Origin of the sequence: Ruegeria meonggei (genome assembly GCF_042768335.1) — a bacterium.
In the GTDB taxonomy this organism is placed as follows: Bacteria; Pseudomonadota; Alphaproteobacteria; order Rhodobacterales; family Rhodobacteraceae; genus Ruegeria; species Ruegeria meonggei.
The window spans coordinates 394,722-620,064 of sequence record NZ_JAXHBT010000001.1; the positions used below are offsets into that span (position 1 = coordinate 394,722).

At 58.4% G+C, this 225,343-nt stretch carries 222 protein-coding genes and 4 tRNA genes (2 of these 226 only partly in view); 113 read left to right on the top strand and 113 right to left on the bottom strand.

Annotated features, from left to right (window positions below; all coding sequences use genetic code 11):
- Positions 1-391, top strand: partial view of a dihydrolipoyl dehydrogenase gene (gene lpdA, locus SJY13_RS01975; RefSeq protein ID WP_085820855.1) — the end only. The gene continues 1,004 nt to the left of window position 1, outside the view; 391 of the gene's 1,395 nt are visible here — the last part of the coding sequence; the start codon falls outside the window, past its left edge; the stop codon is at positions 389-391.
- Between the two features lie 141 nt (positions 392-532).
- Here lpdA and SJY13_RS01980 read toward each other — a convergent pair whose 3' ends face one another.
- The gene (locus SJY13_RS01980) at positions 533-1,918 is read right to left on the bottom strand and encodes a M20/M25/M40 family metallo-hydrolase (protein WP_377187035.1); all 1,386 of its coding nucleotides are present in this window, start codon (positions 1,916-1,918) and stop codon (positions 533-535) included.
- A gap of 322 nt (positions 1,919-2,240) precedes the next feature.
- Here SJY13_RS01980 and hemA point away from each other — a divergent pair, with 322 nt between their 5' ends.
- The 4 genes from hemA (at position 2,241) to SJY13_RS02000 (ending at position 6,669) form a co-directional block, all read left to right on the top strand.
- Entirely contained in the window at positions 2,241-3,464 is a 1,224-nt protein-coding gene (hemA, locus tag SJY13_RS01985; protein WP_377187038.1) for a 5-aminolevulinate synthase, read from the top strand.
- Positions 3,465-3,592: 128 nt separating this feature from the next.
- Positions 3,593-4,804, top strand: coding sequence for a helix-turn-helix domain-containing protein (locus SJY13_RS01990; protein WP_377187041.1), 1,212 nt, complete (start codon positions 3,593-3,595; stop codon positions 4,802-4,804).
- A 71-nt stretch (positions 4,805-4,875) separates the two neighbouring features.
- Positions 4,876-5,997 carry a flavodoxin-dependent (E)-4-hydroxy-3-methylbut-2-enyl-diphosphate synthase gene (gene ispG / locus SJY13_RS01995; RefSeq protein ID WP_377187044.1) on the top strand — a complete coding sequence of 374 codons (1,122 nt, stop codon included), beginning with the start codon at positions 4,876-4,878 and terminating at the stop codon, positions 5,995-5,997.
- A gap of 102 nt (positions 5,998-6,099) precedes the next feature.
- Positions 6,100-6,669, top strand: a complete 570-nt coding sequence (locus SJY13_RS02000) for a hypothetical protein (protein WP_377187047.1) — start codon at positions 6,100-6,102, stop codon at positions 6,667-6,669.
- A 37-nt stretch (positions 6,670-6,706) separates the two neighbouring features.
- On the opposite strand, the gene SJY13_RS02005 is transcribed toward SJY13_RS02000, so the two are convergent.
- Together SJY13_RS02005 and SJY13_RS02010 are read right to left on the bottom strand one after the other, a co-directional pair.
- Positions 6,707-7,465 (bottom strand): DsbA family protein, encoded by a 759-nt coding sequence (locus tag SJY13_RS02005; protein ID WP_377187050.1) that lies wholly within the window; start codon positions 7,463-7,465, stop codon positions 6,707-6,709.
- Entirely contained in the window at positions 7,462-8,844 is a 1,383-nt protein-coding gene (locus SJY13_RS02010) for a M48 family metalloprotease (RefSeq protein ID WP_377187053.1), read from the bottom strand. Before SJY13_RS02010 ends, SJY13_RS02005 begins: the two co-directional genes overlap by 4 nt.
- On the opposite strand from SJY13_RS02010, the gene SJY13_RS02015 reads away from it, so the two are divergent.
- The 7 genes from SJY13_RS02015 to SJY13_RS02045 all read left to right on the top strand — a co-directional run bounded on the left by SJY13_RS02015 (position 8,843) and on the right by SJY13_RS02045 (position 18,122).
- Complete coding sequence (locus SJY13_RS02015; protein WP_377187056.1) at positions 8,843-10,006, top strand: pyridoxal phosphate-dependent aminotransferase; 1,164 nt, start codon at positions 8,843-8,845, stop codon at positions 10,004-10,006. The two genes, SJY13_RS02010 and SJY13_RS02015, sit on opposite strands and share 2 nt — an antisense overlap.
- Before the next feature lie 66 nt (positions 10,007-10,072).
- The gene (locus SJY13_RS02020; RefSeq protein ID WP_377187059.1) at positions 10,073-11,293 is read left to right on the top strand and encodes an N-acetylmuramoyl-L-alanine amidase; all 1,221 of its coding nucleotides are present in this window, start codon (positions 10,073-10,075) and stop codon (positions 11,291-11,293) included.
- Between the two features lie 95 nt (positions 11,294-11,388).
- Positions 11,389-13,878, top strand: a complete 2,490-nt coding sequence (locus tag SJY13_RS02025) for a penicillin-binding protein 1A (RefSeq protein WP_377187062.1) — start codon at positions 11,389-11,391, stop codon at positions 13,876-13,878.
- Positions 13,879-13,970: 92 nt separating this feature from the next.
- Entirely contained in the window at positions 13,971-15,098 is a 1,128-nt protein-coding gene (gene prfB, locus SJY13_RS02030; RefSeq protein ID WP_085820844.1) for a peptide chain release factor 2, read from the top strand.
- A gap of 20 nt (positions 15,099-15,118) precedes the next feature.
- Positions 15,119-15,805 carry a M50 family metallopeptidase gene (locus SJY13_RS02035; RefSeq protein WP_377187066.1) on the top strand — a complete coding sequence of 229 codons (687 nt, stop codon included), beginning with the start codon at positions 15,119-15,121 and terminating at the stop codon, positions 15,803-15,805.
- Positions 15,806-15,913: 108 nt separating this feature from the next.
- Positions 15,914-17,308 carry an amidase gene (locus SJY13_RS02040; protein WP_377187069.1) on the top strand — a complete coding sequence of 465 codons (1,395 nt, stop codon included), beginning with the start codon at positions 15,914-15,916 and terminating at the stop codon, positions 17,306-17,308.
- 31 nt (positions 17,309-17,339) lie between these two features.
- A complete protein-coding gene (locus SJY13_RS02045; RefSeq protein WP_377187072.1) occupies positions 17,340-18,122 on the top strand; it encodes a DUF2189 domain-containing protein in 783 nt (260 codons plus the stop codon).
- 2 nt (positions 18,123-18,124) lie between these two features.
- Here the strand turns inward: SJY13_RS02045 and SJY13_RS02050 are convergent, their stop codons facing one another.
- From SJY13_RS02050 to SJY13_RS02060, 3 genes are all read right to left on the bottom strand, one after another.
- Positions 18,125-18,877, bottom strand: a complete 753-nt coding sequence (locus tag SJY13_RS02050) for a helix-turn-helix domain-containing protein (protein ID WP_377187075.1) — start codon at positions 18,875-18,877, stop codon at positions 18,125-18,127.
- 289 nt (positions 18,878-19,166) lie between these two features.
- Positions 19,167-19,727, bottom strand: a complete 561-nt coding sequence (gene ilvN, locus SJY13_RS02055; RefSeq protein ID WP_377187078.1) for an acetolactate synthase small subunit — start codon at positions 19,725-19,727, stop codon at positions 19,167-19,169.
- A gap of 66 nt (positions 19,728-19,793) precedes the next feature.
- Complete coding sequence (locus tag SJY13_RS02060; protein ID WP_377187081.1) at positions 19,794-21,545, bottom strand: acetolactate synthase 3 large subunit; 1,752 nt, start codon at positions 21,543-21,545, stop codon at positions 19,794-19,796.
- 425 nt (positions 21,546-21,970) lie between these two features.
- Between SJY13_RS02060 and SJY13_RS02065 the strand changes: the two genes are divergently transcribed.
- Both SJY13_RS02065 and SJY13_RS02070 read left to right on the top strand, forming a co-directional pair.
- Positions 21,971-22,816, top strand: a complete 846-nt coding sequence (locus tag SJY13_RS02065) for a HalD/BesD family halogenase (protein ID WP_085820838.1) — start codon at positions 21,971-21,973, stop codon at positions 22,814-22,816.
- 49 nt (positions 22,817-22,865) lie between these two features.
- Positions 22,866-23,249 (top strand): bleomycin resistance protein, encoded by a 384-nt coding sequence (locus SJY13_RS02070; protein WP_377187085.1) that lies wholly within the window; start codon positions 22,866-22,868, stop codon positions 23,247-23,249.
- 80 nt (positions 23,250-23,329) lie between these two features.
- Here SJY13_RS02070 and SJY13_RS02075 read toward each other — a convergent pair whose 3' ends face one another.
- Positions 23,330-23,977, bottom strand: a complete 648-nt coding sequence (locus tag SJY13_RS02075) for a response regulator transcription factor (RefSeq protein WP_085820836.1) — start codon at positions 23,975-23,977, stop codon at positions 23,330-23,332.
- Positions 23,974-25,407, bottom strand: a complete 1,434-nt coding sequence (locus SJY13_RS02080; RefSeq protein ID WP_377187088.1) for a cache domain-containing protein — start codon at positions 25,405-25,407, stop codon at positions 23,974-23,976. The genes SJY13_RS02075 and SJY13_RS02080 overlap by 4 nt, the downstream gene beginning before the upstream one ends.
- A gap of 249 nt (positions 25,408-25,656) precedes the next feature.
- On the opposite strand from SJY13_RS02080, the gene SJY13_RS02085 reads away from it, so the two are divergent.
- The 3 genes from SJY13_RS02085 to SJY13_RS02095 all read left to right on the top strand — a co-directional run bounded on the left by SJY13_RS02085 (position 25,657) and on the right by SJY13_RS02095 (position 30,160).
- A complete protein-coding gene (locus SJY13_RS02085; protein WP_085820835.1) occupies positions 25,657-26,739 on the top strand; it encodes a TRAP transporter substrate-binding protein in 1,083 nt (360 codons plus the stop codon).
- A 122-nt stretch (positions 26,740-26,861) separates the two neighbouring features.
- On the top strand, positions 26,862-27,788 hold the full coding sequence (locus SJY13_RS02090; protein WP_085820834.1) for a TRAP transporter small permease subunit: 927 nt from the start codon (positions 26,862-26,864) through the stop codon (positions 27,786-27,788).
- A gap of 17 nt (positions 27,789-27,805) precedes the next feature.
- Positions 27,806-30,160 (top strand): TRAP transporter large permease, encoded by a 2,355-nt coding sequence (locus SJY13_RS02095; protein ID WP_377187091.1) that lies wholly within the window; start codon positions 27,806-27,808, stop codon positions 30,158-30,160.
- 136 nt (positions 30,161-30,296) lie between these two features.
- On the opposite strand, the gene SJY13_RS02100 is transcribed toward SJY13_RS02095, so the two are convergent.
- The 4 genes from SJY13_RS02100 to SJY13_RS02115 all read right to left on the bottom strand — a co-directional run bounded on the left by SJY13_RS02100 (position 30,297) and on the right by SJY13_RS02115 (position 32,516).
- Entirely contained in the window at positions 30,297-30,686 is a 390-nt protein-coding gene (locus SJY13_RS02100; RefSeq protein ID WP_377187093.1) for a VOC family protein, read from the bottom strand.
- Between the two features lie 6 nt (positions 30,687-30,692).
- Complete coding sequence (locus SJY13_RS02105) at positions 30,693-31,520, bottom strand: arginyltransferase (protein WP_085820831.1); 828 nt, start codon at positions 31,518-31,520, stop codon at positions 30,693-30,695.
- A gap of 76 nt (positions 31,521-31,596) precedes the next feature.
- A complete protein-coding gene (locus SJY13_RS02110; protein ID WP_085820830.1) occupies positions 31,597-32,028 on the bottom strand; it encodes an RDD family protein in 432 nt (143 codons plus the stop codon).
- A 65-nt stretch (positions 32,029-32,093) separates the two neighbouring features.
- Positions 32,094-32,516: a DUF2852 domain-containing protein gene (locus SJY13_RS02115; protein ID WP_085820829.1), complete on the bottom strand. Its 423-nt coding sequence runs from the start codon at positions 32,514-32,516 to the stop codon at positions 32,094-32,096.
- 222 nt (positions 32,517-32,738) lie between these two features.
- Between SJY13_RS02115 and SJY13_RS02120 the strand changes: the two genes are divergently transcribed.
- From SJY13_RS02120 to SJY13_RS02135, 4 genes are read left to right on the top strand one after another with little or no spacing between them, the layout of a single operon-like run.
- Positions 32,739-35,528 carry a [protein-PII] uridylyltransferase family protein gene (locus SJY13_RS02120; RefSeq protein WP_377187098.1) on the top strand — a complete coding sequence of 930 codons (2,790 nt, stop codon included), beginning with the start codon at positions 32,739-32,741 and terminating at the stop codon, positions 35,526-35,528.
- Complete coding sequence (locus SJY13_RS02125; protein WP_085820827.1) at positions 35,515-35,787, top strand: hypothetical protein; 273 nt, start codon at positions 35,515-35,517, stop codon at positions 35,785-35,787. The genes SJY13_RS02120 and SJY13_RS02125 overlap by 14 nt, the downstream gene beginning before the upstream one ends.
- Before the next feature lie 38 nt (positions 35,788-35,825).
- A complete protein-coding gene (locus SJY13_RS02130; RefSeq protein ID WP_377187102.1) occupies positions 35,826-37,028 on the top strand; it encodes an RSP_2647 family RNA methyltransferase in 1,203 nt (400 codons plus the stop codon).
- Entirely contained in the window at positions 37,025-37,567 is a 543-nt protein-coding gene (locus SJY13_RS02135; protein ID WP_377187105.1) for an RSP_2648 family PIN domain-containing protein, read from the top strand. Before SJY13_RS02130 ends, SJY13_RS02135 begins: the two co-directional genes overlap by 4 nt.
- 71 nt (positions 37,568-37,638) lie before the next feature.
- On the opposite strand, the gene SJY13_RS02140 is transcribed toward SJY13_RS02135, so the two are convergent.
- Positions 37,639-38,328: a M48 family metallopeptidase gene (locus SJY13_RS02140; RefSeq protein ID WP_377187108.1), complete on the bottom strand. Its 690-nt coding sequence runs from the start codon at positions 38,326-38,328 to the stop codon at positions 37,639-37,641.
- Positions 38,329-38,451: 123 nt separating this feature from the next.
- Here SJY13_RS02140 and SJY13_RS02145 point away from each other — a divergent pair, with 123 nt between their 5' ends.
- On the top strand, positions 38,452-39,060 hold the full coding sequence (locus SJY13_RS02145) for a LysE family translocator (protein WP_377187111.1): 609 nt from the start codon (positions 38,452-38,454) through the stop codon (positions 39,058-39,060).
- Positions 39,061-39,091: 31 nt separating this feature from the next.
- Here SJY13_RS02145 and SJY13_RS02150 read toward each other — a convergent pair whose 3' ends face one another.
- The 5 genes from SJY13_RS02150 to SJY13_RS02170 all read right to left on the bottom strand — a co-directional run bounded on the left by SJY13_RS02150 (position 39,092) and on the right by SJY13_RS02170 (position 43,231).
- Positions 39,092-40,276: a vWA domain-containing protein gene (locus SJY13_RS02150; protein ID WP_377187114.1), complete on the bottom strand. Its 1,185-nt coding sequence runs from the start codon at positions 40,274-40,276 to the stop codon at positions 39,092-39,094.
- 4 nt (positions 40,277-40,280) lie between these two features.
- Complete coding sequence (locus SJY13_RS02155) at positions 40,281-40,451, bottom strand: hypothetical protein (protein WP_377187117.1); 171 nt, start codon at positions 40,449-40,451, stop codon at positions 40,281-40,283.
- Between the two features lie 3 nt (positions 40,452-40,454).
- Positions 40,455-41,822: a DUF2927 domain-containing protein gene (locus tag SJY13_RS02160; protein WP_377187120.1), complete on the bottom strand. Its 1,368-nt coding sequence runs from the start codon at positions 41,820-41,822 to the stop codon at positions 40,455-40,457.
- Complete coding sequence (locus SJY13_RS02165; RefSeq protein ID WP_377193535.1) at positions 41,819-42,208, bottom strand: GNAT family N-acetyltransferase; 390 nt, start codon at positions 42,206-42,208, stop codon at positions 41,819-41,821. The genes SJY13_RS02160 and SJY13_RS02165 overlap by 4 nt, the downstream gene beginning before the upstream one ends.
- 177 nt (positions 42,209-42,385) lie before the next feature.
- A complete protein-coding gene (locus SJY13_RS02170) occupies positions 42,386-43,231 on the bottom strand; it encodes an AAA family ATPase (RefSeq protein WP_377187123.1) in 846 nt (281 codons plus the stop codon).
- A gap of 374 nt (positions 43,232-43,605) precedes the next feature.
- Between SJY13_RS02170 and dksA the strand changes: the two genes are divergently transcribed.
- Complete coding sequence (gene dksA / locus SJY13_RS02175; protein ID WP_085820819.1) at positions 43,606-44,028, top strand: RNA polymerase-binding protein DksA; 423 nt, start codon at positions 43,606-43,608, stop codon at positions 44,026-44,028.
- A gap of 71 nt (positions 44,029-44,099) precedes the next feature.
- Positions 44,100-45,251 carry an FAD-dependent monooxygenase gene (locus SJY13_RS02180; RefSeq protein WP_377187126.1) on the top strand — a complete coding sequence of 384 codons (1,152 nt, stop codon included), beginning with the start codon at positions 44,100-44,102 and terminating at the stop codon, positions 45,249-45,251.
- A gap of 4 nt (positions 45,252-45,255) precedes the next feature.
- Here the strand turns inward: SJY13_RS02180 and xth are convergent, their stop codons facing one another.
- Positions 45,256-46,035 carry an exodeoxyribonuclease III gene (gene xth, locus SJY13_RS02185; protein WP_377187129.1) on the bottom strand — a complete coding sequence of 260 codons (780 nt, stop codon included), beginning with the start codon at positions 46,033-46,035 and terminating at the stop codon, positions 45,256-45,258.
- Here xth and SJY13_RS02190 point away from each other — a divergent pair.
- The gene (locus tag SJY13_RS02190; protein ID WP_377187132.1) at positions 46,034-46,225 is read left to right on the top strand and encodes a hypothetical protein; all 192 of its coding nucleotides are present in this window, start codon (positions 46,034-46,036) and stop codon (positions 46,223-46,225) included. The two genes, xth and SJY13_RS02190, sit on opposite strands and share 2 nt — an antisense overlap.
- Positions 46,226-46,316: 91 nt before the next feature.
- Here the strand turns inward: SJY13_RS02190 and SJY13_RS02195 are convergent, their stop codons facing one another.
- Positions 46,317-46,640, bottom strand: coding sequence for a HesB/IscA family protein (locus SJY13_RS02195; protein WP_085820816.1), 324 nt, complete (start codon positions 46,638-46,640; stop codon positions 46,317-46,319).
- A gap of 76 nt (positions 46,641-46,716) precedes the next feature.
- On the opposite strand from SJY13_RS02195, the gene SJY13_RS02200 reads away from it, so the two are divergent.
- Positions 46,717-47,859, top strand: coding sequence for a deoxyguanosinetriphosphate triphosphohydrolase (locus SJY13_RS02200; protein WP_377187135.1), 1,143 nt, complete (start codon positions 46,717-46,719; stop codon positions 47,857-47,859).
- On the opposite strand, the gene SJY13_RS02205 is transcribed toward SJY13_RS02200, so the two are convergent.
- Positions 47,860-48,411, bottom strand: coding sequence for a hypothetical protein (locus tag SJY13_RS02205; protein WP_377187138.1), 552 nt, complete (start codon positions 48,409-48,411; stop codon positions 47,860-47,862).
- Between the two features lie 132 nt (positions 48,412-48,543).
- Between SJY13_RS02205 and argS the strand changes: the two genes are divergently transcribed.
- The 6 genes from argS to SJY13_RS02235 all read left to right on the top strand — a co-directional run bounded on the left by argS (position 48,544) and on the right by SJY13_RS02235 (position 54,174).
- Positions 48,544-50,289 carry an arginine--tRNA ligase gene (gene argS / locus SJY13_RS02210; protein WP_377187141.1) on the top strand — a complete coding sequence of 582 codons (1,746 nt, stop codon included), beginning with the start codon at positions 48,544-48,546 and terminating at the stop codon, positions 50,287-50,289.
- Positions 50,290-50,377: 88 nt separating this feature from the next.
- Positions 50,378-51,442: an SPOR domain-containing protein gene (locus SJY13_RS02215; RefSeq protein ID WP_377187144.1), complete on the top strand. Its 1,065-nt coding sequence runs from the start codon at positions 50,378-50,380 to the stop codon at positions 51,440-51,442.
- A complete protein-coding gene (gene nagZ / locus SJY13_RS02220) occupies positions 51,439-52,446 on the top strand; it encodes a beta-N-acetylhexosaminidase (RefSeq protein ID WP_377187147.1) in 1,008 nt (335 codons plus the stop codon). The genes SJY13_RS02215 and nagZ overlap by 4 nt, the downstream gene beginning before the upstream one ends.
- Positions 52,436-53,230, top strand: coding sequence for a segregation and condensation protein A (locus tag SJY13_RS02225; RefSeq protein WP_377187150.1), 795 nt, complete (start codon positions 52,436-52,438; stop codon positions 53,228-53,230). The genes nagZ and SJY13_RS02225 overlap by 11 nt, the downstream gene beginning before the upstream one ends.
- The gene (gene scpB / locus SJY13_RS02230) at positions 53,223-53,879 is read left to right on the top strand and encodes an SMC-Scp complex subunit ScpB (protein WP_377187153.1); all 657 of its coding nucleotides are present in this window, start codon (positions 53,223-53,225) and stop codon (positions 53,877-53,879) included. The genes SJY13_RS02225 and scpB overlap by 8 nt, the downstream gene beginning before the upstream one ends.
- Positions 53,880-53,943: 64 nt before the next feature.
- The gene (locus SJY13_RS02235; RefSeq protein ID WP_377187156.1) at positions 53,944-54,174 is read left to right on the top strand and encodes a hypothetical protein; all 231 of its coding nucleotides are present in this window, start codon (positions 53,944-53,946) and stop codon (positions 54,172-54,174) included.
- On the opposite strand, the gene SJY13_RS02240 is transcribed toward SJY13_RS02235, so the two are convergent.
- The 8 genes from SJY13_RS02240 to SJY13_RS02275 all read right to left on the bottom strand — a co-directional run bounded on the left by SJY13_RS02240 (position 54,175) and on the right by SJY13_RS02275 (position 59,490).
- The gene (locus SJY13_RS02240) at positions 54,175-55,254 is read right to left on the bottom strand and encodes a 2'-deoxycytidine 5'-triphosphate deaminase (protein ID WP_377187159.1); all 1,080 of its coding nucleotides are present in this window, start codon (positions 55,252-55,254) and stop codon (positions 54,175-54,177) included.
- A 61-nt stretch (positions 55,255-55,315) separates the two neighbouring features.
- Positions 55,316-55,392, bottom strand: a tRNA-Pro gene (locus SJY13_RS02245).
- A gap of 61 nt (positions 55,393-55,453) precedes the next feature.
- Entirely contained in the window at positions 55,454-56,020 is a 567-nt protein-coding gene (locus SJY13_RS02250; protein WP_085820806.1) for a MerR family transcriptional regulator, read from the bottom strand.
- Positions 56,021-56,038: 18 nt separating this feature from the next.
- Positions 56,039-56,341 carry an integration host factor subunit alpha gene (gene ihfA / locus SJY13_RS02255; RefSeq protein WP_037316145.1) on the bottom strand — a complete coding sequence of 101 codons (303 nt, stop codon included), beginning with the start codon at positions 56,339-56,341 and terminating at the stop codon, positions 56,039-56,041.
- 96 nt (positions 56,342-56,437) lie between these two features.
- The gene (locus SJY13_RS02260; RefSeq protein ID WP_377187163.1) at positions 56,438-57,409 is read right to left on the bottom strand and encodes a beta-ketoacyl-ACP synthase III; all 972 of its coding nucleotides are present in this window, start codon (positions 57,407-57,409) and stop codon (positions 56,438-56,440) included.
- Positions 57,410-57,429: 20 nt separating this feature from the next.
- Entirely contained in the window at positions 57,430-58,518 is a 1,089-nt protein-coding gene (plsX, locus tag SJY13_RS02265) for a phosphate acyltransferase PlsX (RefSeq protein WP_085820804.1), read from the bottom strand.
- Positions 58,519-58,540: 22 nt separating this feature from the next.
- On the bottom strand, positions 58,541-58,747 hold the full coding sequence (gene rpmF / locus SJY13_RS02270) for a 50S ribosomal protein L32 (RefSeq protein WP_037316137.1): 207 nt from the start codon (positions 58,745-58,747) through the stop codon (positions 58,541-58,543).
- Positions 58,748-58,953: 206 nt separating this feature from the next.
- Positions 58,954-59,490, bottom strand: a complete 537-nt coding sequence (locus tag SJY13_RS02275) for a YceD family protein (protein WP_085820803.1) — start codon at positions 59,488-59,490, stop codon at positions 58,954-58,956.
- A gap of 83 nt (positions 59,491-59,573) precedes the next feature.
- Here SJY13_RS02275 and SJY13_RS02280 point away from each other — a divergent pair, with 83 nt between their 5' ends.
- The 3 genes from SJY13_RS02280 to SJY13_RS02290 all read left to right on the top strand — a co-directional run bounded on the left by SJY13_RS02280 (position 59,574) and on the right by SJY13_RS02290 (position 62,733).
- Entirely contained in the window at positions 59,574-60,050 is a 477-nt protein-coding gene (locus SJY13_RS02280; protein WP_085820802.1) for an outer membrane protein assembly factor BamE, read from the top strand.
- A gap of 98 nt (positions 60,051-60,148) precedes the next feature.
- Entirely contained in the window at positions 60,149-60,883 is a 735-nt protein-coding gene (locus tag SJY13_RS02285) for a GNAT family N-acetyltransferase (RefSeq protein WP_377187169.1), read from the top strand.
- 41 nt (positions 60,884-60,924) lie between these two features.
- A complete protein-coding gene (locus SJY13_RS02290) occupies positions 60,925-62,733 on the top strand; it encodes an ABC-F family ATP-binding cassette domain-containing protein (protein ID WP_377187172.1) in 1,809 nt (602 codons plus the stop codon).
- A 7-nt stretch (positions 62,734-62,740) separates the two neighbouring features.
- On the opposite strand, the gene SJY13_RS02295 is transcribed toward SJY13_RS02290, so the two are convergent.
- Both SJY13_RS02295 and SJY13_RS02300 read right to left on the bottom strand, forming a co-directional pair.
- Positions 62,741-63,292 (bottom strand): sugar O-acetyltransferase, encoded by a 552-nt coding sequence (locus SJY13_RS02295; RefSeq protein ID WP_377187175.1) that lies wholly within the window; start codon positions 63,290-63,292, stop codon positions 62,741-62,743.
- 9 nt (positions 63,293-63,301) lie between these two features.
- Complete coding sequence (locus SJY13_RS02300; RefSeq protein ID WP_377187178.1) at positions 63,302-64,057, bottom strand: 3-hydroxyacyl-CoA dehydrogenase; 756 nt, start codon at positions 64,055-64,057, stop codon at positions 63,302-63,304.
- A 208-nt stretch (positions 64,058-64,265) separates the two neighbouring features.
- Here SJY13_RS02300 and SJY13_RS02305 point away from each other — a divergent pair, with 208 nt between their 5' ends.
- A complete protein-coding gene (locus tag SJY13_RS02305; protein WP_377187181.1) occupies positions 64,266-65,162 on the top strand; it encodes a hypothetical protein in 897 nt (298 codons plus the stop codon).
- A gap of 87 nt (positions 65,163-65,249) precedes the next feature.
- Here SJY13_RS02305 and tyrS read toward each other — a convergent pair whose 3' ends face one another.
- Positions 65,250-66,542 carry a tyrosine--tRNA ligase gene (gene tyrS, locus SJY13_RS02310; protein WP_377187184.1) on the bottom strand — a complete coding sequence of 431 codons (1,293 nt, stop codon included), beginning with the start codon at positions 66,540-66,542 and terminating at the stop codon, positions 65,250-65,252.
- A gap of 90 nt (positions 66,543-66,632) precedes the next feature.
- Positions 66,633-67,898, bottom strand: coding sequence for an MFS transporter (locus tag SJY13_RS02315; RefSeq protein ID WP_377187187.1), 1,266 nt, complete (start codon positions 67,896-67,898; stop codon positions 66,633-66,635).
- Positions 67,899-68,162: 264 nt separating this feature from the next.
- Between SJY13_RS02315 and SJY13_RS02320 the strand changes: the two genes are divergently transcribed.
- The 3 genes from SJY13_RS02320 (at position 68,163) to SJY13_RS02330 (ending at position 70,693) form a co-directional block, all read left to right on the top strand.
- Positions 68,163-69,224, top strand: coding sequence for an anhydro-N-acetylmuramic acid kinase (locus SJY13_RS02320; RefSeq protein WP_377193537.1), 1,062 nt, complete (start codon positions 68,163-68,165; stop codon positions 69,222-69,224).
- A gap of 33 nt (positions 69,225-69,257) precedes the next feature.
- Complete coding sequence (locus SJY13_RS02325) at positions 69,258-70,019, top strand: hypothetical protein (protein ID WP_377187190.1); 762 nt, start codon at positions 69,258-69,260, stop codon at positions 70,017-70,019.
- A 104-nt stretch (positions 70,020-70,123) separates the two neighbouring features.
- A complete protein-coding gene (locus SJY13_RS02330) occupies positions 70,124-70,693 on the top strand; it encodes a hypothetical protein (protein WP_377187193.1) in 570 nt (189 codons plus the stop codon).
- 8 nt (positions 70,694-70,701) lie between these two features.
- Here the strand turns inward: SJY13_RS02330 and SJY13_RS02335 are convergent, their stop codons facing one another.
- On the bottom strand, positions 70,702-71,613 hold the full coding sequence (locus SJY13_RS02335; RefSeq protein ID WP_377187196.1) for a fatty acid desaturase: 912 nt from the start codon (positions 71,611-71,613) through the stop codon (positions 70,702-70,704).
- Between the two features lie 85 nt (positions 71,614-71,698).
- Between SJY13_RS02335 and SJY13_RS02340 the strand changes: the two genes are divergently transcribed.
- The gene (locus SJY13_RS02340; protein WP_377187199.1) at positions 71,699-72,595 is read left to right on the top strand and encodes a hypothetical protein; all 897 of its coding nucleotides are present in this window, start codon (positions 71,699-71,701) and stop codon (positions 72,593-72,595) included.
- A gap of 2 nt (positions 72,596-72,597) precedes the next feature.
- Here SJY13_RS02340 and SJY13_RS02345 read toward each other — a convergent pair whose 3' ends face one another.
- On the bottom strand, positions 72,598-73,017 hold the full coding sequence (locus tag SJY13_RS02345; protein ID WP_377187202.1) for a cupin domain-containing protein: 420 nt from the start codon (positions 73,015-73,017) through the stop codon (positions 72,598-72,600).
- 86 nt (positions 73,018-73,103) lie between these two features.
- Between SJY13_RS02345 and SJY13_RS02350 the strand changes: the two genes are divergently transcribed.
- From SJY13_RS02350 to SJY13_RS02380, 7 genes are all read left to right on the top strand, one after another.
- Entirely contained in the window at positions 73,104-74,522 is a 1,419-nt protein-coding gene (locus SJY13_RS02350; protein ID WP_377193539.1) for a protein adenylyltransferase SelO, read from the top strand.
- A 509-nt stretch (positions 74,523-75,031) separates the two neighbouring features.
- The gene (locus tag SJY13_RS02355; protein ID WP_377187205.1) at positions 75,032-75,397 is read left to right on the top strand and encodes a hypothetical protein; all 366 of its coding nucleotides are present in this window, start codon (positions 75,032-75,034) and stop codon (positions 75,395-75,397) included.
- Between the two features lie 45 nt (positions 75,398-75,442).
- A complete protein-coding gene (locus SJY13_RS02360) occupies positions 75,443-76,147 on the top strand; it encodes an endonuclease/exonuclease/phosphatase family protein (protein ID WP_085820790.1) in 705 nt (234 codons plus the stop codon).
- 72 nt (positions 76,148-76,219) lie between these two features.
- On the top strand, positions 76,220-76,633 hold the full coding sequence (locus SJY13_RS02365) for a Fur family transcriptional regulator (protein ID WP_085820789.1): 414 nt from the start codon (positions 76,220-76,222) through the stop codon (positions 76,631-76,633).
- 138 nt (positions 76,634-76,771) lie between these two features.
- Positions 76,772-77,656 carry a DMT family transporter gene (locus SJY13_RS02370; RefSeq protein WP_377187209.1) on the top strand — a complete coding sequence of 295 codons (885 nt, stop codon included), beginning with the start codon at positions 76,772-76,774 and terminating at the stop codon, positions 77,654-77,656.
- Between the two features lie 124 nt (positions 77,657-77,780).
- Positions 77,781-79,058: a phosphopyruvate hydratase gene (gene eno, locus SJY13_RS02375; RefSeq protein ID WP_377187212.1), complete on the top strand. Its 1,278-nt coding sequence runs from the start codon at positions 77,781-77,783 to the stop codon at positions 79,056-79,058.
- A 376-nt stretch (positions 79,059-79,434) separates the two neighbouring features.
- Positions 79,435-79,602 carry a hypothetical protein gene (locus SJY13_RS02380; RefSeq protein ID WP_200818519.1) on the top strand — a complete coding sequence of 56 codons (168 nt, stop codon included), beginning with the start codon at positions 79,435-79,437 and terminating at the stop codon, positions 79,600-79,602.
- Between the two features lie 48 nt (positions 79,603-79,650).
- On the opposite strand, the gene SJY13_RS02385 is transcribed toward SJY13_RS02380, so the two are convergent.
- The 3 genes from SJY13_RS02385 to mazG form a co-directional block, all read right to left on the bottom strand.
- Positions 79,651-80,100, bottom strand: coding sequence for a GNAT family N-acetyltransferase (locus SJY13_RS02385; RefSeq protein WP_377187215.1), 450 nt, complete (start codon positions 80,098-80,100; stop codon positions 79,651-79,653).
- Positions 80,097-81,038 (bottom strand): nucleoside hydrolase, encoded by a 942-nt coding sequence (locus SJY13_RS02390; protein ID WP_377187218.1) that lies wholly within the window; start codon positions 81,036-81,038, stop codon positions 80,097-80,099. The genes SJY13_RS02385 and SJY13_RS02390 overlap by 4 nt, the downstream gene beginning before the upstream one ends.
- A gap of 63 nt (positions 81,039-81,101) precedes the next feature.
- Positions 81,102-81,959 carry a nucleoside triphosphate pyrophosphohydrolase gene (mazG, locus tag SJY13_RS02395; protein ID WP_377187221.1) on the bottom strand — a complete coding sequence of 286 codons (858 nt, stop codon included), beginning with the start codon at positions 81,957-81,959 and terminating at the stop codon, positions 81,102-81,104.
- Positions 81,960-82,025: 66 nt separating this feature from the next.
- On the opposite strand from mazG, the gene SJY13_RS02400 reads away from it, so the two are divergent.
- From SJY13_RS02400 to SJY13_RS02415, 4 genes are all read left to right on the top strand, one after another.
- The gene (locus SJY13_RS02400; RefSeq protein ID WP_377187224.1) at positions 82,026-83,189 is read left to right on the top strand and encodes a M20 aminoacylase family protein; all 1,164 of its coding nucleotides are present in this window, start codon (positions 82,026-82,028) and stop codon (positions 83,187-83,189) included.
- 12 nt (positions 83,190-83,201) lie between these two features.
- On the top strand, positions 83,202-84,170 hold the full coding sequence (gene speB / locus SJY13_RS02405; RefSeq protein WP_377187227.1) for an agmatinase: 969 nt from the start codon (positions 83,202-83,204) through the stop codon (positions 84,168-84,170).
- 63 nt (positions 84,171-84,233) lie between these two features.
- Positions 84,234-85,181, top strand: a complete 948-nt coding sequence (gene speB / locus SJY13_RS02410; protein WP_377187230.1) for an agmatinase — start codon at positions 84,234-84,236, stop codon at positions 85,179-85,181.
- A 69-nt stretch (positions 85,182-85,250) separates the two neighbouring features.
- Positions 85,251-85,649, top strand: coding sequence for a DUF1499 domain-containing protein (locus SJY13_RS02415; RefSeq protein ID WP_377187233.1), 399 nt, complete (start codon positions 85,251-85,253; stop codon positions 85,647-85,649).
- A 400-nt stretch (positions 85,650-86,049) separates the two neighbouring features.
- On the opposite strand, the gene SJY13_RS02420 is transcribed toward SJY13_RS02415, so the two are convergent.
- Positions 86,050-86,340, bottom strand: coding sequence for a hypothetical protein (locus tag SJY13_RS02420; RefSeq protein WP_085821068.1), 291 nt, complete (start codon positions 86,338-86,340; stop codon positions 86,050-86,052).
- Between the two features lie 63 nt (positions 86,341-86,403).
- On the opposite strand from SJY13_RS02420, the gene prfA reads away from it, so the two are divergent.
- From prfA to SJY13_RS02435, 3 genes are all read left to right on the top strand, one after another.
- Positions 86,404-87,459, top strand: coding sequence for a peptide chain release factor 1 (prfA, locus tag SJY13_RS02425; RefSeq protein ID WP_377193541.1), 1,056 nt, complete (start codon positions 86,404-86,406; stop codon positions 87,457-87,459).
- The gene (gene prmC / locus SJY13_RS02430) at positions 87,456-88,301 is read left to right on the top strand and encodes a peptide chain release factor N(5)-glutamine methyltransferase (protein WP_377187237.1); all 846 of its coding nucleotides are present in this window, start codon (positions 87,456-87,458) and stop codon (positions 88,299-88,301) included. The genes prfA and prmC overlap by 4 nt, the downstream gene beginning before the upstream one ends.
- A gap of 238 nt (positions 88,302-88,539) precedes the next feature.
- Entirely contained in the window at positions 88,540-89,121 is a 582-nt protein-coding gene (locus tag SJY13_RS02435) for a DUF4167 domain-containing protein (protein ID WP_377187240.1), read from the top strand.
- Between the two features lie 68 nt (positions 89,122-89,189).
- On the opposite strand, the gene rsmA is transcribed toward SJY13_RS02435, so the two are convergent.
- The 5 genes from rsmA to lptG all read right to left on the bottom strand — a co-directional run bounded on the left by rsmA (position 89,190) and on the right by lptG (position 95,585).
- Entirely contained in the window at positions 89,190-90,032 is an 843-nt protein-coding gene (rsmA, locus tag SJY13_RS02440; RefSeq protein ID WP_377187243.1) for a 16S rRNA (adenine(1518)-N(6)/adenine(1519)-N(6))-dimethyltransferase RsmA, read from the bottom strand.
- A gap of 84 nt (positions 90,033-90,116) precedes the next feature.
- On the bottom strand, positions 90,117-91,082 hold the full coding sequence (gene pdxA / locus SJY13_RS02445) for a 4-hydroxythreonine-4-phosphate dehydrogenase PdxA (protein ID WP_377187246.1): 966 nt from the start codon (positions 91,080-91,082) through the stop codon (positions 90,117-90,119).
- Positions 91,079-92,332: a peptidylprolyl isomerase gene (locus SJY13_RS02450; RefSeq protein ID WP_085820776.1), complete on the bottom strand. Its 1,254-nt coding sequence runs from the start codon at positions 92,330-92,332 to the stop codon at positions 91,079-91,081. Before SJY13_RS02450 ends, pdxA begins: the two co-directional genes overlap by 4 nt.
- Positions 92,323-94,485, bottom strand: coding sequence for an LPS-assembly protein LptD (locus tag SJY13_RS02455; RefSeq protein ID WP_085820775.1), 2,163 nt, complete (start codon positions 94,483-94,485; stop codon positions 92,323-92,325). The genes SJY13_RS02450 and SJY13_RS02455 overlap by 10 nt, the downstream gene beginning before the upstream one ends.
- Complete coding sequence (gene lptG / locus SJY13_RS02460; RefSeq protein ID WP_085821067.1) at positions 94,485-95,585, bottom strand: LPS export ABC transporter permease LptG; 1,101 nt, start codon at positions 95,583-95,585, stop codon at positions 94,485-94,487. The genes SJY13_RS02455 and lptG overlap by 1 nt, the downstream gene beginning before the upstream one ends.
- A gap of 237 nt (positions 95,586-95,822) precedes the next feature.
- Between lptG and SJY13_RS02465 the strand changes: the two genes are divergently transcribed.
- The 3 genes from SJY13_RS02465 to SJY13_RS02475 are packed head-to-tail and all read left to right on the top strand — an operon-like array spanning position 95,823 to position 98,837.
- Positions 95,823-97,289, top strand: coding sequence for a leucyl aminopeptidase (locus SJY13_RS02465; protein WP_377187251.1), 1,467 nt, complete (start codon positions 95,823-95,825; stop codon positions 97,287-97,289).
- Positions 97,290-97,293: 4 nt separating this feature from the next.
- Complete coding sequence (locus SJY13_RS02470; RefSeq protein WP_377187254.1) at positions 97,294-97,752, top strand: DNA polymerase III subunit chi; 459 nt, start codon at positions 97,294-97,296, stop codon at positions 97,750-97,752.
- Positions 97,753-97,790: 38 nt separating this feature from the next.
- Complete coding sequence (locus SJY13_RS02475) at positions 97,791-98,837, top strand: aldo/keto reductase (RefSeq protein ID WP_377187257.1); 1,047 nt, start codon at positions 97,791-97,793, stop codon at positions 98,835-98,837.
- A 70-nt stretch (positions 98,838-98,907) separates the two neighbouring features.
- Here SJY13_RS02475 and SJY13_RS02480 read toward each other — a convergent pair whose 3' ends face one another.
- Positions 98,908-99,894 carry a GlxA family transcriptional regulator gene (locus SJY13_RS02480; protein ID WP_085820771.1) on the bottom strand — a complete coding sequence of 329 codons (987 nt, stop codon included), beginning with the start codon at positions 99,892-99,894 and terminating at the stop codon, positions 98,908-98,910.
- A 131-nt stretch (positions 99,895-100,025) separates the two neighbouring features.
- On the opposite strand from SJY13_RS02480, the gene SJY13_RS02485 reads away from it, so the two are divergent.
- The 4 genes from SJY13_RS02485 to SJY13_RS02500 are packed head-to-tail and all read left to right on the top strand — an operon-like array spanning position 100,026 to position 103,583.
- A complete protein-coding gene (locus tag SJY13_RS02485) occupies positions 100,026-100,943 on the top strand; it encodes a BKACE family enzyme (RefSeq protein ID WP_377187260.1) in 918 nt (305 codons plus the stop codon).
- An 18-nt stretch (positions 100,944-100,961) separates the two neighbouring features.
- Positions 100,962-101,333 carry a hypothetical protein gene (locus tag SJY13_RS02490; RefSeq protein ID WP_377187263.1) on the top strand — a complete coding sequence of 124 codons (372 nt, stop codon included), beginning with the start codon at positions 100,962-100,964 and terminating at the stop codon, positions 101,331-101,333.
- 25 nt (positions 101,334-101,358) lie between these two features.
- Positions 101,359-102,825, top strand: coding sequence for a carnitine 3-dehydrogenase (locus tag SJY13_RS02495; RefSeq protein WP_377187266.1), 1,467 nt, complete (start codon positions 101,359-101,361; stop codon positions 102,823-102,825).
- Complete coding sequence (locus SJY13_RS02500) at positions 102,822-103,583, top strand: SDR family oxidoreductase (RefSeq protein WP_377187269.1); 762 nt, start codon at positions 102,822-102,824, stop codon at positions 103,581-103,583. Before SJY13_RS02495 ends, SJY13_RS02500 begins: the two co-directional genes overlap by 4 nt.
- Before the next feature lie 6 nt (positions 103,584-103,589).
- On the opposite strand, the gene SJY13_RS02505 is transcribed toward SJY13_RS02500, so the two are convergent.
- A complete protein-coding gene (locus SJY13_RS02505) occupies positions 103,590-103,772 on the bottom strand; it encodes a hypothetical protein (protein ID WP_085820766.1) in 183 nt (60 codons plus the stop codon).
- Between the two features lie 79 nt (positions 103,773-103,851).
- On the bottom strand, positions 103,852-104,721 hold the full coding sequence (locus tag SJY13_RS02510; protein WP_377187272.1) for a helix-turn-helix domain-containing protein: 870 nt from the start codon (positions 104,719-104,721) through the stop codon (positions 103,852-103,854).
- Between the two features lie 107 nt (positions 104,722-104,828).
- Here SJY13_RS02510 and SJY13_RS02515 point away from each other — a divergent pair, with 107 nt between their 5' ends.
- From SJY13_RS02515 to SJY13_RS02525, 3 genes are read left to right on the top strand one after another with little or no spacing between them, the layout of a single operon-like run.
- Positions 104,829-105,032 (top strand): DUF2061 domain-containing protein, encoded by a 204-nt coding sequence (locus SJY13_RS02515; RefSeq protein WP_377193543.1) that lies wholly within the window; start codon positions 104,829-104,831, stop codon positions 105,030-105,032.
- Positions 105,025-105,909, top strand: a complete 885-nt coding sequence (locus SJY13_RS02520; RefSeq protein WP_377187275.1) for a fatty acid desaturase — start codon at positions 105,025-105,027, stop codon at positions 105,907-105,909. Before SJY13_RS02515 ends, SJY13_RS02520 begins: the two co-directional genes overlap by 8 nt.
- A gap of 21 nt (positions 105,910-105,930) precedes the next feature.
- A complete protein-coding gene (locus tag SJY13_RS02525; protein ID WP_085820763.1) occupies positions 105,931-106,833 on the top strand; it encodes a DMT family transporter in 903 nt (300 codons plus the stop codon).
- Here the strand turns inward: SJY13_RS02525 and SJY13_RS02530 are convergent.
- The 4 genes from SJY13_RS02530 to SJY13_RS02545 form a co-directional block, all read right to left on the bottom strand.
- Complete coding sequence (locus SJY13_RS02530) at positions 106,830-108,203, bottom strand: DEAD/DEAH box helicase (RefSeq protein ID WP_377187278.1); 1,374 nt, start codon at positions 108,201-108,203, stop codon at positions 106,830-106,832. The two genes, SJY13_RS02525 and SJY13_RS02530, sit on opposite strands and share 4 nt — an antisense overlap.
- A gap of 186 nt (positions 108,204-108,389) precedes the next feature.
- Positions 108,390-109,319, bottom strand: coding sequence for a glycosyltransferase family 2 protein (locus SJY13_RS02535; protein ID WP_377187281.1), 930 nt, complete (start codon positions 109,317-109,319; stop codon positions 108,390-108,392).
- On the bottom strand, positions 109,316-109,618 hold the full coding sequence (locus SJY13_RS02540; protein WP_377187284.1) for a hypothetical protein: 303 nt from the start codon (positions 109,616-109,618) through the stop codon (positions 109,316-109,318). The genes SJY13_RS02535 and SJY13_RS02540 overlap by 4 nt, the downstream gene beginning before the upstream one ends.
- Before the next feature lie 21 nt (positions 109,619-109,639).
- Positions 109,640-111,247, bottom strand: coding sequence for a peptide chain release factor 3 (locus SJY13_RS02545; RefSeq protein WP_377187287.1), 1,608 nt, complete (start codon positions 111,245-111,247; stop codon positions 109,640-109,642).
- A 108-nt stretch (positions 111,248-111,355) separates the two neighbouring features.
- Between SJY13_RS02545 and SJY13_RS02550 the strand changes: the two genes are divergently transcribed.
- The 9 genes from SJY13_RS02550 to SJY13_RS02590 all read left to right on the top strand — a co-directional run bounded on the left by SJY13_RS02550 (position 111,356) and on the right by SJY13_RS02590 (position 119,646).
- Positions 111,356-111,718 (top strand): SnoaL-like domain-containing protein, encoded by a 363-nt coding sequence (locus tag SJY13_RS02550; protein WP_377187290.1) that lies wholly within the window; start codon positions 111,356-111,358, stop codon positions 111,716-111,718.
- A gap of 77 nt (positions 111,719-111,795) precedes the next feature.
- Positions 111,796-112,632, top strand: coding sequence for a hypothetical protein (locus SJY13_RS02555; RefSeq protein ID WP_377187293.1), 837 nt, complete (start codon positions 111,796-111,798; stop codon positions 112,630-112,632).
- Between the two features lie 44 nt (positions 112,633-112,676).
- Positions 112,677-113,456, top strand: a complete 780-nt coding sequence (locus tag SJY13_RS02560) for an SDR family oxidoreductase (protein ID WP_377187296.1) — start codon at positions 112,677-112,679, stop codon at positions 113,454-113,456.
- 2 nt (positions 113,457-113,458) lie between these two features.
- Entirely contained in the window at positions 113,459-114,571 is a 1,113-nt protein-coding gene (locus SJY13_RS02565; RefSeq protein ID WP_377187299.1) for a hypothetical protein, read from the top strand.
- Positions 114,572-114,670: 99 nt separating this feature from the next.
- Positions 114,671-115,717, top strand: a complete 1,047-nt coding sequence (locus tag SJY13_RS02570; protein ID WP_377187302.1) for a methyltransferase domain-containing protein — start codon at positions 114,671-114,673, stop codon at positions 115,715-115,717.
- An 80-nt stretch (positions 115,718-115,797) separates the two neighbouring features.
- Positions 115,798-116,883, top strand: a complete 1,086-nt coding sequence (locus tag SJY13_RS02575) for an ABC transporter ATP-binding protein (RefSeq protein ID WP_377187305.1) — start codon at positions 115,798-115,800, stop codon at positions 116,881-116,883.
- A 120-nt stretch (positions 116,884-117,003) separates the two neighbouring features.
- Positions 117,004-117,786 carry a 5'/3'-nucleotidase SurE gene (gene surE, locus SJY13_RS02580; RefSeq protein ID WP_377187308.1) on the top strand — a complete coding sequence of 261 codons (783 nt, stop codon included), beginning with the start codon at positions 117,004-117,006 and terminating at the stop codon, positions 117,784-117,786.
- Entirely contained in the window at positions 117,783-118,433 is a 651-nt protein-coding gene (locus tag SJY13_RS02585; RefSeq protein ID WP_085820753.1) for a protein-L-isoaspartate(D-aspartate) O-methyltransferase, read from the top strand. Before surE ends, SJY13_RS02585 begins: the two co-directional genes overlap by 4 nt.
- 64 nt (positions 118,434-118,497) lie before the next feature.
- The gene (locus tag SJY13_RS02590; RefSeq protein WP_377187312.1) at positions 118,498-119,646 is read left to right on the top strand and encodes a peptidoglycan DD-metalloendopeptidase family protein; all 1,149 of its coding nucleotides are present in this window, start codon (positions 118,498-118,500) and stop codon (positions 119,644-119,646) included.
- Between the two features lie 65 nt (positions 119,647-119,711).
- Here SJY13_RS02590 and SJY13_RS02595 read toward each other — a convergent pair whose 3' ends face one another.
- On the bottom strand, positions 119,712-120,383 hold the full coding sequence (locus SJY13_RS02595; protein WP_085820751.1) for a helix-turn-helix transcriptional regulator: 672 nt from the start codon (positions 120,381-120,383) through the stop codon (positions 119,712-119,714).
- A 21-nt stretch (positions 120,384-120,404) separates the two neighbouring features.
- On the bottom strand, positions 120,405-120,710 hold the full coding sequence (locus tag SJY13_RS02600; protein ID WP_377187315.1) for a hypothetical protein: 306 nt from the start codon (positions 120,708-120,710) through the stop codon (positions 120,405-120,407).
- A gap of 219 nt (positions 120,711-120,929) precedes the next feature.
- On the opposite strand from SJY13_RS02600, the gene SJY13_RS02605 reads away from it, so the two are divergent.
- The 4 genes from SJY13_RS02605 (at position 120,930) to SJY13_RS02620 (ending at position 123,486) form a co-directional block, all read left to right on the top strand.
- Positions 120,930-121,145, top strand: coding sequence for a twin-arginine translocase TatA/TatE family subunit (locus tag SJY13_RS02605; RefSeq protein ID WP_085820749.1), 216 nt, complete (start codon positions 120,930-120,932; stop codon positions 121,143-121,145).
- A 6-nt stretch (positions 121,146-121,151) separates the two neighbouring features.
- Positions 121,152-121,610, top strand: a complete 459-nt coding sequence (gene tatB / locus SJY13_RS02610) for a Sec-independent protein translocase protein TatB (protein ID WP_085820748.1) — start codon at positions 121,152-121,154, stop codon at positions 121,608-121,610.
- On the top strand, positions 121,607-122,527 hold the full coding sequence (gene tatC / locus SJY13_RS02615; protein WP_085820747.1) for a twin-arginine translocase subunit TatC: 921 nt from the start codon (positions 121,607-121,609) through the stop codon (positions 122,525-122,527). The genes tatB and tatC overlap by 4 nt, the downstream gene beginning before the upstream one ends.
- A 116-nt stretch (positions 122,528-122,643) precedes the next feature.
- Positions 122,644-123,486 carry an ATP-binding protein gene (locus tag SJY13_RS02620; protein WP_377187320.1) on the top strand — a complete coding sequence of 281 codons (843 nt, stop codon included), beginning with the start codon at positions 122,644-122,646 and terminating at the stop codon, positions 123,484-123,486.
- 61 nt (positions 123,487-123,547) lie between these two features.
- On the opposite strand, the gene SJY13_RS02625 is transcribed toward SJY13_RS02620, so the two are convergent.
- The 13 genes from SJY13_RS02625 to alr form a co-directional block, all read right to left on the bottom strand.
- On the bottom strand, positions 123,548-124,192 hold the full coding sequence (locus SJY13_RS02625; RefSeq protein ID WP_377187323.1) for an SDR family NAD(P)-dependent oxidoreductase: 645 nt from the start codon (positions 124,190-124,192) through the stop codon (positions 123,548-123,550).
- 42 nt (positions 124,193-124,234) lie between these two features.
- The gene (locus SJY13_RS02630; protein WP_085820744.1) at positions 124,235-124,483 is read right to left on the bottom strand and encodes a hypothetical protein; all 249 of its coding nucleotides are present in this window, start codon (positions 124,481-124,483) and stop codon (positions 124,235-124,237) included.
- Between the two features lie 268 nt (positions 124,484-124,751).
- Positions 124,752-126,275: an amidophosphoribosyltransferase gene (gene purF, locus SJY13_RS02635; RefSeq protein WP_377187326.1), complete on the bottom strand. Its 1,524-nt coding sequence runs from the start codon at positions 126,273-126,275 to the stop codon at positions 124,752-124,754.
- Positions 126,276-126,301: 26 nt separating this feature from the next.
- The gene (locus tag SJY13_RS02640) at positions 126,302-126,451 is read right to left on the bottom strand and encodes a hypothetical protein (protein ID WP_377187329.1); all 150 of its coding nucleotides are present in this window, start codon (positions 126,449-126,451) and stop codon (positions 126,302-126,304) included.
- Between the two features lie 162 nt (positions 126,452-126,613).
- Positions 126,614-126,892 carry a hypothetical protein gene (locus SJY13_RS02645; RefSeq protein WP_377187332.1) on the bottom strand — a complete coding sequence of 93 codons (279 nt, stop codon included), beginning with the start codon at positions 126,890-126,892 and terminating at the stop codon, positions 126,614-126,616.
- Between the two features lie 5 nt (positions 126,893-126,897).
- The gene (locus tag SJY13_RS02650; RefSeq protein WP_085820741.1) at positions 126,898-127,497 is read right to left on the bottom strand and encodes a CvpA family protein; all 600 of its coding nucleotides are present in this window, start codon (positions 127,495-127,497) and stop codon (positions 126,898-126,900) included.
- A 42-nt stretch (positions 127,498-127,539) separates the two neighbouring features.
- The gene (radA, locus tag SJY13_RS02655) at positions 127,540-128,901 is read right to left on the bottom strand and encodes a DNA repair protein RadA (RefSeq protein ID WP_377187336.1); all 1,362 of its coding nucleotides are present in this window, start codon (positions 128,899-128,901) and stop codon (positions 127,540-127,542) included.
- 121 nt (positions 128,902-129,022) lie between these two features.
- Entirely contained in the window at positions 129,023-129,805 is a 783-nt protein-coding gene (locus tag SJY13_RS02660; protein WP_377187339.1) for a DNA repair protein, read from the bottom strand.
- A gap of 147 nt (positions 129,806-129,952) precedes the next feature.
- Positions 129,953-130,405: a paraquat-inducible protein A gene (locus SJY13_RS02665; RefSeq protein WP_377187342.1), complete on the bottom strand. Its 453-nt coding sequence runs from the start codon at positions 130,403-130,405 to the stop codon at positions 129,953-129,955.
- Between the two features lie 9 nt (positions 130,406-130,414).
- Positions 130,415-130,807 carry a hypothetical protein gene (locus SJY13_RS02670; protein WP_377187345.1) on the bottom strand — a complete coding sequence of 131 codons (393 nt, stop codon included), beginning with the start codon at positions 130,805-130,807 and terminating at the stop codon, positions 130,415-130,417.
- Complete coding sequence (locus SJY13_RS02675; protein WP_377187348.1) at positions 130,807-131,553, bottom strand: ABC transporter ATP-binding protein; 747 nt, start codon at positions 131,551-131,553, stop codon at positions 130,807-130,809. The genes SJY13_RS02670 and SJY13_RS02675 overlap by 1 nt, the downstream gene beginning before the upstream one ends.
- Entirely contained in the window at positions 131,550-132,332 is a 783-nt protein-coding gene (locus SJY13_RS02680) for an MlaE family ABC transporter permease (protein WP_085820735.1), read from the bottom strand. The genes SJY13_RS02675 and SJY13_RS02680 overlap by 4 nt, the downstream gene beginning before the upstream one ends.
- A complete protein-coding gene (gene alr / locus SJY13_RS02685; protein ID WP_377187351.1) occupies positions 132,329-133,363 on the bottom strand; it encodes an alanine racemase in 1,035 nt (344 codons plus the stop codon). Before alr ends, SJY13_RS02680 begins: the two co-directional genes overlap by 4 nt.
- Before the next feature lie 230 nt (positions 133,364-133,593).
- Here alr and SJY13_RS02690 point away from each other — a divergent pair, with 230 nt between their 5' ends.
- A complete protein-coding gene (locus SJY13_RS02690; RefSeq protein WP_377187354.1) occupies positions 133,594-134,136 on the top strand; it encodes a GNAT family N-acetyltransferase in 543 nt (180 codons plus the stop codon).
- Positions 134,137-134,139: 3 nt separating this feature from the next.
- Here SJY13_RS02690 and SJY13_RS02695 read toward each other — a convergent pair whose 3' ends face one another.
- The 6 genes from SJY13_RS02695 to SJY13_RS02720 all read right to left on the bottom strand — a co-directional run bounded on the left by SJY13_RS02695 (position 134,140) and on the right by SJY13_RS02720 (position 140,116).
- Positions 134,140-135,630, bottom strand: a complete 1,491-nt coding sequence (locus SJY13_RS02695; protein ID WP_085820732.1) for a replicative DNA helicase — start codon at positions 135,628-135,630, stop codon at positions 134,140-134,142.
- A gap of 223 nt (positions 135,631-135,853) precedes the next feature.
- Positions 135,854-136,534, bottom strand: a complete 681-nt coding sequence (locus SJY13_RS02700) for an orotate phosphoribosyltransferase (RefSeq protein ID WP_377187358.1) — start codon at positions 136,532-136,534, stop codon at positions 135,854-135,856.
- A gap of 143 nt (positions 136,535-136,677) precedes the next feature.
- Positions 136,678-137,859 (bottom strand): ammonium transporter, encoded by a 1,182-nt coding sequence (locus SJY13_RS02705; protein ID WP_377187361.1) that lies wholly within the window; start codon positions 137,857-137,859, stop codon positions 136,678-136,680.
- 159 nt (positions 137,860-138,018) lie between these two features.
- Positions 138,019-138,495, bottom strand: coding sequence for a CinA family protein (locus SJY13_RS02710; protein ID WP_377187364.1), 477 nt, complete (start codon positions 138,493-138,495; stop codon positions 138,019-138,021).
- Positions 138,492-138,989, bottom strand: coding sequence for a phosphatidylglycerophosphatase A family protein (locus SJY13_RS02715; RefSeq protein ID WP_377187367.1), 498 nt, complete (start codon positions 138,987-138,989; stop codon positions 138,492-138,494). The genes SJY13_RS02710 and SJY13_RS02715 overlap by 4 nt, the downstream gene beginning before the upstream one ends.
- Complete coding sequence (locus SJY13_RS02720; protein ID WP_377187370.1) at positions 138,986-140,116, bottom strand: bifunctional 2-C-methyl-D-erythritol 4-phosphate cytidylyltransferase/2-C-methyl-D-erythritol 2,4-cyclodiphosphate synthase; 1,131 nt, start codon at positions 140,114-140,116, stop codon at positions 138,986-138,988. The genes SJY13_RS02715 and SJY13_RS02720 overlap by 4 nt, the downstream gene beginning before the upstream one ends.
- A gap of 184 nt (positions 140,117-140,300) precedes the next feature.
- Between SJY13_RS02720 and dusB the strand changes: the two genes are divergently transcribed.
- The 5 genes from dusB to ntrX all read left to right on the top strand — a co-directional run bounded on the left by dusB (position 140,301) and on the right by ntrX (position 147,552).
- On the top strand, positions 140,301-141,284 hold the full coding sequence (gene dusB, locus SJY13_RS02725; RefSeq protein ID WP_377187373.1) for a tRNA dihydrouridine synthase DusB: 984 nt from the start codon (positions 140,301-140,303) through the stop codon (positions 141,282-141,284).
- Positions 141,281-142,348, top strand: coding sequence for a two-component system sensor histidine kinase NtrB (locus SJY13_RS02730; RefSeq protein WP_377187376.1), 1,068 nt, complete (start codon positions 141,281-141,283; stop codon positions 142,346-142,348). The genes dusB and SJY13_RS02730 overlap by 4 nt, the downstream gene beginning before the upstream one ends.
- Positions 142,349-142,390: 42 nt before the next feature.
- Complete coding sequence (locus SJY13_RS02735; protein ID WP_377187379.1) at positions 142,391-143,758, top strand: response regulator; 1,368 nt, start codon at positions 142,391-142,393, stop codon at positions 143,756-143,758.
- A 99-nt stretch (positions 143,759-143,857) separates the two neighbouring features.
- Positions 143,858-146,140 (top strand): sensor histidine kinase NtrY-like, encoded by a 2,283-nt coding sequence (locus SJY13_RS02740; RefSeq protein ID WP_377187382.1) that lies wholly within the window; start codon positions 143,858-143,860, stop codon positions 146,138-146,140.
- Between the two features lie 2 nt (positions 146,141-146,142).
- On the top strand, positions 146,143-147,552 hold the full coding sequence (gene ntrX / locus SJY13_RS02745) for a nitrogen assimilation response regulator NtrX (RefSeq protein WP_377187385.1): 1,410 nt from the start codon (positions 146,143-146,145) through the stop codon (positions 147,550-147,552).
- 11 nt (positions 147,553-147,563) lie between these two features.
- On the opposite strand, the gene SJY13_RS02750 is transcribed toward ntrX, so the two are convergent.
- Complete coding sequence (locus SJY13_RS02750) at positions 147,564-148,043, bottom strand: hypothetical protein (RefSeq protein WP_377187388.1); 480 nt, start codon at positions 148,041-148,043, stop codon at positions 147,564-147,566.
- Between the two features lie 96 nt (positions 148,044-148,139).
- Here SJY13_RS02750 and trkA point away from each other — a divergent pair, with 96 nt between their 5' ends.
- The 4 genes from trkA (at position 148,140) to hflX (ending at position 152,690) form a co-directional block, all read left to right on the top strand.
- Positions 148,140-149,516, top strand: a complete 1,377-nt coding sequence (trkA, locus tag SJY13_RS02755) for a Trk system potassium transporter TrkA (protein ID WP_377187391.1) — start codon at positions 148,140-148,142, stop codon at positions 149,514-149,516.
- Positions 149,516-151,054, top strand: a complete 1,539-nt coding sequence (locus tag SJY13_RS02760) for a TrkH family potassium uptake protein (RefSeq protein ID WP_377187394.1) — start codon at positions 149,516-149,518, stop codon at positions 151,052-151,054. The genes trkA and SJY13_RS02760 overlap by 1 nt, the downstream gene beginning before the upstream one ends.
- A gap of 125 nt (positions 151,055-151,179) precedes the next feature.
- Complete coding sequence (hfq, locus tag SJY13_RS02765; RefSeq protein WP_010440340.1) at positions 151,180-151,419, top strand: RNA chaperone Hfq; 240 nt, start codon at positions 151,180-151,182, stop codon at positions 151,417-151,419.
- Entirely contained in the window at positions 151,419-152,690 is a 1,272-nt protein-coding gene (hflX, locus tag SJY13_RS02770; RefSeq protein ID WP_377187398.1) for a GTPase HflX, read from the top strand. The genes hfq and hflX overlap by 1 nt, the downstream gene beginning before the upstream one ends.
- A 3-nt stretch (positions 152,691-152,693) precedes the next feature.
- On the opposite strand, the gene SJY13_RS02775 is transcribed toward hflX, so the two are convergent.
- From SJY13_RS02775 to hemB, 4 genes are all read right to left on the bottom strand, one after another.
- On the bottom strand, positions 152,694-153,089 hold the full coding sequence (locus SJY13_RS02775; RefSeq protein ID WP_377187401.1) for an SgcJ/EcaC family oxidoreductase: 396 nt from the start codon (positions 153,087-153,089) through the stop codon (positions 152,694-152,696).
- Positions 153,090-153,197: 108 nt separating this feature from the next.
- Positions 153,198-155,660, bottom strand: a complete 2,463-nt coding sequence (locus SJY13_RS02780; RefSeq protein ID WP_377187404.1) for a penicillin acylase family protein — start codon at positions 155,658-155,660, stop codon at positions 153,198-153,200.
- A gap of 168 nt (positions 155,661-155,828) precedes the next feature.
- Positions 155,829-156,401: a lipid-binding SYLF domain-containing protein gene (locus tag SJY13_RS02785; RefSeq protein ID WP_085820716.1), complete on the bottom strand. Its 573-nt coding sequence runs from the start codon at positions 156,399-156,401 to the stop codon at positions 155,829-155,831.
- Between the two features lie 142 nt (positions 156,402-156,543).
- Positions 156,544-157,542 carry a porphobilinogen synthase gene (hemB, locus tag SJY13_RS02790; protein ID WP_377187408.1) on the bottom strand — a complete coding sequence of 333 codons (999 nt, stop codon included), beginning with the start codon at positions 157,540-157,542 and terminating at the stop codon, positions 156,544-156,546.
- 120 nt (positions 157,543-157,662) lie between these two features.
- On the opposite strand from hemB, the gene SJY13_RS02795 reads away from it, so the two are divergent.
- Positions 157,663-158,187 (top strand): component of SufBCD complex, encoded by a 525-nt coding sequence (locus SJY13_RS02795; RefSeq protein ID WP_085820714.1) that lies wholly within the window; start codon positions 157,663-157,665, stop codon positions 158,185-158,187.
- Positions 158,188-158,208: 21 nt separating this feature from the next.
- Entirely contained in the window at positions 158,209-161,664 is a 3,456-nt protein-coding gene (gene mfd / locus SJY13_RS02800; RefSeq protein ID WP_377187411.1) for a transcription-repair coupling factor, read from the top strand.
- Here the strand turns inward: mfd and SJY13_RS02805 are convergent.
- The 5 genes from SJY13_RS02805 to SJY13_RS02825 all read right to left on the bottom strand — a co-directional run bounded on the left by SJY13_RS02805 (position 161,661) and on the right by SJY13_RS02825 (position 167,505).
- Positions 161,661-162,329: an SH3 domain-containing protein gene (locus tag SJY13_RS02805; RefSeq protein ID WP_377187414.1), complete on the bottom strand. Its 669-nt coding sequence runs from the start codon at positions 162,327-162,329 to the stop codon at positions 161,661-161,663. The two genes, mfd and SJY13_RS02805, sit on opposite strands and share 4 nt — an antisense overlap.
- On the bottom strand, positions 162,326-163,990 hold the full coding sequence (locus tag SJY13_RS02810) for a hypothetical protein (protein ID WP_377187417.1): 1,665 nt from the start codon (positions 163,988-163,990) through the stop codon (positions 162,326-162,328). The genes SJY13_RS02805 and SJY13_RS02810 overlap by 4 nt, the downstream gene beginning before the upstream one ends.
- Positions 163,991-164,047: 57 nt before the next feature.
- A complete protein-coding gene (locus SJY13_RS02815; RefSeq protein WP_377187420.1) occupies positions 164,048-165,256 on the bottom strand; it encodes an MFS transporter in 1,209 nt (402 codons plus the stop codon).
- A 75-nt stretch (positions 165,257-165,331) separates the two neighbouring features.
- Entirely contained in the window at positions 165,332-165,991 is a 660-nt protein-coding gene (locus SJY13_RS02820) for a DsbA family oxidoreductase (protein ID WP_377187423.1), read from the bottom strand.
- Entirely contained in the window at positions 165,988-167,505 is a 1,518-nt protein-coding gene (locus SJY13_RS02825) for a class I adenylate-forming enzyme family protein (protein WP_377187426.1), read from the bottom strand. Before SJY13_RS02825 ends, SJY13_RS02820 begins: the two co-directional genes overlap by 4 nt.
- A gap of 65 nt (positions 167,506-167,570) precedes the next feature.
- Between SJY13_RS02825 and SJY13_RS02830 the strand changes: the two genes are divergently transcribed.
- Positions 167,571-168,194: a helix-turn-helix domain-containing protein gene (locus SJY13_RS02830; RefSeq protein ID WP_085820707.1), complete on the top strand. Its 624-nt coding sequence runs from the start codon at positions 167,571-167,573 to the stop codon at positions 168,192-168,194.
- Here the strand turns inward: SJY13_RS02830 and SJY13_RS02835 are convergent.
- On the bottom strand, positions 168,183-168,419 hold the full coding sequence (locus SJY13_RS02835; RefSeq protein WP_085821062.1) for a hypothetical protein: 237 nt from the start codon (positions 168,417-168,419) through the stop codon (positions 168,183-168,185). The genes SJY13_RS02830 and SJY13_RS02835 overlap by 12 nt on opposite strands.
- Positions 168,420-168,958: 539 nt before the next feature.
- A complete protein-coding gene (locus SJY13_RS02840) occupies positions 168,959-170,773 on the bottom strand; it encodes an extracellular solute-binding protein (RefSeq protein ID WP_377187431.1) in 1,815 nt (604 codons plus the stop codon).
- A 292-nt stretch (positions 170,774-171,065) separates the two neighbouring features.
- On the opposite strand from SJY13_RS02840, the gene SJY13_RS02845 reads away from it, so the two are divergent.
- Positions 171,066-171,839, top strand: a complete 774-nt coding sequence (locus SJY13_RS02845; RefSeq protein WP_377187434.1) for a 3-hydroxybutyrate dehydrogenase — start codon at positions 171,066-171,068, stop codon at positions 171,837-171,839.
- Between the two features lie 15 nt (positions 171,840-171,854).
- On the top strand, positions 171,855-172,880 hold the full coding sequence (locus SJY13_RS02850) for a patatin-like phospholipase family protein (RefSeq protein WP_377187437.1): 1,026 nt from the start codon (positions 171,855-171,857) through the stop codon (positions 172,878-172,880).
- Here the strand turns inward: SJY13_RS02850 and SJY13_RS02855 are convergent, their stop codons facing one another.
- The 4 genes from SJY13_RS02855 to SJY13_RS02870 form a co-directional block, all read right to left on the bottom strand.
- Complete coding sequence (locus SJY13_RS02855; RefSeq protein WP_377187440.1) at positions 172,881-173,558, bottom strand: DUF502 domain-containing protein; 678 nt, start codon at positions 173,556-173,558, stop codon at positions 172,881-172,883. It lies immediately after the preceding gene.
- 64 nt (positions 173,559-173,622) lie between these two features.
- Positions 173,623-174,537, bottom strand: coding sequence for a pseudouridine-5'-phosphate glycosidase (locus tag SJY13_RS02860; protein WP_377187443.1), 915 nt, complete (start codon positions 174,535-174,537; stop codon positions 173,623-173,625).
- Entirely contained in the window at positions 174,534-175,427 is an 894-nt protein-coding gene (locus SJY13_RS02865; RefSeq protein ID WP_377187446.1) for a PfkB family carbohydrate kinase, read from the bottom strand. Before SJY13_RS02865 ends, SJY13_RS02860 begins: the two co-directional genes overlap by 4 nt.
- Positions 175,428-175,480: 53 nt before the next feature.
- Positions 175,481-176,101 carry a thiamine phosphate synthase gene (locus tag SJY13_RS02870; protein ID WP_377187449.1) on the bottom strand — a complete coding sequence of 207 codons (621 nt, stop codon included), beginning with the start codon at positions 176,099-176,101 and terminating at the stop codon, positions 175,481-175,483.
- A 152-nt stretch (positions 176,102-176,253) separates the two neighbouring features.
- On the opposite strand from SJY13_RS02870, the gene SJY13_RS02875 reads away from it, so the two are divergent.
- From SJY13_RS02875 to SJY13_RS02890, 4 genes are all read left to right on the top strand, one after another.
- Positions 176,254-176,997 (top strand): RNA methyltransferase, encoded by a 744-nt coding sequence (locus tag SJY13_RS02875; RefSeq protein ID WP_377187452.1) that lies wholly within the window; start codon positions 176,254-176,256, stop codon positions 176,995-176,997.
- A 70-nt stretch (positions 176,998-177,067) separates the two neighbouring features.
- Positions 177,068-178,213 (top strand): heme A synthase, encoded by a 1,146-nt coding sequence (gene ctaA, locus SJY13_RS02880; protein WP_377187455.1) that lies wholly within the window; start codon positions 177,068-177,070, stop codon positions 178,211-178,213.
- 5 nt (positions 178,214-178,218) lie between these two features.
- The gene (locus tag SJY13_RS02885; RefSeq protein WP_377187458.1) at positions 178,219-179,688 is read left to right on the top strand and encodes a carboxypeptidase M32; all 1,470 of its coding nucleotides are present in this window, start codon (positions 178,219-178,221) and stop codon (positions 179,686-179,688) included.
- Positions 179,689-179,690: 2 nt separating this feature from the next.
- The gene (locus tag SJY13_RS02890; protein ID WP_377187461.1) at positions 179,691-180,581 is read left to right on the top strand and encodes an alpha/beta hydrolase family esterase; all 891 of its coding nucleotides are present in this window, start codon (positions 179,691-179,693) and stop codon (positions 180,579-180,581) included.
- Positions 180,582-180,642: 61 nt separating this feature from the next.
- On the opposite strand, the gene gyrA is transcribed toward SJY13_RS02890, so the two are convergent.
- Positions 180,643-183,342 (bottom strand): DNA gyrase subunit A, encoded by a 2,700-nt coding sequence (gene gyrA, locus SJY13_RS02895; protein ID WP_377193545.1) that lies wholly within the window; start codon positions 183,340-183,342, stop codon positions 180,643-180,645.
- A 223-nt stretch (positions 183,343-183,565) separates the two neighbouring features.
- Between gyrA and SJY13_RS02900 the strand changes: the two genes are divergently transcribed.
- Both SJY13_RS02900 and SJY13_RS02905 read left to right on the top strand, forming a co-directional pair.
- The gene (locus tag SJY13_RS02900; protein ID WP_377187464.1) at positions 183,566-183,835 is read left to right on the top strand and encodes an usg protein; all 270 of its coding nucleotides are present in this window, start codon (positions 183,566-183,568) and stop codon (positions 183,833-183,835) included.
- 104 nt (positions 183,836-183,939) lie between these two features.
- Positions 183,940-184,635, top strand: coding sequence for a hypothetical protein (locus tag SJY13_RS02905; RefSeq protein ID WP_377187467.1), 696 nt, complete (start codon positions 183,940-183,942; stop codon positions 184,633-184,635).
- Here the strand turns inward: SJY13_RS02905 and SJY13_RS02910 are convergent, their stop codons facing one another.
- Complete coding sequence (locus tag SJY13_RS02910; RefSeq protein WP_377187470.1) at positions 184,636-185,589, bottom strand: radical SAM protein; 954 nt, start codon at positions 185,587-185,589, stop codon at positions 184,636-184,638.
- A gap of 162 nt (positions 185,590-185,751) precedes the next feature.
- Here SJY13_RS02910 and zwf point away from each other — a divergent pair, with 162 nt between their 5' ends.
- The 5 genes from zwf to SJY13_RS02935 all read left to right on the top strand — a co-directional run bounded on the left by zwf (position 185,752) and on the right by SJY13_RS02935 (position 193,546).
- Positions 185,752-187,206, top strand: coding sequence for a glucose-6-phosphate dehydrogenase (gene zwf, locus SJY13_RS02915; RefSeq protein WP_377187473.1), 1,455 nt, complete (start codon positions 185,752-185,754; stop codon positions 187,204-187,206).
- Complete coding sequence (gene pgl, locus SJY13_RS02920) at positions 187,203-187,874, top strand: 6-phosphogluconolactonase (RefSeq protein ID WP_377187476.1); 672 nt, start codon at positions 187,203-187,205, stop codon at positions 187,872-187,874. Before zwf ends, pgl begins: the two co-directional genes overlap by 4 nt.
- Before the next feature lie 5 nt (positions 187,875-187,879).
- Positions 187,880-189,490: a glucose-6-phosphate isomerase gene (pgi, locus tag SJY13_RS02925; protein ID WP_377187479.1), complete on the top strand. Its 1,611-nt coding sequence runs from the start codon at positions 187,880-187,882 to the stop codon at positions 189,488-189,490.
- Between the two features lie 182 nt (positions 189,491-189,672).
- Entirely contained in the window at positions 189,673-191,292 is a 1,620-nt protein-coding gene (locus SJY13_RS02930; RefSeq protein WP_377187482.1) for a long-chain-fatty-acid--CoA ligase, read from the top strand.
- A gap of 187 nt (positions 191,293-191,479) precedes the next feature.
- Positions 191,480-193,546 (top strand): acyltransferase family protein, encoded by a 2,067-nt coding sequence (locus SJY13_RS02935; protein WP_377187485.1) that lies wholly within the window; start codon positions 191,480-191,482, stop codon positions 193,544-193,546.
- A 72-nt stretch (positions 193,547-193,618) separates the two neighbouring features.
- On the opposite strand, the gene SJY13_RS02940 is transcribed toward SJY13_RS02935, so the two are convergent.
- From SJY13_RS02940 to SJY13_RS02950, 3 genes are all read right to left on the bottom strand, one after another.
- Positions 193,619-193,693: transfer RNA gene (locus SJY13_RS02940), tRNA-Asn, on the bottom strand.
- A 129-nt stretch (positions 193,694-193,822) separates the two neighbouring features.
- Positions 193,823-193,897 (bottom strand) — tRNA-Asn (locus SJY13_RS02945).
- 77 nt (positions 193,898-193,974) lie between these two features.
- Positions 193,975-194,889, bottom strand: a complete 915-nt coding sequence (locus SJY13_RS02950; RefSeq protein WP_377187488.1) for an MBL fold metallo-hydrolase — start codon at positions 194,887-194,889, stop codon at positions 193,975-193,977.
- 44 nt (positions 194,890-194,933) lie between these two features.
- On the opposite strand from SJY13_RS02950, the gene SJY13_RS02955 reads away from it, so the two are divergent.
- Positions 194,934-196,253: an ATP-binding protein gene (locus SJY13_RS02955; protein ID WP_085820685.1), complete on the top strand. Its 1,320-nt coding sequence runs from the start codon at positions 194,934-194,936 to the stop codon at positions 196,251-196,253.
- On the opposite strand, the gene SJY13_RS02960 is transcribed toward SJY13_RS02955, so the two are convergent.
- From SJY13_RS02960 to SJY13_RS02985, 6 genes are all read right to left on the bottom strand, one after another.
- Positions 196,240-197,178, bottom strand: a complete 939-nt coding sequence (locus SJY13_RS02960) for a hypothetical protein (RefSeq protein ID WP_377187491.1) — start codon at positions 197,176-197,178, stop codon at positions 196,240-196,242. The two genes, SJY13_RS02955 and SJY13_RS02960, sit on opposite strands and share 14 nt — an antisense overlap.
- A gap of 7 nt (positions 197,179-197,185) precedes the next feature.
- The gene (locus SJY13_RS02965) at positions 197,186-198,499 is read right to left on the bottom strand and encodes a TRAP transporter large permease (protein WP_377187494.1); all 1,314 of its coding nucleotides are present in this window, start codon (positions 198,497-198,499) and stop codon (positions 197,186-197,188) included.
- A 4-nt stretch (positions 198,500-198,503) separates the two neighbouring features.
- A complete protein-coding gene (locus SJY13_RS02970) occupies positions 198,504-199,037 on the bottom strand; it encodes a TRAP transporter small permease (protein ID WP_377187497.1) in 534 nt (177 codons plus the stop codon).
- 70 nt (positions 199,038-199,107) lie between these two features.
- Complete coding sequence (locus tag SJY13_RS02975) at positions 199,108-200,085, bottom strand: TRAP transporter substrate-binding protein (protein WP_377187500.1); 978 nt, start codon at positions 200,083-200,085, stop codon at positions 199,108-199,110.
- A 50-nt stretch (positions 200,086-200,135) separates the two neighbouring features.
- Positions 200,136-201,386, bottom strand: a complete 1,251-nt coding sequence (locus tag SJY13_RS02980) for an NAD(P)/FAD-dependent oxidoreductase (RefSeq protein WP_377187503.1) — start codon at positions 201,384-201,386, stop codon at positions 200,136-200,138.
- Positions 201,383-202,516, bottom strand: a complete 1,134-nt coding sequence (locus SJY13_RS02985) for an enolase C-terminal domain-like protein (protein WP_377187506.1) — start codon at positions 202,514-202,516, stop codon at positions 201,383-201,385. The genes SJY13_RS02980 and SJY13_RS02985 overlap by 4 nt, the downstream gene beginning before the upstream one ends.
- A 99-nt stretch (positions 202,517-202,615) precedes the next feature.
- On the opposite strand from SJY13_RS02985, the gene SJY13_RS02990 reads away from it, so the two are divergent.
- A complete protein-coding gene (locus SJY13_RS02990; protein WP_377187509.1) occupies positions 202,616-203,536 on the top strand; it encodes a LysR family transcriptional regulator in 921 nt (306 codons plus the stop codon).
- On the opposite strand, the gene SJY13_RS02995 is transcribed toward SJY13_RS02990, so the two are convergent.
- Positions 203,497-205,191 carry a thiamine pyrophosphate-binding protein gene (locus SJY13_RS02995; RefSeq protein WP_377187512.1) on the bottom strand — a complete coding sequence of 565 codons (1,695 nt, stop codon included), beginning with the start codon at positions 205,189-205,191 and terminating at the stop codon, positions 203,497-203,499. The genes SJY13_RS02990 and SJY13_RS02995 overlap by 40 nt on opposite strands.
- 103 nt (positions 205,192-205,294) lie before the next feature.
- On the opposite strand from SJY13_RS02995, the gene SJY13_RS03000 reads away from it, so the two are divergent.
- Entirely contained in the window at positions 205,295-205,993 is a 699-nt protein-coding gene (locus SJY13_RS03000; RefSeq protein WP_377187514.1) for a GntR family transcriptional regulator, read from the top strand.
- 3 nt (positions 205,994-205,996) lie between these two features.
- A complete protein-coding gene (locus SJY13_RS03005; protein ID WP_377187517.1) occupies positions 205,997-206,707 on the top strand; it encodes an aspartate/glutamate racemase family protein in 711 nt (236 codons plus the stop codon).
- A gap of 9 nt (positions 206,708-206,716) precedes the next feature.
- Here SJY13_RS03005 and SJY13_RS03010 read toward each other — a convergent pair whose 3' ends face one another.
- The 7 genes from SJY13_RS03010 to SJY13_RS03040 all read right to left on the bottom strand — a co-directional run bounded on the left by SJY13_RS03010 (position 206,717) and on the right by SJY13_RS03040 (position 213,220).
- A complete protein-coding gene (locus SJY13_RS03010; protein WP_377187520.1) occupies positions 206,717-207,643 on the bottom strand; it encodes a 3-hydroxyacyl-CoA dehydrogenase NAD-binding domain-containing protein in 927 nt (308 codons plus the stop codon).
- On the bottom strand, positions 207,643-208,383 hold the full coding sequence (locus SJY13_RS03015) for an SDR family NAD(P)-dependent oxidoreductase (RefSeq protein WP_377187523.1): 741 nt from the start codon (positions 208,381-208,383) through the stop codon (positions 207,643-207,645). The genes SJY13_RS03010 and SJY13_RS03015 overlap by 1 nt, the downstream gene beginning before the upstream one ends.
- A gap of 47 nt (positions 208,384-208,430) precedes the next feature.
- Positions 208,431-209,222: an SDR family NAD(P)-dependent oxidoreductase gene (locus tag SJY13_RS03020; protein ID WP_377187526.1), complete on the bottom strand. Its 792-nt coding sequence runs from the start codon at positions 209,220-209,222 to the stop codon at positions 208,431-208,433.
- Positions 209,222-210,736 (bottom strand): choline-sulfatase, encoded by a 1,515-nt coding sequence (gene betC, locus SJY13_RS03025; protein WP_377193547.1) that lies wholly within the window; start codon positions 210,734-210,736, stop codon positions 209,222-209,224. Before betC ends, SJY13_RS03020 begins: the two co-directional genes overlap by 1 nt.
- Before the next feature lie 17 nt (positions 210,737-210,753).
- Complete coding sequence (locus SJY13_RS03030) at positions 210,754-211,893, bottom strand: aromatic ring-hydroxylating oxygenase subunit alpha (protein WP_377187529.1); 1,140 nt, start codon at positions 211,891-211,893, stop codon at positions 210,754-210,756.
- A 108-nt stretch (positions 211,894-212,001) separates the two neighbouring features.
- The gene (locus SJY13_RS03035) at positions 212,002-213,018 is read right to left on the bottom strand and encodes a GlxA family transcriptional regulator (RefSeq protein WP_377187532.1); all 1,017 of its coding nucleotides are present in this window, start codon (positions 213,016-213,018) and stop codon (positions 212,002-212,004) included.
- A 125-nt stretch (positions 213,019-213,143) separates the two neighbouring features.
- Positions 213,144-213,220: transfer RNA gene (locus SJY13_RS03040), tRNA-Ile, on the bottom strand.
- A gap of 107 nt (positions 213,221-213,327) precedes the next feature.
- Between SJY13_RS03040 and purM the strand changes: the two genes are divergently transcribed.
- The 3 genes from purM (at position 213,328) to rnd (ending at position 216,241) form a co-directional block, all read left to right on the top strand.
- The gene (gene purM / locus SJY13_RS03045) at positions 213,328-214,374 is read left to right on the top strand and encodes a phosphoribosylformylglycinamidine cyclo-ligase (RefSeq protein WP_377187535.1); all 1,047 of its coding nucleotides are present in this window, start codon (positions 213,328-213,330) and stop codon (positions 214,372-214,374) included.
- Positions 214,371-214,967, top strand: coding sequence for a phosphoribosylglycinamide formyltransferase (gene purN / locus SJY13_RS03050; protein ID WP_377187538.1), 597 nt, complete (start codon positions 214,371-214,373; stop codon positions 214,965-214,967). The genes purM and purN overlap by 4 nt, the downstream gene beginning before the upstream one ends.
- Before the next feature lie 116 nt (positions 214,968-215,083).
- Positions 215,084-216,241 (top strand): ribonuclease D, encoded by a 1,158-nt coding sequence (rnd, locus tag SJY13_RS03055; protein WP_377187541.1) that lies wholly within the window; start codon positions 215,084-215,086, stop codon positions 216,239-216,241.
- 6 nt (positions 216,242-216,247) lie between these two features.
- Here the strand turns inward: rnd and SJY13_RS03060 are convergent, their stop codons facing one another.
- Positions 216,248-216,772 carry a hypothetical protein gene (locus tag SJY13_RS03060; protein ID WP_377187544.1) on the bottom strand — a complete coding sequence of 175 codons (525 nt, stop codon included), beginning with the start codon at positions 216,770-216,772 and terminating at the stop codon, positions 216,248-216,250.
- Between the two features lie 139 nt (positions 216,773-216,911).
- Here SJY13_RS03060 and SJY13_RS03065 point away from each other — a divergent pair, with 139 nt between their 5' ends.
- Complete coding sequence (locus SJY13_RS03065; RefSeq protein ID WP_085820665.1) at positions 216,912-217,322, top strand: SufE family protein; 411 nt, start codon at positions 216,912-216,914, stop codon at positions 217,320-217,322.
- Between the two features lie 9 nt (positions 217,323-217,331).
- Here SJY13_RS03065 and SJY13_RS03070 read toward each other — a convergent pair whose 3' ends face one another.
- Positions 217,332-217,997 carry a DUF1638 domain-containing protein gene (locus SJY13_RS03070; protein ID WP_377187547.1) on the bottom strand — a complete coding sequence of 222 codons (666 nt, stop codon included), beginning with the start codon at positions 217,995-217,997 and terminating at the stop codon, positions 217,332-217,334.
- 117 nt (positions 217,998-218,114) lie between these two features.
- Positions 218,115-218,813: a corrinoid protein gene (locus SJY13_RS03075; protein WP_085820663.1), complete on the bottom strand. Its 699-nt coding sequence runs from the start codon at positions 218,811-218,813 to the stop codon at positions 218,115-218,117.
- Positions 218,814-219,132: 319 nt separating this feature from the next.
- Between SJY13_RS03075 and SJY13_RS03080 the strand changes: the two genes are divergently transcribed.
- Positions 219,133-220,197 (top strand): PA0069 family radical SAM protein, encoded by a 1,065-nt coding sequence (locus tag SJY13_RS03080; protein WP_377187553.1) that lies wholly within the window; start codon positions 219,133-219,135, stop codon positions 220,195-220,197.
- A 48-nt stretch (positions 220,198-220,245) separates the two neighbouring features.
- Here the strand turns inward: SJY13_RS03080 and gltA are convergent, their stop codons facing one another.
- A complete protein-coding gene (gene gltA / locus SJY13_RS03085; RefSeq protein WP_085820661.1) occupies positions 220,246-221,541 on the bottom strand; it encodes a citrate synthase in 1,296 nt (431 codons plus the stop codon).
- A gap of 119 nt (positions 221,542-221,660) precedes the next feature.
- Entirely contained in the window at positions 221,661-223,061 is a 1,401-nt protein-coding gene (gltX, locus tag SJY13_RS03090) for a glutamate--tRNA ligase (RefSeq protein ID WP_377187557.1), read from the bottom strand.
- 78 nt (positions 223,062-223,139) lie between these two features.
- Here gltX and SJY13_RS03095 point away from each other — a divergent pair, with 78 nt between their 5' ends.
- Complete coding sequence (locus SJY13_RS03095; protein WP_377187560.1) at positions 223,140-225,191, top strand: ComEC/Rec2 family competence protein; 2,052 nt, start codon at positions 223,140-223,142, stop codon at positions 225,189-225,191.
- Here SJY13_RS03095 and lexA read toward each other — a convergent pair.
- Positions 225,185-225,343, bottom strand: partial view of a transcriptional repressor LexA gene (lexA, locus tag SJY13_RS03100; protein WP_377187563.1) — the 3' portion only. 540 nt of this gene lie beyond the right edge of the window; only the last 159 of its 699 coding nucleotides appear in the window; its start codon lies off the right edge, out of view; it ends in the stop codon at positions 225,185-225,187. The genes SJY13_RS03095 and lexA overlap by 7 nt on opposite strands.

A 225,343-nucleotide genomic window follows, 5' to 3' on the forward strand; every position in this document is an offset into this window, starting at 1 on the left:
GCACGCACATCCGGTAAAGCCCGAGAGCATCGCCGGTTGTACATACTGCCAGCCGCAAGTGGCGTCGGTCGGATACACCGAGGCAAAAGCCAAAGAGCTGGGCTATGACATTAAGGTCGGCCGCTTTCCGTTTATCGGCAACGGCAAGGCCATCGCCCTGGGTGAGCCCGAAGGCATGATCAAGACCATCTTTGACGCCAAAACCGGAGAGCTTTTGGGCGCCCATATGATCGGCGCTGAAGTGACGGAACTGATCCAGGGTTATGTAGTCGGGCGCCAATTGGAGACAACGGAAGAAGATCTGATGAACACAGTCTTCCCGCACCCGACATTGTCGGAAATGATGCACGAAAGCGTGCTGGATGCCTATGGCCGCGTGATTCACATGTGATCAATGCAGGGACGGGGGCTCTGCCCCCGCCGCGCTGCGCGCGACTCCCCCGGGATATTTGAGGCCAGATGAAGCGGGGGATCCGAACTTCATCTGGCGAAAAATATCCCGGAGCGCGAGGCAGAGCCTCGCAAATGATGCTTAGGTGGTCAGTGCGTCCAGAATACGTGCCCAGGACCGAATACCTTTGTGAAAGCTCTTCACGTCGTACTTTTCATTCGGTGAGTGAATGGCGTCGTCGTCATTGGCGAAGCCGACCAGCATCGAATCCAATCCAAGTTCCGTGTTGAAATATCCAACAACGGGAATTGAGCCGCCCATCCCAGTGAATACAGCCTCGTGACCCCATTCGTCAGACAGCGCGCCGCGCGCGGCCTCGAATTCGGGGCGATCCAGATTCATTACCGACGCAGGGGCGCCCTCAAGATCATTGTCCCATTCAACTTTCGCATCGGGTGAGAGGTTCTGTTGCACATGCGCTCGGATTTTGTCGCGCAGCGCGTCCGGGTCCATATCGCCCACCAGGCGGCAGGTAATCTTGCAATGCGCCTGCGACGGGATCACCGTTTTGGATCCTGCTCCGTTATAGCCGCCCCACAGGCCGTTCACTTCAAGCGTTGGACGGGCCCATTGTTGCTCGAGCGTCGAGTACTCTTTTTCACCATGAGGCTGCGTGTATCCAACCGAGCTAAGGTAGTCGGCCTCATCAAACCCGCAGCCTTGCCATTGACGCAGTTGTTCTGCCGGGACCTGGTGGACACCGTCATAAAAGCCCTCGACCGCGACGCGGCCTGTTTCGTCGTCGTAGAATGAAGCCACGATTTTGGACAGTTCCCTCAGGGGGTTCAGGCCTGGACCGCCGTAATGGCCGGAATGAAGATCAATACGCGGGCCGATGATAGTGAACTCGTCCTTGAGCATGCCGCGCAGCTGTGATGCGATCGACGGAACGCCGCGCGATACCATCGACGTATCGCAAACCAATGCCAGATCGGCCTTCAGCTCGGCCGCGTTTTCGCGCAGGAACGGAACCAAAGAAGGAGACCCCGATTCCTCTTCGCCCTCGAAGAAAAAGGTGATGCGGCAGGGCAAAGCGCCGTGAACGACCTTCCAGGCGCGGCAGGCCTCGACAAAGGTCATCAGCTGCCCCTTGTCGTCTGACGATCCGCGTCCACGGATCACGGGGCCGTTTTCGGTGTCTTCAATGGCAGGGTCGAACGGATCGCGATTCCACTGGTCCAGCGGGTCGACCGGCTGCACGTCATAATGTCCGTAAAACAGGATATGAGGGGTATCGTTGTCCTCTCCGACATGGCCAACCACCATGGGATGGCCCGTCGTTTCACGCTTTTCTGCTGCGATTCCAATACTTTTCAGATCAGCCACCAGCCAGTCAGCGGCCTGACTGACCTGAGTGTCATAGGCCGGATCAGTCGAAATAGAGGGAATGCGCAACAGCTCCATCAGGCGGTCGATCGAGGTTTGAAGATCAGCATCGATGCGGTTCAGAACAGCGTCCAGAGACATTGGGGGCTCCTGCTTGGGTATGGTTTGGCCGAACCCTATCAGCGCCACCGGCGTCGTCCAGTGCGCTTTGCCGCAAATATGGTATAATATCGGAAACATAGTGCAGGTGCCTGCGTCGTTTCCTCACGTCGCAAAGCCGTAACTATACTTGTCGACTAGGTTCCAAACCGGTATTTGATGCAAATCAATAATGTGGTTTGCTTGTCGTCTATAAGTTGGCGGTACAAGGAAGCGCGTTGGTGTCAGGATGGATTCGTCCGTGCTGTTACTACGGGAGACGCCTGGTCAGTGCGAATAGGGCTGGGCACGTAAGGAGACATCGGTGGACTATACTGCTCAGCTCGATACTGCGATTGCCAGGCTGCATGACGAAGGTCGCTACCGGACCTTCATCGACATCGAACGCCGGAATGGTCACTTTCCGCATGCCGTTCGAACACGGTCGGACGGGTCACAGCAGAATATCACCGTTTGGTGTGGCAATGATTATCTGGGCATGGGCCAAAACCCTGTTGTCCTGAACGCCATGCACGAGGCGGTTGATGCCGCCGGTGCCGGGTCGGGTGGCACACGCAACATCTCGGGCACCACGGTCTATCACAAACAGCTTGAGGCCGAACTGGCTGATCTGCACGGCAAAGAGGCCGCACTGCTTTTCACCTCTGCCTACATTGCCAATGACGCCACGCTGAGCACATTGCCGAAACTGTTTCCCGGCCTGATCATCTATTCCGATGCACTGAACCACGCGTCGATGATCGAAGGCGTGCGTCGCAATGGCGGGTCCAAACGTATCTTCCGCCACAATGACGTCGCCCATCTGCGGGAACTGCTTGAGGCAGACGATCCGGCGGCACCCAAACTGATCGCGTTTGAATCGGTCTACTCGATGGATGGCGACTTTGGCCCGATCGAAACACTGTGTGATCTGGCGGACGAATTTGGCGCGCTGACCTATATCGACGAAGTCCACGCGGTCGGCATGTACGGCCCCCGCGGGGGCGGCGTGACCGAGCGTGATCGGCTGGCGCATCGCATCGACATCATCAACGGCACGCTGGCCAAGGCGTTTGGCGTCATGGGCGGCTATATTGCAGCCAGCGCCAAGATGTGTGACGCCGTGCGGTCATACGCGCCAGGCTTTATCTTTACGACTTCGCTGCCGCCGGCGGTTGCGGCGGGCGCGGCGGCTTCGGTTGCGTATCTTAAACATGCGCCCGAGCTGCGCGAGCAGCATCAGACCCAGGCCAAGATCCTAAAGCTTCGACTAAAGGGGTTGGGGATGCCACTGATCGATCATGGCAGCCACATTGTGCCGGTTATGGTCGGCAACCCAGTGCACACCAAAAAGCTGAGCGATATGCTGCTGGATGATCACGGCATTTACGTTCAGCCGATCAATTTTCCCACCGTGCCCCGCGGGACTGAACGCCTGCGATTCACCCCGTCACCTGTGCACGGACCCGACGAAATGAACCGTTTGGTGCACGCGATGGACGAACTTTGGTCACATTGTGCGCTAAATCGCGCCGAACTTGCCGGATAACCTCACGCCAAAGTGTGCAACGAGAATGTCGCGTGTTAAGCTTACGCTAACAAAAGTATCGGGCGAATCGTTAAAAGGATGATTCGCCGTTAGCGTGAAACACGCACAGGCAGAATGGGGCAGCAGGGATGATTGGGCGCAGATCTCAGCGCGATTCCGAAGACGACACCGAAGTCAGGCCAAAGGGCTTTGACGATTATGAGGTGCGTCTGGGCGACAGGATGCGCGGCGAACGCGCGACCATGGGCAAATCGCTGCTGGATGTTCAGCGAGAGTTGAGGATCAAAGCCAACTACATCGCAGCCATCGAAGATGCAGATCCTGACGCATTCGATACACCCGGCTTCATCGCCGGGTATGTGCGTTCTTATGCGCGTTATCTTGGCATGAATCCCGACGACACATTTGCAACCTTCTGCAAGGAAAGCGGGTTCGAGGTTGCGCATGGTATGTCCGCCGAGGCTTCGGTTGTTCGTAAATCGGCCGGTGGCCTGCCAGCGCGTGGACCGATGGGGCGGGATCCGTTTATCTCTCCCAACACGCCCTACATTCCGGGCAGGGAATCTTTGGTCAGCCAGATTGAACCACGTGCGATCGGTTCGTCGTTGGTTCTGATGGCCGTGATCTGTGGCATCGGCTACGGTGGCTGGGCAGTGCTGAACAAAATTCAGCAGGTTCAGGTCAGCCCGGTCGAACAGGCACCTGTGGTTCTGTCGGACCTAGATCCGCTGGAAGCCGTACGTAATACGGACAACAGCGATGTTGCCGCCTTCGAAACCCCAAGTGCCGAGGCATTGGATCGGTTGTACCGCCCTCAGGCTCTGGACGTTCCGGTTCTGGTGGCCCGCGATGCACCAATTTCAACGCTGGACCCGCGTACGGTAGGGACGTTCCAGCCGCAGGAACTGCCTCAGATTCAGATCGCTGAAATTCACACTGTTGAACGTCCGGCGCTGCCCCAGGTGGTTGAACAAGTCGATACAACGCTGAAAATTGTTGCCGTTGATCCCGCCTGGATGCGCGTCACCGCAGCGGATGGCAGCATTATTTTCGAAGGCACTTTGGGCACCGTCGAACAGGGCAGCGTGTTTGAGGTTCCTATGACAGAAGAACCGCCGCTGCTGCGCGCTGGTGCGTCAGGGTCGGTCTATTTCTCGATGAACGGCAATCACTTTGGCCCGGCAGGCGCGCCAGGCACAGTGGCCAAAGGCGTTGTTCTGTCCAAGGATGCTGTCTCTGACATTTATGCGATTGCGGATCTTGAGTCAGACCAAAACAGTGCGCTCAAGCAACTGGTGGCTGAACTTCAGGCGCAGGTCGAAGAAACCCCGGCCGAGTGATCTAGCCATTGCGATGCCCCGGTAGGCGGACTATCTAAAGACGCAACTCAGCCTGTCTTGGACCTGTTCCCATGTCGCTCAATCACGTTCGTCCGTGGCGCAATATCTACCGCCGCAAATCCCGTCAGATCATGGTCGGAGACGTTCCCGTTGGGGGGGACGCACCCATTGCCGTTCAGACAATGACCAATACGCTGACCACGGATGTGGCGGCGACAGTTGCGCAGGTGCAGGCCGCGGCCGAAGCGGGCGCAGACATCGTGCGGGTTTCTGTCCCGGATGAGGCGTCTTCGAAGGCCCTGAAGGACATCGTGCGCGAAAGTCCGGTGCCGATTGTCGCCGATATCCATTTTCATTACCGCCGCGGGATCGAGGCAGCCGAAGCCGGAGCGGCTTGTTTGCGTATCAACCCGGGCAATATCGGTGATGAAAAACGCGTCAAAGAGGTTATCAACGCCGCAAAGGACCACAATTGCTCGATCCGGATCGGAGTGAATGCTGGCAGCCTAGAAAAGCACCTGCTTGAGAAATATGGCGAACCTTGCCCCGATGCGATGGTCGAAAGCGGGCTGGAACATATCCGCATTCTACAAGATAACGACTTTCACAACTTCAAGATCAGCGTGAAGGCCAGCGATGTCTTTTTGTCTGCGGCTGCCTATCAGGGCATTGCCGAGGCCACGGATGCGCCAATCCATCTAGGAATCACCGAGGCCGGCGGGCTCGTGTCCGGCACGATCAAGTCCGCCATCGGATTGGGCAATCTGTTGTGGATGGGCATCGGCGATACGATCCGCGTCAGCCTGTCCGCCGACCCGGTCGAAGAGGTCAAGGTCGGCTTTGAAATCCTGAAATCCCTGGGCCTGCGCCATCGCGGCGTCAACATCATCTCGTGCCCGTCCTGCGCGCGTCAGGGGTTCGACGTGATCAAGACCGTCGAGGCGTTGGAGCACCGGTTGGAACACATCAAAACACCGATGAGCCTGTCTATCATCGGCTGCGTCGTAAATGGCCCCGGTGAGGCGCTGATGACCGATGTGGGCTTTACCGGCGGTGGGGCGGGATCGGGCATGGTGTATCTGGCAGGCAAAGCCAGCCATAAGATGTCCAACGATCAGATGATCGACCATATCGTCGAAGAGGTGGAGAAAAAGGCAGCAGAACTGGATGCCGTGCAAGAGGCGGCGGAGTAGGTCTTAACCCGGGGTTCTGCTTCACAGAGAACTGCGCCATGATGCGGCCTGAATTGCGGCTATAAGTGGCAGCAACGAACCCAATTCCCGGAGCAGTGAACGTTGAAACTCAATACAATTTGCGCGGGGCTGCTGGTCGCCGCGTTGGCTGCCTGCAGCAGCCCGTCAAATGACTATGACAAGCGTCCAAGCTTTATTCATGTCCCGGTGCCTCCGACGCAGGGCACGCAGCTTGGATATTTGTCCGTCAACGTCACGGGGTGGAGCCACAATGGGACCACAACACGAACCGATGTGCGGATCAGCCCGGGTGGCAAAGGTAAACCAAAAGGTAGTCTGACGCCGGTTATGACAGTTGATCCGCAACTGACTTCTCGGGTTGCATTGTCATTGCGCGACGGTAAAGACGCGAATGCAGCTTTTGCTTTCGCGCAACAGATTGCGCGCGCGACCTATTGTCCGTCGGGTCCGATCACCGAAAATACCGGGATCCGTAAATACTCCGACCCCCAGGATTTGCAGGCGATTCAAACTGAAAGTCAGCGGCAGGGCCGTGATGTCATTCCAGCCGGCATCAAGGGCGAAACAATTCCCGCGACCCACTTCAGAACGGATGGCTCTCCGACGTGGGTCGTGTCGATGAAATGTGACGCGCCTTACCCCTACGATTAAAATGTGAAGGGGGCGGTCGTCGGTCCGCCCCCTTCATTTAGCCTTGTTCGGCGCGGACGCCGTCGACGATTTGCAGCATTTGGTCGGCGGGCAAGAAGCCGCGCAGCATCTCGGTGCCCAGCACAAAGGACGGTGTCCCTGAGATGTTCATCCGCTGCGCCAGTTCGCGGGTCTGGGTGATCTCATCCGTCACCTGATCGCTGTCCATCGCCGCCAGTATGGCATCGCTGTCCAACCCCAGCCCGTCCGAGATACGGCGTAGGGTCACCTCAGAAGGGTCTCCGCTGAACTCCAACAGCGCGTCATGCACCTGTTTATAGGCGTCATCGCCCGCCACGTGCTTGGTGGCAACAGCGAACCGAGAGGACAGGACCGACGCATCCCCCAGAATGGGCAGTTCTTTGATCACAAGACGGATATTGCCGTCCTCGGACAACAGGTTGGCCACTTCGGGGACCGCGCGGCGGCAATAGCCACAACGATAGTCCATGAACTCAACCAGGGTGATATCACCGTCCGGATTGCCACCAACCCAGCTATAGCCGTCGTTGAACAGGGCATCCGCGTTGGCAGCGACCAGTTCCTTGTCGGCAACCGCCTCGGCCTCGGCGTTGCGTTGTTCGAGGATGTTGATCGCCTCGATAATCACCTCGGGGTTTTCCAGTAGGTAATCGCGAACCTGTTCGCCAAACTCTGCACGTTCCGCATCGCTCATGGCATTCAGGTCCAGGGCCTGCACAGGGCCCGTGATCAAGGAAAGCCCCAGAAGGGCCGGCACAGCGTGTCTGAGGATCATTTCCGTTTCCTTTTCTTTTTCTTGGCGTTTTCAGAGGCAATGAACACATCCTGCGCCCTTTGCCAACCAGGTGAGCCTTCCGGCAACTGCCCCATGGCGCGTTTTGCGTGGATACCTGCATCTTCTAACCGGCCTTGCAAGGCATACCGTTCTGCGGTGACGGCTGACGCCATACCGGTGTTCCCGACCTTGGCGTAGGCCATACCCAGGTCCTGCATCAGGCGCACGTCTCGGTAGTCTCGGGCACGGGCCTTTTCAAGCACTTGCAGGGCGTTCTTTGTGTCTCCCTGCGCCAGCAACGCCCGGCCATACCCCGCCAGGATCAGGGCATCGTTTGGCGCCATGTCCACGGCCTGGCCATAGGCTGTAACTGCGTCTTGTACCTGCCTGTTTTCCAGCAGTATTTGACCTTTGAGTTCGTAATAGAACGGATCATCCGGGCGAATGGCCAACGCCTGGTCAATTGCCGCGCGGGCTTTTGCAAGGTTGCGGTTCTGGTGGTGGGCCGCGGCCTCGCGCATCAGGCGAATATCTTGCGCGTTTTCCTCTTTGGAACGCCGCAAGGTCCAATTGGGCGACCTGAGGAATGCAGACAGTTTCCCTTTGACCCGGGAAAACCAGTAATCTGAGTTTTGATTAGCAACAGCCCAATCTTCGAACTCGGCCATAAACGCCTCGGCTGCGCGCAGACGCTCGCGGCTGGTGGGGTGGGACCGCATATACGGGTCCTGATTGGCATAATTCAACAATTCCTGCCCTGCAAACTTGCGATGCAGCGCGACCATCCCACTGGGCGAGATTCCCGCCAGCCTGAGATAGCTGGCAGCGCTTCGATCGGCCGAGGATTCCTCGGCCCTTGTATGGCCCAGAAAACTGCGCAGCGCGGCCGAGGATGTTCCTGCGGCGATACCCGCGGCGGCTTCACCGCCGCCAGCGGCTGCGGCGACAAGGGCCAGTGCGGTGCCCAATCTTGCTTTGCGCTGCGCCGCCCTGAGGTTTTCAACCCGCCTGGCAAGGTGACCGTTGGCGATATGGGCGGCTTCATGCGCGATGACAGCTTGTAACATCTCGGGGCTTTCGACGGTCAGGATCAGACCGTAATTCAGGTAGATCGCGTTGTAATCTATGACAAAAGCGTTGAACGTGCTGTCATTGACGACCAGAATACGCACCCGGTTGGTGTTCAGACCAGCAGCGCGCAGAACGGGAAAGGCCAGTTCGCGCAGCCCGTATTCGATATCGGCGTCCCGGATCAGGCCTTGCGCCGCGCTTTGAACAGCGCCGGTCATCCATGTCACTGCAACCAGCAACAAGGCCGGGATTGACGCCAGCCTGGATACACGTTCAAAAGCCATGGCTGCAACATGGGAGATGGGCATGAGAAACTCAACCCGGTCCGGGGTCGATCCCTTTATCGTGATGGACGTGATGGAGGCTGCGCGACAGGCCGAAGAGGCCGGGCGCCACATCATTCATATGGAGGTCGGCCAGCCCGGAACCGGCGCCCCCAAAAGGGCGGTAGCGGCCCTTGCCAAAGCGATGGAGCAAGGCCCGCTGGGTTACACGGTGGCCTTGGGCCTGCCGGCGCTGCGCCAGCGGATCGCGCGCCTGTATGGCGAGTGGTACAATGTCGATCTAAATCCCGAACGTGTGGTGATCACGCCGGGCTCGTCTGGCGGGTTTCTGCTGGCGTTCACCGCGCTGTTCGACAGCGGGGATCGCGTGGGCATCGGTGCGCCGGGATACCCCTCGTACCGGCAGATTCTCAAGGCGCTGGGTCTGGTGCCGGTTGATTTGCCAACCGCGCCCGGCAACCGCCTGCAACCGGTACCTGCGGACTTCACTGGTCAGAACCTGCAGGGCCTCATGGTTGCATCCCCGGCAAACCCAACTGGAACCATGCTGAACCGCGCCTCGATGGGCGCGCTGATCGAGGCGGCACACGGGCAGGGTGCCTCGTTCATCAGTGATGAGATTTACCACGGCCTGGAGTACGAGGCCAAAGCCGTCACGGCACTGGAGCTGACGGACGAATGCTATGTGATCAACTCGTTCTCCAAGTATTTCTCAATGACAGGATGGCGCGTTGGCTGGATGGTGGTGCCCGAGGATCAGGTACGTGTGGTCGAGCGGATCGCCCAAAACATGTTCATCTGTGCCCCTCATGCCAGTCAGGTGGCGGCGCTGGCAGCGATGGATTGCGACACAGAGTTGCAGGCCAATCTGGACGTGTATCGGCGCAACCGGTTGTTGATGCTTGAGGGGCTGCCTAAGGCGGGATTCACCAATATCGCACCGCCTGACGGGGCGTTTTACGTCTATGCGGATGTCTCCGACCTGACCGATGACAGCCGCGCCTTTGCCGCTGAAATACTGGACAAAGCTGGGGTGGCAGTCACGCCGGGGCTGGATTTCGACCCGGACCGGGGGCATCGGACATTGCGGTTCTCGTATGCGCGATCCACGGCGGATATTGAGGAAGGGCTACTCCGGCTGTGCCAATTCATGGCCCAGCGGTCTGCGATCACGGAACAGGTCTGACCCGTTCACAAAACTACCGGTATGCGATAGGCTGCCGTCTAAACGATCTCGGGAAAACTTGAGGCCATGAGCAGAATTTTCTATGCTATCGCGCTGATCTGGGCGCTGACCGGTGCCGCCTTCGCGCATGATTTCAGCGCATTGGCACGGGTGTTGCCGGACGAAAGCCGCATCACTGATGACGGTCGCGCCGGAGTACGGCTGGACCTTGGCCTTAGCCAGGGGGTGCCGTACCGGGTGTTCACCCTGCGCGACCCCTACCGCATGGTTCTGGACTTCCAAGAGGTCGACTGGACCGGTCTGGACAGCGAGGCCTTCCTGCAGACCGACCGTATCAGCGGCGTGCAATTCGGAGCTTATGTCCCGGGATGGTCGCGCATGGTACTGGAACTTGGGGCCCCTCTGGCCGTTGGTGCGGCTGATCTGAGGGTGGATCAGGACACGGGCGCGGCGCAGCTGTCTCTGCGATTGCAGGGAACGGATTTTGACACGTTCGCGGCCAGCGCAGGTGCCCCACGTCAGCCGGATTGGGATCTGCCCGAACCTGCGGTCACGCCCACCATGCCCGGTACAAATAGCACGAGCGTGCTGCGCGTTATGCTTGATCCAGGCCATGGCGGGATCGACCCGGGGGCCGAGGTTGATGGCACGGACGAAAAAACCCTGATGCTGACATTTGCCCGGGAACTGCGCGAATTGCTGCTGCGCACGGGCGGGTATCAGGTGGTGATGACCCGGGTCGATGATCAGTTCGTCTCGCTGGAACGCCGCATCGCGCTGGCGCACCGGGCCGGGGCGGATATCTTTATCTCACTGCACGCGGATATCCTGTCCGAAGGGCGCGCGCATGGGGCGGCGGTTTATACGCTGTCGGATGAGGCTTCGGACGTCGCCAGCCACAAACTGGCCGAGCGTCACGACCGGGGCGATCTGATTTCCGGCGTCGATCTGAGCGGCGCAGACGATCAGGTGGCTGATGTTCTGCTGGATATCGCCCGACAAGAAACCAAACCACGCACCGATGCGCTGGCGCGGGCGCTGGCCGATGGGATGACCCAGCAGGGTGGGCCTATGAATAACCGTCCGATCCGTACGGCTTCATTTTCGGTACTAAAAGCGGCGGATATCCCGTCGGTTTTGGTTGAACTTGGGTTTCTGTCCAGCCCCAGAGACCTGAAAAACATACGAAATCCAGAATGGCGTGCAGGACTGGCGCGCGGGCTTGTAAGTGGTTTGGAAAATTGGCGGCGCGAAGATCTGGTCAAACGATCCCTGATTGGACAGTGACCCCACGGCGCAAACAGGCTATTATTGGCCATCGTGTTTTGACCCTGTGCCGCGGCGACACTATATAGGCGGCAGCGCGAGTAAAAGGCAGTAACGTGATCCGTTTCATTCTTTCGATTTTCGGGGCGATCTTCAGCCTCGTGACCTTGGGTATTTTTATGGCTGCGCTGGTGGTTGGCGCGGTGTTCTGGATGTATGGCCGTGACTTGCCAAGCCATGAGTCGCTGGCGCAATACAAGCCGCCGACGATCAGCCGGATTTACTCTGGTGAGGGGCAGTTGATCGACGAATTTGCGCAGGAACGCCGCCTGTTCACCCCGTCCGAGGACATTCCCGATCTGGTGAAACAGGCCTTTATCTCGGCCGAAGACAAGAATTTCTACACCCATCAGGGCTATGATCCGCGCGGCATTATCGCAGCAGGGGTTGAGGCTGTCCGATCCAAAGGGGAAACTGTTCGGGGTGCCTCGACCATCACCCAGCAGGTGATGAAGAACTTCCTGTTGTCGGGGGATCGTCGGGCAGAACGCAAGATCAAAGAGATCATCCTCGCCACCCGGCTTGAGGATACGCTAGACAAGGAACAGATTCTCGAACTTTACATGAACGAGATTTTTCTTGGCCAGAACTCTTACGGGGTGACCGCCGCTGCGCAGACCTATTTCAACAAAACGTTGCAGGAACTGGCCCCGCATGAGGCCGCAACTCTGGCGGCTATGCCCAAAGCCCCGTCGGATTATCATCCAGTGCGGCAACGCGAGCGGCTGCTGGCGCGGCGGGATTATGTTCTGCGCGAGATGAACCAGAACGGTTACATCGATCAAGCCACTTATGAGGCCGAAGTCGAAATGCCTCTCCGCTCGGTTCAGAATGGTGATTTTGAAAGCTTCCGCACTGCGCTGCCGCCACGTGACTATTTCACCGACGAAATCCGCCGCCAGCTGAGCGAAGATTTTGGCGAGGGTGAGTTCTTTACTGGCGGCTTTACCGTCCGCGCATCGGTTGATGAGGAAATGCAAGTCGAAGCAGCCCGTGCGCTGCGAGAAGCCTTGCAGAAATATGACCGCTCTCGCGGCAAATGGCGCGGCACCGGAGAGGTGATCCCCGAAGAGAAGCTGGGCGATAAATCGCAGTGGCGCGAGGCACTGGCGATTATGGAAATCCCCCGCGACGTGATTCTTCCGACGCTGTGGTATCCAGCCGTGGTTCTGAACGTGTCAGAGCAGTCTCTGACCGTCGGGATCGAGGACGGTCCGGCAAATGGCGTCATCCCCCGGTCTGACATCAAGTGGATGCAGGGCGATTTCGGTGCCAATTTCAAACGCGGCGATGTCATTCTGGCGATGGCTGCGGAAGAAGGGCAGTGGTCTGCGCGTCAAATCCCCGAAGTGCAGGGTGGTTTCGTTGCAATGGACGTGAACTCGGGCCGGGTTCTGGCCATGCAGGGCGGGTTCTCATATCAGGACACGGTTTTCAACCGCGCCACGCAGGCGCAGCGCCAGCCGGGTTCCAGTTTTAAGCCTTTCGTTTACGCAGCTGCACTGGACAGTGGCTATAGCCCCGCGACCATCGTAGTCGACGCCCCGATCGAGGTGGACACACCGCAGGGCCTGTGGCGGCCCAAGAACTCGTCGAACAAGTTCTATGGCCCCACACCGCTGCGCACCGGGATCGAACAGTCGCGGAACTTGATGACCATCCGACTGGCACAAGAGGTCACGATGCCCGTTGTGGCCGGTTATGCCGAACGGTTCGGAGTGTATGACAGGATGGGCGCATTTCTGGCGAACTCGCTGGGATCCGAAGAGACCACGCTGTACAAAATGGTCGCTGCCTATGCGATGTTCGCCAATGGCGGCGAGCGGGTTGAACCCACCTTGGTCGACCGCATTCAGGACCGGTTTGGCAAGACGATCTATCGTCATGATGACCGCCAGTGCCTGGATTGTAATTCGACTTGGCTGGAGCCGGACGAGTCGCCAACAATCGAGACCAACCGCAGCCAGGTAATGGATGCGATCACCGCCTATCAGTTGACGTCGATGATGAAGGGCGTCGTGGATCGCGGCACAGCATCCCGCGTGGTCAACCTGCCTGTGCCCACTGCGGGCAAGACCGGCACCACCAACGAATCCAAGGACGCGTGGTTCATCGGATTCACATCGAACATCGTTGCGGGCTGTTACATCGGCTACGACCGCCCCCGTCCGATGGGTCGGGGGGCCTATGGCGGTACCCTGTGCGGACCGGTGTTCCAGAGCTTTATGGAACAGGCGGTCGAGAAATACGGCGGTGGCCCATTTGAAGTGCCGGAAGGTGGCCATTTTATAAAGATCGACCGTTTCAGCGGCGCCCGCCTGCCAGCTGATGCCAGCGGAGATTACGTTGTCGCCGAATACTTCCGCGACGGCGTCGATGGCTTTATCGACCGTATCTATGACGGAGGCTTTGCTGTCGGCTCGGAACTGCCACTGTTCGAAGAGGTGCAAAGTTCTGGCCGGCAGGTCCAGACCTCGACTGGCAACACCGTCACGGTTGGACCGAACGCCAATCAGGGTGACCTGCAAGGCGGCGGCCTTTACTGATCAGACAACCGGGTTTCGGGTCTCCGCTGTCTTGTGGTGACGGGAACCTCTTGCTATCACGCAGACCTGATTGAGCAAGTTGGGACCTGACCATGCGCGCCGAAACCCAGAATACCGTGGCGGAAATTGAAAAGTCGCTGGAGCTGCTGGCGCAGCGTATGGACTATGAAACCGCCCCGCATCGCCTTGAGGAATTCAACGCGCGTGTCGAGGACCCCAACCTGTGGGACAGCCCCGAGAAAGCGCAAAAACTGATGCGCGAACGGCAGATGCTGGTCGACGCGATTGAAATCTACGAGTCCATCAAGACCGATCTGAGCGACAATATCGAGCTGATCGAACTGGGTGAGATGGAAGAGGACGAAGAGGTCGTCACTGACGCCGAGGACGCCATCAAAAAACTGGGTGCCAAAGCCGCCAAGAAAGAGCTTGAAGCCTTGTTGGATGGTGAAGCCGACAGCAACGATACCTTCCTCGAGATCAACTCGGGCGCAGGTGGGACCGAAAGCTGTGACTGGGCCTCGATACTGGCGCGTATGTATGTGCGCTGGGCCGAGAAAAAGGGCTATACGGTCGAGCTGCAATCCGAGACCTCGGGCGAAGAGGCGGGGATCAAATCAGCCGCCTATAAGATTTCGGGTCACAACGCCTATGGCTGGCTGAAATCCGAAAGCGGCGTGCATCGGTTGGTGCGGATTTCGCCCTTTGACTCGGCGGCCAAGCGGCATACCTCGTTCAGTTCGGTCTGGGTGTATCCCGTGGTCGATGACAATATCGAGATTGAGGTCAACCCGGCGGATATCCGCATCGATACTTATCGATCGTCGGGCGCGGGCGGTCAGCACGTGAACACGACGGATTCAGCAGTACGGATCACACATATTCCGACCGGAATCGTCGTGACCAGCTCGGTCAAGTCGCAGCACCAAAACCGCGATATCGCCATGAAGGCGCTGAAATCACGCCTGTACCAGCAAGAGCTGGATCGCCGCCACGCCGACATCAACGCGGCGCATGAGGCCAAGGGCGATGCGGGTTGGGGCAACCAGATCCGGTCTTATGTCTTGCAGCCGTATCAGATGGTCAAAGACCTGCGTACCAATCACGAGACCTCGGACACAAAGGGCGTTCTGGATGGTGATCTGGACGAATTCATGGCGGCCACGCTGGCCTTGAACGTATCGGGCAAAAGCCGCTCTGAGGCACAGGGCGAAGTCTGATAGCAGTTTCGCGCGTACCCTTGCTGAACCTGATCAAAGGCCATTGGCAGCTTATTGCGATTGTTGTGCTGGTGTTCTTATTCTGGCCCACAAGGATTGTGCTACCGCTGAAGATACTAGTTGTTTTTATGCATGAGCTGTCGCACGCAATCGCGATTGTTCTGACCGGCGGGTCGGTGGAAAGCTTCACGATATCTCCGCAACAGGGCGGTCTTGTCATTGGTCGCGGCGGCAACAGGTTTCTGAGCTTGTCTGCCGGCTATCTCGGTTCACTGGCGCTTGGGATGGGTCTTTTAGTCATAGCTTTGCGCACGCACTGGGATCGCGCGGTACTTGGCGGTTTTGGTGGCATCATGCTGTTGGTGACATTACTTTACGTCCGTGACCTTTTTGCGATGACGTTCTGTGTGGGCGTTGGTGCCGCTTTGCTTGCCATGGCGTGGTTTCTGGGCCGCCCCTTGTGCGATCTGGTTTTGCGGGTCATTGGGCTGACCAGTACGATTTACGTTCCCTACGATATTTTCGACGACACGATCCGGCGCTCGGGCATACGTTCGGACGCCTATATGCTGGCCGAGGAATTCGGCGGAGCGACCATGCTGTGGGGTGGTGCGTGGCTGGTGCTGAGCATCTTTTCGATCTTTCTGTGCCTGAGGTTTTTTCTTGGGAGCAACAGCAACTTGCGATTTGACTTCAACGCAAAGTGACGCCGGACGGAACTGGCACAAAGATGTATTCACACTGTAGGTTTAAATGGCGATGAGCCCCGGTTAGGCTGCGCGTAAAAGACTGACACACCAGCTGATGGAACGCGTATGGATCTGAGCCAGACAACCGCAAGTGATTTGTTGAACGCGATGTCCGACGGGCGTCTCTCGGCGGTCGAGCTGATGCAAATGACCCTTGATCGGATTGATGCGGTCAACGGTGCGCTGAATGCCGTTGTTGCATTGCGCGACAGGGACGCGTTAATGGCCGAAGCACGCGCCTTGGATGCCGGGCCGAAGGTTGGTCCCTTGCATGGTTTGCCTATTGCCGTGAAGGATTTGGTAAATGTCGCGGGCATCGTAACGTCGCAAGGTTCGCCGATCTTTCAGGATAACGTACCGCAACAAGACGATCTGATTGCGCAGCGGATGCGGGCCGCAGGCGCGATTCTGATCGGCAAAACCAATACGCCCGAATTCGGGCTGGGTTCACATACGTTCAACCCGGTCTATGGCACGACCTGTAATCCGTATAATCCGAAGCGGACATGTGGCGGGTCATCCGGCGGGGCGGCGGTGGCGCTGGCGACCGGCATGGTTGCCTTGGCCGACGGGTCCGACATGATGGGCAGCCTGCGCAATCCGGCTGCCTGGAACAATGTCTACGGGTTTCGTCCCAGCTGGGGGCGGGTTCCGTCCGAGCCTGATGGCGATGGCTACCTGCATCAACTCAGCACGCTTGGCCCAATGGCGCGGAGCCCGGAAGATTTGGGCCTTTTGCTGGATGTGATGTCGGGGCCTGATCCAAGGCACCCTCACGGGGTGCCATACGCGCCGGTTACGCCCGTTCAACCCGCCGAGATGCGGGGATTGCGGATCGGCTGGCTGGATGACTGGGGCGGGGCCTTTCCTTTCGAGGATGGGATACGCGATCTGTGTCGGGATGCGTTGTCTGTGTTCACCGAACTTGGTGCTGAGGTTGATCACCTCGCGCCGCCGTTTGAGGCCGAGCGGATGTGGGACAGCTGGGTTACCCTGCGATCATGGAGCATTGCTGCAAACCTCGTCCCGTTGAGCGAGCATCGGTCGGCGCTGAAAGATACCGCACAATGGGAGCTGGATCGCGGCCTGGCCTTGACGGCTATGCAAGTCCATCGCGCAAGTGTTGAAAGATCCCAGTGGTTTCGGCGCGCGGTTGAGGTGTTCGAAGAGTATGACGCCCTGATCCTGCCGTCAGCACAGGTTTGGCCGTTTGAAATCGAAACGCCGTACCCAACTGAAATCGCAGGCAAAAGAATGGATACTTACCATCGTTGGATGCAGGTCGTTGTTCCAGCCAGTCTGATCGGTTTGCCCAGTTTGTCGGTTCCCGTTGGGTTCGGGGCCTATGGCCTTCCGATGGGCATGCAGGTTATTGGTCCGCGAGGCGCGGATGCGCGCATTTTGTCGATTGGGGCTGCATATCATGCTTCCACAAGGTGGCCACAAAAACGACCGGCCTGACGGCAGCGCCGGGTAAGAGAGGAGAGACGTCATGGATAAGCAATTTGGCGTTCCGGAGATGGGGCCGGTAGATGTCGGAATGCTACGCGAAGCCTTGCGGCGGGCGTGGCGTGATTTTCGCAAAGCACCGATTTACGGACTTTTGATCGCTGGCTTTTTTGTTTTGTCCGGTTGGGCCATGGCCTGGGTGACGGTGCAGACCGGCACGACGTTTTGGCTGGTCCTTGCAGCCATCGGCTTTCCGCTGCTTGGGCCCTTTGCAGTTGTAGAGTTGTATGAGGTTTCTCACCGGTTGGAGCTTCGGGAGCCGCTTGGCCTCAGGTCTATTTTTGGGGTCATGGTGCAGCAAGGCCGCCGTCAGCTTCCCTCGATCTGTGCGATCATCGTGGTAATGTTTTTATTCTGGTTCTTTCTAGGGCACATGATCTTTGCCCTGTTCATGGGGCTGTCAACGATGACCAATGTGTCATCGTCCCTTGATGTATTTTTGACGGCGAACGGGTTGACGATGCTGGTCGTAGGCACAGCCGTAGGGGCAGTGTTTGCGACGGTCCTGTATATGATTACCGTTCTGTCGATCCCGATGTTGCTGGATCGCGAACTGGATTTCGTGACAGCCATGATCGCCAGTTTTGGCTATGTCAAAGAAAACCCGATGATCATGCTGGGGTGGGGCGCGTTTATCGCGGTCATAACCTTTGTGGCCATGATCCCGTGGTTTTTGGGACTGTTCATCGTATTACCGCTGTTGGGCCATGCCAGCTGGCATTTGTACCGGCTGATCACACAGGCCAGCGACCAGACCCCGGCATAGCTTTACCCAACGGGCTGCGGTGCCGGGCGTTCCGAATGCCGGGCTGTGCGCGCGGCCGCAAGGACTGCGCCTGGGTCCTCGCCAAGATGGCGCAGAAGAATGCGCCGCATCGTTGTCGCACTGGCCGTTGTTTTGGACAGGCAGATGGCGACGCCACGCCAGCGATCAGCGTTTTCATCCGTCCCGCGTGTCACCAGGTAGATACGGCTGTTTTGTGAAGCTCGGCAGGACATCAGGATATAGATCTGCTGACCGGCACAGGCTGCGATGCCCTGTATTTCGCGCTCGGCGGGGGGAAGGCCGGGCATGACCGGGTGGGGTTCATATCCCCGAACGATCGTGCATTGCGGCAACCGGCGCGCCTGAAACAGCCTGTGTCTAGAGGGCTGAGGCTCGTCCAGCTCGGTTTCGGTGGCGTAATAGAATCCAGCCGGAAAAAGGTTTTCGGTCAGCGTGGTCGGGCCGGAGCCCAGAAAATCACTCAGCGCCGCAGCCGCCGGGTGCGCCGGGGCACGGTCGATCTCATCCAAAGGGCGCAGCAGAATGCGGGCGTCGACCTCGAAAAAACGGCAGATGCGGTCCAGCACATCAGGCCGCGGAAAGCTCTCGCCGCCAAGATACCTGTTGAATTGAGTCCGATTGATCCCAAGCTGCCGGCAGAGTTCTGAAACTGACGAATACTGCTGTGCAAGACGCCTGAGATTGGCGCCGAACATCCTGCGGAGTTCAGCAGGGTTGCGGATGTCTCTAGTCATGTTCGTCCCAGGTTCTTGATACTCGTTTTTTATGAAAAACGCAGCAAAACCGACCGGAAGGCCGAGTATGCGTCAAAAATCGTACTGCTGACACTGACGGGCGCATCCCATCGCCTCGTCACACCCAAAGGCTAACGACCAGTGCAACAAAGGCAATAGGCTTTATCTTGTTTTGCGTGATCTTTTTCGGCTGAATTGTACAATAAGCACTCAAGGTGGGCAATTTCAGACGCTGTCCTGCGCAAGACAGGGCGTGTGTCCCCACCCGTGTTACAGGGTGGGGAGGTTCTTATTCACCGCGCAACAGGGCGGCAACACCGGTCCGGGCGATCTCGGCCAGCCCCAGAGGGCGCATCAGGTCAGCAAAGGCGTCGATCTTGTCGGGCGCACCGGTGATTTCAAAGATGAAAGAATTCAGAGTACTGTCGACTACATTGGCACGGAAGATATCGGCCAGTCGCAGTGCTTCGACCCGCTTGTCACCTTCGCCGACGACCTTGATGATCGCCAGTTCACGTTCGACTGATGCGCCCTCGACGGTCAGATCATGCACGTCACGCACCGAAACAATCCTGCCAAGCTGCGCCTTGATCTGTTCGATGACCTGCGGGGTGCCGGTGGTGACGATGGTGATGCGGCTCAGGTGGCCGGTGTGATCAACCTCGGCCACCGTCAGGCTTTCAATGTTGTACCCACGTCCCGAGAACAGGCCGATGACACGGGCCAGCACACCCGGTTCGTTTTCGACCAGAACCGCGATGGTATGGCGTTCCTGAACGTCCGAGAAGGTGGGCCGTAGGTTATAGGCCGAATGGCGGGTGGAGCCTTTTTTGATATGTAGGGCAGACATTTATGTCCCTTTCGTCAACTTGAAGTGCCAGGCGCGTCAGCGCCCGACAAAATTCGTCGAATTTTGTTAGACCAGAACCGAACCTTTGGAGTCGATCACGCCCTGCGTTTCGGCTTCGCCCAGCAGCATCTCGTTATGCGCCTTACCCGACGGGATCATGGGGAAACAGTTCTCGTGCTTTTCGACCAGGCAGTCAAAGATCACCGGACCGTCATAATTGATCATCTCCATGATCGCGTCGTCCAGATCAGCCGGGTCGGAACACAGGATGCCTTTGGCGCCAAATGCCTCGGCGAGTTTGACGAAATCGGGCAGGGCCTCGGACCAGGAATTCGAATAGCGCTCGCCATGCAGCAGTTCCTGCCACTGGCGCACCATGCCCAGCCGTTCATTGTTCAGGATGAACTGTTTGACCGGCAAGCGATACTGAGCGGCGGTGCCCATTTCCTGCATGTTCATCAACCACGAGGCCTCACCCGCCACATTGATCACCAGTGCGTCCGGGTGCGCCATCTGAACGCCGATGGAGGCCGGGAAACCATAGCCCATCGTGCCCAGCCCGCCGGACGTCATCCAGCGGTTCGGATCTTCGAAGTCAAGATACTGCGCGGCCCACATCTGGTGTTGACCCACTTCAGTGCAGATATAGCGATCATGCTTTTTGGTGAGTTCTTCAAGCCGCTCCAGCGCGTATTGCGGTTTGATAGTCTTTTCGCTGTTGGTGTAGGCTAGGCAGTTCACCTTGCGCCATTCAGAAATTTGACCCTGCCACTGCTTGACGTTCGCCACGTCAGTCTTGCGTCCGCGCGCTTTCCAGACCTTCAGGATGTCTTCCAGCACATGGGCCACGTCGCCGACAATCGGGATGTCCACGCGGATCACTTTGTTGATCGAAGACGGGTCGATGTCGATATGGGCCTTTTTCGAATTGGGCGAGAAAGCATCGATCCGCCCGGTGATCCGGTCATCGAACCGTGCGCCGATATTGATCATCAGGTCGCAATCATGCATCGCCAGATTGGCCTCATAAAGACCATGCATGCCCAGCATACCCAACCAGTTCTCTCCCGATGCCGGATAGGCCCCAAGGCCCATCAGGGTCGAGGTGATGGGAAAGCCGGTCGCATCGACCAACTCGCGCAGCAATTGACTGGCAGCAGGTCCGGAATTGATGACGCCGCCACCCGTATAGAAGACGGGTTTCTTGGCGGTCTCAATCGCGGCGACCAGTTCGGTGATCTCTTCCAGATCGCCTTTCAGCACCGGTTGGTAGTGCGAGGTTGATGGTCTGGGCGAAGTATATTCACCCGAGGCGAACTGCACGTCCTTGGGAATGTCGACCAGCACCGGACCGGGGCGGCCCGAAGTGGCGACATGAAAGGCCTCATGCATCGTTCCGGCCAGCGAATCCGTGTCCTTCACCAACCAGTTATGCTTGGTGCAGGGGCGGGTGATGCCGACGGTATCGGCCTCTTGAAACGCGTCCGAGCCGATCATGAAGGTGGGCACCTGGCCGGTCAGAACCACAATCGGGATCGAATCCAGCAGCGCATCCGTCAGGCCGGTCACCGCGTTGGTGGCACCAGGGCCCGAGGTCACAAGCGCCACACCGGGTTTGCCGGTCGAGCGGGCATAGCCTTCGGCGGCATGGACCGCGCCCTGTTCGTGACGCACCAGAATATGGCGAATGTCATTTTGCAGAAAGATCTCATCATAGATCGGTAGGACGGCGCCACCGGGGTATCCGAATACCGTGTCCACGCCCTGATCCTTGAGGGCCTGAACTACCATTTTTGCGCCGGTCATCTCACGTGTCATCTGCTTTGCTCCGTTCGCGACATGTGTCTTGCATTTCGCATAAAAAAAGCCCCCGAGATTTTCGGAGGCGCATGGGTTCGATTATGGTTTACCGTCACCGGCCCATGCGCGTGGTTCCTACGATTACGACTAGCGTTCTCATCGCCAGAGGCTCCTTTTTAGCTTGAAGGCGACATTATGGTCGGGAAAAGGGGGCGTCAACAGCCAATTGCACCAATTTTCTAACCTGAGGGATGAATTTTGCGACATTTTATTGCTCAGATTGACGCGTTTTGGGAATTTCCGCGAATTTGTTGGGGTTTTAGGCGCATCAGCTCCAGTTGCGGAGTGGTCCGAATGCGTCAGCGCAATGTCCAAAACTGACAAGAGAAGCATGTAGGCCTGAGTCACGCTGATCCTGAACGCACAGGTGACGGAGGTGGATTATGCTGACGGATTTGGTAGATCTGGGTCGCTATCCGATCGATCGACCGGGCTCGCGGGCTTATGGTCAGATGATTGCGGATGTGCGACGGGACCTGGATCAGGATGGGTGCGCGGTCTTGCAGGGTTTTGTGCATGAGGCCGGGTTAGAGGTTCTGGTGCGCGAGGCCGATGCTGTCGCACCGCGGGCGCACCGGTCGTTCAACCAAACAAACGCCTATTTCACCAAGGACGATCCACGGTACGGGGTGGGTCATCCGATCCGCCGCTTCTATGACCGCTCTAATGCCTTTGTACCGGCGGATAACTTCCCAAAATCCAGCCCGTTGCGCCGTATCTATGAGTATGAGGGCTTTATGCCTTTTGTGCGCGCGGCCCTGAACGAGCCCGAGGATCGGTTCTTTCGATACGATGATCCGCTTGCCGATGTCATCATCAACGTGGTCGAAGAAGGGCAGGGGTTTCCATGGCACTTTGACACCAACAATTACACCGTAACGCTTGCCATTCAGAACGGAGAGGCGGGCGGTATGTTTGAATATGTGCCGAACCTGCGCAGCGCCGAGGATGAGAACTTCAATAACGTAGCCTCGGTTCTGGATGGCAACCGGGCCGGGGTGTGGGAATTGGAACTACAGCCGGGCGATCTGCAGATATTCAAAGGCAGGTATGCTCTGCATCGGGTGGCGCCGGTGGAAGGTCGGCGCAAACGCTATGTCGGCATATTCTCATTTGTCGAGGCCGAGGGGATGTGCGGCGGGGTTGAGCGCACACGTCAGCTTTATGGGCGGGTGTTGCCGCACCATCACGACCGCGAGGGGTTGAGAAAAGATCAACTGCTGGATTGAAATCTGCTAGGCTGAAGCGCGACGACACTTCTAAAAGCCGGAGGGTCCAGTGCCTCGTGTTTTGCAGCTTACGCCTTTTGTTTTGTGTTCTTCCCTGCAGAAGCAGATTGATTTCTATTGCGACCGCCTAGGATTCTCCTGCGGCTTTACGCAGGACAATTACGCGTTCTTGTCAAAGGGCCCGGCGGCCATAAGGCTGCTGGAATGCCCGCCCCGAGATGACGGACGGCCTTTGGGGGACGACCAGTCATTCTACATAGATGTCGAGGGGCTCGACGATTTGTACGAGACTTTGCGGCCCGGTTTGGCCGATCTGCCCGAGGGCCGCGTACGTCCGCCGTTTGATCAGCCCTATCAACAGCGCGAATTTCACGTCATCGACGAAGATGGTGCTTTGGTGTTCTTTGGCGAAGGTATCAGCCCGCGAGGATAGGTTCTCCCGCCCGCTGCTGATGCGCCTTCGGCGCAACTCCTCCGGTTGGGCCGGGCAGCGCTGCGCGCTGCGGATCGGGATCAGAAACTGTGTCCGGTGCCTTGTAGCACCCCGTGTTCCAACGCATAGCGAGTCAGGCCTGCCGTTGAGGAAATCCCCAGTTTGCGCTTGATGTTCTTGCGGTGGGTTTCCACCGTTCGGACCGAGATTTCGAGAGCCAGCGCGACCTCTTTGTTGGATTTTCCCTGTGCCAATTCCAGCAGGATCGTCTGTTCGCGCCCGGTCAGCGCTTCGCGCGTGTTGCCGCCTTTGGGCTGCAGAGACCCGCTGGCCCCGGTGCAGAGATATTGCTCACCCCGCATCACAGCGTCGATCGCTTGTCTGATCTCGTCGGTTTGGACGTCCTTGAGTACGTATCCCTTGGCGCCGTGGCTTAGCGCGGTCGAGATGTATTCGGGGCTGTCATGCATGGACAGGATCAGCACGCGGGTGTCGGGCAGGCGTTCCAGGATAATCTCGGTCGCGCTGAGCCCGCCAAGGCCCGGCATGTTCAAATCCATCAGAATGACATCCGGGGACAGATTGGCCACCTGATCCACGGCGTCCTGCCCGCTGCTAAGCGTCCCGACAATTTCGATGTCGTCATAGCTTTCAAGGATCGATTGAATCCCCTCGGCCACCATCGGGTGGTCGTCCACGATAAGGACCCGGATCGTCTTCGCGCTCATGTTCCGGCCTTTCGGTTTGGCGTTGAATCTTCGTGTGGCGACAGCAAATGGCTGAGAGGCAGGCTGGCCTCGATCACTGTGCCGCTGCGTGGGCCGCGTGATGACAGAATGCGCAGCGATCCGTCAAGTTGTTCGATGCGTTCTTCCATGTTGCGCAGTCCGATCCCGGTCGCGACCTGATCCGGACCGCTGGGCAGTCCCTGACCGTCGTCGGTGATACGCATGGTTGCACCTTTCTTGTGACCGCGCAGGTCAATTGTGACACGGGTCGCGCCGGAATGACGTTCAATATTGGTCAGTGCCTCTTGTGCGATCCGGTAAAGGGCGATCTTGCTGTCTTGATCCAGCCGGTTGCGAAACACAACGGTCGAGAACTCGGTCTCTATCCCGGTGCGTTCGCGGAAATCGTCGGTCAGAGCCTTCAGAGCAGGGCCGAGGCCCAGATCGTCCAGCACCCCAGGACGCAGGTCTCGGCTGATGCGACGCACCTCGGTGATGGCGGTTGCAAGGTGGTCGATCCCCTTGCCCAGCGGATCGCGTGCACCATCCTCCTCTCCACGTTCAAGTTTGCGTCGCGCATTGTCCAGCGCGTAGCGCACTCCGACAAGGATCTGGCTGATCCCATCATGCAGCTCACGCGCAACGCGACCGCGCTCTTCCTCTTGCGCGTCGAACACGCGCTGAGTCAGCTCCTTGAGCTTGGCATCCGCCAGCCTGCGCTCGCGAAAGTTCAGCAACATGCCCGAGGCAAAGACGATCAGGACCGCCGCCAGAACAATGCCGCCGATATACATGAATGTGCGTTGCACGCGGGCCTCAACCTCGGCGCGGGCATTGGCGACGGTGGCCACGATATCGTCAATGAAGACGCCGGTGCCGACGGCCCATCTCCAGTCCTGAAGGCCCACGACATAGGCGATCATCTGTGCCTCTTCCCCGGTCGAGGGTTTTTGCCACATGAAGCTGTGCCAACCCGCCCCTTGCCGGGCAAGGGCGATGAATTCATCCACAATCGGCGTGCCATCACTGTCGGTCAGACCTTCCCAGTTGCGGTTGATAAATTCGGTCTGACGCGGGCTGACCAGATTGTTACCGTCATAATCATAGACAAAAAAGAACCCGTCTTTTCCGTAGATCATGGCCGACAGGATCTGGGTCACCAGGTTTTGGGCAACCTTATCATCCGGAGAGGCGCGCCCGTAGATATAGGCAAACCCGTTCCGGGCCTGCGTGACGTAGTTGCGAAGTTCGTCTTTCTTGGCTTCGATCAACCGGCGTTCCAGCGCCTGTATCTCACGCTCGGCCGTGGCGCGGGATTGATAGGCCACCAGCAGTGCAATGGCAGCCACCGCAACAACCAGCGGAATCGCCGCAACCAGCGACAATTTCTGGCCGTAGGTCAGCGAAATCAGATTTCGGAATCCCCTCATGGTCGAATCGATACGCAAGCCCGCAGGAAATTGCAAAATTTTTGGACGTTTCGGACTGAATAGGGGCCGATGTTCATTGAAATTCCGGCATTTCCTTCTGTTTTTGCGCTTGGGGCCAGCAAAAAACGCGATCCACTACGCAGTAGTAGGTATTCACATTCAAGACCCGCTCTTTAAGGTGACGCGCACTGAAAGCGACTATGCCCGGTACTAAACCGGGTTTGGAATATGTAGGGGAGGAACACTCATATGGATCGTCGTTCATTTCTAAAAACATCTGCACTGGGCGGCTCGGCAGCTGCTGCCACCACGCTGGCAGCACCAGCATACGCGCAGGGCAAGCGCACGCTGACCATGGTGACTTCGTGGGGTCGTGGTCTGGCGGGTGTTTTTGACAGCGCACAGCGCTGCGCCGACAGCATCACCGCAATGTCGGATGGCAACCTGACGGTTGAAATCAAGGCCGCCGGTGAACTGGTTGGCGCGTTCGAAGTATTTGACGCGGTATCGTCCGGTCAGGCGGACATGTACCACGCGGCTGACTATTACTTCGTTGGTCAGCACCCGGGTTATGCCTTCTTTACGGCTGTTCCGTTCGGCATGACCGCACAGGAAATGGTCAACTGGTACTACCAGGATGGCGGCATGGAGCTGCATGACGAGCTGGGTTCGATCTTTGGCTTGAAATCATTCCTGGCAGGTAACACCGGTGCGCAGGCGGGTGGCTGGTACTCGAAAGAGATCAACAGCCCCGATGATTTCAACGGCCTTAAGTTCCGGATGCCGGGTCTGGGCGGCAAAGCTCTGGGTAAACTGGGCGCATCCGTACAGAACATTCCGGGTTCAGAAGTGTACCAAGCGCTGTCCTCGGGTGCGATCGACGGCACCGAATGGATCGGTCCGTGGGCGGATGAAAAAGCCGGTTTCCAGGAAATCACCAAGGTCTACTACACCGCTGGTTTCCACGAGCCGAATGCCGGCCTGTCACTGGCAACCAACCGTGACGTGTTCGACAGCCTGACGCCTGCTCAGCAGAAGATCATCGAGATCGCTGCGGGCGAGTGCCACCAGTGGAACCTGTCGCAATTCCTCGCCAATAACGGTGCCGCACTGCAGCGTCTGCAGTCGGGTGGCGTCAAGGTCATGGAATTCCCGGACAGCGTTTGGGACGCGTTTGGCGCGGCCAGCCAGGAAGTGCTGGACGAGAACATGGGCGACGAACTGTTCAAGAAAATCCACGACAGTGCAATGGCATCGTCAGCGTCGTCCGCTGGTTGGTTGGACCTGTCGTCAGGCGTCTATACCACGCAGCGTAACCGCGTTCGCGGCTAAACGTTCAGACGAAAACAAAACGGTTTCCCCACCTAGCGTGGGGAAACCTCTCTCGTTGCACATATGCGGTTCGGACAAACCAGATATAATCTGCAGTGCAACTGACGCGACCTGGGGACAACATGCAGGACGAAAACGGTATCTCGTTCTTCGGCGCTTTGTGGAATGGACTGGTCTGGTTCATTCAGAACATTGCCGAAGCCTTCTATAATTTCGGATACGCCATCACGCATCCGCAGCTCTGGCTAGACTGGTCGGACAAAGAATCCATCATGCGGTTTGTCTACTATGGCGGATCGGTCGAGTTCTTCTTTGTCGTCTTCACCCTGTTTTTGGTTCTGACAGCGATCGGTCTGTACTATCGGAATTTTATGTGGGGGATTGTGCGCGGCCTGGAAGGGTTCGCCAACACCACAGGTCGGTTCTTTGCCTGGGCAGGTCTGTTGATGGTGGTCCAACAGATCATCATCGTCTTTATGCAACGCGTGTTTGCACGCCCCGATATGTCTTTTGGTCTGGGTATTCCGCTTCAGATGGATATCAGTTGGTATGCCGAGGAACTGAAACTCTACAACGCCATGGTCGTCTGCCTGTGCTGCACCTACACATTTGTGCAAGGCGGGCATGTGCGCGTTGACCTGATCTATGCGGGCATCAGTCACCGGGCGAAACGCGTCGTCGACATGCTGGGTGCGATGCTGTTCATGATGCCGTTGGCGGTGATCACATGGATGTACGGCTGGTACTTCATGTGGCGGCACTTGATCGTGCCGAAACCCTCGGCCAGTGACACGCTGGACAAGCTGGTACTGAAATCCCGTGCGCTGCGCTGGAATATCGAAACCATCGGGTTCAGCCCGAACGGGTTCAACGGCTATTTCCTGTTCAAGATTCTGCTGATCGGGTTTGCCGCCATGGTGTTCCTGCACGCCATCGCCTTCCTGTACCGCTCGTATCTGGAATATGTCGAAGGCCCCGAAAGCGTTGGAAAATACCTCGACAAGGACAGCCTTGGCGAGGGTGAAGAAGCCTATGAAGGCGCACATTAGGGACGGAGACCCAGACTATGTTATTCGGACTTGATGGCGTCGAGATAGGCCTCATTATCGTATTCTTCTGCCTGTTCGGAGGTATCCTGAGCGGCTTTCCCGTGGCCTTTGCCATTGGCGGAGCCGGGATCATCTCTTTCGGGATCATTGCGGCACTGGACAGTTCCGGGTTGTTGATCCATCAGGCAATTGACACAAGCTCGCAAGCCTATAGGGACATTGTGAACACGGGGGTCAAACCCGATGTGATATCGGTGTTCCGATACCCGGAGTTACCCAGGATCGCCGAGCCGGTCTTTGTGCAGGGCTGGGAAACCGCGCTGGATCGCAACGTATCTTTCATCGTGAACCGTATGAATGAACGGGTTCTGGCGGGGCAATCCATTGAGACGCTGCTGGCGGTTCTGATGTTTGTTCTGATGGGCATCACGCTGGAACGGTCCAAGATCGCCAACGACCTGCTGACCACCATGGCCCGCGTTTTTGGCCCGCTGCCGGGCGGTCTGGCCGTGTCGATTGTGGTTGTGGGCGCGTTTCTGGCGGCCTCGACCGGGATTGTGGGTGCGACCGTTGTAACGATGGGCCTTTTGGCGCTGCCGACCATGTTGCGGAACAACTATTCGCCAGAATTGGCGACGGGTGTGATTGCGGCCTCGGGCACGCTTGGGCAGATCATTCCTCCCTCAATTGTGATCGTTCTGCTGGGAACGCTGGCCGGGGATCTGTATTCGACCGCGCAGGAAACCCGTGCGGTCGAGGCAGGCTGTACCGACGCGCTGACCTATCTGGGGGAACCTGCAGTGGTCTCTGTCGGCACGCTGTTCCAGGCGGCACTGCTGCCGGGGATCATGCTGGCGCTGCTCTATGCGCTCTATGCCTTTGGCTATGCCCTTCTAAATCCTGATAAAGCGCCAGCGGTCCCGATGTCGGGCGGCACTGGAGAACCGATCACTCGGTCCGAAGGTCTGACCTGGTTGCTAGGCGCACCTGTTGCGCTGATCGTCGGTGTTGTTCTTCTGGGTAATGTCGGTTTGATCGGTAGCCAGAACATCACCGTTTCGGCGTTTTCCGATGTGGGTGCATCCGCCTCACTTCGCACCAACGTATCCGAAGACTGCAAGCTGTCTATGATTGAGCTGCATGGTCAATCCGCATGGGACGAGGCCGTTTCCGAGCAGGAGGCGATTGATGCCGCCGGAGGTACCGCAGCTGCGCAGCGTCTGAGCGAAGAAGAACTAGCCGCCGCGTTGGAGGCCAAGATCGCCTCTGCTGCACCGATCGGAACCGGTGTTGCCGTGATCGTCGTTCTGCTGGGACTGACACTGGTTATGGGTCGGGGCATCGCGCCGTCGCGTCCAGCGCAGCCACTGATCGTAGGGGCAATAGGTCTGTTGCTAATGCTGTTGGTTGATGTGTTGTTCATCTCGCCAACAACGTCTCCTGGCTGGACCTTTGTAGGATTGGCGATCCCGTTTGCCCTTGCCATTTATGGCTGCAAAGAAGCCGCTGCGCGCTGCGCGACCAATGACCTGATCCGCGTGGTGTTTCCGCCACTGGTTTTGATCATCGCGGTATTGGGCTCGATCCTTGGGGGGGTAACCAACCCGACACCGGCGGCTGCGCTGGGTGCGGGTGGGGCAGTCATGCTGGCAGCTTATCGCAAGCTGAAGGATCAGGGACAGTCTGGAAACGTGATCATCTGGTCGACCTTTGCGGTCATCATCTGTTTGCTGCTGGGTGTGAACTTCGATTTGCGCATTAATCAGGGCGGGGCGTCGGTTGAGACATGGATCGCCTTTTTCTTTGCCTATGCCGCCTATATCTATGCGTTGTTCGGTCTGCTGTTTGGCTGCTGGGTGCTGTTTACCAGCGGCGTGCTGACACCAGTGGTGCGCGAGACGGCCAAGGTGACCTCGATGGTCTTTACCATCCTGATCGGGTCACAGCTGTTGAACCTTGTGGTGATCTCTTTCGGAGGTGAGCATTACATCCAGCAATTCCTGAAGAGCTTTGACAATGAATTCACGGTATTCCTGATCGTGATGCTGGTGCTGTTTATTCTGGGCTTTGTGCTGGACTTCCTCGAGATCATTTACATCGTGATCCCCATTGTGGGCCCGGTGATCTACGGTGGGTCGTTTGATCCGAAGTGGGTGACGATCATGGTGGCCGTGAACCTGCAGACCTCGTTTCTGACGCCGCCTTTTGGGTTCGCTTTGTTCTATCTGCGTGGGGTTGCACCGAAGGAGGTTACGACAGGCCATATCTATCGTGGGATCATTCCGTTTGTGCTGATCCAAGTGGTGGGGATTGGGATATTGTGGTTCTTCCCAACGATTGTGACCATCGTTCCGGATCTGATCCCAAATTGATGCATTCGTAGTATAATCAAATGGAAAAGGGGGCCTGCGGACCCCCTTTGCTTTTGGGTATTGGCCAGGGGCCAGCCCCTCTTTGGCCCCTGGCCAAATTCACCCCGGGATATTTATTGCCAGATGAAGGGATGGATTAGGAGAATTCTACTAAGTCCCAGCGGTTCCCGAACGGGTCGCGCCAGACGGCGACGGTTCCGTAGGGCTCTTGGCGCGGTAATTCCTCGAATTCAACGCCAGCGGTTTGCATGGCTGCGTGATCACGTTTGAAATTGTCGGTTTGCAGGAAGAACCCCACGCGGCCGCCAGTTTGATTGCCGATGGCTGCGGTTTGGTCCGGACCGTTGGCTTTGGCCAGCAACAGGGATCCGTTGCTTGATCCCGGAGGCGCCACCCGCACCCAGCGTTTGCCGCCACCCAGGTCGATATCCTGCAGCAAGGTGAAGTTTAGCGTTTGGGTGTAGAACGAGATCGCCTCGTCGTAGTCGGGCACCACAAGGGTGACCGCGTGCAAGCTTTGCCGCATGGAAGATTAGCCCTTCTTGGTGGGGTGGCGGTCGGGCAGTTGGATGCTTGCGACCTGCTCGGCAATCGGGGCCGTTGACAGGGGGTGATGCGTGGAATCGGTCAGGTCTGATGGATTGCCGACACGGGTCCAAGCGCCCTGAATGTAAGCCTCAAGCCCCGAAAACCGCGCTTTATAGCCCATCTTTGGGCTGCCGGGCACCCAATAGCCTAGGTAGACATAAGGCAATCCGGCTTCACGTGCGATGTCGATATGATCGAGGATCATATATGTCCCCAACGAGCTTTGCGGCAGTTCGGGATTAAAGAAAGAATACACCATGCTGAGCCCGTCATCCAGAACGTCGGTCAGGCTGACGGCAATCAGGGTATCCGTTTCCGGATCGGCATATTCCACAACCCGGCTGCGGATCGGCGTTTCCTCGATCATCGCAGCAAATTCAAACACGTCCATATCGGCCATCCCGCCATCGGCGTGGCGGGTGTCCAGATAGTGACGGAACAAGTCGTATTGCTCGTCCGTTGCCCAGGGCGAATTGGCGCGGCGCTTTAGATAGTCGTTTTTCCTGGCGGCGCGCTTTTGACTCTTGCTGGGACGAAAGGCTGACACGTCGATGCGCGCGGACAAGCAGGCGGCGCAATCGGTGCAAGAGGGGCGGTACAGTACGTTTTGTGATCGGCGGAACCCCTGTTGGGACAAGGAGTTGTTTAGTTGATCAGCCCCTTCGCCCTGAAGGGCGGTAAACAGCTTACGCTCCATCCTGCCTTCAAGGTAAGGGCAGGGCTGTGGTGCCGTCACATAGAATTGTGGCGCGATTGGCAGCGTGTGTCGCATGAAGGTCCCGTGTTTCCTAAGGACCGATGATAACAACGGTTTCCTGAACCGCCAAGTGATTCACGTTGCTGTTTTTTCACGCCCGCTGGTTGATCATAACCGTCCCAAGGAAGGTGTCCGTCAGGCCCTGACACCGGGCGCTGGTCAACATCATGATGACCGAAATGATCTGCAGGACGGGAAAAGCCATGCTGACAAAGTACCCGGCCGTATGCGCCACCGCCTTGCCGGTATCCATGCGGGCTCCGAACGAGTCGCGCAGCTCGATCCCCATGAAACGCATGCCCAGCGTGGCCGACCCGTTTGAGATCGTAACCACGCGGTAGACAAAGCTGATCACCGCGTAAATCAAGGCCAGGATGAAAAAGCCCATGCCGAAGGTCAGCAGGATCGCCACGGTACACAGCAGTGAGACAAAGGCGATGTCAAAAAGCCAGGCAAAGAACCGTTTCATCGATACGGATTGATAGAATTCAGGCTGGTTTTCTGGATCGGGCAGATGGGTCATGTGGTGAAATCCGGGTATTGTGCAGGGGCACCCTGTCCCGACAGGCGGGACAGGGCAAGGCTGGATTAGGCGCGGTCGCTGTTTTCAGCTTCGTCGCGGTTCTCGCTGGCGCGTTCGTCCATGAACTGATCGAATTCGGCCTTGTCCTTAGCGTCGCGCAGGCGGCGCAGAAAGGATTCGAAATCTTGCTGTTCGCGCTCAAGTCGGGCCAGCGTGTCGGATTTATAGGCGTCAAAGGCACTATTGCCCGAAGGCTTCATCGCACTCATGTGGCTTTGCCAGGATTTGCGGCGGCTGCAGGATTTGCTGAACATACGTTTGCTCCAGATCATATAAGCCAGAAGGGCCAGGCCGACGGGCCAGAAGAAGATGAAACCAAGAACCATTGCGGCAATCCAGGCCCCTTTGCCCTTGTCGTCAAGCCAGGATTCGGCGCGGTAAAGCCATCCCGGATTTGCGGGGACGGCGTGGTCGGATAGTGCGGTCATTTGGGTTCTCCGGGTTGATGTAAATTGCGTTCACATTGTCTAGATGGGGTGGTTTTGCCCGGTTGCAAGAGGTCAATGTGAAATTGATTTACATTTCTCATTTGGCAATGGTTGACCTTATCTCGGAACGGGCGCACTTTCCGACTTTGAAACATGGCTAAAATACCCGCCGCAATGGGCCGCTCAGTTGTTTCAATCAGGACACACGCCGCTGGAGGGTACATGACCGGGCCTCTCACCATAAACCGAATGCCACGGGCTTTTGATCCTTCACTGGGTGAGGATGCGCGGGAGATGGTTCCGGATATCCAAGCCGAGTTGGGCGAGTTGATCGCCGGTGCTGCAGGTTCCAGCCCATATCTAAAGAGCTTGGTTGAACGGGAAAAGGACTGGTTGCCGAAGGCTTTGAATAGCCCGGATCAGGCGCTGGCCGAGGTGATGGCTGCTGCACGGGGTTTGCCGCCGGATCAATTGAAACCGGGGTTGCGGCAGGCCAAGCGGAGAATGGCGTTACTGACGGCTCTGGCTGATCTGGCCGGGGCATGGCCACTGGAAAAGGTCACTGGGGCACTGACGGATTTCGGTGCATTGGCAGCGGATGTCGCTGCCAAGACCGAGATCGCGGCGCTGATCCGACGGGGCAAGCTGCCGGGGATGGGGCCGGATGACGTGGACTCCGCTGCCGGGATGATCATTCTGGCCATGGGCAAAATGGGTGCGCATGAGCTGAATTACAGCTCGGATATCGACCTGATCGTGTTATTCGACGAGACCCGTTTCGATCCTGATGATTTTTACGACGCGCGTCAGGGGATGGTGCGGGCTACGCGCAATTTCTGTTCCACGCTCAGTGAAAAGACGGCCGATGGGTATGTGTTCCGTACTGATTTGCGGCTGCGCCCCGACCCTGCCGTCACCCCGGTCTGCATGGCAGCAGAAGCGGCGGAACGCTATTACGAAAGCCTTGGCCGCACATGGGAACGCGCGGCTTATATCAAGGCGCGTGCCTGCGCTGGGGACATCACGGCTGGGCAAGGATTTCTGGACGCGCTGCGCCCCTTTGTCTGGCGCAGGCATCTGGATTTTGCTGCCATTCAGGACGCCCATGACATGCGACTGCGCATTCGTGAGAACAAAGGCACCGGCGGTGCGCTGACCATTCCGGGCCACGACATGAAGCTGGGGCAGGGCGGCATTCGTGAGATTGAATTTTTCACCCAGACCCGCCAGTTGATCGCCGGGGGGCGCGATCCTGATTTGCGGGTGCGCGGTACGGTGCCGGGGCTGGCTGCACTGGCTGAAAAAGGATGGGTCCCTCAAGATGTGACCGACAAGCTGGCCGACCATTACCGGGCCCACCGCGAGGTTGAGCACCGCATTCAAATGGTCCACGACGCCCAAACTCATAAGGTGCCCCAATCGCCTGACGGGATTGAACGGATCGCTTGCCTGATGGGGATCGACAGCGCCGAGCTGACCGCGGATCTGACCCGCCGACTGACCGAAGTGAACGAGCTGACCGAAGGGTTCTTTGCCCCAGGCTCCTCAACCCCTGCTCCGACCCAAGAGGCGCAATTCGACCAGAGCGTTCTGGCCCGATGGATGACCTATCCGGCACTGCGTTCTCAGCGGGGCGCGCGCATTTTCGAACGACTCAAGCCCGAGCTGCTGTCGCGTCTTGCCAAGACCGCGCAACCCGAGGAGGCATTGCGCGCACTGGACGGGTTCTTGTTGGGTCTGCCGGCGGGGGTTCAACTGTTTTCGTTGTTCGAAGCGAACCCGCATCTGATCGACCTGCTGGTTGACATTGTGGGCACCTCGCACGCATTGGCGGCACATTTGTCGCGCAACGCCGTTGTGTTTGATGCGGTGATCGGCGGAAGCTTTTTCAACGACTGGCCAGGGCAGGCGGTTTTACAAGCGGAACTTTCGGATGCCTTGTCTGAGGAAGGCGACTACGAGACGCAGCTCGATTTCGCCCGCCGCTGGTGCAAGGAATGGCATTTCCGCATTGGCGTACACCATTTGCGCGGGCTGATCGACGGGGCGGAGGCCGGTCAGCAATATGCCGAGCTGGCCAGCGCAGTGATTGCAGCGATCCTGCCCCGCGTGGCCGATCAGTTTGCGCAAAAGCACGGCCCTGCGCCCGGGCGCGGCGCGGCGGTGCTAGGCATGGGATCGCTGGGGGCGGGTCGGATAAACTCACAATCCGATCTCGACATGATCGTCATCTATGACCCGTTGGATCAGGACATGTCGGATGGTCCGCGCCCTCTGGCCACGCGCACCTATTACGCGCGGTTCACACAGGCATTGATCACGGCACTGTCGGTGCCGATGTCGCAGGGGCGGTTGTACGAGGTCGACATGCGTCTGCGCCCGTCGGGCAATCAGGGGCCGGTTGCAACCAGTTGGGCCAGTTTTACAAGCTACCAGCAAAACGATGCCTGGGTGTGGGAGCATCTGGCCCTGACCCGCGCCCGTGTGGTTGCTGGAGAGGAAAAGCTTGCGAAAGATATTGAGACTTTTCGCGAGGATTTTCTTGGGCAACAAAAGGACATCGGGAAAGTGCTGGGCGAAGTTGCAGAGATGCGCGCCCGTCTGGCGGCGGCTAAAATTCCGGCGGGTATCTGGGATGCCAAGAACGGCCCTGGCCGGATGATGGATATTGAACTGGTCGCCGAAACCGGCGCGCTGCTATCCGGTGTGGCGCAGCGCGATGTTCATGCCGGGCTGGACGGCGCTGTCGCAGCTGGATTACTGGACGTCGCTCAGGCGCAGACCCTCAAGGACTGCTACGATCTATGCTGGTCCGTGCAATGTGCGGCGCGGTTGCTGTCCGGCAAAGTGATTGAGGCCGACAAAATCGGCGAGGGGGGGGCGGCATTCCTGTGCCGTGCCACCGGGTTCGAGCAGGTCGACCAGCTACAGGCTGCCCTGCAAGAGAGTTATGGTAGTGCCGCCGATATCATCGGTTGGGTGATAAAGGAGGGGAAAGATGGCGCGCAGTGACGATCCAAACGATCACAAAGGCCTTATCCGCGAAGCTTATCGCATCGACGGCATCACTTTGCCCGAATGCCGTAGCATCTTTCTGGATTGGGCGCTCAGCCTGCCAGCGGACCGAGATCAGGCGCAAGCCCTGACCGATCTGCATCGCGCTTACGCAGCGGCAGACGCGGACCACCCTATGACTCAGGTGCTGGCCGAAGGGTTGCAATCGGCGCAGGCCCCGAAGCGGCGCGGTGGTTGGCGATCCCGGCCGCGCTAGGGCTTTCCCCCCGGCGTGATCGCCTTTATGAGGGCGGCATGACCCAAACCAATACCCGCCCCCGCATTCGACTAAAGCCCAAAGCCAATGCGCGCGGTATGCGCCATGGGTTCCCGTGGGTCTACGCCAATGACATCGTCGCTGACCGCCGCACCCGTAAGATCGAGGCGGGCGCGCTGGCTGTGCTCGAGGATGAAAACCGCGCGCCCATCGCGCTGGTTGCAGTCAACCCCGAGTCCAAAATCATGTGCCGGGTATTGGATCGCGACCTTGACGCACAGCTGGATGCCGCGTGGTTCGAATCCCGCATTCGCCGCGCGCTTGCGCTGCGAGAACGCCTGTTTGACACACCGTATTACCGGTTGATCCATGCCGAGGCTGACGGCTTTCCTGGCGTCGTCATTGACCGTTTTGGCGATGCCTGTGTGATTCAACCCAACGCCGCCTGGGCCGAAGCGCATCTGGAGACCCTGACCGAGGCTCTGGTTTCGGTCACAGGTGTCACGACAGTGCTGAAAAACGCATCTGGCCGGACGCGCGGGTTGGAGGGGCTGGACGACGTGAACCTCACCCTGCGTGGCACAGCACCTGACGCGCCGCTGCCGGTGCCGATGAATGGCGCGACCTATATGGCAGACCTGACCGGCGGTCAGAAAACCGGCCTGTTTTACGACCAACGACCCAACCACGCCTTTGCCGCCCAATTGGTTCAGCCCGGCGCGCAGGTGCTGGATGTGTTCAGCCATGTGGGCGGGTTCGGGCTGGCCATGCTGGCCGGTGGCGCGGGTCAGGCACTTGCCGTCGATGGCTCTGCCGCTGCGCTGGAGCTGGCCGCACAAGGGGCGCAGGCCTCTGGTAGCGCGGACAGGTTCCAAACCCGACAGGGTGATGCCTTTGACGTCCTGACCCAACTGGCCGACGAAGGAGCGAAATTCGACGTGGTCATCTGCGACCCTCCTGCTTTTGCGCCGTCTAAACAAGCGCTGGACGCAGGCCTGCGCGCCTATGAACGCGTGGCCCGTCTATCTGCGTCACTGGTGAAACCGGGCGGTTATCTCGGCTTGTGCTCCTGTTCGCACGCCGTTGATCTCGGACGGTTCCGCGATGCGTCCTCGCGCGGGATTGGCCGGGCCGGACGGCAGGCGCAACTGATCCACACAGGCTTTGCCGGACCCGATCACCCGCAACTGCCTCATTTGGCAGAAAGCGGCTACCTCAAAGCTGTGTTCTACCGGTTGTGAAGGCAGTTCTGGATACCTGCGTCATCTATCCAACGGTAATGCGCGAGATGCTGCTGGGCGCCGCCAGGCTCGGCCACTTCACCCCGCTCTGGTCGGCCCGCATCCTCGAAGAATGGGCCCGCGCCGCCCGCAAACTAGGCCCCGAAGGCGAAGTTCAGGCCCGCGCAGAAATCGCGTTGGCGCAAGCCAACTGGCCCATGGCTGAACGCCCGGCGGCACCGGGTGAAGAACGACGGCTATGGCTGCCCGACAGCGCCGATATCCATGTACTGGCCACCGCCGTAACGGCTTCGGCGGATGTGATCGTCACTGTCAACGCCAAGGATTTCCCCAGAAACATCCTGTCCGAAGAGGGGCTGGAACGCCGCGACCCCGATGGGCTGTTACACAGCTTCTGGCAAGCAGACCCGGACGGGATAACCCAGACGGCTACCCGCGTTCTGGCCGAGGCCAACCGCCTATCCGGCACCCAATGGACGCTGCGCGCGCTGATGAAAAAAGCCCGCCTGCCACGGCTGGGCAAAGCGCTCGCCGCTTAGTCCAGGATCCCTCTTCATCTGGCTAAAAATACCCCGGAGAGCGCGAGAGGCTAGCCTCTCGCTGCCCAAACCTAACCTCCCGCGCCCCACCGCTGTTCCAGCGCCTCTAGCGCCGCAATCCGTTCGTCGGTCTTGGGATGGCTCATCAGCCAGGCCGGGGTCACGCCAGCGCGTTGCTGGGTCAGGTCTTCAAGCTTGTGAAACAGCGACTTCTGCGGCCCGATCCCGATCCCCGCTTTTGTCAGCAGCGCGGCAGCATATTCGTCCGCCTCATACTCATCCCCTCGCGAAAGACGCGAGGCCAGAAGGTGGGTCAACATATTTGCAATCCACGCTCCTATAAAGGGAATGAACCGGTTCAGCAGTATCATCAACGCAGCCCGCAGCGCGTTCTGGCCTGAGAAATCGATCATCCGCCGCCGCGCATGTCCCAGCGCCACGTGCCCCAGCTCATGGGCGATGACACTGGTCATTTCCTCAGCCGAAACCTCGCCGTTGCGGAATTTGCGATAGAATCCGCGGGTGATGAAAATCCGTCCGTCCGCAGCGGCCAACCCATTCACTGGATCAATCTCATAGATGTAAACCGGCACTCGTTCGATCCCAAGCGCAGCCGCCAGCCGATCGGTCATGCGTTTAAGAGCAGGATCCGCCAGTTCGGTTGAATTCGCGTCCAATTCACGATGCGTGCGCCAGACGGAAATCCGGTACATCACGATGGCATAGGCAATAGCCAGAAGGATTGGGGTAAAACGAAGCATGTCTTAGATATGGGACTGGCGGACAATCGGGGCAACCTAAAACCTGATCGCCATAACTGGAGCAGTTCACATTGACACCACGCCAATAGTCAGAAAGGTTTCCCAAAACGAAAGGGCCTGTTGATGACACTAGAGTTTTTGCTCACATCTCTGGTCGTTGTGCTATTGCCGGGGACAGGTGTGATTTATACGCTTGCGGTCGGACTTGGACGTGGGTTCAGGGCCAGTATCGCAGCCGCGTTAGGTTGCACGCTTGGAATTGTCCCGGCGGCCGTCGCCAGTATCGTTGGTCTTGCTGCGCTTTTGCACACCAGTGCAGTGGCGTTTCAGGTTATTAAGTTTTTGGGCGTGCTCTACCTGTTCTACATGGCGTGGAGTATTCTCAAAGACCGCGGCGCAATGGAAGTGCGAGAAGAAAAGAGCGCAAAGAGCCTTGGAAAGATTGCTGTGACGGGAACATTGATTAATGTTCTTAACCCCAAGTTATCGCTATTCTTTCTTGCTTTTCTTCCGCAATTTGTGTCGACAGGTTCGGCAAATGCTACTGCAGAGCTGATCCAACTTGCCCTGATTTTCATGGGCATGACACTTGGAGTGTTCGTTGTGTATGGGGCCTTTGCTGCAGCAGCGCGTGACTACGTCATCAGGCGTCCTGTGACAATGCGCTGGATCAAAAGGACGTTTGCTGGTGTGTTTGGGGTCTTGGGTGCAAAACTGGCAGTCACGGACTAGGCTTTAGCGTTGCGGGTGACGCGGTTGGGGTTTACCGCGTCAGTTCCTTCATCCCCTGTTCCAACCCGGCCAGTGTCATGGGCACCATACGGTCCTCGAAAACCTCGCGGATCATGCTGATGGAGTGGGTGTATTCCCAATATTTCTCGGGCACCGGGTTGATCCAAAGGTTGGACGCCCATTGGTTGCGTGCGCGTTGCAGCCAGACCTGGCCGGATTCTTTGTTCCAATGCTCGTTCGCACCGCCGGGATAGGCGATTTCATAAGGGCTCATCGAGGCGTCACCGACGAAGATACACTTGTAATCCAGGCCATAGGTACGCAGCACCTCATGGGTGGGGGTTTGCTGATCCCAGCGGCGGTGGTTGTCGCGCCACACGCCTTCATACAGGCAGTTGTGGAAGTAGTAATATTCCAGATGTTTGAATTCGCTTCGCGCGGCTGAAAACAACTCTTCGACCACTTTGATATGGGGGTCCATCGATCCGCCGACGTCCAGGAACAGCAGCACTTTGACCGCATTATGACGCTCGGGGCGAGTTTTGACGTCTAGATAGCCGTGCTCGGCCGTGGCTCGGATGGTTCCATCCAGATCCAGCTCTTCGGCGGCCCCCTCGCGCGCCCAGCGGCGCAGACGCTTTAGGGCGACTTTGATGTTGCGCGTGCCCAGTTCAACCGTGTCGTCCAGGTTCCTGAATTCGCGCTTGTCCCAGACCTTGACCGCGCGCTGATGGCGGCTTTCTTTCTGGCCGATACGCACGCCTTCGGGGTTATAGCCATAAGCCCCGAACGGAGAGGTCCCGGCAGTGCCGATCCATTTGTTACCACCTTGGTGGCGGCCTTGCTGGTCTTTCAGACGTTCGCGCAGGGTGTCCATCAGCTTGTCGAACCCGCCAAGCGCCTCGATCTCGGCTTTTTCCTCGGCGGACAGGTGTTTTTCGGCCATCTTGGCCAACCATTCGGCAGGGATGTCCACGGCGTCCAGAACTTGATCAAAGCTTATCTCGCCCAGCCCTTCAAAACTGGCAGCAAAGGCGCGGTCAAATTTGTCGATGTTGCGCTCGTCCTTCACCATCGACACGCGCGCGAGATAATAGAACGCTTCGACATCATAGGTGGCCAGGCCCTTTTTCATCCCTTCCAGAAAGGTAAGATATTCGCGCAAGGATACGGGAATTCCAGCTTTGCGGAGGTTGTCAAAAAAGGGCAGGAACATACGCTTACACCACCAGACGCACAAGGATCAGGGACAGGATCAACCCGGCCAGAGCAAAGGCGATGCCGTAGCCTGCCGCGTATTGGGCGATATCAGCCGCGCTGCCATTGCGTTTGCGTGCTGTCAGCGCCCCAAGGATTGCCCCCAGTATCGCCATTCCCCAAACCACTACCATAGGTTAACCGCCTCTGTTTTTGGTGGACGGACCCTCTGCGACATCCTGCAACAGCGAGCGGACCACCATATCCGAGCCAAAGCCGTATCGCGCCCACCCCAGACTGTCCAGCCTGACGGAACGTGCCTGTTCATGCCGGCCCGCTTGATTGAGCGCTTCGGATTTCAGCAGCAATAACGTGGCCAGCTGCGAGGCGTTCTGCGCCCGGGTCATGACGCCGATTGCAGCATCCAGTTCCGGCAGAATCTGCGGTCCTTGCCCCTGTGCCAGCGCATAGGCTGCGGTCTGGGTTGTCACATAGGCCTGATGCACCTCGGTGCCCGGTGTCGCCTGCAGATACTTAAGTGCGAGCTGATAGTTGCTTAGTGCGTCCTGTGGATTGTCGAACTGCTCAATCCGCCCCATGATGTAATAGGGATAGGCGCGGCGCTGATCGGTCCAGCCCTGTTCCTGCCCAATTCGGGCGGCTTGCTTCGCAGCACTCAGGCGCCGCTTTGTATTCCACTGGGGACGCAGGGATTTCTGTACTGCCTTGATCCAGTTGCGCGGTGTTTCAGAAACCGGTTGCGAGGGCAGGGTGTTTCCGCGCGGGTTCAAACGGCTGAGTACACCGGGGATGACTTCCTGCACCTGTTCGCGGGTCATGCCGCTGCGCAGTTCGGGGGAATATGCGGCGCGTAGGATCAGCATGTCGAACCCGGTAAGGACCGTGTGAATATTGTCGTCGTTGAACACGGAATCTGGCAGGTGATAAAGGTCGTTCAGCGGCCCCAGCGACTGCGCTATCTCTTCGTGCAGACAGTCGCGCTTTTCCTGCGGACTGGTGTCGTAGGGGATGAAGATACCCAGACGTTCGCGGCTGCGCAGCCGGGTCCAGCTGCTTTTCTGTTTGCGCCGGTCGCGGCTGTATTCCTCAAAGCTCGACGCGTTCGGAACCACGAAACACGCCGCCTGAGGCAGGATGTCCTGAATCTGTTCCTGCGTGACGGCTTCGATGGTGATGTTGGCCGATCCGTCCGGAATTTGGCGGATGTCGATCCCGGCCTCGTTGCGCAATCGGGTCAGCAACTGGGTCAGGTCCCGTTGCATTGACGGCGTCGGTGACCCGGTCAGCCGCACCGTGATCGGGGTTTCGAACCGGGTAAACACGGGCAACTGCGCGCCACTTTCCAACGCGAAATGCAGCGAGACAAAATCCTCTGCGATATTCACATTCGAACGTGCCGGACGGGTCGGAGTTGCGCGTGTAAACGCTTTGGGTGGGGGCAGTGCCTTTTGGATGGCCTGAACCTTGGTGGGCACTTCAGGTGGCTTGACCGTTGCGCATCCGGTCAAGGCCAAGCCGGCACAGATTACGGCCCATCGCATCATGGGCGCTGATATCGGATAAAGGGCGTCTTCTTGCCGATGCGGTCATAAAGCTTGCGCGCTGTTTCGTTGAAATCCTGCGTCAGCCAGTACACACTGGCCGCGCCCTGCCGGTCGGCCTCGTTATAGACGGCCTGAATAAGCGCCCGCCCTACGCCGGTTCCGCGCGTCTGTGGCCGGGCATACAGGTCCTGCAAGTAGCACACGGGCTCAACCTTCCATGCGTGGCGGTGAAACAGGTAATGGGTCAGGCCCACCAGCTGCCCACCGCTTTCGGCGACAAAACACGAGAAATCATGTGGGTCATCCCCCAACAAACGCGCAAACGTGCTGTCATAGATGTCGTCCGCAACCGCTGTTTCATAGAAGGCCAGATAGTCGCGCCACATCTCAGCCCATTCCGGGCGGTCGTCGGGCCGCAAGATGCGGATCGTCAAAGTATCAGTCAAACAAGATGCCTCTTCTTTTCACGCCGGAAAGGACCCGCATAAGCGGGGCGACCGTCTGTCAATGCTGACATCCGGCCCCCATCAAGGCAAGCGGGGATCGCCGCGAGCTGAGTATTCTCAGCGTTTACTGCGCGCCATAAAGGCCAGACGTTCGAACAGGTGCACATCCTGCTCGTTCTTCAACAGCGCACCGTGCAGCTTGGGCAAGGCATTGGCACCGTCGCGCTTGAGGTCCTCGGCCGTCAGATCCTCGGCCAGCAACAGCTTGAGCCAGTCCAGCACTTCCGAGGTAGAGGGCTTTTTCTTTAGCCCCTGAGATTCGCGGATTTCGTAGAACTGAGTCAGCGCGGTGGTCAGCAGTGCGTCTTTGATCCCGGGGTGGTGGACCTCGACGATCCGGCGCATGGTCGCCTCATCCGGAAAGCGGATATAGTGGAAAAAGCAACGCCGCAGAAACGCGTCCGGCAGTTCCTTTTCGTTGTTCGAGGTAATGATCACGATAGGCCGGTTCGTGGCCCGGATGGTTTCGTTGGTCTCGTAGACGTGGAACTCCATCTTATCGAGTTCCTGCAGCAGGTCGTTGGGAAACTCGATGTCGGCCTTGTCAATCTCGTCGATCAGCAAAACAACCTTTTCATCAGCTTCAAAGGCCTGCCACAGCTTGCCCTTGCGAATGTAATTCGACACGTCATGCACGCGCTCTTCGCCCAGCTGGCTGTCGCGCAGGCGGCTGACGGCATCATATTCGTACAGACCCTGCTGCGCGCGCGTGGTGGATTTGACGTTCCACTCGATCATCCTCAGACCCAGCGCCCCGGCCACCTGTTTGGCCAGTTCGGTCTTACCAGTGCCGGGTTCACCCTTTACCAGCAGGGGACGTTCCAGCGTCACCGCGGCATTCACCGCAATGGTCAGATCGTCTGTGGCAACGTATTCTGCAGTACCTTGGAAACGTGCGGTCATAAGCCCCTCATGAAGTGTCGCGCGGCATGTTCCCACGGGGTTAGCGCGGGGCAGAAAATTTGACAAGCCGGGTCGCTGCGTCGCTGCGGCGCGAATTTGCCGAGCAACTACAATGTTCTTGGTTGATTCGGGCGCTAACATTGAGCGCGTTGCTTAAGGTTTTGCCCTGAAAAGGCCCGCTGAATTTCACAGAAAAACAAGGATTTTTTGTTTGAAGTCTCATAGTTAAACGCGGCACGCTGACTAGATGCCGGAGCGACGTTTGCATAGTGACATTCTACGCGCCGTCAGATAAACGCTCCGCAGAAGGGGATTGCCGCATGTCAGGTAATGAGAGAGTGACCGGCGTTGCAGGCCACACCGAGGGAGCAAAAATGAAGCAGGAAGTTTTTCTGCCAGAAGACTATCGTCCAGCCGAAGACGAACCTTTTATGAACGACAAGCAGCTAGAGTATTTTCGTCGCAAGCTGCAGGATTGGAAAACCGAACTTTTGGCAGGCAGCCGCGATACGATCGAAGGGCTGCAAGACAACACCCGTAACATTCCGGACGTTGCAGACCGCGCCAGCGAAGAGACTGATCGCGCGCTGGAACTGCGCACCCGTGACCGTCAGCGCAAGCTGGTGGCCAAGATCGACTCGGCCATGCGCCGGATTGACGAGGGTGAGTACGGATATTGCGAAATGACTGGCGACCCGATCTCGCTGAAACGTCTGGATGCGCGCCCGATCGCGACTATGACGCTTGAGGCGCAGGAACGCCACGAGCGTCGCGAGAAGGTCCACCGCGACGAGTAATCGCAGGAAAAACTGGAAAAAATTTGACGCCGGGGCCTGTTGCTCCGGCGTTTTTGCGTTAATCGGGTGTTATGAACATCAGCGGTCTGAAATTCGGCGTCATCGGCGGCGGCATCGGCGGTCTGGCGGCGGCGGTGGCTTTGCGTCAACGCGGTGCGCAGGTGACGGTGTTTGAACAGGCGGCGGAACTGGCAGAGGTCGGCGCAGGGCTGCAAATCAGCGCCAATGGCATGGTTGTATTGCGGGCCTTGGGAGTTGCCGGCGACACGCCCGTGGCTGGGCTTCAGTCCCACGGAACCGAGCTGAGGGATTACCGCGCGGGCCGTTTGATCAGTCAGATACCGCCCCCAGCTGCGGGGCCAACCTATTACTATCACCGTGCGGATCTGTTGGGGTTGCTTCACAAAGCTGCCATCCGTGACGGGGTCGAATTGCGGCTGGGCGCAGAGGTGGCAGAAATGCGCAAGCATCCATCCGAGGCCGAGATTGTCCTGACAGACGGCGCGCGGATATGTGTCGATTGCGCGATTGCCGCCGATGGCGGCCGCAGCGCGATCCGACCCCTGTTAAACGGGGTCGAGGCCCCGGAGTTCACGCATCAGGTCGCCTGGCGGGCAACGATACAGTGGCAGCGCCGCGATGATTTTCCACGTGCGGTTTTGACCATGGGGCCGGGACGGCACGTGGTCACTTATCCTCTGCGTGACCACGCGTTGATGAACATCGTCGCCGTCGAAGAACGATCCGATTGGCATGAAGAAGGATGGCGACGTCGAGGTGACCCCGAAGACTTGCAACGGCGCTTCGCCGATTTCGGCGGCGTGGTCGGAGGGATCCTCAATCAGGTGCAAGAGCCGCATCTCTGGGCTTTGTTCCTGCGTCCGGTGGCGGCAACCTGGCAAAATGGGCGCATGGCCCTGTTGGGGGACGCCGCCCATCCAACTTTGCCCTTCATGGCGCAAGGGGCTTGCCTGGCGCTGGAAGATACTTGGGCTCTGATCCGGTTGTTAGAAGAGCAATCCGGTCTTTCACAAGCCTTGGTCGAATATGAAGCGGGCCGTCGTCCGCGGGCAGAAAAGGTCGTCGCGGCGGCTGGGTCAAACGCCCGCAACTTCCATTTGCAAGGCCCCAAGCGCCTTGCCGCGCAATTGGCCCTGATGGCAGTCGGGCCAAGGTTGTCAAAAAAATACGACTGGATTTATAGCTACGACGTAACCGCTTGATCCGTCACAGATCCAAATCGACCCAGACCGGTACGTGGTCCGAGGGTTTCTCATGCCCGCGTATTTCAGCGTCTATCCGGCAATCCTTCATGAGGTCGGCAGCTTGCGGGGTCAGCAGGAAATGGTCGATGCGAATGCCGTCGTTTCGGTTCCACGCACCGGCCTGGTAATCCCAGAATGAGTAATGCCCTGGACCTTGGGCGCAAGCGCGAAACGCTTCGGTAAAGCCCAGATTCAGAATCTTGCGAAACGCTGCCCGGCTTTCTGGGCGAAAAAGAGCGTCCTCGCGCCAAGCATCGGGTCGGGCCGCGTCCTCGGCTTGTGGGATGATGTTGTAATCCCCGGCCATAAGCGCTGGTTCCTCTCGGGCCATCAGGTCGCGCGCGCGGTGATAAAGCCGCTCCATCCAGGCCAGCTTATAGTCGTATTTCGGTCCGGGCACTGGGTTTCCATTAGGCAGGTACAGCCCGCAAATCCGCAGAGCCTGCTTACCGATCACTGTGGCCTCGATCCAGCGGGCCTGTTCATCCTCATCATCGCCCGGAAGGCCGCGTGTGACATCCTCAAGCGGTAGTTTCGACAGGATCGCGACACCGTTGAAGCTCTTTTGTCCATGGGTTTCGACGTTGTACCCGCGTTCTTCGAACAGCTCGCGGGGGAAGTTTTCATCAACAGATTTGATTTCCTGCAAAAGAACAACATCAGGCTGCGCTTCGTCGAGCCATCGGGGCAGGGCCTCTGCCCGCGCCTTGATGCCGTTGATGTTAAACGTGGCGATTTTCATGCGCGATCCTCTGAAGCTTCTGGCAACCTATCGCTCAGAAACGCCCCAGCGGCAAGATGGTCGGCTGGATTGCGAGGCTCTGCTCGCGCTCCGGGATATTTTTGGCCAGATGAAGAAACGGATTTTTAACCCAACTCTGGGAGCATCTATTTGCGGTACAGGCGGGGACGCCGATGACCGCGCCAGGTGAAGCTCTCTGGCGGTGACCTCAGAGAGCGGATCCCTGCTTCATCTGGCGAAAAAATATCCTGGGGGTGTGGGGGCAACGCCCCCGCCGACACTTACATCGAAAAAGATGTGCCACAGCCGCAGGAAGAGGTGGCATTGGGGTTTTCGATCACAAACCGCGCACCGATGAGTTCCTGCGTAAAATCAATCACGGCGTTTTCCAGAAACGGCAACGAGATCGAATCGACAATGACCTTCTGGCCTTTGCCTTCCAGGACAAGATCGTCCTCTTTTGGTTCATCCAGCTCGATTTCGTATTGAAAACCGGAACATCCGCCACCTTCAACCGCAACGCGCAGGGCCTGGCCCTGATTTGCGGCGCCAATCTCGGCCAGGCGATCAAAGGCGCGTTCTGTAACTGTGGGGGGCAGATTCATGCCGGTCTCCAAAGGTTTATTTCCTTTACGCCTTACAATATAGAAAGTGCAAGCACAGGCGACAAGGACATGACCTTTGGACAGAGCAGGTTTTGCCTCGGACCCGGGCCGCGCCAGAGGGCGGCTTGTACCTGAGGAAGAAAGCAGTTTCCGGTCATGCTTTCAGCGCGACCGGGACCGGATCATTCACGCCAGCGCGTTTCGGCGGCTTAAACACAAGACGCAGGTGTTTGTCGAACATGAGGGTGACAGCTATCGCACCCGGTTGACCCATTCCATCGAAGTGGCACAGGTGGCGCGAACCATTGCCGGGGCTTTGGGCCTGAACCCCGAACTGACTGAGGCCGTGGCCTTGGCGCATGATCTGGGGCACACACCGTTTGGGCATACGGGTGAGGATGCGCTGCATGCGTTGATGGGGCCATACGGGGGCTTTGATCACAATGCGCAGGCTATTCGGATCGTGACCAAGCTTGAACGGCACTATGCCGAGTTTGATGGCTGCAACCTGACATGGGAATGCCTTGAGGGGATTGCCAAACACAATGGTCCGGTTGTGGGCAACTTGCCCTGGGCATTGGCCGAGTGCAACGGTGCGTTCGATCTGGAACTGCACACCCACGCCAGCGCCGAGGCACAGGTGGCGGCTTTGTCTGACGATATCGCCTATAACAACCACGATCTTCTCGACGGGCTCCGGGCCAATCTGTTCATGGATGAGGAAATCCAACAGTTGCCCATTGTTGGCACCTGCTATGCGGATGTGGACAAAAAGTACCCGGATTTGGATCCGTACCGCCGCAGGCATGAGGCATTGCGGCGTGTCTTTGGTGTCATGGTGTCGGATGTGATCGACACCTCGCATGCAAGAATTGCCGCGTCAGATGCGCAATCGGTTGAGGATATCCGGCATCTTGGCCATCCAGTGATCCAGTTTTCCGACCAGCTTTGGGCGCAGCTCAAGGAAATCCGTTCTTTCCTGTTTACGCAAATGTACCGTGCGCCCAGTGTGATGCAGGTGCGTGCCGAAGTCTCAGCGGTGGTGCGGGACTTGTTTCCGATTTATCTGAATGATCCCAAGCAGATGCCCGCACATTGGCACAGCGATATCGAGGCGGCCAACACTGAAACGGCACTGGCGCGGATCGTGTCGGACTATATTGCCGGGATGACGGACCGGTTTGCCTTGCAAGATCACAAACGACTTGCGGGCGGTTAATCATTCGATCCCAATATAGGCCAGTGCCCAGACCTGCAGCCCGGATTGTTCCTGTGCCAGATCAGCATCATCGGTTGGGGGAAACACGATCATCGTCGGGCCGTAGCCCCCAATCCCCATAGGGCTGCCATCCGCATGGGTGGCCACAATCGGTTGGTGCGCCTCAATACTGGTCCATGGGATTTCAGACTGGTAGCCATCCATCGCCATCGGTTTCGCGATCTTTCCTTCGGCCCCGGCCATGGTCATCACGTCCGACAGGCGCGGGCCGGAAAAGGCGATGTCGCGTTTGTTGTCCTCAGGCCCGTAAGAGATGGTGATTGCAACCTGTTCCAGGCCATCCAACGTCGCGGCATCGAACCCGGCTGCCCCATTGTGCTGCACTTCCAGATACCCCAGCAGACCGCCGTCATTCTCGCCCCGCGCCGGAAGGTTGGTCTCCGTAACCGCCCCGCCCAGCGTTACAAGAACATGGCCCTGCAGGGCGGGCATCTCGGCCCAGACCGGCGCAGAGGACATCAGAGCAAGGGCAAGGGGCAGGGCATAGCGCATGGGCTGGTCTCCGGTTGAAAATTTTCCCCGACACTAACCCGGTTTACGGCTAATCCAAGCCAAAACTGCTTGCTTCCATTGACCTTGCCGCTTTGCGTGGTAAACCGCCGGGCAAGCAAAAGGACATCCGAAATGAACCTGTTTTCCGAGATCCGCGGCCTTGTACTGGACGCGCTGACACAGATGCAGTCCGAAGGTGCTCTGCTCGAGGGGCTGAGTTTTGACAACGTGGCGGTTGAGCCTCCTCGCGATGCGGCGCATGGCGACATGGCGACCAACGCGGCGATGGTGCTGGCGAAACCGGCAAAGATGAAGCCGCGCGACATTGCCGACGTGCTGGCCGGAAAGCTGGCAGAAGATGACCGTATCACCAGTGCCGAGGTCGCGGGTCCTGGATTTCTGAACCTGCGGTTGGCACCCTCTGTCTGGCAGGGTGTTCTGGCAGCGGTGCTGGAACAGGGCACCGACTTTGGCCGCTCATCCATGGGGCAGGGGCAGAAGGTCAACGTTGAGTATGTCTCGGCCAACCCAACCGGCCCGCTGCATGTGGGTCATACGCGGGGGGCTGTGTTCGGCGATGCTCTGGCCAGTTTGTTGGCCTATTCGGGCCATGACGTGACCCGCGAGTATTACATCAACGACGGTGGCGCACAGGTCGATGTGCTGGCGCGGTCGGCCTATGAACGCTATCGCGAAGCCAACGGTCTGAGCCCCGAGATTGCCGAAGGGCTCTATCCCGGTGACTATCTGATCCCGATCGGTGAGGCACTAAAAGAAAAATACGGCGACAGCCTGATCGACAAGCCCGAAAGCGACTGGCTGGACGAACTGCGCGAGTTTTCTACCGATGCGATGATGGATTTGATCCGGGCCGACTTAAAGGCGCTGGGCGTCGAGATGGACGTGTTCTTCTCGGAAAAGTCGCTCTATGGTACGGGCCGGATCGAGGCTGCGCTGGACTCGCTGACCAACAAAGGCCTGATTTACGAAGGTGTGCTTGAGCCGCCCAAGGGTAAAAAACCCGAGGATTGGGAGCCGCGCGAACAGACCCTGTTCAAGTCGACTGAACATGGTGATGACGTTGACCGTCCGGTCAAGAAGTCGGATGGCAGCTGGACTTACTTCGCGCCCGATATCGCCTATCACTATGACAAAGTGAGCCGTGGTTTTGACGCGCTGATCGACGTGTTCGGCGCCGATCACGGCGGCTATGTCAAACGGATGAAAGCGGCTGTGTCGGCCCTGTCTGACGGCCAGGTCTCGCTGGATATCAAGCTGACCCAGCTGGTGAAGCTGTGGAAGAACGGTGAGCCGTTTAAAATGTCCAAGCGGGCAGGGAACTTTGTCACTTTGCGCGATGTGGTTGATCAGGTTGGCCCCGATGTGACCCGTTTTGTGATGCTGACCCGCAAAAACGACGCCTCGTTGGATTTCGATTTCGACAAGGTGCTGGAACAAAGCCGTGAGAACCCTGTGTTCTACGTGCAATATGCCCATGCCCGGATCATGAGCGTGCTGCGCCGTGCGGCCGAAGCTGGGATCGACGCGCAGGACGCGACACTGAAAAGCGCAGATCTGGGCAAGATCGAACACGCCTCTGAGCTGAGTGTTGCCAAGAAACTGGCCGAATGGCCGCGGCTTGTGGAAATCGCTGCACGCACCAATGAACCGCACCGGGTTGCCTTCTATCTGTATGAACTTGCCGGGGATTTCCACGCGCTGTGGAACAAGGGCAACGAGGAAACTCAATTGCGGTTCATCCAGGATGGCGATGTTGCCACAAGCCAGTCAAAAATCGCATTGGCCCGGTCCGTTTCTGTTGTGATTTCAGCGGGCTTGGGTATTCTTGGCGTCACCCCGGCGCAGGAGATGCGGTGAACAACACCGTCCGAACCGCCGGTTCGAGGTAGGCAAGAAATGACCCGCGCGCCTTGTTTTACGGCGCGAAACGGGCGGTGAGGCGGACATGGCAAGTTACGATTACTCGGGGCAGATGCGCCCCGAGCAGATGCATTACACGAATCAACCCCATTCTGAGGATGGGTATGATTATTCCGACGACATGCAGGAATATGATCAGGGCGCGCAGGCTGCGGGCCTGGGTCGTATTGTCAACGCGCTGGGTGCCGTTGCTTCTCTGGCGCTGGTCGCAGGGATTGGCGTCTGGGGTTACCAGTTGGTGATGCGCGATGTCAGCGGTGTGCCAGTTGTGCGCGCCATCGAAGGGCCGATGCGCATTCAACCTGAAAATCCCGGCGGAACACCCGCAGATCATCAGGGGCTGGCAGTCAACGCCGTGGCTGCTGTTGGTACGGCCGCACCGCCAGCGGATCGCCTGATCCTGGCGCCGCGCCCGGTATCACTGACGGATGAGGACACGCCGGTTGAACCTTTGAAACCCACTCCGGCCGTACATTTGGTTGAAGAACAGATCTCGGAGCAGGAGGCTGCGCAGCTGCGTCAGGGCACTGTTGACGCACTGGTCGCTGAACTTGCGGGTGATACGGCAACGCTGGATGACCCCGCCGCGCAGGGCGTGCAATTGGCCGCTTTGTCCACGCCCGAGGAAGAGCCTGCCATTGATCCCGCTGATCTGGCGGCGCAGTTGCCCGACCCGGAATTGGCTGCACTGCCGGGTGTCCGGCGCTCTCTGCGCCCTGCCACGCGTCCGGCCCGGGTCACGCGCAGCAGTGCTGGCACCAGCAGCAACACCGAAGACGCGATCAACGCTGCCGTCAAAGCGGCCGTTGGGGTCGATATCGATCCAAACACGTTGGCGAAAGGCACACGCATGGCGCAGCTTGGGGCTTATGAAAGTTCTGATGTGGCGCGCGTTGAATGGAGCCGTCTGAATGGCCGATTTGGTGAATATATGGATGGAAAACAGCGTGTTATCCAGAAAACCTCAAGCGGTGGCCGCACCTTCTATCGGTTGCGCGTTCTGGGGTTTGATAACGTAAGCGACTCGCGTCAGTTCTGTGCTGCATTGCAGGCGCAGGGTGCTGATTGTATCCCGGTTGCCGTTCGGTGACATTTGGCGCTGTCATCACCGATGCCGAAGGCCTGCGCCTGACGTCTGAGGAAAAGAACCTGTTCCGCCAGATGAACCCGTTTGGGTTCATTCTGTTTGCCCGCAACATCGACACTGCGGATCAGGTCCGCGCCCTGTGCGATGACTTCCGCGAGGCGGTGGGCCGCAACTGTCCCATCACGATCGATCAGGAGGGCGGGCGCGTTCAGCGCTTGCGCGCCCCACTGGCGCGCGAATGGATGCCGCCGATGGAACATACAGGCCGGGCCGGAGATCAGGCGGAACGCGCCATGTACCTACGCTATCGCTTGATCGCAAACGAGCTGTTCGAGATGGGAATAGACAGCAATTGTGCCCCCATGGTCGATTTGGCGCGGGATGACACGCATGCGTTCCTAAGGAACCGCTGCTATGGCACTGATCCTAAGAGAGTTTCAAAGATCGGCAAGGCAGTGGCTAAGGGCCATCTGGACGGCGGTGTCCTGCCGGTGATCAAGCATATGCCGGGGCATGGCTTGTCTACGCTCGACAGCCACCATGATCTGCCGCACGTCGATCTGACGCAAGAGGCGCTGGAACAGGCGGATTTTGCCCCGTTTCGCGCGTTGAACGATCTGCCGATGGGGATGAGTGCCCATCTGGTGTATGACCGGATAGACCCGCAACCAGCCACGATTTCGCCCATGATGATCGGCCTGATCCGCAAAACCATCGGCTTTGACGGGCTGATCATGACCGACGATATCTCGATGAAGGCCCTCAGTGGCACGCCCGAGGAAATTGGCCGTCAGGCGCTGGTGGCCGGATGTGACGTTGTATTGCATTGCAACGGCACGTTTGAGGTCCGCGCAAAGGTTCTGGACGCTGCCGGAGAGATGACCGACCAAGCACAGTCCCGCGCAGAACGGGCATTGGCGATGCGGCAAAAGCCTGCGGAACTTGACATCCAAGCTGCCGAAGCGGAACTATCTCGCCTAATGGGCGGGCAGGTGTATGTCGGATAACATTTTCAGCGAAGACCCGGTCTCGGTCGCGGATAGACTGGCGGCCGAGGCGTTAATTGTGGATGTCGACGGGTTTGAAGGCCCGTTGGACGTGTTGCTGACCCTGTCGCGCACGCAAAAGGTTGATTTGCGTAAAATCTCGGTTTTGGCGTTGGCGCAGCAATATCTGACCTTTGTCGAAAAAGCCCGCGCGCTACGGATCGAACTGGCGGCCGACTATCTGGTGATGGCCGCTTGGCTGGCGTTTCTGAAGTCCCGACTGCTGTTGCCACCCGACCCCAATGACGAGGGTCCCTCGGGCGAAGAACTGGCCGCGCATCTGGCCTTCCAGCTTGAGCGTTTGCAGGCCATGCGCGACGCCGCTGCACGTTTGATGGGCCGCGATCAACTGGGTCGTGACTTTTTCAAACGCGGGCAGGGTGAGGATATCACCCGTATCCGCACGGTGACCTATTCCGCCACGCTGTTGGACCTGATGCAGGGCTATGCGCGCATTCGCACCCGGGACGAGTTCCGCCCCTTTGTGATGGACCGCGATGCCGTGTTCACCATGGAACAGGCGTTGGAGCGGATGCGCCCCCTGATCGGATTCGCGGGCACCTGGACCGATATGGAGACCTATCTGCCCGAAGGTTGGGACGCCGATCCTGTTCGGCGGCGGTCGGCCACGGCGGCCACCTTTGCGGCCTCGCTTGAGTTGGTGAAGGAAGGACATATGGAGATCCAGCAAAGCGAAACCTTTGCCCCGATCCATCTGCGAAAGAGGACTGAAAAACGTGACTGACGCCCCCCAGGACGATGGCACCGGCACACTGTTCGAAGCGCCGCCAATGGCCGAACAGGAACGCATGGTCGAGGCCGTGTTGTTTGCCAGCGCCGAGCCTGTGACGATTGCCGATCTTGAAGTGCGAATGCCCCATGGCAGCGACGCAGCACAAGCTGTTGAAATGCTTTACAAACGGTATGAGGGGCGCGGCATACGTGTGGTCAAAATCGGTGAGGCCTGGGCCATTCGTACCGCCCCCGACCTGGGTTTTCTGATGCAGAAGGAAACGGTCGAGACGCGCAAGCTCAGCCGTGCTGCTATCGAAACCCTGGCCATCGTTGCCTATCATCAACCCTGTACCCGTGCCGAAATCGAAGAAATCCGAGGGGTCTCGGTTTCACGCGGGACTATTGATCAATTGCTTGAGATGGAATGGATCAGGTTGGGCCGTCGCCGCATGACTCCGGGCCGTCCGGTGACATTTGTCGTCACGCCGCAATTTCTGGATCATTTCGGGCTGGAAAACGCCCGCGACTTGCCGGGACTCAAAGAACTGCGCGCGGCCGGGTTGCTTGAGAACAGGCCCCCCCCAGGCGCGATGCCGTTGGGCGAAGGGCAGGAAGACGGAGAAGACGAGGATCAGACCGAACTGTTCGAGGAAGAGTGATCACACGGCCCTTTTGTTGCCGCAGGAATCACCTATGTTGAGGTTCAGGAAACGGAGTTGAGCAATGAATGCCAATCGGATCATAGACATGATCGTACGTCAGGTCATGCGACGCCTGGTGACGAAAGGCGTAGACAAAGGTTTTGACGTCGCCAGCCGAATGGGTGGTAAGTCCGATGGGGCTACGAACCCAGACACTGGCCAGCCCGCCCCGCGCAATGCGCCACGCCCGTCCCAGAACCTGCGGCAAGCGCAAAAAGTGACCCGCCAGATGCGCAGGTTCATGAAGTTCTGATCAACCGACCGCTTTGAAATGTTTGGACAGCTTCAATCCCTGTCCCTGATAGTTCGATGCGATCCCCGCGCCATATAGCTGGGTGGGCATCTCGGACATCTTCTCATACACCAGCCGCCCCACGACCTGCCCGTGTTCCAGCACGAACGGAGCCTCGTGGCAGCGCACTTCCAACACCCCGCGCGAGCCTGCGCCTCCGGCGGCGACATGGCCGAAACCGGGGTCGAAAAAGCCCGCGTAGTGCACCCTGAACTCACCCACCATGGCCAGATATGGGGCCATTTCCGCTGCAAAGTGTGGCGGTATATGTACCGCCTCGCGGCTGACCAGAATGTAAAACGCGCCAGGGTCGAGGATTATACGCCCGTCATTTGTGCGCACCTCTTCCCAGTATTCCTGCGGGTCGTACTCGCCGATACGGTCCAGATCGATCACACCGGTATGGGGCTTGGCACGGTAACCCACCAAATCGGTTTCCGGCAGCCGCAGATCGACCGAAAAGCCCAGCCCGTCCTGAATCACTGCCGGTCCGTCAACCAGAGGAGATTCTGCGTGCAGTGCTGCCAGTTCCGTATCGCTTAGAACTGCCTGACCCTGCCGGAAGCGGATCTGGTTCAACCGCATCCCCGGGCGAACAAGCACCGAAAAGGAGCGGGGGCAAATCTCGGCATACAAAGGCCCGGTATAACCCGCCGGGACCCGGTCGAACTCTGCGCCGCCATCGGTAATGGTGCGGGTCAGCAAATCTAGCCGTCCGGTCGAACTTTTGGCGTTGGCCACCGCGGTGGTGTCTAGCGGCAGGGCCAGCGATTCCATCAGCGGCACCAGATAGACGCAGCCCTTTTCCAGAACTGCCCCGTCCGAGATGTCGATACGGTGCATCTCAAACTCGGTCAAACGGTCCGCGACGGACCGACCTTCGCCGGCAAGGAAGGACGCGCGAACGCGGTAAGCCACTGTTCCCAGGCGTAAATCAAGGCTGGCGGGCTGGATTTGCGCAGGCAGGACATCGGGGCTGGCGGTGATCTCACCGCGGGCAATCATCGCCTCGATCTGCTGGTTTGGGCATACGCCTGTCATTGCAATCCCCCCTGGTGCCAGAGCGGGATCTGGCCTGTGTGCCATAAACGTCGGTGTGATTTGGTCGGGCTAGCAGGACTCGAACCTGCGACCTTCCGTCCCCCAGACGGACGCGCTACCAGGCTGCGCCATAGCCCGACGTTGAGGTGTTCATAAAGACTTTCCCGGCGGGGGCAAGAGGAAATCATCGCCTTTTTTCTTATCCCGCTGATCGGTTCTCGATCCGGTTTAGAACCGCGCGCAGGTCTTTTGCGACAGGTGCGATTTGCCGCAAGAGCGTATCGTCAAACTCGGTGCGTTTCCATGCCTGCGTGGCGATCCCGCCCAGCAGCGGGGCCTCGTCTAGGAACTCGGGCTCTGGCGCTGGGGGTTGCGCCGAAGGTTTGGCTTCGCCCAGATCCAGATCGATCTGTCCCTGTGGGGCCGGTGGTTTGGCTGCAAAGGGCACAACAACAGTGTCGTCTGCATTGGTGTCCAGATCGGCGGCGTCATCCAGGCCGGGCGACAGAGAGGCAACATGGGCTACGCCCTGTTCACGCAGGATGCGTTGGACGCCCTTGATGGTGATCCCATCCTCGTGCAGCAATTTCTTGATCCCGCCAAGCAGGCGCATGTCGTTGGGCCGGTAATACCGGCGACCGCCTGCGCGTTTGACTGGTTTGACCTGACTGAAACGGCTTTCCCAAAAGCGCAACACATGAGCCTGAACGCCCAGCCAGTCCGCAACTTCACTGATCGTGCGAAAAGCGTCGGGAGACTTGCTCATGATTTTGCCGTCCTGATCTTACTTACGGTTCCCTGCGGCGACGCGATCCTTCATCAGGTGCGACGGGCGGAAGGTCAGAACCCGGCGGGGCTGAATAGGAACCTCTTCGCCGGTCTTGGGGTTGCGACCGATACGGGCGGTCTTGTCCCGAACGCTGAAGGTGCCAAAAGACGATATCTTGACCTGTTCGCCGCGCACCAGGGCGTCAGACATATGGTTCAGAACGCTTTCAACCAGTTGCGCGCTTTCGTTGCGGGACAGGCCCACTTCGCGAAAGACGGCTTCGCTCAGATCCATTCGGGTCAGTGTTTTATCGCTCATGCCAATTCCCCTGTTGATAGCAGAGCATAGGGCCAGGGCAAATTCGCTGTCAATATCAATGAATTGCGCGCGGGTGTGTAAGCCGTTTTGTGCCTGTTACCACCGCAAGAGGACTGAACCCCAAGCCAGACCGCCCCCGATGGCCTCGGTCACCAGCAGATCGCCTTGCTTGAACTGGCCCCGTTGCTTGGCAACCGACATCGCCAGGGGAATCGATGCGGCCGACGTGTTGCCGTGGTCCTGAAGGGTGACCACAACGTGGTCCATCGGGACGCCCAATTTCTTGGCCGTTCCCTGAATAATACGGATATTCGCCTGATGCGGCACGATCCAGTCCACATCTTCGTGACCCAGTCCGACCTTCTCCAGACAGGTTTCTGCGGTCGAGGTCAGGCGCTCGACGGCCTGACGGAACAGTTGATTGCCCTTCATCCGCAGATGCCCGGTGGATTGGGTCGAAACGCCGCCATCAACGTAAAGAAGGTCTTTGTAACGCCCGTCGGAATTCAGGTCTGTCGCCAGAATCCCCCGGTCATCCGGAGTGCCTTCGCCCTCTTGCAGTTCAAGAATCAGGGCACCAGCCCCGTCTCCGAACAACACGCAGGTCGACCGATCCGTCCAATCCATGATTCGAGAGAACGTCTCGGCTCCGATCACCATCACACGTTTTGCCTGACCGGACAGGATCAGTGCGTTTGCATTGGTAAGCGCATAAACGAACCCGGCGCACACGGCCTGAACATCGAAGGCAAAGCCTTTGGTCATGCCCAGGCGCGATTGCACCATTGTGGCGGCGGAAGGAAAGGTCAGGTCAGCAGTTGATGTAGCCAGAATGATGGCGTCAACGTCGTTTGCTGTCAGCCCTGCATCCGTCAGTGCAGCCTCAGCCGCGTTGGTGGCCATATCCGACGTGGTTTCACCTTCGGCAGCAAAGTGGCGGCGTTCGATTCCCGAGCGGGTCCGGATCCATTCATCCGTTGTATCAAGCGTCTTTTCGAATTCAGAATTCGGAACCACACGTTCCGGCAAATAGTGTCCGACGCCTACGACAACTGAACGGCCTGCCATGCTGGGGTACTGCCTTTTTGTTATTCGCCCGCCTTTGGCGGAGCGTGTGCGGCATCTTGTGCAAGCTCGGCGGTCGATGCAACCCGTGCGGCCAATTTTTCGGCAAAGCCGGATTGCGCCAAGGTAAAGGCCAGCTTAACCGCCGCAGAGACCCCGGTTGCATCCGCGCCGCCATGGGATTTGATCACAGTCCCATTGAGGCCCAGAAAGACCCCGCCGTTCACCCGGCGCGGGTCGATGCGCTTTTTCAGACGTTGCAGCGAGGTGATCGCCAGAACCGAAGCCAAACGCGACAGGGGAGAGTATTTGAACGCCTGACGCAGCAGGTCTCCGATCAGGCTGGCGGTGCCTTCACCGGTCTTGATGGCGACGTTGCCGGTAAACCCATCGGTTACAATGACATCCGCCTTGTCACCGGGAATGTCGCTGCCCTCGACAAATCCGACAAAGTCAAAGCTGGCCCGATCCGCGAAATCCGAGATCATGGCATGCGCTTCTTTCAGCTCAGCCCGGCCTTTATGTTCTTCGGTGCCCACGTTCAGCAGGCCGATACGCGGGCGTTCCAGCGCCATGCCGTTGCGGGCATAAGAGGCACCCATCAGTGCATATTGCAGCAAATCCTTGGCGTCGGCGCGCACATCCGCACCCACATCCAGCATCACGTTGAACCCCTGCGGGTTGCGCGAGGGCCACAGAATTGCAATCGCCGGACGGTTCACGCCCGGCAATTTGCGCAATCGCATCATCGACAGCGCCATCAGCGCGCCCGTATTGCCGCAGGAAACTGCGCCATGGGCCTCGCCCTGACGCACTGATTCCAGCGTTGACCACATCGAGGTCTGTTTGCCGTTGCGTACAACCTGGCTGGGCTTGTCCTCCATCGTGACCACATCGGGGCAATCACGAAAAACGACGCGCCCCTGCAGGACACGCCGTTTGGCGACAAGTTTGCTCAGCACTTGTTCAGGTCCATGCAAGACGAACGCGATGTCGGGGTTCTTGCTTGCCGATTGGGCAATGCCCGCCACAACAGCAGCGGGCCCCGAGTCACCACCCATAGCGTCAACGGATATGGTAATCCGTCCGGTGTGCGTGGGCTGTTCTGTCATGCCTGGCCTGCGCTTTAAAGGCTTAGGCCGCGTCTTCGTCCAGGTCGATTTCGTCGGCCTGAGCGACGACTTCGCGATCATCGTAGTGGCCGCAGGACGCGCAGACATGATGCGGGCGCTTCAGCTCGCCGCAGTTTGCGCATTCGTTCGGGTTTGCAGCAACCAGAGCGTCGTGTGCGCGGCGGTTGTTGCGGCGCGACTTGGAAACTTTGTTCTGTTGGACGGCCATGGTCTCAACCTTTGTATACTAAGGGCCAACAGATTCGCTGTCGGCCGGGTTTCATTCTTTGTTTATCTCGTGGTTTGACGCGCGTTTAGGGGACGGGCCCCGCAATGTCCAACCCAAATTCCGATGAGCGCGCGAAAATACTGCGATTCTCGACATGTTCAAGCGATTTTTCTGAGGGCCTGCTATGACAGGAAAACAGACCTATGTCACTCGTCTTTTTTCAGCGCATCGCGCAATCCTGCCAACCCGGCAAAGGGCTTTACATCTTCGTCAGTCATAGCTTGTTTGCCCGGCTCTGTGAAATCGGCCTGCGCCAGTTCAGCACCATCTTTGCGCGGGTATTGGGGCAGGGCCAGCGACAGAGCCTCGATCATGACCTGGGCGGGATCGATCACGGGGCCAAGCGGCTCAGAATCGTCACCCTCAGGGATTTCGAACTCAGGTTCGTCGGGATCATCCAATTCAGCCAGAAACGCCCGCGACACGGGCGTCTCGATCCGCGTAGTGACCGGTTCCAGCGTTACAACGCAGGGCTGGATCACCGTCGCACCCAGTTTGCCCTGCAATACCCAGTCGTGTTTGCCCTGCGCTTGTACGTTGCCGACAAAGCTGAGCTTGCGCAGACCTAACAGGCCCAGCTCCTCTTTGATCGCGTCCAAACGCGGTGCGTCGGGGCGCAATTCGAACGCGGTTGGCGCGTTTTGGGGCAGGTCGGCCACCCGCAGAGATGTAAGCTTGCTCATTCGTGACCCTTTCCTGTGTTGAACCGGGGCTGCGGTTTCTGTATCGGATAGGGGCCGCAAGGGTCCAAGGCAAGAGGGTGTGAATGTTGAAGGTTGTGAACAGGTTGAAACCAGCGTCGAAAACGCTTGTATTTGCGGCCTGCCTGGCAGTGGCCGGGGCGTGTACGCCCATCTTTAAGAATCACGGATACATACCGCCCCCTGAGGATCTGGCCGAAATCAAGGTCGGCGTAGACACCCGCGAAAGCGTCGAAGAGGCGGTCGGCGCCCCAAGTTCTTCGGGTGTGGTGCGCGATTCAGGCTTTTACTACGTCCGATCTCGTGTGCGCCACTATGGACCAAAGCGCCCCGAGGTGGTCTCGCGCGAACTGCTCGCGATCAGCTTTGATGACCGGGGAGTGGTGCGCAATATCGAACGGTTCGGTCTGGAAGACGGCATTGTCGTTCCGCTGGACCGTCGCATTACCGAATCCACGATCGAGAATCGAGGCTTCTTGCGTCAGCTGTTGGGTAACATCGGTAACTTTAACCCAGCCAATATCCCGGGCGCTTCGAATTAACTCGACGTCCGGTCTTGCCTTGGTCACAGGACGGTCACACGTCTTGTGATAAGGACACAGCAAGATGATTCAGGTCGGCAACCTTGGAGGATGCGACCATGGCACTATTGCTTGGCAAAGGCCGGTATCGCGCCCGTCTTGCGCAAACTGCGCAGGACATAGGGGCGGCGCAGCAATTGCGCACGTTGGCCTTTGGGACCGACCACACAGATCAGGACGATTTCGACCTGCTCTGCGCACATATCCTTGTTGAAGATACGCGCGACAACGGGCGATTGGTCTGCTGCTTTCGCATGCTGACAATGGAGAACGGGTCAGAGATTGACCGCAGCTATTCGGCGCAGTTCTACGATCTGTCCGCACTGGAAGGTTTTCAGGGACGGCTGGTCGAAATGGGTCGGTTCTGCATTCATCCAGACTGGAACGATCCGGATATCCTGCGCGTCGCCTGGGGGGCGATGACCGCTTATGTCGACCAGAACAATGTTGCGATGCTGTTTGGCTGTTCGTCTTTTGCCGGGGTTGAAACTGCGGAGTATCTGGATGCCTTTGCGATGCTGAAACACCGGCATCTGGGCCCCAAGCGCTGGTTGCCTCGGGTTAAGGCACCGGATGTGTTCCGTTTTGCGGCTCGTCTGCGGCGCAGGCCGGATGCGAAAAAGGCGATGCTGCGGATGCCACCCTTGCTGCGCACTTATCTGATGATGGGCGGCTGGGTCAGTGATCACGCGGTGGTCGACCGGAATATGAACACGCTGCACGTCTTCACCGGGCTCGAGATCGGAGCGATTCCACCCGCCCGCAAACGCCTGCTGAGGTCGGTGGCCCAGTAATCGCCGTTGACGCCTTGGCCCTGCCGGTTTAGCTGGCGGGCATGGCGAGAATTCCTTTATTGCAGATGTCCGGCATTTCCCTGACCTTCGGGGGCGATCCGGTTTTTTCGGGGCTGGATCTGGTGATTCAACCGGGCGACCGTGTTGCACTGGTCGGGCGGAACGGGTCCGGCAAGTCGACCCTGATGAAGGTGATGGCAGGTCTGGTCGAACCCGACCGAGGCGAAATCGTGATTCCCCCGGGGAAATCCGTAGGTTACATGGAGCAGGACCCCAGCATGGAAGGGTTCGCCACCTTGGGCGATTATGCCTCCAGCGGGTTGGAACCTGGTGAGTTGTATAAGGTCGAGCGTGCCGGTGAGGGACTGAAATTCGATCCTTCACGCCCGATCGAAACCGCCTCGGGCGGTGAGAGACGACGGGCGGCCTTGGCCAAGCTTATGGCCGAAGCTCCGGATCTGATGTTGCTGGACGAACCGACCAACCATCTGGATATTGAGGCCATCGCATGGCTGGAGCGAGAGCTTGGATCAACACGAGCCGCGTTTGTGCTGATCTCGCATGACCGGGCCTTTCTGCGCGCCTTGACCCGCGCGACATTGTGGATTGATCGCGGTGCCGTGCGACGGCAAGAGCAGGGGTTTGAGGCGTTCGAGACTTGGCGCGACAAAGTTTGGGAAGAAGAAGATCAGCAACGGCACAAGCTGAACCGCCTGATCAAATCCGAGGCCCGATGGGCCGTCGAAGGTATCAGCGCGCGGCGCAAACGCAATCAGGGCCGGGTCCGCGCCTTGCAAGACTTGCGGAGCGAGAAAGCGGCCCAGATCAAACGTCAGGGTTCGGCCGCTATGGCGTTGGAATCCGGACCGAAATCTGGTCGAAAAGTGATTGATGCCAAAGGTTTGACCAAATCGTATGGTGCGCAACAGATCGTCCGGAACTTTGATCTCTTGGCGCAACGCGGTGACCGCGTAGCGTTTGTTGGGCCCAACGGCGTGGGCAAGACAACGCTGTTGAAAATGTTGCTGGGCCAAGAGGAGCCGGATGAGGGTTCGGTAAAATTGGGCACCAATCTTGATATTGCCGTGTTCGACCAGACCCGTGCACAGCTGGACCCAGAGATGAGCCTGTGGGACAGCCTGACCGGTGATCCCGAGATGCGGGTGTCGGGCAAGGCCGATCAGGTGATGGTCGGTGGCCAGCCCAAGCACGTGGTGGGCTACCTCAAAGAGTTTCTGTTTGACGAAAGACAGGCAAGAGCGTCCGTTAAGTCCCTGTCTGGTGGGGAAAAAGCGCGGTTGCTACTGGCCAAGCTGATGGCGAAGCCTTCGAACCTTTTGGTGTTGGACGAACCAACCAACGATCTGGACGTCGAAACCCTGGACCTGTTGCAAGAACTGCTGGACGATTATGACGGCACAGTCCTGCTGGTTAGCCATGACCGAGATTTTCTGGACCGCGTGGCCACCACGACAATCGCGATGGAGGGCAATGGCCGCGCCACGGTTTATGCGGGCGGGTGGTCGGATTACATTGCCCAGCGAGGCGATGAAACTCAGAAGAAGGAAGAAAAAACAAAATCTTCCAAGCCGAAGGTCAAGCTAGAGGAGCAGCCAAAATCTGGCCTGTCCTTCTCGGAAAAACACCGGCTTGAAAAGCTGCCCGCCGAAATCGCGCGGCTTGAAGCCGAGATTGGCAAGCTCGAACAGCTGATGTCCGATCCCGAACTGTTCACACGTGAGCCGGTCAAGTTCCAGAAGGCCACTGAGGCCCTTGTTGAACGGCAGGACAAACTATCGGTTGCGGAAGAAGAGTGGCTGGTTCTGGAAGAAAAATCCGAAGGCGCGTAATCGCGGCTCAGGAACGTCTCACCGGCCGCGCCGGATTGCCGACAACCGTATCCCCGGCAGCGACATCTTTGGTCACAACACTGCCAGCCCCGATTGTGGCGTTGTCACCGATCGTAACCCCGGGCAGCAAAATGGCGCCGCCACCAACCCAGACGTTTTGGCCGAGGGTGACCGGCAGGCCAATCTCCAACCCCTGCGCGCGCTCGGTCGGGTCTTTGGCGTGCTGCGCGCAGTAAATCTGCACATTGGGGCCAAACATCGTGTCATCTCCGACCCGAACCGGCGCGGTGTCCAGTACCACGCAGCCGGCGTTGAAATACACCCGGTCTCCCAATTGCAGGTTCAATCCATAGGCACAGTGAAACGGTGCTTCGACAAAGCAGTCTTGCCCAACTGATTTGAACAGGGCCCGCAATTCGGGCACCATCGCGCCACGTGCATCCGGCGCGCAGGTGTTGTGCGCATGGACCGCGCGCCGGGCCTGCGCGCGCAACGCATCCAGTTCGGGGTCCAGACAGCAATACCACTGCCCGGCCTGCATTTTTTCCCGCTCGGACATCGGCCAGACCTAGCGCATCCGAAGCGCGCCGTCGATGCGGATGACCTCACCGTTCAGGTAGCCCATTTCAACGATGAACCCGGCCAGCCGTCCATATTCATGTGGATCGCCCAGACGGGCAGGGTTGGGAACGTCGGCGGCCAGTTGCTGCTGTACCTCTTCGGGCAGACCCGCCAGCATCGGCGTCATGAAGATGCCCGGTGCAATGGTCATCACCCGGATACCGGTCGAGGCCAGATCGCGCGCCATTGGCAGGTTCAGCCCCACCACGCCACCTTTTGAGGCCGCATAAGCCGCCTGTCCCTTTTGGCCGTCAAAAGCCGCGATCGAGGCGGTGTTGATGATCACACCGCGTGCACCGTCGGGCTCGGGCTCATTCCTGGCCATTTCAGCGGCCGCCAGGCGCGAGACGTTGAATGTGCCGACCAGATTGATATCGATGGTGCGCTGGAACGCGTCCAGAGGGTGGGGGCCGTCCTTGCCAACGGTTTTGATGCCATAAGCGATGCCCGCGCAATTCACCGTGGCGGTGATCCGATCCATTTTGTTTCTGGCATGCACAATTGCCGCAGCGACAGAGGGTTCATCCGTAACATCCGTTTCCGCGAAATGCCCGCCGATTTCGTCTGCAACCTGCGCTCCGCGCTCGGCATCTCGGTCTAAAATAGTGACCTGCGCGCCCTGTGCGGCGAAATGGCGGGCGGTGGCCTCGCCCAACCCCGAGGCGCCGCCGGTGATGATCGCGGCTGTAGTGGACAATTGCATGGCAGGTTCCTTCAATCGGGATTTGAACGTATGTTCATTTAATTCGCAGATTTAGCCGCTGTCCACAAGATTTGCGTTGGTTTTCTGGGTTTGAGGCGGTTTCTCAAGGTTTTCTCAGATGGCCTTTAGCTTAGCTTAATGCGCGAGTCTCACATCGAGAGCAGAGATGTAAAGCGTCGAGGGGGCGCTGTGTAAGGAGATGAACGTTATGGGTAAGAGTATGAAACTGGGTATGTCTGCATTGGTGGCCGCGCCCTTCCTGGCCGTGATCGGCGCGACCAGCGCGGCAGCTGCACCGGAAGTATGCAATGCGAAGACGGCGCGTGATGCGGCAAATCGTGGGGACTATCAGGCGATGTGTGATTGTACACATGTTACACCCAGCTTTTTGCAGCGTCTGCAGACCCGGTCAGATTTCGCAACGACGTTGCGCAATACCACAGCACAATGCCCGGGACTGGCTTCGCTTTTGACCGATCAGCCAACGGGGTCGATTGGTGCAGCAGAGATTCCCGGTGAGGCCCGTAGCAATGAGCAGTTTGCCCAGGCCGACCCTGACAATGGCGGTGGTGGCACCGGGTCTGGCGGCGGAGGTGGCGCTCCCGGTGACGGAGGCGGCGATCCCGGCGATGGCGGAGGTGACCCCGGTGACGGTGGCGGCGATCCCGGTGACGGTGGCGGCGATCCCGGTGACGGTGGCGGCGATCCCGGTGACGGAGGTGGCGATCCCGGCGATGGCGGTGGCGGTAACGGCGGCAACAATGGCGGCGGAAACGGCGGCAACAATGGCGGCGGAAACAATGGCGGCCACGGCGGCGGCAACGGTGGTCCCGGGAATGGGAACGGGAACAACGGAAACTCCGGCAACGGCGGCGGCAATAATGGCGGATCGGGACCGGGCACCGGTAACGGCGGTGGCAATAACGGGAACGGCAATGGCGGCGGCGGTCATGGCAACGGTGGCCACAACGGCGGCGACGGAAAAGGCGGTGGTAAAGGTGGCCATGGCGGCGGCAAAGGCGGCGATGGCAAAGGGGGCCACGGCGGCGGTAAAGGTGGCGACGGTAAAGGTGGCGGTAAGGGAGGCAAAGGTGGAAAGCACTAGCTGGCCCACCCTAATCGACTGCACAGTCTGAAATAGTATACGGCCACCCAAAGGGGTGGCCGTATACCGTTCTTCCTAGTGTTTTCCTTAGCCCATCTGAACCAGCGCGTGGCGCTTCTTGCCCGCGCTCAGTTTGATTGGCGAGGACAACGCGTCCGCGTCAATCATCAGTCCTGCATCGGTCAGAGGCGCGCCGTCCAACTTGGCACCATTCTCAGCAATCAGGCGCTTGGCCTCCTTGCCGGACTTGGCGAGCCCGGATTTCACGATCAGTTGAACGATCGAGATGCCTTCGGCGAGTTCTTCTTTCGTTAGTGTCAAGGTTGGAAGAGCACTCACATATCCAGCCGCCGAAAAAGTATCATTACCTTTTTCTTTCCCGGTCATCGTACCAAATATTCCCTCGGCCGTGGCTCTTGCAGCCTTTGCAGCATCGGCGCCGTGTAAGAGAGTGGTGACTTCGTCCGCGAGCGTTTTCTTAACTTCGTTGATTTCAGAACCTGCAAGCGCGCCCAGACGGTCGCATTCCTCTATCGGCAGTTCGGTGTAGAGCTTCAGAAACCGTCCCACATCCGCGTCGGTGGTATTGCGCCAGAACTGCCAAAAATCAAAAGTCGAGAGCATATCACGGTTCAGCCAGACCGCGCCGTCCTGCGACTTGCCCATCTTCTTGCCGTCGCTGGTGGTCAGAAGCGGCGAAGTCAGGCCGTAGATCTCATGATCCAGCACCCGGCGGGTCAGGTCGATACCGTTGACGATATTGCCCCACTGATCGCTGCCGCCCATCTGTAGAACACAGCCATAGCGACGGTTCAGTTCCAGAAAGTCATAGGCCTGCAGGATCATGTAGTTGAATTCGAGGAAGCTCAGCGATTGCTCGCGGTCCAAGCGCGATTTCACCGATTCAAAGGACAGCATCCGGTTGACCGAAAAATGCCGCCCGATGTCGCGTAGGAAATCGAGGTAGTTCAGACCGTCCAGCCATTCTTCGTTGTTCAGCATCAGCGCTGCGTTTTCAGCGTCGGTGTCATAGTCGATATAGGCCGAGAATACCTTTTTGATGCCCGCAATATTGGCGTCAATCTGTTCCGGGCCCAACAGGGGGCGCTCATCCGAGCGGAAAGACGGATCGCCCACCTTGGTGGTGCCGCCGCCCATCAGGGTGATCGGCTTATGGCCGGTTTTCTGGAACCAGCGCAGCATCATGATCTGGATCAGGCTGCCCACATGCAGTGACTGCGCCGTGGCATCAAACCCGATATAAGCCGACTGACACCCGCTGATCAGCGTCTCGTCAAGGCCCTGATAATCGGTGCAGTCGGCGAGAAAGCCGCGCTCGATCATCGTGGCGATGAAATCCGATTTGGGGTGGTAGGTCATATCGTGCCTCGGGATTGATGTTGCGGGGCTGTGTATAGGACCGTGCATTGCTAAGTAAAAGGCACCTTTGCCAATTTAAACCTGCATGTTTCAGCTTTTGGTCGAGGGCAGGCGAAAGGCGTAGAGCATCGCGAGCAGGTTCAATGCGGCCAGCACGATGATTGGTGTAACCGGATCATGCAGATGGGCCACGGCCCCAAGGATCGCAGCAAACACCATACCGACTAACCCGGCGCTGACATCACCAAGTGCGACCAGATAGGGGCGCTCTTTCTCAGAAGTCATGTCGATGATGTAAAGATAGCGCCCATAGATCACCCCATTGCCGCCAAGCGAAAGCAGCAAAATAATCAGCGCGTATAGCCACACATCCTGCGCATAGCCCAAATAGGTAAAGATCAGCGCCATAACGGCGGACAGGGCCGAGATCAGGCAACCCAGCCACATCACCGGCTTGACAGAGATCCGCCCGCTGAGCCACCCCCATAGGATCGATCCGATCACCATCCCTAGGCTGGCGGCGATTACAAAATAGCTGAGCGAGTGTTTGGTGCCGACATGAAATGTCGCGGCGTGGATCGTATAGAACGGCATGGCCAGTTCAACCGAGACAAAAATCAGTCGCGCGGTCAGGAACTTTCGATACCACGGATAAGCCATGCCGGTCTTGAACCCGGTTGCCAATTCGGCCAGCGGGTGGGGTTTCTTTTTGGGCGCGGGTGCAGGGGCTGCTTCATCCTCAAGCAGGCGCACCCCGGCAAAACTGATGCCGGCGGCAAACATGGCAAAGACACCGCACCACAGAACCACGATATGGCGTTGCATGGGCTGGTCCGAAGCCAGTAAGTCGCGTGTCAACCAAACCACCAGAATAGCCAGAATGCCCGAGACGGTGGCCTGCGCGAACACCATGCGGTTGCGTTTCGTATCGGGAATGGAAATGCCGTAAATCTGGCTGGTGCCAAGGCTGGCGATTCCCTGACATAATCCCATGACGGTCGCTGTGGTCAGGAACAACAGCACAATCAGTACTTTTGGTAAGTCCGTTGCGAGCAGAGCAACAACTGACAGAATGACCGCCGTCATGATATTGGGGACATACACCGCCAGCTTCGCGCGGGTGACCTTGTTGATGAAGGGCGACACGAATATCTCGGCGATCAGGCGAGATCCGGTGACGAAAGGCAGCAACATCCCTGCGAAAAACGTGGGCGCTCCTAAAGCCAGATACAGGAACGGCAGAACCAGATTGGGATTAACCAATTGTCCGCCAATGGTAGCCAGAGATCCTGACCAAAAGATCAGCTGATAATTCCGACCGTCCGAGGGTGGTTTTGGGCTTTGTGTGTCAACCATGGCTGTTCGCTGCGGAAAAGATGTTCCGCAATCGTTACTCAGGCAGAGATTGTCTGCAACTGTTCAGCTGGCCATCTGTGGTTTAAGGCGCGCATGTGATCCCAAATTGCACTTCTGGCGCAGGATGTCGCTTGCTTTGGGGGGCGGTAAAAAGGCAGGTTGAGCGCGTCGCCGCCGTCAATCGGTGCGGTTGAACACAAGAACAATGAGGTGAGCGTGAACCGGGCCATCAGGAAAGTCGGGGCTATCAGGGCCCTTGGGGCGATGTCTGGCACGTCGCTGGACGGTGTCGACGCGGCCATTGTTGAAACGGATGGGCACCGGATTCTTGGCTTCGGTCCAAGTGACTATCGCCCCTATACAGATTCTGAACGCTCCGATTTGCGGAGCAGCCTTGGCCAGTGGTACGGGCCTGCGGTGGATAAGGCCGCTGAACTGGTCACCTTTGCCCATGCCGAGATCATGTCCGAGTTTGAAGAGATCGACCTGATCGGCTTTCACGGTCAGACCCTTGCACATGACCCGCGCGGACTTGGGACGTTGCAGGTGGGCGATGGCAAGGGGCTGGCGCAGGCACTGGGCGTCCCGGTTGTCTGGGATTTCCGCAGCGACGATGTGGCCATGGGCGGCGAAGGCGCGCCGCTGGCCCCGTTTTTCCACTTTGCCTGTGCCAAATGGATCAAAGCAGACGAGCCTCTGTGCTTCCTCAACCTCGGCGGGGTGGGGAACCTGACCTATGTGGACCCCAGCTTTGACGGCCCCGAGGATCCCGGTGCTCTACTGGCGTTTGACACCGGCCCCGCCAATGCGCCAGTGGATGACCTGATGCAGGCCCGCCTTGGTCTGCCAATGGATCGCGATGGCGCAATTGCGCGCGGTGGCACGGTCGAGACCGGCGCGCTGGAACTGTTTCTGGCCGAGCCGTTCTTTAACCGCATGCCGCCGAAGTCGCTGGACCGCAACGACTTTGCCGAGATGATCAGGCTGGTGCAGGAGCTTACGGATGCGGATGCTGTTGCCACCCTGACCGGCATGTGCGCCGCAGGCGTCGTGCAGGGGATGGAGCATTGCCCCAAACCCCCCGCCCGCGTTCTGGTCACCGGCGGCGGCCGACACAACCCGGTGCTGATGGAGATGCTGCGCGTCGCGCTCGACTGCCCGGTCGAGCCGGTCGAGACCGTCGGCCTGAACGGAGACATGCTTGAGGCGCAGGCCTTCGCCTATCTCGCCGTCCGCGTCGCGCGCGGCTTGCCGACGTCCTGCCCGGGTACGACTGGGGTAAAGGCTTTGGTGGGCGGTGGTGTGGTAAGTGGTGTGATGCGATGACGAAGAACCGAATTTGAGAGCTATAATTTTGGCATGATAGTCAAGTATTTATTCGATGATCTAAGGTCAATTTTCGCCGCGTGCATGGCGTTCGGTGCGACCGAGGCCATTGCGCAAAGCCAACCAAGCGACTTGATACTGAGAGTGCGTTTGGTGGCCGCCTCTTTTGAAGCTTTGAAATCGGAAACACGATTTTCTTGCGCTCATCCTGAGAGCCCAGTTGTCGTCGAATTGTCTGTTGATCTGACCCCAAACAGTTACGAATCCGCGCCTTTTCGCCAGACCGAACTGAACACAAACTCGGTCGTGGTGCGGCGCGATGGAACTTTGGAAAATAACAAACCTAAGGAATCCTGGCAAAAGACTGTCTCAACAGCACGGTTTACCAAAGGTTTTGTGAGTAGACCGCAGCAAGAAGAATTGACCGACCTGACATTTCAGGGGTCATTGTTCTTTTGCGATTACGAAGGTTTTCCCACTTTTGTGGGAGCGGAATATACTGTCTCGGGCACGATTGGGGCGTTCACACTGCTGCATCACCAGGCGTTTGCAACACAACTGAGTTGGACAGTAAGTTACCGAAGCTGGAAACAGGTTTCACATGACGGAAAGCAGATTGTGATTCCCAAGGTCAGGAAATCCTCTGGCCAAAAAGCTAACAAAGTCGGTTTATTGTCTTTCGAATTGAACGATGTCGCTGTTCCGCTCATCCCTGAGCGTGGCGATCAGCAGTTGCTTGTAAGTCTGATTGTACATGGCGAAGTCGCTGTTACCGAAGAGCGCCCGACGCCATGAAGTGGCGCTTGAAAACCACTCTGGCAGTTGTCCGGGTTGCAATGCTTAGCCTGATGTTCCTAACCCTGGCGCAAATCGCATCGGCCAAAGGATGGGACGTTGATGTGCGGGCTTTCGACAATATTACGGCGGTCTTGAACAGATTGGACCCAACCAAAGCTGGGTATAGCTGTCCCGAGCATTTCCACCCAGTGCGGCTTTCCGTCGAAATTGATGAGTTTAAAAAAATGACCGTCAAGGCAATTGGGTCAGAGTTTTTTCATTCGAACGTCGTTGACCAGGCAATTGCGGAAGAAAACCTGACGTTGTCACTCAAAGTCTCTGTCTTGGGATGTGCCTACAAACAGCATCTATTGGTACGAAAATGCTACGTCGCCGCCAATGGCGATTTGGGCGTTGGGCGAATGGAAAACGTCCGATTCTTGTATGCAGATGATCAAGACGACAATACTCTGTCAGCTGCTTACAGGGCCTACATTGCCAACCCGCCAGCGGAGCCATCGGCCCGCGACGCCGAAGCGGCCGGGTCGTCTGAGAGCATTCAGCCAATCGGGTTCTTTACGCTTGCGTTTGATTGGGAACCAACTTTTCTGGCCGATGCGAAACGGGAAGGGGATTGGGTACACTTGGGGCTGACTTGGTTGCGGATCAAAGTGTTGCCAGAAGATAACTAAACTGCGTTTCAGCGCCCTAACGTCCGCACATAGTCACTAGTAAACGCAGAATACCCCTCAGAGGTCGACTTCAAATGCGCCTGTGTCCAGTGATGCAGCGCCGGTAGCTGGTGGAAGGGGACATTGGGAAATGAGTGATGCTCGGCGTGGTAGGGCATGTTCCAGGCCAGAAACCGGACGATCCGGTTGGTGAAGGTGGTGCGCGAGTTTTCCAGCATGTTGGCGACCGGGGGGCACAGGCCATGCTCGGCCAGCAGATAGAGTCGCAGAACAGGCTGGCCGGTCAACACTGGCAGCAGCCAGAGCCAGAACAGGACGGGCGTGTAAAACAGGATTGCGGCGGCCAGGGCATAGAGCACCAGCAAAACCCGCGCCTCGATCCGCATTGCGCGGTGCCGGCGCGCGGGTAGGTAGGGGGCACCGATCCGGCCAAACGCATTTCGCACCAGAACGTCGGCCATGCTGTGCCAATAGGGCCAGCCGCTGAGATAGATCAACAGGCTGGGCCAGCTGTTGGGCCTGGGTTTTCCATCCAGTTCGGGGTCCTTGTCAGGGTGGTTGGTCCATTTGTGGTGGGCCAAGTGAAAATAGCGAAACCACGTAAAGGGCAGGGCAATCGGAACCGACACCAGATGCCCGATAGCGTCATTCAACCAGGCAGATCGGAACGGCGTCTTGTGGGTGCATTCGTGGCTTAGGGTGAACAGGAACACCAGCAGGATACCTTGTGGCAGGATCAGCAGCGGCCAGAGCGGGACCCGCATCGCGATGGCAATGCTAAGAGCGATCAGCGTCAATAGATAAAGCCCGAGATGCCATAGCCCGGCCCGGTTCGAGCGTTGCTGGAGTCGGTGTTTGACCTCCGGCGAGAGGGATGCGGTGACGGCGTGGTGATCCATGGTACGGGCGTAGCCTGACAAGCCAAATGACAGTTGGCAAGCCTTGTTTCAAAAGCCGTTCTGCCGGATAATTTCAGTATTTGATTATTCTGATTGGAGTTGTGACATGATTTCTGAACAGAACGCCCGTGCGCTGGAAGCACATTCAAACAGTGGTCTGCCTTTTCGCATCAGCCTGAGATCCGTGAACAAAGGGGTTGGGGCCGTTGCTCTGGGACTGCCATTTGCGCTTCTTCTGGCAGGGAAACTGGGCCATGCCTGCGCCTCTATCGATTCGATAAGTCATTATTATTACACCCGTGTGGGCGGCGATATACTGGTCGGAGCGCTCAGCTTTATCGGAGTGCTGCTGCTGTTCTTCTACAGGTTGCCGGGCAATTGGAGCGGTACGACGGGTGATGTTGACGGCTATCTGGGGCACAAACCGCTGGATATGTGGCTGTTGCGGATTGCCGGACTTTGCGCACTTGGCGTGGCCTTCTTCCCCACAAGCGGTACCGGTTGCGAAATGTTCAATGACGCTACCGCGCGGGTCTTCCTGCTGGATACACAGGGCGGCCATGGTCTGAGCTCTGCCGCAGTGACCGGCAAAATCTCCTTTGATTTCTGGGCTCAGACCGGAGTGACAAACAAGATCCTTCTCAATCTGCATTTCATTTCGGCGGCGGGGATGTTTCTGGTGCTGGCCTATTTCTCGATCTTTGTCTTCACTCGGCCGCAATCGAAACGTGCACGCGGGTCCAAGACGGATATCGGCTACGAGGTCTCGACCCTCAAGTGGTGGCGCAACGCTGGGTATTACCTTTTTGGAGGCCTGATCCTGCTTGCGATTGCGGCACTTGCCATCAAGGCTATTTTCCTGAGTGACAAGCCCGCTATCATCAAATGGTGGGACATGAATAACCTAACCTTCTGGTTCGAAGCCTTGGCACTGGTTGCCTTTGGCCTGAGCTGGAGCCTGAAAGGCAGGTTGTGGCCGTTCAGCTATCTGTCAGACAGCTGACCTCAGCCGCGCGGAATATCGAACCCAGGATCGGCCAGCGTGAAGCCACCGAATTCGAACCCGGGTGAGACCGTACAGCTGACCAGAGTGTAATCACCGGTTGAGCGCGCAGTTTGCCAGTGGTTTTTCGGCACGATCACCTGTGGAGAGCCCTGTGACAAATCGGGGGTCAGCAGGTGATCGATTGCCGGACCCCGATCGGTATCGCTGAGCGACAAGATCAGAGGGGCACCGGCGTGATACAGCCAGATCTCAGTTGCGTCGACGCGGTGCCAATGGCTGTTTTCCCCCGCTTGCAGCAGGAAATAGATACAGGTTCCGCTGGCGCGCCCTGCGTTATCGGCCCGCCATGTTTCACGAAACCAGCCGCCCTCGGGGTGACTTTGCAGGCGCAGGTGGGCGATGATCTGTTGTGCGGTCATGGGGCCTCTCGCAATTTCGGGACGATTATGCACGCGAGGGCGTGATCCGCTATGGTATTCGCGCGCATGAGGAATATGTTTGGCACATGACCCTGAACATCCCGTTTGACAACAGCTACGCCCGACTGCCGGACAGCTTTTACGCCCGCCAGGGCCCTGTGCCAGTGCGCGCGCCGCAGCTGATCGCATTCAACAACTCTCTGGCGCAGATACTGCGGGTCACGCCGGGGGATGTGCATGAGATGACCGAGGCCTTTGCAGGGAACAAGGTGCCCGAGGGGGCCGAGCCGATTGCGCAGCTGTATTCAGGCCATCAGTTCGGCAACTATAACCCTCAGCTGGGGGATGGGCGCGCGGTTTTGTTGGGCGAGACGGTCGGCACCGATGGTATTCGCCGCGACATTCAGCTGAAGGGCTCTGGCCCGACGCCGTTTTCACGGCAGGGCGACGGGCGTGCCTGGCTGGGGCCAGTGCTGCGCGAATATGTCGTGTCAGAGGCGATGCATGCGCTGGGCGTCCCCACAACACGGGCGCTTGCCGCCGTGGAAACCGGCGAGACCGTGCGGCGCGAGGGCCCAATGCCCGGTGCCGTTCTGACCCGCGTGGCGCAAAGCCATCTGCGCGTGGGGACGTTTCAGGTGTTTGCCGCGCGCGGTCAGTTGGACAGTCTGCGCAGGCTGACAGACTATGCCATCGACCGCCATTACCCTGGCGCCGAAGGGCCGATGGGCCTGTTGCGAGCCGTGGTCGCGGCGCAGGCACGGCTGATTGCCGGATGGATGAGCGTTGGTTTTATCCATGGGGTTATGAACACGGATAACAGCTCCATTGCCGGTGAGACGATTGACTACGGCCCCTGCGCCTTCATGGACCGCTATCATCCAAACACGGTCTTCAGCTCGATTGACCGAGCAGGGCGTTATGCCTATTCCAACCAGCCTGACATTGCGGTGTGGAATGCGGCGCAGCTGGCCACATCGCTGATCCAGCAAGCCGAAGATAAAGACGCCGCCGTGGAAGAGGCAACCGAGATTGTTCACGCCATGCCCGACTTGTTGCAGACGGAATCGCAGACGCGGTTCCGGGCCAAAATTGGTCTGACGACCAAGGAAGACGGTGATCAGCAATTGATCTCGAACCTGCTGACCCGCATGGCGCAAAACCAAGCCGATTTCACCAACACCTTCCGCGCGCTGGGCGATAACGCGGCGCGCGATCAGTTCACCGACCCGCAGGCTTTTGACCAATGGGCTGAGGGTTGGCAGGCGCGGTTGGCACGGGAAGAAGACCCTTCGGCGGTCATGGCCAAGGCAAACCCGGCCTTCATCCCGCGCAATCACCGCATCGAGCAGATGATACAGTCGGCAGTGCAGGGCGACTATACACCCTTCCACCGGCTGAACACGGTGCTGGCTCGTCCTTTTGAGGATCAGCTGGATGCGCTGGACCTGACGCGCCCACCGACCGAAGGCGAGGTTGTGCATGCGACCTTCTGTGGGACTTAAAGAAATTGCAACTTTAACTGCCCTAGCCGAGGTGTTGCATGAAAGGTCGCCCCATGAAAACATCAAGGGTGTCGCTGATTTCTCTATTGGCATGTGCGTGCTGTGTTGGACCTGTTCCCGACCTAACTCGAGTGGAGGCGATTGATTTGTTGAATTCTGGACAAGTTGAAAGCATTGGTGTCACGCAAGCCGGATGGACCGTTTTGACCCTGACCGATGGTGCACAAAGACATAATCGTAGCGACGTCATCGGGTACCCTAGGCAGTTGCTCGCAAAATGTGACAACTGTTCAGATGTTTCCTTTTGGTTAGAGTAACGCGGTTTGACCTTCGAAGAGAGTTAGTTGCGATATGTTTCACTCGTTGGGGCAGAAACTTAGGAAGATGAAACTGTTTTCACGATGACTACAACTCCGACTCTGCGACTTACCATCAACACAGAATGCTGCATAATAGGCGCATCGGGGGAAACTGCAGACAAAAATCGGTTTTGTTTTAGGGAGCATAAAATGCGCTACTCCATTTTGTTGGAAGACGCGGACGGCATTTCTTATTTCGAAGATCGCGAGGTTGATTTCGAACTCAAGACCTTTGCCCCACCAGCGTCACCGTTTCTGGTCTCCAAAGAGGTCGAGGCCGCGCGAATTGCGTTCCTGTCATTGCCCGCGGGCTGGAAAGGGGTTCAGCACCGATCCCCGAAACCCCAGCTTGCGACAGTTCTGTTCGGTACGTTTCGTGTTCAAGCGGGCTCGGGCGAAATACGTGATTTCAAAACGGGTGACTTGTTTTGGGCCGAAGATGTCTCGGGATCGGGTCATGCTTCGTCAGCCGAAGGCGGTGAGCCCGTCAATTTGTTGATTGCGCAGTTTCAATAGTGGCCTGACTGTCGAAAAAGGTTTGATGCCAAACACGGAATATCCATGACCCAACTCTCAACCCTGCGCATAGCGAGCTATAACATTCAGAAATGCGTGGGCTTGGATTTTCGGCGGCAGCCGCAGCGTATCATGCAGGTCATCGACAGCATGAAGGCTGATATCGTCGTGCTGCAAGAGGCCGACAAGCGCCTGCCTCCACGACCCGCCGCCTTGCCGCATTTTATGCTGGATGAAGCGGGCTGGCAGATTGTCGATCTGGGGGGTGCAGGCAGTCTGGGCTGGCATGGCAACGCGATCATTTGGCGGGGTGATGACATCCGGGTTCGACAGACCGGGCATCATGAACTGCCTGGGTTAGAACCTCGGGGGGCTGTGCGGGTCGAGTTTGACACGCAGATTGGTCCTCTGCGGGTTTTGGGGATGCATCTGGGGCTTCTGCCAGCCTCGCGCCGCAGGCAGATCACACATATTCGACGATGCGACGCGGGTTTGGATCTGATGCCGACTGTGTGGGCCGGGGATTTCAACGAATGGTCGCGTCAGCCTGTGCTGGATCACCTAGCTCCGGATATGCGGTTCCTGCCGCCGGTTCCCAGCTTTCCGGCGGCTCAGCCACTTGGGGCACTCGACCGGATCGCGCTGGGCGATGGGCTTGAGGCGATCACCCATGGCGTACACGACGCGCGGCCGGCGCATATTGCGTCGGACCATCTGCCGATCTGGGCTGATCTTCAGCGGGTTGCGTGAAGGTCAAATCCGCTGTGGCGCCAGCCGCGCAGACGGTTTAAGACAGAAACCCGAACTACTCTGAGGGTCACAATGTCCGACACGATCATCTCTCGTTGCGAAGCCAAAGGTCTGCGCATGACGGGCCAGCGTCGCACCATCGCGCAGGTGTTGCAGCAAAGCGCGGATCATCCGGATGTGGAAGAGCTGTATGCCCGTGCCTCAAAGGTGGATTCGGGGATCTCGATCGCGACCGTCTATCGCACGGTGAAATTGTTCGAAGAGGCGGGGATACTTGAACGGCTGGAGTTCGGCGACGGGCGCGCCCGCTATGAAGATGCCGAGCGAGATCACCACGATCATCTGATCGACATGCACTCGGGTGAGGTGATCGAATTCGTCGATCCCGAAATCGAGGCGCTACAGGAAAAAATTGCAGCAAAGCTGGGGTATAAACTCAAAGGCCACCGGCTGGAATTGTATGGCGTTCCGCTAAAGCAGGACTGACCCATCACGAAACGCGAACGGTCGCTCCACGGGAATTCATGATTCCTGTGCTTAAAATGCTTGCCAGAAACGGATACTTGCGTTTTTGGTGAACGCAGCAGCGGCCGGGTTGAGCCGCCTATCCCTACGGACAAGACAATGAACAACGTAAACGGCATTTTGCTGGTCGTCGGCGCGATGGCTGCTTTTGCGCTTGAGGACATGTTTATCAAACACCTGTCGGTCAGTGTGCCGACCGGACAGATCATGGTGGTCTTGGGTATCATGTGCGGGCTGGTGTTTGCCCTGATGGCCGTGGCCACGCGCAAACGGATATTTGAGGCCGCGGCGTGGCGGGGTCTGCCGCTGATCCGCGCCGTGACCGAAGGTGTCGGGGCCGTTGCTTTTGTCACCGCCCTGTCTCTGGTTGATCTGTCCACCGTGGCGGCGGTGTTTCAGGCCATGCCGCTAGTTGTGACAATGGGCGCGGCCCTGTTTCTGGGTGAACAGGTCGGCTGGCGCCGTTGGAGCGCGATTGGTGTCGGCTTTGTTGGTGTTCTGATGATCATTCGCCCCGGATTGGACGGGTTCCAGCCAGAGACCCTGTTTGTGGTTGCTAGCGTCATTGCCATCGCCGCCCGGGATCTGATCACCCGGCGTCTGGATGTGCGTGTAGCCTCGGCCGTTGTTGCGATGCAGGCCTATCTGGCCGTGGCCATTGCCGGCGTTGCGTTGATTGTCTTGAACGGTCAGCCGGTTGTGGCCATGGGGGCCGGGCAGTTTGGTCCGTTCCTGGGCGCGATCACGTTTGGCGTTCTGGGATATTACGGCATCGTTACGGCGATGCGGGTGGGGGATGCCTCGGCGCTTACGCCATTTCGCTATACCCGGCTGGTGTTTTCCATCGCGGCGGGCATGCTGATGTTTGGCGAACGCCCTGATCAGATGACACTGGCCGGGGCAACGCTGATCATCGGATCGGGCTTGTATACCTTCCTGCGCGAACGGCGTCTGGCCCAGCAGGTGGTGGCCGCCGCGACCTGACGGATCGTCGCAGGTTGGCGCAAACAACCCACTTGAGTCGTGTTAGCGATAACGGGGATGGTTTACTTTTTGTCCCGTGCTGCTATGAGGCATGCAACCAAATGCAGCCACAGGGACGGGCCTTATGAGCACCATCATCGACATCCATGCACGCGAAATTCTGGACAGCCGGGGTAATCCGACGGTCGAAGTGGACGTGATCCTGGAAGACGGCACCATGGGCCGCGCCGCTGTACCTTCGGGCGCATCGACCGGCGCTTATGAGGCGGTAGAAAAGCGCGACGGTGACACATCGCGGTATATGGGCAAGGGCGTGCTCGAAGCCGTCGCCGCCGTCAACGGTGAGATCGCCGAGGAACTGGTGGGCTTTGACGCGACCGAGCAGGTGGCCATCGACGGAGCCATGATCGAGCTGGACGGCACAGAAAACAAAGGCCGTTTGGGGGCGAACGCCATACTAGGTGTCTCGCTGGCTTCGGCCAAAGCAGCGGCCGATTTCACCACGCAACCTTTGTTCCGTTATGTCGGCGGCACGTCGGCACGTGTTCTTCCGGTGCCAATGATGAACATCATCAATGGTGGCGAGCATGCGGATAACCCGATCGACATACAGGAATTCATGATCATGCCGACCTCGGCCAGCAACATCCGCGAGGCGGTGCGCATGGGCTCTGAGGTGTTTCACACTCTGAAAAAAGAGCTGTCAGCAGCAGGTCTGAGCACCGGCATCGGGGATGAGGGTGGTTTTGCGCCCAACATCGCATCTACCCGCGAAGCGCTGGATTTCATTCTGAAGTCCATTGAAAAAGCAGGCTACAAGCCGGGTGACGAAATTCATCTGGCCTTGGATTGCGCGGCGACGGAATATTACAAAGACGGCAAATACGTCTTGTCGGGTGAGAGCAAAAGCCTGACCTCGGATGAAAACGCGGCCTATCTGGCGGCGCTGGTCAACGACTATCCAATCATCTCAATCGAAGACGGCATGTCCGAGGATGACTGGGATGGCTGGAAAGCCCTGACCGACGCCATCGGCGACAAGGTGCAGCTTGTGGGCGACGACCTGTTCGTGACCAACCCCGAGCGTCTGGCCGAAGGGATCGAACGGGGTTGCGCAAACTCAATGCTGGTCAAGGTGAACCAGATCGGGTCGCTGACCGAGACCCTCAAGGCCGTCGATATGGCGCACCGTGCAGGGTACACCAATGTGATGTCGCACCGTTCCGGTGAGACCGAGGATGCCACGATTGCCGATCTGGCAGTGGCGACCAATTGCGGGCAGATCAAAACCGGCTCATTGGCACGGTCGGATCGGTTGGCCAAGTACAACCAGCTGATCCGTATCGAAGAAGCGCTGGGTGAGGTTGCCGAATATGCCGGAGCGTCGATCCTGCGCCGCTGATCGTTAAAGCGCCAGTCCGGTCCTTGGCTTTTTGCCGAGTATCAATCTCAGATCGGCCATTTGATCAAAACAAACGCCGAGTCCCTTTGGTGGGATTCGGCGTTTGATTTTGGCTGAAGAACGCGCGCGTTGAAAGTATGTCAGAGGTTGATCTGGATCATTCAGACCATCCGCTCAGGGTGATAGTACACCTGCATCAGGGGCCGCGAATTGCGCCGGTTTTCCCAGGGGTTAGAGTTTTTCCTGTTGTTTTCAAATGGAAAAATGAAAACTCACTAGTTTACTCCACGTTATATATTCTTATGTGTGAAGAAATCCCTATATGAGACTCGTGGTTCTCTCGTAACCTATCCCCATTACAAAAAAGGAGCATACCATGACTGGTTCCAAATCCCTTCTCGTCGCATCGGTGATCAGCGTTTTATTTCTGGCAGCCTGTGCCGGGCCCGGAACCTACCCCATTTCGGGTCAGAAAGCGTCACCTGATGATCCGGTTATCGAACAGTATAATCCGAGCGTGATTTTCCGCGGTGAGTCCCGGTAACTCTGTCGCTCTGGTCCTGGGCCATTGGGCCTGTGACCGGAGTTCTGATCAGAGCGTTTTGCTCATCAGCATATAGCGATCACGTGGTTTGAAGCCGGTGCGCAAGTACAGCTTCTGCGCCGCTTCGTTGGTGCGATCAACTTCCAGATGCAAGGCGGTCAGACCTGCCCCGGCCAGGGCCTTGGGCAGGTCCATCAGCACTTCGGTTGCAATGCCGCGTCCGCGTACAGCGGGGCGGATGTAAATCTCGTCTACAAAACCATCCATCCCACCAAATTCGACCGACCATCCGAAGGTCAGAATGGTATAGCCCAGCGGCGCACGGCCGGGACCGATCAGGTAAATGCAGCCGTGGGGAATGCCATCCAGAAGAGGGGCCAGCGCGTTGCGGGTTTGGTCCGCATCCTGAGGGATACCGGCTTCTGTGTGGAAGGCTGTCACAAGACCCATCAGGCGGTCCAGGTCTTCTGGGCGGGCCAATCTCAGTGCAGCACTCATAGCCGAGCCAGCCGTTCGGTGAGCAGATCGAAAAAGCCGTCTGCATCCACGTCGCCCATGAACATTGCATTGGGGGGGTGGTCCGTGACGCGCCACCAATCGGCGACGGTCATGCCCAGTGTCAGTTCGGATCCAGTTTCGATCTGAACGTTGATATGACGACCCGAGAATAGCTGAGGCCGGATCAAATAAGCGGTCACGCAGGGGTCATGCAGCGGCGCCCCTTCGGAACCGTATTTCTCCTTGTCGTACCGTTCAAAGAAATCCGTCATCTCGGCGACCGCATGGCCGACCCTGGAATCCAACGCGCGGAACGCGTCGTTCCGGTGTTTCGTGACCAGCGCATCATGGGTTACATCCAGCGGCATGACCACTATATGAACTCCGGATTTAAACACGATTTCAGCAGCTTCCGGATCGACGTAAATGTTGAACTCGGCTGTGGGGGTGATGTTCCCTACCTCGAAATACGCCCCACCCATCAGCACGATTTCCTGAACCCTGTCGATGATGTCGGGCGCTTTCAGAAATGCGGTGGCGATGTTGGTCAGCGGCCCCAGCGGGCACAGTGTTACGGTGCCGGGGTCCTGCGAGCGCAGCGTGTCGATGATGAAATCGACGGCGTGACCTTCGGCCAATGGCATTTGGGGGTCCGGCAGAACCGGGCCGTCCAGACCGGTTTTGCCATGCACATGTTCAGCCGTGATCAGCGGTCGTTTCAGCGGGCGGTCACACCCGGCAAAAACAGGCACATCCGTGTGGTTCGCCAGTTCACAGACGATGCGGGCGTTTTTGGCCGTCAGCTCCAACGGTACATTCCCGGCGACCGCAGTGATGCCCAGCACGTCGATCTCTTCGGGGCTGGCCAGCGCAAGCAGGATGGCGACGGCGTCGTCCTGTCCGGGATCGGTGTCGATGATGATTTTGCGGGGGGTCATGCTGTGCCTCCGGGGTATTGAAGCGCGGACACTCGCAACTGTCGCGGCGCTTGTCCACCTGTTTTAGAGATCGGCCGAAGCATCCACAGGCGGGAGTTTGCCGTTGGCGCGATGCTCTTCGGTTTTGACCTCATCCCAGAGTGCATCCATCTCGTCCAGCGTACTGTCGGACGGGGCTTTGCCCCGCTGTGCCAGCCGTGCCTCGACTTGAGCAAAGCGTCGGGTGAACTTGGCATTGGTGCGGCGCAGGGCGGCTTCGGGTTCGATGCCAAGATGGCGACCTAGATTGACCATCACAAACAGCAGATCGCCAAATTCATCCTCAAGCGCGTCTGCGTCCTTGGCATCGCGGGCCTCTTCCAACTCGGCGGCCTCTTCGGTGATCTTGGCCAGCACGTGGCTGGCATCGGGCCAGTCAAAGCCCACGCGGGCGGCGCGTTTCTGCAGCTTATGCGCGCGCAGCAAGGCCGGCAGGTTGGCGGCCACCCCGTCCAGCGCACCTTTCTGCTCCTTGCCCGCGCGTTCAGCCGCCTTGATGGTCTCCCAGTCGCGGGTTTGTTGATCAGCGGATTTATCGCGGGATTCGTCGCCAAACACATGCGGGTGCCGGTCGACCATCTTGTCGGACATGGTGCGCACAACGTCCTGAAAGGTGAAATGCCCGGCCTCTTGCGCCATTTGCGCGTGGAAGACGGATTGGAACAGCAGATCGCCCAATTCTCCCTTCAGCTCATCCCAGGCCTGCCGTTCGATGGCGTCTGCGACCTCGTAAGCCTCTTCTATGGTGTAGGGGGCGATGGTGCTGAAATCCTGCTCGATGTCCCACGGGCACCCCGATTGCGGATCACGCAAGCGGCGCATGATTTCAAGCAAACGCTCAATGCCTGCATCCGGGTCATTGATCAGTGGATTTTCAGCCATTGCGAACCCTTTCGTTCCGGTGTCAGATGCATCCATTCCGCAGTCAGGATCAGGAGTCCACCCCATATGCCCGTCGTGAACCGTATCGCCGACTTCTCTGCCGACATGGCCGTATGGCGCCAGCATCTGCATTCGATCCCTGAGCTGGAGTTTGAATGCTTTGAAACTGCAGCATTTGTTGCAGACCGGTTGCGAGAGTTCGGCGTTGATGAACTGCACGAAGGCATCGCAAAGACAGGAATTGTGGCGATCATCAAAGGGCAGGGCGACGGGCCGACCATTGGCCTGCGTGCCGACATGGATGCGCTGCCGATCCCCGAGGCGACGGGTGTGGATTACGTCTCGAAAAACCCAGGTAAAATGCACGCCTGTGGACATGACGGGCATACGACCATGCTGTTGGGCGCGGCACGGTATCTGGCCGAGACGCGCAATTTCCGTGGTCGCGTGGCGTTGATTTTTCAACCGGCCGAGGAAGAGGGCGGTGGCGCTGGCGTGATGGTCGAAGAGGGGATTATGGACCGGTTCGATATCTCTCAGGTCTTTGCGCTGCACAACGCACCGGGCTTTGCCGAGGGCGCGTTCTTTACAACGCCCGGACCGATCATGGCCGCAGTGGATACGTTCGAAGTCCATATTCAGGGTGTTGGCGGTCATGGCGCCATGCCGCACGAGACCAAAGATCCGGTGATGGCGGCGTGCGGCATCGCTCAAGCCATTCAGACCATCGTCAGCCGCAACCACTATGCGCTGGACGATCTGGTGGTTTCAGTGACGCAGATCCATACCGGAACGGTCAACAACGTGATCCCGGACACCGCCTATATCAATGGCACGGTGCGCACCTTTGATCCGACTGTACAGCAAATGGTCATCGACCGGATGGAACAGATTGTGCAAGGGCAGGCGACCTCGTACGGGGTTGAGGCGCGGCTGGACTACGAAAAGAACTATCCCGCCACGATAAATGACGCCGAAAATGCCGGTTTCGCGGCGGATGTCGCCCGCGACGTGTCGGGGGCCGAGCGTGTGGTCGGTGATATGGGGCGCGAGATGGGGGCCGAGGATTTCTCGTATATGCTGCAGTCGCGCCCCGGCGCCTATCTGTTTCTGGGGCAGGGCGACAGCGCCGGGCTGCACCATCCGAAATACAACTTCAACGACGATATCGCACCGATCGGCGCGTCCTTCTTTGCGCGGATCGTTGAAAAAGCACAGCCCTTGGGCTGATGGGGGACAGACATGGCACTGGAAGACGCAAAGAACCAGGTGGATGAGGCGTTCACCAATCCCGACCTCAAAGGCCTGTCGCATGAGAATACTTTCGGAGGTGCGACGTCGTTTCTGCGGCGGCTCTATACCAAGGACCTGAAGGGCGTCGATATCGCGGTGACTGGTGTGCCCTTTGACCAAGCGGTCACCAACCGCCCCGGCACACGGCTGGGCCCGCGCGCGATCCGCGAGGCCAGCACCCTGCAATCGCCTGACGAGCCGTACGGCTGGCCGTTCAAAGCGCTGACGGAACTGGCCATCGTCGACTATGGAGATATGGCGTTTGACTATGCCAACATCCCGGCCTTTCCCGACACGCTGACCGACCATATCCGTACCATTCTGGCGGCAGATGTGGCCTCAGTCACGCTGGGCGGGGATCACTATATCAGCTTCCCGATCCTCAAGGCCTATGCCGAGAAATACGGGCCGATCTCTCTGCTGCAATTCGATGCGCATACGGACACCTGGGCAGATGATGACATGTCGCGAGTGGATCACGGGACGATGTTCTACAAGGCGGTGAAATCGGGGATCGTGGACCCCAAGCGCTCGGTCCAGGTGGGGATACGAACCACCAACGAAGACACGCTGGGTGTCAACATCATTGACGCGCGCGAGGTTTACGAATCCGGCCCTGCCGCCGTGGCGCATAAGATCAAAGGTATTCTGGGCGACAGCCCGGTTTACCTGAGTTTTGACATCGACGGTCTGGACCCGGCTTTTGCCCCCGGCACCGGGACACCGGTCTGGGGCGGGTTAAGCTCGATCCAGGCGCAGATCATTTTGCGCGACATCGCCGGGATCAATATCAAGGGTGGCGACGTGGTCGAGGTGTCTCCGCCCTATGACACGTCAGGCGCAACGGCCATCGCCGGGGCGCATGTGGCAACGCAAATCATTTGTCTGTTGGGGTGGAACAAGCTGGCTCCGGCTTAACCTTTGGTTAGCCATCTTTCCGCTATCAGGTTAACCAACAGGCTGGACGGGAGAAACACGGGCATGACAGACTTTAACCAACCCATCAGCGGCAATGATCTGGCACGGTTTTCAGGGCCGAACACGTTCATGCGGCTGCCGCAGGTGGACACGCTGGCCGGACTGGATGTGGCGGTTCTGGGGATTCCTATGGATATCGGCACTTCGTGGCGCTCGGGCACACGGTTCGGTCCCAAACAGATCCGCAGCGAAAGCGCAATGATCCGGCCCTATAACATGGCCACGACTGCGGCACCGTTCGACAGCCTGCAGATCGCCGATATTGGCGACCTTGCGATCAATACGTTTTCTCTGGCCGACAGTTTGAAGATCATCAAGGAAAGCTATGACGCCATTCTGGCGCAGGGCGTGACACCGGTTGCGATGGGGGGTGATCACTCGATTACCTTGCCGATCCTGCGCGCGGTGGCTGCGAAACACGGGCCTGTGGCTTTGGTCCATGTCGATGCCCATGCGGATGTGAATGATGAGATGTTCGGCGAAAAAGAAACCCACGGCACTGTCTTTCGTAGGGCCTACGAAGAGGGGCTGATTGTACCCGATAAAACGTTTCAGATTGGCATCCGCGGCTCCGGCTATGCGGCGTCAGATTTCACCGAGGCTGCGGGCTGGGGCTTTCGCCAGTTTCCTGCGTGGGATTTGTGGCAGCAGAACCTGACAGAGATCGGCTCACAAATTCGCAAAACGATCGGGGATCACCCGGTTTACATCACCTATGACATCGACAGCCTGGACCCGGCCTATGCGCCCGGAACCGGTACGCCCGAGATCGGTGGGCTCACCACCCCGCAGGCACTGCAGTTAATCCATGCTCTGTGTGGGGTAAATGTGGTTGGCTGCGATCTGGTTGAGGTGTCGCCGCCCTACGATCCTACCGGCAACACGGCGTTGACCGCTGCAAACCTGTTGTTCGAGCTGCTTTGCATCCTGCCCGGTGTGACGTCACGGTAGGATTTCGGGTACGGCCTTGCTCCACCGGCGCTTCCGGCTAGGGTGCTTGAAAACATCGGGATTGGCGTCATGAAAATTGCTCTCTGGCTGGTACTTGGTCTGGTTTTTGCGATCGGGGCTTACATCCGGTTGGCCCCGTCTGACCCCGCGCGCTGGCATATCGCACCGCAAGTTGAGGCGGACAAGGATCTGAAAGGCGGCGTGATGCGCGTGGTTGAAACCGGTCCTGACGGTCTGGCGAGGCTTGATGCCCTTGCTCAGGTTACGCCGCGCACCAGTGTTCTGGCAGGGTCGGTGGATGACGGGATGATCACCTATGTCACCCGCACCAAGGTGATTGGCTTTCCGGACTACACGACGGCACAACAGGACGGAGACACGCTGCGTATCTATGGCCGCTTGCGCTTTGGCGGGTCAGATTTTGGGGTGAACAAGGCGCGGATTGATGCTTGGCTTGGACAAATGTAAGCGCCAGACAGTGAATGTCTGACTAACCCAAGAACAGCGACATCAGCGAGTACGAACGAAGGTTGCATCGAGCGTGCGCCGAGATGGACAATGCGGGTCTAACCAAGCACATCCTTTTGGATTCTAACTTGCGGTACCAAAAGCGTTTGGTTGCAAATCAAGGCTGTTTTTCGACTGGGAAACGGCTTTGACTCTTTTTAATACATCTCTCTTTTTTGTTCGCTGTTTTTGCGCCCCTAAACGCTGCGGTTATGTTTTTTCCGGGCGGCAAAAAATTTGCGCCAGACCTTGTCGGGTCGACTGCTATGTCCGCAGTAAGCGCGAGAACGTTGTTTTTTCATGACGAAAGCGTATCAGTGAAAGAAACACAAACTCAGAATATGGGCTGACTTATGGCGGTTCACATCGTGCTGTGTAAACTGGGAGAAATTTCGAGATCAGGCCAGTCGGATTGCAGCCCTGACGACAAGCATCCTTCCTGAACCTCGCGCCACATCGGCACGTTCAAAGACATCTGGCACTGAGCCATGAACATACGGCCGTCAACTTGCAGGCAGGTCATTTCGCCCAATTCGACCCGGCTGCCGGATTTGTCGGTGCAATAACAATCGCGCACCTTTCCATCAGGGCCGACGTAGTCAGCCATGACAGGTGCGGCAAGCAGCGAGAATACAAGTACCAACCCCTTCATGGATTTTAGCATAGCACAGGGCTGGCACTTGACCATAGCCCTCGGATGAGAGACACCGCCGGGATGATCCCCGAAGAACGCCTTGAACAGATAACTCAGCGATTCCAGTACCTCGAAGCAGCCATGGCGGATGGCGTCTCGGGTGGGGAAATTGCAGCTTTGGCGAAAGAGTATTCCGACCTCAAGCCGGTGGTCGATCAGATCATGGCGTGGCGTCAATTGGTGGGCGATCTGGCCGAGGCGCAGGCAATGCTGACCGATCCGGACATGAAGGAACTGGCCGAAGAGGAAATTCCTGACCTACAATCCCGCATCCCACAGGCCGAACATGCGCTGCAACTGGCGCTGTTGCCCCGGGATGCCGCTGATGCGCGCCCGGCGATGCTGGAAATCCGGCCGGGCACCGGCGGGGACGAGGCCGCGTTGTTTGCCGGTGATCTGTTGCGCATGTATCAACGCTATTCCGAGGCGCGCGGCTGGCAGTTTGAGATTATCGAAGAACAGGCCTCAGACCTGGGCGGCATCAAAGAGGTCGTGGCCCATATCAAAGGTGACAACGTGTTTGCCCGGATGAAATACGAATCCGGTGTGCACCGGGTGCAGCGCGTGCCCGAAACCGAAAGCGGCGGGCGCATTCACACATCGGCTGCCACCGTGGCGGTCCTGCCCGAGGCCGTAGATGTGGACATTCAGGTTGATGCCAATGACATCCGCATCGACACGATGCGTAGCTCGGGCGCAGGCGGGCAGCACGTGAACACCACCAATTCGGCAGTGCGGATCACCCACCTGCCGACGGGTCTTGTGGTGACAAGCTCAGAGAAATCTCAGCACCGTAACCGTGAGATTGCGATGCAGGTGCTGAAAACGCGGCTTTATGATCTGGAGCGGCAGCGGATTGACAGCGAACGCTCGGCTGATCGTGCCAGTCAGGTGGGCTCGGGTGATCGATCTGAACGCATCCGGACCTATAATTTTCCGCAGGGTCGGATGACGGATCACCGCATTAACATGACACTTTACAAGCTGGATCAGGTCATGCAGGGCGATCTGGACGAGGTGATCGACGCGCTGACCGCCGATGATCAGGCGCGGCTGTTGGCGGAGATGGCGCAATGATCGGGGCCCTCACGGCAGCGCAGGCCATGGTCGCTGCAACTGCGCGTCTGCGGGCCGCAGGTGTGCCTGATCCGGCGCGTGACGCGCGTGTATTGCTGGCTCATGCTGCGCGGATCGAGGCCAGCCGTGTCACGCTGATCGCGCCCGAAGAGTTGTCGCCCGAGATAGCCGAACGATATGATCAGCTGATTGCCTTGCGCGCCATACGTATACCGGTTTCGCACTTGCTGGGTGAACGCGAATTCTATGGCCGCCGGTTCCGTGTCAGCCGCGATGTGCTGGACCCGCGCCCCGAAACCGAAATCTTGATCGAAGCCGCGCTGAGCGAGCCGTTCGATCATCTGCTGGATCTGGGCGTCGGGTCCGGCTGCATTCTGATCACCCTGTTAGCCGAGCGGACCAGCGCCTCGGGTGTGGGTACGGACCTCAGCGAAGCGGCCTGTCTGCAAGCCAGTGCCAACGCGGTTCTGCATCAGGTGCAAAGTCGTGCAGAGATTCTGCAATCTGACTGGTTTGGAAACATTGACGGCCAATATGATCTAATTGTTTCAAACCCGCCCTATATTTCTTTGTCCGAGATGGAGGAATTGTCCCCCGAAGTGCGCGAACACGAACCGCGCATGGCGCTGACGGATGAAGGCGACGGGCTGGGCGCGTATCGTCGTATTGCCGCCGGGGTTCCTGATTTTTTGATGCCCGGTGGCCGTTTACTGGTCGAAATCGGGCCAACGCAGGGACCGGACGTAGCGGCACTTTTTCAGGCAGCCGGTTTGGCACATACGCGGATTATCCCGGATTTGGATGGCCGGGATCGTGTTGTGTTTGCCAGAATGCCGCAGTGATGGCCTGTTCTGAGGCTGAAATGCGCCGATTGATGTAAAAAAGCTGCGATATTTTGGACAAACCCCTTGTCTGCACGCGCAGGACATGTTTACTCAGGATTAGTCGGAGAGGTTGACGCTGCTACAGCGGGCCCCTGACGCCAAGCCCAAAAAAGTCGACATCGCGTCACAGCAAAAGCTTTTGAGCAGTGCAGGACGCGAGGTGATCGGCAGCGAACGACAAGGCTGACTAAAGTAGATGAGATCTTCCAAATCCCGCTCGCGGGCCAAGAACAACCGCAATCGTCCCTCCGGCGGCAACGTCGTAAACCGGGTTTTTGACAGCTCGGGTCCCGAAGGCAAGGTGCGTGGCACGCCACAGCAGATCATTGACAAATACAATCAGCTGGCGCGCGATGCCCAGCTGTCGAATGACCGTGTGGCCGCCGAAAACTTTCAGCAGCATGCCGAACATTACCTTCGCTTGCTCAGTGATGCGCAGCGTGAAATGGACGCGCGCCGCGAAGAACAGGAGCGCCAGAACCGCGAACGCCAGGCCGAGCGTGACCGTGAACGGGCCGAGCGTCAGGAACGCGATGCCGCACGCCAGGCTGATCCGGCCGAGGTCCCTCAACCCGATGTAATGGATTTCCCGCCCGGAGCCGCGACCCCTGAATCTGGCTTGGTCGAGACACCCGAAAGCAAAGGGGCCGAGGCCGAAACGCCCGAGAAAAAGGAAAAGCCTGCGCGCCGTCCGCGTGCACGTAAACCCAAGGCTGCACCCGCATCTGCCGAAGAGACACCCGGTGGTGACGGTGATGCGCCGGAAGCGGCTGAGTAGCAACAGTCGCGGCGAAACGATAACAGATATGAAAGGCCCCGTGGTTTCTGACCCGGGGCTTTTTCTGTTCAGGTTTTTTGAATGTTTCTTGCCAGCGCGCAGAACGCCTCAAGCGGGACTTGTTCAGCGCGGTCGGTGGGTTTGATGCCTGCAGCCAGCAGGCGATCTTCGATATCAGGTGCCACGCCTTTCAGTGAGGCGCGCAGCATTTTGCGGCGTTGGTTGAAGGCAGCGGCAACGACACGCGACAGGGTTGCGGCATCCGCCGGGTAGCGCGGCTTGGTCAGGGCCGTCAGGTGGACCACAGCGCTAGAAACCTTGGGCGGCGGAGTAAACGCCCCGGGTGGCAGAGACATGGCGATGCGCACCTCGGCCCGCCATTGGGCAAGGATGGCAAGGCGGCCATAGGCCTTGCCACCGGGTTGCGCCACGATGCGCTCGGCCACTTCGCGCTGAAACATCAGGGTCAGGCTTTGCCAGAACGGTGGCCATTCGGGTGGGGTCAACCAGCGCACCAAAAGTTCAGTCCCGACATTATAGGGCAGGTTCGCCGCGATACGGATCGGGGGTGTCAGATGTGCCAGCGGATCGATTTCAAGCGCGTCGCCATTGATCACCTGTAGCCGGTCAGGATAGGCGGCGGCGATCTCGTTCAAGGCAGCGATACAGCGGGTGTCTTTTTCGACCGCCACAACCTTACGCGCGCCTTCGGATAACAACCCACGCGTCAGACCACCGGGGCCGGGGCCGATTTCCAAAACATCGCAGGTGGTCAGATCTCCGGCCTGTCGCGCGATCTTGGCGGTCAGGTTCAGATCCAGCAAAAAGTTCTGGCCCAGCGACTTGCGCGCTGAAAGCTGGTGTGCCGCGATGACCTCACGCAGAGGAGGGAGGGTGTCGATTGCGCTCATGATCCGATTACCGTGGCGCGGAAAGAGGGCAGTGCGCCAGAGATTTATTGCCTCCGGCGGGGATTTTTTCAGCCAGGTGAAGGTTCACGAGCTTTGTGCCATCTTTTGCGCAAGTTTCAGGGCCTCGATCAGGCTTGTGGGGGTGGCGATGCCTTTGCCCGCGATATCCAAGGCAGTGCCGTGGTCGGGTGAGGTTCGGATGAAGGGCAGGCCCAGCGTAACGTTCACGCCACGGTCGAAATCCAGTGTCTTAATCGGGATCAGCGCCTGATCGTGGTACATGGCAATTGCCGCGTCATAGCGCGCGCGCGCGGCGGCGTGAAACATGGTATCTGCGGGGTGCGGGCCGGTCACAGTGTACGTATCGTCGAAAATCGCGGCGATTAAGGGCGCGATCCAGTCCAGCTCTTCCTGACCCATTTTCCCACCTTCGCCGGCGTGGGGGTTCAGACCTGCTACTGCGATGCGAGGGGTTGTGACTCCGAACTGTTGGCGCAGACCATCGGCGGTGATGGTGATGGTCTCGCGCAGCAACTCTGGTGTCAGGGCCGCTGGCACGTCGGACAAGGCGATGTGGATCGTGGCCGGGACCACGCGCAGTTGGTCGCTGGCCAGCATCATCACCACGCGGTCACGACCGGCCAGGGCGGCCAGAAACTCGGTATGGCCGGGATAAGCAAATCCAGCCCCGTCGATCAGAGCCTTTTTATGTATCGGTGCCGTACACAGAGCTGAGGCCGCGCCGGATTGAACCAGCGAGACGCCTCGCTCAATGGAGGCTATGACAGAAGGTGCGTTGGCAGGGTCCGGTTGCCCGGGGACATTAGGGGCCGGAAACCCCATCTGCAGCACGGGCAGGGCGGTGGCGCAGATCTCCTGCGCCTGGGCCGGTGAAGTGACATGTGCGACCGGCGTGCCCTGCGGCAGGTGGTTTGCATCCCCGATATAGACGAACGGACAGCTGTCGCGCAGGTTAGACCACGCTTTGGCAGCGATTTCCGGGCCTATTCCGGCTGGGTCTCCGCAGCTTAGCGCGATGGGCGGGGTCATTGTTCGACGATGGTGGCGTCGGCCCGAAGCTGTTCAACGAGGCTTTCGGCAAAGGCTTGCAAACGCTGTTGTGTCAGCGCGTTGGCCACATCTGCGCGCGATGTCTCTTCTCCCCGATCCACGGTGCGTGTGCACAGCATCAGGAACACCAGTGTCTGACCATTGTTGCGCGTCAGCGATGTGGAGACCTCGTTCAGGTCAAGCTTGGCAAGCTCCAGCGCGATATCGCGGGGAATCTCGGAGGGGCTGGCATCGACACGGTCCAGAACTTCGGGTGGTTGATCCTTGGCGATTCCGTAGAGATCGTCACAGGTGTCGACCTCTTCTTTCAGCTTGGCGGCCCGGGCCAGTGTGTCGGCGCTACGTCCGCCCGCCATGTAATATGCGGCGTAGTCAATCTTGGAGTAGCGGGGCGCGCCGGTGGAAACTTCGCGCAGACCTCGCATCTGAAACAGGGCGATTGCGTTGGGCAGCGAGATCGGTTGCGTTATGTCCCCGTTCTTGAGGCCCAGAATCACCGGTTGCAGTGCCGGAGGCAAATTGGTGAGATTCAGCCAGTCCAGTCGGCCGCCATTGTCGCGCGTGCCCGCAGCCGAGTATTGAGTAGCGGCTGCAGAAAACGCGTCTAGCCCCTGAACCTGGGCAATCTCCTGTGCCAGAAGATCGGCCTGAGCAACAGTTTGCTGGTTCACTGGGATGATAATCTCGGACAAAAGCACCTGAAGACCTCCGCCGCCGCTCTGGCCAAGGGCGCGGTTGATCTCGTCGTCAGACGGGCGGGCCTGTGACAGAAAACGGGCGCTGACGTAGTCGCGCCAAGACATTTGGTTGGACACGAAATCCCGCACGGTTTCCCGATCCACGCCTTGTTCAGCAAGCAATTGAAAAAACTGGTCGGTCGACAATTGACCGCGGGCGGCGAATTCGTCGATGCCCACCTGAATGTCTTCGGGAGCTGCCTCGATTCCGGCTTCGCGCATGGCCTGTTTGCGCAGGCGGTCTTCGATCAGCGCATCGCGCACCTCAGATTCGGTGGCACCGGGCGCCCCCAATACGGTCAGAAATTGTTGCCGTTGGTCCAGCTCATACCAGGTGATGATGTCCTGATTGACCTTGATCGCTGGCGAAAACAGGCTTTGCGCGCTGACCTGTGGACTTGCCACAGCCAGTATTACTGCAGCCAGGGCCGGGGCGACGGGATTAAGCCAACTGGCACGAACGAAACTGGAGAAACCTGAAATCAACTGCATCTTCTCTTGTACTGTTTGCCGCCACTTTCGACAGAGTATCCTGTCAAGGCAACGGTAAACCCGAATTCTGTCGAAGGCTCAATACTTGATGATGATGTAAAGCGCCTGCTGACGTTCATGTTAACTTGCACGCATTCATTCTGATACGTGACGCCCAACCCGTAGCGGATCGGCTCGGACTCACTGAGATCATACCGTGCGGTGGCCCATGTAAACCAATTTTGGTCCACAGTATAGCGTCCGACCAGGCGGGTTTCGGAAATCTCGTCATCCACGTTTTCAGCTGGATCCGGTTCTTGCCAAACATAGCTGCCTGAAATTCCCACGATCGGTTTCTGCCAGGCCGCACGTAGCTCGGCCTTGGCAAAACTGAAATCGCCGTTCAGCAAACCACGCCCGGCCAGCGACCATCCATTGTCCGTTTGAAGCTGACCCGCAATCAACAAATCCGAGGCTGTACCCTGCAAGCCGGATGTCAGGTTGAAATCGGAATCGGCGTCTGCACGGAAAACCTGGCCAATTGTCGCCAGCGCCCGCCATCCCTTTGGCCCAAAGCGCGACCAGTTGACGCCAACCACACCCGTCACACCGTCTTCGCGACGATCCGGCGCGGGAAAGCGCGATAGGGCCAAAAGGTTGCCTTGGTCGAATTCCTGAAAGGTGCTTTCGTCATTTGGGACATCCGTGTCCGTCACATGGGTCCAACCGACCTGCGCAATCGGCTCAAGTATCTGCGTTGCCCCGGATGCTTCGCGTCGCCGCACGGGATATCGCAGCGTCAGCGCCGCGCGCGGCGTGGATCGGGTAACTTGATCCGGGAATGCGCTGTCATGGCGGATGTTGAACGTGTCGATAGATGCGCCTACGCGGGCATCGGCCCTCAGGCCGGACGCAAAGGTCCAGCTGCGCAGCCATTCCGCATCGAACGTTGCCCGCGCAATATCCCTGCCGACGACATCAGCGTCGCTGGTACGTTCATGTGCATGGGCAATAAAACCCAACCGCACCTCTCCTCCCACGGCCTGTGGGAACAGACGCTTCTGGTAGTAGAGGTCGAATACACGCGACGGGATTTCATCCTGATTTTCGCTGTCACGCAAGGTTTTGTAGTGAATAAAGCTAGTGCGAAAGGCCGTGTCACGTTTGATCCGTTCCAGCGCGGCCTCGCTGCGCAGTCGGTCAAAATCGGGCAAGCCGTAATCGGCCAGATAGGCGTCGTCGGAGGTCGTCTTGATATCAAAGGTGAACCGGTAGCCGTCGTTGAGGTTGAAAAAACCATCGGCAAAGAAATACCCGCGATCTTCGCCTTCTTCCAAATCATCCCTGGTGTACGCGCCCTGCAGCTGAATGCGGCCGCGTTTGAACGCCTGCCGGTACCGCGCGCCCAGGGTTCTCGTTTTCGCCGATAGATAAGGGGTAAGCGTCAGGTCCTTGTGATCACCCAGCTTTATGAAATAGGGCACCCTTACCCCGGTCCCAAGCTGCGACGTGGTGCGAACGGATGGCACCAGAAACCCGGTTGCCCGATCCAAGGTCGGATCCGGCAGGCGCAGGTATGGAAAGTAAAAGACAGGCACGTCCAGAACACGAAACTGCGCCCCTTCGAAGTAAAGCTGACGCTCCAGTTGATCATGCGTGACCTTGCGGGCGCGAATCTGCCAGATAGGCGGCTTGCCATTGGCGCAGACATGACACGACGTCGCCGATACCTTGCTGAACTGTGTGTACCGACCCGCCGCGCGGGTGGCCTGAACTGATCCGATCTGGAGCTGTTGGTCAAAGACCATACGCGCGCCGATCAGCAGCCCGTTCTGGATGCCGTCATCCAGTTCAGCCGAATCTGCCAGAATCGTTGTCGCGCCGCCCTGATCAATCCGGATTGGCCCTTCCAGCGTTAACGCGCCGGTATCCCTGTCATAGGTTATCCGGTCAGCTGTTATCTTTATATCGCCCTGAAATGCCTCGACATTGCCCTCGGCGACAAGGACACGTTCGGGTGTGATAAACACCTGATCCGCCACCAGCAACGCAGGTAGATCCTCTTGATCGGCGGTCTGTGCGGGGGCCGCTGCAGGCTGATTCTGGGCCACGACACCGACTGGCATGGCCAGTGCCACTGAGCTGGATAACAGCAGGAAGGCGAGTTTCCGCATCAGCCGTCCTCCGCATGCAGCAACAGGCCAAGAGATAGAAGTATGGCTGCGAAGGGTGGGGCCCAGGCCGCGACTAAGATAGGCAATTGACCGTTTTCTCCCAGTATTTGGGCAAAGTTACGCACGAAATAGATGAGAAATCCCAAAAGTACGGCCGTCAGGACGGCAATACCTGTACCGCCGAACCGGACATGGCGCATGGTGAAGGCGGCACCGATCATGACCATGGCCACAAGAAAGAAGGGCCGTGCCAGCTGCACCTGCAACCAGACCTCATACTGTTTGGTCGAAAACCCGGCCTCGCGCAGATCGCGGATTAACTGCGGCAGGTCATACACAGATACCGAGTCCTGCTGACCCAGCGTGTCGATAATACGTTGGCGCGTCAGGGTTGTCGGAACTTCCAATTGCTGGTGCTCCGAGGCGTTGGCCTCGGGGTTCACGTTCTCTTCCAGCGGCCAGATCTTTGCGTTGTACAGAATCCAGTTCCCATCTGTCAGCGCTGCGCGACTGGCCAGGATTTGCTGCGTCGGGGTCCCATCCTGAGCAAACGTAATGATTGTTACGCCGTACAATTCCAACATCTCGTCATTCGATGTGCCACGCGCATGGATAACCGATTGCCCGTTGGCTGAACCCTGCCGCAACCAAAGACCTTCTCTGGTGATCGACAGGGTCGAACTACCGTTGTTTTTGTAACTGTCCGATAGGCGTTTGTATTCTTCGGACGTCGCGGCAGCGATGGGATTCAGCAAGACAACTGCCAGCGTTCCAATCATCACTGCCAGCGTCACCGGTGCCAGCAGCGACCGGATGCCAGAGCGCCCGATGGATCGCGTGACCACCAGTTCTGAACTGCGCGCCAGACCGACGAACAGAGCAATCGTGGACAGGATCACCAATAGGGGCAACATCTCGCTGATGGCCGCTGGGGTGTTGAGCAGGGTCAGATGAACAACCCGACCAAAGGATAGCCCGACCGAGTCAAAGCGGCGCGACTGTTCGATCAGATCAATCAGAATCAGCAGGGTCAAAAAGATGCCGCCGATGACCAGAAAGCTCTGCAGGAACCGGCGGGCAAAGTATCGGTCGAGGATCACGGATGCGTCCCCGCAATAACACATCGGCGAAAACAGAATGGGGTTTGGCCAGAATCACTGTGACCTGCGCGCATGCGCAACGGCGTATGCCTGCCCTGTCTCGCCAACTCGTTCTCCCCCGATCCTGCCGGAATTTTTTCGGCACTCTACTGCAATTAGCGGGCGGGGAAAACTGCTATCTGGTCAACCCGCGCAGCGCGGGCTAGGTCTTGGGGAACAGTTTTTGAGGAGTTTGCAATGAGCAGTCTTGTACCGATCGAATTTCAGGCCTTTGACATGGACGCCATGGCGCTGGCCGAAGGGCGCGTGGTCATCATCCTTACGTCCGAAGGTAAGATGAGCCCCGCCGTGCGTCGCGCAAATCGTCTGACCCGCGGTGCCGTGGCGCGGCTGGTGGAAAGCGAACGCTTTGCAAAAGTGAAATCGGGTAACGTGATCTCGCTGGCGTGGCCTGCCGGTATGGCGGCTGAAGCGCTGGATATCCTGATCCTGCCACGCCGTCCCGATCACGATGAGGCACGCAAGGCCGGGGCTGCGCTGGCCAAGCTGGCCGGGGGCAAGCCTATGCTGGTGATGGCGGGCAATCAGGTCCGCGCTGATGAGCTGGCACTGGGCATCGCGTTGCGCAGCTATGATTTTGTTGCGCACAAGACCAAAGAATCGGATGCGGCCGCAACAATCACCATCAGCCACCAGAAAGCTGACGAGGTTGCAGCTGATTTCGCGCCGAAATATGCCGTCGCAGATGGCGTGCGAATGACCCGCGATCTGACCAACGAACCTGCCAACGTCCTGACCACCACGGAATTCGCTGACCGTCTGGCCGAGATGCAAGAATTGGGGCTCGAGGTTGAAGTATTGGAAGAGGACAAGCTGGCCGAACTGGGCATGCGCACGCTGCTGAGCGTCGGGCAGGGCTCGGTCAGCCCCTCCAAGGTGGTGGTGATGCAATGGAACGGCGGGGACAAGGATGACGCGCCGCTGGCTCTGGTTGGTAAGGGGGTTGTGTTTGATACCGGGGGTATCTCGCTCAAGCCTGCTGGCGGCATGGAAGACATGACCATGGACATGGGCGGCGCAGGTGTGGTCGCGGGCACGATGCGCGCCCTGGCCAAACGCAAAGCCAAGGCCAACGTCGTTGGTCTGGTTGGTCTGGTCGAGAACATGCCCTCGGGCAACGCCACCCGGCCGGGCGATGTGGTGACCTCAATGAAGGGCGACACGGTCGAGATCATCAACACCGATGCCGAAGGCCGATTGGTTCTGTGCGACGTGATGTGGTACACGCAAGAGCGGTTCAAACCAGTTGGCATGATCGATCTGGCGACCCTGACCGGAGCGGTCATTATCGGGCTGGGTCATGAAAATGCCGGTGTGTTTTCGAACAATGACACCTTTTGCGATGCGTTCCTGAAATCCGCCAAGGCCGAGGATGAAGGCGCGTGGCGGCTGCCGCTGGGCGAAGCTTACGACAAACAGCTGAAATCGCGCATCGCTGATATGAAGAACGTGGGCGGACGGCCAGCGGGCTCGATCACCGCCGCGCAGTTCCTGCAACGATTCGTCAAAGAGGAAACGCCGTGGATTCATCTGGATATCGCGGGTGTCGCTTCGGTGTCTTCGGAAACTTCATATGCGCCCAAAGGGGCCACCGGCTGGGGCGTGCGCGCGTTGAACCGTCTGGTGCAGGACAATTTCGAGTAAGCAGATGGGGGCCGTCTATTTCTATCACCTGACCCATCAGCCGTTAGAGCAGACCCTGCCGGTTTTGCTGGACAAGGCGCGGAAGGCCGGGTGGAAGATCGCCGTGCGGGGAACAGATCCCGCGCGGATGGACTGGCTGGACGAAAAACTGTGGCTGGGCCCCGAGGACGGGTTCCTGCCGCATGGCCGAGCAGGCGGGCCGCATGATGCGGCCCAGCCGATCCTGCTGACGACCGAGGCGCATTCCGCCAATGATCCGGCCTGTGTCATGGGTGTGGATGGTGCTGCGATCGACCCTGACGAGGTGGCAGCGCTGGAACGGGTGTGTATCTTGTTTGACGGCAATGACAGCGAGGCTGTTCAATATGCGCGAGGGCAGTGGAAAACGCTGACCGACGCAGGATGCACAGCGCAATATTGGTCCGAGGAATCGGGCCGTTGGGAAAAGAAGGCCGAGGCATAGGCCCAGGACCTTCAAAGACACTACCGGGAGAGCGACAGATGGAGATGAAGCCTTTGGGCCGCACGGGCATCATGGTGACGGATCTGTGCCTTGGCACGATGACCTTTGGCACCCAGACCTCAGAGTTGGACGCGCACCAGCAGATGGATATGGCGCTGGAGGCCGGGATCAACTTTGTCGACGCTGCCGAGATGTATCCGGTGAACCCGATCTCTAAGGAAACTGTCGGGCGGACCGAAGAAATTTTAGGCAATTGGAATGCTGCCAACCCAGCGCGCCGGGGTGATTACATTCTGGCCACCAAGCATTCGGGCGCGGGATTTGCCCATGCCCGTGACGGCGCGCCGATTTCGGCGCAGACGATCCCTGTGGCCATCGAGGGATCGTTGCGGCGACTGCAGACGGACTGCATCGACCTGTATCAATTCCACTGGCCAAACCGGGGCAGTTACATGTTCCGGCAGAACTGGAACTATGCGCCGTCCGGACACAACACGAGTGACGTGCTGGACAATATGCAAGAGTGCCTGAGCGCGCTGCAGCTACAGGTCGACAAAGGCAACATTCGCACCTTTGGTCTGTCCAACGAGAGCGCCTGGGGCACTGCGCAATGGCTACGGATAGCCGAGCAGATGGGCGCGGCGCGGGTGGCCTCGGTGCAGAACGAATATTCACTGATGTGTCGCCATTTCGATACGGATATGGCCGAATTGAGTGTGCATGAGGATGTTGGGCTGATGGCTTTTTCGCCTCTGGCCTCTGGGTTGTTGACCGGCAAGTATCAGGGAGGTGCAGTGCCCGAGGGATCGCGGATGTCACTGGTGCCCGAGATGGGCGGCAGACATCGCAGCAGGGCCTTTGAGGCAGTGGCTGCCTATCTGGAGGTTGCTGACAAGCACGGGCTGGACCCTGTTCATATGGCGCTGGCCTGGTGCCGGACCCGACCGTTCATGATGTCGGCTATTTTTGGTGCCACAACCGTGGCGCAGCTTGCCCATATTCTTGAGGGTAAGGACTTGCAGCTGTCCGATGAGGTTTTCAGCGCGATCAGTGAAGCGCACCGCGCGCATCCGATGCCGTTTTAGGGGGCTCTGCCCCCGTCTCCGCTCGCGGAGACTCCCCCGGGATATTTTGGGCCAGTTGAAGCGGATCCGGTCAGTGATGGGTAGGTAGCGTGCGGTCCTGGCGCAGGTCGCGGGCAGAAAGTCCATGTGCTGTGCGGAAGGCGCGTGCAAAGCTGGATTGTGATCCGAACCCTGTGGCCAGGGCCACATCCATCAGAGAAATATCGGTGTCGGTGACCAGCCGTCGGGCCTCGGCCAGACGCAGTTGCAGATAGTGATCCTGCGGCGTGGTATTAAGGCGAAGGCGGAATTGCTGCTGTAGGGTGCGCGGGCTGGTGCCCAATGTGTCGGCGATATCGGCAAGCGGCAGCGGGTCATCCAGTGAGGATTGCATCAGCGTGTTTGCCTTGGCAGTCAAGGCGGTGTGACGATGCGGGACGCCCGTGCGGCTTTGTGGTTTTGTGGGTTCCGGGGCGCCGTCGTACAGGAACAAGCCCGAAACACGGGCCGCGAACCCTGCGCCATGGCGCGCGGCGATGATGTGTAGCATCATCTCAACCGCTGGGATCGCACCTCCGGATGTCAGGCGGTTTTCTGAGACGGTGAATCGGTCGGGGCGCACATCGACATCGGGAAAGCGGGTGGCGAAATTGTCGAGGTCTTCCCAATGGGTAGTTGCGGCGTGACCGTTCAGAAGCCCGGCCTCGGCCAGCAGCCAGGGACCACCATCAATTCCAGCCATGGTTGCACCGGTACCGGCAATGCGGCGCAAGCCCGCCAGAAGGCTGGGCGTGGCATGGCGGGCCAGTTGAAACCCGGCCACTACAATCATCAAATCGCAGCTCTGTAGGCGGGCCAGCGGGATGCCCGGTACAGTCAGAGCGCTGGTCAGCGATGCTGGATTTGCGGTGGCGGTGACGTAATCCCAGTCAAAGGCCGGCCGGTCCGCCAACCGATTGGCGGCGCGCATTGGATCAACGGCAGACGCAAAGCTAAGCGTGTTGCATTCGTCCAGCACAAGAACGGCCGTTTTCAGGGCGCGATGTTCGGGTTGTAGTATGTTTTTTGCGGATTTCATCAAGTTCGATTCGCATTCTGACAAGTGTTTCCCCAAAGCTGCGCCAGACTCGGTCGTGAAAGCAAATCGGAATCCGTGGAGAAGCCTGGGGAAAACTTGGGCGTAACCGGGTATATCTTGGGGAGAACATCATGCCGCTGGAAATGAACCGTGAGGTCTTTATCACCTGCGCCGTCACAGGCTCGGGCGGAACGCAGGATCGCAGCCCGCATGTGCCGCGCTCACCGCAGCAAATTGCCGACAGTGCGATCGCTGCGGCCAAGGCCGGGGCAGCGGTGGTGCACTGCCACGTGCGCGACCCCGAGACAGGTGCGCCGTCGCGCGATCTGGTGCTGTATCGCGAAGTGACCGACCGTATTCGCGACGCCGAAGTCGATGCTGTGCTGAACCTGACAGCCGGGATGGGCGGCGACATGGTGTTTGGCGGCATTGAAAACCCGCTTCCCCTGGCTCAGGCGGGGACCGATTTGGTGGGCGCAAGCGAGCGGGTTGCGCATGTCGCCGAATGCCTGCCTGAGATATGCACGCTGGATTGCGGCACGATGAACTTTGCCGAGGCAGACTACGTGATGACCAACACGCCCGGCGCACTGCGCGCCATGGGCCAGATGATGACCGATCTGGGCGTAAAGCCCGAGATTGAGGCCTTTGATACCGGCCATCTGTGGTTCGCCAAGCAATTGGTGAAAGAGGGGATTCTGGAACCCAACGCCTTGGTCCAGCTTTGCATGGGTGTGCCGTGGGGCGCGCCGGACGATCTGAATACCTTCATGGCGATGGTGAACAACGTACCCGACGATTGGACATTCAGCGCGTTCTCGCTGGGCCGGAACGAGATGGCTTATGTGGCAGCGTCGGTTTTGGCGGGCGGCAACGTGCGGGTTGGTCTTGAAGACAACCTCTGGCTGGATAAAGGCGTGCTGGCCGAGAACTGGCAACTGGTCGAACGGGCGGGAAGCATCATTGAGAATATGGGCGCACGGGTGATTGGACCGGCAGAAGTGCGTGAGAAGCTGGGACTGGTGAAGCGGGCGCCAATGGCGAAGTAGTGCATCGAGGAAATCGAGGTGACAAAACAATCGCTGAGGTTTAACGACGCGGCCATGACTGTATTGTTCTTCCTATCGTTTTTTGTCGCATCGATGCTTGCCGCGACCGCGTATCTGCAATCCGATTCCTCTTGGTGGACAGGGTTGACCGGGGCTTTGGTATTGATCGTTTTGGGTTTTCTAGGCGTTTTACTGGTGCCTGAAATTGAGGTGACCGGATATACCTCTCCGGCTGTTTTCTTAGTGATCGGTGTTTGGTGGTGTGCGGGGATTATCGGACTCGGGAGCGCCTCGGCGCTTGTTTTGCGCCGTTTCCGAAGCGCGGGTCAGGTTGCTGGAATCGTCTTTCTGGGCGGTTGGATTCTGACATTCCTTTGGTTCCTGACCTGAGGATCAAAACGAATGGAAAAACGACATGTTAAAAACAGCTGCAATCATCGGCGGTGGCGTAATCGGCGGCGGATGGGCCGCGCGATTCCTGCTGAACGGGTGGAATGTTCGGGTGTTCGACCCGGACCCCGAGGCCGCGCGTAAGATTGGTGAGGTTCTGGACAATGCGCGCCGGTCGCTGCCAGGGCTGAGTGATATGCCTTTGCCGCCCGAGGGGGGGTTGAGTTTTCACGATGATATCTCGGGCGCTGTGCAGGGCGCGACCTGGATTCAAGAAAGCGTGCCGGAACGGCTGGACCTGAAGATTAAGGTTTACAAAGGCTTGCAAGAGGCCTGTTCGCCGGATGCGATCGTCGGGTCTTCGACCAGCGGGTTCAAGCCCTCTGAGTTGCAAGAGGGCGCGCTGCGACCGGAACAGATCGTGGTGACGCATCCGTTCAACCCGGTCTACCTGCTGCCGTTGATCGAACTGGTGCCAACTCCAGCCAACCCGCCCCAGCTGGTCGAGCGGGCCAACGGCCTGTTGAAATCGGTTGGGTTCTTCCCTCTGCACGTCAAGAAAGAGATCGACGCGCATATTGCCGACCGGTTTTTGGAGGCCGTCTGGCGCGAGGCGCTGTGGCTGGTCAAGGACGGCGTCGCCACAACCGAAGAGATCGACGAGGCCATCCGCATGGGCTTTGGCATCCGTTGGGCGCAGATGGGTCTGTTCGAAACCTACCGCGTGGCCGGGGGCGAGGCCGGGATGCGGCATTTCATGGCGCAGTTTGGCCCGGCTTTGAAATGGCCATGGACCAAGCTGATGGATGTGCCAGAGTTCACCGATGAGTTGGTGGACATGATTGCGGATCAGTCGGACGCGCAATCGGGCATGCATTCGATCCGGGATCTGGAACGCATCCGAGACAACAACCTTGTGGGCATGATGCGCGCGCTCAAGGCGCGGGACTGGGGCGCAGGCGCGGTGCTGAACCAGCATGACGCGGCGCTGAAACCCGGGGCGTTGCCGACAATGGAGCAGGCCGATCTGAGCCAGCCTATTCTGACGGTTGCGCGTGCGGTGCCGCTCGATTGGACTGACTATAACGGCCACATGAACGAGGCACGATATCTTGAGGCCTTCGCCGCTGCGACTGACAGGTTCATGGAAATCATGGGCTGTGACGCAGACTATATCGCTTCGGGCGGCAGCTATTTCACCGCGGAAAATCACATCCGTTACATCGACGAGGTGAAAGCAGGCGCGAAGATCGAAATCCGCACACAGATGCTGTTGGGGCAGGGCAAGAAATTGCACGTGTTCCACAGCATGTACGAGGGGGACAAGCTACTAGCCACCGGTGAGAGCTTTTTGCTGCATGTCAGTCTTGAGACGCGACGCCCCAGCGCACCGTCGGCAGACATCGAGGCCGCGATGGCTCGAATTGCAGAGGCGCAAGCAAACTTGCCCTATCCCCAAGGTGCCGGTGCGGCCATTCGGAAACCAGCATGAGCGGCCGCGTTCTGATCACGGCAGGCGCGTCGGGTGTTGGTCGCGCGATGGCCGAGGCGTTCGACGCGGCCGGGGCGCAGGTTTGGGTGGCGGATGTCGACCACGTCGCGCTGGCCAATTGTCCGGCGCATTGGAACCGATCCCGGGTCAACGTGGCGGACGAAGCAGCCGTGGCAGGCTTGTTTGCCGAGATCGAAGCCGCGTGGGGCGGCTTGGACACGCTCTGCGCAAATGCAGGCGTTGCGGGGCCAACGGCTCTGATCGAAGACGTGGCGCTGGGGGATTGGCGTGCGTGTCTGTCGGTCAATCTGGAAGGAGCATTTTTATGCGCAAAACATGCCGCGCCGATCCTGAAACGCCAACGCAGCGGCGCGGTGGTGATCACATCGTCAACAGCCGGGCAATACGGCTACCCGAACCGCGCTCCGTATGCGGCGGCTAAATGGGGCATGGTCGGGCTGGGCAAGACCCTCGCGATGGAACTGGGTCCACACGGCGTGCGCTGCAATGTCATCTGCCCCGGTGCGGTCGAAGGCCCTCGGATGGAAGGTGTTTTGGAACGCGAGGCGTCGGCCAAGGGCATGACCCGCGATCAGGTCTATGCGGGCTATGCCGCGGGTACCTCGATGGGGCGGTTTGTTGAAGGCCATGACATCGCAAACATGGCCGTGTTCCTTGCCTCGGATGCGGCAAGGCTGGTGTCGGGGCAGGTGATTGCCGTTGACGGGCACACGGTGAACCCCGACCCAAAAGTTTAAGCGGCCTCAGCCCTGGTTTGGCCCACGGATTTGGCGGATAGTTTGGCGAACAGACTGCCAGTCTTTTGCCTGCCGCGTGTTTCCTGCGGCCTCGCATTCGCGCATTTTCTGAGCGGCTTCCGCCTCGGCCCGGTCACCATGAGCGGAATAAAGGGCCCGTGCATATTGAGCGGTTTGTATTGCGTCCATTCCAGTCGTCCTCCGTCTGTGATCGGAATACCCGAAGGTTCGCGCTGGATGACGATAGCACAGGATTTGTCTCGGCGCATCACCCGGTGCGGGAAATCGCCGCCCGCAAACGTTCGAGGTGGATGGGGAAGTCGCGGGCAGTTACATCAGCTTCGCGCACTAACGTGTCGAAATGACGCGTAAAAGTTTCTATGCGATCGCGGTCACGAAAGGCCATGTAGTGGCTGCCAGCATAGAAAACACAAAGTAAGGGGCCAAAGATCGTAACCGGCGCAGAATACAGCCGTTTTGCGTCAAACAGATAGACGCGCATGCGAGGATACAACTGATCGGACAGCGACAGCAGGTGGTCGATCTGGTCCAGCCGAGTCTGCAACTTTAGCCCCTCATAATACCCGGTGCCATATGCAAAGCTGTAAATCTCATATAGCGGCATGGCGATTTCATAATCGGATTGCGCGCTGCGCATCCATGTCAGGCGGTCGGCCGAGGCACCGATAGCCTGATCCGCTGTCCGCCCAAGATGCGGGGCGTATTCCCATTCCAGCACGGCGCGGGTTTTCAGCATGTCCGGTAAAGTCGCCGGAACGTAACGGATTTTATAGCCTGCGGCCTCTTGGTGCCATTCGAAAATGCGCTCATCCACCAACGCGCGAGGGGCCTCTGTCACAGTCAGAGACCCTGCCAGCAATTCGGCGGCGCTTTCTGGCCGGTCCGAGAGGCTGAGCAACCAATCGGCAGACACGCCGAGCGCCGCAGCGCAGCTGCCAACCACATGCGCATTCGGCAAGCGCGCGCCTGCATCGGTCAGCAGTTGCGACACGGTCGAACGGTCCACGCCGATACGACGGGCCAGCGCGCTTTGGCTGATGTGCTGGTCCTCCATGGCCCGTGCAAGACGCAGGCGAAACTGGGCCGCGCGGTCCCGTTTGTCGATTTTATTCTCCATGTGTTTAATAATATCATAGATGATGAGTTTTGTTAATCATATTCAGAATTTTCAACAGATGCTGCGGCCCGTAATTTGAAAGACATAACAATAATATGGGTGACGGAATGGAAACACGGCGCAGATCAGTCGTGAAAGCTGTGGTGTGGAATGTCATGGGCCTGATGGTCATGACCCTGATTGGGGTGCTGGCCACCGGATCGGCTGCGATTGGCGGAACACTGGCTGTTGTGAACACGGCCATCGGACTGACCCTCTACGTGATTTACGAACGCATTTGGGCCGGTATCACATGGGGTCGCAATGTCTGAGCGTGCGACACCAGAATGGGGCACCTTCGCTCTGATCCTGGCCTGCTATGGTGTGTGGTTGGCGGTTATCTTCTTCCTGCCGCTGTGGCTGGCTATTCCGGCAATGGGGGTTGTTGCGGCAATGCATTCGTCGCTTACGCATGAGGCCCTGCACGGGCATCCGTTCCGTGCGAAATGGCTGAACGAGGCTCTAATGGCGCTGCCTCTGACCTTGTTTATCCCCTATGAACGGTTCCGGGATCTGCATCTGGCTCATCACCGGGATGCCACCTTGACCGATCCCTATGACGACCCGGAATCGAACTATTTGGACCCACAGGTCTGGGCCAGGTTAGGCGCGTGGCAAAAGTGGATGTTGGGTCTTAACAACACGCTGCTGGGGCGGATTGTACTGGGCCCGGCCATTGGACAGTTTCTGTTCCTGCGGGACGAGTTGCGCGGTGCCCGACGCGGAGATCGGGCAATCCTGCGGGCCTGGGCTTTGCACGTGCCGGGCGTCGCTGCTGTGTGTTGGATCGTTTCCATGTCCGCGATGCCAATATGGGCCTATGTATTGGCTGCTTATCTCGGATTGGGGTTGGTCAAAATCCGCACCTTTCTAGAGCACCGGGCGCATGATAAATCCCGTGCTCGGACGGTGATTGTCGAAGATCGCGGTCCGCTGGCTTTTTTGTTTTTAAACAACAACCTGCACGTCGTTCACCATATGAACCCCTGCGCACCGTGGTACAGGCTGCCAGCGCTGTACCGTCAGGGCAGGGATCGGTATCTGGCCAGCAATGAGGCCTATGTCTATCGCTCTTACGGTCAGATTTTCCGCGCCTATTTCTGGCGCGCCAAGGACCCGGTGGTGCATCCACTCTGGCCAAAGGGTTGATTTAGCCACACAAAGGGCGGCATGAGTTTATGGATTCCCGTCACCCTAGCTGCTGCCGCCTTTCAAACCGTGCGGTTCATGCTGCAAAAATCGCTCAGCTCGGTAAAGCTGAGCGCGGCAGGTGCTACTTTTGCGCGCTTTGCCTATTCGATGCCACTGGCGGTTCTTGGGCTTGGGGTCGCTGTGCAGATGAACGGGTTCAGCCTGCCGCCTCTGACAGGGTTGTTTTGGCTTTATGCAATCATTGGCGGCAGTTCCCAGATTTTGGCGACGATCTGCGTGGTTGCCCTGTTCAAACAGCGCAACTTTGCCGTCGGGATCACCTTTAAGAAAACCGAAGTGATTCAGACCGCCATCGTAGGCTTTCTGGTTCTGGGGGATCAGGTGTCGTCTGGCGCGTTGGTGGCGATCTTTCTGGGGCTGACTGCCGTGCTGCTGCTGTCCAAATCCCCCGGAGGCGACGGCGTCTGGTGGCAACACCTGACCAATCCTGCCTCGCGTCTTGGGCTGGGCTCGGGGGTGCTGTTCGCGTTTTCCTCGGTCAGCTATCGTGGCGCCACGCTGGAGCTGGGTGATATCGACGCCTGGTTCCGCGCGTTGGTCACACTGGCCGTGGTGGTGTCGTTCCAATTTCTGAGCATGGGGATTTGGTTGTTGTGGCGCGACCGGGTCGAGCTGCGCGCGGTGTGGGACACACGCAAAACCGGCATCTTTGTAGGGCTGACCAGCCTGTGCGGATCATTCTGCTGGTTCTTGGCCTTCACTTTACAGAACGCGGCTTATGTCAAGGCGTTGGGGCAGGTCGAGCTGATCTTCAGCCTGTTCGCCTCAATCTTGTTTTTCCGCGAAACCATCACCCGGCGAGAGATCGCCGGGATGGCATTGCTTGGCACTTCGATACTGGCGTTGGTGCTGTCGATTTAGCCGGTGCGGCGTTCATCAAAGCTGAGCGCGATAAAGCTGGGCAGGTGATCACCCATGCCCACAACCGCAGGGCCACGGTCATCTCTGCGTCCTCGGCCTCTGGGCTCTTTGTCTTTGGTGCGGTCGCTTCTTTTACTGTCGGCCTTCTTGCCTTCAGTCGTCTTCGCTTCCACAGGTTTAGGCTTTTTCTCGGGCTTCGGCGCTTCGGCCTTGGGTTCATCCTTTAGTGGATTCTCCAGACGCGGAATTTCCTTCTGGATCAGCTTTTCAATCGCATCCAGTGCCTTTTCATCGCGACCCGAACAGATCGTAATGGCCTTACCCTCGCGTCCTGCGCGACCGGTGCGGCCGATACGATGGACGTAATCTTCGGGGTGGCCGGGGACGTCGAAATTAATCACATGGCTGACCGAGGGCACATCCAATCCGCGCGCGGCCACATCCGAGGCAACCAGCAGGCGCAGCGACCCGTCGCGGAATCCATCCAGCGTCTTCGTGCGCTGCGATTGATCCAGATCGCCATGGATGGCAGCGGCATCATAACCATATTTCTTAAGTGATTTCGCGCAAATATCTACATCCGTCTTTCGGTTGCAGAAGATGATTGCGTTGGTGCATTTTTCACCTTCAGAATCTATCAGTGCGCGAAGTACATTACGTTTCTGGCTCGCCTCGCGGTCGCGACGGCCACCTTTGAACATGACAACGCCTTGTTCGATGGTCTCGGACGCCGTTGCCTGCCGGGCAACTTCAACCCGGGCAGGGGCAGATAGGAACGTGTCGGTGATCCGTTCAATCTCGGACGCCATGGTGGCCGAGAAAAACAGGGTCTGGCGGGTAAAGGGTGTCAGCGAAAAGATGCGCTCGATATCAGGGATGAATCCCATATCCAGCATCCGGTCGGCTTCGTCCACCACCATGATCTGTACACCGGTCAGCAGCAGCTTGCCGCGCTCGAAATGGTCCAGCAAACGGCCCGGAGTAGCGATCAGCACGTCGACGCCCCGGTCGATCAGTGCATCCTGTTCCTTGAAACTGACGCCACCAATCAGCAGTGCTTTGGTCAGTTTCAAGTGCTTGGAATAGGTGTCGAAGTTTTCGGCCACCTGTGCGGCCAGCTCCCGCGTCGGGCACAGCACCAAAGAGCGCGGCATCCGCGCACGAGCGCGGCCACGGGCCAGCATGGTGATCATGGGCAGCGTGAAGCTGGCGGTCTTGCCAGTGCCTGTCTGGGCGATTCCCAGTACATCACGACCTTCCAGCGCAGGTGGAATCGCGCCTTCCTGGATCGGGGTCGGAGTTTCGTATCCGGCTTCCTCAATGGCTTTGAGGACCTTCGGGTTCAGGTTCAGTTCAGTAAATTTTGTCATGTATGTCCGGTTCATGCGGACACTAGACCTGGCCCGCGCGTCAGAGGTGTGCCGGGCCCGGATGGCCATACGCAGAATTGCGCATTTTCAGCTTGGAGCGGGACATAACAAAATCGTAGGGCAGGGTCAAATGAAGAGCCTTTAATACTGCCCGCCGATTTCGCGGTGCAGATTTTACGCAACAATTCATACACTTCCGGGGAAGTGTTTCCCGAGCTTTTGATCCAGACTCAGGGGGCGGTGCTGGATCAGGCCACGCTGTTCAAGTCGTGCGCGTACCGTTGGGTCTGCGCCACTGATTTCGTCGAAAAAGACGCGTAGGCCGGACATGCCTTCTTCGGCCTCAATCCATCTGAGAAGTTCATTCTTGTTCATCCCACCCTGGTCGCGGGGCACGTTGGGGGACATGCCGGGCTGGTAAGAGCCGCGCTCCATCCGGAAACGGTAATGCGCCAGAAAGTGGTCCCAATCAGGCGCGTGCCGATGGCAGAGATCAACCTCAGTCAACTCGGTTCTGGTGGGCAAAATCTCTCCGTTTTGGAACAGGTTATGAATGCGAAAGTTGATCTGGGGTAGCCCTGTGCGCGCAAACAACTTGCCTTGCACGTGGCTGAAGAACCCGCCCAGAACAAAAGCGCCGTAATTGGGATATAGCGACTGAACAATGTCTTCGTGATCCGGGCTTTTGGGGATGTAGGCCTTGTAAAGATCATCGACATTGGCAATTGCTTCGATTGGTCGGATACGCACGCCTGGGATGTCTTCGGAGACGTCGGACAACACCTCGGCAATCGGACGTTCTGACCACAAGAACTCGTCCACGTCGATATGAGCCAGCCAGTCGGTATCCGCCTTGCGGTACGTGAAACTGGCATTGGCCGTCTGACGGATCTGGTGTTTGTCGGGGCGTTCGCGCTGACGGTAGGCCCAAAACCCAGCGTCGCAATTGCGCACTTCGATCTTGGGGTGACGGTTGAGCGCGTTGAACGCCTTTGGGTTGGGCTCGTCCAGATAAAGGTATATCTGGTCGACCCCAAGATCGAGGTGATAGGCCGCAAACCGCAGGATGTCCGAGGCCGCCCCCCTGACGGTCGAGACGATGCCCCAGCGCGTCATTTCCGCGCCTTTCGCCGTGTTGCGCGCAGGTTTGCGATCAGCTGGGCGTTCAGGAAGCTCAGGTGGGAAAGGCCGACAAATTCGCGTGCGATTTGGCTTCGTTTACGGGTACATGAGGTGTTTGACGCACCCTCAATGGTCTGCGTAGCGCTAGCAGAAACAATCTGCTCCTTGAGCGGCAACAGATCCACATCCACCCCTGGCAAAGTCTCAGTCCCGAATTCGAACGGATCACGCTTCAGCTCGAAACGCTCAGTCAAGGCGGCCAGACCGCCCGGATAAGTGAGGTCGTCACTCATATGCGTGGTCAAGCCACCGTGTCACGACATCATTTCCTTGGTCGCCGTTAGTTTTAGATCCGGATAGTCGCGCACAACCCGGTCGATGTCCCACTGAAGGCGGGTCAGGTATACGATGTCGCCATCATGGTCGTTTGCGATGTGCTGTTTGTTGGCGTTGACGAATTTGTCGATCTCCGCCTTGTCGCCGTTAACCCAGCGGGCTGAAGTGAATTGCGACGCCTCAAACCGCACGGGCAGGCCGTATTCCATCTCAATCCGGCTGGCGAGCACTTCGAATTGCAACTGGCCGACGACGCCGACGATAAATCCTGAACCGATCGAAGGCTTGAACACTTTGGCCGCGCCTTCTTCGGCAAATTGCATCAAGGCCTTTTCCAGGTGTTTGGCCTTCATCGGATCGCCCGCGCGCACGGTCTGCAGCAGTTCCGGCGCGAAGGATGGGATGCCAGTGACGCGGATCGACTCGCCTTCGGTCAGGGTGTCACCAATGCGCAGCTGCCCGTGATTGGGGATGCCGATGATGTCCCCGGCCCATGCCTCTTCGGCCAGTTCCCGGTCCGAGGCCAGAAACAGCACTGGATTTGAAATGGCCATCGGTTTTTTCGACCGTACATGGGTCAGTTTCATACCGCGTTTGAAATGGCCCGACGCCATGCGGACAAAGGCCACGCGGTCGCGGTGCTTTGGGTCCATATTTGCCTGAACCTTGAAGACAAAACCGGCGACCTTCTTTTCATCCGGTGCGATTTGACGCGGTTCAGCCGATTGAATTTGCGGCTGCGGGCCGTAAGCGCCGATGCCCTCCATCAGTTCCTTGACACCGAAGGAATTGATGGCTGAGCCGAACCAGATCGGAGTCATATGCCCCTCAAGCACCGCCTGGGGGTCGAGCTTCGGCAGCAATTCGCGCGCCATCTCAACTTCTTCCAGCAGCTTGTCCAACAAGTGCTCGGGCACGTGTTCGGCCAGCTTCGGGTCGTCCAGCCCGTTGATTTCGATGCTTTCCGCCACCTTGTTGCGGTCGGCGCGGTCCATCAGCTCCAACCGGTCGCGCAGCATGTCGTAACAGCCGATAAAGTCGCGACCGACACCAATGGGCCAGGCAGCGGGCGTCACATCGATGGCCAGCATCTCTTGAATTTCGTCGATGATCTCGAACGTGTCGCGGCTTTCGCGGTCCATCTTGTTACAGAAGGTCAGGATAGGCAAATCGCGCAGGCGGCAGACTTCGAACAGTTTTTGGGTCTGGCTTTCCACACCCTTTGCGCCGTCGATCACCATTACTGCCGCGTCCACGGCCGTCAGCGTGCGATAGGTGTCTTCGGAAAAATCGCTGTGGCCGGGCGTGTCCACCAGATTGAACCGGAACTGGTCATAGTCAAACGACATGGCCGAGGCCGAGACCGAAATACCCCGGTCCTTTTCCATCTGCATAAAGTCCGACCGAGTGCGCCGTGCTTCACCCTTGGCACGAACCTGACCAGCCATCTGAATGGCGCCACCATACAGCAGGAACTTTTCGGTCAACGTCGTCTTACCCGCATCCGGGTGCGAGATTATGGCGAAGGTTCTGCGCCGGGCGATCTCGGGCGGCAATACGGGTTGGTTGGTGGCGGTATCTAGCATGAAGGCGCGTATAGGCGGGGAATCTTGCCGAAGCAAGACAAAGGGGCTGGTTCGAATCATGATCCCGTGGCAATAAGAACAAATAGCGAACAACTAATGGAGAGGATCATGAATTTAAAAGGAATCGCTGATGAACTGGTCGCTGGATGCCGGGAAAACCGATCCAAAGAGAATTTGGAGAAGCTATACGCGTTAGATGCCGTCTCGGTCGAAGCACAGGACTTTATGGATATGGGTCGTGAGACCCGTGGGCGCGACGCCATTCGTGGAAAACACGAGTGGTGGGAAAGTGCGCATGAAGTGTCGGGAGCAACGGTCAGTGGTCCGTTCCCTCATGGCGATGACCGCTTTGCCGTAATTTTTGAAGTTCAGGGCAAAGTAAAAGAAAGCGGTGAGAGCTTTGATATGCGCGAAGTGGGTGTCTATCACGTCGCGGATGGCAAGATTGTGCGGGAAGAGTTCTTTTACTAAACTCTTGCCCCATTTCTGGTCTTCCTTGCCCGGCCAGTGCTAGATGTTTGGCAGGGTTGAGGAGGATCGGAGTGGGATTGGGTCAGTTTTCTGTCTTGTTCTTTGTCGCGGTGTCGGTAGTTTCAAGCTTTGCCGTAGCCTCGCCCGGAGACCAACCAGGCCATCAGCGCCCCGCAGTGGACGGTGTGAATGGCAAAATTTCGGGTTTTGGAAGTACGAACGATATCGGCAGCCTTTACGGCGTTGATGGCAGTGTGTCCCTGCCGCTCGGGCATGGTTTTGGTGATCAATTGGACGGGCTTGTGCCGCAATTGGAAACCGATCGAATGGGAACTGCAGCGGCTCATGGGGTCGGCGCCCACGTTTTCTGGCGCAACCCCGACAAAGGATTGCTGGGGCTATACGGGCACTATGGATCGACAGATCTGACGGAGAGTGCAAGTTTTCGTGCGATTGACTTTGAAGCTGAGGCGTATTTGGACCTTTTCACGTTGACTGCTTTGGTCGGTGCAGAAGACGGACGGCTTGTAAACTCGGACGTTGATGAATTTGATCTTGGCACAAACGTTTTCTCGTCAGCGTTTTTGATTTATTCCCCGTTTGATAATATTGAGTTGAGCATGGGGCATCGTTACATCGTCAAAGACCACTCTGCGACGGTCGGAACAAAATGGGCTTTTGGTCAACGTGTTTGCCAAAACACGAGTCTCTGCACCAGAATTTCTTATAGCGACAACAACGATACCTCGGCTGCAATTGGGGTTCGGTACTATATTGGCAAGAAAGACAAACCGCTTATTCGGCGGCATCGTGAGGACGATCCTAGCCAGACCACGATCATGTGGGTCAATGAGCAAGCGGTGGGGGATCTAGATAACACTGTCGAACAGTACCGTGAAATTCACGGGTCCTGATTTGATGTCAGATGAAAGAGTAACAGAGACCACGAGGTAAGAAGATGGATCTGGGAATTCGCGGAAAACGCGCGCTGATCTGCGCCAGCAGCAAGGGGCTTGGTTTGGGCTGTGCCGAGGCTTTGGCCGCGGCTGGTGTCGATCTGGTGATGAATGCGCGCGGGGCTGAGGCGCTGGAAGCCGAGGCCATGCGGTTGCGATCCGAGCATGGTGTGTCCGTCGAAACCGTTGCGTGCGATGTAACCAGCCCAGGGGGGCAGGCGCAGGTGATCGATGCGGCGCAAGGGGTTGATATTTTGGTGACAAATGCCGGTGGCCCACCACCGGGTCTGTGGTCGGATTGGGATCGTGAGGATTTCATCAAGGCGCTGGATGGCAATATGCTGACACCCATTGCCTTCATGAAGGCGCTGCTGCCTGGCATGATGGACAAGGGCTGGGGCCGGGTGGTCAACATCACCTCGCAATCCGTGCGTGCGCCGATTGCGGTGCTGGGGCTGTCAAACGCGGCGCGCACCGGTTTGACTGGCTATGTTGCAGGCACAGCTCGTCAGGTGGCACCCAGTGGGGTGACGATCAACAATCTGCTGCCCGGCATTCACGCCACGGATCGGGCCGACGCGCTGGACGGCGGTGTTGCGGCGCAAAAGGGTATCTCGATCGATGAGGCCCGTGCCGAGCGCGCCGCCACGATCCCGGCGCGTCGATATGGAACGCGAGACGAATTCGGTGCAGCCTGTGCGTTTTTGTGCTCACAGCACGCGGGTTTTATCGTCGGGCAGAACATCCTGCTGGACGGTGGCGCAACAAATTTGACGATGTAGCAATGGCACAGAATTTTTCACTTAAAGATCAGCTGTTTAACGCGGAAAAGACCCGCTATCTGGCGGGGCTTTTTACCGCTGCCGATCCCTCGTTTGATGCAGACATGTTTCAGCAACAAGTCATGTCGCGCTTGCTGGATTTGGAGCTGAAAGAGCGGATGGCCTGGATTGCCGAATGTCTGCAGCAGACGGTTCCGAGGGCGTTACCAGCAGTTGCGCCTGTACTGCTAAAGGCACTGCCGCCACCGTTGGATCCAAACAAAACGGACGATGATTTTGGCGACTTCATTTTCGCACCTCTGGGCGATTGGGTGGTGGCCGTTGGGCTGGATCATCCCGATCTGGCACTGGATGTGCTGGAAGAGCTGACACAGAGGTTTTCGATGGAATGGGCCATCCGCCCGTTTCTGAACACCTATCCTGAACTGGTTCTGGCCCGGTTAGAGCACTGGTGCACACATGACAGCTATCATGTGCGCCGTCTGGTCAGTGAAGGCACCCGGCCGCGATTACCCTGGGGGCAGGCGGTAGGGCTGGAACTGTCCGATCCGATGCCGTTTCTGGACAGGTTGCATGCCGACAGCACACGCTATGTCACCAGATCGGTGGCGAACCACCTGAACGACATCACGAAAAAAGACCCAGAGCTTGTTCTGGATCGGCTGCAGGTATGGAATGACAAAGGTGCCCAAGATGAGGGCGAGCTGCGCTGGATCACGTCACATACCCTGCGGGGATTGGTGAAGTCGGGCCATCCGCGCGCCATGAAGATGCTGGGATATGACCCGGACGCAGACATCAAGGCAACGTTGCAAGTCAACGGTGACGCGCGGATAGGGGCTGCGCTGGAATTTGAGGTTGAATTGGAAGGGGCCGATGGGCAACCGGTTCTGGTTGATTATATTATTCACTTTCAAAGGCCTAACGGGAAAGCTTCACCTAAGGTGCATAAGTTGAAACAGGCCGCATTGCAGGGTGGCACCTTGAACCTGAACAAGACGCATAAGCTGAAAGGCAACGCTACTACGTTCAAGCTGGTTCCCGGCCCGCATCGGCTGGAGATTCAGGTGAACGGTCGCATTCGTGCGGGTGTGGATTTTGACCTGCTGGGCTAGGCACATCCTCACGCTTTCGTCAAAACCAGCGCGTCTGGATTGCGCCAAACCCCGCGCTGCATTACCTGCGGTTCAACCACATAAAGAAGGAATGCAGCGATGAAGCATGAATCTGTGCAAAATTATTATGGTGAGGTCCTGCAGGGCAGCGCGGATTTGCAGACCAATGCTTGTTGCACCCCTGATGACATGCCCGATCATGTCAAAAAGATTCTGTCGAAAATTCATGATGATGTGCTGACCCGGTACTATGGTTGCGGTCTGATCGCACCATTGGACCTTGAGGGGATGAGCATCCTGGATCTGGGCTGCGGTGCGGGGCGGGACGTGTACGCCCTGTCAGCGATGGTCGGCGAAACGGGCCGCGTCGTTGGAGTAGACATGACGCCCGAGCAGCTGGATGTTGCGCGCGCGCATCAGGACTATCAAGCTAAGGCTTTTGGTCACGGTAAAAGCAATGTGGAGTTCCACCACGGTTTCATCGAAAAGCTGGACGAACTGGATCTGGAACCCGGTTCTTTCGACATCATCGTCTCGAACTGCGTCATCAACCTTGCCACCGACAAAGAGGCCGTTCTGCGCGGTGCCCATCGGCTGCTGAAAGACGGCGGAGAGATGTATTTCTCGGACGTCTACGCAGACCGTCGCATTCCACAAGACATGGCTGAGGATGAGGTGCTGTACGGCGAATGCCTGTCCGGCGCGCTCTATTGGAACGATTTTCTGTCGATCTCGCGCAAATCAGGGTTCGGCGACCCGCGTCGGGTGACCCACCGTCCGCTGACCATTGAAAACCCGGTGCTGGAAGCGCGTGTCGCACCCCTGAGTTTCCTGTCGGCGACCTATCGGTTGTTCAAGCTGCCCGAACTGGAGCCAGCCTGCGAGGATTACGGGCAGGCCGTGGTCTACAAGGGCACCATCCCAAACGCGCCGCATCTGTTCGAGCTGGACGACCACCACGCAATTGAAACCGGTAAGGTTTTTCCGGTCTGTGGCAACACCTGGATGATGCTGAAAGATACCCGGTTTGCTCGACATTTCGAGTTTATCGGCGATTTCGCGACCCATTTTGGTATTTTTGAAGGCTGCGGCGGGGAAAGCCCGTTTGAAGCCACGACAGAGGCCGCATCCGGCGGCTGCTGCTGATCTCTTGCGCCTGAAGGGCGGGGTTGCTATCCCCGCCCAAGCCCGATGGTTTTGATCGGGAAAGGCAACGGGATCCATCGGTGACAGTAGACGCAACTCCTCCTCGTTTGGAAATTCGCAACCTGATCGCCCGGTACGAGGGGCGGGTGGTTGTGGATGACGTCTCGTTGACGGTACAGGCGGGGCAGGTGACTTGCCTGCTGGGGCCGTCGGGTTGCGGCAAGTCAACCACCTTGCGGATGATCGCCGGGGTCGAGATGCAGGAAACCGGCCAGATCTATGTCGACGGTAAACTGATCTGCGACACGGTGTTTCGCGTACCGCCCGAGCGGCGCGAGATTGGCCTGATGTTTCAGGATTTTGCACTGTTCCCGCATCTCAGTGTTGCCGACAACGTTGCCTTTGGCCTGAAGGGTCACAAGGACGAAAAGCGCGCGCGCGTCGAAGAACTGCTGCGCAAGGTTGATCTGATGAGGTTCGTCGACAACTTTCCGCATCACTTGTCGGGAGGTGAACAACAACGTGTGGCGTTGGCCCGTGCCCTGGCACCGCGCCCGCGGATCATGCTGATGGATGAGCCGTTCTCGGGGCTGGACAACCGTCTGCGCGACGGTGTCCGCGACGAAACGCTTGCAATCCTCAAGGAAGAGGACGCGGCCGTGTTGCTGGTCACGCATGAGCCGGAAGAGGCGATGCGCATGGCCGATGAGATCGCCCTGATGCGCCGCGGAAAAATCGTCCAGCAGGGCGCGCCGTATAACGTCTACACCCGTCCGGCAGATAAGGCCGCAGTGGCATTTTTTAGCGATGTCAATGTGTTGCAGTCGCAAGTGAATGGGGCGCTGGCCGAAACTCCCTTTGGCCAATTCTTGTCACCCGGTGTGCCGGATGGCACAGATGTTGAGATCGTATTCCGGCCGCAGCACGTGCGGTTGGATTTCGACCGCAACGGCAAGGGACCACTGCCCACAGCCACGGATGGCGTCGCCGCGCGCGGCGTGGTCGAACGGGCACGGTTTCTGGGCAATGAGAGCCTGGTCGAGTTCCGGATGGACTATGATGGCTCGATCCTGAAGGCGACGGTGCCGAATGTCTTTGTGCCTAACCCTGGCCGGGTCATGTGGCTGACCATTCGTCGTGACAAATGCTTTGTTTTCCCGATTTAGGGTCTGAAGTTTCAGTTTAGCGCCAAGTGGTGCGCGAAAGCCTCAGATTGGGTGCGCCCATTGCTTGCCGCCACGCGGGGGCGCGTCTATCAAGGTCAAAACGCTGCGGTGGATGGGCATATGCGTATACTTTTAACCAATGATGACGGCATCAACGCGCCGGGCCTGATCGCGCTGGAGGCTATTGCCGCCGACGTGGCAGGACCAGATGGCGAGGTCTGGGTCGTGGCCCCTGCGTTCGAACAGTCAGGTGTTGGCCATTGCATCAGCTACACCCATCCCATGATGGTTGCCAAATTGGGCGAACGTCGCTTTGCCGCAGAAGGCTCACCCGCAGATTGCGTGTTGGCCGGTCTGCATGACGTGATGAAAGATACTCCGCCCGATCTGGTTCTGTCGGGGGTAAACAGGGGCAATAATTCGGCGGAAAACACACTGTATTCCGGCACCATAGGTGGCGCGATGGAGGCTGCCCTACAGAGTATCCCGGCCATTGCCTTGTCCCAGTATTTCGGCCCCCGCAATCTGGGGCTGGAAGATCCCTTCGAGGCCGCGACCCGTTTCGGCGCTGATCTGATACGGCGTATTCTGGGCGCGACCCCGGCGGAACAGGGCGATTACCGCCTGTTTTACAACGTGAATTTCCCGCCTGTTCCCGCAGATGAGGTGCTGGGTACACGCGTGGCACCGCAAGGGTATCGCCGGGACACGCATTTCTCGGTCGAGCCGCACAGTTCACCCTCGGGGCGGCGGTTCTTGTGGATCAAGGGCGGCTATCAACACAACCCAACTGCACCGGGCACCGATGCGGCGGTCAATCTGGCGGGCTATATCTCGGTCACACCGATGCGGGCGGATCTGACAGCCTATGACACGCTTGAGGCGTTGAAGTCGATCGAATGAGCGGATTGGACCCCGAAACAACAATGCAATTCCTGTTTGCCCTGCGCTCGCGCGGGGTAACCGATGCGCGTGTGCTGGCCGCGATGGAGCAGATCGACCGGGGGCGCTTTGTCAAAGGCCTGTTTGCCGAACGCGCCTATGAGGACACGCCACTGCCGATTGCCTGTGGTCAGACGATCAGCCAGCCCTCGGTTGTGGGGCTTATGACGCAGGCGCTTGAGGTTAGCCCACGCGACACAGTTCTCGAAATTGGGACTGGGTCGGGTTATCAGGCGGCGATCCTGTCCAAGCTGGCGCGCCGGGTCTATACGGTTGAACGTCACAAGCGTCTGGTGCGCGAAACCGGCCAGCTGTTCCGTGACATGGGGCTGACAAATGTGACCGCAATGTTGACGGATGGGTCCTATGGTTTGCCCGAGCAGGCCCCGTTTGATCGTATCATTGTGACAGCTGCGGCAGAAGACCCCCCCGGGCCGCTCTTGGCGCAGCTGAAAATCGGCGGTATCATGGTATTGCCGGTGGGACAGTCGGATGCGGTTCAGACCCTGATCCGGGTCAGACGCACCGAAACCGGTTTGGACTATGACGAATTGTTGCCCGTCCGTTTCGTGCCCTTGTTAGAAGGGCTTGGCAAGGACGGGTCGTAAAGGAATATTCTGCAATATGCGCCGGAACCCCGGAAAACAGGGGCAGGTGTTGAGGACAGTGAAAATGAGAGCAGTTTCCAATTCAGTGATACTTCGCTGCACAACAGTGGCGGCTTTGGCGCTTGTCGCCGGGTGCGGGGATTATGACCTTCGCGGAGAGGTCGGCGGATTTTCGACCGCCGACGCCGTGAAAACCGCAACGACCAACCGGCCAGCGCCGGATGCGCGAGGGGTTATTACTTACCCGAATTACCAGGTGGCTGTGGCCCGACCGGGCGACAAGGTGATTGACGTGGCCACACGTGTTGGCTTGCCAGCGGCCGAATTGGCCCGGTTCAATGGCCTGCAACCCGATGACCCGCTGCGAGATGGCGAAGTGATTGCCTTGCCACGCTCGGTCGGCGGGGGCAGCAATGTCGACATCGCCACCATCGCTGGGACCGCGATTGATGAAGCGCCGGCCGATGGATCGGTGCGAACGGCAACGCTGGAACCTGCGCAGCCTGCCGCGACACCGGCTCCGGTGCCGACAACGGGTCCCGAGCCGGTCCGGCACAAGGTTAAACGTGGCGAAACGGCTTATACGATTTCACGCCTCTATGACGTACCGGTCAGTGCTTTGGCTGAATGGAATGGATTGGGGTCGGAATTTACTGTCCGTGAAGGCCAGTTCCTGTTGATCCCGATCAAGAACCAGCCTGCGCCGCAACAGGCCGCGGTGCCTGCCACCAACGTGACAGAGCCGGGGCAGGGCTCTCCGACGCCGACGCCGCCAAGTGCGACGCAACCTTTGCCGGAAGAAGAGGTCGTGGTAGCCACGCCAGCGCCGGATGTAACTGCCGAGGCACCGACAACCCAAAGCAATTCTGCCCTGGGCCTGCCGGTCACCGGGACGATCATTCGAACCTATGATAAGGGAAAGAACGAAGGTATCGACATCGCCGCAAGCCCCGGCACTGCTGTAATCGCGGCCGAGGCCGGAACCGTTGCAGCGATCACGGCGGATGCCGATCAGGTGCCGATCATCGTGGTCAAGCACAACAGCGATCTGCTGACGGTCTATGCCAATGTCGACAGGATCACGGTCAAAAAGGGCGACAAAGTGCGTCGTGGGCAAAAGATTGCTTCGCTGCGCGGCGGGGACAACGCCTATGTTCATTTCGAGGTCCGAAAGGGGTTCGAATCCGTTGACCCGGAACCTTATCTGAAGTGAGGGGGATGGCCCGTTTCGGGCCATGCCTCCGGCGGGGATATTTTCAGCCAGATGAAGCAGGCGGGCTAGGCTGTGGGGTCGTAGTCGCTCAGCCGTTTGCCGGGCTCATCAGCAAATATTTCAGGCAGGGGCGAGACCGTATCGATCAGGTCGATCCGGAAGACTCGGAAGCCTTGGCGCAGTTCGCACCAGGCGGTCAATGTCCAGACGCGGCCCCAATACTCCATGTGCAGGGGGCGGATCGTGCGATCGGTCAGTACGCCGTCGATCCGGCGATAGGACAGGTGCAGCTTCTGTCGGGACTTGATGGCGGCGCGGATAGGGGCCATGTGGGCCAGCCCGCGAGCTGCATCAGCAAAGGGGTAGACGGCGAATTTCCATGTGTCCGCCTCGGCCACCACTTGCGTTGGCAGAACGGCGTCGATTTTTTCGGACAGCGTTTCGGCCGCGGCTTTCAGATCGGGGTCGGCAGCCTCGGCCACGATGGCCATGCCGAGGTTCAGGGCCTCTAGTTCAGCGGGGGTCAGGTTCACAGGGGGCAGGGTGATCTGTTCGCGCACCATATAGCCGACGCCGCGCTCCCCTTCGACGGGAACACCCGAGGCCACCAATGTGTCCATGTCGCGATAGATCGTGCGAACCGAAACTTCGAGCCGGTCCGCGATGTCCTGCGCGCGGTGCAAGCCACCGTCGCGCAGGATCTGGATAATGTCGAACAGACGATCAGTACGGCGCATGACACGTCTCTCTGACCGGGGTTATGCGGTCATGTTCCATAGCACGTTCTCGTGGCGCATCTGCATGCCTTCGGGGTTGATCGCTGCGATCAGTGCGGGCGCAAAACCCTGCTGCGGGAACTGCGCAGCTGCGTCCTGTGCGGCCTTCATATCGGTCCAGATCACGTAGTCAGTCCAGCGCCCGTCTTCGCCTTGACTGAGTTGACGATGGGCAAACCCCGGAGCTGCGCGTACAAAGGCCTCGGACGCTTGGCTGAGTTTTACAAACTCTTCCGGGGTTGTCCCGTTGGCGAGTTCAAAGGTGACGATTTCTGCAACATGGGTCATGTGAATCTCCGTTGACCAGGTTTCGATACCGCCTACCTAGCTCCTATCAACTGACACAAACCTGTCAGTTGATCAATCCAAGGCCGTAAAAAACATCGGATCGGATCAAATTTGAACGCAGATTTGAACCAACTCACTTTTGCAGGCGGGCCAGCGGGCGTAGACACGGACCCAGATCACATTTCCGGCGTACGGCGCCGACGTTATAGGAGAAGAGAGATGCTCAACAATATTGGCCTTCCCGGCATTCTGCTGATCGCAGTTGTGGTTCTGGTGCTATTCGGCCGTGGCAAAATCAGCTCGTTGATGGGCGAAGTGGGCAAAGGCATTACGTCATTCAAGAAGGGCGTCAAAGAAGGCGCAGAGGAACTGAGTGAAGACGCGTCCGAACTGGCCAAAGATGTCACGCCCGAGACCGACAAAGACAAGGTCTGATCCGCCATGTTTGATCTGGGCATGACCGAGCTTCTGGTCATCGGCGTTGTCGCCCTGATCGTTGTGGGGCCAAAAGACCTGCCGGTGCTGTTTCGCAATGTTGGCCGCTGGGTCGGCAAGGCCCGTGGTATGGCGCGCGAGTTCAGCAGCGCCATGAACGACGCGGCGGATCAGGCGGGCGTGAACGAGATCAAGAAGGGTCTCAACGCTGCGACCAACCCCGTTGGCAGTGCCATGGACGGGGTGAAGGAAGCGGCGCAAGATATGGCCAAGAGTATCGACCCAACCAAGTTTGACCCTGACAGCGAAACAGGAAAACTGGCGGCTGAACGGGCAGAACAGGCCAAGAAAATCCAAGCGTCGACCGCACGCGCTGCGGCTGAACGCAAGGCGAAAGAGGCGGCCGACGCGCTGGCCAAGGCCGAAGAGGCCGAAGCTGCGCTGAACACTGAAAGCAAGACATGACCAACACCGACGAGATCGAAGACAGCTCGGCCCCATTGATCGAGCATCTGGCAGAACTGCGTACGCGGTTGATCCGGTCGGTTATTGCCTTCGTGATAGGCATTGTCGTGGCCTTCACCGTGGCCGAACCGATCCTGCAGTTTCTGGTCCAGCCGATTGAGGCAACGCTGCGCGAGTTGGGGGACCCTTCTCCGACTTTGCAATACACCTCGCCACAGGAATATCTGTTTACGCTGTTCCGGATTTCGATGGTGTTTGGGTTTGCGCTGGCCTTCCCGGTGATTTCCTATCAGCTGTGGCGATTTGTGGCGCCGGGCCTGTATCGGTCCGAGAAGGGTGCTTTTCTGCCGTTCCTGATTGCCTCGCCGTTCATGTTCCTGCTGGGGGCGGCGTTTGCTCAATTCGTCGTTACACCACTGGCGATGCAATTCTTTTTGGGTTTTGCGGATGTCAGTTCGATTTTTGCCAATCTGTTGTCGGCGACTACTGGGGATGTGCCAGAGGAAATCGTGGTTGTCCCTGAAACAACTGAAGGCGTGAAGATTACGTTCTTCGGCAAGGTCAACGAGTCGCTGGACATCACGTTGAAATTCATCATCGCCTTTGGCTTGTGTTTCCAGCTGCCGGTGTTGTTGACGCTAATGGGCAAAGCCGGATTGGTCAGCGCCGAAGGTTTGGGCAGCGTTCGCAAATACGCGATGGTTGGTATCCTCGTCCTAGCAGCGCTGGTGACCCCGCCGGATGTGATCACGCAGGTCATTTTGTTTGTTGTGGTCTATGGGCTGTACGAAGTCTCGATCCTGTTGGTTGCCCGAGTTGAGAAAAAGCGCGAGGAAGAGCTGCGCGCTGATGGCTACTATGACGACGAAGAAGAAGCAGATGACGAAATCGTTCAGGAATTCGAAAACGATAAATAACCTTTAAACAGATCCGAAGGGCGCGCCACCTGCTGACGCGCCTTTTTCGTGTCCCACCCTTGTTGCGGCGGGTGGAACATGGTTTGAACCCCGCCAGACAGACCGGAGGAGAGCGCATGGACAACCAGGCCCTGAACCGTATTGCCGACGCGTTGGACCGCATGGCGCCCGCGCCGTTGGCCGCGCCCGATTTTGGGGCGGCGCATGCTTTTGTCTGGCATGTAGAACCTGACCGCCTGATGCCAGTGGATATAGTCAACCGGGTTGACCTGGATCTTTTGGTCGGGATTAACCGCTCGCGCGATACGTTGCTGGACAACACAAGGCGGTTTGCCAACGGGTATAAGGCCAACAATGCCTTGCTTTGGGGGGCGCGTGGTATGGGCAAATCCAGCTTGGTCAAAGCTGTGCACGGCACCTTGCAGGCGGATCACCCGAACCTGAAGCTTGTGGAACTGCAGCGCGAAGACATGGGCTCGGTCGCGCGCTTGCTGAACCATCTGCGCGCAGCACCACACCGGTTTATCCTGTTTTGCGACGACTTGTCGTTCAGCCATGATGACCAGCACTATAAATCGCTCAAGGCGGTGCTGGACGGCGGCATCGAAGGCCGCCCTGAAAATGTGGTGTTCTACGCCACCTCAAACCGCCGCCATCTGATGCCGCGGGACATGATCGAAAACGAACGCTCCAGCGCCATCAACCCATCTGAGGCCGTCGAAGAGAAAGTCTCACTGTCCGACCGGTTTGGCCTCTGGCTGGGGTTCCATCCCTGTGACCAGGACGAATATCTGGCGATGATCGATCGCTATTGCGCAGCCTATGGGGTCTCTGTCGACGCAGCGACCCTGCGCGCCGAGGCGATCGAATGGCAGGCTACCCGAGGCGCGCGATCGGGCCGCGTGGCCTGGCAGTTCTTTGTTGATCTGGCCGGGCGCACCGGCGTGCACATCGCGTAACCCGCCCGCTTCATCTGGCCAAAAAATATCCCCGCCGGAGGCATGGTCCACAGGACCATTCCTACAACAGTGCCAACAACCGCGCAGCCTCTTCCGTCGTGCTGGTCAACGCATCGCGATCCTCACCTGGATGGAACCGGGCGCGGACGGCAGTGGGCATTGGCGCGGGTTCGACGATAGATACGCGCGGCCCGGTACGCTCGGCCTCGTGGGCCCAGCTGCGGGCCAGTGCCATCTGAGCGGCCTTGGTCGCGCCATAGATGCCATAGAATTTCTCACCCGCCTTGGGGTCGTCAAAAAACACCGCATGACCCGTTTCACCCAAAAGAGGGGCGATATAGGGGATCAGAACCGATGTGGCAGTGGCGTTGGTGTTGACTGCCTTTGTCCACTCTTTCGGATCAACGAAATGAGCTGGTGTCAGGGCCGAGGTGTGGACGGCCGTGTGCAGCCAAAGGTCCACTTTTCCCCAACGGTCATGGATACCCCTGCACAGCGTTGCCATGGCATTGGGATCAGCGATGTCCATTGGTGCCAGCGTGGCCGCGCCGCCTTTGGCCTGAATGCGGTCATCCAGTTCTTCCAGTCCGCCAGTGGTGCGGGCGACGGCGACGATGTGGTACTCGGGGGCCAACGCTTCGGCCAGGGCTGCGCCCAATCCGCGAGACGCGCCAGTAACGAGGGCGATTTTGGTCTGATCAGTCATGAAAACGGTTTGAACCCCAGCGCGCAGGGCGTCAAGACAGGATTAACTGCCGGGGATGGCGATCCGCTTGGTCTGGCCGCTTTGTCGCAGCATCACGCCCTCGGCATCGATGGCGACGACAGTGCCCGAGGACACGCGGCTGCCTGGCTTGACCTCTTTAACCCGCCCCGAGGACAAGCGCACAAGAGCGCGCATATCCGCTTTGGGCCCAAAAACGCCAAGGACAGACACAGAGTTCTTCTTTAGCGCGCCCTTTTGTGTGGCCGCGCTTTTGACGGTTGAGTTTGACATAAAATGTGGTCCGGCCGCAGCGGCCTGACCCCTTGTTGTGAGTGGGTGGTTGCCAGTCGCGTATCAAACCAAACGGGTAAGTAAAAGCGCGACCGAGGGTCACAATTCTGCCGCCATTTTCGCAGCAATGCGAAGCCTTTGCGATTGCAGTTTCTTCGCCAAAGGGTTGTGCGCGAAATTCCACCGCCAAGATGCGGCAATTGAGCAAAAATAGGCCCGCGACGCGGCAGCGAAGCGGGCCCAAATCAAACTTGATTCGGTCAGGGGGTTATCCCGACACCAGTTTTGCGCCGTTCCAGGATCCACCGGGAACCTGCATGTCCTGTTTCTTCTTGCTGACGCGATTGCTATTTTCAAGATGGTCCAGATAATCGTCACTGACGCTGCCAGTGATGTAATTTCCGTCAAAACACGAGCAATCGAAAGCCTCGATCTCGGGGTTGCCTTCCTTGGCGGACCAAATCAGATCGTCGAGGTTCTGATAGAACAGCGCGTCGGCCCCCAGCTCTTGCCTGATTTCCTCGATTTCTTTGCCATGGGCGATCAGCTCATGTTTGGTGGGCATATCGATGCCATAGACATTCGGGAATTTCACCGGTGGTGAGGCACTTGCAATGTAAACTTTCTTGGCCCCAGCCTCGCGGCACATCTGTACGATCTTCTTGATGGTATTGCCGCGCACAATGGAATCGTCGATCAGCAGAACGTTGTGATCCTTGAACTCCAGCGGGACTGCGTTCAGTTTGCGGCGCACAGATTTCTGACGCTCTTCCTGACCGGGCATGATGAATGTGCGGCCAACATAGCGGTTTTTCACAAGACCTTCGCGGTAGGAAATACCAATGGCCTTGGCAACCTCAAGCGCGACGGGGCGGGCGCTGTCGGGCACCGGAATGATGCGGTCGATCTCAAGGTCAGCGGCTTCGATCTGGCGGGCCAGCGTCTGACCCATACGCATCTGGGTTTTATAGACGGACACACCATCCAACAGCGAGTCCGGACGCGCCAGGTAGACATATTCAAAGATACAAGGCGTCAGCTGTCCTTCCACCGCCTGGAACGTGTGCATGTTGCCGTCCAGATCGATCAGGATCGCCTCGCCGGGTTTGACATCACGAAGCTTGTCAAAGCCGTTGATGCCAAAGGCCACGTCTTCTGAGGCAAAGGCATAATCGTCACCCTCTCCGTCGACCTCACGTTTGGCTACCGACAGAGGGCGGATACCATAAGGATCGCGGAAGGCCAGCATGCCGACACCGGCGACCAGACAGATGACAGAATAGGCGCCCTGAACCCGCTCCATCGTCATCTTCACACCAGCAAAGATGTTGCGAATGGGTTCAGCATTGCCGTTGACCTTGATCGCATCGGCGACTTTGTCTGCCAGTACGTTCAGCAGAATCTCGAAGTCCGAGGTGGTGCGAAGGTGGCGGCTGTATTTGGCGGTTACTTTCTCACGCTGTTCAGCCGTGTTGGTGATGTTACCGTTATGAACCAGATAGATTCCATAGGGCGCGTTTACAAAAAACGGCTGCGCCTCAGACGCGCTGAGCGACCCTGCGGTCGGGTACCGCACATGCCCCATACCAACCTTGCCCAGCAATGTTTCGGCGTCCTGGGCATTGAACACGTCCTTGACCAGACCGTTGGCTTTCTTCTCGCGGAAGAATTCGCCATTATAGGTGACGATCCCCGAGGCGTCCTGACCCCGGTGCTGCAGCATCAGCAGCCCGTCATAGATTTCCGCAAAGACATCATGTGTCCTACTTGCGATCCCCAAAATCCCACACATACACGGGCTCCAATTTCTATGACGTTCTAACGGTGAATAGCGTTTCGGTTCGGAAGGTCCGCCGGGTGTATCTGTACGCAAACAAGGCCATCCAGCTGGTGGCACATACGCACCATCGCCCCCAGGGCCAGCGCGAAAGAAAACAGATACAGCAAGATCGGCAGCTCCGATTCCATGTCGGTTCGGGTTTCACATAAGGCCTAACGAGGCCTGTGTCATCAAAGGATCACATTTGCATTTTGCCGCATGTGGATTTTGGGTCAAAACGCATGAAATGGTGACATGGCGAAAAGCTTGTGCTGTCATAGCGCGGCGAATGTTAGCGTTTCGATGGGAAGTCAGCTATGTGGCAACACAAGCAAGGTCAAAAGAAGGAAGAGCCGGTCAAGCGCCGGTGCCATCGTTGCCGCGGAATGGGGCGCGCGCCTTGTCAGATCTGTAATGGTGCAGGCGAAGTTGTCAAAAGCCGGGATGTCTTTGGCAAGCCTATTTTCAGCCGTTGTGACGGATGTGTGGGCCTGAAAAATATCAGATGCACCATATGTGCAGGCGAAGGGTTTATCACACAAAGCTGAAGGAAGCTGGCCCGACAAAAATGCCCGGTCAAAGCCGGGCATCTTCGTTATTCGGTTGTCGCGGGGGCCGATGGCTCTTCGGAGGTCTCGGCGCTTGCGGTGCAGCTGCCCACCAGTTCTTCATATTGTTGCGTGACCCAACCCAGCGCGGCCTCGGGATTTTGCTCTTCTATCCGGTCGCTGAATTGTTCGAACACCTTGGCCGAGCGGCTTTCGTCAACGATGGTGTAAGACTGACCGGTCATCACTGTATCATAGACAAAGAAGGCGATGGCGACCAACAGGATGCCGCGCGCGATTCCAAAGAAGAACCCCAGCGCCTGATCCAGCCCGCCAAGCGCCGAGCGCTGAACGATCGAGGAAAACAGCGGCGTAAATATGCTGACCACGATCAAAGCGATGGCAAAGACGGCGGCAAAGCCGGTGATTACCGACAATTCGCAGCTGTCGCGCAGGAAATCACCGACCACCGGAATTTCTTTTACCAAAGGCACGGCCTGAGGCGCAAAAATGAATGCCAGAACAGCGGCTGCAACCCAGCCGGCAATGGCCAAAACCTCTCGTAATAGCCCGCGTGAATAGGCCAACAAGCCCGACACGACGATGATCAGGGCGACAACCCCGTCAATAATTGTAAAACCTTCCATGGCCCTCGCCTGTACTTTTTTTCAGCCCCTCAAGGCGTTACCTTAACCTGCTCCGAAGGTTTCGCCAACAAACCCTACCAAATCAGAGGGTCGGGTGAGTGTCAGACCTGCCACAGTACCGGTTTTGCCACCTGCCGGAGCTATGGCCGACGTGAAACCAAGTTTTTGCGCTTCTTTCAACCTGTTTTCGGTCTGCGGGGCGGGTCTAAGTGCCCCGGATAACGAGATTTCTCCGAAAACAACCGTGTCGGCGGGCAAGGCGGTGTCTTCACGCGCACTCAGCAAGGCAGCGGCAACGGCGAGGTCGGCAGCGGGTTCACTGATTTTCAGCCCTCCGGCGACGTTCAGATAGACGTCGAGCCCCGCAAACGGGATGCCGCAGCGCGCTTCGAGCACCGCGAGGATCATCGCCAGGCGCCCACTGTCCCATCCCACAACGGTGCGGCGGGATTGAGAATGAGGTGAGGGGGCGACCAGCGCCTGCAATTCGACCAGCACCGGTCGGGTGCCCTCGATACCTGCAAACACGGCTGATCCGGGGCTGGGCGTGCCGCGTTCCGACAGAAACAGCGCTGAGGGGTTGGTGACCTGCGCCAGCCCCTTGCCAGTCATCTCGAACACGCCGATCTCATCGGCGGGACCAAAACGGTTCTTAACCGCGCGCAGGATGCGGAACTGGTGGCCGCGCTCGCCTTCAAAATACAGAACGGTATCGACCATATGTTCAACGACACGAGGGCCCGCAATCTGGCCTTCTTTGGTGACGTGGCCGACCATGATGATTGAAACGCCATGTCGTTTCGCAAACGTGGTCAATTCATGTGCTGCGGCCCGGACTTGTGAAACTGAGCCGGGGGCACTGTCCACATTGTCGGCCCACATGGTCTGGATCGAATCAATGATGGCAAGGCCGGGCTTCTCGGCCTCAAGCGTCGTCAGGATGTTGCGCAGGTTTGTCTCGGCTGCCAGTTGCACCGGAGCGTCTTCCAGTCCCAGACGACGCGCGCGCATGCGGACCTGCGCGCTGGCTTCTTCGCCCGAGACATAGATGGTTTTGACACCTGCACGCGAGAACCGCGCCGCGGCTTGCAACAACAACGTGGATTTGCCGATGCCGGGATCTCCCCCCACCAGCAAGGCAGAGGCGGGGACAAGGCCGCCGCCCAGCACGCGGTCCAACTCCTCGACCCCGCAGAGGGTGCGAGGTGGGGGCGTTTCCTCGGTGGACAAGTCCGTGAGTGTAATGGACTGGCCGCGCTTGCCACCGAGGGATTTCTTGGCGGGGCCAGCCGAAAGGGGGACGTCCTGCGTGATCGAATTCCATTCACCACAGGCGTCACAACGCCCGGACCAGCGCGAATGCGACGCGCCACAGGCCGAGCAGGAGAAAGTCGTCTTTGCCATGCGGCCCTTGGTGCCCGAGGATGGGCGGTTCTTCAAGCCCTTGCAGGGCTTTCATCGCCGCCGGTTGGGCGCCGTGTCCTCAGGCCCTTTGGACCATCGTCCGCAGCGGGCGCTGGCGCGCCTATTCCGCCGCGCGAGGCGGCGACATCGCAATGACGCTGGAGGGATTGGGCGCGCGGTCCTTGGACGGTGTTTGCAACTGGGCTGACAGTTCCGGCAACAGCTCGAACAATTCATCGCGTAGGCGGGTCAGTTGTGATTTGGCAATGGTTTCCTCCATCTCGACATCGCGTGTCCATTGCCGCAATTCATTCTGGATCACCTGCGCTTCTTCGATCCGCTGCTGGAATTGTTCAATCTCTTCCTGGCGCTGTTGCAGGAACATACGAGCGCGCGAAACCTTGGTGTCGCTGTAGGTCTCGGCCAGTTCGTGGCTGATCTGGCTCATCTGTGCGGCCAGCTCCAGGATCTCGGGCTCTAGCGCTTGCAGGTTTGGGTGGTGGCGCAGAAAGGCCATCCGCTCTTTGACCGCGTCAAATTCGGACGACATCACGAACAATCCGCCACGATCCTCGGCATGGGCCATCTGATAGGCATCAGCGATGTCGTGCATGTTCAGGGCAAACTTGCGATGGTTGCTTTCCAGCGCCATCATCCGCGCATTGGCTGGCAAGTAGAATGCCAGCATGAGAATCAGGGCGGTCAGGCCAATCTGAATGAACATCCCTGCATCGCTGACCGGGCCGGCGCCGAAGCCGGCCTGCATGGACAGCCACGGCAAGACACCAAGGGCGGATAAGAGGGTGGCTGTGACGGCAAAAAATGCCGCCGCGCTGATCAGGAAAAAAGTAAGTCGTAAAAAGGCATTCTGAAATTGCAATGTTATGTTGTGGAGGGCGGTCATGATCGACGATCTCCTTCTGGAACCGGTACACACCGGACCCAAGCGGAGGTCATCCAAAACACACAGATTGATCCGCTACGGATCCGAAAACTAAAAACTTACTGCTCGAAATATTAAGATGATACTCAGATAAACGTTTTCAATCAATTACGTCTGAGGATTTCGTGATCTGGATGTCACTTCCGTAATGTGACCCAGTGCGAGAGAGGCCAGAATACAGCCGGTGAACAGGTAAAGGCCCCAAGCGGTTTCAATGGTCGCGTACGAGATGCCCTTGGCCAGTGTAATATAGAGCGCGATCAGGAAGATATCAGCCATCGCGAGCTTGCCCATGATGTTCAGCGCGGGTTGAACACGCGGGTCCAGAAGGTTCCATTGGATCAGCGCTGTGCCGATGGTTTTTATATAGGGCGCGACGAGGGCGAAGACCGTGACGACCAGCGCCAAGAAGACGTCGGATTTCCACAGCGACTGCAGCCCGGTAATGACGCTGATTTCGCTGAGGCCGAAGATCGGGAGGAGCCCGGCGCGCATCAATGGGGCGAACCATGCGATGGGGTAGAGGATCAGGAGCGAGAGGGTTGCGAGGCGGAGGATCATTTGTCGGCGCTAGGCGATCATTTTGTCAAAAGATACGGCCCAGCCAATAATGTAGATGAGAGCGATGGCGCTGACAGTGCACTCAGCAGCCACCTTATTTGATACTTCGGAGTGAAGTTTCCGGTGCAGAATGAAGCCCGAAACAACATAACCGGCTTCTGCAGCCCAGTTCACGATTGGACCTTCCAAGCTTAGCGCCTCCAACAAAAATAAAGATAACAGAACTGCTGGGAAGACGCCTTTTAATGCAGCGAGCAATACCGGAAGGAATATCACCTCGGCTTTAAGAAAGCGCGGAACTCCTGATTTTTCGCCGAAAAGATGAATGATGAACCAAGTTGCTACCACCGACACGAAATAGGTGAAGGGTAGTAGGTGCAGAATGAGCGCAATGGAATCCACTACCTCACCGCCTCAATCGGTCCTTCCGCACTCCCGCTGATGAATTGCGCCACATAGGGATCACCCGAGGCATCCATCTGGCTGACCGGGCCGGTCCACTGGATCACCCCGTCATGCAGCATCGCTACGTTGTCGGCGATTGCGCGAACCGAGCTCATGTCGTGGGTGATGGTCATCGCAGTGGCGCCCATCTCGGTCACGATCTCGCGGATCAGGTCGTTGATGACACCCGACATGATCGGGTCTAGGCCCGTGGTGGGCTCGTCGAAGAAAATGATCTCGGGCTCGGCAGCGATAGCACGGGCAAGGCCCACGCGTTTTTGCATGCCACCAGATAGCTCAGAGGGAAAGCGGTCGGCCACGTCCGATTTCAGCCCCACGCGGCGCAGTTTCTCAATTGCGATTTCGCGTGCATATTCCGGCGGACGCTTGAGCGGGCCGCGCAGCAAGCGAAAGCTGACATTCTGCCAGACGGGCAGTGAATCAAACAGCGCCGCCCCTTGAAACAGCATCCCGAACCGGGCCAGAAACGCGTCTCGGTCGCCTTTTTTCGCGTCCTTGCCGTCAACATAAATCATGCCGCTGTCGGGCTTGATCAGGCCAAGGATGCATTTTAGGGCCACGGACTTCCCGGTGCCAGAGCCTCCGATGATGACCATCGACGTGCCTTTGGGAATCTCAAGGTTCATGCCTTGCAGAACCCGATTGTCGCCAAAGGCTTTTTGTACGTTCTCCATCCGGATCATAGCGAGAAGAACACCCCTGTCAGAATGAAGTTGGCGGCCAGAATCATGATTGCGGCGGATTCGACCGAAGACTTTGTGGCCCGGCCAACGCCCTGCGCGCCGCGACCGGAATTCATGCCGTAATAACAGCCCATTAGCGCTGCGATCAGACCGAAGACTGCACCTTTGACGAGGGATGAGACGATGTCGCGCAGCTCAAGGAAATTGACGGTGTTTTGCAGATAAGTCGCGGCGTTGAAGCCCAGGTTCTGGGTCGCCACAACATAGCCGCCCGCAATGCCGATGATATCGCCGATCCCAACCAACAGAGGCACGGTGATCAGCGCCGCCAGAACGCGCGGGGCGGTCAGGTATTTCATCGGGTGGGTGGATAGGGTGACCAGCGCGTCGATCTGCTCGGTCACTTTCATCGTGGCGATCTCGGCCGCGATCGAGGAAGTCACGCGCGCGGCGATCATCAGACCGACGAGAACCGGGCCAAGCTCGCGCACCATGCCGATGGCGACAATCTGGGGCACCACCGCCTCGGCGTTGAAGCGCGCGCCTCCTGCGTAGATCTGCAGGGCCAGCGCGCCGCCGGTGAAAATGGCGGTCAGGCCTACCACGGGCAGGGACAGCCAGCCGATATTCATCAGCGCAACACCAAATTCGCGCGGGTAATATGGCGGGCGAAAGACATGTGAGATCGCATCCATCGAGAACAGAGCAACTTGGCCAAACGTGGCCAACAGCGTCAGAACGGCGCGGCCCAGACCACCCAGCAGATACAAAGGGTTCATTCCACGTAGCCCCGGGAAAAGCGCGCGCCAAGCGATGTTAGGATTTCATACCCGATGGTGCCTGCGGCCTCGGCCAGATCATCAACGGTCTGATGGCCGTTCAGAATGCGCAGTCGATCGGGGTCTTCCGGCAGGTCGGTGACGTCGACGGTGATCAGATCCATCGAGATGCGACCGACCACCGGGCAGGGCTGGTCACCGGCAAAGGTGTCGATGCCGCCGCCAATAGCCCGGTGCAAACCATCCGCATAGCCTGCTGCAACGGTTGCAATACGGGACGGCCGCCGGGCCACCCAGCTGTTGCCATAGCCCACGGTCTCTCCAACCTCGACCGCGCGCACCTGAATAACGGGCAGGTCCACAGTGACGACGGGTTTGGCATCGACAAAGGGCATGCCGCCATAGAGGCCAATGCCGGGGCGACAGAAATCAAAATGAAAATCAGACCCCAGCAGCGTGCCGCCCGTGGCCGCCAGCGACCGGGCGGCTGTCACACCGTCGGTCATATCGCGGAAGGTTTTCAGCTGTTGTCGGTTCATCGGGTGATCGGGCTCATCCGCGCAGGCCAGATGGGACATGACCACCACTGGGTTCATGGCCTCCATCTCTGGCCGCAATTCGGCCCAGTCGGCGGGCTCAAGCCCAAGGCGATTCATACCACTGTCCAATTGAACTCCGAAGGGGCGATCCGGCATTGCCTGTTGGAGTCTCTTAAATTGTTCTGGCGAATTAATCAAAGGGATCAGATTGTCCGCATAAAGTAGGCCATTGTCCCCCTCCATAAAACCGGAGAAGACAAAAATCTGGGGCTCGGGCCCTACGGCTTCGCGCACTGCAACGCCTTCTTCGGCGGCGGCGACAAAGAACTTGCGGACACCTTCTTCGGCCAAGGTCGCGGACACAGGCCCAACGCCCAACCCGTAGGCGTCAGCTTTGACAACTGCCCCGGTCTCGACTTCTGTTTTTGCATCCAGCGCCCGCCAATTGCTGGCAAGCGCATGAAGATTGATCGTTAAGTGTGCGATACTCATGGCGCCGTTCATGACATTGGATTGCGGCAGGTCAAGGGGGTAGGTCGCAATTCTTGAGGAGATTTTGCGCGTGCTGAGCAGCTTCTGGCCGCTATTGCTGGGGCAATGGTGGAATTCCTGACTTTGGAGGGTTTTAGGGATGCCGCGGCATTGTATCCGTTACGTATTCAACGGATGTTATGTAAGTAAATCGTTTACTCTGTTCGGGACCATGAGGTGAGTTGAAACGCATGCTGAAACTGACCACCAACTACCACAGCCGGGCGACCGATCTGCCTGACCTGTTCCGCGATGTGTTTGCGGCGTCCGAGGGCAAAAAAGAGGGCAATTTGATCGGCGCGCTGGTCAGCGATCTTTTGGCGACGACGGTCAGAGATGATCTGATGGTGTCTCTGGCTCTGGACGGTGACCTGCTGGTGGGTTGCATTCTGTTTTCGCGCCTGCGCTATGATCAGGATCCGCGTCAGGTGTTTCTGATGGCGCCGGTGGCGATCAGGACGGATCGTCAAAAGACCGGTATTGGCCAAAAGCTGATCGGATTTGGGTTGGAGGAACTGCGCCGGCGCCAGGTGGATTGGGCGGTGACCTATGGCGATCCGGTTTACTACACTAAATCCGGGTTCCAGCCGATCACCGAAGAGACTGCCCGCGCGCCAAAGCCGTTGAGCATGCCGCACGGGTGGTTGGGTCAGCCGCTGAACGGTGAGGCGATGAAGCCAATCAAAGGCCCGTCCCGCTGCGTCAGCGCCTTTGATAACCCCGGACTGTGGTAGGGGTCAGTAGCCCTCGATCTGACCGTCTTGTTGCCAGGGTTTGACCAGATTGCCAAAACGGGTGAATTGCGCCTCGAACGACAGTTCGACCGTACCGATGGGGCCGTGGCGCTGTTTGCCAACGATGACCTCGGCTTTGGCATGCAGGCGCTCCATGGCCTGCTTCCACTCTTCCATCTTTTCCAACTCGTGATCGCCGGGCTTTTCACGTTCCTTGTAGTATTCCTCGCGGAACACGAACATCACCACATCAGCATCCTGTTCGATCGAGCCCGATTCCCGCAGGTCTGACAATTGCGGGCGCTTGTCGTCGCGGTTTTCAACCTGACGCGAGAGCTGGGACAGGGCGACCACCGGAATCTGCAGTTCCTTGGCGATGGCCTTCATGCCCATCGAAATCTCGGCGATTTCGTTGACTCGGTTCTCGGCCATGCCACGGCACAGCTGCAAATAGTCGATCACCAGCAGGTCCAGCCCATGGGTCCGCTTCAACCGCCGCGCGCGCGCTGCCAGCTGTGAAATCGGCAGAGCAGGCGTGTCGTCGATGAACAACGGGCAGGCTTCCAGTTCCTTGGCGGCGTCCACGAAACGGCGGAACTCGGCCTCGGTCATGTCACCCTGACGGATCTTGTGCGACGAAATCTCGGACGCTTCGGCCAGAACCCGGCCTGCCAACTGCTCGGCGCTCATTTCCAAGGAAAAGAACCCGACCACGCCGCCATCAATCGCGCCTTCAGTGCCGTCGGGTTTCAACCCGCGCTTATAGGCCTTTGCCACGTTGAATGCGACGTTGGTCGCCAACGAGGTTTTCCCCATCGACGGACGCCCGGCCAAAATGATCAAGTCGGAAGGGTGTAATCCGCCCAGCTGTTTATCCAAGTCGGCCAGACCGGTGGAAATCCCTGCCATGCCGCCACCGCGCTGGTAGGCTTCGTTGGTGACGTTGACGGCTTCTGTGACCGCCTTGAGGAAGGATTGAAAACCTTGTTCGGTCTGGCCCTGCTCGGATAACTGATAAAGCTGTTGTTCGGCCTCTACGATCTGTTCTTTCGGCTCGCTCGCCACATCAACACGCGCCGCCTTGTCTGAGATGTCGCGGCCCAGCCGGATCAGCTCTCGTCGGATCGCCAGATCATAGATCATCTGGGCGTAATCATGCACCGCAAAGGCGCTGATCGAGGCTCCGGCCAGTTTGACCAGATAAGCGGGTCCACCCAATTCCTTCAGGCCCTCATCTTCGGCCATGAAGGATTTCAGGGTCACCGGAGATGCCAGCGCGTTCTTGGCGATCCGGGTCGCGGCGACCTCGTAGATGCGTGCATGGACCGGATCATAAAAGTGCTCGGCCCCGATGATCGAGGCGACCCGATCATACAGATCGTTGTTGGTAAGGATTGCCCCGAGAAGCTGTTGTTCAGCCTCAATGGAATGTGGCATGGTGTCGGCGTTCTGAATTTGCGCCGCTGCCTGCTCGATACTGCTGATCTCGTTCATATTGTCCCCGCTGCCCACGGTGGTTTTAGGCGCTTTTGTTGCCCTTAGGCTATCTGGAAATACCTGTGGCTAAGTTAGGGTAAAGCCTTGGGATAACTTTCGGGACGGCCAGAAGTTTATAATGGGTGTGCCGCATTATGTAGCAAACTGGAACAAAGTCACTAGATATTGTTCCGTCTGCATTGATTCTACTGGGCTTATCCCCAATCGATCCACAACAAGTTTACGTGGATTTATTGGTTTCCTGCCAGGCGCGCGGGTCGTTCAGAAAGGCCTCGACCCCGTCAAGTGTTTCGGGATCAAAGGCTTTCTGGGCTTTGGCCTCGGCCAGAACGTCCCACCATGTGCATAGGTGATGCAATTGCACGCCGTGATCGCCCAGCGTCTTCTCGGTCTCGGGGAAGATGCCATAGTAGAAAATGACCGCAGTGTGCCCGCAGGTCGCACCGGTGTCGCGGATCGCATCAACAAACGACAGCTTTGAGCCGCCATCAGTGGTCAAGTCTTCTACCAACAGAACGCGCTCGCCTTCACCCATCGCACCTTCGATCCGTGCGTTGCGCCCGTACCCTTTGGGCTTTTTGCGCACATAGGTCATCGGCAGAGCCATCCGCTCGGCGACGAAGGCGGCAAAGGGGATACCTGCGGTTTCGCCACCCGCGATGTTGTCAAATGCCTCAAACCCTGCATCGCGCATCACGGTGACCGTCAGAAAATCCATCAGGGTCGAGCGGATACGCGGATATGAGATCAGCTTTCGACAGTCGATATAGGTCGGGCTGGGCAGGCCCGAGGCCAGCGTGAATGGTTCGCGCGCATTGAAATGAACGGCCTTGATCTCCAGCAGCATCCGCGCGGTCAGGCGGGCGATTTCGGTGCTATCGGGAAAGGAACTGGGGATCATGGCGGAACCTCGGGGCAAAATGACGTTGCGGGCTGATAGCCTGTCCCCGGACCCGGAGTTGAGAGGGTTGCAAGCAAAAGAAAAGCGGACCTCGGGGGGAGGTCCGCTTTGGCCCTTGCGGGCAGGTGGCAGCCAAGGTGGGCTCAGCTGCTCATATCATAGGCCCGTTCGCCGTGTACCGACAGGTCGAGCCCGTTTGTTTCAGTCTCTGCGTCTACGCGAAGTGGCGTAATCAGTGCAACTAGCTTGATCAGGATAAATGTCACAACTGCCGTAAAGGCACCTACAATAACCAGCCCGCCCAGTTGTGCAGTCCAGGTGCCCAGACCAAAAGCGGCGATCATGATTGTTCCAAAGATGCCACCGACGCCGTGCACTGCAAAGACGTCCAGCGTGTCGTCGATATTGAAAACGTTACGAACCACAGTAACGGCTTCCTGACACAGAATGCCCGCCACCGCGCCAATGATCAGTGCCTGCACCGGATCAACATAGCCCGAGGCCGGGGTGATCGAGGCCAGACCCGCAATCGTACCGGTCACCAGACCAACCATCGAGGCTTTGCCATACTTGATACGCTCCCACAGTGCCCAGCTAAGTGATGCCGTGGCGGCCGAAATATGCGTCACCGTCATCGCCATCGCAGCGCCACCGTCAGCGGCTAGTTGCGAGCCGCCGTTAAAGCCGAACCAGCCGACCCACAACATCGCGGCCCCGATCATAACGAAACCCGGATTGTGCGGTGGGGTTGTCCTATTGCGGCGTGGGCCAAGTGCAACGGCGATGATCAGCGCGGCCAGACCCGCTGTTTCATGTACCACTATGCCGCCCGCAAAGTCCCGAACGCCGACCTCACCCAGAATGCCGCCGTCTGTCAGAATGCCGCCACCCCAGATCCAGTGAACGACCGGTGCATAGCACAGCAACATCCATAGGGCCGAGAAAGTCAGGACAAAGCCAAAGCCCACTCGCTCTACATAGGCTCCGACGATCAAGGCTGGGGTAATGATGGCAAAAGTCATCTGGAAGGCAAAGAACAGCACCTCGGGCAGGTTGCCTGACAGGCTGTCGGCATCGACACCGTTCAGAAAAGCTTTGCCCAGCCCGCCCCACAGGCCCGAGCTGCCGTCGCCAAAGGCGATAGAATAACCCGCAACCAGCCACAGGATGCTCATCAAACAGGCGATGCTGAAACAGTGCATGAAAACACTCAGCACGTTGCGGGCGCGCACGAGGCCGCCGTAAAACAGTGCCAGTCCAGGCAATGTCATGAACAGGACCAGTGCGGTTGCAACTATGATCCAGGCGGTATCGGCTCCATTCATCTGCCGGTCTCCTCTTTGCGTCTTCAACTTGCTTGGCGCGGGTTGAAGCGGAGAGCGGGCGGGGAAAAAAGAGGCAAACCCCAAAAAGCACGCCTGTTTATAGGGCTTTTTGCTAACCGGTGATTAAATGAGCGTCATGTTGTGTGATTTGCCTTAATATTAGGCATCGTGGGAAAGGCCCTGAGACAACAGATCCAGCGCGTGGTCCCGTGCCGCACGGCGAACATTGTCGCGGCCAAGTGCTCCGAAATCGACCGTTTCCGTCACGGTTGGTTCCCCGCTGACGGCCAGCCCAAAACAGACACGCCCTTCGGGTTTGAACTCGGACCCGCCGGGGCCTGCGATCCCGGTTACGGACACGGCCAATTGCGCGCCAGAGTTCCGCAAAGCCCCTTGGGCCATTTCACGGGCAACCTCTTCGGACACAGCGCCGTGGGTGTCCAGCGTTTCGGCCAATACGCCCAGCATCTGCTGTTTGGCGGTGTTGGTGTAGGTGACAAAGCCCCGCTCGACCACGGCAGAGCTGCCGGGAATGTCCGTCAACGCGGCGGCGACCATACCGCCAGTGCAGCTTTCGGCGGTGGCGATCATCACCTGCTGCGCCTTGGCGCGGTCAAGAAGTTGGGCAACGGTCACAGGCCCAGTATCCCATGTGTAATGCCAGCCAGGATCAGTATGCCAATCGCTGCAAACACACCAGCAATCACGTCGTCCAGCATGACGCCAATCGCATCATTGCGCCGATCGGCCCAACCGACAGGGCCGGGTTTGGTGATATCGAACAGCCGGAACAGCAGGAAACCGGCCACCCAGCCGGGCCACAGAGCGGTGATCTCAATCCCATGGGCCCAGGACGGGTATGAAATAGCCCATAAAGCGATGAACTGTCCTGCGACCTCATCGATGACAATCTCCGACGGGTCGTGGTTTTCCTTGCCTGCGGTCATCGCCCTCGTGGCCCAAAGCCCGCCAAAGAAAACCGCAACAGTGGCGAGGGCCAGCAGGGGAAAGCCGCCCAACATGTGCAGACCCCAGGCCAGGGGCAGGGCGGCCAGTGATCCCCATGTGCCCGGCGCGGGGCGCAGGTATCCGACGCCGCAAACGGTTCCGATCCACTGTGCTGCGGTCATGACTTCACCAGACAGGCCGTGGCCAGCGACGCAATACCTTCGCTGCGGCCGGTAAAGCCCAACCTTTCCGACGTTGTCGCCTTGACCGAGACCTGATCACCGTGCAGCCCCATAATGCGCGCCATTTCGTCCCGCATTGCGGGCACATGCGGGCCAATCTTTGGAAATTCGCAGACCAAAGTGCAGTCGATATTCGAGATGCAATATCCCATTTTCCCAGCCAATTCGACCGCGTGGCGCAGGAAAATCTCGCTGGCGGCACCTTTCCATTGCGGGTCTGAGGGCGGGAAGTGCTGACCGATATCACCCTGCGCCAACGCGCCGTAAATTGCGTCGGTGACCGCGTGCATACCAACATCCGCGTCAGAATGGCCTTGAAGGCTGCGGTCATGCGGTACTTTCACTCCGCACAAGATCACATGATCCCCATCACCAAATCGGTGTACGTCGTACCCGTTGCCCAACCTTACATCCATATCCGTTCCCAATATGCGTTCCGCCCGGGCAAAATCCTCGGGCCGTGTGATTTTGATGTTATCCGCATCGCCTTGCACGATGGCTACATCCATGCCCGCCGCGCGAGCAACTTCGACATCGTCCGCAGCACCGCCTGGATGCGTCTTATGTGCCGCAACAATCGAGTCATAGTGAAAACCCTGCGGGGTTTGCGCCGCAAAAAGACCCGCCCGATCCTGTGTTCCGGTTACAACGGACCCATCCACAGCCCATAGCGCATCGGTGACAGCCAGCCCGGGCGCGGCTGCGGGATGCTCTTGTAGCGCGGTCAGGACCTGTTGAATGGTCTCAGAGGACACGCAGGGTCGGGCAACATCGTGGATCAGAACGTTGGTGACTGACATCCCGTCCAGCGCCTGCAACCCGTTGCGCACGGACCCGGCCCGGTCACTGCCACCTTTGGTCAAGATCAATGGGCTGTCCTGGAATTCCGCCCACGCGTCGTCGTCATCTTCGGACAGGACCAGAACGACGTAGTCGACTTGCCCGCAGAAACGCTCAATCGTCCAATCCGCGACACGGCGGCCCGCAAGCGGTCGCCACTGTTTCGGAACACCTCCCCCGGCGCGCAATCCACGTCCTGCGGCAACGATAATGGCGGCGGTAGTCATGGGGCGGTTTCTCCGGTGATCTAAGGGCAATGTTTAGGGTGCGGTGAATACAGAGGCAATCACCTGCGTTAGGCTGCCTAAAAAATAGGCAATTGATGATTTTGCGGGCTTGCTGACCGCCGATTTGTTGTTCATATGCGCGGAATTCGATATCAAAGTCGCAACTGCCCAAGGATTAAGCACGTTGACTCTGCTGCTCGCTAACAAAGATCTGAACCCGTCGGTGATGCTGGCCCCGATGGCCGGAATCACCGACCGACCCTTTCGCGATCTGGTGATGCGCTTTGGCGCAGGGATGGTCGTCAGCGAAATGGTTGCCAGCCAGGAAATGGTGCAGGCCAAGCCGGGCGTGCGCGAGCGGGCCGAGCTGTCCGCGGACGTCGAAAACACAGCCGTGCAACTTGCCGGGCGCGAGGCGCATTGGATGGCCGAGGCCGCCCGGCAGGTTGCAGACCGTGGTGCGCGGGTGATTGATATCAACATGGGATGCCCGGCCAAAAAGGTCACAAACGGGTACTCCGGTTCCGCTCTGCTGAAGACCCCTGATCATGCGCTGACGCTTATCGAGGCGGTGGTCGAGGCCGTCGACGTGCCGGTGACGCTGAAGACGCGTTTGGGTTGGGACGACAAGCTGTTGAATGCGCCGGACGTGGCGCGGCGGGCACAAGAGGCTGGCATCAGTATGGTCACGATCCACGGGCGCACCCGCTGCCAATTCTACAAGGGTCACGCGGATTGGCACGCGATCCGGGCAGTGAAAGAGGCAGTGTCGATTCCGGTCATTGCCAATGGTGACATCGTGGATACCGCCGCAGCGCGCATCGCATTGGCGCATTCGGGTTCAGATGGCGTGATGATCGGGCGGGGGGCACAGGGCAAGCCCTGGCTGCTGGCTCAGGTTTGTCACGATCTGTTTGGGACAGGCGCGCCGGCTGTTCCAACGGGACCCGATTTGATCGACATGGTGCGTGCGCACTATCAGGCGATGCTCGGGTTCTACGGTACTGATCTGGGCCTGCGTGTCGCGCGCAAACATCTGGGGTGGTACATGGATGAAGCCGCCACACCCGCTGCTCTGCGTCGGGCTGTTCTGACCTCACGCGATACGGACGAGGTGCTGCGAATTCTCGGGGACGCCTTGAATGCCGGTGCCGAGGCGGCCGCATGACCTCGGACCAGAACATTTGGACCTCGTTGCCGGTTCCGGCCTTCATCATTGATACCGAAGACCGGATTACAGATGTGAACTCGGCAGGTGAAGGATTCCTGAACGCATCCCGCAAGGCGGTGATCGGGCACCCAGTCTGGGATCAGATTGCGGTTGATGCACCGTTGGAGGAGTCTTTTTTGAGGGCCCGACAGCAGGGAACACCGCTGTTTGTCAACGACGTGGATGTGGGCTCGGGCAATCGGGCGCCGCTGCAATGCGCGCTACAGATCGCACCATTGGCCGGGAATCCTGGATCGATGATTATGATCATCTCGCCGCGTGAATTGGCAGGGCGGATGACCGGGGGCAATACGGTAAAATCCGCAGCCCAGTCGGCCATAGGCATGGCCGAGATGTTGGCGCATGAGATCAAAAACCCGCTGGCTGGAATCACTGGTGCTGCACAGTTGCTCAGCATGAATATCTCGCAGCAAGACCTTGAACTTACGGATCTTATCGTGGAAGAAAGCCGCCGAATCGTGAAGCTTCTGGAACAGGTCGAGCAGTTCGGAAATCTTTCAGAACCCGATTTCAAGCCAGTCAATATCCACGACGTTCTGGACCGTGCGCGGCGGTCGGCGCTGCTGGGCTTTGGTGCTCATATGACCATTATTGAGGATTATGACCCGTCCTTGCCGTTGGCTTATGGTGACCCGGATCAGTTCCTGCAGGTGGTGCTGAACCTGCTGAAAAACGCCTCCGAGGCGGCCGATCCCAAGGGTGGGAAAATTCGGCTGCGAACGTATTTCGAACATTCCTTCCGCCTGCGCCGCAGTGACGGATCGGGCCATTCCCTGCCCTTGCAGATCGAGATCATCGATGACGGTCCGGGTCTGCCAGAAAAAATCCGCGGTGATATCTTTGATCCATTTGTATCGGGCAAGGAAAACGGCACCGGCCTGGGGCTGGCGCTGGTCAGTAAAATCATCTCGGACCACAAAGGCTGGATTTCGGCTGACTCGGTTCCGGGGCGTACCGTGTTTCGCCTGTCTCTCAGTCGGGCACCGAGTGAAGCAACATGAGAAGACACACGCCGACAAGAGCAGGAACAAGGAGAGCACCCGATGGATGGCACAGTACTGGTCGCAGATGACGACCGCACGATCCGCACCGTTCTGACCCAGGCCCTGACACGCGCCGGGTGCAAGGTGCACGCGACCTCGTCGCTGACAACGCTGATGCGCTGGGTGGGCGAAGGCAAAGGCGATGTGGTGATTTCGGATGTGGTCATGCCGGACGGGAACGGGTTGGAGATGCTGCCAAAGATTGCTCAGGACCGGCCCGGACTGCCTGTCATCGTGATCTCGGCCCAGAACACTATTATGACGGCGATTCAGGCGGCCGAGGCGGATGCGTATGACTATCTGCCCAAGCCGTTCGATTTGCCTGATTTGATGAAACGCACAGCGCGGGCGTTGGACCAAAAGCAACGCGTGCAGGCGGAAGTGGCGGAAACAACCGGGGATCGCCCCGAAGAGCTGCCTCTGGTGGGTCGAACGCCCGTTATGCAGGCGTTGTACCGGCTTGTGGCGCGGGTGATGAACACTGATCTGTCGGTGATGATTTCCGGTGAAAGTGGCACGGGTAAATCTTTGATTTCACGCGCTATTCATGATTTTTCAGACCGCCGCACATTACCGTTCGTGACCGCTACGGCAGCAGAACTGCGCGATCTGGAAGGCCCGGCCCGGGTAATGGCGCGGGTGCGGGGCGGAACGCTGTTGATCGATGAGATCGCAGATATCGAGGATGAGCTTCAGGCCCGTATCGTGCGGATGATGGACACCCCCGGCGATCACGTGCCGCGTTTCATGGCCACCAGTCAATCGGACATGACCGAGGCTATGGAAAACGGGCGTGTTCGTCAGGACCTGTATTACCGGCTGTGCGGTGCGACTGTGCATGTGCCGGCCCTGCGCGAGAGGGTGGACGATATCACCTTGCTTGCTGATCATTTCCTGGCAAGGGAAGAGCGTGAGCATGGCGCAAAACGTTGGCTCAGCTCCGACGCGGTTGAACTGGTGCGCCGGTATTCCTGGCCTGGCAATGTGCGGCAGTTGGAAAACGCTATTCGCCGCCTCAGTCTGACCAGCCGCGCGGATGAGATTTCAAAGGCAGAGGTGGAAATGGTTCTCGGCAGCCAGCCCGAGGCGGAACCGATTCTGGGTGATGGCGAACGCGAGAAACTTTCGGCCTCGGTCGAGCGACATTTGCGCCGGTATTTCGACCTGCACGGGAATTTACTGCCCCCACCAGGCCTGTATCAGCGGATCCTGCGCGAGGTTGAAGCCCCTCTGATCGAACTTGCGTTGGACGCAACCGGCGGAAATCAGGCGAAATGTGCCGATCTGCTGGGGATCAACAGAAATACGCTGAGAAAAAAGATTACAGATTTAGATATTCAGGTGACACGCCGTCGCAAACTGATGTAATATCGCCACACAAACCGTGGCATCCGGGTCCGTTCCCGGCAACGACCACGATATATGGCGGTAAGCCGCGCAAGCGGCACATCAGAATGAGGGCAGACGGTGGCAACCCGGGCACAGAGCGGGCCGATTCCAGCGATCAATCGGTGGCGGAAATCCCGAAGACTGCGCAATTTTGGTACCTTGGGGCTGGTTCTCCTGGGTCCCATTTTGGCGTTTGCAACCTATCTGGTCATTGGCCCGTTTGATCTGGGTGCGACGGCGCCCACGCTACGGCTGATTCTTCTGGCAGACCTTGTGTATGTGTTGGTCGTCGCCGGCCTTGTTCTGGGCCAGGTTGGGACATTGATTGCGGCCCGTCGGGCAAAATCAGCCGGATCGCGTCTGCACCTGAGGTTGATTGGTGCCTTTACGCTGTTGGCGCTGGTGCCAACGGTGACCGTTGCGGTTTTTGCTGGTCTGACAGTGAATATCGGCCTTGAAGGGTGGTTTTCGGACCGGGTGCGTCAGGTCGTAGGCTCTTCTCTGACAGCGGCCGAGGCCTATGAGCAGGAACATCGCGAAGGCCTGACGCAGGATGCAATTGTGCTCGCGCGGTTCCTGGACAATGCCCGGGCCGTGGATTTTTACATCTCGGACGCGGAACTGCGCGAGGTGCTGGCGCAAGGGCAGGGGCAAATCCAACGTGGCCTGCGTGAGGCATATGTGATTGATGGCAGTGGTGAGATTAAGTCCCGCGGGGATCGTTCTTACCTGTTCAACTTTGAACCGCCCACACCTGAGCAGGTTATTGCGGCCACAGATGACGGATTGCTGATCATTGCCGACTGGCAGAACAGTGAATTCCGCGCGCTGGTGCCTTTGCAGGCCTATCTGGATCGCTATCTGTATGTCAGTCGCGAGGTCGACGGGCAGCTGTTGACGCTGCTGGATGACACCAAGGAAACAGTGCAGTTCTACCAACAGTTGGAAAGCGAACGGGGCAGGGTGCTGTTCGAGTTCGGGCTGTTGTATCTGGGTTTTGCGGTGATCCTTATCCTGGCGGCGATGTCGCTGGGCATGTGGTTTGCCGAACGCCTGTCGCGCCCCGTAGGTCGTCTGACCACGGCGGCGCAGCGCGTAGGTGCCGGGGACCTGGGCGTGCAGGTGATCGAAGAGGCCAACGATGACGAGATTGCCATGTTAGGCCGTTATTTCAATCAGATGACGCGTCAACTTAAAGGTCAGCGCGACACGCTTTTGGAAAACACCCGCCAGATCGAACGCCGCCGACGCCTGTTTGACTCCGTGCTCAGCTCGGTCACGTCTGGTGTTGTCGGTGTTGATCCGGATGGTTGCGTGACCTTTGTGAACCGTTCGGCTGAACGTCTTTTGGATTGGGCGCAGGTAGATGAACAGCTTGCCATCGGTATTGCTGTTCCGGAATTCCTGCCCCTTTTCGAAGGTCTCAAGGCAGGGACCCAAGAGGCCGTTCAAGGAGAGATCAAAGTGTCCCGTAAGGGGCGGCTGGAAAACCTGCTGGTCCGAATGGCGACCCGCCGGGGTGAGGATGGTGGCCTGGAAGGCTATGTGGTCGCCTTTGATGATGTGACCGATTTGGTCAGCGCCCAACGAATGGCCGCTTGGGGCGATGTCGCGCGGCGGATCGCGCATGAGATCAAGAACCCGCTGACCCCGATCCAACTGAGCGCAGAGCGGATCAAGCGCAAGTTCTCTCGCAAGCTGGACGAAGAGGATTGTTCCAGCCTCGAATCCATGACCGACGTGATCGTGCGGCAGACCAACGACCTGCGACGGATTGTTGATGAATTCTCAAAATTCGCGCGTATGCCTGAACCGGTTCGGCGCGAAGAAGACATTGTTGCGTTGGTGCGCGAGGCAGTTCTGCTGCAACAGGCCGGGCAGCCGGACGTTCAGATTGACGCAAAGCTGCCGGATCAGCCCGTTCTGGCGGATCTGGATGCAACGATGCTGAACCAGGCGCTGACCAACCTGATCAAGAACGCGGGTGAGGCCATCGAGACCCTGAAAAGAAAAGGCCCGCCAAAGAACCTTAAGCCGCAGATCAAGGTGGACGTGTCCAGCGACGAGGCGGGGACAGTTATTACCATCGCGGATAACGGCATAGGCCTGCCTGAAGATAGAGCGCGGCTGTTTGAACCATACGTGACGACACGGGACGAGGGCACCGGTCTGGGTCTGCCCATCGTCAAAAAGATTATCGAAGAACATGGCGGTACGCTGACACTTGAGGATGCGCCCGTCTTTGACGGACAGGACCATTTTGGCGCAATGGCCGTGATCCGTTTACATGGGGGAAGCTTGTCCCCGACCGCAGCGCCACAGAAGCAGGCAATTCAATCAAACAAACTGAAAGCAGGCTAAAGATGAGCGACATTCTGATCGTAGATGACGAACGCGATATTCGCGAACTGGTGTCCGACATTCTGGAGGACGAAGGCTATTCAACCCGGCTGGCGGCAAACTCGGACGAGTGTATGTCGTCGATCAACGCCGAGCCGCCGGGACTGCTGATCCTGGATATCTGGCTGAAAGACAGCCGCATGGACGGAATCGACATCCTGAAGTCGGTCAAGCGCGACAACCCCGATGTGCCGGTGGTAATCATTTCCGGTCACGGCAACATCGAAATTGCGGTGGCTGCAATCAAACAGGGGGCCTACGATTTTATCGAAAAGCCCTTTAACATAGACCAGCTGATGGTGGTCATTCGACGTGCGATGGAGACTTCTCGCCTGCGCCGCGAGAATGCCTCGCTGAAGCGCAAAGAGGTCACCAATTCGGATATGATTGGCAAGTCGGCTTCGTTCCGGGCGATGCAAAGCCAACTGGACAAGGTCACCAAGTCAAACGGCCGCGTGATGCTGAGCGGCCCGGCGGGCTCGGGCAAGGAAATTGCGGCCCGCTATATTCATGCGCATTCAAACCGGGCGAACGCGCCTTTTGTGACCGTGAACTGTGCCGGGATCGAGCCCGAGCGGGTCGAAGAGGTGCTGTTTGGGCGTGAATCCACAGAACGCGGTATTGAATCGGGTCTGCTGGAAGAGGCCCATGGCGGCCTGATCTATTTCGACGAAGTGGCCGATATGCCGCTGGGTACCCAATCCAAGATCCTGCGTGTGCTGGTCGATCAGCAGTTTCAGCGCGTAGGAGGTTCGGACAAGGTGCGCGTTGATCTGCGGGTCATCTCGTCGACCAATCGCGATCTGGAAGAGGAAATCGCCGCCGACCGGTTTCGTGAAGAACTGTATCACCGGCTGAACGTTGTGCCGATCGCAGTGCCTTCGCTGGAAGAGCGGCGCGAAGACATCCCGGTTCTGGCACAACATTTTATTGAGATGTGTCATGAAACCCAGGGCCTGAACATGCGTGAAATCTCGGAGGAATTTGTCGCCTTGTTGCAGACAATGACTTGGCCTGGGAACGTACGTCAGCTGAAGAACTTGATTGAGCGTGTGCTGATCCTGGGGGACGGAAGCGGGCCGATTGAAGCCAAGGAACTGCCAAATGAGGAAGAAAAGACAGACGAGTCGGGTCGTGTGGTTTTGTCTGGCGCCCTTGCAACCTTGCCCCTGCGCGAAGCGCGCGAGGCGTTCGAGCGTGAGTACCTTCTGACCCAGATCAACCGGTTCGGGGGCAATATCAGCCGCACGGCCAGCTTTGTCGGGATGGAGCGCAGTGCGCTGCACCGCAAGCTGAAATCGCTGGGGGTTGTGACCTCGAATAAATCCGGTGCCCGCGTGGCGCAACTAGATGAGCCAGAACCGGCGGAGTGATCTGCCGGTCGTTATCCGGCCTGTCCGGGGGTGATGATCTGAAACGAGCCGTCGTCAAATTTCACAAAACATGATTCCGTGCTGAGCGGCGGCAACACACTTGTCCGAACCGCGGGCACACGCGACTTTACACCTTGCTGACAAGGCGGCAGGCTGACCGGGCGAAAGCCTTTGGCAGCCATGCATTGCGCCTCGACCGTATTGCGCAGCCCCTTGTTGACATCGACGGTGTAGACCCGCCCGGGTTCCCACCAGCCGGGGTTGCGATAGCACCGGCCTCGGCCGTCGCAATAGGTGCGACCGGGCCAATAGGTGGGAGGGCTTTGGCGGATCTGATTGGCCACCGGCACATCCTTTAGCGCCTGAACCTGACATTTGGTGGTTTCCGTCTGCATACGCGAAACGCTCTCACCCTCGCGATAATAGAGCGAAAGTGGTCCGCACGAAGACAGGACAAGTATCGGAATAAGCAGACGAAGCACTGTTTTCATGGGCTTACCTTGCCTTAGCCGGGCGCCTATGACAATTCAATTGACCACTATAGGGGCATCTGTCATTCAAAGATTTCAGGCAGAAGGGCCAAAAACATGAAGGTCATCATTTGCGGTGCTGGTCAGGTTGGCTGGCAGATTGCACGGCACCTTTCGGGCGAACTGAATGACGTCACCGTGGTGGACAACAACCCCGATCTGGTGCGCCGCGCGACCGAGACGCTGGATGTGCAGGGGATTGCAGGCTTTGCCAGCTATCCGGATGTGCTGAACCGCGCCGGGGCCCGAGATGCCGATATGATCATCGCCGCGACCCATTCGGACGAGGTGAATATGGTCACCTGTCAGATGGCGCATTCCGTGTTTTCCATTCAGCGCAAGATCGCGCGGTTGCGGTCCAAGTCTTACCTCGAGGCGATCCACTCGGACCTGTATCGCCGCGATCACTTGCCTATCGACGTGGTGATCAGCCCCGAACGCGAAGTGGCCGCCGCCGCAATGCGCCGCCTGTCCGCGCCATCCGCCTTTGACACCGAGCTGTTCATGGATGGCAAAGCACAGCTTTTGGGCATTCGGATCGATGAGGACTGCCCCATCGTCAACACGCCTTTGCGGCAATTGACCGACCTGTTTTCTACGCTCAGCTCTATCGTCGTTGGGGTCCGGCGTGAGGGCAGCTTGTTTGCGCCTGAATCCGAGGACCAGCTGTTTGTCGGCGATGAATGCTATGTCTTTACCAATGTCAAAGACGTCGCTCGTACGATGGAGGTCTTTGGCAAGACTCAAAAGAAACAAGACCGCGTGGTGATTGTGGGCGGCGGCAATGTCGGGCTTGAGGTTGCGCGTACGCTGGAAGAAAGCGAAAGCCGGGTGCGTGCCAAGATCATCGAACGGGACCGCCACTGCGCCGAGCTGGCAGCTGAAGCACTGGAGCGGACGATTGTTCTGAACGGCGACGGGCTGGATGCGGCGTTGCTACGCGAAGCTGGGATTGATCGTGCGGATGCGATGCTTGCCGTGACCGACGATGACCGCACCAATATGCTGGCTGCCGTGCGCGCCAAGGCCGAAGGCTGTGCGCTGGCGATTGCGCTGATCAATGACCCCAGCATGGTGGCGCTGATGGGGCCGCTTGGTATCGACGCTTATATCAACCCGCGCGCCACCACGGTCAGCTCGATCCTGCGCCACATTCGGCACGGTCGCGTGCGGCAGGTTTATTCTATCGGGGATGCCGAAGCCGAGGTGATCGAGGCCGAGGTGCTCTCTACCTCACCCATGGCCGGACAAAGGCTGCGCGACATTGATTTTCCCGAAGGCGTTCTGGTCGGTGCGGTACGCAAGGGCGATGAGCTGCTGCGTCCGACTGGCAGTTTAAGGATCGAAGAAAAGGACGTTGTTGCAATCTTTGCCATGGCCAAGGACGTACCCGAGGTCGAACGGTTAATGCAGGTTTCGATCGATTTCTTCTGATGGCACGGGCTAGAACACAACGGATCGGACTGGTGCGGCGATTGCCGCTGTTTCTGTTGATCTGGGGCGTGTTCGCATTTTCAATGTGGGTGCCGGCGATCTATGCTTTGGCGCTGGATGATCACGACGTTTCGCGGTCGTTCTTCTATTCGGGGTTGCTGGGGTTGTTTGTGGTGGCGATTGTTGCGCTGGCCTCGTCAAACCGGGTGCCACGACGGGGGACGTTGGGCCAGTTGGCGGTTTTGCTGGGCTGCTTTACGGTTTTGCCTTTGTTTTTAGCGATTCCGCTGCATGATGCGCTTGGGAATACGACCTTTCTGAATGCCTATTTCGACATGGTCAGCGCGCTGACAACCACGGGGGCTGACCTGTTCCCTGACCCCGACCGCCTGACAGCGCCGCTGCATTTGTGGCGCGCGCTGGTGGGATGGATGGGCGGTTTGCTGATGTGGATATCTGCGGCCGCTATTCTGGCCCCGCTGTCCTTGGGCGGGTTCGAGGTGACGGCGCGCGGACAGCCCGGCCGCCCTGTCTCGGGTGTGGCGCAAAGTGAAAAGGTCGATCCACGGGGGCGTCTGATCCGGGTAACGCGGACGCTGACACCGGTTTATGCAGGCCTCACAGCTGTGATCTGGCTGTTGCTGCTGATCGCGGGGGAACAGGGGCTGACTGCCATTTGCCATGCAATGTCGACCATGGCGACCTCGGGGATATCTCCGGTTGGTGGGCTGGAGGGCGCACAGGCCGGAATCACAGGTGAGGCTATTCTGTTTCTGTTTCTGTTCTTCGCCTTGTCCCGCCTGACGTTTTCGACGGACACGGCCACAACAGGGTATTCCCGGTTAGACAAGGACCCGGAATTTCGGATCGGCCTGATGATTGTTGTCGCGGTTGCTGCGCTGTTGTTTTTTCGGGTGATGGCCGGGATGCAAGAAATCGGCGCGCAGTTGGAACCGTTTCAGGCCCTGAGCGTGGTTTGGGGCATGGTCTTTACGGTTCTGTCCTTCCTGACTACGGCCGGGTTCGAAAGTGCCAACTGGAACGACGCGCAGCAATTGTCGGGGCTGGGTACTCCTGGCCTGATCCTGATGGGGTTGGCTCTGATCGGTGGTGGTGTCGCCACAACGGCGGGCGGGGTCAAACTGCTGCGTGTGTTCGCGCTGTATCTGAACGGCGCGCGCGAGATCGATCGCCTGATCTATCCGTCCTCTGTCAGTGGCGTGGGCGGCGGCAATCGGCGTATCCAAAGCGATGGAGCCTTTATCGCGTGGATCTTTTTGATGATGTTTGCGCTGACTGCGGCCGTGTTCAACCTGCTGCTGGCCGCCATGGGGGCAGGGTTCGAACAGGCCATGGTCCTCAGCGTGGCCGCGCTCAGTACGACGGGTCCGCTGATCGAATTGGCGACCGATGTTCCGATCCGGCTGGTCGACTTGTCGCCGGGTGCCAAGCTGACCATGTGCGCCGCAATGGTGATCGGTCGGCTGGAAACGCTGGCGATCATTGCCCTGATCACGCCAACTCTCTGGCGAGACTAAGAATCAACACCGGCGTTAATGACTGATTTTTAATCTGGAAACTCGGTTAATGACTCTCCATACTCTGCCGAGGGAGCGCGTTGGTCCGCAGCGCGTTGCAAGAACAATGGCGAGATTATAAAAATATGGCTTCGGACAGACAGAATCTGCAGGACGCGTTCCTGAATAATGTAAGAAAAGCAAAAGTCCCGGTCACGATATTCCTGATCAACGGTGTGAAATTGCAAGGTGTAATTACCTGGTTCGACAATTTCTGCGTATTGTTGCGCCGCGACGGACAGTCGCAGCTGGTCTACAAGCACGCGATTTCGACGATCATGCCGTCGCAACCGATCAGCTTGTATGAGGGCGAAGACGCCTCTTGATGGAACACGACAGGACGCGCACCCGGGCTTGGGTGCTGCATCCGGAAATCAAATCAGATGAACAGCGCCGTGTCCCCGAACCAGCGCTGGAAGAGGCGGTGGCACTGGCCGTCGCGTTGCCCGATCTGGATGTGATCGGCTCTGAAATTGTACGCCTGCCACGGGCGCAGCCAGGTTTGCTGTTTGGCAGCGGCAAGATCGAAGAACTGGGTGAGCGCCTTCACGACAGCGAAATTGAACTGGTCCTGATCGATGGCCCCGTAACGCCGGTCCAACAACGCAATCTTGAAAAGGCCTGGAAGGTCAAGATTCTCGACCGGACCGGGCTGATCCTCGAAATCTTCAGCGACCGCGCGCGCACCCGCGAAGGTGTGTTGCAGGTCGAGATGGCCGCGCTGAGCTATCAGCGCACACGTTTGGTCCGCGCCTGGACGCACTTGGAGCGCCAGCGCGGCGGGCTGGGATTTGTCGGCGGTCCAGGGGAAACTCAAATCGAAGCTGACCGGCGCGCCATCGATGACCAGTTGGTGCGGTTGCGCCGTCAGTTGCAGAAGGTGATCAAGACCCGGACGCTGCATCGGGCGGCGCGGGCCAAGGTGCCGTACCCGATTGTTGCGCTGGTGGGCTATACCAACGCGGGCAAGTCCACGTTGTTCAACCGCCTGACCGGGGCCGAAGTGATGGCCAAGGACATGCTGTTCGCCACGCTGGACCCGACCATGCGCCGGGTCGAGCTACCGGATGGTCCCGAAGTGATCTTGTCGGATACCGTGGGCTTTATCTCGAACCTGCCAACCGAATTGGTGGCCGCATTCCGTGCCACGCTCGAAGAGGTTCTGGGCGCGGATATCGTTGTGCATGTGCGCGACATCAGCCACAAGGATTCCGAAGCGCAGGCGCAGGACGTCGAAACGATCCTGACCTCGCTGGGGGTGGATGATGAACGTCCGCGGCTTGAAGTCTGGAACAAAATTGACTTGCTCAGCCCCGAGGATCGCGAAGCCACGCTGGCCCGGGCAGACCGGGATGCGTCCATTTTAGCTATCTCTGCGGTGACGGGCGAAGGTATCCCACCTTTGCTGGCCGAGATCGCGACCAAGATGCAAGGCGTTCGGCACGAGATCACGTTGATTTTGGGTTTTGCCGAAGGTGACAAACGCGCGTGGTTATTCCGACAGGATGTTGTGCGGTCAGAACAGCAGACCGAAGACGGCTTTGAGATCACCGTCCTTTGGACCGATAGGCAAGCGGCGCAGTTTTCAGCGCTTTAGCCGCTATATTCCGGCGATCTGCCGTTGATAGTCCTCGGCATCAAACCAGCCTAGCGAGGACTGGACCTTGTGATCTTCGGTCATCTCCCATTCTTCCCAACCCCGGGTGACGACATGGTTGCCGGTTTTGGCATGATGGCCTTCCCGGGTCCACACAAAGATGGCGTGGGGCCCGGCCCAACGTAACATATCGCACCTAACTTCAAGGTCGGGGAAATCGGCATAGTATCCGCGCGCCATTTCCGCGACGGCGGCGCGTCCTACCGTCGGTTCACCCCGATTGATCGTAATCTGCCCGTCTGGCGCATAAAAACTGGCCACCAATTCCGCGTCGCCCGAGCTCCAGGCGATCGCGTAATCCCGTGCGAGATTGTTCAGCCTATCCCGAATACTAGCCATTTATGTCCCCCGGACCCAATTCCTTGGCCTACAGATCGTATGCGAAAACAGTAGCCCGCGTCCACGGTGGCGCGCAAAAGGGGGCAAGGTCTTGCCGAAGAGGAGAAATCAGCGCGGGATCAGGTTAGTAACTCCGACTGCGGCGGCCCGTGCCAGATCAATATCCAACGACATCGGGATATATTCGCCCCGCCGCCACAGTTGGGCCTGATCGTCATAGTAGCGCGACAGGAAATGGCCGGACTGGCCGGTGGCGGTGATGAAGACTGAACTGTCGGGGTCGGCAAAATCGTAAACCCCGCGATAGCCTGCGCCGTGCACGTTCTGGAACGGGTCAGGTCCTTCGCCAGAGGTACGCCCGCGCAAAAGCGTATTGTCACCGCCGCTTGTCGATTGACGGATGTTCACAAAAAACCGCAGCACCGGGACCTTGCCAAGAACCGGGTGGTCATGAGTGGCCTGATGTGCATCGCCCCAGCGCAGAGATTGCAGCGCGCCGCCATAGTTTTCCGAGATCCAGATCAGCGCGTCATCCAGCGCCAGTCGTGCCATATCCGTGCAGGTCTCGGTCGGGGCGCTTTGACGGACATCACACCAGACTGATGCGCCGTCGATATCGCGATAAACCCGTTCGATGAACAGCGGCTCAACATGATTGTATTCGGCGGCCAGTGGTCCCAGTTCGTCCGAAATCAGCCGGGCTTGCAGCGCCCGTAGCCACGCGGCATAGATCAGCGGCTCGGGCAGGTGTTCGTTCATTTCCCCGTTCCATTCTGCCAGAAGGGACAAGGCGATCTGGCGCTGGCGGTCTGGTGTGCCTTCGGGGGCGGATGCGCCAGTGAACCACAGGTCCGCACCGATCAGCGGCAACAGCGAGCGCGCGGTAAAGCTGACCGTGTCGAGCTGCGCTTCGATAAAGCTGTCGCGGGTGTGAACCTCGCGCGATTGCATCAGGCGTTCCCAGCGATGGATGCGCTGCGTGTCGCCCCATTCATACGAGACATGTTCAGGGAAGGGCCGGTCGATGATCTTGTTGTTTGTGTTGCCCAGAATACCACCAACAGGAGCCACGAATTCCGGGTTGTCGGCATAGGGTAGGCGTCCTTGCCACATGTTTTCCGCCAGCCAACCGGGGGTCGGGATGCGGCCCCGGCTTTGATTGCGCAGATCTCGCTTAGGCATAGCGCCTATCAGCTTCATGCCGATGGCGGTCTTGTCGACCAAAGACAGGTTCTGCGAGGGGGCGATAAACAGTTCTGCCACATCAATGGCTTGCTCAACATTGTCGGCATTCATCAGCGCCATCGAGGCCGTCATCGAAGTGTCTCGTGCGCTGAGTGCGGTCCAGGACAGCGACGCTACATGGCCGGGCGGGGTAATTGTATCCAGATCATAGCGGCTGCCGGGCAGGACGGGACCATTTTCCGTCCAGCGCAGGGTCAGGGTGATCGGGGCCTCGTCCTTGATCTCGATGATTGATGGGCGAGTGCGGAACCGTTTGAACCCGTCCGGGGTCAGGTACTCTTCGGAATTGTCTGGGTTCAGCCGTTCAATATGGATGTCCTGATCATCCAGATATGAGGATGTCAGGCCCCACCCCAACCGGTCGCTGCGTCCGGTCATGACGGCGGGAATGCCAGGGATGGTTGCGCCGATCACACCGCCTTTGGACAGTTCCAGCCGGGCTAGGTACCAGACGCCGGGCGCGGTGAAGCCCAGATGCGGGTCATTAGCCAACAGCGTCCCCCCGCTGGCCGAACGCGATGGTGCAGCTGTCCATGCGTTTGAGGCACCAGCCAACCCGCGTTTCGAGACGGGCGACAAGGGCGTGTCGGGCATCGGTGTGCTGCGCGCATAGCGGGGCACGTTGGAAAACAGCGCCGCATATTCCGGCAAGGCTGCAATACCTGGGCCGGGCACATCGGGCAGGATGTCTACCAGCCTCTCGGGGTTGTTCAGCATCAGCGAGGTTCGGGCGCGCAGCACTTCGTCCTGCAAGTGGCCGGACAATTGCAAACTCATAAGTTTGATCACTGCGATACTGTCACCGGGCTGCCAGGGGGATACAGGCGCGTTGAACAGGAACATCTCGGGGGCGCCACGGCCCAAAGCGGCTTCGTTGATCTCATCCAGGCGGGCGTTCACCCCTGCGGAATAGGCGCGCAGCGCTGCCTTGGTGTAGTCGTCCTGCTCCTCGACCGAGCGGTGGGCCAGACCGTACAGGTCCAACCGTCGCAGAAGCTTGTCGATAGAAACCGTGCGCGCCCCGAACACTTCGGACAGCCGACCCTGCGCGGTGCGGCGCATCATGGTCATCTGCCACAGGCGATCCTGCGCATGAGCATAACCCAGTCCAAAAAATACATCGGGATCGTTGCCGGCAAGAATGTGGGGCACATTTGCAGTGTCGCGAATGATCTCAACCGGGGCACTCAGACCGTTTACTTCGACCGTCTGATCGTAATCGGGCAGGGATTGGCTGGCCAGAAAATACACCAGTGCGACGGCGGCCAGCGTCAGCAGGATCAGGCCCGAGGTGATACGCACCAGCCAGCGAAATACGAATCCCATTTACAGCCCACTATCCTGATCAAATTCCGGTTGCGGCGAGAGTAAAGGATGGCTGTGCCGACCGAAAGAGGAACAGCCCGGGAATATCCGTGTTTTCAGCGCTATAAACGCGAAACCCCGCCACAGCAGGGGCTGATGGCGGGGCCGCAACAGGGGGGTCGTTCTGTATTAGGGAATGATCCGCGTGTATTTGGTACCTTCGACCGTTGCACCGAATTTCAGGCCAGCCTGACCAAAAACTGCGGCCAGCACCGGCGAGCGCAGCGTGGTGGTGTCGGTCGACAGATTGTCACCGGTTGCGTCGACCACGTATCCGATATCGGCCCCGGCGGTCCAACCACTGGAGCGGCGGAAATCGTTCAGCGCATCCTGTGTCATGAAAAACAGGACATGAGCATATTGCTGGGCGCCGATCTGCAAGCCGGCACTGCCTGAAACGGCCGAGTAATAATCGACAGTTGCGCCCTGAATGCGCAGCGCGCCTGTGCCGTAGGCCCCGCCAAAGATAAAGCCCGCTTCGGTGATCAGCGGCATAACAAGCATGCCGGTGGCCTTGTTGGCGATCTCAACGGTGTTGGGATAGCTCGCGTACATTTCGGTCAGCGTGGCGTCGACGCGGGCGTCGATGGTAGCTGCGTTTGAGTTGCCGACGCCGTTGCCGCACGCGGCGGTCAGGGTCAGCCCGGCCATGCCAAAAGCAAAGCCGCGACGGTTCAGTCGGGGTAAAGTGGAACTGCTCATGTGTTTTTTCTCTGTATGACTGCCTGATATGTCGGGTCTTCCCGATCTTATGTGCAAGAATACGCCGATTGCGCCCCTGTGTCACGGGAAAGCTGCGGGAGCGCTCTGTAAGATCGGCGAAAACTCGCGAGGATTTGGGGTTTTAGCCCTGTAGGATGCGTGCGACTTCGGGCGCGAAATAGGTCAGGATGCCGTCACAGCCAGCGCGTTTGAAGGCCATCAGGCTTTCCAGCATAACTTTTTCACCGTCGATCCAGCCATTCTGCGCCGCCGCCTGAACCATCGCGTATTCACCGGATACTTGATAGGCGTAGGTCGGCGCACCAAAGGTGTCTTTCACGCGGCGGCAGATATCCAGATATGGCATCCCCGGCTTGATCATCACCATGTCGGCACCCTCGGACAGGTCCCGTTCGATCAGGCGCAGGGCCTCGTCCGAGTTGCCGGGGTCCATCTGATAGGTCTTCTTGTCACCGGTCAACGCGCCCGACGCGCCAACCGCATCCCTGAAGGGCCCATAAAAGGCGCTAGCGTATTTCGCCGCATAGCTAAGGATCATCACATTGTGATGGCCCGCGGCCTCAAGCGCCTGTCGCATAGCACCAATCCGACCGTCCATCATGTCAGACGGGCCAATTATGTCAGCCCCGGCATCGGCCTGCGCCAGCGTCATCTTGACCAGCGCCTCGACCGTCTGGTCGTTCACAATCTCTCCATCGACGACAAAGCCGTCATGGCCATTGATGTTGTAAGGGTCCAGCGCTACGTCGGTCATGACCGCAATGTCCGGTGCCGCCGCCTTGATGGCGCGAATGGCGCGGTTGGACAGGTTATTTGGGTTCCAGGCCTCGGCGCAGTCTTCGGTTTTCAGGCTAGCATCGGTATAGGGAAAAATGCAGATAGCGGGAATTCCCAGCGCCTGCGCCTCGACCGCGGCTTTTGCGATCAGATCGACCGAACGGCGCATGACGCCTGGCATCGAGGGAACGGGCTCTTCCACACCCTCACCGTCACGTACAAAAACCGGCCAGATCAGATCATCTGTGGTCAACGTGTTTTCCCGAACCAGGCCGCGTATGGCTTGCGATTGGCGCGCGCGCCGGAACCGGGTCATGGGATAGGGGGCGATGGTGGGTTTCATGTCGCGCTCTCCTTGAATAATTCCGCATTGGGTGGCATGAATTCCCGGTGGTCTCAAGGGTAACGATCGACGCGCTTGCGCAAAAATAGCCCCAAAGGACAGTGAACAAAGGGCTGACGCTTGGACTTATACTCTTCGATTTTCGAAATCATCGACATGCGCAGCTTTTCGAATTTGTGGTACTGGATCGGTCTGGCGGTGTTGTGGTCCTCGGCGAGTCACTGGGCGATGGGGGTTCCTTATGATCTTGTGTCACGCGCCCGTCGGGTCGGCGGTCAGGCCGAACAGGACCTTTTGGACATTGTTCGGATCAACGGGAACCGGTTGCTGTACATTGTGGATGTGTCCGGTCTGGCCATTCTGGCGCTAAGTTGTTTTTTCTTCACCGGGCTTGCAACGCTTGGGTTCTTTTATGGGGTCGAGTTCGCACAGGCGGTGTTCTTACTACTGTTTCCCGTGTGTTTTGTGATGCTGATCAACATATCAGCCGCGCGTAAACTGCGCCGCACAGATCCCGGGTTGGAGATTGTTACTAAAACCCTCAACCGGTGCAGGATTTACACCCAGATCATTGGCATGATTTCGATCTTGATTACGTCTCTTTGGGGGATGTATCAGAACTTCTCAATCGGCGCTCTGGGCTGATAAAATCAGAAAGGCAAGGCGATGACGGCGCTGAACCATTTGACGGTTGGCGGTGCCCCCGAGGGGTTTGACGCACAGCTTGTCCTGAACGAGATCGCACGTTCTGGCGGGCCGGTCTGTCATGTGGCGCGTGATGACAAGCGGATGGAGGCGATGCGGTCTGCGCTGGCCTTCTTTGCGGCGGATATGCCGGTGTTTGTCTTCCCTGGTTGGGATTGTCTGCCATATGACCGCGTCTCACCCAACCCTGATATCGCGGCGTCGCGTGTGGCGACACTGGCCGCTCTGGTGCATCAGATGCCCGACCGTTTCGTGTTGCTGACCACGCTGAATGCCGCAACACAACGAGTGCCCGCGCGCGAGGTTCTGCGCGAGGCTGCGTTTACCGCGCGCGTCAATCACCGTGTGGACGAAACCGCGCTGCGCAACTTCCTTGTTCGTATGGGGTTTACTCAAAGCCCAACAGTCATGGAGCCCGGAGATTACGCAGTACGGGGCGGCATCATCGATATCTATCCCCCCGGCGACCAGGGGCCGGTTCGCCTTGATCTGTTTGGCGATGTTCTGGACGGGGCCCGCAGGTTCGACCCGGTGTCTCAGCGCACGACCGAAAAGCTTGAGGTGGTGGAACTGTCGCCTGTATCCGAGGTCATTCTGGATGACGCGGCCATCACACGCTTTCGGCAGAATTACCGCATTGAATTTGGCGCTGCCGGTACGGATGACCCATTGTATGAGGCCGTCAGCGCTGGCCGAAAACACCAGGGTCTTGAACACTGGCTGCCATTTTTCCATGAAAAGCTGGAGACCTTGTTCGATTACTTGCCGGGGGCCACGATCTCGCTGGACGATCAGGTCACGCCTGCGCGTCTGGCCCGATGGGACACGATTGCCGACCAATACGAAACCCGGCGGCTGGCACTGGAAAACCGCTCGCGTATGGATACGGTCTATAAACCCACGCCGCCTGCGCTGCTGTATCTGGATGATGCGGCGTGGGACCGGACAGTGAGTGATCGGCGTGTGATGCAGTTCAACCCTTTGCCACAGGCCAGTGGTCCCGGTGTGATCGACGCAGGCGGGCGGATCGGGCGGAACTTTGCGCCCGAACGGCAGCAGGAAAGCATCAGCCTGTTTGGCGCGCTGGCCAGCCACATTACCGACAAGATGGCTAAGGGGCCGGTGCTGATTGCCTCGTATTCCGAAGGCGCGCGCGAGCGTTTGACCGGGCTGATCGAAGACGAAGGTCTGGCCGAAGCCGTTCCGGTGTCCGGTGGCACCCGTATCGGCAAGCGCGGCCTGCATCTGGCTGTCTGGGCGCTGGAACATGGGTTCGAGACGCCCGGCATGACTGTGATCGCCGAGCAGGACGTGTTGGGTGATCGCCTGATCCGCCAACCCAAGAAACGCCGCAAGGCCGAGAATTTCCTGACCGAGACTCAATCCCTCAGCCCCGGTGATCTGGTGGTTCATGTGGACCACGGCATCGGGCGCTACATGGGGATGGAGGTCGTCACCGCTGCCGGGGCCGCGCATGAATGCCTACTGCTGGAATATGCGGAACAGTCCAAGCTGTATCTGCCGGTTGAAAACATCGAATTGCTGTCCAAATACGGTCATGACGAAGGTCTTTTAGACCGGTTGGGCGGTGGGGCGTGGCAGGCCAAGAAAGCCAAGCTGAAAGAGCGTATTCGCGAGATGGCGGACAAGCTGATCCGGATCGCCGCCGAGCGGGCGCTCCGCAAGGCTCCGGCTTTGGACCCGCCGCCACACGCTTGGGAAGAATTCAGCGCACGCTTTCCTTATCAGGAAACCGACGACCAGTTGCGGGCCATATCAGAGGTGATGAAGGATCTGCAGTCAGGCGCGCCGATGGATCGCCTGATTTGCGGCGATGTGGGCTTTGGCAAAACCGAGGTTGCCATGCGTGCGGCCTTTGTTGCGGCAATGTCCGGGGTGCAGGTGGCGGTGATCGCGCCGACCACTTTGCTGGCCCGTCAGCACGCGGCATCTTTCAAAGACCGCTTTCGTGGTTTCCCGTTAGAGGTCCGTCAGCTGTCTCGTTTCATCTCGGCCAAAGAGGCACAGCAAACCCGAAACGGGCTGGCACGTGGCACGGTGGATATTGTGATCGGGACCCACGCCCTGTTGGCCAAAGGCATCCGGTTCAACAATCTGGGCCTGCTGATCATCGACGAGGAACAGCATTTTGGCGTCGGCCACAAAGAACGCCTTAAACAGCTTCGCAGCGATATTCACGTCCTCACCCTGACCGCGACGCCGATCCCGCGGACGCTGCAACTGTCCCTGACCGGAGTGCGCGATCTGTCGATCATCGGCACACCGCCCATCGACCGTCTGGCGATCCGCACTTATGTCAGCGAGTTCGATGCGGTCACCATCCGCGAGGCACTGCTGCGCGAACATTACCGTGGTGGCCAAAGCTTTTACGTGGTGCCGCGTATCTCGGACCTGCCCGAGATTGAAGAGTTCCTGAAGGAACAGCTGCCCGAACTGACCTATATGGTTGCCCACGGGCAAATGGCTGCGGGAGAGCTCGATGACCGGATGAATGCGTTTTACGATGGCAAGTATGATGTGTTGCTCGCCACGACGATTGTGGAAAGCGGGCTGGATATCCCGACAGCAAATACGATGGTTGTGCACCGGGCGGATATGTTCGGACTGGCGCAGCTCTATCAAATCCGGGGCCGGGTGGGGCGGTCAAAAACCCGCGCTTATGCCTATCTGACAACCAAACCGCGTGCGCGACTGACCGCTACGGCCGAAAAACGCCTGCGGGTTCTGGGCTCGTTGGATACGCTTGGGGCAGGATTCACGCTGGCCTCGCAGGATCTGGACATTCGCGGCGCAGGTAACTTGCTGGGCGAAGAGCAATCGGGCCAGATGCGTGACGTCGGCTATGAGCTTTACCAGTCGATGCTGGAAGAGGCGATTGCCAAGATCAAAGCCGGTGAGATGGAGGGGCTGTCGGACGCCGATGACCAATGGGCACCACAGATCAATCTGGGCGTGCCGGTTCTGATCCCCGAGGATTACGTACCAGATCTGGATGTGCGTCTGGGCCTTTATCGTCGCCTGTCATCGCTGTCGACCAAGGTCGAACTGGAAGGCTTTGCAGCTGAATTGATCGACCGGTTTGGCAGCTTGCCAAAAGAAGTGAATACCTTGATGCTGGTTGTGCGCATTAAGGCGATGTGCAAACGGGCTGGGATTGCCAAACTGGACGGTGGGCCAAAGGGTGCAACGATCCAGTTTCACAACGACAAGTTCGCCTCACCCCAGGGGCTGGTCGAGTTCATCCAGAACCAGCGCGGACTGGCTAAGGTCAAGGACAACAAGATCGTTGTACGCCGCGACTGGAAGAAGGATAGCGACAAGATCAAAGGTGCTTTTGCCATCGCTCGCGATCTGGCTGAAAAACTTGTGGCCGAAAAGAAGAAGGCCAAGGCCTAGTCACCGCTGACAAAGGTACAAAGCTGCCACGTGCCCGCGTCTGATTTCACAAATGCGGCGCGATGCCCGACCATGGACCACAGAAAGTCGCTGTGCATGTAGCCCGTCGTTCCGTCTGTCAGTAGAACGCGTTGATACTCGGACGCATCCTGATATTCGGGGACGATCACGATTTCATGGCTGATCAACCCTAATATTGGAGCCCCGCGCAGCGCCTCCTGTCGCAGAGTCACATCCTGGCCGGTCACAAAAAACGCCTTATACGGGTCCAAAGTGGCAGGCAGGGTGATCTGCCATTGATGCGGCATCCAGAATTCGCCCTCGTCATCGAAATAGCCGGGTTGGGACAGGGTGTTTTCCAGATCGGACCAGCGGTTTTCACGTATCTGATCTGCGTTCTGTTGGTCTTGGTCAGTCAGGGTGTCGGCGACTAGGGTCGCGCGCAACTCGTCCGGTCCGCCATTGCCCCCATGGCTGAGGTAAATGTCCGGGCAGGCCGCAGCGAGAACACCATCAACATCCCGCGCCGCCACTTTGGCCAGCAGATCGGCGCGAAAGGCCACAAGTGACGGATCCCGTTCGGCCCGATCGACAGGGGGAAAGGACTGACGGTCCGCCAGTGCGGGGCCGCAGATCAGGGCGGTCAGCAGCAAAGCGTATTTCATTCCGCAGCCTTCATTGCGGCCTGAGCGCAAAAGCAGGACGCCCCAACTGCCCGGTCCGCGCGCGCCAGGGACAAATCAAGACGTTGTTTGACCTGTGTGATCTCAATGTGCTCGCCCCGTGCTTTCAGGCAGTCATGCAACCCTTTGAGGCTCCAGACATTATCCGGATGGATCGAGGCCCGGCTGAGGGTGCCGCCCAGACCAAGATCCTCGCGATAGATCGCTTCGGCCTCGGCGACGTGGCCCTGCTCAAACAGCAATGCGCCCAACGCATGACGGGTCGGCTGCATCCAGCCCCAAGGTTCGTCATAGGGCAGCGTATCGTCCAGTTCGACCGAGCGGCGCAGATGGGCAAACGCGAGGTCATAGTTGCCCTTGCGATATTCGATCTCGCCTCGCAGCATTTCACGGGCAATCTCCAACAGATCGATTACGCGGTTGTTGTGCAGCAATCGGGATTCCGGCACGCAGGCTTTGGCCGACAGGAACAGCTGCTCTTCCGCCTCAGCCTCGGCCACCTGATCTGTTGCGGCATAGGCAACTGCGCGGGCGTAATGCGTGGTTGCCGTCAGTGTGCGGTAGAGGTCGGGATCAGCGGGCAATTCCAGCGCTTTGGCCTCTTCCCACCGGCCGAACCGGATCAGGATATGTGGCCCCATCGACATGTAGCTTTCGAAGTAATCCGCCATTGGCGGGCTTTCGACGCGCAGCATATCCTCGGGCGTGGTGTTCCACAGACCCTGATTGGCGCGCAGCGCAGGTTCCATCTGACCCAGAAACAGCGCGCCATAGATGGCAAAATGGTAATCGTGCTGGCGATACCCGGTATAGATGTTGAACGCCCCTTCGCGTTCGTAATATTTCAGGTCGGCCTCAGTGGCTTTCTCGTTCCAGTAGACAACGTTGTGGTAATGCCCACAGAGCACGTCGATATGGGTTGGCATATGCACCAGATGGCCCGCATCAGGCACCAGCGTGCGTAGAACATCTCCGGCCTTCAGCGCCTTTTCAGGGGTTGGTGACATCTCCATCAGGTGGACGTAAAGATGCAGCAAGCCTGGGTGGGACATGGCGGCCGGATCATTGGTCATAGCGTCTTCCAACGCCTTCTGCGCCTCAAGCGTTGCGGCGCCTTCGGCGGGTTGTCCGGTCTTTAGATCCCACATTTTCCACGGAGTCAGGTTCAGCAAGGACTCGACAAAGATAGTACGCAGGTCCAGGTCGTCAGGTTGTGCGTCAAAGGCCGCCCGCATCGCCTCGGCGAAATCGTGATCCCATTTGTGTATGTCGGGAATTGGATCGCGTTGCGGATACCGGGCGGGCAGGGCGCGGATCAGGGCCTGTTCGACTGGCGTGCCGCGGTCGGCATGGGCCAGCGCCAGTTGCGTGGCATCATAGGCCAGCGCCAGCGACTTTTGCTGCCCCTGATCGTCGCGCAGATCCCACGGCAGGTTGTAATTTGGACCGGCGGCATAGGCGACGCCCCAATGGGCCATGGCGCAATGCGGATCATACTCCAGCGCTCGCTGGAAACAGACCACAGCTTCTTCATGATTGTACCCGTAGGTCCAGACTAGCCCGCGGTCGAACCACAGCTGCGCGTCTGGTGAGGAAGTGCTGACCTTGCAGGAATGTGTACCCAGATCGTAATAGTCGCTCATTGAAAATCGCCCCTCGGATCGCAAGGAGATTAACGTGAATCATCACCTCTGCACAGATCAGGCGGGTACTCTGTCTTCGATCCGGCCCATATGCAGCATCAGGCCGAAGCCAAGGGTGCACATAATCAAAATGCCAAACGCCAGAGGCGCGATCGAGCCGTCAAACAACAAACCAATCGGGGCGGCGATCGCTGCTGCCAGAACCGTCGAGATCGCCCCGATGACCGAAGCAGCCATACCGGCGATATGGCCCATCGGTTCCATCGCGATGGTATTGAGGTTGCCCATCGTCATGCCGGCCATGAAGAAAAGAGCCGTCTGCCAGCTGACGAACAAAGCGAAAGACAAGGTTGGGGACAGGTCCATCGAGTTCAGGGCAATCACCGCAATCGTGAATAATATCTGCGCGCCCAAGACCCAGGTAACAATCCGGCGCATTCCCAACCGCACGACCAGAGCGGCGTTCAACAGGCTGGCAGAGCCAGACATCAACGCCACAAAGCCGAACCAAAACGGAAAACTGTCGGCACTGTTATGCACGACGTCATAGATCGGCTGAACCATGACCAGCATGGTGAACAGCATCCCAAGGCATAGGGTCTGAACCATGATGGAAATTCGAACCGTCGGATGTGTCACCATCTGCTTGGCTGCGTCAATCATCAGCGGCAAGCGCAAGGGGCGGCGGTTTTCCACGGCCAGAGGCTCGGGGAGGCGCAGCGCCATCCAGACGATTGTGATCAGCGAAAACAGCATGAAAGACGCAAAGATACCACGCCATCCGGTCAGGGCAATCAGACCGGCCCCCAACATCGGCGCGATGGCGGGCACCAATGTAAAGATCATCATGGCGATGGACACGATGCGTGCCATTTCGCGGCCGGAATAAAGATCGCGGATAATCGCCATGGCGACCACCCGTGGAGCCGAACATCCAACGCCTTGAAAGATACGTGCTATCAGCAGCACTTCGAGCGAGGAGCTGGCCCACGCAACCGCGGCTGACAGGATGTACAGCGCCGATCCGACATAGATAACTGGCTTGCGTCCAAACGCATCAGACAAGGGGCCAGTAAAAAATGTACCAACCCCCAGGCCCAGAACAAACGAGGTCAGGATCAGCTGAGCTTTGTTGACATCATCGGGGCTTAACTGTGCCCCGATTTTGGGCAGAGCGGGCAGCATCGAATTGATCGAAAACGCAATTGTCGCAAACATCATTGCGACAAGCGCGACAAATTCCCCCCGAGACATGCGATTGGCCATTGTGCCCTCCTGACCTGATGGCGCTATCATGGCAAGTCAGGCGGCGCTAGGGACCAAATTGCACAGAGGTCTGTGCTAATTTGCAGAGGAAGCTTCAAGTTGAGACTTGATCTCTCCGATCACTCTTTCCCACATTTCAGGGGGTTGCGCACCAGGAACCGCATGCTGGTTGGCAACGATGAAAGTCGGAACAGAACTGACGCCCATCTGGCGCGAATGGGTGTCGCGGGTACTGATATCTTCGCGGTCGGCATCGGATTTCAACAGTTTCAGTACCACCGCGGCGTCCATTCCCGCTTGGTCTGCGATATCGGCCAATACCTCGTGATCGCCAATGTCGCGGGCTTGCACGAAATAGGCGTCGAAAAGGGCATCCACCACGGCATTCTGCTTGTTCTCGATCCCGGCCCAATGGATCAGGCGATGGGCGTCCAGCGTATTGGGTGTGCGCTTCATCCCTTCAAAATCGATACTCAGTCCGGCTTTTTCGGCATGTTCAACCACTGGGGTATAAGCCTCTATCGCGCCTTTTTTGCCGCCAAACTTTCGCTCAAGATACTCGCGCCGATCCATGCCTGCATCCGGCATGTCGGGGTTCAGCTGAAAGGGATGCCATTCGATGACAAAAGGATGATCAGGGACAGCGGCCAGAGCTTTGTCCAATTGGGTCTTGCCTATATAGCACCAAGGGCAGATCGGGTCTGACATGATATCAAGCTTGACGGTCTGGGTCATGAGTGGGTCGCCTTGAAATAGGCCGGCAAAGCCCGGCGCAGGAGTTTGCCGTTACCGCCGGTAGGCAATTCAGGCAGATGGATGAACGCGCGCGGCTGTTTGTACCGCGCCAGGTTTGCTTTGACATATGTCTGCAAGGCGTTGTCGTCCAGCTTTTCCGGACCAGTATAGAAGGCGGCAATCACAAATGTGTCCTGTTTGACCTCAACCGCAGCGGCGCCGACCTGAGTTATTCCGGGGAATTTGGCCAGCGCGGCCTCGACCTCGACCGGGGAGACACGATAGCCGCCTGCGTTCATCATGTCGTCATCCCGCCCCAGATAGGTGATCTGCCCATCGACAGCCATCGCACCCTGATCTCCGGTTAGGAACCAGTCGCCCTTCATGCGGGAATTGGCCTCTTGCGGGGCGTTCAGATAGGTCAGCATCAGGCCAGGGTCCGACCGGTGAATTGCGATGGTGCCTTCCTGCCCTTGCGGGACAGGTCCGTCCGGTCCCAGAATTGCAATGCGCCGGCCGGGTTGCGGCTGGCCCAGGGATTCCCCGCGGGCCGGATGATCGGGGCTGGAGGAGATGAAGGTCGAACACTCCGACATGCCATAAGCCTCGTACAGTTCGGTCCCGGATGCCTCGGCCCATCTTGCATGCAAATGCCGTGACAGCTTCTCTCCGGCGCATAGGCCGTGGCGCAGGTCGGGCAAGTGCAGGACCTCAGGCGTGTTCAATAGCTTGCGGAACACGCCGGGGGCGGCCGCGAATATTGTCGCTCTGTGCTGACGCAGCAGTGCAGGCAGATCTTCCGGCGCGGTACCGGGCTGGGGGATCAGGGCGGTGGCGCCGATAGTCCAGGGATCCATCAACCCGGTTCCCAGCGTGTAGGTCCAGTTGAATGCCCCGGCGTGGCACAGACGGTCGGTGTTGCGCAGCCCGTACCAGCCGTCCACCATCATCTGGCGCGCCCAGATGGCGCGATGGGCATGGGCCACGGCGCGCGGCTTGCCAGAGGTGCCCGAGGTGTAGACTACATAGGCCATTTTGTCCGGGTCACCCATTTGGAACGCGGCGGGCGGCAGGTCGCGCATTTGGGACAGATCGGACAGCTCGATCTGAACAGGATGCGGCGCACAGGCGACAGACGGATCTCTGAGAATGGCAGCGGGATTCAAATCCCCGATCATGCGTGCCGTTTCGGGGTCTGTCAGCTGCGACGATGTGGGAACCGGCACAATTCCGGCCGCGATCGCTGCGAGATAGGCGATGGGGAAATCGACCGTATTGCCCAGCCGCATCAACGCGATGTCACCTGGTTTCAACCCCGCTCGCAACAACCCCGTGGCTGTTCCCAGAATGGCTGATTGCAGGGCTTGATAGGTCCAATCCTCAGTCCCGTCATGTCGCAGGACGGAAAGCGCGATTTTGTCTGCGTTTTGATCGGCCTGCCGCAGCACATGCGCAGCCAGATTAAACGGCGTAGGGCAGGCCAGAGGCGGGCCGTGATCGAATACAGATAGCATGGCAACTGGCTATCGCGGTGCATGGCGCGTTGCAAGCATGACAGGCTACGCCTATAGAGTGGCCCATGACCACGCGAGAACAGACATCATTGATCCGCATCGCCCGCGATTCAGGGGACCACACAGAACTTGAGCCGCTGGATCTGGGGGCCCGCGTGCGCCAGCTGCGCAAAGCGCGGAACTGGACGCTGGAGCAGGCAGCAACGCAGGCAGGGCTGGCGCGGTCAACGCTCAGCAAGATTGAGAATGGCCAGATGTCGCCGACCTACGACGCGCTGAAAAAGCTGGCGACCGGGTTGGAGATATCCGTACCTCAGTTGTTCACCCCGCCGCAGCGCGACCAGGTCATTGGCCGGATGGCTGTCACTCGGATGGGCGAGGGGACCAGCCACCCAACGGTCACCTACGAGCACGAGTTGTTGGCTGAGACGCTGACAAAAAAGCAGATGCTGCCCTATCGCGCCCGCGTGCGGGCGCGGTCAATGGACGAGTTTGACGGCTGGGTGCGCCATGACGGCGAAGAGTTTCTGTATGTTCTGACCGGTGTGGTGAAGCTGTTTACTGAATTTTACGAGCCCGTCGAAATGCGACGGGGTGACAGTGCCTATTACGATGGCAGCATGGGCCACAACGTAATTTCCATCAGCGACGAAGATGCAACGATCCTTTGGGTGACATCACTTACCTAAGGCGCTGCTAAACTCGCGGTTCAAACCTTCGGTGAACAAAAAGTCCTCCAGCTCTTCGTGGGCTTCGTTCACGGTCAGGTGGTGGCGTTCGGCGAGGTATACTTCGAACCCCTTGCGGTCTCGGCTTAGCCGCCGCTTGTCCTGATCGCGAAGGTTTGGAAATCGCCGCTTTGCACGCGTGTACATGGCGTCCCAGTCTTGCGTCAAATCAGTCCATTTTAACATAAGCAAGCTTTCCATGTCTTGGGTTTCAAGGCTGCCCGGTCCTCAGTTTGAGGGTACGAACGGTTCAGCAATGCAAGTGCATGACAAAACGTCGCAGCCGGATGAGGCTAACCTTGGGGCAAGTGACCCGTTGCGGGCAATCCGCAACGGGCCGACGGACCTAGGTTTGGAGTGAGTGGAGGCCGGTCCGTAAAACCTGAGTTTCAAGCGCCCGCGAAAATGCTATCCCATGAGATTCGCTGAATTAAATCGACAAGGCGCCGTGCCATTTGATCCGCAGGCTATAACGCAGAGGCGCTTTACGTAAAGCCTCTTGTAGAAGAAAATTTGGCACTGGCTGAAAATAGGTGTCAATTCTACTTGTGGCGGCGCGCCTGCGTGCGCGCCACAATATCAAGTGTGCTCAGGTCCGTGTGCCAATTTCCGCCGATGGCCATGGATCGCTTGTTTAGCGGGCGCGGTGGCTTTCGGATCGCAGCCGTTCAGACACTGATCCCCGCACAGGTAGACCAATCAGTGCCAGCCGGTCCTTTTTGTCATCACTTTTCATACCACCACATCTGAGGCATGTATTCCGGCCCGTCGCCATAGATTGGCAGGACTTCGGGGTGTTTCAGTTCTTTGGCGTGGGCGATGCGGCCAACATCAAAATTCCAGATCGGAATGACATAGCGCCCTGCGGTCAGAACACGGTCCAGCGCGCGGGTGGCAGCGACAAATTCCTCATGGCTATCCGAAGCCAGCATCGCGTCGATCAGCCCGTCTACAGCCGGCGAGGCAACGCCCATCAAGTTGCGCGTGCCGGGTGTGTCCGCGTTTTCGCTGCCCCAGTACAGGCGTTGCTCATTTCCGGGCGACAGGGACAATGCACGGCGGAAGAAGGTCATGTCAAAGTCCAGCTCAGTCTTGCGGCCAGCAAACTGCGCACTGTCCACCCGTTCGGTGGTCACCTGAATCCCCAGTCGTTCCAGCGCGCGGGTGTACATTTCTATCGCGGTTTCGCTTTCAGTATCCCCCTGCTGCAACAGGACATTGATCTTGAACAAGTCGCCGTTCTGATTGCGCAGCGCTCCGTCCTGAATGGTCCAGCCCGCCTCGTTCAGCAGTTTTGTCGCCGCGCGGACGTTGGAACGGTTGCGGGCTGTGCCGTCGCCCTGGGGCAGGTCATAACCGTCCAGGGCACCGGGGGGCAGGTCATCCGCATAGGGCTGTAACAGTTCGGCAACCCTTCCGGTTGCCGGGCCAGGCTGCATCGCCAGGTCCGAGCCTGCGAAATATGAGGTGATACGCGGTTGCGCACTGCCGGTGATGGTGTCGTTTATAAACTCGAAATTGAACGCCAGCAGCAGCGCCTCGCGCACGCGCCAGTCGTCAAAGGGGGCCTTGCGCGTGTTCATCACAAAACCGGTCATGCCCGACGGCTTGCCGTGCGGGATCTCGGTCTTGATCACGTCGCCGCGCTGAACAGCAGGGAAACTGTATTGGTTGGCCCATTTATCGGCGTTGAATTCGCGTACGGCAGTCAGTTCTCCGGCCTTGAAGGCCTCGAAAAGAACGGTGCCGTCGCCATAAAACTCGATCCGCATTTCGTCCAGGTTCATGGTGCCCTGGCGAAAGGGAATGTCCGTGCCCCAATAGTCGGGATTGCGGCGCAGGTTCACATAGCGACCGGCCTCATAATCCTCGACCACATAGGGGCCTGAACCGATTGGGATATCTTGCAGCGGGGCGTTGGCAAAGTCTTTCCCTTGCCATTGTGCCTGTTGCAGGATCGGGCGAAGGCCCGCAAGCAGCGCCAGCTCACGATCTGGTTCGTTAAAGGTGATCCGAACCGAGCGTGGGCCGGTCTGTTTGATACTGTCGATCTTGTCCCACAACCCGCGATAGCGCAGATGCCCCTCGGTTCCCAACGTCTCGTACGACCAGATGACATCGTCAACCGTGACCGGTGTGCCATCCGAGAATCGGGCGCCGTCACGCAGGGTGAATTCGACCCATGACCGGTCCGGCGTCGTCTCAACTGATTCGGCTAACAGGCCGTAAAGAGTGAAAGGTTCGTCCCAGGAACGACCCATCAGGCTTTCATGGGTCCAAAATCTTAGCTGCCACGGCGGGGTGCCTTTTTGCACGAATGGGTTGAGTGTGTTAAAGCCCCCGGTATTCCCAAACACGACCTTGCCGCCTTTTGGCGCGTTGGCGTTTGCATAGGGTAGGGACACAAAATCCGGTGGAAGGGCCGGGTCCCCGTACATAGCTATGCCATGAGCCGATTCTGCATGGGCAATTGTGGCAACAAAAACGGAAGCGATTCCCGCGAACACAAGGCGAACGGGGCGTAGATAATCGGGGCGCATTTTGGAAACAATCCTGCTCTGGCCTTATTTTGTTGGGATTCACCGTACCGATGATTTTTCTTATTATCAAACTTTTAGCTTGGATGAATGCAAGGAATTGCTTATAAAGGTTCCACTGCTCGATAGGTTTCTTGCCTGTATGAAACCTGCCTCAATAACTTAACGCCCGCTTCGTGCGGGCGTTTTTTTTGGGCCTTTTTCTACCCGATTGCGGTCACCAGATGTTTCCCGTTTTCTTTGCAGGTGCAGCATGGCACTGTGCAGCTGAAACGGATTATGCGGGAGAAAACTCATGAGCCTGTCGGGGAAAACTGCGATCATCACAGGGTCGAATTCGGGGATCGGTCTGGGGGTCGCTTGGGAGCTGGCAAAGGCCGGGGCTGATGTTGTTCTGAACTCATTCACCGACCGCGACGAGGATCACGCGATCGCTGCCGAGATATCAAAAGAGACCGGGACCAAGGCGCGCTACATCAAGGCGGACATGTCAAAGGCCGATGAATGCCGTGATCTGATCCGGCAGGCGGGTGCATGCGATGTTCTGGTGAACAACGCGGGCATCCAGCACGTGGCACCCATAGATGAGTTCCCGGTCGACAAATGGGATGCGATCATCGCGATCAACATGAACTCGACCTTTCACACTATGGCGGCGGCCTTGCCGATGATGCGCGCGGCCGGGTGGGGCCGGATTGTGAACATCGCCTCGGCGCACGGGTTGACGGCGTCTCCGTTCAAGGCGGCGTATGTGGCGGCGAAACACGGTGTGGTTGGTATGACCAAAACCGTGGCACTGGAAACAGCGCAAGAACCGATCACCTGCAATGCCATCTGCCCCGGCTATGTGCTGACCCCGCTGGTCGAGGCGCAGATTCCGAACACGATGAAGGAATACAACATGAGCCGCGAGGACGTGGTCAAGAACGTCCTGCTGCAGCGCCAGCCGTCAAAAGAGTTTGCCACGGTCGAACAATTGGGCGGCACCACGATTTTCCTGTGTTCGGATGCTGCGGCGCAGATCACCGGCACCACAATCTCGGTGGACGGGGGCTGGACCGCCCTTTGATTTAGGAGGACCAAGTTGAAACGCATCAATCTGGCACTGCAAGGCGGCGGGGCGCATGGCGCCTTTACCTGGGGCGTTCTCGACCGGTTTCTGGACGAAGACGATGTCGAGATCGCAGCGATCACCGGGACCTCGGCAGGGGCGCTGAACGGTGCTGCGTTCAAATCCGGCATGGTACATGCGGGCCGGGACGGGGCTCGGGCCAATCTGAATGGGCTCTGGGCGCGTATGGGGGCCGTGGGGGATATGCGCCTTGCCAACTGGATGCAGACGATTGAACCGTCTCAGATCGCTCAGGCGATGGAGTATTCACTGCCCTTTTCAATTGGCGATGCCTGGTCGCGGATGGTGTCGCCTTATGCCTATGGCCCGTTTTACCGCAACCCGCTGGAGCCGGTGGTAGACCAGTTCAACTTTGGCGAGATTTGCGCCGACGAAGGGCCGGAGTTGTTTGTCTGTGCGACTTGTGTGCGCAGCGGCAAGATCCGGGTGTTTACCGGCGAAGAGATCTCGACCGATGCCATTCTGGCCTCGGCCTGTTTGCCAAGCTTGTTTCAGGCAGTTGAGATATACGACCCCAAAACCGACCGGACTGAAGCGTATTGGGACGGCGGTTACACCGGAAACCCAGCCTTGTATCCTTTGTTTAACAATGACTTGCCCGACGACGTTGTGATTGTGAATATCAATCCACTGGAGCGGGATGAGGTCCCGAAAACGCCACAGCAAATCCAGAACCGGATCAACGAGATCAGCTTTAACTCATCGCTGTTTCGGGAATTGCGGGCGATCAGTTTTGTTCAACGATTGCTGTCCGAGGGCAAACTGAACGCGGGCGAGATGAACCGCGTTCTTGTGCATATGATCGCTGATGACGCGTTGATGAATGACCTGTCGGTGGCGACAAAAACCGTGCCGAACCCAATTGTACTGCACAAGCTGAAAGAGGCTGGGCGCGCGGCGGCAGATGGGTTTCTAGCCGCTCATAAAACGGACCTGGGTCAGCGCAGCACAGTCGATCTGCCCGAGATGTTTGGCTGATTATTCAGGCGGTTCCGTAGGGTCTTTGTCGTTGGGATAAACCAGACCGGCAGAGATCACCAATTTGGCGGCATCCTCAATCGACATGTCCAGCATGATGACGTCTTCGGTCGGGAAAAACAGCAGAAAACCCGATGTCGGGTTTGGGGTGGTGGGGACAAAAACGCTCAGCATCTGGTCGCTGGTTTCGGCACGTTCACTGACCTCACCCTTGGCGGTGGTCGAGATAAAGCCGATGGCCCAGATGCCACGGCGCGGGTACTGGATCAGACAGGCCTTGTCGAAGGACCGTTCGGTTTGCGCGAATACCGTCTCTGAGATTTGTTTGATACCGGAATAAACCGACCGGACCACTGGCATCCGGTTCACCAGACTTTCAGCAAGCTGGATCAGCGACCGGCCTAGGATACCCTTGGCGACCCAACCGACCAAGATGGTGAAGATCAGGAAGATGATCACCCCAACGCCACGCAGATTGACGCCTACATATTCCTGTGGCTGAAACTGTTGCGGCACCAGCGGCAGTACAGCGCTGTCAATCCAGCCGACCACTGACCAGATCAGCCAGATGGTCAGCCAGACAGGCGCAATGACAACGATGCCCGTCAGAAATGACGCGCGCAGCCGGGAAAACAGGCCCGGGCGTCGATTGGGTTCTTGGTCAAACGGCGTGTTCATTGCGGTCCTGAGTGGTTTGCGGATTTAGTTAAGCAGTCCGGTGTCTTGGTACAATAGGTTTATGTCAATCGCTTTGGCCGGACAGGGCGCGCGCGATACCAGCAGCCAGCCGGGCGTTGTTCCGGACCAGCGCGATATTGGCCGTCAGCGAGCGGCCCTTGGTCTGTTCGTAAATTCGCTGCAGCAGATAGGGCGTGACACCCTTGCCGGTAATCCGGTGGGCATCCGCGTCGGCCTGGGCTGAGGCGATGATTGGTGCCAGCTCGTCTGACGGGATCTGATCTTCGGCAGGGGTCGGGTTGGCGATCAATTGACCGCCAGGCAGGCCAAGCGCGCGGCGGGCGGCATGGGCTTTGGCTATATCTTCGGCGCTGTCCATTCGCAGCGGGGCCGCCAGCGGAGACTTGGCGGACCAAAAAGCCGGGAACTCATCCTGACCGAAGGCAATGACCGGAACGCCCAAAGTTTCAAGCACTTCCAGCGTTTTTGCCAGGTCCAGAATGGCTTTGGCTCCGGCGGCCACAACAGTGACCGGAGTTTGCGCCAGCTCATGCAGATCGGCAGAGATATCAAACGAGGTCTCGGCCCCCTGATGCACACCGCCGATACCGCCGGTGGCAAAGACCTCGATCCCGGCATATTGTGCGGCGATCATCGTCGCAGCGACAGTGGTGGCCCCTGTGCCGCCGGTCGCCAGGCAAGCGGCCATATCTGCGCGGGACAGTTTGGCGACGCCCTGGGCCTGACCCAAAGCTTTCAGTTCGTCCGCCTCCAACCCGACATGCAGTGTACCGTTGATCACGGCCATCGTGGCCGGAACGGCACCAGAATCGCGAATGTCCTGTTCAACCTGCGCTGCCACTTCGATGTTCTGTGGGTAGGGCATGCCGTGGGTGATGATGGTGCTTTCCAGCGCAACGATGGGCTGGTCCGCATCCTTGGCGGCGCGAACTTCGGCGGAATAGTGGATGTCGATCACAGTGGGGTCTCTCCGGAAACGTAAGTTGCGGCGGCGTGCAAGGCGCGGTTCAGGGCGGTATCGCTGGACGCGCCGCTGGCCTCGGATGCGATATGGGCTGCCATGAATGTATCGCCCGCGCCAGTCACGCGGGTGACCAGAACGGAAGGGGGCTTTTGGGTCAGGATGCCTTCGGCATTACCGACGGTGGCTGAATTGCCGCCGTCGGTGACCAGAACCCGCACCGCGCCGCGGTCTAGCAGGCCTTTGGCGGCGCTGTCGGAATCCTTGAATTCGCGCTGGCACAGAATGCCGGCTTCTTCCAGGTTCACGTAAAGCGTGGCGCGGGCATGTTTGAGAAACGGCAGCAGGCGTTCGGCCTTACCGGGCGAGGCTGGGGCCACGCGCAGATCGGCGCGCGCAAAGGCAGGGCTTTGGGCGATTTCCTCAAGAAGGTTCAGTGTCAAGTTGCCGTCCAGCGCAATGGGGCCTTTAAACGGCGTGGTCTCATCACCCAGCGGCCCGTGCAGCAATGGGTGCAGGATTTTGGCACCTGCCGCCTCCAGCGAATGCGCGTCAGCGATTGCGGCAATCAGACCGTTGGCACCTTCGACGGCCATATACCGGTCAGTGGGCAGATCCTGCGAGCGATAGATGTGGTCTGTGACCATCCCAAGCCGGGTGCATGAATTGACCAGCTCATCCCCTTCGGGATCGCGGCCAATAGCGGTCAGCAGGGTTGGGGTCATGCCGAACCGCACCAACGTCATGGCGATGTTCATGGCCACACCACCGGGCAGGCGGGTGATCCGCCCCGGCACGTCCGAGCCGTGCCGCATGGCACTGGCCGAGCGTCCAATCACGTCCCACAGGACTGAACCGATACACAGGATTTCGCTGTTACTTTTCATGTCGGTTTCATGCCGCAGCCCCGACGCAGGCGCAAGGGTTAACGCTCACAGCGTCAGCCCATGGCGTCAGTCAGGGTGGTCAGCGCGGCCAGCGGGTCATCTTGCGACCAGATCTCGTCTCCGGCGCCAAAGAAATCGGTGCACGGGCTCAGGTCGCGGATCAGATCCGGGGTCAACCCGCCTTCGGCTACCACTGGAACCTCGATCACTTCGGACCACCACTTGAACAAGTCGTGCTCTGCTGTGGTGCCATCGCCCAGCGTTGATGCCCCGACGGGGCCAAACGCCACATAATCCACACCTGCTTCGCCAGCGCTCATGCCATCGTGGTTAGAAGTGCCGCAGAAACTGCCAACGATCGCGTCGGCGCCCAGTTCCTTGCGGGCGGCCCGAACCGAACGTGCGCCGTCGTCCAGGTGGACCCCGTCCAGCCCCAGTCGCTGTGCCAGAAGAACATGGTTCGAGATCACCAGTGCAACGTCACGCGCATGGGCCACCTCGCGGCAGGCATCGGCAGCACGGGCGATGGTGTCTTCATCGCCACCAGCCAGTGCCATTCGGATACAGGCGATATCTGCACCGTCCAGCACGCGGGCCAATTGGTCGGGGAAGGTGCTCAACGTGATCGCGGGTGGGGTGATCAGGTAAATCTGCGGCTGCTCGGGGGTGTCCATTGGCGCGTCCTTCGCTTTCAGTCTTTTGCGCGGTTTAGCCGATTGCGGCGGGGAAGCAAACTTTTATACTTATTAGTGCGGGAATTGCTGCTTCAATGACTTGCCCTGACAGGGTGCGCCGCTTACAGCAAGCCAAGTTTTCGGAGACAGCCATGCCCAGCGATACATCCCAGCCTTCTTTCGTGCTCGTGCGCCCCCAGATGGGGGAAAATATCGGTGCCGCTGCGCGGGCTATGTGGAACTTTGGGCTGGATCGGATGCGGATCGTGGCACCGCGCGATGGCTGGCCGAACCCCAAGGCGGTTGCCATGTCCAGCGGCGCCGGACGTTTGCTGGACGAAGCGCAGTTGTATGACGATCTGGCCGGTGCGCTGGCGGACAGAACCTTTGTCTTTGCCACCACGGCCCGGCAGCGCGGGCTGACCAAACCGGTTTACAGCCCAGAACGCGCGATGCAGATAGCAGCCGAAAAAGTGGCGGCGGGCGAAAAGGTCGCCGTCCTGTTCGGCCCCGAACGCGCCGGTCTTGAGAACGAAGACATCGCCAAAGCCAACGCCATCATCTCGGTGCCGGTGAACCCGGAATACGCCTCGCTGAACCTTGGGCAATGTGTGTTGCTGACCGCGTATGAGTGGATGCGCCAATCCGGCGATGTGGTGCATGAGGCCACCGATCTGGGCAAGGGCGATTGGGCCACAGGTGTCGAGGTTGAGAAACTAGTTGAACATTATGAGGACCGGCTGGAGGAGGCCGGCTTCTTCTATCCGCCCGAAAAAGCCGAAGGCATGAAGACCAACCTGCGCAACCTGTGGTCACGGATGCGGATGACACGGGCGGATGTGCAGATGCTGCACGGGGTCATGCGGCAGATGGTCCGCTGGAAAGACCGGGGTTAAACCACGGCTGAGGCTGGACCTCGGGCCCTGACAGCCCTAGCTTGCGACGAAATCAGGACATGAGGACAGCATGAGCGGAAAGCGCAGCATCTTCGAAGACGTCTCGGACACCGAAAAACAACAGGCCGTTCAACCCGGTATGATCGATCGCGGCCGGGGTGGCGCACGCTGGGCCATTCGCGCCTGGTTGATGATCCTGTTTGCACTTGTGGTTGTGATGATCGCCGTGGGCGGGCTGACGCGGCTGACCGACAGCGGGCTGTCGATCACCGAATGGCGACCGATCACCGGGGCCATTCCGCCGATGACTGAGGCTGACTGGCAGGCCGAGTTCGACAAATACAAACAGATCGACCAATGGCAAATCCAGAACCAGTGGATGGAGCTGGGTGATTTCAAAACCATCTATTGGTGGGAATGGGGGCACCGTCAGCTGGGCCGTGTGATCGGTCTGGTTTGGGCGATTGGGTTCTTTGGATTTCTGATTGCACGCAAGATTCCCACCGGATGGACCACGAAACTGCTGATCCCTGGCGTATTGGGCGGGGTTCAGGGTGCTGTTGGCTGGTGGATGGTCGCCTCGGGCGTGACGCAGGGCGAGGGGATGACCGCCGTTGCCAGCTATCGTCTTGCCACGCATCTGGGGCTGGCTTTTGTGATCCTGGGCTTTCTGGCCTGGTACATCTTTGAGCTGGGCCGTGAAGAGCGCGATCTGATGCAGGCGCGGCGCGCCAAAGTGGCCAGGCTGTTCTCGCTGTCCACCGGGTTGATGCATTTCGCTTTCCTGCAAATCCTGATCGGTGCGCTGGTGGCGGGTATAGATGCCGGGCGGTCCTATACTGATTGGCCGCTGATCGGCGGGCAGGTCTTTCCACCTGATGCCACAATGCTGGAACCGATGTGGCGGAACTTCTTTGAAAGCCCCGGCCTTGTGCAGTTCATCCATCGCTGCGCCGGCTATCTGCTGTTTGCATTTGGTTTTGTGGTTTGGCGACGCGGTAGCACTAGCGCTCATCCGCAGACGCGCTTTGCCTTTAACGCGGCTTTTGCGGCCCTGTCACTGCAGGTTGTTGTCGGCATCGTAACGGTTGTCTACGCAGCCCCATGGCAGATTGCCATTTTCCATCAGTTCATGGCCGTTGTCGTTTGGACCCTGATCCTGCGCGCGCGGTTCCTGACCGCCTATCCAATTGCAACCTCAATCCGCGGAGCCTGATCCTGATGAGCGTTTACGACGACCTGATGAACTTTCAACGCGAAACCTCGGCGCTGGGGCAGATTGCCGGGCGGCTGGGATGGGATCAGGAAACCGTCATGCCGCGCGGGGCCGCCCCGCAACGCGCCGAGGAAATGGCAGCAATCGAGGCGGTCTTGCACGCGCGTCGATCAGACCCTCGCGTGGCTGAGTGGCTGGAGCAGGCCGACCCACAGGACGACGTTGGCAAGGCGCAATTGCGAGAAATTCGCCGCTCGTACGAGCGTACGATCAAGGTGCCCGCTGACCTGGCGAAAGCCATCGCCCGGGTCACCTCGGCGGCGCAAGGCACATGGGCGCAAGCGCGTGCGGACGAGGATGTGGCGGCGTTTCTGCCCGTTCTGCAAGAAGTTGTCGCTCTTAAGCGCGAAGAGGGCGCGGCGCTGGCTCAGGGCGGCGATATTTATGACGCCATGGTCGAAGATTATGAGCCCTATACGACCGGCACTCAGATTGCCCGGATATTTGACCAGATGCGCTCGCGTCTGGTGGCCTTGCGCGCTGCTGTTCTGGACAAAGCCAGACCCGCAGCCCTGACCGGGACCTTTGACGAACCGACCCAGTTGCGCCTGTCTCAAAAGCTGGCTGAAACCTTCGGGTACGATCTGACCACAGGTCGGGTTGACAAGGCCGTTCACCCGTTCAGCTCTGGCAGTGGGTTGGACGTGCGGATAACCACCCGTACCAATGAGGCTGACCCGTTCAACTGTTTCTATTCGACCATTCACGAGGTCGGCCACGCCGCTTATGAACAAAGCATCGACCCGGCTTATCTGCTGACACCTTTGGGGCAGGGCGTGTCGATGGGTGTGCACGAAAGCCAAAGCCGGATTTACGAAAACCAACTGGGCCGGTCCCGCGCCTTCACTGGCTGGCTGTTTGAACAGATGACCGACGCATTCGGCGATTTCGGAATTGCAGACGCCGATACGTTCTATGCCACTGTAAACGGTGTCCATAATGGGTACATCCGCACCGAGGCCGACGAGGTGCAGTACAACCTGCACATCATGCTGCGCTTTGATTTAGAACGCGCTTTGATGAGCGGTGACCTGCAGGTTAGCGACCTCGAGGCTGCCTGGAATGACCGTTTCAAGGCTGACTTCGGCTATGAGGTCGATAGGCCCTCGAACGGGTGTTTGCAGGATGTGCATTGGTCGGTGGGCCTGTTTGGATATTTCCCGACCTATGCGTTGGGCAATGTCTATGCCGGGTGTCTGAATCAGGCCTTGCGCGCAGCGGTTCCGGGGCTGGACGGGCAATTGGCACAGGGCGACACGTCCGGTGCGACAGGATGGTTGCGGGATAATCTTCAGTGTTACGGCGGGCTTAATGCACCCCGCGACACAATCCAGCGCGCCAGCGGTGTCGAACCGGGGCCTGAGCCGTTGCTGGAGTATCTGGAGCAGAAGTTTGGGGCGCTTTATGAGTTGTGAGGATGCCTAGTGGCAAGTTTCTGGTAAGATTCGCGGTCGTTTCAACATCGGCAATCGCCTTGTTCTTGGCGTCGCAAGGCCCTCAAACAAAAGATTCACTGGCGTACCTGTATCAACCATTGGATTGTGGTAGCCTCGGTGCTCCTTGCGATGTGGCTGGGCGCCATTACAGTGCATTGATCCCGAAAGGCGATGGTCCGTTTCCCGTAGTTCTCTTTTTCCACGGATCTGGAGGTACTGGCCAACTGGCCATTCAGAATAGCGCTTTGGTTCAGCCAATTCTGGAACGTGGATACTCCATAGTCGCACCGACGGCTCTTGAAATAGACTATGCTACCGGACCGGGAACCGGTTGGGTCTGGAATGCCGAAAACTATGATTGGAATGACTTTAGTTTTAGCTCCGACGTCGTTAACGATGCGGTAAAGCGTTTTCCAATTGATCCGGAGCGCATAGTCGTCGCGGGCCATTCACGCGGCGGGAGTTTTGCGTGGTATTTGGCCTGTTCCGAAATTGACACGCGCCTGCGGGCATTTGCACCGATTGGAGGAACTCCTGTGCGAGGTCGGCCAGGCCCATGTCAAACTTCAGGACTCAAGTTCGATGTGCTGCACAGCCACGGGTATGCCGACACCGTCATTCCATTTGCTGGCTCCGGTGCGACTATAGGGTGGCCGGGTTATCTAGGCGCAGTTGAAACCGTTGAAGGCATGGCCGTCGCGATAAACTGCGATACGGTAAAGGTTTCCCATGCTAAGGGTTATGACCAACGTAGCTATGATGGATGCGCTGAAGACAAAAACATATCGGTGATCGCCCATCCGGGGGGGCATGGAATACCAGAGATATGGGTTGGGCTAATGCTTGATTGGTTTGACGGTCTTACCGAGTGAATGACAACGGACCACAAGACGTTTTCTTGTGGCCCACCGACAAAAAATTTCAAGGGTGCGGCTATTCTTCCGTCTCGTCCTCATCGCCCTGATCGGCGATCCAGGCAACGCTGACGACAACTTCACCCTTGCCGGTGTTGAACACTTTGACACCGCCTGCGCTGCGCGAACGGAACGATATCCCTTCGACCGGAACGCGGATGGATTGTCCTTTCGAGGTGGCCAGCATGATCTGGTCGTCCATCTCAACCGGGAAAGAGGCAACCAATTCGCCGCCACGCATCGCCTTGTCCATCGCGGCCACGCCCATGCCGCCACGCCCCCGAACCGGGTAGTCGTGGCTTGAACTGAGCTTGCCAGACCCGCTTGCGGAAATGGTCAGGATCAGGTTCTCGGCTGCGGACATTTCGGCATACCGCTCCTGTGGCAGGACGCTGTCGGCGTTGCCCTCATCCTCATCACTTTCGGTCTCGTCCGTGACACCGGCCATCAGGCGACGCATCTTGAGATAAGCAGCGCGTTCGTCCGAGGTGGCCTCGAAATGGCGGATCACTGACATGGAAACGACACGGTCGCCATTTGTCAGCCTGATGCCACGTACACCTGTAGACTTCCGACCTTTGAAAACCCGCACGGCAGTGGTCTGGAACCGGATTGCCCGGCCCGAGTTTGTCACCAGCATTACATCGTCGTCTTCCGAACAGATGCGCGCATTCACCAGTTCCACGCCCTCAGGCAGGTCCATGGCGATCTTGCCGTTGCGTTTGACGTTGGTGAAATCGCTCAGCGCGTTACGGCGGACGTCACCGGCGCTGGTGGCAAAGACAATCTGCAGGTTTTCCCATTCTTCATCCGGCACGTCCACAGGCATGATCGCCGCAATGGAAACCCCGGTCGGGATCGGCAGTATGTTGACGATAGCCTTGCCTTTGCCGGTGCGCCCGGATTGCGGCAGGCGCCAGGTCTTGAGCTTGTAGACCATCCCATCCGTGGTGAAAAACAGCAACTGCGTGTGGGTATTCGCCACGAAGAGGTTGGTAACGACATCCTCTTCTTTGGTCTGCATGCCCGACAGTCCTTTGCCGCCACGCTTTTGCGCCCGGAAGTCAGCCAGCGGGGTCCGCTTGATATAGCCGCCTGACGTGACAGTCACGACCATGTCTTCGCGTTCGATCAGGTCCTCGTCATCCATGTCGCCAGACCAGTCGACGATCTCGGTGCGGCGGGGTACGGCAAACTGCTCGCGGACCTCTCGTAGTTCATCACCGATGATGGACATGATGCGCTCGCGTGAGGACAGGATCTCAAGGTATTCCTTAATCTTGCCTGCAAGTTCTTCCAACTCGTCGGTGACTTCTTTGACGCCGATCTGGGTCAGGCGTTGCAGGCGCAGTTCCAGAATGGCGCGGGCTTGCGTTTCCGACAGGTTGTACGTGCCATCGTCGTTTGCAGTGTGGGTCGGATCATCGATCAACGCGATGTATTCCAGTATCGGTTGCGCCGGCCAGCGCCGCGTCATCAACTTTTCCCGCGCCTCAGACGCATCAGCCGATTGACGGATCGTTGTGACGATTTCATCGATATTGGTCACGGCCACGGCCAGACCACACAGGATATGGCTGCGCTCGCGCGCCTTGCGCAAAAGATAGGCGGTGCGGCGGGCGACCACGTCCTCGCGGAAGTCGATGAAGCTGGTCAGGAACCTGCGCAGGGTCAGCTGCTCAGGCCGACCACCGTTCAGGGCCAGCATGTTACAGCCGAAATAGGTTTGCATGGGCGAGAACCGGAAAAGCTGGTTCAGCACCACTTCGGGCGTCGCGTCGCGTTTCAGTTCGACGACAACCCGCACACCATTGCGGTCGGATTCGTCCTGCACATGGGCGACGCCTTCGATCCGCTTTTCTCGCACGGCTTCGGCGATCTTTTCGATCATCGAGGCTTTGTTCACCTGATAGGGAATCTCATCCACGACGATGGCATAGCGATCCTTTCGGATCTCTTCGACGCGGGTCTTTGACCGGATGATGACGCTGCCACGACCCTCCAGATAGGCCTTACGCGCGCCGGACCGGCCCAACATGACGCCGCCGGTTGGGAAATCGGGGCCGGGGACGTAATCAATCAGCTGTTCCGATGTCAGGTCCGGATCGTCAATCAGGGCCAGCGTGGCGTCGACCACCTCACCCAAATTGTGCGGCGGGATGTTGGTCGCCATACCGACGGCGATACCACCGGCACCGTTGACCAGCATGTTCGGGAATCGCGCGGGCAGGACGGTCGGTTCTTTGTCTTTGCCGTCGTAGTTGTCCTGAAAGTCAACAGTGTCTTTTTCGATATCGGCCAAAAGGGATGCGGCGGGTTTGTCCATCCGCACTTCGGTATAGCGCATGGCCGCTGGGTTATCGCCGTCCATCGAACCAAAGTTGCCCTGACCGTCCAGCAGCGGCAGCGACATCGAGAAATCCTGCGCCATCCGCACCAGCGCGTCATAGATCGCGCTGTCGCCATGGGGGTGGTATTTACCCATCACGTCGCCGACCGGACGGGCCGATTTACGGTACGATTTGTCGTGCGTATTCCCGGTTTCATGCATCGCGTATAGAATTCGGCGATGAACCGGCTTCAACCCGTCGCGCAAATCAGGGATCGCACGGCTGACGATGACGGACATCGCATAATCGAGATACGACGTGCGCATCTCGGATTCGATGGACACCGTCGGGCCGTCGTAAACGGGGCGCTCGGGCGGGGTTTCATCCATGTTTTCGGGGATTTCTGGCGTATCGCTCACGTAAACTGCCCGTTTATTGTGCTGGGTCTATATCTTGTGGATGTACCTTATCAGACCCGGCACATAAGGTGCAAGCAGGCAACGATTTAGCACATGAAATACCCCGGTAACATCTGCGTAACATATTGTTAACTAAGGGTTAGGCAGTTTTGGTGTTATGATGAAGAGACCTTGCAAGAAATTGGAGGTCTGCATGGAGCAAAGCGAAACTGAATTAATGCTCAAGGGATACGGGCTGACGACGGCGGAATTCTTCTACCGAATGCCCGACTATATCCACGTTCTGAACACGTTCATTTGGCAGGAATACGATCTGGCGCCGGATCATCCTAAGCTGTTCGATTTCATCGACTTTTGGCAGCGCGAAATCGATGGTCCGCTGCATTCCGTCCGGTTCACGCATCGCAAGATGGTCGCACCGGGGGAATGGCGCAATGTCGTGGGTGAGTTTCGGGTAAACTGACAGCTGGGCCAGATTGAGTGCCACAAAAGTATTTCAACGTATTTCATTCGCGGGTGCGTGGGCTAGGGTGTTGACCACGCGACCGGTCAGATAAGGAATCACCCATGCCCAGATTGTTGTTTATTGCCGCTGCCGTTTGTCTCAGCGGCCCCGCCGCAGCTGACGGCGTTTTGGACACAATCAAAAAGGGTGCCGAGAATACCGCCACTGCCATCGGGCAAGGGGCTGATGCTGTTGGCAATACCATTGATAAAGGCGTGAACGCTGTCGAGGGCACTGTGGACTCGACTTCAGAACTGCTGAGCAACGAAGCCACTCCTGAAGAGACACGCGCCAAGCTGGATGGGATGGCCACCGAAATTCTGGATCAACTATTGGCGGAAAACCCAAAAGCGCAATCGCTGTATGAAATCTGCGCCGGTTACGCAGTTTTTGATTCTCGTAAGGTTACGGTGTTCCCAGTTTCAGCTGGCTATGGGCGCGGCGCGGCGATTTCGAAAGATACGGGTCAGCACACATATATGAACATGGGAACAGGCGGTGTCGGTGGGGCGATCGGCATTGGCGGGTTCGAATCCAAGTTCGTGATCATGTTCGAAACACCGGCCGACTTGGATAAGTTTATCGCGGATGGATACGATGCCAACGCTGAAACGGGGGCGATGTACGGAGACGAAAGCACCGCAGAAACCGTGCGCTTTACTGACGGCCGATCATTCTTTGAGCTGTCGAAAACAGGCTGGCGCGTGTCGGCCGGTGCGTCCGGTACAAAATTCTGGAAATCGCCCGAACTGAACTGATCAGCCCGAACAACTGGCCCCGCCCAAAACACAGAACTTGGCGCAGTGCGGGTGGTTGAGGTGCACATCCGCCTCCGCCTCGGCCAGGGTGTGGCCCATTTCGAACTCGGGTTCATAAGGCAGCAGGGTGCAGGCCAGAACAGCTGGTTTTTCAGCACCTTTGCGTTTGACCACCATACGGGCGCTGGCGCACATCACCGCGTCCGGTGACTTGTCCAGGATGCCCCAACAGGCGGTGGTGATTTCAGGCACCTCTACGGTTTCGTCCATTTCCGGGAACAGAACGGTCATGCCGGGATTTTGCGCGTCGATGTCAAACCCGTGCTGCACAAAGAACGCTGCATACCCGGCACGGCTGTCGGCGTCGCTGTCACCCCAGACAGTGCGCCCGGCCACGGCCATGTTGAAACCGTTGTCACGCAACCACTCCATTCCGGTCACGGTCCTTGCGAAACTGCCTTTGCCGCGTTCCTCATCGTGAAGCTCGGGGCGGTAGTGGTCGACTGAAATCCGCAGGGTCAGTTTATTGCCAAACTCGCGCTGCAGCTCCAGCAGCCCCTCACGCATCTTGCGGCGCATCATCGGCAGCATGGCGTTGGTCAGAATCAACACTTCGTAGCCGCGCTCCAGCGCGGCACGGGTCATGTCGATCATCTCGGGGTTCATGAACGGCTCGCCGCCGGTAAATCCGATTTCGCGAATGGGCCAATTGCGAGTTTCAATCTGATCCAGATAATCGCGCACCTCATCCGCCGAGATATAGACCAGCGCATCATTTGTCGGGCTGCTGGCAATATAGCAATTGACGCATTCGATATTGCACAGGGTTCCGGTATTGAACCACAATGTCTCGGGGTTGCTCAGCGCCACGGAGGCCCGCGTTTGCCCGTCAGCTGTCACTGATTTGTCCTGAAATTTGCCGATATTGGCGCTCTGAGGGGCGTTGTCTTTCATTCCGGTATCCGGTTCTTTGAAGTCGTCAAACTGACTTAGCCCTTCGATACAGGATAGTTAAGTGGGTCCGCGGCGACCTGACAGAGTTTTGATGAGGGGAAATCCGCTTGATTGATTGCGCTAACATTGGACATGTCTCTGGGGGCAAGGTAAGGAAAACGCATGGTTTCTCGTGTTATACCCGTTGATCCGTTCGATCTGGTCATCTTTGGCGGCACCGGAGATCTTGCGCAGCGCAAGATCCTTCCGGCGCTGTTTCGGCGTTTTTGCGCAGGACAGTGGCCCCAACAAGTGCAGATCATTGGTGCAGCGCGGGCCGGTCTGGACCGGCAGGGCTTTCTTGGCATGGTCACCGAATTGTTGCGTACCTATGCCGAAAACCAGTGTCGGGACGCCAGTGCACTGAGTGCGTTTTTGCAGCGGGTCGACTATGTCGCGCTGGATGGGCTGTCGGATGAAGGCTGGGATCAGCTTGCCGGCAAGCTGACCGCCGACCGCGTACGCGCGTTTTATTTCTCGGTTGGGCCCAGCTTGTTCGGGCCGCTGGCCGAGCGGATCAAATCCCACGATCTGGCAACCCAGGAAACGCGGATTGTTGTCGAAAAACCCTTTGGACACGATCTCGACAGCGCAAGGGCATTGAACGCCACGCTGGCTGTGCATTTCTCAGAAAGTCAGATCTACCGGATTGATCATTATCTGGGGAAAGAAACGGTTCAGAACCTGATGGCGGTTCGGTTCGGGAACATGCTGTTCGAGCCGCTTTGGAACAGCCAATACGTCGATCACATCCAGATCACGGTGGCTGAATCCGTCGGTATCGACGGGCGCGAAGAGTATTATGAGCGCGCAGGTGCCATGCGCGACATGATGCAAAACCACCTGATGCAGCTACTGTGTCTGATCGCGATGGAGCCGCCAGCCAAGTTTGACCCCGACGCGGTGCGGGACGAAAAGCTCAAGGTTATCCGCGCGCTGGATCCGGTGAAGCCGCATCATATCGTGCGCGGCCAATTCGAAGGCGGAGCTGGCAATCCCGGTTATCGCGATGTAGTGGGCAACCGGCGCTCGACCACGGAAAGTTATGTGGCCCTGCGCGCCCATGTCAGCAACTGGCGATGGGCGGGAACACCGTTTTACTTGCGCACCGGGAAACGTTTGGTGGCACGGTCTTCGGTGATCAATGTGATGTTCAAGGACGCGCCGCATTCGATCTTTGGCGCCGATGCCGGGCGGCATGCCAACGCGCTTTCGATCCGTCTGCAACCCAACGAGGGCATCACCTTGAAAGTAACAATCAAAGAACCGGGGCAGGGCGGTATGCGTCTGGTTGATGTGCCGCTGGACATGAGCTTTGCCGAGGCGCTGGGACCCGAAAGTCAAGACCCGCCGGACGCCTATGAACGGCTGGTGATGGATGTGATCCGCGGCAATCAGACCCTGTTCATGCGTGGGGACGAGGTTGAGGCCGCCTGGGCCTGGACCGACCCCATCATTGCAGGCTGGCACGCGCGCGGTGACGTGCCCAAACCCTATGATATTGGCAGCACAGGCCCGGGCGACGCCGAGCTGCTGATGAAACGTGACGGTCGCCGTTGGCAAGGAATAAACCCATGAACATTCAAGAATACGCCGACCGGGACATGCTGGCCATCGACGTCGCAAACGTACTGGCCGGAGATCTTGAGGCTGCTTTGCTGCACCATGATACGGTCTCGTTAGCGGTTCCGGGCGGCACCACGCCGGGGCCGGTATTTGACGGGCTGTGTGCGGCGGATCTGGAATGGGACCGGGTGCACGTTCTGCCAACGGATGAACGCTGTGTGCCGGGTGACCACGGCCGCTCGAACGAGCGTCTGATCCGTGAACGTCTGCTGACCAACCGCGCTGCGGTAGCGCAGTACCTTCCTTTGTATGTCGCGGGCAAAGCGCCCGAGGACGTGCTGCCCGAGGTTGAAAGCCTGATCAATCCGGTGCTGCCGTTGTCGGTTCTTGTGCTTGGCATGGGCGAGGATATGCACACCGCCTCGCTGTTTCCCGGGATGGACGGGTTAGAGGCCGCGCTAGACAGTCACGCGCCTACCTTGGCGGTGGCGCGCACCGATGTTCAACCTGAGGCGCGGATCACGCTCAGCGCTCAGGTGTTGGATGGTGCCTTGTCGAAACATCTGATCATCTTTGGCACAGCAAAGCGCGACGCGCTGGAACGGGCCATGTCTTTGCCACCCGAAGACGCCCCGATTGCGGCGGTTCTGGGTGGCATGACAGTACATTGGGCGGAGTGATGACGATGAACCTGGAAACGCTCAATAAGCTTGCCCTGGAACGCAATGACCAAACCATTCTTGGGTTGTTTGATACAGACACGGACCGTGCACAGGGTTTTTCGATCTCGACCGGCAATCTGCTGTTTGATTATTCCAAAACTCAGATCGACGCCGATATTCGGAACGCCCTGATCCGCTTGTGTGACGAAGCCGGGTTGGCCGACCGTCGCACCGCGATGTTCGATGGGGCGAAGATCAATGAAACCGAAGGGCGTTCGGTGTTACACACCGCATTGCGCAATCTGGATGGCGGTCCGGTTGAAGTCGACGGACTGGACGTCATGCCCGATGTTCTGGACACGCTGCACCGCATGCGCGTCTTTGCCGAAGAGGTACGCGGCGGCGCGGTGATCGGGGCAGGGGGCAGCTTTACCGATGTGGTCAACATAGGGATCGGCGGCTCTGATCTGGGCCCGGTGATGGCCACCCATGCGCTGGCTCCGTATCATGACGGCCCACGGTTGCACTATGTGTCCAACGTGGACGGTGCACATATCGCCGACACTCTGCGCCAGCTTGATCCGACCCGGACGCTGGTGATCGTGGCCTCCAAGACCTTTACCACTATCGAAACCATGACCAATGCCCGCACGGCCCGGGCCTGGATGGCGGATGGTGGTGGTGATCCGGCCAAACAATTCGCCGCAGTGTCCAGTGCGCTGGACAAGACCCAGGCCTTTGGCATCCCGTCAGAGCACGTATTTGGCTTTGCGGACTGGGTTGGTGGGCGTTACTCGGTCTGGGGGCCGGTGGGATTGCCGGTCATGATCGCGGTCGGTTCAAACGCCTTTGATGCGTTTCTGCGAGGTGGTCAGGCGATGGATGTGCATTTCCAGGCCGCCGATTGGGTCGAGAACATGCCGGTGCTGCTGGCGTTGGTCGGTATCTGGCACCGTCAGGTTCTGGGCCATTCCAGCCGGGCCGTTTTGCCCTATGATCAGCGATTGCTGCGACTTCCGGCCTATTTCCAGCAGTTGGAAATGGAATCGAACGGTAAATCCGTGGCGATGGATGGCAGCCCGTTGACTGGCCCGTCCGGCCCTGTCGTTTGGGGCGAGCCCGGCACTAATGGTCAGCACGCCTTTTACCAGCTGATCCATCAAGGTACCGACGTTATCCCCTGCGAGTTCATGGTCGCCGCCGAGGGTCATGAGCCCGAGCTTGTCCACCATCACCGTCTGTTGCTGGCCAATTGCTTTGCCCAATCCGAGGCCCTGATGCGAGGGCGTGGGTTGGATGAGGCGCGGCAACTTATGGCTGACAAGGGTTTGCAAGGCGAAGAACTGGAACGTCAGGCCCGTCACCGGGTGTTTCCGGGCAACCGCCCATCTTCGACCTTGATCTACCCGATGCTTACACCGTTTGTGTTGGGCCAGATCATCGCGCTGTATGAGCACCGCGTGTTTGTCGAAGGTGTTTTACTGGGGATCAACTCGTTCGACCAATGGGGGGTTGAGCTTGGTAAGGAACTGGCGACCTCGCTGGGCCCGGTCGTCGACGGTGAGATCAGCGCTGATGGCAAGGACGGCTCGACCGCGGCGCTGGTCGCTTATGCGCTGCGCCACCGGGACTAAATCCGCGCGGAAACCGTGCCCTGCCGTAGCGGCAGGCCGCATTCTCTTATTGTCAGACAATTAAATGATTGGCAGGGTTCTTCCTGAGGAGAAGCAGCGAAACCGCGCCAGATCGGTCCGCGTTACGCTGCAATAAAATGGTACGGTCACTCAGAAACCGTGCTGACATAGGGAGGATGCCCATGCTGGGACAGATGATGACGCAGCCATTGCTGATCTCGTCGCTGATTGAACACGCCGATCGCTATCATGGCGAGACTGAGATTTTCTCGGTCGAAACCGATGGCTCAGTGACAGAGACCAGCTGGTCGCAAGTGGCAGAGAACGCGCGAAAACTGGCATCAGCCTTGAGCAAGCTGGGGCTCGACCCGCAGGACCGGATCGGGACATTGGCCTGGAACAATCGCCGCCATCTTGAGATCTATTTTGCGGCCTCCGGCGCAGGGTTCGTTTGCCACACGATCAATCCGCGCCTGTTTCCCGAACAGCTGACTTACATCATCAACCACGCGCAGGACCGGGTTCTGTTTTTCGACGCGACCTTTATTCCGCTGGTCGCAGCACTGCGGGAGCATCTGACTGAGGTTCAGTATTTCGTGTTTATGGGGCCACGCAATGACGATGCAACCGCCCAAATTCCTGGTGTTCAGTTTTATGATGAGATGATCGAGGCCGGAGATCCCGGTTTCGAATGGCCCAGTTTCGACGAAAACACCGCCTCGAGCCTGTGTTACACGTCCGGCACGACTGGCAATCCCAAAGGCGTGCTTTATTCCCATCGCTCTACAGTTCTGCACAGTTTTGGATCGAACACGCGCGATGTCATTGGGTTTTCAGCCATGGATGTGGTGATGCCCGTTGTGCCGATGTTCCATGTGAATGCCTGGGGATCACCTTACGCCTGTGCCATGTCGGGGTCTCGTATGGTGATGCCAGGGCCGGACCTGCATGGCGAGGCGCTGGTGAAACTGATCGACAATTATGGGGTCACTTTGGCGTTGGGGGTGCCGACAATCTGGCAGGGGTTGTTGGCCTATGCCGAGCAGTCCGGCAGTAAACTGGCAAGCCTGGAGCGCACCGTCATTGGCGGGGCGGCTTGCCCCCCATCGATGATCGAAACCTTCCGAGAAACTTATGGTGTCGATACCGTTCACGCCTGGGGCATGAGCGAGATGAGCCCGTTGGGAACTGCTAACCACCCCTTGGCCAAGCACCGGGCGCTGCCGACTGAGGAACAGCACAGAGTGCGAGAAAGCCAGGGTCGCCCCTGTTATGGTGTTGAGCTAAAGATCGTGGATGACGATGGCAACGAGTTACCGCGCGATGGCGAAGCGCAGGGCGATCTCATGGTGCGGGGGTATTGGGTTCTGGACAGCTATTTCCAGATGCAGGATCAAGATCTGCTGCAGGATGGTTGGTTCGCCACCGGTGATGTCGCGACGCTGGATGCGGATGGGTACATGACGATCCGGGACCGCTCGAAAGACATCATCAAATCTGGTGGTGAGTGGATCAGTTCGGTCGAACTTGAAAATATTGCCGTAGCGCATCCCAAACTGGCAACCGCAGCCGTTGTTGGGGTGCCTCATCCAAAGTGGGATGAGCGCCCGATCCTGGTTGCGGTAAAGGCCGAAGGCGAAGACCCGACCGAGGAGGAATTGTTGGCCTTCTTCGATGACAAGATCGCCAAGTGGCAGGTGCCCGACAAGGTTGTCTTCGTGGATGCTCTGCCGTTGAATGCAACAGGCAAAATCCTCAAGCGTACTTTGCGGGCAGAGTTCGAGGGCGTCCTGACCCGTTAATGACCCTTTTGACGTCAGGTTCAGGCCCTTGGAGTTTTGGGCAGGCTACTTGCGCTAAAACTGATGCTCGCGTAGTGCAGCGATCACGCTCATTCTGGCCTAATGGCCTGTGGGCGAAATTCATTTATGCTGGCGTCCTGAAGTAAGTGGGCTGGCCGAAAAAGCTGATTAAGAAGGCGGAGTTATTGTGAAGGGCCAGGGGCAGTATTTCAAACATATCGATGGTCTGCGCGCGGTCGCCGTGTTGGGTGTTCTTTTGGCTCACTACGGGATTCCCGGCGTGCCGGGCGGATTTTTGGGTGTAGATGTCTTCTTTGTCATCAGCGGTTACCTGATCACAAGATTGATCATTCAGGAAAAAGGTCGTACCGGAACCTTCAGCTATCGCCGTTTTTATATCCGCAGATTTCGCAGGCTTCTACCCGCCGCGATGTTTCTTATCGGATTGTGTTTTCTAGTGTTCTACCCGGTGCTTGGGACTGCGGATCTGAGCAGCTTTTTAAGGTCGATACCTCTTTCTATCCTGTCTCTTGCCAATATCGGGTTCTATCGAGAGGTCGGCTATTTCGACACGGCAGCCGAATTCAAACCGCTCCTTCATATGTGGTCGCTCAGCGTGGAAGAACAGTTTTACCTGATCTGGCCGACCGTTCTTTTGGCCGTCCTGTGGGTGCGCCGGTTTGGAACGGGTGTTTTGATTGCTTTGTTTGTGGTCGGGGTACTGGTGGCGCAAATCACGGTGAGCAAGGACCCTAGTGCAGCCTATTTCCTGCTTCCCGCCCGCGCGTTTGAATTGCTCGCCGGTGCTTTGTTGGCCGCTTTCCTGGCGCCTTTGTCGCCCTATGCCCGGCCTAGCACATCGTCCGAAAAAACACGAGGCTATCTCGCTCTTGCGGGTATTGCGATGATCGGATTGTCCTTTGCCCTGATGACTGAAGAAAGCCGGCTTCCGGGCCTTCTCAGTTTGGTTCCTGTATTGGGCACGGTTCTGGTCATTGCCTTTGGCGCAAGTGGGGTTGTTGGGAAAGTGCTTAGCCTTCGGCCAGTGGTTTGGATCGGTTTGATCAGCTATTCCCTGTACCTGTTTCACTGGCCGGTTCAGGTGTATTTCGCTTACCGCATGCCGATTGAGCCTTCTATATGGCTGCGCCTTTCGTTCTTCCCGATCTCTATCGCGTTGGCGGCGATCAGCTACTATCTGGTCGAGGAACGATTTCGCAAACCTGCGCCAGGGGACAGTCGATTTGGCAATATTCCCTTCCTGGCGACGACCGCCGGTTTTGCCGCACTGGTTGGCTTTTCTACGTACTCTCTGTTTCTGTCCACACCTCCCAGTGCGGTGCTGCCCAAAGGCACAAAGGTGACCAATGTCAGTTATGCAAAGTTGCCTTATCCCGGTGAACCCGAGCACGTGATTTATCGGTTCGAACCAACGGACAGGCCTGTTTCCCGAAAGATTCTTCTGTTGGGGGACAGTCACGCGCACCATCTGCACATCGGGTTCATACAGGAAATTGTCAGCCGCGGCGCACTAGTTGACAGTGCAGAACTTCCAGCATGCCCCCCGCTTTTTGGGGTGTCGCGCTTTTACGTGGGCGAGAAGATCAGAAAAGACCGTCAGCAGAACTGTTTGAACAACATTCAGAACAAAGAGGCCTTGGCGCTTCAACCCGAATATGACGCTGTGGTTATATCAGCGCGCTGGTACTCCATGCTGGAAGAGCCCCCTACAAGCCGGTTCGAAAGGGACAAGCTGACAACCCGTGCCCAGGATGAAATCCCGAGCCTTGAAGACACTCGCGACCTGTTCGAATCGTCTTTGGCCGAAACCATTTCCAAGCTGAAACGGGCTGGAAAACGCGTGGTTATCTTTTCCCAGGTTCCGTCGCTGGGGTCCGATCTGACGCAATGCCAAAGCTTGTTTCCGGGGTCTGACACAACCACGATCAGGAAGAATCGGTGTTACAGCCTGACTGCGGAAGAAATGCAGAAACGCGCCGCATACACGGATGGCGTGTTGGCAGAATTCGGAAAGAAAGAAGGTGTTCTTACCGTTCTGCCGATGGACTTATTCTGCGATGAAAACACCTGTCATTTTACAGATCCCGAAACAGGCATTGCGCTTTACCAGGATGACAATCATTTGTCAGAGTTTGGCAGCCACAAGCTGATCAAGTGGGCAATTGAACAACGAGATTTGCTTGAGTTCCTGGAGGTGCCCAACCTTGAAAAGGGCATGGCAAAGATCAACTGACCCTGTCGGGGTCAGGCTTGAGACCTCGTGAATCCGCTAACGTAGCCCAGAATTTGGTCGGTTTGGAGGAATTGGCTCCGGCGGTAGGGATCGAACCTACGACCAATTGATTAACAGTCAACTGCTCTACCGCTGAGCTACGCCGGAACGGTTCGCGCCGTATAGCAACCCGTTTCTGCGGCGTCCAGAGGGGGGAAGTGATTTTTCGTCGAAAACTCTGACTGTGAGACACAGGCCAAAACCCACGTGATGATAGTATCCATACTGTGGGAAAATTGGCTCCGGCGGTAGGGATCGAACCTACGACCAATTGATTAACAGTCAACTGCTCTACCGCTGAGCTACGCCGGAACTGAGGGGCGTATAACAACCCGGATTTTCGCCGTCCAGAGGGGAACGACACGAATTCGCAAAAAACTTCGGGCAGCTTAGGTCTGCCTGAAAAACCGGGCATTGGCAGAGAGTTCTCCGTCAAATGCAACCTTTGATTTCCCCGACAGATCAACAAGATGGGCGAATACGTTCCGCGCGGCTGCAGGCAATAGTGCGGCTGGCGTGTCGGTGTATATGCGTGTGGCCAGGTCCCGGGCCGAGCCCGGCTGATCCTCAAGCGCCGCCAGAATCTGGGCCTCGCGGGCAAGGCGGTGATTGATCAGCCAGTCCAGCCGACCCGCAGGGTCAGTTATTGGTGCGCCGTGACCCGCGTGGAACACCGACCAGTCGCGTGCGCGCAGACGGTGACAGGCCTGCATGAAATCTGTCAGATCTCCGTCCGGGGGGGAGACCAGCGAACTGGCCCACCCCATGACGTGATCAGCCGTGAAACACACATCTTCCCAACCCAGTGCGATGTGATTGCCCAGATGGCCTGGCGTGTGGATGACCTCAAGCTGCCAACCATCTCCGGCGACCCGCGCGCCGCCCGCCACTTCAATATCGGGGCGAAACCCTGTGTCGATGCCTTCACCGCCGCCCGCAAGCCCCTGTTGCGCCAGCTCAGACATGATCGCGCTGCGCCCTGCCTGAGGGCCGCCAAAGGCCAGAACCGGCGCGCCAGTGCGCGCGGACAAAGGGGCGGCGAGGGGCGAATGATCCAGATGGGTATGGGTCACAATGATATGGCTGATGCGTTGACCCGGCTGCACCGCGTTTAGAATCGCCTCGAGATGTGGCTCGCTTTGGGGGCCGGGGTCGATCACGGCGATGTCACGGGTGCCCAATAGATAGGTATTGGTGCCGCGATTGGTCATGGGTGAAGGGTTCGGTGCCACTATGCGTCGCAGACCGGGCTGCAATTCAACAGCTTGACCGGGGATTGGGTTGAAATCGTCTGGGGCCTGCATTCTGCACTCTTTCTCTTGTCGTAACAGCCCGTTAGGTTTAGCGCATGTCCGCACAATGGCTCAAACCCTATATGCCGCGCAGCCTGTATGCCCGTTCCGCGCTGATACTGGTCCTGCCAGTGATTGTTCTGCTGTTGGTGGTGGGCATCGCCTTCCTTCAAAAGCACCTCGAAGATGTCACGGCGCAGATGACCCGCGCAGCCTCGCGCGAGGTGACGTTGATTACCGATGTCGTGGCAGTGATGGAAACGCAACAACAGGCTTTGGCGGCCGTGCGCCCCGACCTGGTGGCGCTGGATATGAAGGCTCGGTTTTTGGGTATCAACGAAGAGCCCGTGATCGGCTCTCGCCGGTGGTATGATTTCATCGCGCCACAGGTCGAGTTCGAGCTGCGCGCCTTGTTGCCGGATCTTGAAATGGTTGCTTTGCCTAGTACACATGAGGCGCGGTTGTACCTGAATACAAAGCTTGGCCTGTTGCAACTGACCTTTGATCGCCGCCGCCTGTCACCGGTGGCGCCGCACCAGTTGATCGTGACGATGTTGTTTTTTGCCGTCGTCATGACCACGATCTCGTTTCTTTACATGCGTAATCAGCTGCGCCCGATAACCCGACTGGCCGAGGCCGCTCAGGCCTTTGGTCGCGGACGCGTGGTGCCGTACTCTCCGGGTGGTGCGATCGAAGTGCGCGCCGCCGGCAGTGCGTTTCTGGACATGCGCGCCCGCATCGAACGCCAGATGGAGCAGCGCACGATGATGTTGTCCGGGGTCAGCCACGATTTGCGGACACCGCTGACCCGGCTGAAACTGGGCCTGTCGATGCTGCCCGAAGATGACGCCGCTCCGCTGCAGCAGGACGTGGACGAGATGCAGTTGCTGTTGGATGCTTTCCTGGAGTTTTCCCGTGGCGCAGCCGAGGGGACACCGGAAGCTGTGAATCCGGAGGTGTTGCTGCAGCAGATCGTCAAGGATGCGAAACGGGCAGGTCACGCGGCGGATCTTGTCTTGGTCGAGGGGGCAGGCACCACCATGCTGCGGCCCACAGCCATTCGTCGGGCGGTGGAAAATCTGATCGGAAATGCGGTTAGATATGGTGCGCATGCCGATGTCAGTCTGACGATCACACCAAAATCTATCCGTATCCGGGTTGAGGATGACGGGCCGGGCATTCCCCCCGAGCAGCGTACAGAGGCGGTCAAACCGTTTTCCCGTCTGGACCCGGCGCGCAACCAAAATCAGGGCAGCGGCGTGGGGCTGGGGCTAGCCATCGTGGCGGATATCGCCCGCGCGCATGGGGGCGTGTTACGCTTGGGCAAAAGTGAGCGGCTGGGCGGCCTGTGTGCCGACATCATCATTGGCCGGTAGGCTTTGGCCCGCGTTGGTATAGCCACCGCATGACCAAGGGCGTCAGGTACATCGGAATCTGATACGCGCCGATGAACACCATGATCGGTGCGGTGACGTCCGGCGGCAACGCTACGAAAAACAGCGCGATATTCCGGTTTGCAGAGATCACAGAAACCGCCGTGGCGCTTGCAGGGGGCAAACGAAATTGTGTCAGCTTGAAAAAGACCACCTGCGCGCCAAAATTCATAACGCAGACAAAGACGATCCAGAACAGGGCCTGCCCGGTGTCCATCAAAAGGGACTCGCTGACCGAAGGCATCAGGCCCACCACAAAGACAGCCAGAGTGATGTTTGCAAGACCTTCCAGGCTAAACTCGGTGTCTTCTGAGGGGGTCCGGAGCATGGTTTTCCGGAGGGTGATCGCAACTGCCGTTGCAAGTGAGATAGTGACCAGCAGCTTCCCGGCCGCCCAAAGTACGGCGCTGAAACTGCCAAGTTCCGGTGCCAGCCAGAACACAGGCGCCATGGTCAACGGCAACAGCGCAGTGCCGACCACCAGCAGACGCAAGGCAAATTCTGGCGAATGCCCCATCATCCGGCAAAGGTTCGGGCTGCCGGCGATGGACGGAGCGGCCGTCATGACCAGCAGCGCAAACAACACCGGACTGCCGATCCACGCGCCTGCCGCGCCGCCAGCCAGAACCAACAACGGCAGAGCCAATTGCAACGCGACAACAATAGCGATGACCTGGGGCAGGTGCCTGATCGAACCCAGAATGCTCTCGGGCTGCATACGCAAAACTGTGACGAACAGCAAAAGCACCACCATCGGCGGTAGCAGGGGGCGCATGGGTTGCGCCAGACCGGGCAACAACAGCCCGGCAATCAAGCCCGCCAACAATACATAAGGTCCGTGGCGAGCGGCGATGTGCAGCGGGTTCAAGGGCGGGCTACCCGGATGGGTTTTGACGCAGGTTTTCCGGTAGCCACGTGGCCAGCTCCGGGAACCAGATCAACACGAACACCATCACAACCATGATCAGGAACATCGGGATCGCAGCGCGCGCGATATAACCCATCTCGTGGTTGGTCATGCCTTGCATGACGAATAGGTTAAAACCGATGGGTGGCGTAATCTGCGCCATCTCGACCACGACAACGATGAAAATGCCAAACCAGATCAGGTCAATCCCTGCGTCACGGATCATCGGCTCGACCACCGCCATTGTCAGCACGACCGACGAGATGCCGTCCAGAAAACACCCCAAAATGATGTAGAAAACCAGCAGCACCATCAGCAGCTCGAACCGGGTCAGATCCCATCCGGCGATCAGGTCGGCCAGACCACGGGGCAAGCCGGTGAAACCCATCGACAAGGACAGGAACGCAGCACCCGCAAGGATCAGAGCGATCATCGCACTAGTGCGAGTTGCGCCCATCAGGCTTTCAGTGAAGGTCTTCCAGCTGAGCGATCCTTGGCCCGCAGCCAGCAGCAGCCCTCCGATCACGCCAAAGGCGGCGGCCTCGGTGGCGGTGGCATAGCCCAGATACATCGACCCGATCACCACGAGGATCAGCAGAATTACGGGCAGTAGGAACCGCGAATTCCTGATCTTCTCAGCAAAGCTCAGCTTGGTTTCCTGGTTCGGGTTCCAATCCTTGCCCAACTTGGAATAGATCGCGACATAGCCCATGAACATGGCAGCCAAAAACAACCCCGGCATGATACCAGCAAAGAACAGTTTGGTGATCGATTCATTGATGGTGACGCCGTAGACAATCAAGGTCAATGAGGGCGGAATCATCAACCCCAGCGTTGCCGCGCCCGTCAAAGTGCCGATGATCATACGTTCGGGATAGTTGCGTTTGCGCAGCTCTGGGATCGACATCTTGCCGACCGTGGTAAGTGTCGCGGCGGACGACCCGGACACAGCAGCGAACACCGTGCAGCCCACGATGTTGGTGTGCACCAGACCGCCGGGCAAGGGGGCCATCCAGGGTGAGAGGCCCTTGAACATATCCTCGGATAATCGCGTTCGGTACAGGATTTCTCCCATCCAGATGAACATCGGCAACGCCGTCAGGGTCCATGAAGACGAGGCTGACCAGATCGTGGTTATCATGACGTCGCCGACCGGGCGCGTCGTAAACAGCTCCATCCCGACCCATGCGACGCCCATCAGGGCAAGGCCGACCCAGATGCCAGAGCCCAGTAGCGTGAACAGAACAAAGAGAAAGAGGATAATGATTGATGCGTTTTCCATGCGCTCACTCTCCGTGGCTTTGATCGGCAAGATCGCGGGTGATGCGGTGGTCACCTTTGAAGAGCACGTGGAACAGGTGATCAGTCAACGCGATGGCCAGAATGATGGCTCCGATCAGCATTGCCGATTGTGGAATCCACAGGGGCGTTCTGTCCTGCCCCTGGCTGATATCGTTGAATTTCCAGCTCCAATAAACAAAGCGGTATGCGTACCAGCAGAAATACCACATCACTGCGGCACCAATGGTAAAGCACCAGATCTCTAGAATTCTGCGGGCCTTGTCCGGAACCGCATTCAACAGAATCGACACTCGGATATGGCTGCCCCGGTTCAGTGCGTTGGCAAAGGCCAGAAACGAAGCCGCAGCCATCGCATAGCCGGCGTAATCGGGCGCGCCGGGAAAAACCTCACCCGTCCAGCGGGCCAGCATCTGCACAACGATCAGCACCAGAATGGCGATCAGGCTCAGCGCCGCCAGGACGCCCGCCACTTGGTAGATGAAATCCAGTACGGACCGAAGCCCTCGCAATGCCGCCATGCTGTCCCCGCTTTGTTATTATTTGATGGAAAGCGGGCGGCAATTCACACTGCCGCCCCTGTCAGCAAAACTACTGAGCCGAGTTGAAGGTGTCGACGATGGCTTTACCTTCATCACCAGAGGCTTCGAGCCATTCGTTGGTCATGGTGACGCCGATCTCTTTCAGCTCGTTCGTCATCTGCTCGGACGCGGGGCCCACAGTCATACCGCCGTCCCGTAGACCTTGCAGGGTAAACCCGGTGTATTCCTTGGCCCTCCAGTTGCCCGCATATTCCGCAAGTTCGGCGCAAGCCTGGATCACGTTCTTGTTGGCATCAGACACGCCGGACCAGATGTCCGAATTGACCATCACATAATTGCGCGGCAGCCAAGCATCGACTTCGTAGAAATAATCGAGGCTTTCCCAGACCTTGCGGTCGTACCCCGTTGACCCCGAGGACACCATGGAATCCGCAACACCGGTGGCGAATGCCTGACTGATTTCAGCAGCTTCGATGGTCACCGGTAGCATTCCGGTCAGTTCGGCCAAACGCGATGTGGCGTTGTTGTACGACCGGAACTTGATGCCCTTCATATCTGCGACCGAGTTCACCTCGTCTTTGAAATACAGGCCCTGCGGTGGCCACGGTACGGCATACAGCAGCGTCAGGTTCTGTTCGGCCAGCAGGTTCTCAATCGACGGCCTTGCAGCGTCCCACAGCTTGGCGCTGTCGTCGAATGAGGTGGCCAGGAACGGGATCGAGTCAAATCCGAACAGCGCGTTTTCGTTCTGGTGGCCGGACAGCAGACGCTCACCAATCGGGGCTTGCCCAGTCTGGATCGCACGCTTGATATCGGCGCCTTTGAACAGCGAGCCTGATGGGTGGGTGACAATCTCAATCTCGCCGCCGGTGCCGGTGGTGACGCATTTGGCGAACTCGGCACCAGTTGCGGAATGGAAATTCGACGCCGAATAGGCCATCGGCATATCCCATTTTTCCGCTGTTGCCGGAACGGCCGCAGCTGCGGTCAGCGCAGTTGCTGCCAAAAGGCTTGTCAGTTTTTTCATCTTTAGTCTCCCTGGTTTAATAAGATGGGCCGGTTTGAGCACCGGCTTTGTTATATTTTGTATCGTGACGGCGCATAGACGGTCATATCCGTATTGGGTGTTCTTCCTGCGATCATCTGCGCCAAAAGGCGTCCAGTTTTTGGCCCTCCCGTCAGGCCGATATGGTGGTGCCCAAAGCCCATGTAGGCACCTTCCGCTCCGGGGACTTCTCCGATCACCGGGATCGAATCCACCGGGGCGGGCCGGTGCCCCATCCATTCCACTTCGTCCTTCCACGTGATCCCCGGAAACACAGACCGGGCATTCTTGCGCAACAACTCGAACGGAGCCCGCGATGGCGGCGCGTCCAGCCCACCGAATTCGACAATCCCCGCGAGCCGGATGCGGCCCTCCATCGGGGTGGCAACAAATTTGCCTGAGGCCACCATAACCGGGCTTTTGGGCATTGCGGAAGGTTCCACCAATTCAAGATGATACCCGCGTTCGCTTTCCAGTGGAACAGCAACACCCAGTTTGCGGGCCAATGGGCCGGACCAGACCCCTGCGGTGACGATCGCGGTGTCGCAGGCAATGGTGTGGCCGCCAGCGCGCACGCCGGTCACCTTGCCGTTTTCGCGCGCCACATCATCGACCGCAGCCTGGATGATCCGGCCGCCGTTGGCTTCGACATGCGCAGCCAGATCTTTGACATAACGCCCCGGATCGCGGATATGCCCGTGATCGCCCAGGCGTGCGGCAAAGCTGATGTCCTTGCTGAACACCGGGTCATAGTCGTGAAAAGCTTGGCCTTCCAGTTCGTCCCAAGTGAACCCGTTTTTGCGCCGGATATCCCAGCCAAAGGCGTCGCCTTCGAAATGCTGCCTGTCTTCATATAGGAACAAATAGTCCGACGGGGTGATCCATTTCTCAGCCCCGGTGCCTTGGGCCAGCGCTTGATGGTCGTTCAGACTGTCACCCACGATAGGGGTCAAGGCGGCGGCAATATGCTTTACGTCATCAGCGTTGGCATGTTTCAAATAGCGCAGCAGCCACGGCAGTAACTTGGGGATGTACCCCCATTTCATGAACAAGGGCTGCGAGCGGTCGAACAGCATTCGAGGCGCCTTGCCCAGCAGCCCCGGCACTGTGACCGGCACAACGGAACACGAAGCCAAAACCCCGCCATTGCCGTGTGAGGTCCCTTCGCCGGGCCCGGCCTTGTCGATCAGGATCACTTCGTGCCCGTCGCGTTGCAGCCATACAGCTGCGGACACGCCGACAATTCCGGCGCCGATGATGGCGATGTTTTTTTTCTCGCTCATGCCGCCACCGCCTTGGCCAAAGCGTAGTGGTCCAGCTTGTCCAGATCAGGGCGTCCGCCCAAACCGGGGCTGTCCGGCACGATGACCTTGCCATTCTGCACAAGGAACGGCTCTTCCAGAATGTCCTCTTTCAGGAAGTACGAAGCCTGATAGAACTCGCACCCGAGTGTGATTTCGGGGGTCGCCGCAATCATATGGGTTCCGGCCAGATGGGCCAGACCAGCCTCGAACATGTCCCCGCCATAAGCGCTGAGCCCATGCGCCGCCGCAATCCGCGCGACGGTCTGCCCGCGGCTCAGCCCGCCGGATTTCATGATCTTGACCGAGACACCGTCACAAATTCCCTCGCGCGCGGCGCGTTCCATCTCTTCGGGGCCAAACACGCTTTCATCGGCCAGAAGGGGCACATCGATCTGACCGCGCAGGGTGGCCATCATTCCGTAATGATGCGCGCGCACGGGCTGTTCGATGAAATCCGGTTTGAACTGCGCGACATCGCGCACCCGCGCTGACGCGCCCTCAACGGTCAGCCCCTGATTATAGTCCACGCGGACCGAGAATTCGGGGCAATGCTGGGCTAAATGCTCTAGCCGCAGAATATCAAAGGCATGATCTCGGAACCCTGTTTTCAGCTTTACGATCCGCACGCCGTCTACCTGCAATTGCTCCAACAGCGCCACATCCTGCGCGAAGTCCGGGTTGGCAATTGAGCAACTGAGTGGGATCGTGTCGCGGTACTTGCCACCTAACAGCGCCCAAACGGGCACGGCGCTGATGCGACCGGCAAGGTCCAGCAGCGCGGTTTCCAAGGCTGCCTTGGCCTCGGTGCAATGGGCAACCGCAAAGGTAGCTTTGGCCATGATGGCGGCACGATCTGCAACGCGTGATCCGACAACCAGCGGTCGCAGATACCGATCCAGCGCCGCATAAGTCGCCTCGGGCGTGCCGGTGAAAACCGACCAGGGCGAGGCCTCACCAAACCCTTGAGTTCCGTCCTCGGATGTCAGGCGCAGGATGACCACCTCGCAGTTTCCTTCAACTGATCCGATTCCATGATCGCGCCGCGAGGTGACGGGCAGTTCAAGATGCCACAGGTCAAAGCCTGTGATGGTCTGGTGCAGGTCGGTCATTGTTACTCCGGTCTGGTAAAAGAACCGTGCCGTGGCAAGTGTATCATTTCAAATACTATGTTATGGCAAGATCATCAGAAAAAATGATGAGGTGGGCCAATGTCTCTTCGGTTTCGGCAATTGCAGGCGTTTCATGCGATCATGGAGACTGGAACGGTGACGGGTGCGGCCTCGGTTCTGGGGATTTCGCAGCCGGGGATCAGCAACCTTCTGGCCCAGCTGGAGCGCGAAGCCCGCCTGCCGCTGTTTGAGCGTAACAAAGGCAGGTTGTTACCAACCCCCGAAGCCGAGCTGCTGTTTCGTGAAGTAGACACTGTTGTTCGCGGGCTAGACCACGTGGCACAGGCGGTGACCGATTTGCAGAACAAGCATCCCGGTCAGTTGCAGGTGGCGGCCCCGCATCTGCTGTCTTTTGGCTTTATGCCACAGGAAATCGCCCTGTTCGCTGCCAGCCGGCCCAACCTGTCGGTTAGTTTCCAATCGCAATATTCGTCAAAAATTCAGGAATGGGTGATTTCGGGCCTGTTCGAGGTGGGGGTTGTTGAGATGCCGATCCTGCATGACACGCTCAACTATCAGGAATTCCATTTCGAAACGCTGGCCACGTTTCCCGAAGGCAGTCCCTTAACCCAATACGATGTCCTGACCCCGGAATTGCTGGAGGATGAACCCTTTATCGTCATGGGCCCGGAACATCAGACCCATCGCCGAACCCGCGATATATTTCAGGCGGAGGGGCGCACGTGGCGGACCAAGATTTACACGCACCTGTCCGAAAATCTGCTGAGCTTTGTCAAACAGGGCATGGGCGTGGCGGTGATCGACCCCTTTACCGTGACGTTTGACGCGGAAGGCGGCTATCAAACCCGCCCGTTCCGGCCTGCGGTGATGCTGGATCTGGCCATCATCACCGCCAAAGGGCGTCCACTATCTGCAATCGCGCAAGAGTTTCTGGCCCAGCTGACGCCCTCAATCGCGTCCTACGCCACCCACTCGGACACAGGCGCGGCTGCTTCGTGAAGGGGTTGCGAGTGGATGTCCACCAGGGTGGGACCATCATGTTCGATGGCTTCTTTCAGGACACGGCGCAAATCGTCAGGGTCCTTGACCGTCCATGATTTGACGCCAAAGGCCGAGGCGACGGCCGCATGGTCCGTTCGATTGAAATCGACATTGTAATATCGCTGCCCGAACCCGGCATCCTGACCGGCCTTGATCCAGCCGAACACGGCGTTCGAGAACACGATTGACGTGATCGGCATGTTGTGCCGAACCATGGTCTCAAACTCGCCACAGGCAAAGCCAAAAGATCCGTCACCCATCACCGCCAATGTCTTGACCGAAGGGCGACCGACATGTGCGCCCATCGCAGCGCCCAGCGAATAGCCAAGCGCGCCATGGGCCCGGTTGGTAATGAAATGCCGCCCCGGCTTTTGCCAGCGGTAGTGCGCGCTGAAATAGGGGCAGGGGGTGCCCGGATCAGCTACCACAATGGCGTCGTCGTCCAGAATATCCATGAGAGAAGCCATGACGGCCTCGGGCCGGATCGGCGCTTCACGGCTGGCGGCCAGTGGGGTATAGGCCGCCAGTTTGGCGTCCCACGCGGTTTTCGCCTTGGCCGCGCCGCCCTGTGCAGGCAGATCACCCCGTTCGCCGAGTGTGTTCACCAACGCCTCAAGCGCCAGCCGCGCATCAGCGCAGATAGCCACCTCGGTTTGATAGTTGGCGCCGATGACCATCGGATCGCTGTCGATATGGATCACGGTGACGTCGCGTGTCGGGCTGCGCCAGCGTTCGGTGGTAACCGATCCGGCGCGGCATCCGATGAACAGAACAACATCTGCCGCGTCCACAACCGCGCGCGTTGCCGGGACCCCGCCATTCGATCCCACGACGCCCAAAGCCAGTGCGTCTGTTTCCGCAATCGATCCCTGACCAGACACAGTTGTCGCCACCGGCATATCCAACAGCGCGGCCAATTTGTGCAACGCATCCGTTGCGCCTGACAGAACCGGACCTCCGCCGCAGATCGCCACGGCTGAGCTCGCCCCGGCCAGAATCTTGGCCGCAGTTTCAATTGCGGCTTGATCCGGGGCCGCGCGTTCTGCGGGATAGGTTTGGTGTCTTGCGTCGGCCCAAATTTCGGCCTCGTCCACCTGTGCTTTCTGCGTGTCAAACGGCAAGGCCAGATGTGTCGCGCCAGGGGTGCCCGTGGTCATCGCCCGAAAGGCAGCACGCACCATGGCAGGCAGGCGGGTTGCATCATCTAATGAGGCGTTCCACTTGGACAAAGGCCTGAACAGAGCTTCCTGATCCAGCTCGGTCAGCGGGTATTTTCCCCGGCTGGTGGTCGCCACATCCGAAGTGATGGCCAGGATCGGGACCGAGCTTTCATTGGCCTCGATCACACCGGGCAGGATGTATGTCGCGCCGCCGCCAGACGGGCCCTCGCACACGCCGGGCTTGCCGGTCACACGGGCATAGCCGTCGGCCATATAGGCTGCATGCCGTTCGTCGCGGGTCAGGATGTGTTCGATCCCATGATCCATCTGCGCCAACGCGTCATAAAAGGGCAGTGTCGTGTCCCCGCACAGGCCAAACATGTGTTTTACACCATGCGCGTTCAGCATGCGCACCATCGCCTCGGCTCCGGTCAGATAATTTGTTCCCGACATCTTTTGCCCCGCTTTCAAATTGTGTTCAGAGCTGTATACAGTTTTGTATATTGATTTCAAGCCCCACCTGTGGCAGCTGTGCGGAAAGACAAAAGGCGGTGTTATGGCGGGTCCACGGGTTGATGACATTTATGAGCGCGTCAAAGCGATGGCGGTTTCGTTTCGCCTACGCCCCGGCGATCGCCTGAACGAGGTTGCGCTGTCGAAAGAGCTTGGCGTCAGCCGCACGCCGCTGCGCGAGGCGCTGAACCGGTTGGTAGCCGAAAAGATGTTTGATTTCCGCCCAGGGCAGGGGTTTTTCTGCCGCGCTTTGGACGCCAAAAGTGTGTTCGACCTGTTCGAGCTGCGCCAGATTATCGAAGTTGCCGCTGTGCGGTCAGCTTGCGCCACGGCAACCGATGAAGAATTGCAGGCCCTGCAGGATGAGCTTTACGCCACCGGCATTGATATCACCGGTCTTACGGTAGAAGAGGCGGTGAATCGGGATGAAGCGTTCCACCTGGGCATCGCCCGCCTGTCGGGCAACTCGGAACTGTTTGAAACACTGTGCCGCATCAACGAACGTATCCGATACATCCGCTGGATTTCCATGAGCCTGGACCGGGTGCAGCGGTCGAAAGACGAACATAAACGAGTCATGCAAGCGTTGCTGGAGCGCGACGAGAACAGCGCGGCAGAGGTTCTGAGCCGACATATTGCCAAACGGATGGATCAGGTCCAGGACGCTGTGCGTCATGGTATCTCGAACATCTATATGGAAGGGTCCGAAGACATCTCGGCCCGCATCATTGAAAAGGCCTGAGGAATGATCGCGACTGGTGGAAAATCGATATACGGCGCGTCGGTCGGGATACTGATGCTGGATGCCCGGTTTCCCCGTATTCCGGGTGACATGGGCAACGCGCTGACATGGCCGTTCCCGGTGCATTACCGCATCGTGCGGAACGCCTCGCCCGATCTGGTTGTGCGACGCAGGGCCGAGGGTTTGCTGGATGCCTTTGTGGACGCAGCGTGTGGTCTGGTCGAAGACGGGGTGGACGGTATCACCACAAATTGCGGGTTTCTGTCCCTCTTCCAAAAGGAACTGTCCGAGGCGGTTCCGGTGCCCGTTGTCACCTCATCCCTTATGCAGGTCGAGATGGTGAACCGGCTTCTGCCCACAGGCAAACGCGCCGGAGTGTTGACGATCTCAGCCTCGACCCTCACCACCGAGCATTTGCGCAGCGCTCTGGTGCCAGATGGGACGCCCATCGGATCGACCGAAGGCGGACAGGAATTCACGCGGGCGATTCTGGAAAACGAACTGACGCTGGATATTGAAAAGGCTCGCGCCGACAATGTCGAGGCCGCGCTGGCGATGAAACAAAACCACCCTGAACTGGGCGCGCTGGTGTTGGAGTGCACGAATATGTGCCCCTATGCTGCCGATATTCAAAAGGCGACCGACCTGCCGGTCTATTCCATCGTCTCTCTGGTCAGCTGGTTTCAGGCCGGGCTCAGGCCGCCCGAGTATTAATGGGCAGGGCTAGCGCAGGCCTGACATCGATTTCTGCATCGCCACAATCAGCGCGTCGCGCGTTTGCGCCAGCTCGGCAGTGGACATGCCGCCTGCTTCGGATTTAACACCTTGAACCAGGGTCTGCGTGACCTCGTCGGTCAGGTGAACCTGCCCCAGATCGTCCCACCAGCCATTGAATGTCTCGGTGAAGTGATCGCAGAACGCCTGCAACCCGCCTTCTCCGGCACCGAGGTTGAACAGCATGGTCGGTCCCATTGCCGCCCAGCGCAGGCCGGGGCCTGCCCATACGGCCTTGTCCACATCCTCGACCGAGGCAACGCCGGACATGACAAGGCTGACCGCCTCGCGCCAGATCGCGGCCTGAAGGCGGTTGGCGACATGGCCGGGCACTTCTTTTTGGACACGGATCGTGGTTTTACCGACGGCCCTGTAGAACCGTTGCGCGGCTGCGACCACCCCATCTTCGGTTTGTTCATTTCCCAGAACCTCGACCAGGGGGATCAAGTGCGGTGGGTTGAAGGGATGTCCAAGTACAAAGCGGGACGGATCGGTCCATCCGGGCTGCATCTGGCTGAGCGTCAGGCCAGAGGCTGAACTGGCGACGATGGCATCCGGTGCAAGGGCAGGTTCGATTTGCGCGAAAGTTGCGTGTTTGATGGGCAGCCGCTCGGGGACGTTTTCCTGCACAAAAGCAGCGCCTTCAACCGCGCTGGCTGCGCTGGTGTGGAATGTGATCGAGTCAGGTGCGCCATTGCGGGTCAACCCCAGCTCGGTCATCGCGGGCCAGGCGGTGTCGATGTAGCTGCGCACTTTGCGTTCCACTTCCGGATCTGGATCAAACAGCGCCACCGAACGTCCCGAGGCCAGAAACAGCGCCGCCCAGCTGGCCCCAATCACGCCGCCGCCTAGGCAGGCTGTGTGCTGAAACTCCATTAGAACAGTCCCGGATTGAGAGGCGAGGCCGCGGTCATACCACCATCCACAGTGAACAACTGCCCGGTTGCAAATCCGGCCTCATCTGAGGCCAGCCAAACCGCCATGTTGGCGATATCCTCGGGCTTGCCAAACCGGCGCGTGGCATGGCGGTTCAGGGCATCCCGCCGTGCGGCAGTGGGGTTGTCCGCAAGTTCAAACGCGGCGTCCAGCATATCTGTTTCGATCCAGCCCGGACAAATCGCGTTGCAACGGATTTTGGGGCCGTGATCAACGGCGATTGATCGCGTCAGCCCGTGCACAAAGGCTTTGGACGCATTATAGAGCGCCAGCGACGGGTCTGCGACGGTGCCCGAAATCGATCCGATATTGATGATCGATCCGCCCCCGGGCATCCGCGGAATAAAGGCGCGGCAGAGGTTGAAGACCCCCCGGCAGTTGGTGCCGATCACCGCATCCCAATCCGCGTCCACGCTTTCGGTGACAGTCTTTTCGACCTGTACACCGGCGTTGTTCACCAAAACATCCGTACCGTCCGTGGTCGATGCCAACTCATTGACCGCGTCCGCATTTGTCACGTCCAGAGTGTACCAGATAAATTGCGCGGGCAGGTCCTCTGGCCTGGGTCCGCGGCTGCAGATTGTGACAGTCGCACCCTCATTCGCAAAGGACTCGGCGATTGCGCGTCCGATCCCTTGGCGACCACCCGTAACCAACGCTCTTTTTCCAGCCAGCCGCATCAGTGAACCTCCAATTCAATTCGCATAGGTGATAATGGCAGGTTTGCTCATAGCTTCATCTGCTGAACCTGCGCGCTCAGACCTCCGTCCAGAACCCATAGCTGGCCGCTGGCATAGCGTGCCTCGTCCGAGGCCAGCCAGTTGACCAGATTGGCGATGTCTTCGGGCGTGCCAAAGGTGCGCATCGGGTGAACATCGCGGACAGCTTGCTGCAGTTGATCGATGGATTTACCGGCTGCACCTGACCCCTCACCGGTGAAAAAGCTCTGCAACATCGGGGTATCGACATAGCCCGGACAGATCGCGTTGACGCGGATGCCTTCGGGTCCATGGTCGCAGGCCATTGCCCGCGTCAACGCATGCACCGCACCCTTGGTGGCGCAATAGGCCGCAAGGCCGGGATCGGCGATAAACCCGTCATAGCTGCCGAAGTTGATGATCGAGGCGGTGGTTCCCGCACGTGCGGCCTTGCGCATCAGCGGCAATGCATGTTTCGAGGTCAGGAACGTGCCAGTCACATTTACGGCAAACGAAAGGTTCCATTCCTCAAGCGAGGTCTCTTCGATGGTCTTCTCAATCTCGATCCCGGCGGCGTTCACCAGGATATCCAACTGACCAGCATCTGCGTTGACCTGCGCCATTGCTGCTACGGCATCCACCTCTTGGGTGACATCCAGTTTGACAAAGTGACTGCCGTCGTCGTCATGGGCCGCCAAAGATCCGTGCGGTGTCAGATCAGCGGCATAAACCCGTGCGCCTTCGCGCAAAAAGCGGGCCACGATGGCCCGTCCGATCCCACCGCGCCCACCTGTGACCAGAGCGGTTTTTCCTTGCAACATCATTCGGTTTCCTTCTTCAGCGGCGGATAGCGATAGCGGGTCGCGGCGACGGTCCAGTCCATGTGGTTGCGCACGTATTCCTGCGTGGCGTCCCGGGGCGGTGTATAGTCCCAGGGCTCGCCGGCCCCGGCCTCCATCGCGGCATGTAAAGCGCGCCGGGATTTCTGAGTTGCGATGACATCGGCGCGCAGGGTTTCACTGTCCCATCTTTGTGCGACCTCGGCCGCAAACCCTGCGGCTTGCTCGGCATAGGCCGGGTCGAGGGCGAGATTGACCTTTTCCAGCGGATCATCCGACAGGTCATACAGCTGTGGCGGATCGGGGTCGCAGTGGATGTATTTCAACGACCCGCGCCGGATCATGAAAACGGGGTAGGGCGTCATTTCGGCGCAGTATTCACCGATGGCTTCGTCCACCGGATCGAGTTCTCCGCGTGCCAGGGGCATCAGTGACCGGCCATCCACGGGCTCTCCAAACAGGTCGTCCGTGCCTCCGGCTGCATCCACGAAGGTCGGCAGCAGATCGACAAGGGAACAGGCGTTGGGGGCAGTGCCCGAAACCACACCCGGACCAGCCATGATCAAGGGCACACGGGCAGAGTGTTCGAAAAAGTTCATCTTGTACCACAGCCCGCGCTCGCCCAGCATATCGCCATGATCGGCGGTAATGATGACGAGTGTGTTGTCCAGCTCTCCGATCTCCTCCAGTGCTTTGACCATCGCACCCAGCTTGCTGTCGAAATAGCTGACATTGGCCAGATATGCGCGGCGGGCACGGCGGATTTCCTGTTCGGTCAAAGGAACATAGCTGGCCTCAATCCCGTCCATCACCCGGCGCGAGAACGGATCTTGTTGTTCGGGCGTCAGGGGGAATTCCGGCATCGGCACGTCCGCATCGGAGTAGAGGTTCCACCATTCAGGCTTGGCCACATAGGGATCATGCGGATGGATAAAGCTGGCCACCAGACAGAACGGCGCGGCATCCCCCGCAGCCCGGTCGCGGCCCCGGTCGATCAGCCAGCGGCGGGCGGCAAATTCGACCTCGTCATCATAGTCGGTTTGAAAAGTCGCGACAGCCTCGCCGCTTTCCCTGACCGTTTGCATGTTGTGATACCACTTGTCGATCCGCTCATCCGGGGCCTCCCAATCCGGGGTCCAGGCGAAATCGGCGGGGTAGATGTCGGTGGTCACGCGGTTCTGAAAGCCGTGTTTCTGATCAGGGCCGACAAAGTGCATCTTGCCCGACAGACAGGTGCTATACCCCAACGCCTTCAGGTAATGCGCGAAGGTCGGCACCGAAGCTCGGAACTCACTGGCGTTGTCATAGGCGGCAATGCGACTGATCAATTGCCCCGACATGAATGCAAAGCGCGACGGGGCGCACAGGGGTGAGTTGCAATAGGCTGCATCAAACCGCATCCCACGCGCCGCCAGCGCATCTATATTGGGTGTCTTCACGGTTGGATGGCCGTATGTCCCGCAGAAATGCGGTGCCAATTGGTCGGCCATAACCACAACAATATTGGGCCAATTCAAGGCGCGGCCTTTGCATAGGCGTCCAGCACCAGTCCGTGGAAATGATGCACTGCGTGTTCCGATTTGCCCGAGCCATTGGGGTCGTGCACAATCCGCCCCTGGGTAAAGGCGGGCGTGCTCATGCCGCGCTGAACGCTTTCGACAATGTCGATATCCTCGCGCTGCAGTACCTCGTCCAGATAGCGGATTGCTTCCAGCTCCGCGGCGTCAGGCTCGGGAGTTTCAAGGTAGAAATCATAGGTCTCCAACGTCCGGTCCGGGCCGATGGGGATCACGTTCAGCACGATCATCGAAGACCGGCCCGGATAGCGCATCAGACAGGTCGTCGGCCAAAGCCACCACACCGCATGGGTGCGCACCGAGGCGTTCGAGACGTCGTAAGCAGTGTTTGCGCCATTGCCCGCCTCGGCCATGTGGCTGGAGTAGATGCCGTATGTGGTCACTTTGTAGGTGTCCATGTCGACCAGATCGCAGAAATCCTTATGTGCGGTCGGGCAGTGGTAGCACTCCAGAAAATTGTCGACGACGTTCTTCCAGTTTGACTTGATGTCATAGGTAAGGCGGTGACCGAAAGTCAGGTTTTCGATATCCGGGGCCCAGTGTTGGATCTCGGCCTTCAGGTTGCCGGACACCGCGTGCAAGGGCTGTGCCTTGGGATCGAGATTGACGTAAATGAACCCCGCGAATTCTTCGACCTGAACCTGGTCGAGGCAGATGTCCTTGGTGTTGAAGTTGTCCAGGTTTTCCGTTTCAGGGGCTCGTACCAACTGGCCGTCCAGCTTGTAGACCCAGGCGTGATAAGGGCACATGATGCGGGTTGTTTCGCCGGCACCAGCCAGCAGCTGATGGGCACGGTGTTTGCAGACGTTATAGAACGCGCGCAACCTGCCTTCGCGGTCGCGCACCACGGCGATCGGGCTGCCGGCGATGTCGACCGTTACATAAGACCCGGGCGACCGCAGCTTTTCCACGTGGCACACCCATTGCCAGGTCTTGGCCAGGATTTCGTTCAGATCAACCTGATGCCATGCGGGATCGACATAGGCCTCGGCTTTTAACGAGTGTGTGTTGAACGGGTCGGTGCTGAACCCCTCGGAAATCCGGTCGAATTGTTCTTTGGACGGCAGCGCGCTCATGAAGGGCTCCAACTATGACTGGCTTGCTGAGAGCAGTGTGCGTTGAAACGCAGCTCTGCGCTTAACTTTTTACGCCATCAGCTAAACCAAAAGCGCCATGTGGCAGAGTCATGCTTTTGGCTTGCGGTGCATGGGCCACGCCCGATATTCAAAGGGAACCCGGCCTTCGATCCGGTCCCGGCTGGGAGTAAGGCCGAATCTTTCCTTGTAGGAGCGGCTGAAATGGACCTGACTGGCAAACCCCGATGCCACCGCGACTTGTGCTATGGGCAGCTCGGTCTGGGTGACCAGCCCGCGGGCCCGATCCAATCGAATGTCCCGATAGTAAAGCGCAGGTGTCTTCTTGATGAACGTCGCAAACAGCCGGTCAAGCTGGCGATGCGATACACCCGCCTGTTTGCAGATATCAGGGATAGGCAGGGGGTCTTCCAGATGCGCCTCCATCACCTGGATGGCTGTTTTAAGGGTGGCCGGCACGACAGCTCCCAACGGCTCACTGCCTTCGGGGTGTTGCATGGCGGCAGGACCGCGCAGCCGGTCGTGAAAGATATAGCGCGCGGCTGCATTTGCCAGTGCGCTGCCGTGGATGCCCTGCAGGATCTGCAGCGCGAAATCCACCGACGCCCCGCCACCACAACAGGTGATGCGATTCCCGTCCAACGCGTAGAGGTTTTCGATCACCTCCACATCAGGGTACAGCTCTTGAAAAGCGTCGATATGCTCGTAATGCACGGTTGCGTGCCGACCGGTCAGCAGCCCGGCCTGCGCCAGAACAAACGCACCAGTGTCCAAAGCGCCCAGCGTTGCGCCAGCGCGGGCCCATTGCCGCAAGGCATTGCCCACCCCTTCGGTCATGTGCCGTTCGGGTGTCCAACTGGTCGACACCACCGCGATGTCAGGTCTGGTTGGTTCAAGTTCGGCCAGTGCCACGGTGTTGATTCCAGCACCGTTACTAGAGACACAGAAACCACCGACCTCGGACATGAACGTCCAGCTGAAATATGATTTTCCGTCCAGATAATTGGCCGCGCGAAACGGATCGATGAAACCCATCGTGGCCGCCATATTGAAACTGGGCGCTACGATGATTGCAAGATGGGTAACAGTGTCGGGTTTGTTGACCATGCCTTCTGACCTCAGCTAAGACCTCTGTGTTTCAGAGAAAAGTCAAATCGGGGTGACACGCAAGTTTGCGGTTGAACACTGTGTTGGCGCGGGAAGGCGTGGATTGTCCAGTAATAATGGACTTCTGGTAGGCCCGGAGGGACTCGAACCCCCAACCAAAGCGTTATGAGCGCTCTGCTCTAACCAATTGAGCTACAGGCCCGCCTGAGCGCTTTGCCTATCACGGTGAACGCCCGCGTCAAGCCTGACCGTTGCAACATGTCCAACAATCGAATAACCCGCGCGGGAACCATTCAAAAGAGGTTGGCCATGACAGCGGGCAAGAACGGAATCACCTATGCCGATGCAGGCGTCGATATTGATGCGGGGAACGCTTTGGTCGACCGGATCAAGCCCGCTGCCAAGCGGACCAACCGGTCCGGTGTGATGAGCGGTCTGGGTGGGTTTGGCGCTTTGTTTGACCTCAAAGCTGCTGGATATCAGGACCCGATACTTGTGGGGGCGACCGATGGTGTCGGTACCAAGTTGAGGATCGCCATTGATACCGGCGTGGTCGACGGGGTTGGCATCGACCTGGTGGCGATGTGCGTCAACGACCTGATCTGTCAGGGGGCCGAGCCTCTGTTCTTCCTCGACTACTTTGCCACGGGCAAGCTGGACACCGACACCGCTGCGCGGATCATCGAAGGTATTGCCGAGGGCTGCGTGCAGTCCGGTTGTGCGCTGATCGGCGGAGAAACCGCCGAAATGCCGGGCATGTACCCGGATGGAGATTTCGATCTGGCCGGGTTCTCGGTCGGGGCCATGGAACGGGGCGCACATTTGCCAGCCGAGGTTCAGGTGGGAGATGTGCTGCTGGGTCTGGCCTCGAATGGGGTGCACTCCAACGGGTATTCGCTGGTGCGCAAACTGGTTGAGATATCGGGCCTGGGTTGGGACGCAGCATCGCCATTCAGTGACGGCTCGTTGGGTGAGGCGCTGCTGACGCCCACGCGGCTTTATGTGAAACCGGCGTTGCAGGCGATCCGGGCCGGGGGCGTGCATGCGTTGGCCCATATCACCGGTGGCGGATTGACCGAAAACCTGCCGCGCGTCTTGTCCGAGGGGCAGGGCGCTGAGGTTGACCTTAGTACCTGGGACTTGCCTCCTGTCTTTCGTTGGATGGCCGAAACCGGTGGTATTGCCGAAACCGAGATGCTGAAGACGTTCAACTGTGGGCTTGGCATGATCGTTGTTTGCGCAGCAGACCGGGCTGATGGTCTGACAACGTTGCTGGCCGAGGCGGGCGAGACCGTGTCGCGGATCGGCACTGTCACTGACACAGCCGGTATGACCTATTCAGGCAAGCTGTTGTGAGTCACAAGCGCGTCGCCATCCTGATCTCGGGGGGCGGGTCCAACATGGTGTCGCTGGTCGACAGCATGACCGGCGACCACCCGGCGCGCCCTTGTCTGGTGTTGTCCAATGACGCGCAGGCGAGCGGGCTGGTCAAGGCCGCAGATCGCGGCATTCCGACAGCCGCCGTGGATCATCGCCCTTTTGCCGGGGACCGGGCCGCGTTTGAGGCCGAACTGCTGAAACCGTTGGAACAGGCGCAGCCTGATATCGTTTGTCTGGCTGGGTTCATGCGGGTGCTGACCGGCGACTTTGTCTCGCGCTTTCAGGGGCGGATGCTGAACATTCATCCGTCGCTGTTGCCGAAATACAAGGGGCTCAATACCCATGCCCGGGCGATCGAGGCCGGGGATGCCGAGCATGGGTGTTCGGTTCATGAAGTCACGGCCGAGCTGGATGACGGCCCAATTTTGGGGCAGGCGCGGCTTGCGATTGAGGCTGGTGACACGGCCGCTTCTCTGGCCGCACGGGTGCTGGTTTTTGAGCACAAGCTCTATCCGGCAGTGTTGCGCCGTTACGCCAGTGGGGACCGTAACCCGGTGTTGCTATCCTGAACACCTCAGGGTGATTTACACATGCCTGTCATTCAGCTTATGGTTCGCACTACGGCTCGGTACGGCAAAGAACTGACGGGCAGATACTAAGAACAAGAGCAAGAATAGCACCGCGTATGAAAACCCTCACGACGACGCAAGAGCTGGCCGACTTCTGCAAGGCCGCTGCGCAATACGACTATGTCACTTTAGATACCGAGTTTCTGCGTGAACGGACCTATTACTCAAAACTCTGTCTGCTGCAAATTGCAGTTCCGTCCACTGATGAGGACAGTGCTGTCCTGGTCGACCCGCTGGCCGACGGCATGTCGCTGGACCCGCTTTACGAGCTGTTTGGCAATGAAGATGTGGTCAAGGTATTCCATGCCGCGCGCCAGGACCTTGAGATCTTCTGGGTCGAGGCGGGCGTGTTTCCCAACCCTCTGTTTGACACACAGGTCGCGGCGATGGTCTGCGGATTTGGTGAGCAGGTCGGTTATGAAACGCTGGTGCGTAAGATTTGCAAACAAGGTGTCGACAAGACCTCGCGGTTCACCGACTGGTCACGACGCCCGCTGTCCGAGGCACAAAAGACCTATGCGTTGGCCGACGTGACCCATTTGCGACAGATCTACGAATACCTCGCTGCTGAACTGAATAAGTCGCAGCGCAGCCACTGGGTTTCGGAAGAGCTTCGCATTCTGACCCGACCCACAACCTATGACATCCGGCCCGAAGACGCCTGGAAACGCGTCAAGACACGGACAAACTCTGCCAAGTTTCTGGCGGTCGTTCGTGAACTGGCAAAGTTTCGTGAAGGCTATGCACAGGACAACAACGTCCCCCGCAGTCGGGTTTTCAAGGATGACGCGCTCATCGAGCTCGCCTCGACCAAGCCAAAATCGCCATCTGATCTAGGCGGCTCGCGGCTGTTGCTGCGCGAGGCGCGCAAAGGTGCCATTTCCGAAGGTATTCTTGCTGCCGTGAAGGCTGGTGTGAATTGCCCGGCGGACCAATTGCCCGAAATCGATAACAGTCGGGACAAGCTGAAGGTCAACCCGGCACTGTCGGATTTGCTGCGCGTCTTGCTGAAGTCCAAGACCGAAAGTTCGGGCGTTGCTGCCAAACTGATTGCAACCAGCTCTGAACTGGATCAGATCGCTGCGGGTGAACGGGATGTGCCAGCCATGTCAGGCTGGCGGTTCGAAGTCTTTGGCGAAGATGCTCTCAAACTGTGTGAGGGTAAGATTGCGCTGGCCGCAAAGGGCCAAACGGTCAAGGTTGTCGCGATCTAATCCAGATCAGCGTCGCCGGGACTCCAATGTGTTCTGCTGACCGACAACCCGGACAAGGCGGATGCCTTGCAAATCCTGCTGGCTCACATTGGCTGCGTCAGACACCATACGGGACCGCTCAGTGCCCTGATTGGTGGCATAGCTCGGGTAGTTGACCTTGAACGTGTATTCCAGAACGCCGTTTTTCTGGTTTTCTTCTGAGTTGATGCGCACAAGTTGGGCGTTATAGGCCCCTTGGCGCGCCGCAGTACCACTGACATAGACAATCGCCCCGCCAGGGGTCGGATCCAACCGCAGCTCATCAATTTTGGAGATTGCGACGCTTGTATCTTCTGGATCTGGTCGGGCAAACAGGCCCGAGCCTTCTTTTTCCTGCGGCACGAGCGCGTTGGCGTCATCCGGCGAGGTCTCGGCCACCGATGGCGTGCTGGGGCCAAACCAGTTGGACGGGTTCACCCGCGACTCGCGCCAGCTGTTGCAGGCAGACAAGGTCAGGGCGGTGACCATCAGAATCGAAAGAGGTTTTAGCATGGTCTCAAAGTCCAGAGCATTAATTCCTGCAATGGGTTACCGCAATTTCCTCTGTTTGAAAAGCCACGCAGGGGGGTGGACAGGCACAGATCGGCGGCTTAGGTCACAATTGTGATCGCAACAAAAGGACCGTCGCGAAATGGCAACGCCTGCCTTTGAGGAAATCGTCGAGGATTTCGAATTTCTGGAAGACTGGGAAGACCGGTATCGTCATGTCATCGAACAGGGCAAAGCGATGGAGCCGCTGAATGACGCGCTGAAAGTTCCGGCCACAAAGGTGCATGGCTGTGCCAGTCAGGTCTGGCTGCATCCCATCGTCGAAAACGGCGCGTTCCGGTTTGACGGTGACAGCGACGCACTGATTGTGCGCGGTCTGATTGCAGTGCTGCGGTCCCTGTATAACGGTCTGCCGGTTGGTGACGTGCCAAAGGTGGATGCGGGCGGAGAGCTGGCGCGACTGGGTCTGAACGATCATCTTTCCGCGCAACGTTCGAATGGGTTGCGGGCGATGATCGAGCGCATCCGCGACGTGGCGCAGGAAAACGTCTGACTAACCAGGTTAAACGGGCGGTGCCCGGTTGGCCCAATCCATCAGCGTCGTTTCAAGATCACCATAGCCGGTGAAACGGCGCTCGAATTCCAGCCCCATGCGCTCGGCACACTTACGGGCGCGGGCCGTCAGATTCGGGTCGTCTGTCTGCGCCTGATAGACCACCTTGGTGTAATTGCCGAAATACATATCCCGCAGCTCGGGGTGACGATCCAGACCAAGTGGTTTCCACACAAACGCATCGAACTGACGGGCCAGAAAATCGGTCAGGTAAAAAGAGGTGATCTCATCTTCGCCGCGGTCTTCAAAGGCCTGATTTCCCTCAAAAAAAGAATAACAATGAGGGCCCTTGATCATCTCGACGCCCAGCTCTTCGCAGGCGGTTTGCAGCAGGCCGCCTGTGCCGCAATCGGCGTAGACGACAAAGATCTGGTCATAGTCATCCTGGTGTTTCGCAACCGCGTCCTGCACGGCCTGGGTGATTTTGTCGGGATGGATATGCAGGATTGCAGGCAGGCAGGTCAGCTCCATGTGATCCCAGCCATTGCGGCGTTTCAAATCCAGAATTTCGCGTGCCAGCGCGCCGCAGGCCAACAGCAAGATGCGGCCCCGTTCCGTCGACTGGTACCCTTTGTTTGTCAGGCTGGCATCGTCTGGCAATTCATCCTGCTGCATTAGGGTACTCCTCGGAATTTGTACGACGGAATTTGAACGGTTGACCGTTCTGGCCCAAAGAAACAAATCGGGCCGCCCGCATAACCGGACGGCCCTCAAACAGTTTTTCGTGTCCGATCAGCCGGCCAGTTGGTTGTGCTTGCGTGACATGAAATCCTTGGCGGTTTCCACAGCAACGGCTGCGTCGCGGCAATAGGCGTCGGCACCGATAGCCTTGCCGAACTCTTCGTTGAGAGGCGCGCCTCCTACAAGAACAATGTAGTCTTCGCGCAGACCCTGCTCGGTCAGCGTATCGATGACAACTTTCATGTATGGCATGGTCGTGGTCAAAAGGGCCGACATTCCCAAAATATCAGGGCTTTCGGTTTCCAGCGCCTCTAGATAGTTTTCGACCGGGTTGTTGATGCCAAGGTCAACCACTTCGAAACCCGCGCCTTCCATCATCATCGAAACAAGGTTTTTGCCGATGTCGTGAATGTCGCCCTTTACGGTGCCGATAACCATCTTGCCCACACGGGGCGCGCCGGTTTCAGCTAGCAAGGGTTTGAGGATGAACATGCCACCCTTCATCGCGTTGGCGGCCAGCAGAACCTCGGGTACAAACAGGATGCCGTCGCGGAAATCGTGTCCCACGATGGTCATGCCACCGACCAATGCTTTGGTCAGAATGTCATAAGGTGTCCATCCGCGTTCCAGCAGGATGTTCACACCTTCTTCGATTTCTTCTTTCAGGCCGTCATAAAGATCGTCGAACATCTGTTCGACAAGTTCGTCGTCATTCAGTTCGGACAGGACGATGTCTTCTTCTTCAGACATGGGGCGTTTCCCTGAGCTGTGCGGACCTGAGGCCCGTGGTGGCATTTTTCTCGTTTTGGCCAAAACGTCGCAGTTTTACTGTGACGATTGCGACCTTGGCGGTTTCGAGACCGACCTATAGGCCAGATTTTCGCGTCTCTCGATAGAATTCTTTGCAAGATCATCCTGCGTTTCGTTCACACCAAGGTCCGTTAGGGCGTGATTTAAACCGTGCACAAGTCTCTGAAATTACTGGAATCAGCGCGAGTGTGTCTGCCCTCTTGTCGGCGCGGGTTTGACGCTTTATACCTCACACATAGAACAAAGAGAGAACAAATAGATGGTTTCGTCCAATATTCGGGGCCGGGGCGTGGCCACAAACGCCGCCGGACGGTTCGAACAGTTCGAAACCGTTGACTGTGACGACGGGTGGGAAGGTGACGAAGATCTGCCGCCGTTGCGCACCGAAATCAGCGAAGAAATCGCGCGCAGTGTGATTAGCTATAACCGCTCACCAGACCTGCCGTTTGATCGCTCGATCAATCCCTATCGCGGGTGCGAGCACGGATGCGTGTATTGTTTCGCCCGTCCAACCCACGCCTATCTAGGGCTGTCGGCCGGACTGGATTTTGAAACCCGGTTGATTGCTCGCCCAAACGCCGCCGAGGTTCTAAGAAAAGAGCTGTCGTCCAAGTCTTATAAGCTGGCTACGGTCGCGTTGGGCACCAATACCGATCCGTATCAACCGATCGAGAAAAGTCACCGGATTACAAGGTCGTGCCTGTCGGTATTGTCCGAGTTTCGGCACCCCGTGGGCATCGTGACCAAAGGCGCTCTGATCGAGAGGGACCTGGATATTCTGGCTCCAATGGCCCGGGGCGGGCTGGTACGTGTCGGGATATCTCTGACAACGCTGGATGCGGATTTGTCCCGCCGAATGGAACCACGCGCGCCGTCACCCAAACGACGTCTGGCGATGATACGGCGCCTGAGCGAAGCAGGCGTGCCCGTTCGGGTCATGACGTCACCGGTGGTGCCGGGGCTGACGGATCATGAGCTGGAAAACCTGCTTGAGGCGGGCAGGGATGCGGGGGCTGATGCGGCCAGCTGGATCATGCTGCGCCTGCCGCGCGAGGTGTCTGGGCTGTGGCAGGAGTGGCTGAGGGATCATGAGCCTGCCCGCGCTGAGAAGATCATGTCAAAGCTGCGCGAAATGCACGGGGGCAGGGATTACGACCCCCGTTGGGGGCACCGGATGCGCGGCGAAGGTGAATATGCCGCGCTGATCGCCAAACGTTTTGCCCTGGCCGTCAAGCGACTGGGTCTTGCCACACGCACGCCGCCCTTGCGGTGTGATTTGTTCCAAATACCGGCGCAAGTCGGCGATCAGCTGGCCTTGTTCTGACAAAAAAGCCCCGAACTTGCGTTCGGGGCTTTGTGTGTGCGTCAGCGATTAACGCTTTTCGATATCCACATAGTCGCGCGTGGTTTCGCCCAGGTACAACTGGCGTGGACGACCGATCTTGTTCTGAGGATCGGCAATCATTTCTTTCCACTGGCTGACCCAACCAACGGTACGTGACAGAGCGAAAATCGGTGTGAACATCGAGGTTGGAAAGCCCATCGCCTCGAGGATAATGCCCGAATAGAAATCGACATTCGGGAACAGTTTCTTCTCGGCGAAATACGGATCTTCCAAAGCTTGCTTTTCCAGCGCCTTGGCGACCTGCAGTTTCGGGTTGTCTTCGATTCCAAGCAGATCCAGAACTTCGTCCGCGGATTGCTTCATCACTTTGGCGCGCGGGTCAAAGTTTTTGTAAACGCGGTGGCCAAAGCCCATCAGGCGGAACGGATCGGCCTTGTCCTTGGCGCGGTCGATATATTCGGGAATACGGTCAACCGAGCCAATTTCCTCAAGCATTTCAAGGCACGCCTGGTTGGCACCACCATGGGCCGGGCCCCACAAACAGGCAATACCGGCCGCAATACACGCAAACGGGTTCGCGCCCGAGGACGACGCCAGACGTACGGTCGAAGTCGAGGCGTTCTGCTCGTGATCAGCATGCAGGGTAAAGATACGGTCCATCGCACGGCTGAGGATCGGGTTGACCTCATAATCCTCGGCGGGGACAGCAAAGCACATGCGCAGGAAGTTCGACGCATAGTCCAGGTCGTTGCGTGGATACACGAATGGCTGACCGATGTGGTACTTATAAGCCCAGGCCGCGATGGTCGGCATTTTGGCGATCAGGCGGTGCGAGGCGACTTCGCGCTGATGCGGATCGGCAATATCGGTCGAGTCGTGGTAGAACGCCGACATAGCGCCCACAACGCCCACCATGATGGCCATCGGATGCGCATCGCGGCGGAACCCGCGGTAGAAATACTGCATCTGTTCGTGCAGCATCGTGTGGCGGGTGATTGTGGTTTCGAACTTCTCCAGTACGGCAGCGGTCGGAAGCTCTCCGTACAAAAGCAGATAGCATACTTCCAGAAAATGCGATTTCCCGGCCAGTTGGTCGATTGGATAGCCACGGTGCAGCAGCTCACCCTTGTCACCATCGATAAAGGTGATGGTGCTGTCGCAGCTGGCGGTCGACGTAAATCCCGGATCGTAAGTGAAAACGCCTGCCTGACCATAAAGCTTGCGGATGTCGATCACGTCTGGCCCGGCGGTCGGAGAATGAACCGGCAACTCGTACGTTTCGCCATGGACTGTCAGAGTGGCTGTTTTGTTGCTGTCGGTCATAGTGTCCCTTCCTCATTCATACGTAAGCGGATCGCGGTGCGACCCTGCAGGCGACGGGCGCGCGCAAGCGCACTGTCCCGGTGTTAGCGGAGCAGCGTTACCCAATTGTGAACCTTTGGTTACACCGCTGCGTCAGAAAGCCGGGCCAGGGATTCGTCGCGCCCCAACACCAGCATCATGTCAAAAACCGAAGGCGTAACGGCCCGACCTGCCAAAGCAGCGCGCAATGGCCCTGCAAGCTTGCCGAACTTCAATCCTTTTGCGTCCGCAAAAGAATTCAGAGCTTCCTCCAGTTCGCTTCGCGTCCAGCTAGCATTTTGCACGTGCGGCGTCAATTCACTCAGTATACCATCGGATACAGAGTTAAGCGCTTTCGCAGCTTTCTCGTCGGGATCAATTGGGCGGGATGCTAGTGCAAAGTGAGCTTTTTCAAGCAGTTCCGGAAAAGTACGAGCCCGATCCTTGAGGCAATACATCGCACGTTCCAGATCACCAGATTGTGTGTTCGTCAGGGCCGGCAGGTCGGCCGCATCCAGATAACCCTCGATCTCCTGCCGCAATGCGGCATCGTCCGAGACTGCAATGTGCTGACCGCACAGATTCTCGAGTTTTTTCAAATCAAATCGGGCGGGGCTTTTGCCGATTCCAGCCAAATCGAACCACTCCCTGGCCTGATCATCTGTAAAGAATTCATCATCGCCATGGCTCCAGCCCAGTCGCGCCAGATAGTTGCGCATACCGGCAGCGGGGTACCCCATGGCCTGGTATTCCTGCGCGCCCAATGCGCCGTGACGCTTGGACATCTTTTTACCGTCCGGCCCGTGGATCAACGGGATATGGGCCCAGACCGGAACGTCCCAGCCCATGGCCTCGTAAATCATCATCTGACGGGCGGCGTTGTTCAGGTGGTCGTCGCCCCGGATCACATGAGTCACACCCATATCGTGGTCGTCGACGACGACGGCCAGCATGTAAACCGGCGTCCCGTCCGACCGCAACAGGACCATGTCATCCAATTGGTCATTGCGGATGCTCACATCGCCCTGCACCTGATCCCGAATAACTGTCGTACCCTCCAGCGGGGCCTTGATGCGGATGACAAAAGGCAAATCTGGATGGGTCGCGGTATCGGCCTCGCGCCATGGGCTGCGGAACAGGGTTGATTTGCCATCGGCCCGGGCCTGTTCGCGGAAAGCCGCGATCTCGTCTTGTGTCGAATAGCACTTATAAGCCTTACCCTCGGCCAACAGCTGGCGCGCGACTTCTGCGTGACGCTGGGCGCCTTCGAATTGACTGATGACTTCCCCGTCGTGATCCAGACCCAGCCACGCCATGCCCTGCAGGATGGCGGCTGTTGCCTCAGGGGTTGAACGCTCGCGATCCGTGTCTTCAATCCGCAGCAGGAACTTGCCACCACGACCCCGAGCGTAAAGCCAGTTGAACAGCGCGGTGCGTGCACCGCCGATATGCAGAAAACCGGTGGGCGAAGGGGCGAAACGGGTGACGACCTGATCGGACATTGTGTGGATTAACCTTTTGGTAACCGTGTCTGGCATAGTTTGGCGCCTGTCTAACGAGCCCGAAGGACGGGGGCAACCATGCGTGTTCTGGCACGGGTCGAGGCCGCATTACTGAACCAGACAGGGTACATGTTTCAGTGGTCTCCGGTGTGCCTGTCAGTTGGTATCGGCCTATACTTCAGCCTCCGGTTCGAGCCGGAGTGGCAGGTCTATGCCTGCCTTGGTGTTCTGGCTGCCGCCGCCGCCTGGGTTGGCCGCGCTGCACCGTCTGGCTGGGCGTCGTTGGCAACGGGGGGTGCGCTGATCGCTGCCGGGTTCATCCTGGCAGGGGCGCGGGCCCATACGGTGGCAGAGCCGGTTCTGTCGTGGCGCTATTACGGCCCGGTCGAGGGGCGGGTTGTAGCCATGGACCGGTCTGCATCGGACGCGCTGCGGGTGACGCTGGACCAGGTACGGATTGGGGATGTGCCATTGGACCGCAGACCGCAGCGCGTCCGGCTTTCCTTGCATGGCGGGCCGGTCTCTCTGACGCCTGGTCAGCGGATTATGACAACTGGACATCTGTCGCCGCCGCAAGGCCCGGTTGAACCCGGAGGGTTTGATTTTCGCCGACACGCCTGGTTTCAACGTCTGGGTGCGGTCGGGTACACACGTGTCCCGGTGGTGACAATTGCATCGGCGCAGGGTGAAACGCAGGGGGTTCGGATTACGGCCTGGCGGATGGCGATCTCGGTCCGGGTACGGGCGATCCTGCCTGGAGAGGTCGGTGGCTTTGCTGCCGCCGTCACAACAGGTGACCGCAGCGGCATGGGGCAGGAGACGCTGACATCTCTGCGGGCGTCCAACCTGGCGCATTTGCTAGCGATTTCCGGGCTGCATATGGGGCTGCTGACAGGGTTCGTCTATCTGACCTGCAGGCTGGTCCTATCCGCCGTTCCCGCGGTTGCGTTGCGCATGCCGGTGCGCAAACTGGCGGCGCTGTGCGCCTTGGGGGCCGCGGTCATCTATCTTTTGCTGTCTGGCGGGAACGTCGCGACAGAACGTGCCTTTGTGATGGCCAGCGTTATGTTGGGCGCCATCCTGATCGACCGAAGGGCGATATCCCTGCGCGCGGTCGCTGTTGCCGCGCTGATCGTATTGATTTTGCGACCAGAATCTCTGTTAAGCCCCGGATTTCAGATGTCATTTGCAGCTACAACTGCGCTCGTCGCGGTGTTTGGGGCGCTGCGCGAGTTTGGGCCAATGCCGGGGCCGAAATGGTTGAAGCCTGTGACCGGGTTGCTAATGTCCTCGGCCATTGCCGGGCTGGCGACCGCACCGATCGGGGCGGCACATTTTAACACGATGTCCCATTACGGGTTGCTGGCCAATATGCTTTCAGTACCAGTGATGGGTGCTGTGGTGGTGCCGTCGGCCGTGGTGGCCGCGCTTTTGGCACCCTTCGGGTTAGAGGCGTTGGCGTTGAACGTCATGGGCCTCGGGTTGAAATGGATCCTAGGCGTTTCGGAATGGGTGGCGGGGCTGGACGGTGCTCAGGGTTACGTGGTCAGCCCGCCGCATATGGTCTTGCCCCTGTTTGCGCTTGGTGCCTTGTGGTTGGCGCTGTGGCGGGGACGGGCGAAGTGGATCGGCCTTGCACCGGCTGTGGCAGCTTTTTTGCTGTGGGGGCAGGGACAGCGTCCTGAGGTTCTGATTGCGGATTCGGGCGGGTTGGTAGGTGTCATGACGGATAAGGGCCGGGCGCTCAGCAAGAAAAGGGGCAGCGGGTTCATTGCCACCGTCTGGCTGGAAAATGACGGTGACGGGGTAGATCAGATCAAGGCGGCAGACCGATGGCCGCAGGGTTCGGACTTTGTTCAACGGTATGTCTGGCAGGGGAAAGAACTGATTCACATCACTGGAAAACGTGCCGCCAACGGCTTTGACGAATGCCGTGCCGATCAGATCGTCGTATCTGCGGTTGCGTTGGAATTACGCGGGGAATGCGGTGTATTCGACCCTGATCGGCTTATGAAAACCGGAAGTCTGGCTTTGACCGACGGGCGCGTAACAACCAGTCGTGAGACTATCGGCAACAGATTATGGTCCCCGGTTTCCCCCGCGGACCACAAATTCAAACGGGATCAATAGCTGCGGATCAAACCAACCAGTTTGCCCTGCACTTTGACCTGGTCTTCTGGCAGTACACGGGTTTCATAGGCGGGGTTGGCGGCCTCAAGCGCGATGGCGTTGCCGCGGCGGAAAAATCGCTTGAGCGTGGCTTCTTGGTCTTCGACCAGCGC

What these genes read in the sequence shown, in the direction of transcription:
- SJY13_RS01980 (WP_377187035.1), bottom strand. Translation starts at nt 1,918, where the DNA reads ATGTCTCTGGACGCTGTTCTGAACCGCATCGATGCTGATCTTCAAACC.
- SJY13_RS01990 (WP_377187041.1), top strand. Translation starts at nt 3,593, where the DNA reads ATGATTGGGCGCAGATCTCAGCGCGATTCCGAAGACGACACCGAAGTC.
- ispG (WP_377187044.1), top strand. Translation starts at nt 4,876, where the DNA reads ATGTCGCTCAATCACGTTCGTCCGTGGCGCAATATCTACCGCCGCAAA.
- SJY13_RS02005 (WP_377187050.1), bottom strand. Translation starts at nt 7,465, where the DNA reads ATGATCCTCAGACACGCTGTGCCGGCCCTTCTGGGGCTTTCCTTGATC.
- SJY13_RS02015 (WP_377187056.1), top strand. Translation starts at nt 8,843, where the DNA reads ATGAGAAACTCAACCCGGTCCGGGGTCGATCCCTTTATCGTGATGGAC.
- SJY13_RS02010 (WP_377187053.1), bottom strand. Translation starts at nt 8,844, where the DNA reads ATGCCCATCTCCCATGTTGCAGCCATGGCTTTTGAACGTGTATCCAGG.
- SJY13_RS02020 (WP_377187059.1), top strand. Translation starts at nt 10,073, where the DNA reads ATGAGCAGAATTTTCTATGCTATCGCGCTGATCTGGGCGCTGACCGGT.
- prfB (WP_085820844.1), top strand. Translation starts at nt 13,971, where the DNA reads ATGCGCGCCGAAACCCAGAATACCGTGGCGGAAATTGAAAAGTCGCTG.
- SJY13_RS02040 (WP_377187069.1), top strand. Translation starts at nt 15,914, where the DNA reads ATGGATCTGAGCCAGACAACCGCAAGTGATTTGTTGAACGCGATGTCC.
- SJY13_RS02045 (WP_377187072.1), top strand. Translation starts at nt 17,340, where the DNA reads ATGGATAAGCAATTTGGCGTTCCGGAGATGGGGCCGGTAGATGTCGGA.
- SJY13_RS02050 (WP_377187075.1), bottom strand. Translation starts at nt 18,877, where the DNA reads ATGACTAGAGACATCCGCAACCCTGCTGAACTCCGCAGGATGTTCGGC.
- ilvN (WP_377187078.1), bottom strand. Translation starts at nt 19,727, where the DNA reads ATGTCTGCCCTACATATCAAAAAAGGCTCCACCCGCCATTCGGCCTAT.
- SJY13_RS02060 (WP_377187081.1), bottom strand. Translation starts at nt 21,545, where the DNA reads ATGACACGTGAGATGACCGGCGCAAAAATGGTAGTTCAGGCCCTCAAG.
- SJY13_RS02065 (WP_085820838.1), top strand. Translation starts at nt 21,971, where the DNA reads ATGCTGACGGATTTGGTAGATCTGGGTCGCTATCCGATCGATCGACCG.
- SJY13_RS02075 (WP_085820836.1), bottom strand. Translation starts at nt 23,977, where the DNA reads ATGAGCGCGAAGACGATCCGGGTCCTTATCGTGGACGACCACCCGATG.
- SJY13_RS02080 (WP_377187088.1), bottom strand. Translation starts at nt 25,407, where the DNA reads ATGAGGGGATTCCGAAATCTGATTTCGCTGACCTACGGCCAGAAATTG.
- SJY13_RS02085 (WP_085820835.1), top strand. Translation starts at nt 25,657, where the DNA reads ATGGATCGTCGTTCATTTCTAAAAACATCTGCACTGGGCGGCTCGGCA.
- SJY13_RS02090 (WP_085820834.1), top strand. Translation starts at nt 26,862, where the DNA reads ATGCAGGACGAAAACGGTATCTCGTTCTTCGGCGCTTTGTGGAATGGA.
- SJY13_RS02095 (WP_377187091.1), top strand. Translation starts at nt 27,806, where the DNA reads ATGTTATTCGGACTTGATGGCGTCGAGATAGGCCTCATTATCGTATTC.
- SJY13_RS02100 (WP_377187093.1), bottom strand. Translation starts at nt 30,686, where the DNA reads ATGCGGCAAAGCTTGCACGCGGTCACCCTTGTGGTGCCCGACTACGAC.
- SJY13_RS02105 (WP_085820831.1), bottom strand. Translation starts at nt 31,520, where the DNA reads ATGCGACACACGCTGCCAATCGCGCCACAATTCTATGTGACGGCACCA.
- SJY13_RS02110 (WP_085820830.1), bottom strand. Translation starts at nt 32,028, where the DNA reads ATGACCCATCTGCCCGATCCAGAAAACCAGCCTGAATTCTATCAATCC.
- SJY13_RS02115 (WP_085820829.1), bottom strand. Translation starts at nt 32,516, where the DNA reads ATGACCGCACTATCCGACCACGCCGTCCCCGCAAATCCGGGATGGCTT.
- SJY13_RS02120 (WP_377187098.1), top strand. Translation starts at nt 32,739, where the DNA reads ATGACCGGGCCTCTCACCATAAACCGAATGCCACGGGCTTTTGATCCT.
- SJY13_RS02125 (WP_085820827.1), top strand. Translation starts at nt 35,515, where the DNA reads ATGGCGCGCAGTGACGATCCAAACGATCACAAAGGCCTTATCCGCGAA.
- SJY13_RS02130 (WP_377187102.1), top strand. Translation starts at nt 35,826, where the DNA reads ATGACCCAAACCAATACCCGCCCCCGCATTCGACTAAAGCCCAAAGCC.
- SJY13_RS02140 (WP_377187108.1), bottom strand. Translation starts at nt 38,328, where the DNA reads ATGCTTCGTTTTACCCCAATCCTTCTGGCTATTGCCTATGCCATCGTG.
- SJY13_RS02145 (WP_377187111.1), top strand. Translation starts at nt 38,452, where the DNA reads ATGACACTAGAGTTTTTGCTCACATCTCTGGTCGTTGTGCTATTGCCG.
- SJY13_RS02150 (WP_377187114.1), bottom strand. Translation starts at nt 40,276, where the DNA reads ATGTTCCTGCCCTTTTTTGACAACCTCCGCAAAGCTGGAATTCCCGTA.
- SJY13_RS02155 (WP_377187117.1), bottom strand. Translation starts at nt 40,451, where the DNA reads ATGGTAGTGGTTTGGGGAATGGCGATACTGGGGGCAATCCTTGGGGCG.
- SJY13_RS02160 (WP_377187120.1), bottom strand. Translation starts at nt 41,822, where the DNA reads ATGATGCGATGGGCCGTAATCTGTGCCGGCTTGGCCTTGACCGGATGC.
- SJY13_RS02165 (WP_377193535.1), bottom strand. Translation starts at nt 42,208, where the DNA reads ATGTGGCGCGACTATCTGGCCTTCTATGAAACAGCGGTTGCGGACGAC.
- SJY13_RS02170 (WP_377187123.1), bottom strand. Translation starts at nt 43,231, where the DNA reads ATGACCGCACGTTTCCAAGGTACTGCAGAATACGTTGCCACAGACGAT.
- dksA (WP_085820819.1), top strand. Translation starts at nt 43,606, where the DNA reads ATGAAGCAGGAAGTTTTTCTGCCAGAAGACTATCGTCCAGCCGAAGAC.
- SJY13_RS02180 (WP_377187126.1), top strand. Translation starts at nt 44,100, where the DNA reads ATGAACATCAGCGGTCTGAAATTCGGCGTCATCGGCGGCGGCATCGGC.
- SJY13_RS02190 (WP_377187132.1), top strand. Translation starts at nt 46,034, where the DNA reads ATGCGCGATCCTCTGAAGCTTCTGGCAACCTATCGCTCAGAAACGCCC.
- xth (WP_377187129.1), bottom strand. Translation starts at nt 46,035, where the DNA reads ATGAAAATCGCCACGTTTAACATCAACGGCATCAAGGCGCGGGCAGAG.
- SJY13_RS02195 (WP_085820816.1), bottom strand. Translation starts at nt 46,640, where the DNA reads ATGAATCTGCCCCCCACAGTTACAGAACGCGCCTTTGATCGCCTGGCC.
- SJY13_RS02205 (WP_377187138.1), bottom strand. Translation starts at nt 48,411, where the DNA reads ATGCGCTATGCCCTGCCCCTTGCCCTTGCTCTGATGTCCTCTGCGCCG.
- argS (WP_377187141.1), top strand. Translation starts at nt 48,544, where the DNA reads ATGAACCTGTTTTCCGAGATCCGCGGCCTTGTACTGGACGCGCTGACA.
- SJY13_RS02215 (WP_377187144.1), top strand. Translation starts at nt 50,378, where the DNA reads ATGGCAAGTTACGATTACTCGGGGCAGATGCGCCCCGAGCAGATGCAT.
- SJY13_RS02225 (WP_377187150.1), top strand. Translation starts at nt 52,436, where the DNA reads ATGTCGGATAACATTTTCAGCGAAGACCCGGTCTCGGTCGCGGATAGA.
- SJY13_RS02235 (WP_377187156.1), top strand. Translation starts at nt 53,944, where the DNA reads ATGAATGCCAATCGGATCATAGACATGATCGTACGTCAGGTCATGCGA.
- SJY13_RS02240 (WP_377187159.1), bottom strand. Translation starts at nt 55,254, where the DNA reads ATGACAGGCGTATGCCCAAACCAGCAGATCGAGGCGATGATTGCCCGC.
- SJY13_RS02250 (WP_085820806.1), bottom strand. Translation starts at nt 56,020, where the DNA reads ATGAGCAAGTCTCCCGACGCTTTTCGCACGATCAGTGAAGTTGCGGAC.
- ihfA (WP_037316145.1), bottom strand. Translation starts at nt 56,341, where the DNA reads ATGAGCGATAAAACACTGACCCGAATGGATCTGAGCGAAGCCGTCTTT.
- SJY13_RS02260 (WP_377187163.1), bottom strand. Translation starts at nt 57,409, where the DNA reads ATGGCAGGCCGTTCAGTTGTCGTAGGCGTCGGACACTATTTGCCGGAA.
- plsX (WP_085820804.1), bottom strand. Translation starts at nt 58,518, where the DNA reads ATGACAGAACAGCCCACGCACACCGGACGGATTACCATATCCGTTGAC.
- rpmF (WP_037316137.1), bottom strand. Translation starts at nt 58,747, where the DNA reads ATGGCCGTCCAACAGAACAAAGTTTCCAAGTCGCGCCGCAACAACCGC.
- SJY13_RS02275 (WP_085820803.1), bottom strand. Translation starts at nt 59,490, where the DNA reads ATGAGCAAGCTTACATCTCTGCGGGTGGCCGACCTGCCCCAAAACGCG.
- SJY13_RS02280 (WP_085820802.1), top strand. Translation starts at nt 59,574, where the DNA reads ATGTTGAAGGTTGTGAACAGGTTGAAACCAGCGTCGAAAACGCTTGTA.
- SJY13_RS02285 (WP_377187169.1), top strand. Translation starts at nt 60,149, where the DNA reads ATGGCACTATTGCTTGGCAAAGGCCGGTATCGCGCCCGTCTTGCGCAA.
- SJY13_RS02290 (WP_377187172.1), top strand. Translation starts at nt 60,925, where the DNA reads ATGGCGAGAATTCCTTTATTGCAGATGTCCGGCATTTCCCTGACCTTC.
- SJY13_RS02295 (WP_377187175.1), bottom strand. Translation starts at nt 63,292, where the DNA reads ATGTCCGAGCGGGAAAAAATGCAGGCCGGGCAGTGGTATTGCTGTCTG.
- SJY13_RS02300 (WP_377187178.1), bottom strand. Translation starts at nt 64,057, where the DNA reads ATGCAATTGTCCACTACAGCCGCGATCATCACCGGCGGCGCCTCGGGG.
- SJY13_RS02305 (WP_377187181.1), top strand. Translation starts at nt 64,266, where the DNA reads ATGGGTAAGAGTATGAAACTGGGTATGTCTGCATTGGTGGCCGCGCCC.
- tyrS (WP_377187184.1), bottom strand. Translation starts at nt 66,542, where the DNA reads ATGACCTACCACCCCAAATCGGATTTCATCGCCACGATGATCGAGCGC.
- SJY13_RS02315 (WP_377187187.1), bottom strand. Translation starts at nt 67,898, where the DNA reads ATGGTTGACACACAAAGCCCAAAACCACCCTCGGACGGTCGGAATTAT.
- SJY13_RS02320 (WP_377193537.1), top strand. Translation starts at nt 68,163, where the DNA reads ATGTCTGGCACGTCGCTGGACGGTGTCGACGCGGCCATTGTTGAAACG.
- SJY13_RS02325 (WP_377187190.1), top strand. Translation starts at nt 69,258, where the DNA reads ATGATAGTCAAGTATTTATTCGATGATCTAAGGTCAATTTTCGCCGCG.
- SJY13_RS02340 (WP_377187199.1), top strand. Translation starts at nt 71,699, where the DNA reads ATGATTTCTGAACAGAACGCCCGTGCGCTGGAAGCACATTCAAACAGT.
- SJY13_RS02345 (WP_377187202.1), bottom strand. Translation starts at nt 73,017, where the DNA reads ATGACCGCACAACAGATCATCGCCCACCTGCGCCTGCAAAGTCACCCC.
- SJY13_RS02350 (WP_377193539.1), top strand. Translation starts at nt 73,104, where the DNA reads ATGACCCTGAACATCCCGTTTGACAACAGCTACGCCCGACTGCCGGAC.
- SJY13_RS02355 (WP_377187205.1), top strand. Translation starts at nt 75,032, where the DNA reads ATGCGCTACTCCATTTTGTTGGAAGACGCGGACGGCATTTCTTATTTC.
- SJY13_RS02360 (WP_085820790.1), top strand. Translation starts at nt 75,443, where the DNA reads ATGACCCAACTCTCAACCCTGCGCATAGCGAGCTATAACATTCAGAAA.
- SJY13_RS02365 (WP_085820789.1), top strand. Translation starts at nt 76,220, where the DNA reads ATGTCCGACACGATCATCTCTCGTTGCGAAGCCAAAGGTCTGCGCATG.
- SJY13_RS02370 (WP_377187209.1), top strand. Translation starts at nt 76,772, where the DNA reads ATGAACAACGTAAACGGCATTTTGCTGGTCGTCGGCGCGATGGCTGCT.
- eno (WP_377187212.1), top strand. Translation starts at nt 77,781, where the DNA reads ATGAGCACCATCATCGACATCCATGCACGCGAAATTCTGGACAGCCGG.
- SJY13_RS02380 (WP_200818519.1), top strand. Translation starts at nt 79,435, where the DNA reads ATGACTGGTTCCAAATCCCTTCTCGTCGCATCGGTGATCAGCGTTTTA.
- SJY13_RS02385 (WP_377187215.1), bottom strand. Translation starts at nt 80,100, where the DNA reads ATGAGTGCTGCACTGAGATTGGCCCGCCCAGAAGACCTGGACCGCCTG.
- SJY13_RS02390 (WP_377187218.1), bottom strand. Translation starts at nt 81,038, where the DNA reads ATGACCCCCCGCAAAATCATCATCGACACCGATCCCGGACAGGACGAC.
- mazG (WP_377187221.1), bottom strand. Translation starts at nt 81,959, where the DNA reads ATGGCTGAAAATCCACTGATCAATGACCCGGATGCAGGCATTGAGCGT.
- SJY13_RS02400 (WP_377187224.1), top strand. Translation starts at nt 82,026, where the DNA reads ATGCCCGTCGTGAACCGTATCGCCGACTTCTCTGCCGACATGGCCGTA.
- speB (WP_377187227.1), top strand. Translation starts at nt 83,202, where the DNA reads ATGGCACTGGAAGACGCAAAGAACCAGGTGGATGAGGCGTTCACCAAT.
- speB (WP_377187230.1), top strand. Translation starts at nt 84,234, where the DNA reads ATGACAGACTTTAACCAACCCATCAGCGGCAATGATCTGGCACGGTTT.
- SJY13_RS02415 (WP_377187233.1), top strand. Translation starts at nt 85,251, where the DNA reads ATGAAAATTGCTCTCTGGCTGGTACTTGGTCTGGTTTTTGCGATCGGG.
- SJY13_RS02420 (WP_085821068.1), bottom strand. Translation starts at nt 86,340, where the DNA reads ATGAAGGGGTTGGTACTTGTATTCTCGCTGCTTGCCGCACCTGTCATG.
- prfA (WP_377193541.1), top strand. Translation starts at nt 86,404, where the DNA reads ATGATCCCCGAAGAACGCCTTGAACAGATAACTCAGCGATTCCAGTAC.
- prmC (WP_377187237.1), top strand. Translation starts at nt 87,456, where the DNA reads ATGATCGGGGCCCTCACGGCAGCGCAGGCCATGGTCGCTGCAACTGCG.
- SJY13_RS02435 (WP_377187240.1), top strand. Translation starts at nt 88,540, where the DNA reads ATGAGATCTTCCAAATCCCGCTCGCGGGCCAAGAACAACCGCAATCGT.
- rsmA (WP_377187243.1), bottom strand. Translation starts at nt 90,032, where the DNA reads ATGAGCGCAATCGACACCCTCCCTCCTCTGCGTGAGGTCATCGCGGCA.
- pdxA (WP_377187246.1), bottom strand. Translation starts at nt 91,082, where the DNA reads ATGACCCCGCCCATCGCGCTAAGCTGCGGAGACCCAGCCGGAATAGGC.
- SJY13_RS02450 (WP_085820776.1), bottom strand. Translation starts at nt 92,332, where the DNA reads ATGCAGTTGATTTCAGGTTTCTCCAGTTTCGTTCGTGCCAGTTGGCTT.
- SJY13_RS02455 (WP_085820775.1), bottom strand. Translation starts at nt 94,485, where the DNA reads ATGCGGAAACTCGCCTTCCTGCTGTTATCCAGCTCAGTGGCACTGGCC.
- SJY13_RS02465 (WP_377187251.1), top strand. Translation starts at nt 95,823, where the DNA reads ATGAGCAGTCTTGTACCGATCGAATTTCAGGCCTTTGACATGGACGCC.
- SJY13_RS02470 (WP_377187254.1), top strand. Translation starts at nt 97,294, where the DNA reads ATGGGGGCCGTCTATTTCTATCACCTGACCCATCAGCCGTTAGAGCAG.
- SJY13_RS02475 (WP_377187257.1), top strand. Translation starts at nt 97,791, where the DNA reads ATGGAGATGAAGCCTTTGGGCCGCACGGGCATCATGGTGACGGATCTG.
- SJY13_RS02480 (WP_085820771.1), bottom strand. Translation starts at nt 99,894, where the DNA reads ATGAAATCCGCAAAAAACATACTACAACCCGAACATCGCGCCCTGAAA.
- SJY13_RS02485 (WP_377187260.1), top strand. Translation starts at nt 100,026, where the DNA reads ATGCCGCTGGAAATGAACCGTGAGGTCTTTATCACCTGCGCCGTCACA.
- SJY13_RS02495 (WP_377187266.1), top strand. Translation starts at nt 101,359, where the DNA reads ATGTTAAAAACAGCTGCAATCATCGGCGGTGGCGTAATCGGCGGCGGA.
- SJY13_RS02500 (WP_377187269.1), top strand. Translation starts at nt 102,822, where the DNA reads ATGAGCGGCCGCGTTCTGATCACGGCAGGCGCGTCGGGTGTTGGTCGC.
- SJY13_RS02505 (WP_085820766.1), bottom strand. Translation starts at nt 103,772, where the DNA reads ATGGACGCAATACAAACCGCTCAATATGCACGGGCCCTTTATTCCGCT.
- SJY13_RS02510 (WP_377187272.1), bottom strand. Translation starts at nt 104,721, where the DNA reads ATGGAGAATAAAATCGACAAACGGGACCGCGCGGCCCAGTTTCGCCTG.
- SJY13_RS02515 (WP_377193543.1), top strand. Translation starts at nt 104,829, where the DNA reads ATGGAAACACGGCGCAGATCAGTCGTGAAAGCTGTGGTGTGGAATGTC.
- SJY13_RS02520 (WP_377187275.1), top strand. Translation starts at nt 105,025, where the DNA reads ATGTCTGAGCGTGCGACACCAGAATGGGGCACCTTCGCTCTGATCCTG.
- SJY13_RS02525 (WP_085820763.1), top strand. Translation starts at nt 105,931, where the DNA reads ATGAGTTTATGGATTCCCGTCACCCTAGCTGCTGCCGCCTTTCAAACC.
- SJY13_RS02530 (WP_377187278.1), bottom strand. Translation starts at nt 108,203, where the DNA reads ATGACAAAATTTACTGAACTGAACCTGAACCCGAAGGTCCTCAAAGCC.
- SJY13_RS02535 (WP_377187281.1), bottom strand. Translation starts at nt 109,319, where the DNA reads ATGACGCGCTGGGGCATCGTCTCGACCGTCAGGGGGGCGGCCTCGGAC.
- SJY13_RS02540 (WP_377187284.1), bottom strand. Translation starts at nt 109,618, where the DNA reads ATGAGTGACGACCTCACTTATCCGGGCGGTCTGGCCGCCTTGACTGAG.
- SJY13_RS02545 (WP_377187287.1), bottom strand. Translation starts at nt 111,247, where the DNA reads ATGCTAGATACCGCCACCAACCAACCCGTATTGCCGCCCGAGATCGCC.
- SJY13_RS02550 (WP_377187290.1), top strand. Translation starts at nt 111,356, where the DNA reads ATGAATTTAAAAGGAATCGCTGATGAACTGGTCGCTGGATGCCGGGAA.
- SJY13_RS02560 (WP_377187296.1), top strand. Translation starts at nt 112,677, where the DNA reads ATGGATCTGGGAATTCGCGGAAAACGCGCGCTGATCTGCGCCAGCAGC.
- SJY13_RS02565 (WP_377187299.1), top strand. Translation starts at nt 113,459, where the DNA reads ATGGCACAGAATTTTTCACTTAAAGATCAGCTGTTTAACGCGGAAAAG.
- SJY13_RS02570 (WP_377187302.1), top strand. Translation starts at nt 114,671, where the DNA reads ATGAAGCATGAATCTGTGCAAAATTATTATGGTGAGGTCCTGCAGGGC.
- surE (WP_377187308.1), top strand. Translation starts at nt 117,004, where the DNA reads ATGCGTATACTTTTAACCAATGATGACGGCATCAACGCGCCGGGCCTG.
- SJY13_RS02585 (WP_085820753.1), top strand. Translation starts at nt 117,783, where the DNA reads ATGAGCGGATTGGACCCCGAAACAACAATGCAATTCCTGTTTGCCCTG.
- SJY13_RS02590 (WP_377187312.1), top strand. Translation starts at nt 118,498, where the DNA reads ATGAGAGCAGTTTCCAATTCAGTGATACTTCGCTGCACAACAGTGGCG.
- SJY13_RS02595 (WP_085820751.1), bottom strand. Translation starts at nt 120,383, where the DNA reads ATGCGCCGTACTGATCGTCTGTTCGACATTATCCAGATCCTGCGCGAC.
- SJY13_RS02600 (WP_377187315.1), bottom strand. Translation starts at nt 120,710, where the DNA reads ATGACCCATGTTGCAGAAATCGTCACCTTTGAACTCGCCAACGGGACA.
- SJY13_RS02605 (WP_085820749.1), top strand. Translation starts at nt 120,930, where the DNA reads ATGCTCAACAATATTGGCCTTCCCGGCATTCTGCTGATCGCAGTTGTG.
- tatB (WP_085820748.1), top strand. Translation starts at nt 121,152, where the DNA reads ATGTTTGATCTGGGCATGACCGAGCTTCTGGTCATCGGCGTTGTCGCC.
- tatC (WP_085820747.1), top strand. Translation starts at nt 121,607, where the DNA reads ATGACCAACACCGACGAGATCGAAGACAGCTCGGCCCCATTGATCGAG.
- SJY13_RS02620 (WP_377187320.1), top strand. Translation starts at nt 122,644, where the DNA reads ATGGACAACCAGGCCCTGAACCGTATTGCCGACGCGTTGGACCGCATG.
- SJY13_RS02625 (WP_377187323.1), bottom strand. Translation starts at nt 124,192, where the DNA reads ATGACTGATCAGACCAAAATCGCCCTCGTTACTGGCGCGTCTCGCGGA.
- SJY13_RS02630 (WP_085820744.1), bottom strand. Translation starts at nt 124,483, where the DNA reads ATGTCAAACTCAACCGTCAAAAGCGCGGCCACACAAAAGGGCGCGCTA.
- purF (WP_377187326.1), bottom strand. Translation starts at nt 126,275, where the DNA reads ATGTGTGGGATTTTGGGGATCGCAAGTAGGACACATGATGTCTTTGCG.
- SJY13_RS02640 (WP_377187329.1), bottom strand. Translation starts at nt 126,451, where the DNA reads ATGGAATCGGAGCTGCCGATCTTGCTGTATCTGTTTTCTTTCGCGCTG.
- SJY13_RS02645 (WP_377187332.1), bottom strand. Translation starts at nt 126,892, where the DNA reads ATGCCCGGCTTTGACCGGGCATTTTTGTCGGGCCAGCTTCCTTCAGCT.
- SJY13_RS02650 (WP_085820741.1), bottom strand. Translation starts at nt 127,497, where the DNA reads ATGGAAGGTTTTACAATTATTGACGGGGTTGTCGCCCTGATCATCGTC.
- radA (WP_377187336.1), bottom strand. Translation starts at nt 128,901, where the DNA reads ATGGCAAAGACGACTTTCTCCTGCTCGGCCTGTGGCGCGTCGCATTCG.
- SJY13_RS02660 (WP_377187339.1), bottom strand. Translation starts at nt 129,805, where the DNA reads ATGACCGCCCTCCACAACATAACATTGCAATTTCAGAATGCCTTTTTA.
- SJY13_RS02665 (WP_377187342.1), bottom strand. Translation starts at nt 130,405, where the DNA reads ATGATCCTCCGCCTCGCAACCCTCTCGCTCCTGATCCTCTACCCCATC.
- SJY13_RS02675 (WP_377187348.1), bottom strand. Translation starts at nt 131,553, where the DNA reads ATGATCCGGATGGAGAACGTACAAAAAGCCTTTGGCGACAATCGGGTT.
- SJY13_RS02680 (WP_085820735.1), bottom strand. Translation starts at nt 132,332, where the DNA reads ATGAACCCTTTGTATCTGCTGGGTGGTCTGGGCCGCGCCGTTCTGACG.
- alr (WP_377187351.1), bottom strand. Translation starts at nt 133,363, where the DNA reads ATGAGTATCGCACACTTAACGATCAATCTTCATGCGCTTGCCAGCAAT.
- SJY13_RS02690 (WP_377187354.1), top strand. Translation starts at nt 133,594, where the DNA reads ATGCTGAAACTGACCACCAACTACCACAGCCGGGCGACCGATCTGCCT.
- SJY13_RS02695 (WP_085820732.1), bottom strand. Translation starts at nt 135,630, where the DNA reads ATGAACGAGATCAGCAGTATCGAGCAGGCAGCGGCGCAAATTCAGAAC.
- SJY13_RS02700 (WP_377187358.1), bottom strand. Translation starts at nt 136,534, where the DNA reads ATGATCCCCAGTTCCTTTCCCGATAGCACCGAAATCGCCCGCCTGACC.
- SJY13_RS02705 (WP_377187361.1), bottom strand. Translation starts at nt 137,859, where the DNA reads ATGAATGGAGCCGATACCGCCTGGATCATAGTTGCAACCGCACTGGTC.
- SJY13_RS02715 (WP_377187367.1), bottom strand. Translation starts at nt 138,989, where the DNA reads ATGACCGCAGCACAGTGGATCGGAACCGTTTGCGGCGTCGGATACCTG.
- SJY13_RS02720 (WP_377187370.1), bottom strand. Translation starts at nt 140,116, where the DNA reads ATGACTACCGCCGCCATTATCGTTGCCGCAGGACGTGGATTGCGCGCC.
- SJY13_RS02730 (WP_377187376.1), top strand. Translation starts at nt 141,281, where the DNA reads ATGACCTCGGACCAGAACATTTGGACCTCGTTGCCGGTTCCGGCCTTC.
- SJY13_RS02735 (WP_377187379.1), top strand. Translation starts at nt 142,391, where the DNA reads ATGGATGGCACAGTACTGGTCGCAGATGACGACCGCACGATCCGCACC.
- ntrX (WP_377187385.1), top strand. Translation starts at nt 146,143, where the DNA reads ATGAGCGACATTCTGATCGTAGATGACGAACGCGATATTCGCGAACTG.
- SJY13_RS02750 (WP_377187388.1), bottom strand. Translation starts at nt 148,043, where the DNA reads ATGAAAACAGTGCTTCGTCTGCTTATTCCGATACTTGTCCTGTCTTCG.
- trkA (WP_377187391.1), top strand. Translation starts at nt 148,140, where the DNA reads ATGAAGGTCATCATTTGCGGTGCTGGTCAGGTTGGCTGGCAGATTGCA.
- SJY13_RS02760 (WP_377187394.1), top strand. Translation starts at nt 149,516, where the DNA reads ATGGCACGGGCTAGAACACAACGGATCGGACTGGTGCGGCGATTGCCG.
- hfq (WP_010440340.1), top strand. Translation starts at nt 151,180, where the DNA reads ATGGCTTCGGACAGACAGAATCTGCAGGACGCGTTCCTGAATAATGTA.
- hflX (WP_377187398.1), top strand. Translation starts at nt 151,419, where the DNA reads ATGGAACACGACAGGACGCGCACCCGGGCTTGGGTGCTGCATCCGGAA.
- SJY13_RS02775 (WP_377187401.1), bottom strand. Translation starts at nt 153,089, where the DNA reads ATGGCTAGTATTCGGGATAGGCTGAACAATCTCGCACGGGATTACGCG.
- SJY13_RS02780 (WP_377187404.1), bottom strand. Translation starts at nt 155,660, where the DNA reads ATGGGATTCGTATTTCGCTGGCTGGTGCGTATCACCTCGGGCCTGATC.
- SJY13_RS02785 (WP_085820716.1), bottom strand. Translation starts at nt 156,401, where the DNA reads ATGAGCAGTTCCACTTTACCCCGACTGAACCGTCGCGGCTTTGCTTTT.
- hemB (WP_377187408.1), bottom strand. Translation starts at nt 157,542, where the DNA reads ATGAAACCCACCATCGCCCCCTATCCCATGACCCGGTTCCGGCGCGCG.
- mfd (WP_377187411.1), top strand. Translation starts at nt 158,209, where the DNA reads ATGACGGCGCTGAACCATTTGACGGTTGGCGGTGCCCCCGAGGGGTTT.
- SJY13_RS02805 (WP_377187414.1), bottom strand. Translation starts at nt 162,329, where the DNA reads ATGAAATACGCTTTGCTGCTGACCGCCCTGATCTGCGGCCCCGCACTG.
- SJY13_RS02810 (WP_377187417.1), bottom strand. Translation starts at nt 163,990, where the DNA reads ATGAGCGACTATTACGATCTGGGTACACATTCCTGCAAGGTCAGCACT.
- SJY13_RS02815 (WP_377187420.1), bottom strand. Translation starts at nt 165,256, where the DNA reads ATGGCCAATCGCATGTCTCGGGGGGAATTTGTCGCGCTTGTCGCAATG.
- SJY13_RS02820 (WP_377187423.1), bottom strand. Translation starts at nt 165,991, where the DNA reads ATGACCCAGACCGTCAAGCTTGATATCATGTCAGACCCGATCTGCCCT.
- SJY13_RS02825 (WP_377187426.1), bottom strand. Translation starts at nt 167,505, where the DNA reads ATGCTATCTGTATTCGATCACGGCCCGCCTCTGGCCTGCCCTACGCCG.
- SJY13_RS02830 (WP_085820707.1), top strand. Translation starts at nt 167,571, where the DNA reads ATGACCACGCGAGAACAGACATCATTGATCCGCATCGCCCGCGATTCA.
- SJY13_RS02835 (WP_085821062.1), bottom strand. Translation starts at nt 168,419, where the DNA reads ATGTTAAAATGGACTGATTTGACGCAAGACTGGGACGCCATGTACACG.
- SJY13_RS02840 (WP_377187431.1), bottom strand. Translation starts at nt 170,773, where the DNA reads ATGCGCCCCGATTATCTACGCCCCGTTCGCCTTGTGTTCGCGGGAATC.
- SJY13_RS02845 (WP_377187434.1), top strand. Translation starts at nt 171,066, where the DNA reads ATGAGCCTGTCGGGGAAAACTGCGATCATCACAGGGTCGAATTCGGGG.
- SJY13_RS02855 (WP_377187440.1), bottom strand. Translation starts at nt 173,558, where the DNA reads ATGAACACGCCGTTTGACCAAGAACCCAATCGACGCCCGGGCCTGTTT.
- SJY13_RS02865 (WP_377187446.1), bottom strand. Translation starts at nt 175,427, where the DNA reads ATGAAAAGTAACAGCGAAATCCTGTGTATCGGTTCAGTCCTGTGGGAC.
- SJY13_RS02870 (WP_377187449.1), bottom strand. Translation starts at nt 176,101, where the DNA reads ATGGACACCCCCGAGCAGCCGCAGATTTACCTGATCACCCCACCCGCG.
- SJY13_RS02875 (WP_377187452.1), top strand. Translation starts at nt 176,254, where the DNA reads ATGCCCAGCGATACATCCCAGCCTTCTTTCGTGCTCGTGCGCCCCCAG.
- ctaA (WP_377187455.1), top strand. Translation starts at nt 177,068, where the DNA reads ATGAGCGGAAAGCGCAGCATCTTCGAAGACGTCTCGGACACCGAAAAA.
- SJY13_RS02885 (WP_377187458.1), top strand. Translation starts at nt 178,219, where the DNA reads ATGAGCGTTTACGACGACCTGATGAACTTTCAACGCGAAACCTCGGCG.
- SJY13_RS02890 (WP_377187461.1), top strand. Translation starts at nt 179,691, where the DNA reads ATGCCTAGTGGCAAGTTTCTGGTAAGATTCGCGGTCGTTTCAACATCG.
- gyrA (WP_377193545.1), bottom strand. Translation starts at nt 183,342, where the DNA reads ATGGATGAAACCCCGCCCGAGCGCCCCGTTTACGACGGCCCGACGGTG.
- SJY13_RS02900 (WP_377187464.1), top strand. Translation starts at nt 183,566, where the DNA reads ATGGAGCAAAGCGAAACTGAATTAATGCTCAAGGGATACGGGCTGACG.
- SJY13_RS02905 (WP_377187467.1), top strand. Translation starts at nt 183,940, where the DNA reads ATGCCCAGATTGTTGTTTATTGCCGCTGCCGTTTGTCTCAGCGGCCCC.
- SJY13_RS02910 (WP_377187470.1), bottom strand. Translation starts at nt 185,589, where the DNA reads ATGAAAGACAACGCCCCTCAGAGCGCCAATATCGGCAAATTTCAGGAC.
- zwf (WP_377187473.1), top strand. Translation starts at nt 185,752, where the DNA reads ATGGTTTCTCGTGTTATACCCGTTGATCCGTTCGATCTGGTCATCTTT.
- pgl (WP_377187476.1), top strand. Translation starts at nt 187,203, where the DNA reads ATGAACATTCAAGAATACGCCGACCGGGACATGCTGGCCATCGACGTC.
- pgi (WP_377187479.1), top strand. Translation starts at nt 187,880, where the DNA reads ATGAACCTGGAAACGCTCAATAAGCTTGCCCTGGAACGCAATGACCAA.
- SJY13_RS02930 (WP_377187482.1), top strand. Translation starts at nt 189,673, where the DNA reads ATGCTGGGACAGATGATGACGCAGCCATTGCTGATCTCGTCGCTGATT.
- SJY13_RS02950 (WP_377187488.1), bottom strand. Translation starts at nt 194,889, where the DNA reads ATGCAGGCCCCAGACGATTTCAACCCAATCCCCGGTCAAGCTGTTGAA.
- SJY13_RS02955 (WP_085820685.1), top strand. Translation starts at nt 194,934, where the DNA reads ATGTCCGCACAATGGCTCAAACCCTATATGCCGCGCAGCCTGTATGCC.
- SJY13_RS02965 (WP_377187494.1), bottom strand. Translation starts at nt 198,499, where the DNA reads ATGGAAAACGCATCAATCATTATCCTCTTTCTCTTTGTTCTGTTCACG.
- SJY13_RS02970 (WP_377187497.1), bottom strand. Translation starts at nt 199,037, where the DNA reads ATGGCGGCATTGCGAGGGCTTCGGTCCGTACTGGATTTCATCTACCAA.
- SJY13_RS02975 (WP_377187500.1), bottom strand. Translation starts at nt 200,085, where the DNA reads ATGAAAAAACTGACAAGCCTTTTGGCAGCAACTGCGCTGACCGCAGCT.
- SJY13_RS02980 (WP_377187503.1), bottom strand. Translation starts at nt 201,386, where the DNA reads ATGAGCGAGAAAAAAAACATCGCCATCATCGGCGCCGGAATTGTCGGC.
- SJY13_RS02985 (WP_377187506.1), bottom strand. Translation starts at nt 202,516, where the DNA reads ATGACCGACCTGCACCAGACCATCACAGGCTTTGACCTGTGGCATCTT.
- SJY13_RS02990 (WP_377187509.1), top strand. Translation starts at nt 202,616, where the DNA reads ATGTCTCTTCGGTTTCGGCAATTGCAGGCGTTTCATGCGATCATGGAG.
- SJY13_RS02995 (WP_377187512.1), bottom strand. Translation starts at nt 205,191, where the DNA reads ATGTCGGGAACAAATTATCTGACCGGAGCCGAGGCGATGGTGCGCATG.
- SJY13_RS03000 (WP_377187514.1), top strand. Translation starts at nt 205,295, where the DNA reads ATGGCGGGTCCACGGGTTGATGACATTTATGAGCGCGTCAAAGCGATG.
- SJY13_RS03005 (WP_377187517.1), top strand. Translation starts at nt 205,997, where the DNA reads ATGATCGCGACTGGTGGAAAATCGATATACGGCGCGTCGGTCGGGATA.
- SJY13_RS03010 (WP_377187520.1), bottom strand. Translation starts at nt 207,643, where the DNA reads ATGGAGTTTCAGCACACAGCCTGCCTAGGCGGCGGCGTGATTGGGGCC.
- SJY13_RS03015 (WP_377187523.1), bottom strand. Translation starts at nt 208,383, where the DNA reads ATGCGGCTGGCTGGAAAAAGAGCGTTGGTTACGGGTGGTCGCCAAGGG.
- SJY13_RS03020 (WP_377187526.1), bottom strand. Translation starts at nt 209,222, where the DNA reads ATGTTGCAAGGAAAAACCGCTCTGGTCACAGGTGGGCGCGGTGGGATC.
- SJY13_RS03030 (WP_377187529.1), bottom strand. Translation starts at nt 211,893, where the DNA reads ATGAGCGCGCTGCCGTCCAAAGAACAATTCGACCGGATTTCCGAGGGG.
- SJY13_RS03035 (WP_377187532.1), bottom strand. Translation starts at nt 213,018, where the DNA reads ATGGTCAACAAACCCGACACTGTTACCCATCTTGCAATCATCGTAGCG.
- purM (WP_377187535.1), top strand. Translation starts at nt 213,328, where the DNA reads ATGACAGCGGGCAAGAACGGAATCACCTATGCCGATGCAGGCGTCGAT.
- rnd (WP_377187541.1), top strand. Translation starts at nt 215,084, where the DNA reads ATGAAAACCCTCACGACGACGCAAGAGCTGGCCGACTTCTGCAAGGCC.
- SJY13_RS03060 (WP_377187544.1), bottom strand. Translation starts at nt 216,772, where the DNA reads ATGCTAAAACCTCTTTCGATTCTGATGGTCACCGCCCTGACCTTGTCT.
- SJY13_RS03065 (WP_085820665.1), top strand. Translation starts at nt 216,912, where the DNA reads ATGGCAACGCCTGCCTTTGAGGAAATCGTCGAGGATTTCGAATTTCTG.
- SJY13_RS03070 (WP_377187547.1), bottom strand. Translation starts at nt 217,997, where the DNA reads ATGCAGCAGGATGAATTGCCAGACGATGCCAGCCTGACAAACAAAGGG.
- SJY13_RS03075 (WP_085820663.1), bottom strand. Translation starts at nt 218,813, where the DNA reads ATGTCTGAAGAAGAAGACATCGTCCTGTCCGAACTGAATGACGACGAA.
- SJY13_RS03080 (WP_377187553.1), top strand. Translation starts at nt 219,133, where the DNA reads ATGGTTTCGTCCAATATTCGGGGCCGGGGCGTGGCCACAAACGCCGCC.
- gltA (WP_085820661.1), bottom strand. Translation starts at nt 221,541, where the DNA reads ATGACCGACAGCAACAAAACAGCCACTCTGACAGTCCATGGCGAAACG.
- gltX (WP_377187557.1), bottom strand. Translation starts at nt 223,061, where the DNA reads ATGTCCGATCAGGTCGTCACCCGTTTCGCCCCTTCGCCCACCGGTTTT.
- SJY13_RS03095 (WP_377187560.1), top strand. Translation starts at nt 223,140, where the DNA reads ATGCGTGTTCTGGCACGGGTCGAGGCCGCATTACTGAACCAGACAGGG.